Annotated in this window: 199 protein-coding genes, 5 tRNA genes and 1 pseudogene (2 of these 205 running past the window's edge); 75 read left to right on the top strand and 130 right to left on the bottom strand. The window is 71.9% G+C overall.

The window, feature by feature from the left end:
* Positions 1-10 carry the start of an NAD-dependent epimerase/dehydratase family protein gene (locus tag BM342_RS04050; RefSeq protein WP_092966490.1) on the bottom strand. It extends 851 nt beyond the left edge of the window, so 10 of the gene's 861 nt are visible here — the first part of the coding sequence; the start codon lies at positions 8-10; its stop codon lies beyond the left edge, outside the window.
* A gap of 71 nt (positions 11-81) precedes the next feature.
* Here BM342_RS04050 and BM342_RS04045 point away from each other — a divergent pair, with 71 nt between their 5' ends.
* Positions 82-489, top strand: coding sequence for a winged helix-turn-helix transcriptional regulator (locus tag BM342_RS04045; protein WP_092964196.1), 408 nt, complete (start codon positions 82-84; stop codon positions 487-489).
* Positions 490-499: 10 nt separating this feature from the next.
* Here BM342_RS04045 and BM342_RS04040 read toward each other — a convergent pair whose 3' ends face one another.
* Positions 500-1,336, bottom strand: a complete 837-nt coding sequence (locus BM342_RS04040; RefSeq protein WP_092964195.1) for a dienelactone hydrolase family protein — start codon at positions 1,334-1,336, stop codon at positions 500-502.
* A gap of 104 nt (positions 1,337-1,440) precedes the next feature.
* Here BM342_RS04040 and BM342_RS04035 point away from each other — a divergent pair, with 104 nt between their 5' ends.
* Positions 1,441-2,004, top strand: a complete 564-nt coding sequence (locus BM342_RS04035; RefSeq protein WP_092964194.1) for a cysteine hydrolase family protein — start codon at positions 1,441-1,443, stop codon at positions 2,002-2,004.
* On the opposite strand, the gene BM342_RS04030 is transcribed toward BM342_RS04035, so the two are convergent.
* Positions 1,950-3,095: a helix-turn-helix transcriptional regulator gene (locus BM342_RS04030; protein ID WP_092964193.1), complete on the bottom strand. Its 1,146-nt coding sequence runs from the start codon at positions 3,093-3,095 to the stop codon at positions 1,950-1,952. The two genes, BM342_RS04035 and BM342_RS04030, sit on opposite strands and share 55 nt — an antisense overlap.
* 105 nt (positions 3,096-3,200) lie before the next feature.
* On the opposite strand from BM342_RS04030, the gene BM342_RS04025 reads away from it, so the two are divergent.
* Positions 3,201-3,650, top strand: coding sequence for a VOC family protein (locus BM342_RS04025; RefSeq protein ID WP_092964192.1), 450 nt, complete (start codon positions 3,201-3,203; stop codon positions 3,648-3,650).
* 199 nt (positions 3,651-3,849) lie between these two features.
* On the opposite strand, the gene BM342_RS04020 is transcribed toward BM342_RS04025, so the two are convergent.
* The 3 genes from BM342_RS04020 to BM342_RS04010 all read right to left on the bottom strand — a co-directional run bounded on the left by BM342_RS04020 (position 3,850) and on the right by BM342_RS04010 (position 7,879).
* Positions 3,850-4,746 carry a hypothetical protein gene (locus BM342_RS04020; protein WP_092964191.1) on the bottom strand — a complete coding sequence of 299 codons (897 nt, stop codon included), beginning with the start codon at positions 4,744-4,746 and terminating at the stop codon, positions 3,850-3,852.
* 230 nt (positions 4,747-4,976) lie between these two features.
* A complete protein-coding gene (locus BM342_RS04015; protein ID WP_092964190.1) occupies positions 4,977-6,326 on the bottom strand; it encodes a M20/M25/M40 family metallo-hydrolase in 1,350 nt (449 codons plus the stop codon).
* An 86-nt stretch (positions 6,327-6,412) separates the two neighbouring features.
* A complete protein-coding gene (locus BM342_RS04010; protein ID WP_092964189.1) occupies positions 6,413-7,879 on the bottom strand; it encodes an anaerobic C4-dicarboxylate transporter family protein in 1,467 nt (488 codons plus the stop codon).
* A 254-nt stretch (positions 7,880-8,133) separates the two neighbouring features.
* Between BM342_RS04010 and BM342_RS04005 the strand changes: the two genes are divergently transcribed.
* Entirely contained in the window at positions 8,134-9,663 is a 1,530-nt protein-coding gene (locus tag BM342_RS04005; protein ID WP_092964188.1) for a helix-turn-helix transcriptional regulator, read from the top strand.
* A gap of 13 nt (positions 9,664-9,676) precedes the next feature.
* On the opposite strand, the gene BM342_RS19400 is transcribed toward BM342_RS04005, so the two are convergent.
* The gene (locus BM342_RS19400) at positions 9,677-10,252 is read right to left on the bottom strand and encodes a PadR family transcriptional regulator (RefSeq protein WP_177232050.1); all 576 of its coding nucleotides are present in this window, start codon (positions 10,250-10,252) and stop codon (positions 9,677-9,679) included.
* Between the two features lie 76 nt (positions 10,253-10,328).
* Between BM342_RS19400 and BM342_RS03990 the strand changes: the two genes are divergently transcribed.
* The 4 genes from BM342_RS03990 to BM342_RS03975 all read left to right on the top strand — a co-directional run bounded on the left by BM342_RS03990 (position 10,329) and on the right by BM342_RS03975 (position 14,854).
* The gene (locus BM342_RS03990; RefSeq protein WP_143109752.1) at positions 10,329-11,507 is read left to right on the top strand and encodes a serine hydrolase domain-containing protein; all 1,179 of its coding nucleotides are present in this window, start codon (positions 10,329-10,331) and stop codon (positions 11,505-11,507) included.
* 116 nt (positions 11,508-11,623) lie between these two features.
* Positions 11,624-13,075: an NAD(P)/FAD-dependent oxidoreductase gene (locus BM342_RS03985; RefSeq protein WP_092964185.1), complete on the top strand. Its 1,452-nt coding sequence runs from the start codon at positions 11,624-11,626 to the stop codon at positions 13,073-13,075.
* Positions 13,072-13,455, top strand: a complete 384-nt coding sequence (locus tag BM342_RS03980) for a cupin domain-containing protein (RefSeq protein ID WP_255368493.1) — start codon at positions 13,072-13,074, stop codon at positions 13,453-13,455. The genes BM342_RS03985 and BM342_RS03980 overlap by 4 nt, the downstream gene beginning before the upstream one ends.
* 22 nt (positions 13,456-13,477) lie before the next feature.
* Positions 13,478-14,854: an NAD-dependent succinate-semialdehyde dehydrogenase gene (locus BM342_RS03975; RefSeq protein WP_092966486.1), complete on the top strand. Its 1,377-nt coding sequence runs from the start codon at positions 13,478-13,480 to the stop codon at positions 14,852-14,854.
* Between the two features lie 114 nt (positions 14,855-14,968).
* Here BM342_RS03975 and BM342_RS03970 read toward each other — a convergent pair whose 3' ends face one another.
* From BM342_RS03970 to BM342_RS03955, 4 genes are all read right to left on the bottom strand, one after another.
* Positions 14,969-15,622, bottom strand: coding sequence for a hypothetical protein (locus BM342_RS03970; RefSeq protein WP_092964184.1), 654 nt, complete (start codon positions 15,620-15,622; stop codon positions 14,969-14,971).
* 153 nt (positions 15,623-15,775) lie between these two features.
* Positions 15,776-16,498, bottom strand: a complete 723-nt coding sequence (locus tag BM342_RS03965; RefSeq protein WP_092964183.1) for a winged helix-turn-helix transcriptional regulator — start codon at positions 16,496-16,498, stop codon at positions 15,776-15,778.
* 10 nt (positions 16,499-16,508) lie between these two features.
* Positions 16,509-16,970 carry a VOC family protein gene (locus tag BM342_RS03960; RefSeq protein ID WP_092964182.1) on the bottom strand — a complete coding sequence of 154 codons (462 nt, stop codon included), beginning with the start codon at positions 16,968-16,970 and terminating at the stop codon, positions 16,509-16,511.
* Positions 16,971-17,096: 126 nt separating this feature from the next.
* Positions 17,097-18,689 carry a PucR family transcriptional regulator gene (locus BM342_RS03955; RefSeq protein ID WP_369823103.1) on the bottom strand — a complete coding sequence of 531 codons (1,593 nt, stop codon included), beginning with the start codon at positions 18,687-18,689 and terminating at the stop codon, positions 17,097-17,099.
* Positions 18,690-18,863: 174 nt separating this feature from the next.
* Between BM342_RS03955 and BM342_RS03950 the strand changes: the two genes are divergently transcribed.
* From BM342_RS03950 to BM342_RS03940, 3 genes are all read left to right on the top strand, one after another.
* Positions 18,864-20,444 carry a CoA-acylating methylmalonate-semialdehyde dehydrogenase gene (locus tag BM342_RS03950; protein ID WP_092964181.1) on the top strand — a complete coding sequence of 527 codons (1,581 nt, stop codon included), beginning with the start codon at positions 18,864-18,866 and terminating at the stop codon, positions 20,442-20,444.
* 161 nt (positions 20,445-20,605) lie between these two features.
* Complete coding sequence (locus tag BM342_RS03945) at positions 20,606-22,018, top strand: aspartate aminotransferase family protein (protein WP_092964180.1); 1,413 nt, start codon at positions 20,606-20,608, stop codon at positions 22,016-22,018.
* Positions 22,019-22,173: 155 nt separating this feature from the next.
* The gene (locus BM342_RS03940) at positions 22,174-23,724 is read left to right on the top strand and encodes a flavin monoamine oxidase family protein (RefSeq protein WP_177232049.1); all 1,551 of its coding nucleotides are present in this window, start codon (positions 22,174-22,176) and stop codon (positions 23,722-23,724) included.
* Here BM342_RS03940 and BM342_RS03935 read toward each other — a convergent pair.
* The 4 genes from BM342_RS03935 to BM342_RS03920 all read right to left on the bottom strand — a co-directional run bounded on the left by BM342_RS03935 (position 23,621) and on the right by BM342_RS03920 (position 26,850).
* Positions 23,621-24,376, bottom strand: coding sequence for a Pr6Pr family membrane protein (locus BM342_RS03935; protein WP_092964178.1), 756 nt, complete (start codon positions 24,374-24,376; stop codon positions 23,621-23,623). The genes BM342_RS03940 and BM342_RS03935 overlap by 104 nt on opposite strands.
* Before the next feature lie 32 nt (positions 24,377-24,408).
* Entirely contained in the window at positions 24,409-25,272 is an 864-nt protein-coding gene (locus tag BM342_RS03930; protein ID WP_092964177.1) for an amino acid ABC transporter ATP-binding protein, read from the bottom strand.
* Positions 25,259-25,930 (bottom strand): amino acid ABC transporter permease, encoded by a 672-nt coding sequence (locus BM342_RS03925; protein WP_177232048.1) that lies wholly within the window; start codon positions 25,928-25,930, stop codon positions 25,259-25,261. The genes BM342_RS03930 and BM342_RS03925 overlap by 14 nt, the downstream gene beginning before the upstream one ends.
* A 113-nt stretch (positions 25,931-26,043) precedes the next feature.
* Positions 26,044-26,850 carry an amino acid ABC transporter substrate-binding protein gene (locus BM342_RS03920; protein ID WP_092964176.1) on the bottom strand — a complete coding sequence of 269 codons (807 nt, stop codon included), beginning with the start codon at positions 26,848-26,850 and terminating at the stop codon, positions 26,044-26,046.
* Positions 26,851-27,142: 292 nt separating this feature from the next.
* On the opposite strand from BM342_RS03920, the gene BM342_RS03915 reads away from it, so the two are divergent.
* A complete protein-coding gene (locus tag BM342_RS03915) occupies positions 27,143-27,472 on the top strand; it encodes a hypothetical protein (RefSeq protein ID WP_092964175.1) in 330 nt (109 codons plus the stop codon).
* A 76-nt stretch (positions 27,473-27,548) separates the two neighbouring features.
* Here BM342_RS03915 and BM342_RS03910 read toward each other — a convergent pair whose 3' ends face one another.
* The 3 genes from BM342_RS03910 to BM342_RS03900 form a co-directional block, all read right to left on the bottom strand.
* Positions 27,549-27,806, bottom strand: coding sequence for a hypothetical protein (locus BM342_RS03910; RefSeq protein ID WP_143109751.1), 258 nt, complete (start codon positions 27,804-27,806; stop codon positions 27,549-27,551).
* A 199-nt stretch (positions 27,807-28,005) separates the two neighbouring features.
* Complete coding sequence (locus BM342_RS03905; protein WP_092964173.1) at positions 28,006-29,205, bottom strand: acyl-CoA dehydrogenase family protein; 1,200 nt, start codon at positions 29,203-29,205, stop codon at positions 28,006-28,008.
* Positions 29,202-30,452, bottom strand: a complete 1,251-nt coding sequence (locus tag BM342_RS03900; RefSeq protein ID WP_177232047.1) for a CaiB/BaiF CoA transferase family protein — start codon at positions 30,450-30,452, stop codon at positions 29,202-29,204. The genes BM342_RS03905 and BM342_RS03900 overlap by 4 nt, the downstream gene beginning before the upstream one ends.
* Positions 30,453-30,551: 99 nt before the next feature.
* Here BM342_RS03900 and BM342_RS03895 point away from each other — a divergent pair, with 99 nt between their 5' ends.
* From BM342_RS03895 to BM342_RS03875, 5 genes are all read left to right on the top strand, one after another.
* Positions 30,552-31,313, top strand: coding sequence for a FadR/GntR family transcriptional regulator (locus tag BM342_RS03895; protein WP_092964172.1), 762 nt, complete (start codon positions 30,552-30,554; stop codon positions 31,311-31,313).
* Positions 31,303-32,079, top strand: coding sequence for a PDC sensor domain-containing protein (locus tag BM342_RS03890; protein WP_092964171.1), 777 nt, complete (start codon positions 31,303-31,305; stop codon positions 32,077-32,079). The genes BM342_RS03895 and BM342_RS03890 overlap by 11 nt, the downstream gene beginning before the upstream one ends.
* Positions 32,080-32,235: 156 nt before the next feature.
* Positions 32,236-33,600: an NAD-dependent succinate-semialdehyde dehydrogenase gene (locus tag BM342_RS03885; RefSeq protein WP_092964170.1), complete on the top strand. Its 1,365-nt coding sequence runs from the start codon at positions 32,236-32,238 to the stop codon at positions 33,598-33,600.
* An 87-nt stretch (positions 33,601-33,687) separates the two neighbouring features.
* Positions 33,688-34,389, top strand: a complete 702-nt coding sequence (locus BM342_RS03880; protein WP_255368490.1) for an HAD family hydrolase — start codon at positions 33,688-33,690, stop codon at positions 34,387-34,389.
* 116 nt (positions 34,390-34,505) lie between these two features.
* The gene (locus BM342_RS03875; RefSeq protein WP_092964168.1) at positions 34,506-36,029 is read left to right on the top strand and encodes an APC family permease; all 1,524 of its coding nucleotides are present in this window, start codon (positions 34,506-34,508) and stop codon (positions 36,027-36,029) included.
* 118 nt (positions 36,030-36,147) lie between these two features.
* On the opposite strand, the gene BM342_RS03870 is transcribed toward BM342_RS03875, so the two are convergent.
* A complete protein-coding gene (locus tag BM342_RS03870) occupies positions 36,148-36,513 on the bottom strand; it encodes an iron chaperone (protein ID WP_092964167.1) in 366 nt (121 codons plus the stop codon).
* 105 nt (positions 36,514-36,618) lie between these two features.
* Between BM342_RS03870 and BM342_RS03865 the strand changes: the two genes are divergently transcribed.
* Positions 36,619-36,891, top strand: coding sequence for an acylphosphatase (locus tag BM342_RS03865; protein WP_092964166.1), 273 nt, complete (start codon positions 36,619-36,621; stop codon positions 36,889-36,891).
* A 162-nt stretch (positions 36,892-37,053) separates the two neighbouring features.
* Here BM342_RS03865 and rplA read toward each other — a convergent pair whose 3' ends face one another.
* The 6 genes from rplA to BM342_RS03835 all read right to left on the bottom strand — a co-directional run bounded on the left by rplA (position 37,054) and on the right by BM342_RS03835 (position 43,010).
* Entirely contained in the window at positions 37,054-37,743 is a 690-nt protein-coding gene (rplA, locus tag BM342_RS03860; RefSeq protein WP_092964165.1) for a 50S ribosomal protein L1, read from the bottom strand.
* Positions 37,744-37,876: 133 nt separating this feature from the next.
* On the bottom strand, positions 37,877-38,305 hold the full coding sequence (gene rplK / locus BM342_RS03855) for a 50S ribosomal protein L11 (protein WP_067872872.1): 429 nt from the start codon (positions 38,303-38,305) through the stop codon (positions 37,877-37,879).
* A gap of 157 nt (positions 38,306-38,462) precedes the next feature.
* The gene (gene nusG / locus BM342_RS03850; RefSeq protein WP_092964164.1) at positions 38,463-39,392 is read right to left on the bottom strand and encodes a transcription termination/antitermination protein NusG; all 930 of its coding nucleotides are present in this window, start codon (positions 39,390-39,392) and stop codon (positions 38,463-38,465) included.
* Between the two features lie 62 nt (positions 39,393-39,454).
* A complete protein-coding gene (secE, locus tag BM342_RS03845; protein ID WP_092966478.1) occupies positions 39,455-39,730 on the bottom strand; it encodes a preprotein translocase subunit SecE in 276 nt (91 codons plus the stop codon).
* A gap of 40 nt (positions 39,731-39,770) precedes the next feature.
* Positions 39,771-39,843 (bottom strand) — tRNA-Trp (locus tag BM342_RS03840).
* Between the two features lie 110 nt (positions 39,844-39,953).
* The gene (locus BM342_RS03835) at positions 39,954-43,010 is read right to left on the bottom strand and encodes a hypothetical protein (protein WP_092966476.1); all 3,057 of its coding nucleotides are present in this window, start codon (positions 43,008-43,010) and stop codon (positions 39,954-39,956) included.
* Between the two features lie 179 nt (positions 43,011-43,189).
* Between BM342_RS03835 and BM342_RS03830 the strand changes: the two genes are divergently transcribed.
* From BM342_RS03830 to BM342_RS03820, 3 genes are all read left to right on the top strand, one after another.
* Positions 43,190-44,680, top strand: coding sequence for a deoxyguanosinetriphosphate triphosphohydrolase family protein (locus tag BM342_RS03830; RefSeq protein WP_255368487.1), 1,491 nt, complete (start codon positions 43,190-43,192; stop codon positions 44,678-44,680).
* A gap of 159 nt (positions 44,681-44,839) precedes the next feature.
* Positions 44,840-46,243, top strand: coding sequence for an MFS transporter (locus tag BM342_RS03825; protein WP_092966474.1), 1,404 nt, complete (start codon positions 44,840-44,842; stop codon positions 46,241-46,243).
* A 101-nt stretch (positions 46,244-46,344) separates the two neighbouring features.
* Complete coding sequence (locus tag BM342_RS03820; RefSeq protein ID WP_092964162.1) at positions 46,345-47,571, top strand: pyridoxal phosphate-dependent aminotransferase; 1,227 nt, start codon at positions 46,345-46,347, stop codon at positions 47,569-47,571.
* 126 nt (positions 47,572-47,697) lie between these two features.
* Here BM342_RS03820 and BM342_RS03815 read toward each other — a convergent pair whose 3' ends face one another.
* Positions 47,698-47,871, bottom strand: a complete 174-nt coding sequence (locus BM342_RS03815) for a CsbD family protein (protein ID WP_092964161.1) — start codon at positions 47,869-47,871, stop codon at positions 47,698-47,700.
* A gap of 100 nt (positions 47,872-47,971) precedes the next feature.
* Entirely contained in the window at positions 47,972-48,874 is a 903-nt protein-coding gene (locus tag BM342_RS03810) for a LysR family transcriptional regulator ArgP (RefSeq protein ID WP_092964160.1), read from the bottom strand.
* 71 nt (positions 48,875-48,945) lie between these two features.
* Here BM342_RS03810 and BM342_RS03805 point away from each other — a divergent pair, with 71 nt between their 5' ends.
* The gene (locus tag BM342_RS03805) at positions 48,946-49,761 is read left to right on the top strand and encodes a LysE/ArgO family amino acid transporter (RefSeq protein ID WP_092964159.1); all 816 of its coding nucleotides are present in this window, start codon (positions 48,946-48,948) and stop codon (positions 49,759-49,761) included.
* 81 nt (positions 49,762-49,842) lie between these two features.
* Complete coding sequence (locus BM342_RS03800) at positions 49,843-51,159, top strand: FAD-binding oxidoreductase (protein WP_092964158.1); 1,317 nt, start codon at positions 49,843-49,845, stop codon at positions 51,157-51,159.
* Positions 51,160-51,163: 4 nt separating this feature from the next.
* On the opposite strand, the gene BM342_RS03795 is transcribed toward BM342_RS03800, so the two are convergent.
* Positions 51,164-51,511: a YciI family protein gene (locus BM342_RS03795; protein ID WP_092964157.1), complete on the bottom strand. Its 348-nt coding sequence runs from the start codon at positions 51,509-51,511 to the stop codon at positions 51,164-51,166.
* A 3-nt stretch (positions 51,512-51,514) separates the two neighbouring features.
* Positions 51,515-51,856 carry a YciI family protein gene (locus tag BM342_RS03790; protein ID WP_092964156.1) on the bottom strand — a complete coding sequence of 114 codons (342 nt, stop codon included), beginning with the start codon at positions 51,854-51,856 and terminating at the stop codon, positions 51,515-51,517.
* Between the two features lie 185 nt (positions 51,857-52,041).
* On the opposite strand from BM342_RS03790, the gene BM342_RS03785 reads away from it, so the two are divergent.
* Together BM342_RS03785 and BM342_RS03780 are read left to right on the top strand one after the other, a co-directional pair.
* Positions 52,042-52,383 (top strand): YciI family protein, encoded by a 342-nt coding sequence (locus BM342_RS03785; protein WP_092964155.1) that lies wholly within the window; start codon positions 52,042-52,044, stop codon positions 52,381-52,383.
* Positions 52,384-52,390: 7 nt separating this feature from the next.
* Complete coding sequence (locus tag BM342_RS03780; RefSeq protein ID WP_092964154.1) at positions 52,391-53,692, top strand: RNA polymerase sigma factor; 1,302 nt, start codon at positions 52,391-52,393, stop codon at positions 53,690-53,692.
* Between the two features lie 81 nt (positions 53,693-53,773).
* On the opposite strand, the gene BM342_RS03775 is transcribed toward BM342_RS03780, so the two are convergent.
* Complete coding sequence (locus BM342_RS03775; RefSeq protein WP_092964153.1) at positions 53,774-54,262, bottom strand: MarR family winged helix-turn-helix transcriptional regulator; 489 nt, start codon at positions 54,260-54,262, stop codon at positions 53,774-53,776.
* A gap of 87 nt (positions 54,263-54,349) precedes the next feature.
* Between BM342_RS03775 and BM342_RS03770 the strand changes: the two genes are divergently transcribed.
* Positions 54,350-55,141 carry an SDR family NAD(P)-dependent oxidoreductase gene (locus BM342_RS03770; RefSeq protein WP_092964152.1) on the top strand — a complete coding sequence of 264 codons (792 nt, stop codon included), beginning with the start codon at positions 54,350-54,352 and terminating at the stop codon, positions 55,139-55,141.
* Between the two features lie 101 nt (positions 55,142-55,242).
* Here the strand turns inward: BM342_RS03770 and BM342_RS03765 are convergent, their stop codons facing one another.
* The 3 genes from BM342_RS03765 to BM342_RS03755 form a co-directional block, all read right to left on the bottom strand.
* The gene (locus BM342_RS03765) at positions 55,243-56,754 is read right to left on the bottom strand and encodes an MATE family efflux transporter (RefSeq protein WP_092964151.1); all 1,512 of its coding nucleotides are present in this window, start codon (positions 56,752-56,754) and stop codon (positions 55,243-55,245) included.
* Between the two features lie 186 nt (positions 56,755-56,940).
* Entirely contained in the window at positions 56,941-57,396 is a 456-nt protein-coding gene (locus BM342_RS03760) for a MarR family winged helix-turn-helix transcriptional regulator (RefSeq protein ID WP_092964150.1), read from the bottom strand.
* Between the two features lie 55 nt (positions 57,397-57,451).
* Positions 57,452-60,193: a phosphoenolpyruvate carboxylase gene (locus BM342_RS03755; RefSeq protein WP_092964149.1), complete on the bottom strand. Its 2,742-nt coding sequence runs from the start codon at positions 60,191-60,193 to the stop codon at positions 57,452-57,454.
* A 188-nt stretch (positions 60,194-60,381) separates the two neighbouring features.
* Here BM342_RS03755 and BM342_RS03750 point away from each other — a divergent pair, with 188 nt between their 5' ends.
* The 5 genes from BM342_RS03750 to BM342_RS03730 all read left to right on the top strand — a co-directional run bounded on the left by BM342_RS03750 (position 60,382) and on the right by BM342_RS03730 (position 66,528).
* A complete protein-coding gene (locus tag BM342_RS03750; protein ID WP_092964148.1) occupies positions 60,382-61,299 on the top strand; it encodes an ABC transporter ATP-binding protein in 918 nt (305 codons plus the stop codon).
* Entirely contained in the window at positions 61,296-62,105 is an 810-nt protein-coding gene (locus tag BM342_RS03745) for an ABC transporter permease (RefSeq protein ID WP_092964147.1), read from the top strand. The genes BM342_RS03750 and BM342_RS03745 overlap by 4 nt, the downstream gene beginning before the upstream one ends.
* Positions 62,106-62,192: 87 nt before the next feature.
* On the top strand, positions 62,193-62,822 hold the full coding sequence (locus tag BM342_RS03740) for a TetR/AcrR family transcriptional regulator (protein ID WP_143109750.1): 630 nt from the start codon (positions 62,193-62,195) through the stop codon (positions 62,820-62,822).
* 141 nt (positions 62,823-62,963) lie between these two features.
* Complete coding sequence (locus BM342_RS03735) at positions 62,964-64,646, top strand: MDR family MFS transporter (RefSeq protein WP_092964145.1); 1,683 nt, start codon at positions 62,964-62,966, stop codon at positions 64,644-64,646.
* A gap of 190 nt (positions 64,647-64,836) precedes the next feature.
* A complete protein-coding gene (locus BM342_RS03730) occupies positions 64,837-66,528 on the top strand; it encodes a long-chain-fatty-acid--CoA ligase (RefSeq protein ID WP_092964144.1) in 1,692 nt (563 codons plus the stop codon).
* Positions 66,529-66,711: 183 nt separating this feature from the next.
* Here the strand turns inward: BM342_RS03730 and BM342_RS03725 are convergent, their stop codons facing one another.
* Together BM342_RS03725 and BM342_RS03720 are read right to left on the bottom strand one after the other, a co-directional pair.
* Positions 66,712-67,407 carry a LuxR C-terminal-related transcriptional regulator gene (locus BM342_RS03725; protein WP_092964143.1) on the bottom strand — a complete coding sequence of 232 codons (696 nt, stop codon included), beginning with the start codon at positions 67,405-67,407 and terminating at the stop codon, positions 66,712-66,714.
* Complete coding sequence (locus BM342_RS03720) at positions 67,400-68,599, bottom strand: ATP-binding protein (protein ID WP_092964142.1); 1,200 nt, start codon at positions 68,597-68,599, stop codon at positions 67,400-67,402. The genes BM342_RS03725 and BM342_RS03720 overlap by 8 nt, the downstream gene beginning before the upstream one ends.
* A 115-nt stretch (positions 68,600-68,714) precedes the next feature.
* On the opposite strand from BM342_RS03720, the gene BM342_RS03715 reads away from it, so the two are divergent.
* Both BM342_RS03715 and BM342_RS03710 read left to right on the top strand, forming a co-directional pair.
* Positions 68,715-70,526, top strand: coding sequence for a PspC domain-containing protein (locus BM342_RS03715; protein WP_092964141.1), 1,812 nt, complete (start codon positions 68,715-68,717; stop codon positions 70,524-70,526).
* An 8-nt stretch (positions 70,527-70,534) separates the two neighbouring features.
* Positions 70,535-71,002, top strand: coding sequence for a hypothetical protein (locus tag BM342_RS03710; RefSeq protein ID WP_092964140.1), 468 nt, complete (start codon positions 70,535-70,537; stop codon positions 71,000-71,002).
* A 151-nt stretch (positions 71,003-71,153) separates the two neighbouring features.
* On the opposite strand, the gene BM342_RS03705 is transcribed toward BM342_RS03710, so the two are convergent.
* The 5 genes from BM342_RS03705 to BM342_RS03685 form a co-directional block, all read right to left on the bottom strand.
* Positions 71,154-72,461, bottom strand: a complete 1,308-nt coding sequence (locus tag BM342_RS03705; protein WP_092966472.1) for a UDP-N-acetylmuramate dehydrogenase — start codon at positions 72,459-72,461, stop codon at positions 71,154-71,156.
* A gap of 16 nt (positions 72,462-72,477) precedes the next feature.
* Positions 72,478-72,915 carry a MaoC family dehydratase gene (locus BM342_RS03700; protein ID WP_092964139.1) on the bottom strand — a complete coding sequence of 146 codons (438 nt, stop codon included), beginning with the start codon at positions 72,913-72,915 and terminating at the stop codon, positions 72,478-72,480.
* The gene (locus tag BM342_RS03695) at positions 72,915-73,361 is read right to left on the bottom strand and encodes an FAS1-like dehydratase domain-containing protein (protein ID WP_092964138.1); all 447 of its coding nucleotides are present in this window, start codon (positions 73,359-73,361) and stop codon (positions 72,915-72,917) included. Before BM342_RS03695 ends, BM342_RS03700 begins: the two co-directional genes overlap by 1 nt.
* Positions 73,362-73,407: 46 nt before the next feature.
* Complete coding sequence (locus BM342_RS03690) at positions 73,408-74,877, bottom strand: basic amino acid/polyamine antiporter (RefSeq protein WP_092964137.1); 1,470 nt, start codon at positions 74,875-74,877, stop codon at positions 73,408-73,410.
* Positions 74,878-75,077: 200 nt separating this feature from the next.
* Positions 75,078-75,695 carry a TetR/AcrR family transcriptional regulator gene (locus BM342_RS03685; protein WP_177232046.1) on the bottom strand — a complete coding sequence of 206 codons (618 nt, stop codon included), beginning with the start codon at positions 75,693-75,695 and terminating at the stop codon, positions 75,078-75,080.
* A 232-nt stretch (positions 75,696-75,927) separates the two neighbouring features.
* On the opposite strand from BM342_RS03685, the gene BM342_RS03680 reads away from it, so the two are divergent.
* Together BM342_RS03680 and BM342_RS03675 are read left to right on the top strand one after the other, a co-directional pair.
* Positions 75,928-77,250 (top strand): hypothetical protein, encoded by a 1,323-nt coding sequence (locus BM342_RS03680; protein ID WP_092964135.1) that lies wholly within the window; start codon positions 75,928-75,930, stop codon positions 77,248-77,250.
* Positions 77,247-78,956: an amidohydrolase gene (locus tag BM342_RS03675; RefSeq protein WP_092964134.1), complete on the top strand. Its 1,710-nt coding sequence runs from the start codon at positions 77,247-77,249 to the stop codon at positions 78,954-78,956. The genes BM342_RS03680 and BM342_RS03675 overlap by 4 nt, the downstream gene beginning before the upstream one ends.
* A gap of 157 nt (positions 78,957-79,113) precedes the next feature.
* On the opposite strand, the gene BM342_RS03670 is transcribed toward BM342_RS03675, so the two are convergent.
* The 12 genes from BM342_RS03670 to BM342_RS03615 form a co-directional block, all read right to left on the bottom strand.
* A complete protein-coding gene (locus BM342_RS03670) occupies positions 79,114-80,712 on the bottom strand; it encodes an APC family permease (RefSeq protein ID WP_092964133.1) in 1,599 nt (532 codons plus the stop codon).
* Positions 80,709-81,635 carry a universal stress protein gene (locus tag BM342_RS03665; protein ID WP_092964132.1) on the bottom strand — a complete coding sequence of 309 codons (927 nt, stop codon included), beginning with the start codon at positions 81,633-81,635 and terminating at the stop codon, positions 80,709-80,711. Before BM342_RS03665 ends, BM342_RS03670 begins: the two co-directional genes overlap by 4 nt.
* The gene (locus tag BM342_RS03660; protein ID WP_092966469.1) at positions 81,635-83,014 is read right to left on the bottom strand and encodes a flavin monoamine oxidase family protein; all 1,380 of its coding nucleotides are present in this window, start codon (positions 83,012-83,014) and stop codon (positions 81,635-81,637) included. The genes BM342_RS03665 and BM342_RS03660 overlap by 1 nt, the downstream gene beginning before the upstream one ends.
* Positions 83,015-83,118: 104 nt before the next feature.
* A complete protein-coding gene (locus BM342_RS03655) occupies positions 83,119-84,588 on the bottom strand; it encodes an NAD-dependent succinate-semialdehyde dehydrogenase (protein WP_092964131.1) in 1,470 nt (489 codons plus the stop codon).
* A 121-nt stretch (positions 84,589-84,709) separates the two neighbouring features.
* A complete protein-coding gene (locus BM342_RS03650; RefSeq protein ID WP_092964130.1) occupies positions 84,710-86,029 on the bottom strand; it encodes a Glu/Leu/Phe/Val family dehydrogenase in 1,320 nt (439 codons plus the stop codon).
* Positions 86,026-87,384, bottom strand: coding sequence for a 4-aminobutyrate--2-oxoglutarate transaminase (gene gabT, locus BM342_RS03645; protein WP_092964129.1), 1,359 nt, complete (start codon positions 87,382-87,384; stop codon positions 86,026-86,028). The genes BM342_RS03650 and gabT overlap by 4 nt, the downstream gene beginning before the upstream one ends.
* Before the next feature lie 133 nt (positions 87,385-87,517).
* Positions 87,518-89,407, bottom strand: coding sequence for an ABC transporter permease (locus BM342_RS03640; protein ID WP_143109749.1), 1,890 nt, complete (start codon positions 89,405-89,407; stop codon positions 87,518-87,520).
* A gap of 3 nt (positions 89,408-89,410) precedes the next feature.
* Positions 89,411-90,577 carry an ABC transporter substrate-binding protein gene (locus tag BM342_RS03635; RefSeq protein ID WP_143109748.1) on the bottom strand — a complete coding sequence of 389 codons (1,167 nt, stop codon included), beginning with the start codon at positions 90,575-90,577 and terminating at the stop codon, positions 89,411-89,413.
* 95 nt (positions 90,578-90,672) lie between these two features.
* The gene (locus tag BM342_RS03630; protein WP_092966467.1) at positions 90,673-91,797 is read right to left on the bottom strand and encodes an ABC transporter ATP-binding protein; all 1,125 of its coding nucleotides are present in this window, start codon (positions 91,795-91,797) and stop codon (positions 90,673-90,675) included.
* Between the two features lie 86 nt (positions 91,798-91,883).
* Entirely contained in the window at positions 91,884-93,398 is a 1,515-nt protein-coding gene (locus BM342_RS03625; protein WP_092966465.1) for a DHA2 family efflux MFS transporter permease subunit, read from the bottom strand.
* Between the two features lie 37 nt (positions 93,399-93,435).
* A complete protein-coding gene (locus BM342_RS03620) occupies positions 93,436-95,079 on the bottom strand; it encodes an LVIVD repeat-containing protein (protein ID WP_092964126.1) in 1,644 nt (547 codons plus the stop codon).
* Between the two features lie 161 nt (positions 95,080-95,240).
* Positions 95,241-96,206, bottom strand: a complete 966-nt coding sequence (locus BM342_RS03615) for a LysR substrate-binding domain-containing protein (RefSeq protein ID WP_092964125.1) — start codon at positions 96,204-96,206, stop codon at positions 95,241-95,243.
* Positions 96,207-96,289: 83 nt separating this feature from the next.
* Here BM342_RS03615 and BM342_RS03610 point away from each other — a divergent pair, with 83 nt between their 5' ends.
* The 10 genes from BM342_RS03610 to BM342_RS03565 all read left to right on the top strand — a co-directional run bounded on the left by BM342_RS03610 (position 96,290) and on the right by BM342_RS03565 (position 106,652).
* Entirely contained in the window at positions 96,290-97,795 is a 1,506-nt protein-coding gene (locus BM342_RS03610; RefSeq protein WP_092964124.1) for a 2-hydroxymuconic semialdehyde dehydrogenase, read from the top strand.
* Positions 97,792-98,694: a 2-keto-4-pentenoate hydratase gene (locus BM342_RS03605; protein WP_304528484.1), complete on the top strand. Its 903-nt coding sequence runs from the start codon at positions 97,792-97,794 to the stop codon at positions 98,692-98,694. The genes BM342_RS03610 and BM342_RS03605 overlap by 4 nt, the downstream gene beginning before the upstream one ends.
* A complete protein-coding gene (locus tag BM342_RS03600) occupies positions 98,691-99,692 on the top strand; it encodes an acetaldehyde dehydrogenase (acetylating) (protein ID WP_092964123.1) in 1,002 nt (333 codons plus the stop codon). The genes BM342_RS03605 and BM342_RS03600 overlap by 4 nt, the downstream gene beginning before the upstream one ends.
* On the top strand, positions 99,689-100,780 hold the full coding sequence (gene dmpG, locus BM342_RS03595; RefSeq protein WP_092964122.1) for a 4-hydroxy-2-oxovalerate aldolase: 1,092 nt from the start codon (positions 99,689-99,691) through the stop codon (positions 100,778-100,780). Before BM342_RS03600 ends, dmpG begins: the two co-directional genes overlap by 4 nt.
* Positions 100,777-101,640 carry a 2-keto-4-pentenoate hydratase gene (locus tag BM342_RS03590; protein ID WP_143109746.1) on the top strand — a complete coding sequence of 288 codons (864 nt, stop codon included), beginning with the start codon at positions 100,777-100,779 and terminating at the stop codon, positions 101,638-101,640. The genes dmpG and BM342_RS03590 overlap by 4 nt, the downstream gene beginning before the upstream one ends.
* Positions 101,637-102,119 carry a RidA family protein gene (locus tag BM342_RS03585; RefSeq protein ID WP_092964121.1) on the top strand — a complete coding sequence of 161 codons (483 nt, stop codon included), beginning with the start codon at positions 101,637-101,639 and terminating at the stop codon, positions 102,117-102,119. Before BM342_RS03590 ends, BM342_RS03585 begins: the two co-directional genes overlap by 4 nt.
* Positions 102,116-102,640, top strand: coding sequence for a 3-hydroxyanthranilate 3,4-dioxygenase (locus tag BM342_RS03580; protein WP_092964120.1), 525 nt, complete (start codon positions 102,116-102,118; stop codon positions 102,638-102,640). Before BM342_RS03585 ends, BM342_RS03580 begins: the two co-directional genes overlap by 4 nt.
* Positions 102,641-102,645: 5 nt before the next feature.
* Positions 102,646-103,638, top strand: coding sequence for an amidohydrolase family protein (locus BM342_RS03575; RefSeq protein WP_092964119.1), 993 nt, complete (start codon positions 102,646-102,648; stop codon positions 103,636-103,638).
* A gap of 49 nt (positions 103,639-103,687) precedes the next feature.
* Positions 103,688-104,971, top strand: a complete 1,284-nt coding sequence (gene kynU, locus BM342_RS03570) for a kynureninase (protein ID WP_092964118.1) — start codon at positions 103,688-103,690, stop codon at positions 104,969-104,971.
* Positions 104,972-105,089: 118 nt separating this feature from the next.
* Complete coding sequence (locus BM342_RS03565; RefSeq protein WP_092964117.1) at positions 105,090-106,652, top strand: PucR family transcriptional regulator; 1,563 nt, start codon at positions 105,090-105,092, stop codon at positions 106,650-106,652.
* A 214-nt stretch (positions 106,653-106,866) separates the two neighbouring features.
* Here the strand turns inward: BM342_RS03565 and BM342_RS03560 are convergent, their stop codons facing one another.
* Complete coding sequence (locus BM342_RS03560) at positions 106,867-108,243, bottom strand: GH1 family beta-glucosidase (RefSeq protein WP_255368483.1); 1,377 nt, start codon at positions 108,241-108,243, stop codon at positions 106,867-106,869.
* A gap of 145 nt (positions 108,244-108,388) precedes the next feature.
* On the opposite strand from BM342_RS03560, the gene BM342_RS03555 reads away from it, so the two are divergent.
* Positions 108,389-109,159 carry an SGNH/GDSL hydrolase family protein gene (locus tag BM342_RS03555; protein WP_092964116.1) on the top strand — a complete coding sequence of 257 codons (771 nt, stop codon included), beginning with the start codon at positions 108,389-108,391 and terminating at the stop codon, positions 109,157-109,159.
* 47 nt (positions 109,160-109,206) lie between these two features.
* Here BM342_RS03555 and BM342_RS03550 read toward each other — a convergent pair whose 3' ends face one another.
* The 13 genes from BM342_RS03550 to BM342_RS03490 form a co-directional block, all read right to left on the bottom strand.
* Positions 109,207-109,698: an FBP domain-containing protein gene (locus BM342_RS03550; RefSeq protein WP_092964115.1), complete on the bottom strand. Its 492-nt coding sequence runs from the start codon at positions 109,696-109,698 to the stop codon at positions 109,207-109,209.
* A gap of 256 nt (positions 109,699-109,954) precedes the next feature.
* Positions 109,955-110,755 carry a hypothetical protein gene (locus tag BM342_RS03545; RefSeq protein WP_092964114.1) on the bottom strand — a complete coding sequence of 267 codons (801 nt, stop codon included), beginning with the start codon at positions 110,753-110,755 and terminating at the stop codon, positions 109,955-109,957.
* Between the two features lie 25 nt (positions 110,756-110,780).
* Complete coding sequence (locus tag BM342_RS03540) at positions 110,781-111,278, bottom strand: FBP domain-containing protein (protein WP_092964113.1); 498 nt, start codon at positions 111,276-111,278, stop codon at positions 110,781-110,783.
* Between the two features lie 62 nt (positions 111,279-111,340).
* Positions 111,341-112,414 (bottom strand): phosphate ABC transporter substrate-binding protein PstS, encoded by a 1,074-nt coding sequence (locus BM342_RS03535; protein WP_092964112.1) that lies wholly within the window; start codon positions 112,412-112,414, stop codon positions 111,341-111,343.
* An 89-nt stretch (positions 112,415-112,503) separates the two neighbouring features.
* A complete protein-coding gene (locus BM342_RS03530; RefSeq protein ID WP_218154891.1) occupies positions 112,504-113,859 on the bottom strand; it encodes an aminotransferase class V-fold PLP-dependent enzyme in 1,356 nt (451 codons plus the stop codon).
* A gap of 177 nt (positions 113,860-114,036) precedes the next feature.
* Positions 114,037-115,434 carry an NtaA/DmoA family FMN-dependent monooxygenase gene (locus tag BM342_RS03525; RefSeq protein ID WP_092964110.1) on the bottom strand — a complete coding sequence of 466 codons (1,398 nt, stop codon included), beginning with the start codon at positions 115,432-115,434 and terminating at the stop codon, positions 114,037-114,039.
* Between the two features lie 243 nt (positions 115,435-115,677).
* Positions 115,678-117,111 (bottom strand): M20/M25/M40 family metallo-hydrolase, encoded by a 1,434-nt coding sequence (locus tag BM342_RS03520; protein ID WP_255368482.1) that lies wholly within the window; start codon positions 117,109-117,111, stop codon positions 115,678-115,680.
* Between the two features lie 26 nt (positions 117,112-117,137).
* The gene (locus tag BM342_RS03515; RefSeq protein ID WP_092964108.1) at positions 117,138-117,476 is read right to left on the bottom strand and encodes a carboxymuconolactone decarboxylase family protein; all 339 of its coding nucleotides are present in this window, start codon (positions 117,474-117,476) and stop codon (positions 117,138-117,140) included.
* A complete protein-coding gene (locus BM342_RS03510) occupies positions 117,473-119,092 on the bottom strand; it encodes an ABC transporter substrate-binding protein (RefSeq protein WP_092964107.1) in 1,620 nt (539 codons plus the stop codon). The genes BM342_RS03515 and BM342_RS03510 overlap by 4 nt, the downstream gene beginning before the upstream one ends.
* 77 nt (positions 119,093-119,169) lie before the next feature.
* Positions 119,170-120,891, bottom strand: a complete 1,722-nt coding sequence (locus BM342_RS03505) for a dipeptide ABC transporter ATP-binding protein (protein WP_092964106.1) — start codon at positions 120,889-120,891, stop codon at positions 119,170-119,172.
* Positions 120,888-121,835: an ABC transporter permease gene (locus tag BM342_RS03500; RefSeq protein WP_092964105.1), complete on the bottom strand. Its 948-nt coding sequence runs from the start codon at positions 121,833-121,835 to the stop codon at positions 120,888-120,890. Before BM342_RS03500 ends, BM342_RS03505 begins: the two co-directional genes overlap by 4 nt.
* Positions 121,832-122,887 (bottom strand): ABC transporter permease, encoded by a 1,056-nt coding sequence (locus BM342_RS03495; protein WP_092964104.1) that lies wholly within the window; start codon positions 122,885-122,887, stop codon positions 121,832-121,834. The genes BM342_RS03500 and BM342_RS03495 overlap by 4 nt, the downstream gene beginning before the upstream one ends.
* A complete protein-coding gene (locus tag BM342_RS03490) occupies positions 122,887-123,993 on the bottom strand; it encodes an LLM class flavin-dependent oxidoreductase (protein WP_092964103.1) in 1,107 nt (368 codons plus the stop codon). Before BM342_RS03490 ends, BM342_RS03495 begins: the two co-directional genes overlap by 1 nt.
* A gap of 226 nt (positions 123,994-124,219) precedes the next feature.
* Between BM342_RS03490 and BM342_RS03485 the strand changes: the two genes are divergently transcribed.
* The 9 genes from BM342_RS03485 to BM342_RS03445 all read left to right on the top strand — a co-directional run bounded on the left by BM342_RS03485 (position 124,220) and on the right by BM342_RS03445 (position 135,972).
* Entirely contained in the window at positions 124,220-125,440 is a 1,221-nt protein-coding gene (locus tag BM342_RS03485) for an LLM class flavin-dependent oxidoreductase (RefSeq protein ID WP_092964102.1), read from the top strand.
* Positions 125,440-126,879 carry an NtaA/DmoA family FMN-dependent monooxygenase gene (locus BM342_RS03480; RefSeq protein WP_092964101.1) on the top strand — a complete coding sequence of 480 codons (1,440 nt, stop codon included), beginning with the start codon at positions 125,440-125,442 and terminating at the stop codon, positions 126,877-126,879. The genes BM342_RS03485 and BM342_RS03480 overlap by 1 nt, the downstream gene beginning before the upstream one ends.
* The gene (locus BM342_RS03475) at positions 126,869-128,359 is read left to right on the top strand and encodes an LLM class flavin-dependent oxidoreductase (RefSeq protein WP_092964100.1); all 1,491 of its coding nucleotides are present in this window, start codon (positions 126,869-126,871) and stop codon (positions 128,357-128,359) included. Before BM342_RS03480 ends, BM342_RS03475 begins: the two co-directional genes overlap by 11 nt.
* Positions 128,356-129,777, top strand: coding sequence for a M20 family metallopeptidase (locus tag BM342_RS03470; RefSeq protein WP_255368481.1), 1,422 nt, complete (start codon positions 128,356-128,358; stop codon positions 129,775-129,777). Before BM342_RS03475 ends, BM342_RS03470 begins: the two co-directional genes overlap by 4 nt.
* Positions 129,778-129,800: 23 nt before the next feature.
* The gene (locus BM342_RS03465) at positions 129,801-131,246 is read left to right on the top strand and encodes an MFS transporter (protein WP_177232045.1); all 1,446 of its coding nucleotides are present in this window, start codon (positions 129,801-129,803) and stop codon (positions 131,244-131,246) included.
* 297 nt (positions 131,247-131,543) lie between these two features.
* Positions 131,544-132,530: a DUF1684 domain-containing protein gene (locus BM342_RS03460; protein WP_092964098.1), complete on the top strand. Its 987-nt coding sequence runs from the start codon at positions 131,544-131,546 to the stop codon at positions 132,528-132,530.
* Between the two features lie 3 nt (positions 132,531-132,533).
* On the top strand, positions 132,534-133,679 hold the full coding sequence (locus BM342_RS03455; protein ID WP_092964097.1) for an LLM class flavin-dependent oxidoreductase: 1,146 nt from the start codon (positions 132,534-132,536) through the stop codon (positions 133,677-133,679).
* Positions 133,679-134,863 (top strand): GNAT family N-acetyltransferase, encoded by a 1,185-nt coding sequence (locus BM342_RS03450; protein ID WP_092964096.1) that lies wholly within the window; start codon positions 133,679-133,681, stop codon positions 134,861-134,863. The genes BM342_RS03455 and BM342_RS03450 overlap by 1 nt, the downstream gene beginning before the upstream one ends.
* The gene (locus BM342_RS03445; protein WP_092964095.1) at positions 134,860-135,972 is read left to right on the top strand and encodes an FAD-dependent oxidoreductase; all 1,113 of its coding nucleotides are present in this window, start codon (positions 134,860-134,862) and stop codon (positions 135,970-135,972) included. Before BM342_RS03450 ends, BM342_RS03445 begins: the two co-directional genes overlap by 4 nt.
* 52 nt (positions 135,973-136,024) lie before the next feature.
* On the opposite strand, the gene BM342_RS03440 is transcribed toward BM342_RS03445, so the two are convergent.
* From BM342_RS03440 to BM342_RS03415, 6 genes are all read right to left on the bottom strand, one after another.
* Positions 136,025-137,467, bottom strand: coding sequence for a serine hydrolase domain-containing protein (locus tag BM342_RS03440; protein WP_218154890.1), 1,443 nt, complete (start codon positions 137,465-137,467; stop codon positions 136,025-136,027).
* Between the two features lie 238 nt (positions 137,468-137,705).
* A tRNA-Met gene (locus BM342_RS03435) sits at positions 137,706-137,779 on the bottom strand.
* Between the two features lie 112 nt (positions 137,780-137,891).
* Positions 137,892-138,920: an ABC transporter substrate-binding protein gene (locus BM342_RS03430; RefSeq protein ID WP_092964094.1), complete on the bottom strand. Its 1,029-nt coding sequence runs from the start codon at positions 138,918-138,920 to the stop codon at positions 137,892-137,894.
* A gap of 156 nt (positions 138,921-139,076) precedes the next feature.
* Positions 139,077-139,901, bottom strand: a complete 825-nt coding sequence (locus BM342_RS03425; RefSeq protein ID WP_092964093.1) for an amino acid ABC transporter ATP-binding protein — start codon at positions 139,899-139,901, stop codon at positions 139,077-139,079.
* Positions 139,898-141,043, bottom strand: coding sequence for an amino acid ABC transporter permease (locus tag BM342_RS03420; protein WP_092964092.1), 1,146 nt, complete (start codon positions 141,041-141,043; stop codon positions 139,898-139,900). Before BM342_RS03420 ends, BM342_RS03425 begins: the two co-directional genes overlap by 4 nt.
* Entirely contained in the window at positions 141,040-141,597 is a 558-nt protein-coding gene (locus tag BM342_RS03415; protein WP_092964091.1) for a GNAT family N-acetyltransferase, read from the bottom strand. The genes BM342_RS03420 and BM342_RS03415 overlap by 4 nt, the downstream gene beginning before the upstream one ends.
* Before the next feature lie 352 nt (positions 141,598-141,949).
* Here BM342_RS03415 and BM342_RS03410 point away from each other — a divergent pair, with 352 nt between their 5' ends.
* On the top strand, positions 141,950-143,596 hold the full coding sequence (locus tag BM342_RS03410) for a stealth family protein (RefSeq protein ID WP_092966455.1): 1,647 nt from the start codon (positions 141,950-141,952) through the stop codon (positions 143,594-143,596).
* Positions 143,597-143,709: 113 nt separating this feature from the next.
* On the opposite strand, the gene BM342_RS03405 is transcribed toward BM342_RS03410, so the two are convergent.
* Entirely contained in the window at positions 143,710-144,654 is a 945-nt protein-coding gene (locus tag BM342_RS03405) for a phosphodiesterase (protein ID WP_092964090.1), read from the bottom strand.
* 262 nt (positions 144,655-144,916) lie between these two features.
* On the opposite strand from BM342_RS03405, the gene BM342_RS03400 reads away from it, so the two are divergent.
* Positions 144,917-145,201, top strand: coding sequence for a hypothetical protein (locus BM342_RS03400; RefSeq protein WP_092966453.1), 285 nt, complete (start codon positions 144,917-144,919; stop codon positions 145,199-145,201).
* 136 nt (positions 145,202-145,337) lie between these two features.
* Here BM342_RS03400 and BM342_RS03395 read toward each other — a convergent pair whose 3' ends face one another.
* Both BM342_RS03395 and BM342_RS03390 read right to left on the bottom strand, forming a co-directional pair.
* Positions 145,338-145,748, bottom strand: coding sequence for a ribosomal maturation YjgA family protein (locus BM342_RS03395; protein WP_092964089.1), 411 nt, complete (start codon positions 145,746-145,748; stop codon positions 145,338-145,340).
* Positions 145,749-145,769: 21 nt separating this feature from the next.
* A complete protein-coding gene (locus tag BM342_RS03390; RefSeq protein ID WP_177232044.1) occupies positions 145,770-147,737 on the bottom strand; it encodes a DEAD/DEAH box helicase in 1,968 nt (655 codons plus the stop codon).
* A gap of 112 nt (positions 147,738-147,849) precedes the next feature.
* Here BM342_RS03390 and BM342_RS03385 point away from each other — a divergent pair, with 112 nt between their 5' ends.
* Entirely contained in the window at positions 147,850-148,953 is a 1,104-nt protein-coding gene (locus BM342_RS03385; protein WP_092964087.1) for a DUF2804 domain-containing protein, read from the top strand.
* Positions 148,954-149,040: 87 nt separating this feature from the next.
* Here BM342_RS03385 and BM342_RS03380 read toward each other — a convergent pair whose 3' ends face one another.
* The 4 genes from BM342_RS03380 to BM342_RS03365 all read right to left on the bottom strand — a co-directional run bounded on the left by BM342_RS03380 (position 149,041) and on the right by BM342_RS03365 (position 154,583).
* Positions 149,041-149,562: a hypothetical protein gene (locus BM342_RS03380; protein ID WP_092964086.1), complete on the bottom strand. Its 522-nt coding sequence runs from the start codon at positions 149,560-149,562 to the stop codon at positions 149,041-149,043.
* A gap of 155 nt (positions 149,563-149,717) precedes the next feature.
* The gene (locus tag BM342_RS03375; protein WP_092964085.1) at positions 149,718-150,761 is read right to left on the bottom strand and encodes a tocopherol cyclase family protein; all 1,044 of its coding nucleotides are present in this window, start codon (positions 150,759-150,761) and stop codon (positions 149,718-149,720) included.
* A 19-nt stretch (positions 150,762-150,780) separates the two neighbouring features.
* The gene (locus tag BM342_RS03370; RefSeq protein WP_092964084.1) at positions 150,781-151,890 is read right to left on the bottom strand and encodes a HoxN/HupN/NixA family nickel/cobalt transporter; all 1,110 of its coding nucleotides are present in this window, start codon (positions 151,888-151,890) and stop codon (positions 150,781-150,783) included.
* Between the two features lie 74 nt (positions 151,891-151,964).
* Positions 151,965-154,583 carry an MMPL family transporter gene (locus BM342_RS03365; protein WP_092966451.1) on the bottom strand — a complete coding sequence of 873 codons (2,619 nt, stop codon included), beginning with the start codon at positions 154,581-154,583 and terminating at the stop codon, positions 151,965-151,967.
* A 90-nt stretch (positions 154,584-154,673) separates the two neighbouring features.
* Here BM342_RS03365 and BM342_RS03360 point away from each other — a divergent pair, with 90 nt between their 5' ends.
* From BM342_RS03360 to BM342_RS03350, 3 genes and pseudogenes are all read left to right on the top strand, one after another.
* Positions 154,674-155,237, top strand: a complete 564-nt coding sequence (locus tag BM342_RS03360; RefSeq protein WP_177232043.1) for a TetR/AcrR family transcriptional regulator — start codon at positions 154,674-154,676, stop codon at positions 155,235-155,237.
* A 131-nt stretch (positions 155,238-155,368) separates the two neighbouring features.
* Positions 155,369-157,243, top strand: coding sequence for an alkyl/aryl-sulfatase (locus BM342_RS03355; RefSeq protein WP_092964082.1), 1,875 nt, complete (start codon positions 155,369-155,371; stop codon positions 157,241-157,243).
* A gap of 104 nt (positions 157,244-157,347) precedes the next feature.
* Positions 157,348-158,407, top strand: a pseudogene (locus BM342_RS03350) (DNA polymerase IV).
* Positions 158,408-158,432: 25 nt separating this feature from the next.
* Here BM342_RS03350 and BM342_RS03345 read toward each other — a convergent pair.
* Complete coding sequence (locus BM342_RS03345) at positions 158,433-158,963, bottom strand: MarR family winged helix-turn-helix transcriptional regulator (protein WP_092964081.1); 531 nt, start codon at positions 158,961-158,963, stop codon at positions 158,433-158,435.
* A gap of 22 nt (positions 158,964-158,985) precedes the next feature.
* Between BM342_RS03345 and BM342_RS03340 the strand changes: the two genes are divergently transcribed.
* Complete coding sequence (locus BM342_RS03340) at positions 158,986-159,258, top strand: hypothetical protein (RefSeq protein WP_092964080.1); 273 nt, start codon at positions 158,986-158,988, stop codon at positions 159,256-159,258.
* A 104-nt stretch (positions 159,259-159,362) separates the two neighbouring features.
* On the opposite strand, the gene BM342_RS03335 is transcribed toward BM342_RS03340, so the two are convergent.
* The 6 genes from BM342_RS03335 to BM342_RS03310 form a co-directional block, all read right to left on the bottom strand.
* A complete protein-coding gene (locus tag BM342_RS03335) occupies positions 159,363-160,292 on the bottom strand; it encodes an aldose 1-epimerase family protein (RefSeq protein WP_177232042.1) in 930 nt (309 codons plus the stop codon).
* Positions 160,293-161,816, bottom strand: a complete 1,524-nt coding sequence (gene araA, locus BM342_RS03330) for an L-arabinose isomerase (RefSeq protein ID WP_092964079.1) — start codon at positions 161,814-161,816, stop codon at positions 160,293-160,295.
* A gap of 29 nt (positions 161,817-161,845) precedes the next feature.
* On the bottom strand, positions 161,846-163,480 hold the full coding sequence (locus BM342_RS03325) for a xylulokinase (RefSeq protein WP_092964078.1): 1,635 nt from the start codon (positions 163,478-163,480) through the stop codon (positions 161,846-161,848).
* Positions 163,477-164,196 carry an L-ribulose-5-phosphate 4-epimerase gene (locus BM342_RS03320; protein ID WP_092966447.1) on the bottom strand — a complete coding sequence of 240 codons (720 nt, stop codon included), beginning with the start codon at positions 164,194-164,196 and terminating at the stop codon, positions 163,477-163,479. Before BM342_RS03320 ends, BM342_RS03325 begins: the two co-directional genes overlap by 4 nt.
* 209 nt (positions 164,197-164,405) lie before the next feature.
* Positions 164,406-166,034: an aldehyde dehydrogenase family protein gene (locus tag BM342_RS03315; protein ID WP_177232041.1), complete on the bottom strand. Its 1,629-nt coding sequence runs from the start codon at positions 166,032-166,034 to the stop codon at positions 164,406-164,408.
* 123 nt (positions 166,035-166,157) lie between these two features.
* Entirely contained in the window at positions 166,158-167,897 is a 1,740-nt protein-coding gene (locus BM342_RS03310; protein WP_092966445.1) for a CocE/NonD family hydrolase, read from the bottom strand.
* Between the two features lie 245 nt (positions 167,898-168,142).
* Here BM342_RS03310 and BM342_RS03305 point away from each other — a divergent pair, with 245 nt between their 5' ends.
* On the top strand, positions 168,143-168,736 hold the full coding sequence (locus BM342_RS03305) for a TetR/AcrR family transcriptional regulator (RefSeq protein ID WP_143109745.1): 594 nt from the start codon (positions 168,143-168,145) through the stop codon (positions 168,734-168,736).
* A 10-nt stretch (positions 168,737-168,746) separates the two neighbouring features.
* On the opposite strand, the gene BM342_RS03300 is transcribed toward BM342_RS03305, so the two are convergent.
* The gene (locus BM342_RS03300) at positions 168,747-169,829 is read right to left on the bottom strand and encodes a LacI family DNA-binding transcriptional regulator (protein ID WP_092964075.1); all 1,083 of its coding nucleotides are present in this window, start codon (positions 169,827-169,829) and stop codon (positions 168,747-168,749) included.
* A 152-nt stretch (positions 169,830-169,981) separates the two neighbouring features.
* Between BM342_RS03300 and BM342_RS03295 the strand changes: the two genes are divergently transcribed.
* Positions 169,982-170,686 carry a DUF5995 family protein gene (locus tag BM342_RS03295; protein ID WP_092964074.1) on the top strand — a complete coding sequence of 235 codons (705 nt, stop codon included), beginning with the start codon at positions 169,982-169,984 and terminating at the stop codon, positions 170,684-170,686.
* Between the two features lie 55 nt (positions 170,687-170,741).
* On the opposite strand, the gene BM342_RS03290 is transcribed toward BM342_RS03295, so the two are convergent.
* Complete coding sequence (locus BM342_RS03290; RefSeq protein ID WP_255368479.1) at positions 170,742-171,212, bottom strand: YdeI/OmpD-associated family protein; 471 nt, start codon at positions 171,210-171,212, stop codon at positions 170,742-170,744.
* 53 nt (positions 171,213-171,265) lie between these two features.
* Entirely contained in the window at positions 171,266-171,499 is a 234-nt protein-coding gene (locus tag BM342_RS03285; RefSeq protein ID WP_092964073.1) for a hypothetical protein, read from the bottom strand.
* Between the two features lie 139 nt (positions 171,500-171,638).
* On the opposite strand from BM342_RS03285, the gene BM342_RS03280 reads away from it, so the two are divergent.
* From BM342_RS03280 to BM342_RS03270, 3 genes are read left to right on the top strand one after another with little or no spacing between them, the layout of a single operon-like run.
* A complete protein-coding gene (locus BM342_RS03280; protein ID WP_092964072.1) occupies positions 171,639-172,040 on the top strand; it encodes a group I truncated hemoglobin in 402 nt (133 codons plus the stop codon).
* Positions 172,041-172,044: 4 nt separating this feature from the next.
* Complete coding sequence (locus BM342_RS03275; protein WP_092964071.1) at positions 172,045-173,238, top strand: globin domain-containing protein; 1,194 nt, start codon at positions 172,045-172,047, stop codon at positions 173,236-173,238.
* Positions 173,235-174,029: a DivIVA domain-containing protein gene (locus tag BM342_RS03270; RefSeq protein ID WP_092964070.1), complete on the top strand. Its 795-nt coding sequence runs from the start codon at positions 173,235-173,237 to the stop codon at positions 174,027-174,029. The genes BM342_RS03275 and BM342_RS03270 overlap by 4 nt, the downstream gene beginning before the upstream one ends.
* Positions 174,030-174,089: 60 nt before the next feature.
* Here the strand turns inward: BM342_RS03270 and BM342_RS19785 are convergent, their stop codons facing one another.
* From BM342_RS19785 to BM342_RS03245, 5 genes are all read right to left on the bottom strand, one after another.
* Positions 174,090-174,365: a metal-sensitive transcriptional regulator gene (locus tag BM342_RS19785; RefSeq protein ID WP_092964069.1), complete on the bottom strand. Its 276-nt coding sequence runs from the start codon at positions 174,363-174,365 to the stop codon at positions 174,090-174,092.
* Positions 174,362-176,098 carry an FAD-dependent oxidoreductase gene (locus tag BM342_RS03260; protein ID WP_255368747.1) on the bottom strand — a complete coding sequence of 579 codons (1,737 nt, stop codon included), beginning with the start codon at positions 176,096-176,098 and terminating at the stop codon, positions 174,362-174,364. The genes BM342_RS19785 and BM342_RS03260 overlap by 4 nt, the downstream gene beginning before the upstream one ends.
* 25 nt (positions 176,099-176,123) lie before the next feature.
* A complete protein-coding gene (locus BM342_RS19780) occupies positions 176,124-176,291 on the bottom strand; it encodes a hypothetical protein (RefSeq protein ID WP_092964067.1) in 168 nt (55 codons plus the stop codon).
* A 285-nt stretch (positions 176,292-176,576) separates the two neighbouring features.
* A tRNA-Met gene (locus tag BM342_RS03250) sits at positions 176,577-176,650 on the bottom strand.
* Between the two features lie 46 nt (positions 176,651-176,696).
* Positions 176,697-176,768: transfer RNA gene (locus tag BM342_RS03245), tRNA-Thr, on the bottom strand.
* A 334-nt stretch (positions 176,769-177,102) separates the two neighbouring features.
* Here BM342_RS03245 and BM342_RS03240 point away from each other — a divergent pair.
* Positions 177,103-179,652 carry an AfsR/SARP family transcriptional regulator gene (locus BM342_RS03240; RefSeq protein ID WP_177232040.1) on the top strand — a complete coding sequence of 850 codons (2,550 nt, stop codon included), beginning with the start codon at positions 177,103-177,105 and terminating at the stop codon, positions 179,650-179,652.
* 73 nt (positions 179,653-179,725) lie between these two features.
* Here BM342_RS03240 and BM342_RS19775 read toward each other — a convergent pair whose 3' ends face one another.
* The 13 genes from BM342_RS19775 to BM342_RS03170 all read right to left on the bottom strand — a co-directional run bounded on the left by BM342_RS19775 (position 179,726) and on the right by BM342_RS03170 (position 195,670).
* Complete coding sequence (locus BM342_RS19775; RefSeq protein ID WP_177232039.1) at positions 179,726-181,000, bottom strand: zinc ribbon domain-containing protein; 1,275 nt, start codon at positions 180,998-181,000, stop codon at positions 179,726-179,728.
* A gap of 1 nt (position 181,001) precedes the next feature.
* Entirely contained in the window at positions 181,002-181,556 is a 555-nt protein-coding gene (locus tag BM342_RS03225) for a phage tail protein (protein ID WP_092964064.1), read from the bottom strand.
* 1 nt (position 181,557) lies between these two features.
* Entirely contained in the window at positions 181,558-183,507 is a 1,950-nt protein-coding gene (locus BM342_RS03220) for a putative baseplate assembly protein (RefSeq protein WP_092964063.1), read from the bottom strand.
* A complete protein-coding gene (locus BM342_RS03215; protein ID WP_092964062.1) occupies positions 183,504-183,914 on the bottom strand; it encodes a GPW/gp25 family protein in 411 nt (136 codons plus the stop codon). Before BM342_RS03215 ends, BM342_RS03220 begins: the two co-directional genes overlap by 4 nt.
* A 12-nt stretch (positions 183,915-183,926) precedes the next feature.
* Complete coding sequence (locus BM342_RS03210) at positions 183,927-185,765, bottom strand: VgrG-related protein (protein WP_092964061.1); 1,839 nt, start codon at positions 185,763-185,765, stop codon at positions 183,927-183,929.
* Positions 185,752-186,516, bottom strand: a complete 765-nt coding sequence (locus BM342_RS03205) for a CIS tube protein (protein WP_092964060.1) — start codon at positions 186,514-186,516, stop codon at positions 185,752-185,754. Before BM342_RS03205 ends, BM342_RS03210 begins: the two co-directional genes overlap by 14 nt.
* 10 nt (positions 186,517-186,526) lie before the next feature.
* On the bottom strand, positions 186,527-186,964 hold the full coding sequence (locus BM342_RS03200) for a phage tail protein (RefSeq protein ID WP_092964059.1): 438 nt from the start codon (positions 186,962-186,964) through the stop codon (positions 186,527-186,529).
* Between the two features lie 25 nt (positions 186,965-186,989).
* Entirely contained in the window at positions 186,990-189,584 is a 2,595-nt protein-coding gene (locus BM342_RS03195) for a hypothetical protein (RefSeq protein WP_143109741.1), read from the bottom strand.
* Positions 189,584-189,742 (bottom strand): DUF6760 family protein, encoded by a 159-nt coding sequence (locus BM342_RS03190; RefSeq protein WP_092964057.1) that lies wholly within the window; start codon positions 189,740-189,742, stop codon positions 189,584-189,586. The genes BM342_RS03195 and BM342_RS03190 overlap by 1 nt, the downstream gene beginning before the upstream one ends.
* Entirely contained in the window at positions 189,739-190,188 is a 450-nt protein-coding gene (locus BM342_RS03185; RefSeq protein WP_092964056.1) for a hypothetical protein, read from the bottom strand. The genes BM342_RS03190 and BM342_RS03185 overlap by 4 nt, the downstream gene beginning before the upstream one ends.
* Before the next feature lies 1 nt (position 190,189).
* Entirely contained in the window at positions 190,190-190,636 is a 447-nt protein-coding gene (locus tag BM342_RS03180; protein WP_092964055.1) for a phage tail protein, read from the bottom strand.
* A gap of 46 nt (positions 190,637-190,682) precedes the next feature.
* Positions 190,683-192,260, bottom strand: coding sequence for a phage tail sheath family protein (locus BM342_RS03175; protein ID WP_092964054.1), 1,578 nt, complete (start codon positions 192,258-192,260; stop codon positions 190,683-190,685).
* Between the two features lie 134 nt (positions 192,261-192,394).
* Complete coding sequence (locus BM342_RS03170) at positions 192,395-195,670, bottom strand: phage tail protein (RefSeq protein ID WP_143109740.1); 3,276 nt, start codon at positions 195,668-195,670, stop codon at positions 192,395-192,397.
* Between the two features lie 283 nt (positions 195,671-195,953).
* Here BM342_RS03170 and BM342_RS03165 point away from each other — a divergent pair, with 283 nt between their 5' ends.
* Both BM342_RS03165 and BM342_RS03160 read left to right on the top strand, forming a co-directional pair.
* Positions 195,954-198,077 (top strand): hypothetical protein, encoded by a 2,124-nt coding sequence (locus tag BM342_RS03165; RefSeq protein WP_143109739.1) that lies wholly within the window; start codon positions 195,954-195,956, stop codon positions 198,075-198,077.
* Positions 198,074-198,850: a hypothetical protein gene (locus BM342_RS03160; protein WP_092964051.1), complete on the top strand. Its 777-nt coding sequence runs from the start codon at positions 198,074-198,076 to the stop codon at positions 198,848-198,850. Before BM342_RS03165 ends, BM342_RS03160 begins: the two co-directional genes overlap by 4 nt.
* 62 nt (positions 198,851-198,912) lie before the next feature.
* On the opposite strand, the gene BM342_RS03155 is transcribed toward BM342_RS03160, so the two are convergent.
* From BM342_RS03155 to BM342_RS03135, 5 genes are all read right to left on the bottom strand, one after another.
* Positions 198,913-199,587: an eCIS core domain-containing protein gene (locus BM342_RS03155; RefSeq protein WP_092964050.1), complete on the bottom strand. Its 675-nt coding sequence runs from the start codon at positions 199,585-199,587 to the stop codon at positions 198,913-198,915.
* A 159-nt stretch (positions 199,588-199,746) separates the two neighbouring features.
* Complete coding sequence (locus tag BM342_RS03150) at positions 199,747-201,798, bottom strand: ATP-binding protein (RefSeq protein ID WP_092964049.1); 2,052 nt, start codon at positions 201,796-201,798, stop codon at positions 199,747-199,749.
* A 1-nt stretch (position 201,799) separates the two neighbouring features.
* On the bottom strand, positions 201,800-202,420 hold the full coding sequence (locus BM342_RS03145; protein ID WP_092964048.1) for a Pvc16 family protein: 621 nt from the start codon (positions 202,418-202,420) through the stop codon (positions 201,800-201,802).
* The gene (locus BM342_RS03140) at positions 202,417-205,743 is read right to left on the bottom strand and encodes a hypothetical protein (RefSeq protein WP_092964047.1); all 3,327 of its coding nucleotides are present in this window, start codon (positions 205,741-205,743) and stop codon (positions 202,417-202,419) included. Before BM342_RS03140 ends, BM342_RS03145 begins: the two co-directional genes overlap by 4 nt.
* Before the next feature lie 146 nt (positions 205,744-205,889).
* Positions 205,890-206,513, bottom strand: coding sequence for a response regulator transcription factor (locus BM342_RS03135; protein ID WP_092964046.1), 624 nt, complete (start codon positions 206,511-206,513; stop codon positions 205,890-205,892).
* 188 nt (positions 206,514-206,701) lie between these two features.
* Between BM342_RS03135 and BM342_RS03130 the strand changes: the two genes are divergently transcribed.
* Both BM342_RS03130 and BM342_RS03125 read left to right on the top strand, forming a co-directional pair.
* The gene (locus BM342_RS03130) at positions 206,702-207,988 is read left to right on the top strand and encodes a COG1470 family protein (RefSeq protein ID WP_092964045.1); all 1,287 of its coding nucleotides are present in this window, start codon (positions 206,702-206,704) and stop codon (positions 207,986-207,988) included.
* A gap of 2 nt (positions 207,989-207,990) precedes the next feature.
* A complete protein-coding gene (locus BM342_RS03125) occupies positions 207,991-208,308 on the top strand; it encodes a PAAR domain-containing protein (protein WP_092964044.1) in 318 nt (105 codons plus the stop codon).
* Between the two features lie 42 nt (positions 208,309-208,350).
* Here the strand turns inward: BM342_RS03125 and BM342_RS19770 are convergent, their stop codons facing one another.
* The 5 genes from BM342_RS19770 to BM342_RS03100 form a co-directional block, all read right to left on the bottom strand.
* A complete protein-coding gene (locus tag BM342_RS19770) occupies positions 208,351-208,632 on the bottom strand; it encodes a DUF4190 domain-containing protein (RefSeq protein ID WP_177232038.1) in 282 nt (93 codons plus the stop codon).
* Between the two features lie 250 nt (positions 208,633-208,882).
* Positions 208,883-210,781, bottom strand: coding sequence for a glycoside hydrolase family 13 protein (locus tag BM342_RS03115; RefSeq protein WP_092964042.1), 1,899 nt, complete (start codon positions 210,779-210,781; stop codon positions 208,883-208,885).
* Positions 210,782-210,851: 70 nt separating this feature from the next.
* On the bottom strand, positions 210,852-211,721 hold the full coding sequence (locus BM342_RS03110) for a sugar ABC transporter permease (protein ID WP_092966441.1): 870 nt from the start codon (positions 211,719-211,721) through the stop codon (positions 210,852-210,854).
* Positions 211,722-211,837: 116 nt separating this feature from the next.
* Positions 211,838-213,478, bottom strand: coding sequence for an ABC transporter permease subunit (locus BM342_RS03105; protein WP_092964041.1), 1,641 nt, complete (start codon positions 213,476-213,478; stop codon positions 211,838-211,840).
* Between the two features lie 124 nt (positions 213,479-213,602).
* Complete coding sequence (locus BM342_RS03100; RefSeq protein WP_092964040.1) at positions 213,603-214,835, bottom strand: sugar ABC transporter substrate-binding protein; 1,233 nt, start codon at positions 214,833-214,835, stop codon at positions 213,603-213,605.
* A 271-nt stretch (positions 214,836-215,106) separates the two neighbouring features.
* Between BM342_RS03100 and BM342_RS03095 the strand changes: the two genes are divergently transcribed.
* Positions 215,107-216,831 (top strand): glycoside hydrolase family 13 protein, encoded by a 1,725-nt coding sequence (locus BM342_RS03095; RefSeq protein WP_092966439.1) that lies wholly within the window; start codon positions 215,107-215,109, stop codon positions 216,829-216,831.
* A 224-nt stretch (positions 216,832-217,055) separates the two neighbouring features.
* On the opposite strand, the gene BM342_RS03090 is transcribed toward BM342_RS03095, so the two are convergent.
* From BM342_RS03090 to BM342_RS19765, 5 genes are all read right to left on the bottom strand, one after another.
* A complete protein-coding gene (locus BM342_RS03090) occupies positions 217,056-218,549 on the bottom strand; it encodes a M23 family metallopeptidase (RefSeq protein ID WP_177232037.1) in 1,494 nt (497 codons plus the stop codon).
* 324 nt (positions 218,550-218,873) lie between these two features.
* On the bottom strand, positions 218,874-219,713 hold the full coding sequence (locus BM342_RS03080) for an inositol monophosphatase family protein (RefSeq protein WP_092964038.1): 840 nt from the start codon (positions 219,711-219,713) through the stop codon (positions 218,874-218,876).
* 132 nt (positions 219,714-219,845) lie between these two features.
* Positions 219,846-219,927: transfer RNA gene (locus tag BM342_RS03075), tRNA-Tyr, on the bottom strand.
* Positions 219,928-220,073: 146 nt separating this feature from the next.
* Entirely contained in the window at positions 220,074-220,763 is a 690-nt protein-coding gene (locus BM342_RS03070; RefSeq protein WP_092964037.1) for a PH domain-containing protein, read from the bottom strand.
* 4 nt (positions 220,764-220,767) lie between these two features.
* Positions 220,768-220,935, bottom strand: a complete 168-nt coding sequence (locus BM342_RS19765; RefSeq protein WP_170298535.1) for a hypothetical protein — start codon at positions 220,933-220,935, stop codon at positions 220,768-220,770.
* 162 nt (positions 220,936-221,097) lie between these two features.
* On the opposite strand from BM342_RS19765, the gene BM342_RS03065 reads away from it, so the two are divergent.
* Positions 221,098-222,117 carry a LacI family DNA-binding transcriptional regulator gene (locus BM342_RS03065; protein ID WP_092964036.1) on the top strand — a complete coding sequence of 340 codons (1,020 nt, stop codon included), beginning with the start codon at positions 221,098-221,100 and terminating at the stop codon, positions 222,115-222,117.
* Positions 222,118-222,151: 34 nt separating this feature from the next.
* The gene (locus BM342_RS03060; protein ID WP_092964035.1) at positions 222,152-222,640 is read left to right on the top strand and encodes a YajQ family cyclic di-GMP-binding protein; all 489 of its coding nucleotides are present in this window, start codon (positions 222,152-222,154) and stop codon (positions 222,638-222,640) included.
* 27 nt (positions 222,641-222,667) lie between these two features.
* Here BM342_RS03060 and BM342_RS03055 read toward each other — a convergent pair whose 3' ends face one another.
* From BM342_RS03055 to BM342_RS03020, 8 genes are all read right to left on the bottom strand, one after another.
* Positions 222,668-223,684, bottom strand: a complete 1,017-nt coding sequence (locus BM342_RS03055; protein WP_092964034.1) for an alpha/beta hydrolase — start codon at positions 223,682-223,684, stop codon at positions 222,668-222,670.
* Positions 223,685-223,757: 73 nt separating this feature from the next.
* Positions 223,758-224,645 carry a type II secretion system F family protein gene (locus tag BM342_RS03050; protein ID WP_255368478.1) on the bottom strand — a complete coding sequence of 296 codons (888 nt, stop codon included), beginning with the start codon at positions 224,643-224,645 and terminating at the stop codon, positions 223,758-223,760.
* On the bottom strand, positions 224,645-225,601 hold the full coding sequence (locus tag BM342_RS03045) for a type II secretion system F family protein (protein WP_092964033.1): 957 nt from the start codon (positions 225,599-225,601) through the stop codon (positions 224,645-224,647). The genes BM342_RS03050 and BM342_RS03045 overlap by 1 nt, the downstream gene beginning before the upstream one ends.
* The gene (locus BM342_RS03040; RefSeq protein WP_092964032.1) at positions 225,598-227,214 is read right to left on the bottom strand and encodes a CpaF family protein; all 1,617 of its coding nucleotides are present in this window, start codon (positions 227,212-227,214) and stop codon (positions 225,598-225,600) included. Before BM342_RS03040 ends, BM342_RS03045 begins: the two co-directional genes overlap by 4 nt.
* Positions 227,201-228,574, bottom strand: coding sequence for an AAA family ATPase (locus tag BM342_RS03035; protein ID WP_092964031.1), 1,374 nt, complete (start codon positions 228,572-228,574; stop codon positions 227,201-227,203). Before BM342_RS03035 ends, BM342_RS03040 begins: the two co-directional genes overlap by 14 nt.
* Positions 228,571-229,329 carry a Flp pilus assembly protein CpaB gene (locus BM342_RS03030; protein WP_092964030.1) on the bottom strand — a complete coding sequence of 253 codons (759 nt, stop codon included), beginning with the start codon at positions 229,327-229,329 and terminating at the stop codon, positions 228,571-228,573. Before BM342_RS03030 ends, BM342_RS03035 begins: the two co-directional genes overlap by 4 nt.
* A gap of 86 nt (positions 229,330-229,415) precedes the next feature.
* On the bottom strand, positions 229,416-230,444 hold the full coding sequence (locus BM342_RS03025; RefSeq protein WP_092964029.1) for a pilus assembly protein TadG-related protein: 1,029 nt from the start codon (positions 230,442-230,444) through the stop codon (positions 229,416-229,418).
* On the bottom strand, positions 230,432-230,686 hold the 3' portion of the coding sequence (locus BM342_RS03020; protein WP_092964028.1) for a TadE/TadG family type IV pilus assembly protein. Its footprint extends 225 nt past the window's final position; the window shows 255 of its 480 coding nt (coding positions 226-480); the start codon falls outside the window, past its right edge; its stop codon occupies positions 230,432-230,434. The genes BM342_RS03025 and BM342_RS03020 overlap by 13 nt, the downstream gene beginning before the upstream one ends.

The raw sequence follows: 230,686 nt of genomic DNA, 5'->3' as shown, positions 1-230,686 counted from the left end.
GAATGGTCATGTCGATCACGCTACGGATCGACGTCCGGTATCTTCAACGGAACTTCCCTCGACGAAACCTGGGGTCACATCATGCGCGTCGACGTCACATCCGTCGTGGACGAACCGGGCACCACGGAGGTCGCGGGCCACGACGTGCTCGCCCCCGACTGCCCGAGCCGCGTCGTGTTCGGGCGCATCGGCGAGCGCTGGACCATGCTCGTGATCCTGGCGCTCGCGCGCGCCGGCACGCTGCGCTTCACGGAGCTGAAGGCGCAGGTCGGGCGGGTGACGCCGAAGGTGCTCACCGAGACGCTGCGCGCCCTCGAAGACGACGGGCTGATCAGCCGTCGCGCGTTCCAGGACTCGCCGCCCCGGGTCGAGTACTCGCTCACGCCGCTCGGCGTCTCGCTCCTCGAGCCGATCCAGGCGATGCGCGAGTGGGCCGAGCGGCACGTTCCCGAGGTGCTCGCCTCGCGCGATCGGGCGGCCTCGGCCTGATCGCCGCCCGTCAGCCCTCGGGCGGGGCTGGCACATCGACGGGCGCGAGCCGCTCGCGGAGGAACTCGAAGATCTTCTCCCGTTCCGCGAACGCCTGGTTCGGCGGCTCCTCGCGCACGTCGCCGGTCAGTACCGAGTGCGCGCCCGCGGGTGTGCCGTCACGAGCGTCGCGGCCCGACGGGATGGGGACGACCACGGCCGTATCACCGAGGTGACGCTGCAGTGCGACGAGCCGGCCCCTGCTCGACTTCAGGTCTCGCGTGAACCTGAGCCCCACGACGCAGGCCGGGCCGTCTGCGTGCGCGGCGGCGTAGCGTTCGAGATCCGCCCCCGGCACCCCGACGCTCCGTGCCCGCGACGGCGTGACCGGGAACGGCGCAGCGGGCTGGCTCACGACCGTCGCGGCGATGCGATCGGTCGTCACCGCCGTCGCGATCGCGAAGCCGCCCGTGAAGCACATGCCCACGATGCCGACGCCTCGCCCGGGAGTGCGGGCGGCGAGCTCGACCGCGACGAGTCGGAGGAAATCGGTGACCGGTCCTCGAAGGTCGCGCGAGAACGCGCGGAACTCGGCTGTCACGCAAAGCCTCGCGACCGTCGCGACCTGACCTGCCGCACCCGGCCGCCGGCCCGGCACGCCGAACAGCGACGGCATGACGACCGTGAATCCTTCGGCGACGAGGCGATCGCCGAGGGCGATCGTGCTCGGCATGATGCCGGGGATCTCGGGGAGCAGGATCACGCCCGGACCATCGCCGCGCTCGAGGCACTCGAACGCGAGCGTGCCGTCGGAGACGGTCGTGCGCTGCCAGCGGCTGAGGCGCTGCTCGGTGTCGGACTCGGTCACGGCGGCTCCGCTCGGTCGTGGTGTCGCAAGCCTAGGGGCGGCCCGGACGAATCGAACAGGGGTTTGCGGCCCGCGCTCCCGATGGGTGGACTAGCGTGACTCGCGTGACCCGCACACTCGTGATCATCGACATCCAGAACGACTACTTCCCGGGCGGCGCATACCCGCTCGTCGGCCCCGAAGCGGCTGCGACCGCGGCCGCACGTCTCCTCGCGTCGCATCGCGAGGCCGGTCAGCCGGTCGTGCACGTGCAGCACGTGTGGGATGCGCCGGATGCCGCGTTCTTCGCGCCCGGCACGGCAGGCGTCGAAATCCACCCGCTCGTGGCGCCCCTCGACGGCGAGCCCGTCGTCGTCAAGGCCAATCCGAACTCGTTCCTCGACACCGACCTCGACGAGCGGCTCCGCGAGGCCGGCGCCGACGTCGACGGCGTCGTGATCGTCGGCATGATGTCGAGCATGTGCGTCGACGCGACCGTGCGCGCCGCAGCCGACCGCGGCTACTCGGTGACCGTGGCGCACGACGCCTGCGCCGCGCCCGACCTGGAGTTCGGCGGCCAGGTCGTGCCGGCCGCACAGGTGCACGCCGCGTTCATGGCGGCACTCGGCGACAGCTACGCCGAGGTCGTGGGCGTCGACGAACTGCTGGGCGCCTCGACCGCCCCGTAGGCCTCGACCAGTCGGGCGCCGATCGCCGCGAGCCGGTCGCGGACCCCTTCGGGCTCGACGACCTCGGCGCCGTCGCTCCAGGCGACCAGTCGCCGGGCGAGCGCCTCGTCGCTCGGCGCCGTGACACGCACGAGCACCCGGCCGTCGGCGGCCGGCTCGGCCTCGTCGACGCGCTCGGTGCCGCCCACCCAGCCGCGGAACTCGTCGAGCACTGCCGGAGCGACGCGCACCAACGCGTTCGCGCGCGTGCGGGCGCGGCCGACCTCGGCGCTGAGCGTCGCCCATGCCTCGTCGAGGTCGAACCCGGCGGGCGGCTCGAACACCTCCTCGAGCGCTTCGGCGCCCGCCATGCGGTCCACGCGGTAACTGCGCAGTGCGGTTTCGGATGCCTCGGTTCCGGATGCCGCAGTTCGGGATGCCGCCGGCGGCCGCGCTGCGGTGCCACGGCCGCTCGCGACATCCGTCCTGGCCGCGCCCGAACCGCCGCCCGCGGCATCCGTCCCGCCCGCGTCCGAACCGCCGCCCGCGGCATCCGTCACCGGATCGGCGATGAGGTACCAGGTGCCGCCCTTGTCGACGAGCCCGAGCGGACGCACCGTGCGCGAGCGCGCGGGCTTGCCCCACGCTGCGTAGTCGAACCGCACGAGGCGCCGCTCGACCACGGCGGCCTGCAGCACGCCGACCGCTGCAGGCCGCACCGCCGAGGCGCCCCAGCCCCCTGCCTCGACGACGACCGAGTCGGCCGCCGCCTCCGCATCGGCGCGGAACGTCTCCGGCAGGGCGCGCATGACCTTGCGGAGTGCCGAGCGCGCGGCCTCGCTCTCGCCCGCCCGCGGGCCGAGGGTCAGGAACAGCGCCCGTGCCTCGGACGCGGTGAAGCCGCTGAGGTCGGTGCGCCCCTCGCCGAGGAGCTGCCACCCGCCTCCGCGGCCCGCCTGCGGGTAGACCGGGATGCCCGCGGCCGAGAGCGCCTCGAGGTCGCGACGAGCCGTGGCGACCGAGATCTCGAGCTCCTCCGCGAGCTCGGCCGCCGTCACCCGGCCGCGGGCCTGCATGAGGAGGAGGGTGGCCACGAGGCGATCTGCGCGCATGGTTCCATTGTCGTCAGAAAAGTAGTCAGAAGGTGAGCACTTATCTGGAGCAACATGGAATGCATCAGGGCGGCACCGGGTCGCTCGACACCGAGGGAGACTCCCATGCTTCGAGGCATCGCCACCGTCAACCAGTACGTCGAAGACCCCGCCGCCGCGGCCGCCTGGTACACCGAGGTGCTCGGCATCGAGCCGTACTTCCACCGCGAGGGCCCCGACGGCCGCACCGCCTACGTCGAGTTCCGCATCGGCGACCACCAGCAGGAACTCGGCTTCATCGACCGCCGGTTCGCGCCCGACACGCTCGCCCCCACCACGGTCGACGGGCGCAGCGCCGGACCGCTCATGCACTGGCACGTCGACGACCTCGAGGGCTCGCTCGCACGGCTCGTCGAGCTCGGCGCGACGCCGCTGCTCCCGATCACCGAGCACGGCCCCGGCTTCATCACCGCCTCGGTCGTCGATCCGTTCGGCAACGTGCTCGGCATCATGACCAACGTGCACTACCTGGCGCAGCTCGGCGACACCGCCGCGCCCGCCGGCGCCATCGCCTGACCGCGTGCGCGTTCCCTTGTCGGGCCGCACTCGCACGCATGCTCATCCCCGGCCGCAGCCAGCGCGGACGAAGATGGCCGCCATCTCGACAGAATCACGACCACCCGCGTCCGCGCGGCGATCGGGCCAGCGCAGCGCGGACCCGAATGGTCGCCATCCCGACGAGGTGGCGGCCGTTCGCGTCCGTGCACGGCGCGGCTCAGGGACGCCAGCCCCGGTCCTCGAGGGCACGGATGACCCGAGCCACGAGCTCGGCGCGCGACATCCGCTTCGTCATGCGGATGACGATCCAACCGTCCGCGACGAGGTCGTTCAGACGCGAGACGTCCGTAGCCCACTGCCGGTCGTCGGTGCGATGCTGATCGCCGTCGTACTCGACCAGCACCCTGTGCCGTCTGAAGACGAGATCTCCCTTCGTGCTTCGGCCCGACCGCAGGTGCAGGATGGCGACCAGTTCGGGCTCGGGCAGACCCGCTCGGACAAGACTCAACCGCGCTAGGCTCTCGCGTCGGGAGTACGAGTTCGCCCGCAGTTGCGCACGGGCGAGCCGCAGCCTCGCGCGACCTGGGCGGCGTCCGTGCCGAACGATCGCCTCGTCGATCAGCTCGAAGCTCGAGAGCGGGACCGGCAGGCCGACCAGGCGGTCGCCCGCGGCGACGAGATCGTCGAGCGAGAGCATTCCCGCGAGCGAGCACCACGTGTCGGCCGGCCCGAGCACCGCCAGGCCCCGTACCGCGGTGACGACCGGTTCGGCGCGCGTGGAGTGCCCGATCACGCCTCGACCCCGCGGTGCGCGGCCCTGCGCGAGCGCCGTCACGTGGACGCGGACCTCGCGTTCGACCGCGAGCGGAAGCGGCATGCCGTGCAGGAGCGCCGCGGTGGCGTGCGAGAAGACGTGGTCGCCCGCCATCGCCGCAGCGTAGGCGACCGCACGCGACTCAACCGTATCGACGGCGGTCGCCGACCGCACCCCGTGGAACGGGCGGGCGAGGGCATCGTGTCGGAGCCGTCGACGCGAAACGCCTGCATCGAGGGCGAGGGCGACGACGAAGGGCGCCGAGCGGAGCTGCTCGGGGAGCGGTCGGGGAGGGCGCATCGCCCAACCATCCGGCACCGATCCCTGCGCACGCGGTCGAATCCGACGATCTGTGGGGACGCGTGCGGTTGTCCCCAGCACTCGTGGCCGCGCACCGTCCGAGCGCGGACGCGAGTGGTCGCCATTCGAAGCGCGCAGCGACCATTCGCGTCCGCGTGAGCCTAAGCGTCGACCACGCGGGAGAGCGGATGCCGCGGGCAGGCGCCCGCCCGCGGCATCCGCTCGCGCGGCTACTCGGCCGCGACGAACTTGCGGATGAAGCCGACCTGCGCCGCGATCATCCGCTCGATCTCACCGGGGTCGACCGACTCGTCGGAGGCGTGGATGCGGGACTTCGCCGTGTCCTCCGCACCCCAGAGCAGGATCGCGGCATCGGGCGAGACCTTCTTCAGCGAGGCCACGAGCGGGATCGAGGCCCCACTGCCGATCCGCTCGACCTCGACGCCGTACGCCTCGGTGAGGGCGTCCTCGCCGGCGACGATCGCGGGGTGCGACTCGTCGACGTGGAACGGGTAGCCGGTCTTGACCTTCTCGACGGTCACCTCGCAGTTCCACGGACGCTTCGACCGCAGGTAGTCCATGAGCGCGTTCAACTGCTCCTCGGCGTCGACGCCGGGGATGATGCGCATCGACAGCTTGGCCTTCACCTCGGGCAGCAGCACGTTCGAGGCCTCGGCGGTGCTCGGCAGGTCCATGCCGAGCACGGTCACCGACGGCTTCGCCCAGATGCGGTCCGAGAGCGACCCGGTGCCGAGGAACTCGACGCCGGGCAGGATCGCCGACCCGCCGCGATACACGTCCTCATCCATGTCGGCCCCCTCCCAGGCGCCGCTCGGCACGCCGGGGATCACGGTGTCGCCGTGCTCGTCGTGCAGCGAGTCGAGGATGCGGATCATCGCCGTCATCGCGTCGGGCGCCGCACCGCCGAACTCGCCCGAGTGCACCGGGAACTCGAGCGTGCGCACGGTCACCGTGCACGCGACATCCCCTCGGAGCGCGGTCGTGAGACCCGGACGCCCGGAGGCCTGACCGCCGATGTCGCCGATGACGAACGCGTCGGCCGCGAACAGGTCGGGGTTGGCCTCGACGAAGGGCTCGAGGTGCGAGATCGTCTCCTCCTCGCCCTCGACGAGGATCTTCACGCGACACGGCCGGTCGGGCCCGAGCAGCTTCAGCGTGCCGTAGTGGATCGCGAGCCCCGACTTGTCGTCGGCCGATCCACGACCGTAGATGCGACCGTCCTCCTTGGTCACGGGCTCCCACGGATCGCTCGACCAGTTCTGCGACTCGGGCGCCGGCTGCACGTCGTAGTGGGCGTAGAGCAGCACGGTGGGCGACCCCTCGGGGCCGGGCAGGTCCGCGTAGACGCACGGGTAGCCGTCGGGCACGTCGAGCAGGCGCACGCCCTCGGCGCCGGCATCCGCGAACAGGTCGACGACGGCCTGGCCCATGGCGTGCACCGGCGCGGGGTCGAAGCCCGGGAACGCCACCGACGGGATCCGCACGAGCGCCGCATGCCGCTCGAGCACGTCGGGCATCAGCGCGGCAGCGGCTGCGTTCAGGTCGTCGGACTCGGACATGGTTCCTCCTTGACTGGGTGAGCGGATGTCTCGTGCGGCCGCAGGAACGGCCGGCAGGGCCCCCGTCGGGGCCGACTCGGCCGTCCTCAGACCGGGATGACGAGCTGCATCAGCAGGCCCGCGGCGACCACCGCGACCCACGACACGAGCATCGGGATCGTGAACGAGTGCCAGATCGGCACCTGCGTCAGCTTCGTCGACCCGGTGAGGTCGGTCTCGACCGCGGCGATCTGCGAACCGTTCGCGGGGAACAGCCAGACGCCGACGAGCGACGGCCACATCGCGGTGATGACGCCGGGTGCGAGGCCCGCGGCGAGCGCGATGGGGATGAGCGTGTTGGTCGTGGCCGACTGGCTCGTGGTGAGGCCGGCGACGAGGAAGAGGGCGACGGCGAGCATGATCGGCTGCTGCTCGATGAACGCGCCGAGCGGGGCGATGATCGTCTCCTCGTTCGCGCTGATGAACGTGTCCGCCATCCAGGCGATGCCGAACAGGGCGACGGCGGCGACGAATCCGGCCTTCAGCAGCGGCTGCTCCACCACCACCGACGGCTTCACCTTGCGCACGAGGATGATCACGAGGGCGGCACTGAACATGACCATCTCGATGACGGTCGACATGCCGATCGGCACGAGGTCGCCGTTCTCGTCGGGGAACGACGGCCGCAGGCCCGAGAACAGGCCGAACAGCACGATGAGGAACGTGCCGGAGAGGAAGATCCAGGCGGCCGTCGCGCCGCCCTTCGGCACGGGGTGCTCGATGCGGTCGGCCTTCGACGGCTTCGGGGCCGTCGCGGTCACCGTGGGGGTCTGCGCGTCGCCCGCACCGGTGACGGCCTCGCCGCCGCCGGCCGCCGCGGTCGCCGTCGACCCGGTGGCTCCGGCGAACTCGGCCTGGAGCACCGGGGGCAACTGGACGGCGCCCTCCTTGACCTTGGCCAGGAACTTCGGGTCGTGGACGAGCTCCTTGCCGATGCGCTGCTGCACCACCGAGGTGGCGACGCACGCGACCAGCGAAGCCGGGATCGTGATCGCCAGGATCTGCGGGAGCCCGTAGCCGGTGCCGTCCATCAGCACGAGGTAGGCGGCCATCGCCGCCGAGACGGGGCTCGCGGTGATGCCGAGCGCCGAGGTCACGGTCGAGGAGGCGAGCGCCCGCTCGGGGCGCTGCCCGTTGCGGTAGGCGGTCTCGTAGATGATCGGGATGAGCGCGAAGTAGATGTTCGAGGTGCCCGCGAGCACCGTGAACACGAACGCCACGATGGGCGCAACGTAGGTGAGCCGCTTCGGGTTCGCCTGGATGATCTTCGACGCGATCGAGACGAGGTAGTCGATGCCGCCCGCCGCCTGCATCGCCGACGAGGCCGTGATGACCGCGATGATGATGAAGAACGCGTCGATCGGGATCGAGCCGGGCGGCAGGTGGAAGCCGAACACGAGGATCGCGGTGCCGACCACTCCCCAGAGACCGAGGCCGAGGCCGCCGGTGCGGACGCCCATGACGATCGCACCGATGACGACGATGGCCTGCAGTATGACGACCACGTATTCCATGAGCCCCCCAGCCGCACGATGGAGCCATCGATGGCACCTGTTCGTGAGCATATCGGCGCGGACCCCGCCGTCGCCAGTACCGGAGGGACCGTGTCCTGAGCGGATGCCGCGGGCTCGTGCACTGCGAACTTCGTGAGAATTTCACGCACGACTCGAGCCATTCCACGCGCAATGTCGCCGTTCTGCCGCGCGGACGCGGAACTTCGCATGGAGTTCCGTTTGCGACATCCGCCCGCCCGTGTGACCATCGGAAGATGATCACCGCCGATCGAAGCCCCCGACTCGCCGCTCGCGACCCGCGCACGGCCGCCATCGCCGGTCGCGCCGTCGTCGAGGGCGACGCCGAGCCGGGCACCGAGGTCGACGCGCTCACGCTCGGGCGACGCATCCGCGAGCACCGCACGGCACGCGGAATGACCCTCGGCGAGCTGGCGGCGGCCATCGATCGGGCCCCGTCGCAGGTCAGCGCCATCGAGAACGGCAAGCGCGAACCGCGCCTGTCGATGCTGCGCACGATCGCGCTCGCCCTCGGCACGACGGCCGACGAACTCCTGAAGACCGACGCGCCCTCGGAGCGCGCAGCCCTCGAGATCGCGGTCGAGCGGGCCCAGCGCGGTCCGGTCTTCGCGGCGCTCGGGCTGCCGACGTTCCGCGTCGCGAAGGGCATGAGCGACCAGACGCTCACGACGATCCTCGCGCTGCATCAGGAGATCGACCGCCTGCACCGCGAGCGCGCCGCGACCCCTGAAGAGGCGCGACGCGCGAACGGCCTGCTGCGTGCCGAGATGCGCGCCCGAGACAACTTCTACCCCGAGCTCGAGGCCAAGGCGGGCGAACTGCTCGAGGCGGTCGGCCACACGGGCGGCCCGGTGTCGCACCAGCTCGTCGCCGACATGGCCAGCCACCTGGGGTACTCGCTGCACTACGTCGGCGACCTGCCGCACTCGACCCGCTCGGTGACCGACAAGCGCAACGGGCGCATCTACCTGCCGACCGCGCAGTCGCCCTCGCGCGACTCGCGCTCGCCGATCCTCCAGGCGCTCGCCTCGCACCTGCTCGGCCACCACGAGCCGCGCGACTACGCCGAGTTCCTGCGCCAGCGCATCGAGACGAACTACCTCACGGCCGCGATCCTGCTGCCCGAGCAGGCCGCGGTGCGGTTCCTCACCGAGGCGAAGAACCTGCGCCGCATCTCGATGGAAGACCTGCGCGACGCGTTCGCCGTGTCGTACGAGACCGCCGCGCACCGGTTCACGAACGTCGCGACGGCGCGCCTCGACATCCCGGTGCACTTCACGAAGGTGCACGAGTCGGGCACCATCATCAAGGCCTACGAGAACGACCGGGTGCGGTTCCCGAGCGACGCGCTCGGGGCGATCGAGGGCACCACGATGTGCCGCAACTGGACCGCCCGCACGGTGTTCGACGTCGAGGACCGCTTCAGCCCCTGGTACCAGTACACCGACACGCCGTCGGGCACGTTCTGGTGCACCTCGCGCATCGAGAAGGCGAAGGAGGGCGAGTACTCGGTGTCGGTCGGCGTGCCGTTCGAGCACGTGAAGTGGTTCCGCGGTCGCGAGACACCGCACCGTGCGGTTTCACGCTGCCCCGACCCGGCGTGCTGCCAGGCTCCCGCGGGCCTCGCCGAACGGTGGGCGGATGCCTCGTGGCCGGCCGCGCGCACCCCGACCTCGCTGCTCGCGGCACTGCCGACGGGCACGTTCCCCGGGGTCGACCAGACCGAGGTGTTCCAGTTCCTCGAGGCGCACGCGCCCGGGGCCTGACCGCCTGTCGCCGTCAGCGCGCGCGTTCCTCCGCGGCGAGCGCCCGGAACCAGTCGAGGCTCGCACGGTGCGACATGAGCCCGTAGTCGAGCGTCGCCCGCCGATACCGGAACAGCTGCGCGTACTGCGGCGGCACGTCGAGCGCGTCGATCTGCACGGCGAACCCCTCGAGCGCGGCGACCTCGCCCTCGACCGCGGCCACGAGGTCGTCGAGCACGGCCAGCCGGGCGTCGGCGTCGTCGACGAGTCCGAGCAGGTAGAGCTTCGAGAGGGCGGCGACCTCGAGGTCGCCGCCGACCACGGGCGCGTGCATCCAGGCGTCGAATGCCGCGCTGCCGGCATCCGTGATCGAGTAGGTCTTCTTGTTGCGCCCGCCGTCGATGCCCTCGACGAAGGTCACGTGGCCCTTCGCGAGCAGTGACTTGAGCGCGCTCTGCAGGCTGCCGTAGCTCGCGCGGTAGAAGAGCGAGATGCCCTGCTCGAACTGCTTGTTCAGCGAGTACAGCGTCTGCGGGCCGATCAGCAGCAGCCCGAGGATCACGTTGCCCATGCGGTTGCCTCGATTCGTCGACGACGGATGCCGCGGCATCCGATTAATGCTACGTTCCGGTATATACCGATTCGTGACATCACGAACCGCGACCTGTCGGAGGGGATTCTCGCAGATGGCCGCCGCACGCCGACCCACCCCACGCCCGCTCGACGCCGATGCGCGCATCGACGCCGGGCCACGAACCGACGCCGGCTCTCTGCCCGACGCCGGCCGTCGTCTCGACACCGACGCGTTCGCCGCGCGGCTCGACGCCCACCTCGCCCGGGTCACCCGCCGCCGCGGCGCGCTGGGCGCTCCGCAGGTCGCCGTGACATCCGAGCGCCTCGGCCTCGACTACCGCTTCGGCGACCAGGAGCGACGGTTCCACGTCGCGAGCATCGGCAAGACGTTCACGGCCACGCTCGTCATGCAGCTCGTCGAGGCGGGCGCCTTCGCCGTCGACACCTCACTCAGTGCGCTGCTCCCCCACGACGAACTCGCCAGGCTGTTCGAACGAGACGGCACCGCGGATGCCGCGGGCGGCGCGACCGTGCACCACCTGCTCACGCACACGTCGGGCGTCGCCGATTACTTCGACGGTCCGGTCACGCGCGGATCTCGGATGCGCCGACTCGTGCTCGACGACCCCGACCGCCTCTGGACGCCCGCCGAGCTGCTCGCCTTCAGCCGCGAGCGCCAGCGACCGGTCGGCCGCCCGGGCGCGCGGTTCGCCTACTCCGACACCGGGTACGTGCTGCTCGGGCGCGTGCTCGAGCAGGCGACCGGGAGGGCGTTCCACGACCTGCTGCACGAGCGCGTGTTCGCGCCGCTCGGCCTGCGCGACAGCGCCCTGCTGTTCCGCCCCCCGTCGGCACCCGATGCCGCTGCGATGGATCTCGCGCCGTTCCGCCTCGGCCGGATCGAGGCCAGTCGCTTCACCAGCATGAGCTGCGACTGGGCGGGCGGCGGCATCGTCGCGACGCCCGGCGACCTGCGCGCCTTCTCGCGCGCGCTGCACCGGGGCGAGCTGATCGGCGACGCGAGCCTCGCCTACCTGAGCACGATGCCCAACCGGTTCCGCCCCGGCATCCGATACGGCGCAGGCATGATGCAGGTGCGGTTCGAGGGCTTCTCACCCCTGCTGCGCGGGCTGCCCCGCCCCGTCGGCCACATCGGGGTGCTCGCCACGCACCTGTTCCACGACCCCGTGCACGATGCCGAGATCGTGCTGAACTTCGCATCGACGCGCGAGATGGTGCGGAGCTTCCGCACACTGATCGTGATCGAGCAGGCGCTGCAGCGGCTCACGTAGCGGCGGGCGGCACAGCCTGTCCGATCGCGGGCGGATGTCGAGACATCCGCCACTGGCGCGCTCCGTGCGCTGCGCGGAAGGATGGAACGACCACAACCGCATCGGAGTGATACCCCGTGGGAACCACCGTCTTCGAACGACGTCAACCACCCGCAAGCGTCGTCGAGCACTCGCTCGCCGCAACCCGTCAGGCCGTGTTCTGGCTCGAAGACCTGCCCGAAGGGGCCACCGGCGGGCGGGCGAAGCTCGCGGGCACCCGCGTCGCCGACCTCGTGATCGTGGGCGGCGGCTACACGGGCCTCTGGTCCGCGGTGCTCGCCAAGCGTCGCAACCCGAACGCGCGCGTCGTGCTCGTCGAGGCGAAGACCATCGGATGGGCGGCATCGGGCCGCAACGGCGGCTTCTGCGAGGCGAGCCTCACGCACGGCGACGAGAACGGCGAGTCCCGCTGGCCCGACGAGATGCCGACGCTGCACCGCCTCGGCATGGAGAACCTCGACGCCATCGAGGCGTCCGAGGCCGAGTACGGCATGGACTTCCATTTCGAGCGCACCGGGCAGCTCGCACCCGCCATCGAGGAGCACCAGGTCGAATGGCTGCGCGAGTGGCACGCCGGCGCCGTCGAGAAGGGCGAGGGCGACGACGTCGTCTTCCTCGACGAGGCAGCCGTGCAGGCATCCGTCGCCTCCCCCACGTTCCTCGCCGGAGTCTGGGAGAAGCGCACGAACGCGATGGTGCACCCCGCCCGCCTCGTCTCGGAGCTCGCGCGCGTCGCCGAGGAGCTCGGCGTCGAGATCTTCGAGCACTCGCCCGTGAAGGGCATCGAGACGCCGGGGTCGACGGGTGCCGTGAGCATCGTCACCGACGGCGGCCGGGTCGACGCCACGCACGCGGTGCTCGCGACCAACGTGTTCCCGTCGCTGCTCAAGCGCAACCGGCTCATGACCGTGCCGGTCTACGACTACGTGCTCATGACCGAGCCGCTCTCGCCGCAGCAGTTGGCCGACATCGGCTGGAACGACCGCCAGGGCATCGGCGACATGGCGAACCAGTTCCACTACTACCGCCTCTCGAAGGACAACCGCATCCTGTTCGGCGGGTACGACGCGATCTACCACTACGGCCGCAAGGTGCGCAGCGAGTACGAGAAGCGACCCGAGACGTGGCAGAAGCTCGCGAGCCACTTCTTCACGACGTTCCCGCAGCTCGAGGGCCTGCAGTTCAGCCACCAGTGGGCCGGCGCGATCGACACGAGCACGCAGTTCACGGCGTTCTTCGGCACCGCGCGCGACCACCGCGTCGCCTACGCCGCGGGCTTCACGGGGCTCGGCGTCGGCTCGACCCGGTTCGCCGCCGAGACCATGCTCGACCTGCTCGAGCGCCGCGACAACGAGCGCACGCGGCTCGAGATGGTGCGCAAGCGCCCGCTGCCCTTCCCGCCCGAGCCCGCCGCCGCGATCGGCATCAACGCGACCCGCTGGTCGCTCGATCGGGCCGACCACAACCGCGGCAAGCGCAACGTGCTGCTGAAGACGCTCGACGCGCTCGGCCTGGGGTTCGACTCGTGAGCGGCGAGCAGGCGGGCGGGCAGGCCGACGCGCTGCGGCTCGTCGCCGGAGCGTTGACCGATGCCCCGGGCCTCGCGCTCGAGCACGAGCCGGTCGCGGCCGACCAGGTCGTCGCCGGCGCCCCGACCACGGGGTACCTCGCCCTCGACGAGTCGGATGCCGGTGAGATCGGCGTCTGGGAGATGTCGGTCGGCGCGATGCGCGACGTCGAGGTCGACGAGGTGTTCGTCGTGCTCGCGGGCGACGCGACCGTGGAGTTCGAGTCCCCGGCGCTCGCCCCGATCGAGCTCAGGCCGGGCTCGGTCGTGCGGCTCGAGGCCGGCATGCAGACGGTGTGGACGGTGCGCGAGGCGCTCCGGAAGGTGTTCATCTCGCGCTGAGGCGCGACGAAGGAGGATGACGATGGCGAAGTATCGAGTGCAGAACCCGGCGACCGGCGAGATCGTCGAGACGTTCGAGGCCGCGACCGACGAGCAGATCGAGCAGACGGTCGCCGCGGCCGACGCGGCCTACCGCGAATGGCGCGAGCGCAGCGTGCAGGAGCGCGCCGCGATCGTCAAGCGGGTGGCCGAGCTGTTCGACGAGCGCCGCGACGAGCTGGCGAGGCTCATCGCGGTCGAGATGGGCAAGTCGATCGCCGAGTCGCTCGACGAGGTCGAGTTCGCCCGGTCGATCATCGAGTACTACGCGGTGCACGGGCCGAGCCTGATCACCGATCACGAGATCCCGTCGACGATCCCGGGCAAGGCGATCATCGAGCAGCTGCCCGTCGGCACGCTGCTCGGCGTGATGCCGTGGAACTTCCCGTACTACCAGGTGGCGCGCTTCGCGGCACCGAACCTCGTGCTCGGCAACACGATCATCCTGAAGCACGCCGACATCTGCGCCCGTTCCGCCCTCACGATCCAGGAGATCATGGAGGAGGCGGGCGTGCCCATCGGCGGCTACCAGAACGTGTTCGCCTCGCACGACCAGATCGCGAACATGATCGCCGACCCCCGTGTGCAGGGCGTCTCGCTCACCGGGTCCGAGCGGGCCGGCGCCATCATCGGCGAGCAGGCCGGCCGTCACCTCAAGAAGGCCGTGCTCGAGCTCGGCGGCATCGACCCGATGGTCGTGCTCGACTCCGACGACGTCGCGGCCGTCGCGAAGGCGGCGTGGGACTTCCGCGTCTACAACGTCGGCCAGGTGTGCAACTCGAACAAGCGTCTCATCGTCATGGACGAGATCTACGACGAGTTCGTCGCCGAACTGCGTCGCCTCGCCGACGGCCTCGTGCCGGGCGACCAGCTCGCCCTCGGCGACGGGCAGTTCGCGCCGATGTCGAGCCGGGCCGCCGCCGAGACGGTGCACGCACAGGTGCAGCAGGCGATCGCCGCGGGCGCGACGCTCGAGGCCGGCGGCGTGCTCTCGGACGGCCCCGGCGCGTACTACTCGCCCGCCGTGCTGACCGGCGTGCCGCGCGATTCCGCCTCGTACCGCGAGGAGATCTTCGGCCCGGTCGCCACGGTCTACCGCGTGTACAGCGACGAGGAGGCGCTCGAGCTCGCGAACGACTGCGACCTCGGGCTCGGCGGCTCGGTGTTCTCGACCGACGAGGCACGCGCCTCGCGCCTCGCCTCACGGCTCGAGGTCGGCATGACGCACGTCAACACGATCGCGGCCGAAGCCGCCGAGTTGCCGTTCGGCGGCGTCAAGCGCTCGGGCTTCGGGCGCGAGATGGGCCCGATCGGCATCGGCGAGTTCGCCAACCGCCGGCTCTCGTTCGTCGCGAAGTAGTCGCCGACGTTCGAACGGCCCGGTCACCTTGGTGACCGGGCCGTTCAGCTTTCCGCCCTGCGCGGGCTGCGCCGGGGCGGACCGGGCGGGTCGCCGCGGGACTCACCCGTGAGCTCAGCCGCAGAACTCCTTGGGCACGCCCGCGACACCCTGTACGCCGATGAGCACGACCTGGTCGTCCTCGACCAGGAAGTCGAGGTAGCCCGACGCCTCGTCGCCGACCGCGTATCCGAACGACTCGGGTCCGGTCTGGTTCACGGCCTCGAGATCGGGATACGCAGCGGTGAGCTCGTCCATCGTCGATCCGAGGCGGATGCCGGCCTCGGTCGCCGGTGATGCGGGTGCCGTGCCGCCGTCGGCGACGCGCCCATTCACCCATACCGACGTGATCTCCACGGCGCCCTCGGGGTGCGTCAGGAGCATCGGCGCCACGCCGTCGGAGCTCAGGCCGACGACCCAAGGACACCAGTCCTCGGCGGCCTCGAACGCAGGCAGGCCCGCGACGACCTCAGGGTACGCCGCACCCTGCTGGATCGGGCCCATGCCCTCGGTAGTGATGACCCACGTCGTGACGTCGGCCGGGTCGAGCGCGACCACCGTCGGAGTCGGGGTCGGCGTGGGCGTGGGCGTCGCCTCGAGCGGGGACGAGGTCGCAGGAGCCGTCGGTTCGTCGGCGACGGCCCCGGGCGCGCACCCCGCCATGCCGAAGACGACGATCGCCGCGAACCCGAGCGCGGCGATCTTGGTGAAGGGGGTGGTCAGCGGCATGGATGCTCCATCGACTTCGGGGCGGGGAAACCGCATCTGCCAGCGTAGAGGTCAGTTCGCACCGGTACGGTCGGCGCCGGTCTCGCTTCGATAGCGCGCGCGGCGACCGCGGCCTGGCGCCGCTCCGCCGGACGCGGGCGCCGGCTGGAGGATCTACGCGGCCGCCGCCGCCCGGGCATCGGTCGTCGGCGTCACCGGCTCGATGCGGAACGTGGCGCCGAAGCGCTCGAGCAGGGCTGCGGCCCCCGAGACGACCTCGAGCCCGTGCACGCCGGCCGGCGCACCCGAGAGGAGCCCGGGAAGCGCGGCCGGTTCGACCTCGAGTTCGAGCACGCCGGACGGCACGGGTTCGAGCGCCGAGCGGCGGCGCGGCTGCTGCAGCGCTCCGGCCCCGACCGGGACGACGTCGAGCGTGCGCCCGACCACGATCGCCGAGACCGAGACCTCGGCGACGTGCAGCACGTACTCGGTCGGCGGGAGTCCGGCTGCGGCATCCGCTCGGAATGCGGCGCGAAGCGCCATGATCAGCGAGTCGGCGCTGACGCTCTCGCCCTCGGCGGGGGTGCCGAGCACGGCCCAACCCCAGCGTTCGAGCGCCACGACGACGGGTTCGAGCCCGCGGCCGAGCGCGGTCAGCTCGTAGCCGCCGCGCACGGTCGGCACCCGTCGCACGATGCCCGCCTCCTGGAGCTCGCGGAGCCGGTCGCTGAGGATGTTCGTCGGGATGCGCGGCAGGCCGGCCTTGAGGTCGCCGTACCTGCGGGCGCCGACGAGCAGGTCGCGCACGATGAGCAGGGCCCATCGGTCGCCGACCTGTTCGAGCGCGCGCGCGGCTCCGCCGTACTGGCCGTAGCCGCGCGCGCCTCGTGTCGCCATGCGGTCGAGACTAGGCGGTCGCAGCCGACGGCGCTGCGCCCTGCTCGGCCAGGTAGACCTCGGGACCCTGCTCGGCAGCCACCGGGTCCATGTAGAGGAACGAGAGGTTGTTGCCGTCGGGGTCGTCGAGGTCGCGCGAGTACATGAAGCCGTAGTCCTGCGCCTCGCGCGGCTCGCTGCCGCCGGCCGCCAGCCCCTTGGCGAGCACCTCGTCGACCTCATCGCGCGAGTCGCGGCTGAGCGCGATCGACATCTGCGCGTGCGTCTTGGGGTCGATGATCTGCTTGTCGGTGAAGGTGGCGAGGTACTCGCGCTTCAGCACCATGAAGTAGATGGTGTCGCTGAGCACGACGCACGCGGCGTTGTCGTCGGTGAAGGCCGGGTTGATGCTGAACCCGAGCGCCTCGTAGAACGCCTTCGCTCGGTCGAGGTCGGTGGTGGGAAAGTTCACGAAGATGCTGGTCGCGGTCATGATCGCCTCCGGGAGATCGTCGATTCAGGTCGTGTTGACAGAGCCTAGCTTGCTCTTTGCAAGTGCACTTGTCAATAGCAAGTGATTAGACGATCGGATGCCGCCGGCGGGCGCTCCGACGCCGACTCAGCGCGCGGCGCCGCGACGCACGAGCAGGGCCAGGTGCAGGGCCGTCTGGGCCTCGCCGTCGTCGAGGTCGAGGTCGAGCAGGTCGCCGATGAGCGAGAGCCGCTGGTAGAACACCGACCGCGACAGGTGGGACGCCCCGGCCGCCGCCGTGCGGTTGCCCGGGTGCGCGAGCATCGCCCCGAGCACGCTCAACAGGTCGCCGTCGCGCGCGAGGTCGTACTCGATGAGCGGGGCGAGCATGCGCTCGCTGTGCTGCAGCAACCGGGGATCGTCGCGGAGCGAGGTCACGAGCCTGATGAGCGGTCGATCGTCGGCGCGGCGGACGATGAGCCCGCGAGCCCCGCGAGGGCGAGCGCCGCGAGCGAGGTCGGTCGCCTCCTGCACCGAGCCGAGCGCACCCTCGAGCCCCGAGGCCGGCGAGCCGACCGAGAGCACGAGCCGCTCGGCGGCAGCCGAGTCGCCGCCCACGAGCGCCAGCCCGAGGGCCTGCGTCTGGGCATCCGTCATCGGCTTCGGCAGCGACAGCAGCACGATTCTGGCGCCGGTGGGCGCACCGGCGGCGTTCGCGGCACCGTCGATCGCCCGACCCGCGAGCGCCCGCGCCGCGGCATCCGCCACCCCCGGAGCGATCGTCGCGCCCGACGCGACGAGGCCGTAGAGCACCGCCCCCTCGACCGGCAGGCCCGCGGCCTCGACCCGCGCCGCCGCGCCGGCGACACCCGCGAAGCGCCCGGCGAGCAGGCCGTCGACGAGGCGCTGCCGCCCGATGCGGGTCCACTCGTCGGCCGCGCCGTCGGCGAGACGCCCGAGCGCGAGCGCGATGGCGCCCTGCTCGAGCACGCTCGTGCGCCCAGCGGGATGCGCCGGCCCCGGCAGCGCGACCAGGTGCCCCCATCGCGTGCCGCGCGCCTCGACGGGCACGATGAGCCAGTCGCCCGAGCCCGAGGCCGAACCGCGGTGTTCGCGCCGCGAACGCGCCTCCCAGTTGGTGAAGAGCGCCTCTTCCGCCGACGGCGGAACCTCGGCGGCGACGACCTCGTGGGCGAGGTTCTCGAGCACGACCGCCGAGCCGAGCGTCTGGGCGAGCTGGTGCACGATGAAGTCGGCTGGCGAGCCGCGCAGGCTCAGCGCGGTGAACCGCTCGCGCACCTCGTCGCGTGCCCTGAGGGCGGCCGTCTGCTCCGAGATGATGCGGTTGTGCACCGCCTCGGTGAGCGCCACGAACTTCACCTCGCGGTGCAGCACGACGAGCGCGAGACCGTGGTCGCGGGCCGACTGCTCGACCACGGCGGGCACGTAGCGGTAGTGCACGCCGAGCTCGAGCACGAGGCCCGAGAGCCCCGCCGCGACGAGGCCCGCGATGAACGCGTCGAGGTCGGCCGGCTCGGTCGGCCAGCCGGAGCCGGTCGACAGCAGCAGCTCGCCGCCGTCGAGCAGGCGGGCGACCCCGCCGCTGTCGGACACGTGCACCCAGCGAACGCGCGCGTCGAGCAGCTCGTCGGCCGCGAGCACCTCGGGCAGGCCGTTCGCCACGGCGTCGAGCGCGAGGATCTCGCGCACGGTCGGCAGGCCGTCACCGAGCTGCAACACAGCCGGACGATCCGTCTGGATCACTCGGTCTTCGCGACGGTCTGACATCGGCGCACCCTCACACCCTCTGAAAAGCTTGGAGGTGCCAGCCTAACCGACGACCGGGCGGAATGTCCGGGCCGGCCGCACCCGTGCGGCCGCGGCATCCGTCGCTCCACCACGAAGGAACTGCTCATGAGCCTCACCGAGACCGCCTCGTCGCCCGCCGCGACCTCCGACGTGCCCGCCATCGGGCACTGGATCGACGGCGCGCTGCGCGCCTCGAACTCGGGCCGCACCGCCCCCGTCTACAACCCCGCGACCGGTGCCGTGCAGGCCGTGGTCGCGCTGGCCGACCAGGCCGAGATCGATGCGGCGCTCGCGTCGGCGCAGGCCGGGTTCGTCGAGTGGAGCGGATACTCGATCGCGAAGCGCCAGACGGTGATGTTCGCGTTCCGCGAGCTGCTGAACTCCCGCAAGGGCGAGCTCGCCGCGATCATCACGCGCGAGCACGGCAAGGTCGTCTCCGACGCCATGGGCGAGATCCTGCGCGGCCAGGAGGTCGTCGAGCTCGCGACCGGATTCCCGCACCTCATCAAGGGCGCATTCTCCGAGAACGCCTCGTCGGGCATCGACGTCTACTCGATCAAGCAGCCGCTCGGCGTCGTCGGCGTCATCAGCCCGTTCAACTTCCCGGCCATGGTGCCGATGTGGTTCTTCCCGATCGCGATCGCGGCGGGCAACGCGGTCGTGCTGAAGCCGTCCGAGAAGGACCCCTCTGCGGCGATCTGGCTCGCCGAGCTCTGGAAGGAGGCCGGCCTGCCCGACGGCGTCTTCACCGTGCTGCAGGGCGACAAGCTCGCAGTCGACGGCCTGCTCACGAGCCCGATCGTGCAGTCGATCTCGTTCGTCGGCTCGACCCCCATCGCCCAGTACATCTACGAGACCGCCTCGAAGCACGGCAAGCGCGTGCAGGCACTCGGCGGCGCGAAGAACCACATGCTGGTGCTGCCCGACGCCGACCTCGACCTCGTCGCCGACCAGGCCGTGAACGCCGGCTACGGCGCGGCGGGCGAACGCTGCATGGCGATCTCGGTCGTGCTGGCCGTCGAGCCCGTGGCTGACGAGCTCATCGCCAAGATCACCGAGCGCATTGCGAGGCTCAGGATCGGCAACGGCGCGGGCATCGCCACCCCCGACGGCGCGCGCGTCGAGCCCGACATGGGCCCCCTGATCACCGACGTGCACCGCGACAAGGTCTCCTCCTACGTCGACATCGCCGAGGCCGACGGCGCGACCGTCGTCATCGACGGTCGCGGCCTCACGGTCGACGGCCACGAGGACGGCTTCTTCTTCGGCCCGACCCTGCTCGACCACGTGCCGACCACGAGCCGCGCCTACACCGAGGAGATCTTCGGCCCGGTGCTCTCGGTCGTGCGCGTCGAGAGCTACGACGAGGGCCTCGACCTCATCAACTCCGGCCAGTTCGGCAACGGCACCGCGATCTTCACGAACGACGGCGGCGCGGCCCGGCGCTTCCAGAACGAGGTGCAGGTCGGCATGATCGGCATCAACGTGCCGATCCCCGTGCCCGTCGCCTACCACTCGTTCGGCGGTTGGAAGCAGTCGCTCTTCGGCGACAGCAAGGCGTACGGCGTGCACGGCTTCGACTTCTTCACCCGCGAGAAGGCCATCACGAGCCGCTGGCTCGACCCCGCCACGCGCGGCGACTCCGCCAACACCGGCATCAACCTGGGCTTCCCCCAGAACCACTGACGCCCACCCCACCGTCCCACCCTCTCGACATTCGGCGAATGTCGGGCACGGCTGCCGACACGCCGGAGCCGGGCGGCTGGGTACGGCGCGCCGCCCCGCACCTCCGACATTCACCGAATGTAGCAGGGCGAGGCGGCGGACCACCAAGAAAGGACTTCCCCATGACCGACACCCTCTCCCCCGAGACCACCGCGGTGTTCACCGACCGCCACGGCGCGGTGCACGCACTTCCGGCCCCCGCGGCCGAGGCGCAGGTGCGCGCCGACGACCGCGGCCACGTGTTCCACTCGTGGAGCGCGCAGGCCCTCATCGACCCGCTGCCCATCGCGGCGGGCGAGGGCTCGACGTTCTGGGACTACCAGGGCAATGCGTACCTCGACTTCAGCTCGCAGCTCGTGAACCTGAACCTGGGCCACCAGCACCCCGACCTCGTCGCGGCGATCCAACAGCAGGCCGGCCGTCTCGCGACGATCCAGCCGTCGATGGCGAACGACGTGCGCGGCGAGCTGGCGCGCCGCATCGCCGAGGTCGCCCCCGGCGACCTCGACAAGGTGTTCTTCACGAACGGCGGCGCCGACGCCAACGAGTACGCGGTGCGCATGGCCCGCGCCGTGACCGGGCGCCGCAAGGTGCTGTCGATGTACCGCAGCTACCACGGCGGCACCGCCACGGCGATCTCGCTCACGGGCGACCCGCGCCGCTGGGCGAACGAGCCGAGCGACGGCAGCGTCGCCCACTTCATGGGCCCCTACGCATACCGCTCGTCGTTCCACGCCGACAGCCCCGAGCAGGAGGCTGAGCGTGCGCTCGCACACCTCGAGCAGGTCATCGCGCTCGAGGGCCCGAACACGATCGCGGCGGTCATCCTCGAGACGATCGTCGGCACGAACGGCGTGCTCGTGCCGCCGCCCGGCTACCTCGAGGGCGTGCGCGCACTGGCCGACAAGTACGGCATCGTCTACATCGCCGACGAGGTCATGGTCGGCTTCGGCCGCGTCGGCGAGTGGTTCGCGGTGAACCACTTCGGCGTCGTGCCCGACCTCATCACCTTCGCGAAGGGCGTCAACTCGGGCTACGCACCCCTCGGCGGCGTCGTGATCTCGCAGAAGATCGCCTCGCACTTCGACACGGTCGCGTTCGCCGGCGGCCTGACCTACTCGGGCCACCCGCTGGCCTGCGCGCCCGGCGTCGCCACGTTCGAGGTGTTCGAGCGCGACGGCATCCTCGAGCGCGTCCGCGACCTCGGGGAGCGCGTCGTCGGACCCCGCCTCCGCGAGATCGCGGCGAAGCACCCGTCGGTCGGCGAGGTGCGCGGACTCGGCCTGTTCTGGGCGATCGAGCTCGTGAAGGACCCCGAGACGCGCGAGCCCCTCGTGCCCTTCAACGCCGGCGGGGCCGACGCAGCGCCCATGGGCGCCGTCGCCGCGGCCTGCAAGCAGGCCGGCCTCTGGCCGTTCGTGCACTTCAACCGCCTGCACGTGGCGCCGCCGCTCGTGATCACCGAGGAGGAGCTCGTGCGCGGCCTCGACATCCTCGACGAGGCCCTCACGGTGGCGGACTCGTACGTCGCCTGACCTCGGGCACCTGACGGAGGCCGGACTCGCGGATGCCGCGGGGCCGGCCTTCGTCGTTCGGTCTTCGTCGTTCGGCCTTCTTCGTTCGGTTTTCGTGGTTCGGCGTTCGCCGGGCGGACGCCTCCGGCGAACCCGCGTCGGCTAGCCTGAGTCGCATGGACGATCGGGGCGCGTCGGGCGGGATCCCCCGTCGCACCTTCCTCACGGCGGGACTCGCCACGGGCCTCGCCGGTGCCGCCGCGATCGTGCTCGCGAGCTGCACGTGGAACGAGCCCTCCCCCACGCCGAAGCCGACGCCGACCGCGACGCCGACGCCCACTCCGACCCCGTCGGCCGTGCCGCGCCCGACGAACATGCGGCGCTCCGCCTGGGGCACCGATCCCTACGCGCGCGGCTCGTTCAGCTTCGCCGAGTTCGGGTCGACCGAGCAGATGCGCACGCGTCTCGCCAAGCCGATCGAGGGGCGGATCGTGTTCGCGGGCGAGGCGACCTCCACCGTCGGCGCGGGCACGCTGCAGGGTGCCCAGAGCTCGGGGTTCCGCGCAGCGGGCGACATCCTGGAACTCGCGGCGCCCGGAGAGCGCATCGCCGTCATCGGCGCCGGCCTGGCCGGGCTCACGGCCGCGCGCGAGCTCGCCGATCAGGGCTTCGACGTCATCGTGATCGAGGCGCGCGATCGCATCGGCGGCCGCGTGCTCTCCGTCGTCGACGATGCGTTCGGCACCCCGGTCGAGCTCGGCAGCTGGCTCGTCGGCGACGACGAGGGCCTGGTCGAGGCGCTGGCCGCGGCATCCGTCGACACGATCCCGTTCCTCGGAGGACCCGCGGTGGTGCGCGCCGACGGCACGCCGCTCGTGCCCTCGCCCTCGGGCGCCGAGGCGCTCGAGCGCGCCCATGAGTGGTCGCAGGCGCTGCCCCACGACGTGTCGGTCACGGCTGCGCTGCAGCAGTCGGGCGAGGCGCCCGCATCCGAGACCCCCGGCGACGACGGCGTCAGCCCGGCGGCGTGGCTACGGCATGCGCTCGCGAGCGGGCTCGAGCCGCTCACCGGGGCCGAGGCGACCGTGGTGTCGGCGCAGCGCTGGGACCCCGCGCCGCTGCTCGCCCCGTTCGCCGCGAACGCCGACGGCGACCCGACGGCACCGCGCCTGCCGACCGCGCCGATCTCCGACCTGCTCGACCGGCTCGCCGACGGCCTCGAGGTCGTGACCATGAGCGGCGTGACGCAGGTCACCCGCACCGACGACCGCGTGAGCCTGCGCCTCGACACGGGCGAGTCCCTGACGGTCGACCGCGCCGTCGTCACGCTGCCGCTCGGCGTGCTGAAGACCGACCAGGTGCGCTTCGAGCCGCCCCTGCCCCGGCCCTACCAGCTCGCGATCTCCCAGCTCGGCATGGGGGTCGTCGACGTCGTCTGGCTCGCCTTCGACGAGCCGTTCTGGAGGGCGGATATCCCGGCCGACGACCAGACCGACGCCGCGGCCGAAGCCCAGGCGGGCGCCGCCGCGTCGACCCTGAGCGTGGTGGGCGGGTCGCCGACGGTCGCGAGGTGGATCGACGTGGGCGCCGCGACGGGAAGCGGCGAGGCCGCGCTCGTCGGCATCATCGCCGCATCGCAGGCGACGCGACTCGAGGAGCTGTCGGATCAGGACTTCGTGACGGCCGTGCTCGCCGATCTCGAGCCCTTCGCCACAGCCCGCGGTTGACGGCGACGAGCGTCGTCGTCAGCCCGAGGAAGATCAGCAGCACGAGGGCGCACGACACGACGACCCCGAGCACGCTGCCGACCTGCGCCTCGTCGAGGAAGAAGTACGGGTACCACCCGACATCCGCTCCTCGGATCAGCGTGTAGACGAGCCATCCGCTCGGGAACACGAGCACCCAGCCGACCGTCGACCACGGCACCGGCGGGTTCACGCCGAGCACGCTGTCGACGCTCCAGGCGATCACGGCGAGCGCGGGCACGATGAAGTGCAGCAACGTGTCGGACCACGGAACGTCGACGCGGTACCCGTGCGACGAGGACTCCGCGACGATGATGGCGAACACGATGCCCGACAGCACCACGTACACGGTGACCACCGTGCGCAGGATGCCGAGCCACGCCGGGTCGCGGGGGGCGCGAAGCGCGAACCCGGCCGCGATCGAGAGCGTGATGACGGCGAGGAACGCCGACTGGATCGTGAAGTAGCTGAAGAAGTTGGCGGTCGCGAAGCTGCGGAACCCCAGCACGTAGCGGAAGTTGCCGATCAGGGCGACGACCTCGAGCACCACGATGCACAGCCTGAAGATGCCGAGCCACCACCGGGCTCGCCGCACCCGGGGCTCCGGCGGGAGTCCGGTGGTGACGGCGGGCATGCCTCCACGCTACGCGCCGCCCCGCCGTTTGCTCAGTCGAGCGGGCGCAGGATCCGGTCGAGGAAGCGGCGTGTGCGCTCCTCGCGCGGGTTCGTGAACATCTGTGCGGGTGCACCGCGCTCGACCACGACGCCGCCGTCCATGAACAGCACCTCGTCGGCCACCTGCCGGGCGAAGCCGAGCTCGTGCGTGACGACGACCATGGTCCAGCCCTCGTCGGCGAGCTCCTTGATGACCTTCAGCACCTCGCCCACCAGCTCGGGATCGAGCGCGCTCGTGGGCTCGTCGAACAGCAGCAGGTCGGGCTTCAGCGCCAGGGCGCGCACGATGCCGACGCGCTGCTGCTGCCCGCCCGAGAGCGCGAACGGGTAGGCGTCGCGCTTCTCGGCGAGGCCCACGCGGTCGAGCAGCGCCTCGGCCTCGGCGATCGCGCGCGTCTTCGGCACCCGCTGCACCCGCACCGGCCCCTCGATGACGTTCTCGAGCACGGTCATGTGCGGAAAGAGGTTGTGCTGCTGGAACACCATCGCCGAGCGGTCCCGCATCGCGAGCCTGCCCTGCTTGGTCACCGTGGCCGCGAAGTCGAGTTCGGGTCCGCCGTCGAAGCTCAGGATGCCGGCGTCGGGCGTCTCGAGTCCGTTCAACGAGCGCAGCACGGTCGTCTTGCCCGATCCGCTCGGGCCGATGAGCACCACGACCTCGCCGCGGCGCACCTCGAGGTCGATCGAGCGCAGCACCTCGTTGTCGCCGAACGACTTGCGGATGCCGCGTGCGGTCAGCAGCACGGCGTCGTCGGGCGTCTCTCGGGGCGCGAGGGGGTCGGCTGCACGCGGCCCGCCACCGGCATCCGCCCCGCCGTCGCCCTGTTCGGGGTTCTCGTGCTCAGACGGCGACATAGCGGTCGAGCCTCCTCTCGATGACGGTCTGCCCGCTCGAGAGCACGAGGCAGAACAGCCAGTAGACGAGCGCGGCCTCGAGGTAGAGCAGCATGAACTCCTGGCTGAAAGCGGCGATCTGCTGCGAGACGCGGAACAGCTCGGTCACGAGGATGAGCGACGCGAGCGACGTGTCCTTCACGAGCGAGATGAAGGTGTTCGACAGCGGCGGCACCGACACCCGCGCGGCCTGCGGCAGGATGATGCGACGCAGCGTCGTGCCCGACGACATGCCGATCGTGTAGCCGGCCTCCCACTGGCCCTTCGGCACCGAGAGGATCGCGGCCCGGATGATCTCGGCGCCGTACCCGCCGACGTTCAGCGAGAATGCGATGATCGCGCTCGGCCAGGGGTCGATGACGAGGCCCACGGCGGGCAGGCCGTAGAAGATCACGAACAGCTGCACGAGCAGCGGCGTGCCGCGGATCACCGAGATGAAGAAGCGTGCGGCCCCCGAGAGCACGCGATTCTTCGAGATGCGCGCGAGCGCCACGCCCAGCGCGAGCACGAGGCCGATCGCGAACGACGCGAGCGCCAGCGGGATCGTGCCGCTGATCCCGCCCCACACGATGGGCCAGAAGGAGTCGAGGAACAGTTGCCAACCCGAGTTCGAGTCCACGTCGGCAGCCCCTTCCGATCAGGCGAGGCTCCGACGCGAGGAAGCGAGCGCGTCCGACCGGCGGACGCGCTCGCACTCACGTCGAAGCACTCGCGCGCTTGTTCTGGAAGGTACTACTCCGAGACGTCGGCGCCGAAGTACTTCTCGCCGATCTCGGCGAGCGTGCCGTCTTCCTTGAGCTTCGCGAGGGCCTCGTCGACGGCCTTCACGAGCGCCGTCTTGTCCTTCGTGAACGCGAGGGCGCTCTCGCTGGGGTCGGTCTCGGCCGCGACCTCGAGCTTCGCGTCGGGGTTCTGCTTCACGTAGTCGAGGAAGGTCAGCTTGTCGTTGACGGTCGCGTCGACCCGGCCCTGCTCGAGGAGGGCGACGGCCTGCGCCCAGCCCTCGACCGACTCGACGTTCGCGCCCGCGTCGACGGCGAGCTGGTAGAAGTTGCTCGTGAGCGACTGCGCGGTCGTCTTGCCCTTCAGGTCGTCGAAGGTCTTGATCGACGTGTCGCCCTCGTTCACGACGACCACGCTCGGCGAGACCGTGTACGGCGTCGAGAAGAGGTAGCTCTCCTCGCGCTCGGGGTTGATCGAGACCTGGTTCGCGATGACGTCGAACCGACCCGCGTCGAGGCCCGCGAAGATCGCGTCCCACTGGGTCTCCTGGAACTCGACCTTCAGGCCGAGCTCGTCGGCGACGGCTTCGGCGATCTCGACGTCGTAGCCGACCAGGTCGCCCGAGCCCTCGTCGTGGAAGGTGAAGGGACGGTAGGTGCCCTCGGTCGCGACGGTGAGCGTGCCCGCCTTCACGAGTCCGTACTCATCACCGGCCGCGTCGTCGCTCGCGGCGGGCGCGCTGCTCGAGCAGGCGGCGAGGGCGAGGACGGCGGCGGATGCGGCGGCGAGGCCGAGGATGCTGCGGACACGTGACATGCGGGTGGTGCTCCGTTCGTGGGGATGGCGTCGTGCGCCGGTGCCGTGTTCGGCCGCCCGGGCGCGATTCGAGTCCATCACGCGGGCGTCGCAGAGTGAAACCGCGTGACCCCGCGTTGCATTCCCCGGCGCCCCCCGCTTCGCGCCCGGCGTCCCGCTTCGCGCGGGATACACGGCTCCGGATGCGCGGCGCAACCCCCAACCTCGCCCTCCACGCGATCGCTAGCGTGGCGGGGTCGTCGGAAACTGCCGACGGCCCGGTGCCCCCACACCGCTACCCGAAGGGAACCTCATGATCACCCTGACCTGGCTCCTGCTCCTCGCACTCATCGGCGGCGTGCTCGCCCTCATCGACGGCATCTGGCGCCTGCGCGCCCGCGGCGGCTCGACCGTCGTCGGCGTCATCGAGGTCATCGTCGCCGCGCTGTTCCTGCTCTCGTTCTTCGTGCCGGGCATCCCGTGGGGCGCGCTCGTGCTCGGCGTGGCCACGCTCATCGTGCTCGTCGTCGCGCTCTTCGCCGGAGGCCGCACCGGCCGTGGCGTCACCATCGCCGCCCTCGTGGTGACGGCGATCTGGGTCGTGCTCGTCAACCACTGGCTCATCATTCCCGGCATCAACTGATCGCCGCGCACGCACCGCGAAGGGCGCCCGGGTCTCGACCCGGGCGCCCTTCGTCGTCGACGGCGGCTGCGCCGCGTCAGCCCGCGTCGTGCGTGCTGGCCCAGGCGAGTGCTTCGACGGCGTCGATGCCGAGTTCGGGATGCCGCGTGCGGAACTCCGTCGAACAGCCGCTGTAGTCCGCCTCGAGGCGTCGGGCCGCCTTGACGAGTGCGGGTCCGGCGGTGGCGCCGAACTTCGCGATGACGCGTGCGTCGTCGCGGACCGGAGTGGGGGCTGTGCCCCATCCGGTCCACTCGACGACGGCGCGGGTGAGTCGAGGCTCCATTGCCTTCATGACTGCTCCTTCATGGTGGTGCGTGTTGGTGGTGCGTGTTGCGGGTTCGTAGGGATGGTGCGTGCTGCGACGCCTCCGAATCGTCTTCGATCCGTCGATGCCCGCCCTATCTTCGCTCAGGACGGGCGAACATCGACGGTTCGGTGGAAACGTCGGGCGTCGACGTCGGGCGTCGACATCGTGCGTCGACGTCGTGCGGTCAGAAGGCCGCGATGCCCGTGAGTGCCCGGCCGATGACGAGCTGGTGGATCTCGTCGGTGCCCTCGTACGTGCGCACCGACTCGAGGTTCGCCGCGTGCCGCATGACCGGGAACGCGTTCGTGATGCCGTCGCCCGCGAGGATCGAGCGCGCCTGGTGCGCGATCTCGAGCGCCTCGCGCACGCTGTTGAGCTTGCCGACCGAGATCTGCGCGGGCGTGAGCGTGCCGGCCTCCTTGAGGCGGCCGAGGTGCAGTGCGAGCAGCACGCCCTTCTCGACCTCGACGAACATGTCTGCGAGCTTGGCCTGCGTGAGCTGGTTCGCGCCGATCGGCTTGCCGAACACCTCGCGCGTGGTCGAGCGCTCGAGCGCCGACTCGAGGCACGAGCGCGCGGCGCCCATCGCGCCCCAGACGATGCCGTACCGCGCCTCGTTGAGGCAGCCGAAGGGGCCGGAGAGTCCGCGGGCGCCGGGCAGGATCGCGTCGGCGGGCACGCGGACGCCCTCGAGGTCGATGTCGCACTGCACCGACGCGCGCATCGAGAGCTTGCCGTCGATCGGGGTGGCCGTGAAGCCGGCGGTCGAGGTGGGCACGAGGAATCCGCGCACGGCGGCACCGCCCTCGCCGAATGCGCCCGAGGGGTCGTCGACGCGCGCCCACACGACGGCGACGTCGGCGAGCGAGGCGAGGCCGATCCAGCGCTTGGCGCCGTCGATGACCCACTCGTCGCCATCACGGCGAGCGGTCGTGGTCATCGCGGCGGGGTCGCTGCCGCCCTGCGGCTCGGTGAGCGCGAAGCATCCGATGAGGTCGCCCGCGGCCATGCCGGGCAGCCACCGCTGCTTCTGCTCCTCGGATCCGTACTTGTGGATCGCGCTCATCGCGAGCGAGCCCTGCACCGAGACGAACGTGCGCCAGCCGCTGTCGGCGGCCTCGAGCTCGAGGCACACGAGCCCGTAGGCCACCGCGCCGGCGCCGGCGCATCCGTAGCCCTGCAGGTGCATGCCGAGCAGGCCCGCGTCGCCGAGCACCTTGACGAGCTCGCGGCGGAAGTGCTTGTGCTCGAAGTCGTCCTCGATGATCGGCGCGATCTGCTCCTGCGCGATCGCGCGGGCGCGCTGCTGCCACTCGCGCTCCTCCTCGGTGAGCAGGGCGTCGAGGTCGAAGACGGAGTCGATGCGCGGGGCGGTTGCGGTCATGCGTGCGGTCCTTTCGAGGGGGTCGGATGCCAGTCGGCCCCGCGGTGCTCGTCGAGCGCGGGCGGCGGGGTCAGGTAGGTCGCGGGGGTGGCCGAGAGCCGGATCGGGTTCGCGACCGTGCGGCTCACGGCCGTGGTCGCCGACGCCTCCGGGTCGGCCTCTTCGGCAGCGGCATCGGCGGCATCGCCGGCGGCCTCGGCGGCTTCCCGCCGCGTCTCCGCGACGGGCTCGAGCCCGAGCGCCTCGGCGAACGCGATGGCCTCGCCGATGTCGTTCACGAGCCCGGCGGGCACGCCTGCGGGCTCGAGCAGCCCGATCCAGTGAGCTGCGGAGGCCTCGGCGAGCACGCTCTCGATGATCTCGGTCAGCTCGTGGCGATGTGCAACGCGCGCGGCGTTGGCGGCGAAGCGCGTGTCGTCGGCGAGCGCGGGCTCGCCGAGCGCCGCGGCGAGGGCGCGGAACTGCTTGTCGTTGCCGACGGCGATCACGAGCTCGCGGTCGGCCGCGTGGAACACGGCGTAGGGCGCGATGCTCGGGTGCGCGTTGCCGAGCCGTCGCGGCGGCGCACCGGTGGCGAGGGTCGAGGCGGCCTGGTTGGTGAGCGCAGAGAGCAGGCTGCCGAGCAGGTCGACCTCGACGAGTTGGCCGAACCCGGTGCGGTCGCGCTCGCGCAGCGCGAGCAGGATGCCGGCGAGCGCGTTCTGCCCGGTGAGCACGTCGACGAGCGCGACGCCGGCCTTGGCCGGGTCGCCGTCGGGTTCGCCGGTGATCGACATGAGTCCGCCGACCGCCTGCACGAGCAGGTCGTACCCGGCCAGGGCAGCCCCCCGGCCTGCGCCGAAGCCCGTGATCGAGCAGTACACGGCGGCGGGGTTCAGCGCCCGCACGTCGTCGTAGGCGAGTCCGAACCGGGCCATGACGCCCGGACGGAAGTTCTCGATCACGACGTCGGCCGAGGCGGCGAGCCTGCGCGCCTCGGCGAGCCCCGCGGCATCCGTCAGGTCGAGCGCGACCGATCGCTTGTTGCGGTTGACGCTGCCGAAGTAGGTGGCCTGCCCGCTCGCGTCGACGGGCGGGGTCCAGTGCCGGGTGTCGTCGCCGGTCGGCGGTTCGATCTTCACGACGTCGGCCCCGAAGTCGGCGAGCATCATCGTGGCGTAGGGCCCGGCCAGCACACGCGAGAAGTCGGCGATGCGGATGCCGGCGAGCACGCCGGTCGTCGCCGTGCCCCGCTGCTCGTTCACCATCGCCCGCCTCCATCACCGTCGATCCATATTCATCCTATAGTGAATCTTTTTCTGGCGCGTCGCCCTCCCGCGCCTTCCCCCTCCACTAGCCTGAAACGCATGGAATCGAGGGTGGGCCCCGGCGCACGCGAAGCCGTGTTCGCCCAGCTCGCCGATGCGGGCCGCGCCGAACAGGTCGCGCAGCGCCTCACCGACGGCATCGTGCTGGGCGTGCTCGACCCCGGCGAGCGCCTGCCCAGCGAACCCGAGCTCGCCCGTCGCTTCGGCGTCGCGCTCATCACCGTGCGCGAGGGTCTCGGCATCCTCCGCGAGGCGGGGCTCGTCCAGACGCGCCGCGGGCGCGAGGGCGGAAGCTTCGTCTCGCCCGACGACGCCGATCACCGCACGATCCTCACGGCTCGCCTGCGCGCGCTCGCACAGGTCGAGCTCAGCGACATGGCCGTCTACTTCGGCGCAATCCTCGCGGGCATCGCCGAGCGGGCCGCCGAGCGCGCCTCCGACGCCGATGCCGAGCGCCTCGGCGCCTGGCTCGACGCCGCCGACTTCACGACCGCGGCCGGCGCGCGCACGAACCAGGGCGGCTTCTTCCTCGAGCTCGCCGTGCTCAGCCAGTCGGCCAGGCTCGTGCGCGAGCAGATCCGCCTCCAGGCGGAGTTCGGCCCGCTCCTGCTGCTCGGCCTCGACGAAGCCGACGAGCGAGCGGATGCCGCGGCCTCCGACCGCCGCATCGTCGCCGCCGTCGCGGCCCACCGTCCGATCGACGCGCGAGCGGCCGCCGGCGAGCTCGTGACCGCGCTGTCCGCGCGGCTGCTCGCCGCGAAGGCCAGGGTCGAACGCGGAGGAGGCATCGATGACCACTGAGCAGCCCACGCCCGCGGCCGCGCTCGACGCCGCCGCGGCCGTCTCGCGCCTGTTCGCCGAGGTGTTCGAGCAGCTCGCCGATTGGCGTGCGCCGATCGAGCAGGCGATCGCCCCCGGCATCCGCGAGATCGCCAGCGACGCGACGGTCGGCGAGGTGCGCCCCGCCGAGCTCGACCAGGTCGTCGCGGGCCTCGTGCTTCCCCTGCTCGTCGAACCCGAGCCGCGATACGTCGGAGCCGGGTTCATCGCCGACGGCGAGATCGTGCGCGGACGCGACGTGCACTTCGCCTGGTGGCTGGGCCCGCTCGACGACAACCCCGTGCTCGGCTCGACCGAGGCGCCGACGCGGCTCGATCTCTCGACCCGCGGCTACACCGAGTACCTGCGGGACTTCCGGTCGCTCGAGTGGTACCGCATCCCGTCCACCACGCGGCAGGCGCACGTCACCGGCCCGTACGTCGACCACCTCTGCACGTGCGACTACCTGCTCACGCTCACGATGCCCGTGCACGCGCCCGACGGCGAGCGCATGGTCGGCGTCGTCGGCGCCGACGTGACCGTGCGCCGCCTCGAGACGGAGCTGCTCGCCCGGTTCCTCGCCGCCGACGAGCCGCTCGCGCTCGTGAACGCCGACTCGCGCGTCGTGCTGTCGACCGAGCCGTCGCTGCAGGTCGGCCAGCTCGCGGGCGGCGCGGCCGCGGCGATCCCCTGCGACGGCACGCCGTTCCGGGTGCTGGTCTCCCCCGCGGCACCCGGCCGCCCGTAGCCCTCAGACCTCGCCGCCGCCGCCGCCCGCGGCAAGCGGAATCGGCTGCCTGCGGCATCCGGGTCGAATCTAATCATCCGTTAACGTATCTTTGAACCGAGCGTATGCACCGAGGCAGACGAAGCTCTGCGAGTGCACCCGAGAAGGAGAAACCCCATGAGCTATGCCGTGATCAACCCCGCCACCGGCGAGACGGTCGAGTCCTACGACACGATCTCCGACGAGGCACTGCAGGCCGCCATCGCGAAGGCCGCCGAGACGCACCGCACCTGGTCGAAGAACACGACCGTCGCCGAGCGCGCCGCCCTCATCCGCCGCGTCGCCGAACTGCACAACGAGCGTGCTCAGGAGCTCGGCGAGATCATCGTCCGCGAGATGGGCAAGCCCATCGAGCAGGCCGTCGGCGAGGTCGAGTTCGCCGCCGCGATCTACGAGTACTACGCCGACAACGCCGAGTCGCTGCTCGCCGACGAGCAGATCGACCTGCTCGCGGGCGAGGGTTCGGCACTCATCCGCCGTTCGTCGCTCGGCCCGCTGCTCGGCATCATGCCGTGGAACTTCCCCTACTACCAGGTCGCGCGCTTCGCCGGCCCGAACCTCATCATCGGCAACACGATCCTGCTGAAGCACGCCGAGCAGTGCCCCGCGTCGGCCGCCGCGATGGAGCAGATCTTCCTCGACGCCGGGTTCCCCGAGGGTGCGTACGTCAACGTCTACGCCTCGCACGCCCAGATCGAGACCGTCATCGCCGACCCGCGCGTGCAGGGCGTCTCGCTCACGGGCTCCGAGCGCGCCGGTGCCGCGATCGCCGAGATCGCCGGTCGCCACCTGAAGAAGGTCGTGCTGGAGCTCGGCGGCTCCGACCCCTTCATCCTGCTCTCGACCGACGACCTCGACGCGACCGTCGAGTCGGCGGTCTTCGCCCGCGTCGACAACAACGGCCAGGCCTGCAACGCGGCCAAGCGCTTCATCGTCGTCGAGGACCTCTACCAGCCGTTCCTCGACAAGTTCACGGCCGCGATGAACGCCGTCGCCGAGGGCGACCCCGCCAAGGAGGGCACCGCCCTCGGCCCGCTCTCCTCTGCGAAGGCGGCCGACGGCCTGGCCGACCAGGTCGAGCGCGCCGTCGCGCAGGGTGCCACGCTGCACTCGGGCGGCACCCGCAACGGCAACTACTACTCGGCCACGATCCTCACCGACGTCAAGCCCGGCTCCGACGCGTTCCACGAGGAGTTCTTCGGCCCGGTCGCCCAGGTCTTCAAGGTCGCCGACGAAGACGCCGCGATCGAGCTCGCGAACGACACCCCGTTCGGCCTCGGCTCGTACGTCTTCACGACCGACTCCGAGCAGGCGCTGCGCGTCGCCGACAAGATCGACGCCGGCATGGTCTTCGTGAACGTCGTCGGCGCCGACGGCGCCGAGCTGCCCTTCGGCGGCATCAAGCGCTCCGGCTCGGGCCGCGAGCTCGGCCGCTTCGGAGCCGACGAGTTCGTCAACAAGAAGATGATCCGCATCGGCTGATCGCCGCTTCGCATCTCGCACGACCGGATGCCCCGGGGCCGACGCCCCGGGGCATCCGCGCGTCGAGCGCGCGGTAGCGTCGATGGGGTGACTCCCGTGCAGCGATTCCAGGCCGTGCTCTTCGACTGCGACGGGGTGCTCGTCGATTCCGAGGTGATCACCAACGGCGTGCTGCGCGGAATGCTGCACGAGCTCGGCTGGCAGATCAGCCGCGAGGAGTGCGTCGAGCGCTTCATCGGCCGCGCCCTGACCGACGAGTTCGACGTCATCGCGGAGCACACCGGGGTGCGGCCCGACCAGGCCTGGCTGCTCGAGTTCCGCGAGCGACGCAACCGCGCCCTCGCGGTCGACCTCGAGCCGATTCCCGGCGCCGTCGCCGCGGTCACGACCATCGCCTCGGCCTTCCGCGGGCGTATCGCCTGCGCCTTGGGCGCCGACCGACCGAAGATCGAGCTGCAGCTCGGCAAGATCGGCCTGGCCGATACGTTCGGCGAGCACGTGTACAGCGGCATGGAGACCGCGCGCAGCAAGCCGGCGCCCGACGTCTACCTCGCCGCGGCCATAGGCCTCGGCGTCGATCCGCACGAGTGCGCCGTGGTCGAGGACACGGTTGCGGGCGTGACTGCCGGCGTCGCCGCCGGAGCCACCGTGTTCGGGTTCGCGCCCGGGGGCCCCGCGTCCACTCCCCCCGACGCCCTGCTCGCCGCCGGCGCCTCGCACCTCTTCTCGAGCATGTCCGAGCTGCCCGACCTGCTCGGCTCGGGTGTCGTCGCGGCATCCGCGAACTAAATCATCCCAACCTATAGTTTTACGACCGGAAGTATGGCTATGCTGGCGCAACCACGATGAGGTGGTCGCGGCGAGGGGGCGTCGACGGCACCTCCTGACGACCCCGAAAGGCGCACATGTCCGTCGAACCAGCCAAGCCGACCGACCTCGGCGACAGCGATCACCTCGAAGTCCTCGGCTACCAGGACTCGTTCAACCGCTCGATGAGCCTCTGGGCCAACTTCGCCCTCGGCTTCACGTACCTCTCGCCCCTCGTGGGCGTCTACTCGCTCTTCGCGACGGCGCTCTCCATCGGCGGACCTCCGTCCATCTGGTGGATCGTCATCGTCGGTGCCGGCCAACTGCTCGTCTCGTTGGTCTTCGGCGAAGTCGTCTCGCAGTACCCGATCCACGGCGGCATCTACCCCTGGGCACGTCGCCTCTGGGGCCGCCGCTACGCGTGGATGGCCGCCTGGGTCTACATCTGGGCCATGATCGTCACGATCACCGCCGTCGCCGGATACGGCGCCGGATTCGCCGCGAGCCTCGTCGGCATCGCCTCGACGCCCGAGACGACGCTCGCATTCACGCTCGGGCTGCTCGTGCTCGCGCTCGTCTTCAACTTCACCGGCACCAAGACCCTCGCCCGCGTCGCGCAGATCGGCCTCGCGGCCGAACTCCTCGGCGTCATCGGCGTCGGCCTCTACCTGCTCGTCTTCCAGCGCAAGCAGGAGTTCAGCGTCTTCTTCGACACCATGAACGTGCAGGGCGACGGCTCGTACGCCACGGCGTTCATCGGCTCGGCGATCGCCGGCCTCTTCCTCTTCTACGGCTTCGAAGCCTGCGGGGATGTCGCAGAAGAGGTCTCGAACCCCGGCCGTCGCATCCCCCGTGCGATGGTGCTCACGATCCTCGTCGGCGGCGTCTCGGCGCTGTTCTCGTTCGGCGGCTACGTGCTCGCCGCTCCCGACCTCGCATCGATCGTCTCGGGTGAGGACAAGGACCCGATCCCCGGCATCCTCGAGGCCACGCTCGGCCCCGTCGGCGCCAAGATCTTCCTCGTCGTCGCCGTGCTCGCGTTCATCTCCTGCGTGCTGAGCCTGCAGGCCGCCGCGAGCCGCCTGCTCTACAGCTTCGCGCGCGACGGCATGATCCCGGGCCACCGCTGGCTCGCCAAGGTGAGCACCAACACGAAGGTGCCGCGCAATGCGCTCATCGTGGCCTGCACGGTTCCCGCGATCATCACCGTCTTCATCTACTTCGACCCGGCGATCACGCTGCCCGTGACGTCGTTCGCCGTGCTCGGCATCTACATCGCGTTCCAGATGGTCGTGCTCGGCGCCCTGCGCCAGCGCCTGCGCGGGTGGAAGCCCGCCGGCACCTTCTCGCTCGGCGGCGCCGGCATCGTGATCAACGTGCTCGCACTCGCCTACGGCGTGTTCGCGATCTGGCTGCTCGCCACCCCCGGTTCGTCGGGCGACTTCGTGGTCGACTACGCCGTCTGGATCGGGCTCGGCGTCGTGCTCGTCTCGGGCTTCGCATACCTGTTCATCGCGCGCCCCGACCGCAAGTCCGACGCTCCCGCGGGCGACGCGATCGAGGTCGCCGAGCGGCTGGCCGTGCGCCGCGCCGAGACCGCGTCGTTGGCGAAGGTCGACTGACCGGACGCCCGTCCATCACAGCAGAGCGGATGCCGCCCCGAGTCGTCTCGGGGCGGCATCCGCCGTCTGCGCGTGCACGACGCGCGATGCGGATGCGCCGCGCCCGACCGGCGAGCGCTCAGCGCTTGCGCCCGTCGAGCTGACGGTCGATCTCTTCCCGTCGGGTCTCGAAGATGAGCCGCAGCAGGTCGTCGGGGATCTCGTGGTTCGCCGAGAACTTCAAGGCGCCCTGGGACCAGTCGAAGCCGTCGAGCCGGTCGCTGATCGCCGGCAGCACCTTGCCGCTGAACGGGTAGAGGCCCAGGTGCACCTTCGACTCGAGCGCGGCGACGAAGCCCTTGCCGCGATAGAGCAGCGCGGGCATGCCGTAGCTCTCGCCCTCGGTGAGGTCCGGTGTGCTCTCGCGCGCGATCGCGTAGACGCGCTCGAGGGCAGCGCGATTGCCGACGGAGGCGCGGTCGAGATGCGCGTCGATGATGCCCATGGCCGAATCCTGCCACCGGCGCCCGTCCACGGCCAGCGCCAGCGGGCCGCCGCCCCGCGAACTGGGGACACGGCGTGCCTGGCGGCCTCCGGATAGGGTGATCGGATGATCCGTCGACGCGTCTCGGTCAGCGGCCTCGTGCAGGGCGTCGGCTACCGGTACCTCGCGCGCAAGCACGCCGAGCGCCTCGCCGTCACGGGGTGGGTGCGCAACGTCTCCGACGGCACCGTCGAGGTCGAGGTGCAGGGCCCGCCGACCGCCGTGGGCGAGATGCTGCGCCGCCTCGAGCAGGGTTCGCCCGAGTCGCGCGTGACGGGTGTCACCGTGTCCGACCTCGACCTGCGCGACGACGACGAGGGCTTCCGCATCGTCCGGTGAGCGGATGCCGCATGCGCCAGTCACCGGTTCTGTGAAGGTCGCACGCCCGGGGCCGAGTGGCGCCGCACGTCAGCGCCGACGACGAAGGGCCCATCGGCGAACCGATGGGCCCTTCGTTCCGTCATGCGGCGCGAGCGCCGAGGCGGGAGGAGTCTGTGCGACTCAGATCGCGTTGACGTCGAGCGGGATGCCCGGGCCGAACGTGGTCGAGACGGCACCCTTCTGGATGTAGCGGCCCTTGGCGCTGGACGGCTTGAGACGCACGATCTCTTCGAGCGCGGTCTTGACGTTCTCGTCGAGCTGCTCGGCGGTGAAGGAGGCCTTGCCGACGACGAAGTGCACGTTGGCGTGCTTGTCGACGCGGAACTCGATCTTGCCGCCCTTGATGTCGGAGACGGCCTGGCCGACGTTCGGGGTCACGGTGCCGGTCTTGGGGTTCGGCATGAGGCCGCGCGGGCCGAGGACCTTGCCCAGACGACCGACCTGGCCCATGAGCTCGGGGGTCGAGACCGCCGAGTCGAAGGAGGTGTAGCCGTCGGCGACCTTCTGGATGAGCTCTGCGCCGCCGACCTCGTCGGCGCCGGCTGCGATGGCAGCCTCAGCGGCGGGGCCGGTCGCGAAGACGATGACGCGAGCGGTCTTGCCGGTGCCGTGGGGCAGGATGACGGTGCCGCGCACCATCTGGTCTGCCTTGCGGGGGTCGACGCCGAGCTTCAGCGCGACCTCGACGGTCGAGTCGAACTTCGCCGAGCCGGTCTCCTTCGCGAGCGCGACGGCGTCGGTCGGGGTGTAGAAGGTGTCGGCCTTGATCTTCTCGGCCGCGGCCCGGTAGGCCTTGGACTTCTGTGCCATGTTGATTCTCCTTGGAGAGAGTGTGGTCATCGCGCCTGGCGGGCGCTGCCACGAGTGAAATTCTGAAGGATCGGATGCCGCGGCATCCGGTGCCGACCTGCGTCGCCGTGCGACTCGTCGATCGGCGAGGCGATTACTCGACCGTGATGCCCATCGAGCGGGCGGTGCCGGCGATGATCTTCGACGCTGCGTCGAGGTCGTTGGCGTTGAGGTCGACCATCTTCGACTCGGCGATCTCGCGCACCTGCGCCTGGGTCAGCTTGCCGACCTTGGTGGTGTGGGGGACGCCCGAACCCTTTGCGACGCCGGCAGCCTTCTTGATGAGCTCTGCGGCGGGCGGGGTCTTCAGGATGAAGGTGAAGGAGCGGTCCTCGTAGACGGTGATCTCAACGGGGATGACGTTGCCGCGCTGCGACTCGGTCTGCGCGTTGTACGCCTTGCAGAACTCCATGATGTTGACGCCGTGCTGACCCAGCGCCGGGCCGATGGGCGGGGCGGGGTTGGCGGCGCCGGCCTTGATCTGAAGCTTGATCAGACCAGTGACCTTCTTCTTCGGTGCCATGATTTCTCTCTTTCTGTTCGAACGCCCATGTCCTGGGCACTCTCCCGCTCGACCGGCGGTTCCGGAGGGCGGTGGTTCGTGGTGGTGGGCTCTGCCGCACGCAGCACAACCCTCCGAGTATACCCGGAGGGCCGCTGCGTCGTACCTGTGAAGGTGGTTAGAGCTTGGTGACCTGGTCGAAGCTGAGCTCGACCGGGGTCTCGCGCTCGAAGAGCGAGACGAGCACGGTGAGCTTGCCGCTCTCGGGCTTGATCTCGCTGATCGTGCCGGGAAGGCCGGCGAACGAGCCGTCCTTGATGGTGATGGTCTCGCCGATCTCGAAGTCGACCTCGGCCTGCACGACTCGTGCGGCACCGGCCGAGGAACCGGCCTTCGCACCCTTGGCGGGGGCGACGTCCTTGATCTCGACGAGGCTCTTGAGCATGCCGAAGGCCTCTTCGAAGCGCAGCGGCGCCGGGTTGTGGGCGTTGCCCACGAAGCCGGTGACGCCGGGAGTGTGGCGGATGACCGACCAGCTCTCTTCATTCAGGTCCATGCGCACGAGCACGTAGCCGGGGATGCGCACGCGGGTGACCATCTTGCGCTGGCCGTTCTTGATCTCGACCACGTCTTCCATCGGGACTTCGACCTGGTAGATGTAGTCGGCCATGGCCATCGACTCGCGGCGCTGCTCGATGTTCGCCTTCACGCGGCGCTCGAAGCCCGCGTAGGAGTGGATGACGAACCACTTGCCCGGGAGGAAGCGCAGCTCGTTGCGGAACTCCTCGTAGGGGTCATGCTCGGGCTCTTCGCTCTCTTCGGTGACGGCCTCGAGTGCGGCGTCGGCCTCTTCGACCGAGTCGATGTCGAGTGCGTCGTCGACGACGGCGTCGGCCTCGGGGTCGTTCGCCTCGGCGATGGCGTCGAGAACGGCATCGAGGTCGACGTCGTTGCCCTCGTCGTCGACGACGTGCACCGCGCGGTGCTCGGCGGGCTCGACCGACTGCTCGTCGTGTTCGAGCGAGTTGCCCTCCTGGGCCTCGTCGTCTTCGGCCGACTGCTCTGCGGCCGTGGCCCAGTCGACGTCGTCGCGCTCAGTCTTTGCCAATTTCTCGATTCCTTCTCTTGCGTGCGCCTTGCGGCGCGCGGTTCTTCAGGACGAGTGGCTGATCAGGCCCCTGTCGACCCGAAGACGTACAGCACAACCCATCCGAACACCGAGTCGAGTGCCCAGACGAGCGCCATCATGATGACGACGAACACGAGCACGACCACGGTGAAGCTGAAGAGTTCCTTGCGGGTCGGGGTGACGACCTTCTTCAGCTCGGCGATGACCTGCCGGATGAACAACGCGATCCGCGCGAAGGGGTTTCGCCGCGCCGCGCGCTCGCGCTTCGCGTTGGCGACGACATCCTCGCTGGGTTCGTCGATGATCTTTCGGGCCACCTCGTACACCTTTCGTGGGCCGGCAATCACTGCCGGCTCGCAGGGCGGACAGGACTCGAACCTGCAACCTGCGGTTTTGGAGACCGCTGCTCTACCAATTGAGCCACCGCCCTTCGGAGACGTCGCCTCCGAGGATCGCACACTGCGACCGGCCAACCATACTCGAAATCCGAAGACATCCGGGCACGGGAAAGCTTGGTCGTCGTGCGCAACCTCAGCAAGTTTAGGCGACGGATGCCCCACCGCCAAACCGAGGCGACTTCCGCCCCCGAGAGGCGAACGCGAGCACCGCTCCGAGGGCCGCCACGACGACGCCGGCGAGGGCCGCCCACCAGGCGGAATCCGCCGGGATGTCGAGGTAGACCGTGATGCCGAGGATGCGCGAGAGGCCCCACGGCAGCAGCGCCATCTGGTCGTTCCAGGCCGTGAGCGCGGCCTCGAGGCCGACGATCGCGACGAGCCCGGCGATCGCTGCCAGCGCGGCGCCGCACGCCGCCGTCACGACCCCGATCGCCCGTCTGGCGCCGATCGACTGGGCGAGCGCCCACGCCGCAGCCACGAGCACCCAGGCGAACAGCGCGAACGCGACGGTCGAGTACGCCGAGCGCGCGACCGGGTCTGTCCAGAACCCGAACCAGTACCCGCCCGGCCCGGTCGGGGCGAGCGCGAACGAGAGCAGGGCGACCCGCAGCAGCACGGTTCCGGCGAGGGCCGCGGCGACCGGGGCGACGCCTGCTCGGCCGCCGAGCAGGCGTGCCAGGAGCAGCACCACGGCTCCGAACACGAGCCACGCGCCGAGCGTCACCACGAGGTGCGCGGGTGCGGCGAACCAGGTGAGGATGCACCGGCTCAGCACGAGCGCGACGGCGGGGATCGCCACGAGCAGCACGCGCTCGACCCGGCCGAGCTCCGCGACGACCTCGGGCGCCCGCCAGGGCCGGGTGCCGGCGACCCACATCGCACGCGCGAGCCGGGCGCCGCGCCATCGGCCGATCCGGGGCGACCCGGCCGCGGCGCCGTAGGCGAGCCATGCGAGCACGAGCACGAGGCTCGCTCCCGCGGCCCAGCCCATGGCCTGGTCGCGATCGCCGCGCTCGAGCCCGAGCCGCGCGGCCGTGAGGTTGTACGCCGGGCGGTACGGGTCACCGGCGTAGTCGCGTTCGTGGGCGGCCGAGGACTCGAGCCACGCCGCCCTCGCCTCCTGCCACGCGCCGAAGGCGGCGGCATCCCGCGTGTCGTGCCACTGCGCCTTGCGCAGCACCATGGCGCGGTAGTCGGCGAGCATGGCGAGCGTGCTGTGCTCGTAGGCGAGCGAGTCGACGAACGCGTCGCGGAGCGCGGCATCCTTCCACGTGCCCGCATCCGTGCCCTCGATGCGCTCCTGCATGCGCTCGACGGCCTCCAGCGCCCGCGGCCCGCCCGCGATCGCCTCGTCGAGGTCGTCGCGCGCGATCGCGTAGATCACGTCGAGCGCCGCGCTGTCGCCGGTCGGGATGTCCCACTCGAAGATCCACATCATGGGCGGCGGCTCGAGGCCGATCGCCTGCACGCGGTGCTCGGCGTACGGGCCGATGTAGAGCCCGTCGGCGATGGCCTCGCGCGAATCGGCCATGGCGTCGGCGATCGACTGCACGGTCGACGGGTCATCCGAGAACCACCGCCTCGCCCAGTCGGCCGTGACCTCGGCGGGGTCCAGCGACGGATCGCGCGCGAGTCGCACCGCGAGCTCGGTGTTCAGCTCCGCCAGCTGCCAGAAGCCCGCCTTCAGCTCGAGCGAGAGCGGACCCGCACGCCACGGGCCGCCGTCCTGCGTCCACGTCCAGATGCCCTCGATGTGCGGGTTCGCGGCGAGGAGGCGGTCGAGCGTCTGCGCGTACAGGTCGCCGAGGTCGTTCGGCCATGCGCCGAAGTTCTCGAACTCGCGGCGGCTCTGGAACTCGATGATGCGGCGCTGGTCGCCGACCTCGAGCGTGTCGTTGATCGGCAGGTGGCTGTAGAAGTCGCCGAGCGAGTACTTGGTCGACACGATGAGCCGGTCGGAGTCGATGCCCTCGAACACCGTGCGGTACGAGTCGGCGTTCGTGTGCAGGTCGCCGACGGCGCCGACGCCCACCGTCCAGGTGCGGAAGATCACCTCGCGGTCGGCGCGCTCGGCCTGGTCGAGCAGGGTCGTGAGCATCGCCTGCACGGCGTCGACGGTCGTCACGGCGAGCGCCGAGCGGTAATCCCAGTCGGGCAGGTCGTAGACCTGGCCGGCCTCGCCGATGCGGATGAGCACGCCGTCGATCGCGGGCATCTCGCGGTAGAGCTCGTCGAGGCCCGCCGCGTAGACCTGCCAGAACTCGGGGTTCTCGGTGTCGAGCGAGCCGAACCGCTCGGTGAGGTACTCCTCGAGCGGGGTCGTCACGACGAGCATGTCGGTGCGCAGGAACACCTGCAGGCCGGCATCCCGAGCGGACTGCCACATCGGCCCGAAGGCGTCGCGCATGGCGAGGGCGCGGGCCACGTGCTCGTCACCGGACTCGTAGACCTCGGTGCCGTCGCCGACGTCGGAGAAGGTCAGGTACTCGAGCAGGCCGGGCACCGCGATCGCGGTGTACCCCTCGGCGAGCAGGTGCCCGACGTACGCGTCGAAGTCCTCGCGTGCGACGTCGAGCGCCGCCTCGTCGATGTACGGCGCATCGGGCAGGATCACGTCCTCGAACGCCTTCGAGTTGTGCGAGTAGTCGTCGCCCGCCGCCCACGCGGCCTCGTCGACCGTGACGCCGACCGCGCCCAGGTCCGCCATGCGGAACCCGAGCCGCGACTCGACGAGCCCGCCCAGGTGCTCGGTCGTCGAGCGGCCGTCGCGCACCGCCTGGGCGAGGTCGTAGACGCCGCGCACGGCGCCGGTCTCGCTCGCGGCCACGACGCGCAGTGCGGTCGCCGTGCCCTCGAGCGCGTACGCCTCGTCGGCCGGATCGCCGTCGCCCGCGACGACCTCGAGGGTCGCCGTGCCGTCGGTGGCCGCGGCATCCGACACCGCGTCCCGGAGCTCGTCGACGGCCGCGACGACGCGCGGCGCGTTCGGTGCCGCGACGTTGGTGAACTCCGGCGGCGGCACGGCTGCCGCGGCATCGACCGAGTGCGACGACTCGACCGGGATCTCGGCGGACTCGGTGCTGATGCCGAGCGCGTCGGTCAGCACGAACGCGACCCCCGCTCCGAGCGCGAGCAGGATCAGGGCGGCGACCACGGCGAGCGCGGGTCGAGCGGGGCGCCTCTTCGCGCCGGGGTGCATCGTCACGCGCGGAGCATACCCCGAAGTGGGTCGCGTGACCCAGTCGTGATGTGCGCGCAGCGCGACTGCGGGCGCACGCTCCACCCGTAGATTGGGAGGAACGCCGGGGCGCGGCATCCGCGCTCCGACCGCACCGAACGGACGGGGACTCGACGATGCTCGAACGCGGAACGAGGCTCGTGACCGAGCCCAGCACGAGCGTGCAGGTCACGGGCGAGCACTCGCAGTTCCGGCTCGACCTCGAGCGCATCCGCTTCTCGCCGTACTTCTCTCGGCTCTCGGCCGTGACCCAGGTCATCGCGCAGCCCGGCGCGGGCCCGCTGATCCACAACCGGCTCACGCATTCGATCAAGGTCACCGCGGTCGCACGCGCCATCGCGGTCGGGCTGGCGGATGCCGCGTCGCCCGCCCGTGCGCTCGCCCTCGAGCACGGCTGCGACGCCGTCGCCGTGCAGGCCGCCGCGAGCGCCCACGACCTCGGGCACCCGCCGTTCGGGCATCTCGGCGAGCGCGTGCTCGACCGGCTCGCGCGCGAGACGCTGGGGCTGTCCGACGGGTTCGAGGGCAACGCGCAGACCTACCGCATCATCGCGACGCTGGATGTCTCGGCGAACGCCCCGCACGGCCTCAACCTGACCGCGGCGGTGCGGGCCGCGGTCGCGAAGTACCCGTGGACGCGCTTCGTCGACGCCGCGTCGCTGCCGTCGGGTCCGCTGCCGCGCGGCATGCGCCGTGTCTCGGGCGGGGTCGAGGTCGCGAAGTTCTCGGCGTACGACCTCGACGCGGCCGACCTGTTCTCGGCCCGCACCGGACTGCCGCCGCTGCAGCAGTCGCTCGAGTGCTCGATCATGGACATCGCCGACGACATCGCGTACTCGATCCACGACGTCGACGACTTCTACCGTGCGGGCCTGCTCAGCCAGGGCTCGGTCGCCCGCGAGTTCCGCGGCTTCATCGAGGACGGGGCGATGCTGCGCGACCTCGACGACGACGCGATCGCCGCACGCTCGGCTCCCCCGGGCGCCGCGCTCGAGGGCCTGCGCCGCAAGCTGCACCGGAGCGACGCCTGGATCGCCTCCGACGAGGCGTTCGCCGAGGCGGTCGACGTCGTGGCCGACGACCTCGTCGACGGGCTGCTCGCGATCCCGTTCGACGGCTCGATCGCCTCCGAGCGCTCGCTCTCGTCGTTCACGAACCGGTGGATCAGCCACCTGCAGACCTCGGTCGTGCCGGCTCCCGCCGACGAGATCCGCACGGGCCTCGTGACCCTCGACCGACTCGCCTGGCACGAGGTCGAGGTGCTGAAGTTCGTGCACCGCCACTTCATCCTCGACCGCGCCGACATCGCGATGTACCAGCGCGGCCTCAGCCGGGTGCTCACGCGCGCCGTCAAGGGCCTCACGGCGTGGATCACCGACGACATCGACCGCCACCGCGTGCCCCAGCGCCTGCGCGAACTCGTCGACCTCGCGACCGAGGGCTACGCGCTGCTGCGGGTCGTCAAGCCCGAGGGCGTGCCGATCCCGGATGCCGGCGACGTGCACCGCCTCGGCGTCGGCCGCGGCGTCGTCGACTACGTCGCCTCCCTCAGCGACGACCAGGCGCTCGCGGTGTCGGAGGCGATCGACGGTCGCCCCGACCGGCTGTGGGACATCGGGCAGAACCTGTAGTCCCGGCATCCGCCCATCGACCGGGCGGCGCACGATTCGCGCGCCTGTCAACCCCCGGACATGCCTGCCCCGCGCGTCTAACGTCGCCCGTGACGGAGGGGGCCGACGATGACGACGACGACCACGCTGAAGACGATCTCGACGAAGATCCCGGCGCGCATGGACCGGCTGCCGTGGGCCAGATGGCACTGGCTCGTGGTGCTCGGGCTCGGCACGGTGTGGATCCTCGACGGACTCGAGGTCACGATCGTGGGCGCGCTCGGAAGCCGGCTGACCGAGCCCGACAGCGGACTCGGGCTCACCACGGCCCAGGTCGGACTCGCGGCCGGCATCTACGTCGCGGGCGCCTGCGTGGGATCGCTCGTGTTCGGGTACCTCACCGACCGGTTCGGCCGCAAGAAGCTGTTCATCATCACGCTCGGGCTGTACCTGCTCGCCACGGTCGCGACCGCGTTCTCGTTCACCCCCATGTGGTTCTTCGTGTGCCGGTTCCTCACGGGCGCCGGAATCGGCGGCGAGTACGCGGCGATCAACTCGGCCATCGACGAGCTGATCCCGGCCAGGCGTCGCGGCGCGGTCGACCTCGCCATCAACGGCTCGTACTGGCTCGGCACGGCGTTCGGCGCGGTACTCACGGTCTTCCTGCTGAACCCCGCCCTGTTCGCCCCCGACGTCGGCTGGCGCCTCGCGTTCGGCCTGGGCGCGGTGCTCGGCCTCGTGATCCTGCTCGTGCGTCGCAACGTGCCGGAGTCGCCGCGCTGGATGTTCATCCACGGCCGCGACGAGGAGGCCGAGCAGCTCGTCGGGGAGATCGAGCGGACGATCGAGGCGGAGACGGGCACCACGCTCGAACCGGTCGCCGACGACCGGGCGATCAGCATCAGGCAGCGCAGGAGTACCGGATTCGTCGAGATCGCGAAGACGGCCGTGACCGAGTACCCCAAGCGCTTCGTCCTCGGACTCTCGCTGTTCGTCGGACAGGCCTTCCTCTACAACGCCGTCTTCTTCACGTACGCGCTCGTGCTCACGAAACTGCTCGGCGTGCCCGACGACATCGCACCGTGGTCGCTCGTGCCCATCGCGATCGGCAACTTCCTGGGGCCGCTCCTGCTCGGCCGGTTCTTCGACAGCATCGGCCGCAGGGTCATGATCTCGACGTCGTACATCGGCTCGGGCGTGCTGCTCGCGATCACGGCCGCGCTGTTCGCGGGCGGCGTGCTCGACGCGTTCTGGCTGACCGCGTGCTGGGTCGTCGTGTTCTTCTTCGCATCGGCCGGCGCGTCGAGCGCCTACCTGACGGTGAGCGAGATCTTTCCGCTCGAGACCCGGGCGATGTCGATCGCGTTCTTCTACGCGCTCGGCACCGGGCTCGGCGGCATCATCGGCCCGATCCTCTTCGGGCGGCTCATCGAGGACGGGATCCCGGCCATCGCGATCGGCTACTGCATCGGCGCTGGCCTCATGATCGCCGCAGGGCTCGTCGAGGTGTTCCTCGGGGTGGATGCCGAGCGCAAGCCCCTCGAGGAGATCGCGCAACCGCTCTCGGCGCGCGACGCCGACTGAACCGCTGCGGAGACCCGGCACCCGACACGCGGTCCGGATCGAGGGCTGATGCCGGTCGGCTCGACGGCCCGCCCGCGGCATCCGCTCGGTAGACTTCACGGGTGACCGAGAAGCCGCGCCTGTCCGCACGTATCGCCGCCATCGCCGAGTCCGCGACCCTCAAGGTCGATGCGAAGGCGAAGGCCCTGCAGGCCGAGGGCCGCCCGGTCATCTCGTACGCCGCAGGCGAGCCCGACTTCGCGACGCCCGACCACATCGTCGAGGCGGCGCTCGCGGCTACGCACGACCCGAAGAACTACCGCTACACGCCCGCCGTCGGCCTGCCCGAACTGCGCGAGGCGGTCGCCGCCAAAACACTGCGCGACTCGGGCCTCGAGGTCTCGCCCGGCCAGGTCGTCGTCACGAACGGCGGCAAGCAGGCCGTCTACCAGGCGTTCCAGGTGCTGCTCGACGCGGGCGACGAGGTGCTCGTGCCGACCCCCTACTGGACCACCTACCCCGAGGCGATCAAGCTCGCGGGCGGCGTGCAGGTCGACGTCTTCGCGGGCTCCGACCAGGGCTACCTCGTCACGGTCGAACAGCTCGAGGCGGCGCGCACCGAGCGCACCAAGGTGCTGCTCTTCGTGTCGCCGTCGAACCCGACCGGCGCGGTGTACTCGCCCGAGCAGACCCGCGCCATCGGCGAGTGGGCGCTCGAGCACGGCATCTGGGTGATCTCCGACGAGATCTACCAGAACCTCACGTACGCCGGGCTCGACACCGAGGTCGGTGCTCCCGCGCCCCGCGCCGTCTCGATCGTCGAGGCCGTGCCCGGCCTCGCGAACCAGACGATCCTCGTGAACGGCGTCGCCAAGACCTACGCCATGACCGGCTGGCGCCTCGGCTGGATGGTCGGCCCCGCCGACGTGATCAAGGGCGCCGCGAACCTGCAGTCCCACCTCACGTCGAACGTGTCGAACATCTCGCAGCGTGCCGCGATCGCGGCCCTCAACGGCCCGCAGGACGCGGTCGAAGAGATGCGCCGCGCGTTCGACCGCCGCCGACGCCTCATCGTCTCGGAGCTGTCGAAGATCGAGGGCCTCACGGTTCCGGTGCCCGAGGGCGCGTTCTACGTGTACCCCGATGTCACCGGCCTGCTCGGTCGCGAGTGGGGCGGCGTCACGCCGACGAACTCGCTCGAGCTCGCCGACCTGATCCTCGAGCAGGCCGAGGTCGCCGCCGTGCCCGGCGAGGCGTTCGGCCCCAGCGGGTTCCTGCGCTTCAGCTACGCGCTGGGCGACGCCCCGCTGCTCGAGGGCGTGCAGCGCCTGCAGCGCCTCTTCGCCTGAGACTCCCGCGGCGGTTCGCCGGGTCCGCGCCGGGCCTCCCCGACGCACGAGAACGCCCGCACTCCCCGGGTGCGGGCGTTCTCGCTCTGGGCCCCGGTCGCGTTTCCACGCCGGGGGATCTGGAGGTCAGTGCTTGAAGGCGTCCTTGACGTCTTCTCCGGCGTTCTTCAGATCGGCCTTCGCCTGGTCGGCCTTGCCCTCCGCGACCTTCTCGTCGTCGCCGGTCGCCTTACCGTAGGCCTCCTTGGCCTTGCCCCCGAGGTCTTCGGCGGTGTTCTTGATGCGGTCGTCGATGCCCATGGTGAACTCCTTCCGGAACGGCGGCGATCTGCCTGCTCCGAGACCAGTCAACGCGCAGCCGCATCGGTCGGCTAGGGGTTGAGTTCTCAGGAAGGAATGGCTACCGCACGACGCGCAGCGCTGTGGCGGCCTCGATCGCGAGCGCATCGGCGACGGCATCGAGCAGCGGCGACCGCAGGTTCCACTGCTGCCAGTGCAGCGGCACGTCGACCGGCCGCCCGCCGAGGGCCACGAGGGTTCCGGCCGCGAGCTCGTCGGCCGACTGGAATCCCGGGAGCAGGCCCCAGCCGAGCCCGAGCTTGATCGCCGTCGCGAAGTCCGCCGAGGCGGGCACGAAGTGGCGGGGCGGCGCATCGGCGTCGAGGCCGCGACCGGCGAGGTACTCCCGCTGCAGGTCGTCGCGGCGGTCGAACTCGACGACGGGTGCCACCGCGAACGCCTCGGACCGCTCGGGCAGCCCCCAGCGCGCGGCGAAGGCCGGCGTGGCCACCGCCTCGTAGCGCATGGTCCCGAGCGGTCGCACGAGGCATCCGGCGACCGGGTCGGCCTGCGACGTGACGGCCCCCATGACCGTTCCGGACTCGAGCAGGCCGGCGGTGAAATCCTGGTCGTCGCGGTGCAGGTCGAAGACCACCGGATGCCGATCGGCGACGCGTGCGAGCGCCGGGAGGAACCACGTGGCCAGCGAGTCGGCGTTCACTGCGAGCGGCAGGCTGACCGGTCGGGGCGACTCACCGGGCTCGGCGTCGAGTCCGAAGCCGGCCAGCGTGTCGTGCTCGAGCAGGGCGAGCTGGCGCGCGAGGCGCACGACGGCGGCACCGGCCTCGGTGGGCCGTGCCGGCCTGCTGCGCACGACGAGCACCCGGCCGAGCTGCTGCTCGAGCGCCTTGATGCGCTGCGACACGGCCGAAGGGGTGAGCCTGAGCTTTCGCGCGGCCGCGTCGAACGTGCCCTCGTCGATGACGACGGCGAGCGTGCGAGCGAGGTCGATCGGGATCTCCATCTGAAGCAACGCTAATGCTTCTGAAGTAACATGAGCTGGATTGATGCCCCCCGCCCGCCTAACGTCGAGATGTGCCCCTCTCCTCTGCGCTCGCCGGCCTCGGCCTCGGCCTCTCGCTGATCGTCGCGATCGGCGCGCAGAACCTGTTCGTGCTGCGCCAGGGCATCCGCCGCGAGCACGTCTTCGTCGTCGCCGCGATCTGCGCGCTCAGCGACCTGACGCTCATCGTGCTCGGCGTCTCGGGCGTCGGAGCGGTGCTCCAGGCCGTGCCGTGGCTCGTCGAGGCCGTGCGCTGGGCAGGAGCGGCGTTCCTCGTCGTCTACGGCCTGCTCGCGGCCAAGCGCGCGATCCGACCGAGCGGCGAGGCGCTGGTCGCGGGCGAGGGTTCCGCCGACGGCGACGGCGACGGTCTCGGTCACGGTGAGACGGATGCCGCGGGCGGCCCGGGTGCGGAAGGCTCGGGTCGGGACACCTCGGCCGCCGTTCCCGGCCCGGCCGCGGCATCCGCTTCCCCGACGATGACCCGACCCGCACGAACGCCCACGGCGCCCCGTGCGACTCGCCACGCCGGATCGGCAGGCGCCGCCGTCGGCCGCACCACGCTCACGGCCGCCGTGCTCACGTGCCTCGCGCTCACCTGGCTGAACCCGCACGTGTACCTCGACACGCTGTTCCTGCTCGGGTCGATCGCGAGCACCCACGGCGACGGGCGCTGGGCGTTCGCCGCCGGCGCGGGCCTCGCGAGCATCGTCTGGTTCTTCGGCCTCGCCTACGGGTCGAGGCTGCTCGGCGGCGTGCTCGCGAGCCCCCGGGCGTGGCGTGTGCTCGACGGCGTCATCGCGGTCGTCATGATCACCCTCGGGGTCATGCTCGTGCTGCCGCACTGACGCCTCACCTCCCTCGCTCGACACCGGTTTCGGTTCCGATCGGGGATTCCGGATGTCGGCAGTGCCTGTCAGACTCCCGCCATGTCCATCCTCTCGACGCTGAGCGAAGCCCTGCCCGGCCGTGCCTTCGGGCCGGGCAGCCCCGAATACGACGCCGGCCGCACGGTGTTCCTCGGCCCCGGAACGCCCGATGCGGTCGTGCGGCCGACGAACTCCGCCGAGGTCGCCGACGCCGTCCGCACCGCCGTGGCGCACGGCCTGGCGATCCACGTGCGCAGCGGCGGCCACGGCGGCGAACCCGCGACCGACGGCCTCGTGATCGATCTCGCGGCGCTCGACGCCGTCACGCTCCGCGACGGCGACCTCGTCGACGTCGGCGGCGGGGCGCACTGGTCCGACGTCGCCGACGCGCTGGCGCCGCACGGGCTCGCCGTCACCTCGGGCGACACGCGCGATGTCGGCGTCGGAGGCATCGGCGTCGGGGGCGGCATCGGCTGGCTCGTGCGCACGCACGGGCTCGCCGTCGACCTGCTCGTCGAGGCGGAGGTCGTGACGGCTTCGGGCGACGTCGTCGCGGCGAACGCCGATTCGCATGCCGACCTGTTCTGGGCGCTCCGCGGCGGTGGCGGCAACTTCGGCATCGTGACGCGCTTCACGTTCCGCGCGAGCCCCGTCGACGGCCTGGTCGGCGGGCAGGTGCGGTTCGACGACTCAGACGTGCCCGCGGTGCTGCGCGCCTGGCGCGAGGTCACGCTCGCCTCACCCGACGAGCTGAACTCGACGCTGCTCGTCATGCCGCCGTTCGGCCCCGAGATGCCGGGCGGCCCGCAGTTGGGCGTCGCACTTCGCGGCAGCGAGGCCGAGCTTCGCCGGCTGCTCGCGCCCCTGCTCGAACTGCCCTCGGTGACCGAGGTGGCGCTCGCGCCGCTCGACTACGGCGAGCTGCTCGAGGCGGCGCCGCCCGGCAAGCCGCCGTTCCGGTTCGTGGGCGGCAACGGCTTCGTGCCCGAGTTGAGCGATGCGTTCCTCGACGCCTGCGTGCAGGCACTCGACGCCTCGGCACCGACCATGCTCATGCTGCGCGCGCTGGGCGGCGGCTTCGGGCGCGTCGCTCCCGAAGCGACCCCGATCGCCTTCCGCGATGCGCAGGCGTTCCTGGTGGTCAACGGCGTGCTCGGCCCCGACGCGAGCGACGAGGCGGCCGCCGACCTGCTGCTCGAGGTCGACGCGCCGCTCGCCCACACGTCGGGGCGCTACGCGAACTTCACGCAGGAGTACGGCGACGACGTGCTCGCCACGATCTACCCGCCCGCGACGCTCGAACGGCTGCGCCGGGTGAAGGCGCAGGTCGACCCCCGAGACGCGTTCCGGCCTGCGCACCACATCCGGCCGGCCTGAGGTTCTACGGCTCGAATCCCTCCGAGAGCGGCCACGCACGCCGCAGCTCGATGCGCCCGAACCTCGCCATCGGGTGCTTCGCCGCGATCTCGATCGCCTCGTCGAGGTCGCGCACCTCGATCACGTCGAAGCCGGCGATCCACTCCTTCGATTCGGTGAACGGGCCGTCGGTCACGAACGCCTTGTCGCCGCGCACGCGCACGGTCTTCGCGTCCTCGGGCGGACGGAGCCGATCGCCGGCGATCCAGACACCGCGGCGCTCCACCTCGTCACCCCACGCCTGCAGGTCGTCGTCCTCCGGCGCATACGGCTCGGCAGCGGGGTCGTGCAGCACGAACATCATGTACTCCACGATTCACTCCCCCTGGTGCAGCGGCCAGAACGGCCGCACCTCGAGGGCGCCGTGGCGCGCCAGCGGGTCGCCCTTGGCGAGTTCGACCGCGGCGTCGAGATCGGGCAGCTCGAGCACGTCGTACCCGGCGATCCACTCCTTCGACTCGGTGAACGGTCCGTCGGTGACGATCGTCTCGCCGCCGCGCACCCGCACCGTCACGGTCTCGTCGATCGGGCGCAGCCGCATCGCGCGCGTCAGCACGCCCTGCTCGGCTCGCAGGCGATCCCACTCGGCCACTGCCTCCTCGTCGACCGGCCCGGCATCCACGTCGGGGTCGGCGACCACGAACATCATGATCTCCATCACGTCATACTCCTCTCGTCTTCGTGCTCATGCACCTGCGACGAACGGCGGCCGCTCGAATCGACAGTCGGCGCGACATCCGCTCGATTCCCCGTGTCGGGCGACGATTTCGGTGCAGGTGTCGATTCGCCCTGTCGCCGTTCGTCGCCTGGGCATACCGTGAATCACGAGACCGAGGAGTTCGCATGAAGTACTTCATGTTCGTCGCCACCGACACGCAGCCCGACCGCTCAGGCGACGAGGGCATCCCGATCGAGCAGTGGGTCGCCGAGAACGACGAGCGGGGCACGCGCATCGACGGCGAGCGGCTGCAGCCCGTGCGCGACGCGACGCTCGTGCGCGTCCGCGACGGCGAACTGCTCGTCACCGACGGCCCGTTCACCGAGTCGAAGGAGTGGATCGCCGGGTACGACATCCTCGAGTGCCGCGACCTCGACGAGGCGATCGAGATCGCGTCGCGGCATCCGATGGCGAGGGGCGGGCGCATCGAGCTGCGGCCGTTCTGGAACGGCGCCGACGACGAGTGACCGACGGATGACGCGGGCCGACCCGGGTGCGGCGGTCGACCGGGCCTATCGCGAGGAGTGGAGCCGCGTCGTCGCGACGCTCATCAGGGCGACCCGCGACTGGGACCTCGCGGAGGATGCCGCGGCCGACGCGTTCGTGCGCGCAGCGGAGCGCTGGCCCGACGAGGGCGTGCCCGACAACCCGGGCGCGTGGCTCACGACCGTCGCACGCAACCGGGCGCTCGACGTGCTGAGGCGACGCGGCGTCGAGATCGACAAGGTCAGGGAGTGGATGGTGATGGACGAGCTGCGCGGGCCCGGCGCCCCCACCGATCCGGGCGACCTCGCCGCATCGGCCGACGAGATCGACGATCGACTGCGGCTGATCTTCACGTGCGCGCACCCCGCGCTGCCGCTCGAGGCGCGGGTCGCCCTGACCCTGCGCACGGTCGGCGGGCTCGAGACGCCCGAGATCGCGCGCGCGTTCCTCGTGCCAGAGGCCACCATGGCGCAACGGCTCGTGCGCGCCAAGCGCAAGATCCGCAACGCGGGCATCCCGTACCGCGTTCCCGAGGGCGACGAGCTCCGACGGCGACTGGACGGCGTGCTCGCCGTGCTCATGCTCGTGCACAACGAGGGGTACCTCGCCAGCTCGGGCGACCGGTTGCTGCGGCTCGACCTCCAGGAGGAGGCGATCCGCCTCGCCCGACTCGTCACCGAGTTGATGCCCGACGAGCCAGAGACCGCGTCGTTGCTCGCGCTCCTGCTGCTGCAGCACGCGCGTTCGGCCGCCCGCGTCGACGCCGACGGCGAGCTCGTGCCGCTCGACGAGCAGGACCGGTCGCGCTGGAACGGCGACGAGATCGCCGACGGGCTCGCAGTGCTCGACCGGCTCGACCGGTTACCCGTAACCGGCGATGCCGGTCGGCGGGGCCCCGCGCCGGGCTCCTACCGCCTGCAGGCCGAGATCCAGCGCGAGCACGCACGGGCCGCGCACGCCGACGACACGGACTGGGGCGCCATCGTGCAGCGGTACGACGCACTGCTGACCATCAACCCGTCACCCGTGATCGCCCTCAACCGTGCCGTCGCACTCGGCCTCGCCGGCCACCCTCTGGCGGGCCTCGACGAACTCGACCGGCTCGCGGCATCCGGAGTGCTCGACCGCTACCACCTGCTGTCGGCGGCCCAGGCCGACCTGCTGCGCAGGCTCGGGCGAGCGGATGCCGCGGCCGACCGCTACCGCGAGGCGATCGCGCTTGCGCCGACGGGCCCGGAGCGCCGGTTCCTCGAGCGTCGGCTCGCCGGGCTCGACGGGCGACCGGCCTGAGACCTCGGGCCCCTGGGCCCCGAACCGGCCCGTGCCGGCTGCCACGCCTGCGCGATGACGGAGACGGCGACCGGCTTTCGACTACGACGCGGGACGCCATCCGTCGTCTTCGCGAATCGCGCCCATGATCCGTCGACTGATCTCGCGCAGCTGGCGAGATTGAGCCTGGGTCAGTGCGCCGAGCACCAGCCGGTGCACCGTCTGCACGTGCCCGGGCGTGGCCTCGACGAGCTTCGCCCGCCCCGCCGCAGTCAAGACGGCGAGCGTCGACCGGCCGTCGACCGGGTCGGGCTCGCGGCGAGCCCAGCCGCGCGCCTCGAGACGCGACATCGCGCGCGAGAGCCTCGAGAGCGAACTGTTCGCGTATGCAGCGAGCACGCGCATGCGCAGCGTTCCGCCGGGCTCGTTGCCCAGGGCGAAGAGGATCCCGTACTCGAAGTGGGTCAGCTCGGCATCGCGGAGCAGCTGCGCGTCGAGCGCGGGCGGCAACCACTCGAGCACGGTCGCGAACGCCGACCAGGTCTCGAGGGCTTCACCCGTGAGCCCGTCATCTGGACCATCCGAAGCCATGCGTACGAACTTACGCCAATTTGACTTGCTCAGGCAAGTGAATAGTCTGGACTTTCACTTGCTTGAGCAACTAAAAAGGAGCACTCGATGGATCTCGGAATCGCCGGCAGGCGCGCATTCGTGAGCGGTTCGACGCAAGGGATCGGGTACGCGATCGCACGGGCCCTGCTCGAAGAGGGGGCCGTGGTGACGATCAACGGTCGAAGCGAGGCGCGAGTGGCGCAAGCGGTGGCCGGCCTGCGCACCGCCATTGCCGGAGCGCGCGTCGACGGCGTCGCCGCGGATCTCTCAGACGGCGCCGAGACGACGGAGCTGATCGGTCGCATCGGCGACGTCGACATCCTCGTCAACAATGTCGGCCTCTTCGAGGTGAAGCCCTTCGGCGAGACGACCGATGAGGACTGGCAGCGGTTCTTCGACGCGAACGTGATGAGCGGCGTGCGGCTCTCCCGCCACCTGCTCCCGGGAATGCTCTCCAGGGGCGACGGACGCGTCATCTTCATCAGCAGCGAATCGGGCGTGAACGTGCCCGCCGACATGGTGCACTACGGCATGACCAAGGCAGCCATGCTCGCCGTCGCCAACGGGTTGGCGAAGCTCACCGCAGGGACCGCGGTCACGGTGAACACCGTGCTCGGCGGCCCGACCTACTCCGACGGCGTGAGGCAGACGGTCGCGCAGCTCGCCTCCGCCCAGGCGGTCGGCGAGGCGGACTTCAAGGCGGCCATCATCGGACAGAACCGGACGTCTCTGCTGCAGCGATTCATCGAGCCCGACGAGATCGCCGACCTCGTGCGCTACCTCGCGAGTCCGCGCTCCGCAGCGACCAACGGCGCAGCCCTCCGCGCCGACGGCGGCGTGCTCACGACCGTGCTCTGACCGGGCTGGCTGCGGCGCGATCGCGGCGGGCTGCCGCGCATCCGCGGAGACGAGCGGGCGACGGGCTCGCGCGCCGGCCTGGCGGCGAGCCCGTCGCCGGTTCAGGCAGTCTCGGCGAGCACCTGCTCGGCCCGCTCGGGCGAGCCATCCGACAGGCCCCTCGCGATCGAACGGCGGTAGCCGAGCCACATGCCGAGACCCGCGACAAGCACGGCGACCTCGCTGACCGTGAGGGCCCAGATGATGCCGGGCAGCCCGAACCACAAGTTGGCGACGATCACGACGGGGATGAACAGCACGCCCTGCGCCATCGACATCACGATGCTCGGCACGGCCTTTCCGCAGGCCTGGAACAGCGAGGTGAGCAGTCCGGTGAACCCGTTCGCGATCATCGCCACCAACTGGGCCGTGATGATCACCGCGCCGATCGCCAGCAGCGACGAATCGTCGGAGAACAGGCCGAAGACCTGGTCGCGGAACGCGAACACGATCGTCGAGAACAGCACCGCGAGGATGCCGACCGCGATGAACGACGTGCGCACCGCCGAGCCCAGCCTGGCCCGGTCGCCCTTGCCGTAGGCGTACGCGAGCAACGGCAGCACACCCATGGTCACGCCCATGATGAGGAACTCCGGAACCTGGGCGATGCGCACGGCGACGCCCATCGCGGCCAGCGGCCCCTCGCCGTACCCGGCCGCGAGGGTGTTCAGCACGAGACTCGTGACGATCATGAACGCGGCCTGGCCGAGCGCCCCGACGCCGATCGACAGCACCGGTCCGACCGTGGTGCGGGCGAGGGTGAACCACTTCGGCGACACGCTCACCGCGGCGCCGGTGCGGCGCAGCCAGCGCACCCAGTACGCGATCGCGAGCAGGTTGGCGAGGCCCATCGAGAGTGCGACGCCCCCGACGCCCCAGTGCAGCAGCAGGATGAACACGACGTCGAACGCCAGGCTCGCCGCGGTCGTGAGCATCAGGCCGACCATCGCCTGCCGTGCGGCGCCCTCCGCACGGACGAGTTGCTCCAGGCAGAACGCCGCAGCGAGCACCGGCATGAAGGCGAGCATCACGGCGACGTACTCGCCCGTCGCGGCCGCCGCGCCGGTGCCGCCGGCGCCCAGCAGGCCGACGAGCGGCTGCAGGAAGACGAGCCCGAGCGCGCCGAGCAGCACGCCGGCGCCGACGGCCCCCCAGAGCGAGAACGACGAGGCGCGCTTCACGTCGTCGGCGCGAGCGGCGTCGTGCTCGGCCGCACCGAGCAGGCGCGACACCAGGGCGCCGCCGCCGACGCCGAACATGCTGCCGACGGCCATGATCAGTCCGAGGATCGGGGTTCCGAAGGTGACCGCCGCCAGCAGCGACGTGTCGTGCTGGGAGCCGATGAAGCCGGCGTTGATGACGTTGTAGAGCGCGCTGACGACGAAGGCTGCGGCCATCGGCACGCTGAGGTGCACGAGGGCGCGGAGCACGGGAGCCGCCGAGAGGTACCAGCGGTTGCTGCCGACGTCGACCTGCGATGCGGTGGCGGTCGGGGGCTCGACCGAGGTCGGGGAATCGGGTTCCGCCGGGGAATCGGGTGCCGTCGAGTGGTCAGGCGAGGTCGAGGTGGTCATGACGAAGTCCTTTCCGGGCGCGCGGGCGCGCCGGGTGACGTGGCGGCGGCGCGCGAGCGCGCCGAAGGCCGAGGTGGCGCGCGCGCGGCGCGCCGGACGAAGCCGCCGGTCAGGCGGATGAGGTGAGGAGGTACGGCGCCGAACGTCGGCGGCGGACTCGGCCGCGACCCGGTCGCGGCGTGCGGTTCAGTCGCGACTCGGTCGCGGCAGGGGGTCGGTGATCTTCGTGAGCAGGGCGTGCAGACGGTCGCGTTCGGCGGGTGTGAGCGGGGCGAGCACGCGACGGTTCACGTCTTCGGCCGCGTCTCCGAATCCCGACACGAGCTCGGCACCGGCCGGAGTGGCGTACACGCGCTTGACGCGCGCGTTCGCCTCGTCGGCCCGGCGTTCGATGAGCGCCCGGCGCTCGAGTCCCTGCAGCAGGCTCGAGACGCTCGCGGGCGTGGTGCGACTGACATCGGCGAGGTCGCGCTGGATCGACCCCGGATGCTGGGCGAGGTAGCCCAGCACGAACGCCTGCTCGTGGGAGAGGTCGCGCGAACGCATCCAGTCCTCGAACGCCCGACGCTGCTCCCACCCGATCCACCTCATGAGGTCGAGGCTCGTCGTGAGCGGAGGGCCGGAGGCATCCGTTTCAGTCATAGTCAGGAGTCTAACTGTTAGGACTCAAACTATCAAGTGCGGGAGAGACGTTGAATCACCCGGTGTTCTGCACGCCGGCGGCGACGCCGTTCACGGTGAGCAGGAGCAGCGCGTGGTGGTCGTCGCTCGGCAGGTCGGCCTCGCCCGACCGGATGGCCGTGAGCGCGCGCAGCTGCAGCAGCGAAAGCGCGTCGACGTAGGGGCTGCGCAGGCGCACGGCCTTGGCCAGCACCGGGCGAGCGACGAGCAGCTCGTCGCTCTGCGTGACCCGTCCGAGCCAGTGCTTGGTGAGCCGCATCTCGTCGAGCACGAGTTCGGCGAGATCGTCGCGATCGCCGAGGCCGAGGTAGCGGGCGGCGATGCGCTCGTCGGTCTTCGCGAGCGACATCGAGAAGTTGTCGATCATGGCCGTGAACAGCGGCCACTCGGCGTAGGCCTCGCGGAGCAGGGCCTCGTCGCCGACGGCCTCGAGCGCGGTGCCGAGGCCGAACCAGGCGGCGAGGTTGATGCGGGCCTGGCTCCACGAGAACACCCACGGGATCGCACGCAGGTCGTCGAGCGACTCCACCGACAGCCCGCGACGCGCGGGACGCGAGCCGAGCGCGAGGTGCCCGACCTCCTCCATGGGCGTGACGTCGGCGAACCAGGGCGCGAAGCCGTCGGCCTTGACGAGCGAGTGGAACCGGGTGCGGCTCGTCTCGTCGAGCGTCGCCGCGAGCGATGCGAACCGCTCGTCGGCGGCCCGGTTGCGCGCCTCGTTCGACGGGCTCCCGGCGAGCAGGGCGGCCGAGGCCATCTGCTCGAGGTGCCGCTTGGCGATGGCGGGGTCGCCGTACTGGGCGAAGATGACCTCGCCCTGCTCGGTGATCTTCAGCCGGCCGTCGACCGAGCCGGCGGGCTGGGCGAGCACGGCCTCGTTCGCGGGACCGCCGCCACGACCGAGCGCGCCGCCGCGACCGTGGAAGAGCGTCAGCTCGATGTCGTTGCGATCGGCCCAGTCGGCGATGCGGGCCTGGGCGCTGTGGAGTGCGAGCGTCGCCGAGACGGGACCGACGTCCTTCGACGAGTCCGAGTAACCGAGCATGACCTCGACCTTGCGGCCCGTCTCCGCGAGGCGGGCCTGCACCTGGTCGAGCTCGAGCATGGCGTCGAGGATCTCGACGCTCGCCTCGAGATCGGCGAAGGTCTCGAAGAGCGGCACGACGTCGATCGCGACCTCGGCTGCCTCGTCGCCGAGCGCCGCAGCGGCCAGTTCGTAGACGTTCGCGAGGTCTTCGGGGCTCTGCGTGAACGAGACGATGTAGCGGCGCACCGTGCGCACGCCGAAGCGGCGCTGCAGGTCGGCGATGACCCGGTACACCGAGAGCACCTCCTGCGTGGTCTCGCCGAGCTCGCCGCCCGCGCGGATCTCGGCGAGCGCCTGCCGATGCACCTTGGAGTGCTGGCGCACCTCGAGCTCGGCGAGGTGGAAGCCGAAGGTCTCGACCTGCCAGAGGAGGTGCTGGAGCTCGCCGTGCGCGCTGCGGAGCGCGCCGCCCTCGCTGAGCGAACGCTGCAGCACGAGCAGGTCGGCGAGCAGCGCTTCGGGCGCGGAATAGGCCAGGCCGGCGTCACCGCGGCGCGTGGCGGCCACGCGCTCGGCGACCACGAGCAGCACGCGGCGGTGCGGCTCGTGCGGCGCGCGGGTGCCGATGGTCGCCGTCACGGCGGGCGCGAGCGACTCCTGCGCGGCGAGCAGCTTGAGCAGCTCGGCCGACGGCGGCGTCTCCTTCGCGTCGAGCGTGAGCGTGCGGCCGATGCGCTTCGCGGCACGCTCGAGGCCGAGCAGCACGTGCTCCGCGGCGATGTGGGCGGCCTCGCGCGTGGTCTCGGCCGTCACGAAGGGGTTGCCGTCGCGGTCTCCGCCGATCCAGCTGCCGAGGCGCAGGAACGCCGGGGCGACGGGCGCGGCGCGGCCGGCGGCGCCCGGCTGCAGGCGGTCGTCGATGCTGCGGTACACCTGCGGCACGACCTCGAACAGCGTCTGGTCGAAGACGCCCATCGCGGTGCGCACCTCGTCGAGCGGCGTCGGGCGCGTGGTGCGCAGCGGCGCGGTGCGCCAGAGGATGTCGATCTCCTCGAGCAGGCGGCGATCGATCTCGGCGGTCGTGCGGTCGCCGCCCGACAGGTCGTCGCGCTCGTCGATCAGCTCGCCGATGCGCCGGATCGCCGAGGCGATCGCGCGACGGCGAGCCTCGGTGGGGTGCGCCGTGAGCACGGGGTGGAAGCGGAGCCGTGCGACCCTGGCGCGGGCCTCGTCGGCCCCGACCTCGTCGACCAACTGGCGGATCGTCGCCGAGAGGGAGCCGTCGATGCCCGCGACGGGTGCCTCGCCCTGGGTCGTACCGTCGGCGATGCCGGCGCCGACGCCGGCCCCGACGCCGTCGCCGAGCGAGAGGCGCTCGCGAGTCTCTGCGCGCGCACGGAGGATCCGCACGCGCTGGTGCTCCTCGGCGAGGTTCACGAGGTGGAAGTACACCGTGAACGCGCGGGCGACCTGCTCGGCCCTGGCCGGGTCGAACGATGCGGCGATGCCCTCGGCCTCGGCGAGCGCGGCGGCGTCGCGCGTCTCGTGCGCGTCGATCGTCGCGTGGCGCAGGCGCTCGACGTCGTCGAACAGCTCCTGCCCGCCCGCCTCGACGAGGATCGTGCCGAGCAGGCCGCCGAGCAGGCTCACGTCGGCGCGGAAGCTCGCGTCGATGTCGCCCACGACGAGTTCGCGGTCGCGGTCGTATGCGGATTCCGAGGTGCTGGGCATTCCTCGAAGTTACTGCGGGGCCCGGCGAGGTCGAAATCCTGTGACGCGATGTTCACACGCACACCCCCCTCGCCACGAGCCGGGTGCGCTTGCGCACGCGGCCCGCCACCGGCATCCGCGGGTCGACGGATGCCTCGATCGGCCGCAAGGGGGTGTTGCGCAGGCTCCGCGAAGGGCAGTCTCGATGCATGCACTCTTCACCGACCGACGTCGCCGTCCGCATTCGGGGACTCCGCAAGGTCTACGGCGGATTCGCCGCCGTCGACGGGCTCGACCTCGACATCCACCACGGCGAGACCTTCGCGCTGCTCGGTCCGAACGGAGCGGGCAAGTCGACGACCGTCGAGATCCTCGAGGGGTACCGCTCCCGCACCGCGGGTGAGGTCGACGTGCTCGGCGTCGATCCGGCCCACGGCGGCCGTGAGTGGAAGTCGCGCCTCGGCATCGTGCTGCAGACCGGAGGCGAGACGGGCCTGCTCACCGTGCGCGAGGTGCTGCGGCACTTCGCGGGGCTGTATCCGAAGCCGCGCGACGTCGACGACGTGATCGCCGCCGTCGGGCTCGAGGCCAAGGCGACCACGCGGGTCTCGAAGCTCTCGGGGGGCCAGCAGCGTCGGGTCGACGTCGCGCTCGGCATCGTCGGGCGACCCGAACTGCTGTTCCTCGACGAGCCGACGACGGGCTTCGACCCTGAGGCCCGTCGGCGGTTCTGGGGGCTGATCCGGTCGCTCAAGTCCGAGGGCACGACGATCCTCCTCACGACCCACTACCTCGACGAGGCGGCGCAGCTCGCCGACCGCGCTGGCGTCATCGCCGGCGGCCGGTTGCTCGACGTCGGCGGCATCGACGAGATCGGCGGCGCCGACGCCCGCGTGCCGGTCGTGCGGTGGACGGATGCCGCGGGCGAGCCGCACGAGGAGCGCACCCACGAACCCGGGCGACTCGTGGCATCCGTCGTCGAATCGCTCGGGCGCGAACCCGAGGGCCTCGAGATCATCAGGCCCACCCTCGAGGACGTCTACCTCGGGCTCGTGCGCACCGTGACCGAGGTCGACTCCGGCAGCGCGGCCTCGACCGCGGCAGACGCCGAGGAGGCCGTCGCATGAGCACCAACGTGATGACCCAGGGCGCCTCACGCATCGGCGTCGAGTCGAAGATGTACTTCCGGGCGCCCGACACGCTCTTCTTCACGTTCCTGTTCCCGTTCGTGATGCTCGCGATCTTCTCGGCGGCGTTCAGCGCCACGGGCGAGGTCGGCCCGCCCGGCGCCGAGATCTCGATGGCGGCCATGTACCTGCCGGCCATGCTCGCGGCGGGCATCTTGCTGTCCGGCGTGCAGAACCTCGCGATCGACATCGCCCTCGAGAAGTCGAACGGCACGTTGAAGCGGCTCGGCGGCACGCCCCTCTCGCCCGTGGCCTACTTCTTCGGCAAGATCGGCCAGGTCTTCGTGACGGGAACGCTGCAGGCCGGCCTGCTGATCCTCGCGGGGTGGCTCGTGCTGGGCATCGCGCTGCCGACCGAGCCCGAGAAGTGGCTGACGTTCGCGTGGGTGTTCGTGCTCGGCCTCACGACGTGCGCCCTGCTCGGCATCGCCCTCTCGGCGCTGCCCCGGTCGGGCAAGAGCGCCGCGGCCGTCGTGATCCCGATCGCGCTGATCCTCCAGTTCATCTCGGGCGTCTACCTGCAGTGGAGCATGCTGCCCGACTGGCTGCAGAACATCGCCAGCATCTTCCCGCTCAAGTGGATCGCGCAGGGCATGCGCTCGGTGTTCCTGCCCGACGGGTGGGAGGCGCTCGAGCAGAACGAGTCGTGGAACCTGCCCGGCGTCGCCATCGCGCTGCTCGTCTGGCTCGTGATCGGGCTGGTCATCAGCCGGCTGACGTTCCGCTGGATCCGCCGGGACGCGTGAGCGATCGACCCGCGCTCGACGAGCGGGAGGAAAACCACTAGTCGCACGGATTTGCACTCTCGGGAGAAAAGTGCAGAATTGCACTTCATGAGCGAGAGTGCAAAGTCAACGCCCGGCCTGCGCGAGCAGCGCATGCGCCGCACGCGTCGCGAACTGTGCCACCGCGCACGCCAGCTCACCGTCGAACGCGGCCTCGCGGGGTTCACCATCGACGAGCTCTGCACCGACGTCGGCGTCTCTCGACGGACGTTCTTCAACTACTTCGAGGGCAAGGAGGCCGCCGTCGTCGGCCACGACGCCGACGGGCTCGACGAGGAGGCGCTCGCGGCCTTCGTCCGCGGCGACGACGAGGCTCCCACCCTGCTCGACGCCCTCGCGGAACTGGCCATCACGACCGTCTCGGCGTGGGAGGAGGGCCACGAGGCCATCGACCCCCACGCCCTCGTCGAGCGGGAACCGCGCCTGCTCCCCCACCTCATCGGCGCGGGGCGCCAGCTCGAGGCCCGCCTCGTCGCGGCGATCGAGGAGCGCGAGGGCCTGCGGGCCGGCGACCCTCGCGCCCGCACCGCGGCCGTCGTCATCGGCGCCCTGGTCGGCAGCGCCGGGCACCGGTTCTTCGACGATCCCGAGAGCCGCCGCGAGGACTTCGCCGCGCTGCTCCGCGAATCGGTGACCGCGACCCGCGCGGCCTGCGCACCGGCATCCGCACCGGCCTGACCGCCCCGCCCCGCCCCGCCCCGCCCCGCGCCTGAGCCTCACCGCTCACCCTCACCACTCTCCCGCTCCCGCTCCCGAACCACACCTCCCTCGAATCCCCGACCCCTCACCGACGCACCCACCCCTACCCCGGAAGCACCCATGACCTCTGCACGCACCGCCCCGCCCGGCGGCCCACTCGTCCTCACCCAACGACGCATCTGGATCATCTTCTCGGCGCTCATCGCCGGCATGCTGCTCTCGAGCCTCGACCAGACGATCGTCTCGACCGCGATGCCGACCATCGTCGGCGAGCTCGGCGGCGTCGAGCACCAGGCCTGGATCACGACCGCCTACTTGCTCGCGACGACCATCGTCATGCCGATCTACGGCAAGTTCGGCGACGTGCTCGGGCGGCGCAACCTGTTCCTCATCGCGATCGCGCTGTTCACCGTGGCATCCGTCGGCGCCGCCTTCGCCCCGACCTTCTGGGCCTTCGTCGCGTTCCGTGCGATGCAGGGCCTCGGCGGCGGCGGGCTCATGATCCTGTCGCAGGCGATCATCGCCGACATCGTGCCCGCCTCCGAGCGCGGCAAGTACATGGGTCCGCTCGGCGCGATCTTCGGCCTCTCGGCCGTGGCCGGCCCGCTCCTCGGCGGCTACTTCGTCGACCACTTGACGTGGCAGTGGGCGTTCTACATCAACATCCCGATCGGCATCGCGGCGTTCGCGATCGCCTGGTTCACGCTGACCCTGCCGAGCAAGAAGGCCGAGAAGAAGGTCGACGTGCTCGGGGTCATGCTCCTCTCGGCGGCGACCGTGTGCCTCATCTTCTTCACCGACTTCGGCGGCAGCGCCGACCACGGCTGGGACGCGATCGAGACGTGGGCGTGGGGCCTCGGCCTCCTCGCCGCGGCATCCGCCTTCGTGTTCACCGAGGCTCGCGCCGAGGACCCGATCATCCCGCTCTCGCTCTTCAAGAACCCGGTCTTCATCAACGCGACCGCGATCGGCTTCACGCTCGGCATCGGCATGTTCTCGGCCATCGCGTTCGTGCCGACGTTCCTGCAGATGTCGTCGGGCGCCTCGGCGACGGCATCCGGCCTGCTCATGCTGCCGATGATGGCCGGCATGATGGGCACCTCGATCTGGTCGGGCATCGCGATCTCGAGGTCGGGCCGCTACCGCGCCTACCCGATCGCGGGCACCGTCGTCACAGGGCTTGCCATGCTCGCCATGACGACGCTCTCTGCCGACACCCCGATCTGGCTGATCTGCGTGTACCTGTTCGTGTTCGGCGCGGGCCTCGGCCTCATCATGCAGGTCGTCGTGCTCGTGGTGCAGAACGCCGTGCCGGCCACCCAGGTGGGCACGGCGACCAGCACGAACAACTACTTCCGCGAGGTCGGCGCCTCGCTCGGCGTCGCGATCTTCGGCGCGATGTTCACGACCCGCCTGTCGGAGAACCTCACGAAGATCTTCACGGATGCCGGCGCGAGCGCCGCGCAGGCCGGCGACGCGATGTCGACGCTCGACCCGCAGCGCCTGTCCGAGCTGCCCGACCCCGTGCGCGACGCGATCGTGACGGCGTACGCCGACTCGCTCGCCCCCGTGTTCTGGTACCTGATCCCGTTCATCGCCGCGGCCTTCGTGCTCGCGCTCTTCCTCAAGCAGATCCCGCTCTCCGACGAGGCCGGCATGGTCGCGCGCGGCGAGGCGATCACGGGCGAGCAGGCGGATGCCGCCGAGCAGGCCATGCGCGACGGCGGAACCGTGGTGACGGGCCCGGCCGACGACGGCGATCCGGTCTCGACGGCGACCGGTTCGACGCCCGCGCAGCGCTGACGGCTGCGGCCGGCGGATCCGGCTGCCGCCGGCCGACGACTCCGGGGGCGCGCCTCGACACGGGCGCGCCCCCGGTCCATCGGCCCGGACCCGGCCGATCCGGCCTACGCTGGACGAGGCATCCGCTCACGCCGGAATCACGACGGGCATCACCGGCGAGACGTGCGCGTGGTGGCCTCGAGAGGCGCGAATGAACCCGTACGAACACCGGCCCTGGCTCGACCACTACGCCGACGCCGTGCCGCCCGAGATCGACGAGCCCACCCAGACCCTCGTCGACATGATCGACGACGCGGTGCGCCGGTTCCGCCGTCGGACGGCGCTCGAGTTCTTCGGCGCCGAGACGAGCTACCGCGACCTGGGATCGCAGATCGCCGCCGCGGCCGAGGGCCTGCGGCGACTCGGCGTGCAGGCGGGCGATCGCGTCGCGCTCGTGCTGCCGAACTGCCCTCAGCACGTCGCCGCGTTCTACGCCGTGCTGCGGCTCGGGGCGATCGTCGTCGAGCACAATCCGCTCTACACCCCGCCAGAGCTGCGCCACCAGTTCGAGGACCACGGCGCGCGCGTCGCGATCGTGTGGGACTCCATGGCCGACACGGTCGCGGAGTTCCCGAGCGACATCCGGCCCGAGCACATCGTGGCGGTCGACCTCACGCGCGCCCTGCCGTTCGGCAAGCGTCTCGCCCTCCGCCTTCCGGTGCCCGCGGCGCGGCGCTCGCGCCGCGCCCTCACGACGAAGCCGAAGGCCAGGGGGCTCGTCGACTGGCGACGGCTCGCCGACGGTCGGGCGCTCGCCAAGCGGCATCCGCGCCCGTCGCTCGACGACACCGCCGTGCTGCAGTACACGAGCGGCACCACGGGCACGCCCAAGGCCGCCGTGCTCAGTCACCGCAACCTGCGCGCGAACGCCATGCAGGGCCGGGCCTGGGTTCCGGGACTCGTCGAGGGCGACGAGGTCTTCTACGGCGTGCTGCCGCTCTTCCACGCCTACGGACTCACGCTCTGCCTCACGACGCCGATGAGCATCGGCGCGCGGCTCGTGCTGTTCCCGAAGTTCGACTCGGGCATGGTGCTCGACGCGGCCCGCCACTCGCCGCCCACGTTCCTGCCGGCCGTGCCGCCCATCTACGACCAGCTCGTGCGCGCCGCCGAACGACGGCCCGAGGCACTCGCGAGCATCCGCTACGCCATCTCGGGCGCCATGAGCCTGCCGATCGCGACCGTCGACCGCTGGGAGAGCGCGACCGGCGGCCTGCTCGTCGAGGGCTACGGCATGACCGAGAGCTCGCCCATCACCCTCGGCAACCCCATGGGGCCGACCCGGCGCCCCGGCACGGTCGGCGTGCCGTTCCCGAGCACCGAGATCCGCGTCGTCGACCCCGACGACCCCGAGGTCGACCGCCCCGCGGGCGAGACCGGCGAACTGCTCGTGCGCGGCCCGCAGGTGTTCCAGGGCTACTGGCGCAGGCCCGCCGAGACCGCCGAGACGCTGCTGCCCGGCGGCTGGCTGCGAACCGGCGACATCGTGCACGTCTCCGACGACGGCTTCGTCACGATCGTCGACCGCCGCAAGGAGCTCATCATCACGGGCGGGTTCAACGTGTCGCCCTCCGAGGTCGAGGCCGCGCTGCTCGCGCACCCCGATGTGCGCGGCGCCGCGGTCGTCGGCCTCCCCCGGGCCGACGGCGGCGAGACGGTCGCCGCGGGCGTCGAGCTCCGCGAGGGCGCGGTCTTCGACGAGACCGGCCTGCGCGACTTCTGCCGCACCAACCTCACGCCCTACAAGGTGCCCAAGCGCATCGAGCCGTTCGACGAGCTGCCCCGATCGCTCATCGGAAAGGTGCTGCGCCGCGAGGTGCGCGACGCGCTGCTCGAGCGGTAGCGGGGCCGCACACGGGCAGGCGGCAGGCCGGCGGGCGACCCTTCTCCAACCAGTCGGGAGGAGATTCGCGCGAGGGGAGGGCGGTTTCGCGCGCAGCATCCTCCCGTCGCACGGATCTCCTCCCGAACGCAGGCGAGCCGGCGAGCGGGCGAGCGGGCGCGCGGATGCCGCGGGCGGCCCGGGCTAGAGCAGGCGCCGGGCGTTGGCCCAGGCCGTGAGCTCGTGACGGCTCGAGAGCTGCAGCTTGCGCAGCACGGCCGAGACGTGCGACTCCACGGTCTTCGTCGAGATGAACAGCTCGGCCGCCACCTCCTTGTAGGCGTAGCCGCGGGCGATGAGGCGCATGACCTCCTGCTCGCGCGCCGAGAGCCGGTCGAGCTCGTCGCTCGCGGCGGCGGTCTCGCCGACGGCGGCCCCGAAGGCGTCGAGCACGAACCCGGCGAGCTTCGGGGAGAACACGGCGTCGCCGCTCGCGACGGCGTGCACCGCACGGCTGACGTCGGCCCCCGAGGAGCCCTTCGTGATGTAGCCGCGCGCGCCGGCGCGGATCACGCCGACGACGTCTTCGGCCTTGTCCGAGACGCTCAGCGCCAGGAACCTCGTGTCTGGCACGGATGCCGCCGCCCGGCGGATCACCTCGGCCCCGCCGCTCGTGCCGGCCGGCACGCCGACCCCGGGCAGGTGCACGTCGAGGAGCACGACGTCGGGCGCGGCATCCGTCACCGCCTGCACGGCGGACTCGACGTCGTGCGCCTCGCCCACGACCTCGATCGAGGCGTCGAGGTCGGCCTTCAGCCCCGAGCGGAAGATCGAATGGTCGTCGACGACGACCACCCGGACGCTGCCGTCCTGAGCCGGTCGATCGGATGCCTCAGCCACGCGTTCCCTCCGCTCCGATGCTGCCGATGCTGCCGACCCGCTCGGCGGGGAACCGCAGCCTGACCTCCGTGCCGACGCCGCCGGCCCCCGACCGCACCTGGCCGGATCCGCCGGCGCGGCGCATCCGCCCGATGATCGACTGGCGCACGCCGAGCCGGTCGGTCGGCACATCGGCGAGGTCGAACCCCGACCCGCGGTCGCGCACGAACACCTCGACCGCGTCGGGCGAGGCCTCGACGTAGACCGAGACCTCCCCGCCGGCGTGGCGCGCGGCGTTCAGCATGGCCTCACGCGCCGCCGCCGCGAGTTCGCCGCTCGCGCGCTCGCTCGACGAGCCGACGGCGACCACGTCGACGGTCACCGGGTACTCGATCTCGAGCGATGCCGCGAAGTCGCGCAGGTCGCTGCCGAGGTCGCTGTCGGCGGGCGCCTCGCCGTCGAAGAGCCAGTCGCGCAGTTCCCGCTCCTGCGCACGGGCGATGCGCGCGACCTCGCTCGTCGCTCCGGCCCGGTTCTGGATGAGCGCGAGGGTCTGCAGCACGGAGTCGTGGAGGTGCGCGGCGATCTCGCTGCGCTGCTCCTCGCGGATGCGCTTCGTGCGCTCCTCGGTGAGCTCGCGCCACGAGGTCACGAGCGTCGGCGCGTAGACGAGGCCGATGCCGAGCACCGCGGCGAGCGCGGCGAGGAAGGTCGGGGCCGGGTACCACGCGGCGGTCGGCCCCACGACGAGCGCCGCAGCGGTGACGAGCAGCAGGCCGGTCGCGACGAGGCGGATCGTGAGTTCATGCCTCGGCCCGCGCTCGGGCTCGGGCCGGTCGATGAAGCTCGCCCACGCGGCGGATGCCACGGCGAGCCCGACGCCCGCGAACACGATGCCGAACCACCATCCCGGCCCGGCCGCGGGCCCGCCGACGACGCGCCCGCTCGTCAACCAGCCCACGAGCAGCGACGCCGCCGACGCGGACACGAGCAGCCACGCGACCGGCGCCCGGCGGGTCGGACGCGACTCCCCCGGCTCCCACGGGGTCAGCGCCCAGAGCCACAGGTAGAGCAGCACACCCGCTCCTGCGGCGAGGCTCGTCACGACGAACGCCGCGCGCACCGCGAACACCGGCCAGCCGAGATGCGCGGCCAGGCCCGCCGCGACGCCGGTGGCGACGCAGGCGCGCGGGCGCGACATCCGGTGTTCCATGCCTGCAATCCAAGCAGACGAGGGTGTGCGCGGCCCCGCCCCCGAGCCCGGTTCAGGGTCGAATCAGGGACTCACCCCATGGCGGGCCCGCCGCCGCCGCTGCCAGCATCGAAGCATGGAGACGAACCAGACCGCCCCGCCGACCGACCCAGCGCCGGAAGGCGCGCAGGGGGACTCCGCGCAGACCGGACCGTCGGTCGACGGCGCGGTCGGTTCGGCTCCGGCAGGTGCACCCGGCGGTGCCGGCACGGGGTCCGCCACGGGATCCGGCGCGGGTCGCGGCACCGACGGGCGAGCGGATGCCGCGGGCGGGCCGTACGCCGCGACGCCGCCCGACACGACGGGCCCGGGCTTCTACGCCTGGCTCCGTCGCCTCGGGCTCCCCCGCCGCGCCGGATGGCTCGGCGGCGTGTGCGCCGGCATCGGCGCCCGCCTCGGCATCGACCCGATCATCGTCCGCGGCATCGTCGTGGTGGTCGCCGTGCTCGGCGCACCCTTCGTGCTGCTCTACGCGATCGCGTGGCTGCTGCTGCCCGACACCGACGGGCGCATCCACCTCGAGCAGCTCACGCGCGGCGTCGTCGACCCCGCGATCGTCGGCATCGCCGTCATGGCTGTGCTGGGGTTCATCCCGCTCGTGCAGGGCGGATGGCTCGGCTGGCAGTGGTGGGACGCGGATGCATGGCCCTCCCTCGCCGACCCGATCTTCGGCTTCAACCTCGTGGTGCCGCTGCGCATCATCTGGACCCTCCTCGTCGTGGGCGGCATCGTCGCCCTCGTCATCTGGCTCGTGCGGCGGTCGTCCACGTCCGCGGCGAGCTCCCCGAACCCCCCGGCCGGCGGCGCCGGCGCGCGAACGGCTTCCGCTGCCGACGCCGCCCGGTCGGGGACCCCGTACGGAGCGGCCGCCGCGCCGGCTCCGGTTCCCCCGGCGGACGGCGACACCCGCGCGTCGGGTGCGGATGCGGCATCCGCCGACGTGACGGATGCCGCGGCATCCGCCGACGTGACGGATGCCGCGTCCGCGACTCCCGCCGACGGTTCCGCCCCGACGGCCGAGCCGCCCGTGCCCGCGATGGGCGCAGACGCGGCCGCGATCGCCGAGTGGCGCGAGCAGCACGAGGCGTGGCGCATCGCCCACACCGAGTGGAAGGCCGGACAGGACGAGGCCATGCGTGCCGCGAAGGCGCAGGCCGCAGCCGAGAACCGCGAGAAGGCCCGTGCGCTGGCGGCCCAGGCCGACGCCGCCAGGGTCGCCCGACGGGCGAGCCGGCCCCGCGCGAGCGCCGCCTTCGTGTTCACGATGCTCGGCGTGAGCCTCATCGGCGGAGCCGTCGCGGCGCTCTGGGCGCTCGGATCCGCGGATGTCGCCGCCTTCGCGGTGCCGATCGCGCTCGCCGTCGCGACCCTGGCGCTCGCGCTCGGCATGGTCGTCGCGGCCCTGCGCCGCCGCCGCAGCGGAGCCCTCGCGTTCTTCACCTCGGTGTCGGCGCTGGCGATGCTCACGGGAGTCCTCGGAGCCTCCTTCGGCCAACAAGGCCTGCTCATCGGGCCGAGCACGAGCATCGAGCTCTCCGAGTCGCAGCAACTCGTGCAGCCGATCGGCGACGCCTACCTCACCGCCTTCCCGCTCGGCGACGCGCAGACGCCGGTGGTCGAACTGGTGCAGGGCGTCGGCGACGCGTGGATCAACGTGCAGGGCGGCGCCACGGTGCTGCTCGACGCGAGCGAGGCCGGTGACCTCGACGTCTTCGTCTTCGACGCCGACGGCGGCACCGGCAACCCGCAGCTCGGTGGCCTGGACCGCAGCGCCATCGTGCTCGGCGGCGAGACGGGCGTGCGGGCACTCCGGCCCGGAGAGCAGGTCGACGCCCGCCTCGACCTCACCCAGCGGACCGGCGACGTCCACATCCAGATCATGGAATGAGCGAACACATGACCGAGAACACCTCACGCCCCACCGACGCGGACGACGCCGCCGCCGACGCGACCGACGTCATCGACACGGATGCCGCGACCGAGGCCTTCGCCACGACCCCGCTGCCCCCGGCATCCGGGTCCCCGATGTTCGCGCCGCCCGCCGACCCCGCGGCATCCCTCGACGATGCCGTGTACGCGGCATCCGTCGCGCCCCTGCCTGCGCCCGTCGCCGCGGCGCGGCCGACCGTGCGCTGGGGCGCCCTCGTCTGGGCGCTCATCTTCGGCGCGACGGCGGCCCTGACGCTCTGGGTGCTCGTGGATCCGGCCAGGCGCCTCGCCGCCGACGAGTGGATCGCAGCCCTGAACCCGCTCGCCGCCTCGCTCTACGCCCTCATCGCGATCGGCGTCGTCGTCGCCCTCTTCGGCGTGGTCGGCCTCATCCGCCGCGGCGAGCGGGCGCGCCGGGCCGCAGTGCGCAGCTGACGCACCGCGCCCACCCCACCCACGCTCCCCGAGTTCGCGAGCGGAGGAGATTCGCGTGAGCGGAGGATGGTCCTGCGGAAGCAGGCCTCCGCTCGCGCGAATCTCCTCCGCTCGTGTGTGCGCTGGCGCTCGGCCTGCGCGCGGCGTCGAGCTACAGCGAGAGGCCCACGACCACCGGCTCGGGGTGCAGCAGGATGCCGAACTCGGACTGCACGCGGCTCCGCACGAAGCGCGCGAGCTCGGCGACCTCCTCGGCCGACGCTCCCCCGCGGTTCGTCAGCGCGAGCGTGTGCTTCGACGAGATCCCGGCGCGCGAGCCCGGCAGCGCGAACCCCCGCCCGATGCCGGCGCGCTCGATGAGCCAAGCCGCCGAGAGCTTGACGGCCGGTCGCGCCGACGCGGCATCCGTCACCTGAGCGGATGCCTCGAGCTCGGTCTGCAGTGCGAGGAACTGGTCGAGCGGCGACTCCTCGAGCGCGTTCGCGATGGGCACGACCTCGTCGACGGGCTCGGGATCGACGTACCAACGCGGCGCATCTGCGGGCAGCGAACGCGCGACGTGCTCGCCCACGATCGGGTTGGTGAAGAAGGATCCGGCGCTCGCCGTGTCGCGGTCGGCGGGGTCGAGCACCATGCCCTTCGAGGCGCGCAGGGCGAGCACGCTCTCGCGCACGCGCGCGATCGGCACGCGGTCGCCGAGATCGACGTGCAGGGCGCCGGCGAGCTGCGCGTACGCGACCGGCCGACCGAGGGCCTCGCCGAGCACGGCCCGCTCGGCGGCGGTGTCGTGCAGCGCGAGCTCGACCGAGACGACGATGCCCGCGAGGCCCTGCTTCAGCACCGACGTGCGGTAGCCGAGCTCGAGCTCGGCAGCGCTCATGCGGCGGGGCTCGGTGGCCCCCTCGTCGAGGAACTCGATCGCGACGAGCGTCGACTCGAGCTCCTGCCCGTAGGCGCCGATGTTCTGCACCGGGGCGGCGCCGACGCATCCGGGGATGCCCGAGAGCGCCTCGATGCCCGAGTACCCGCGCGCGACGGTCCAGGCGACGAGGTCGTCCCAGACCTCGCCGGCCTGCACGCGCACGTGCACGGTCGCGGCGTCGGGCCGGGCGTCGGCGCCGACTTGGCCGACCTGGTCGCCCGGGCCGCCAGGGCCGCCCGCGGCATCCGCACCGCCGTCGACGCCCGGAGCCGGGAGCACCTCGATGCCCTTGGTCGCGATGCGGATCACGGTGCCGTCGAAGCCCTCGTCGCCGACGAGCAGGTTCGAGCCGCCGCCGAGCGCCATCCAGGGTTCGACGTCGTTCCAGGCCGCCTCGGCGGCGTCGACGAGGTCGCGCTGCGTCGTGACCGTGACGAGTCGCCGGATCGGTCCGCCCACGCCGAGCGTCGTGAGATCGGCGAACGTCGGCGTGGTCGCGTCGGAGGCGGCGCCGGTCTCGGCGTCGATCGGGGTCATGTCGTCGAGGTCCACGTCAGCCGAGGACGACGCGGACCTGCGCCTTGCCGAGCACGGTCGCGCCGCCGAACGACACGGTGAGGTCGATGCGGGCCGCGCGAGCCTCGGCGTCGAGCTGGCCCACCTTGGCCGTCACGCTCACGGTCGCACCGAACGACGGGTCGACGACCACGGGGCGGGTGAAGCGCACCTGGTAGTCGAGCACCCTGCCGGGGTCGCCGGCCCAGTCGACGACGGGCTGCACCGCGAAGCCCATGGTGAGCATGCCGTGCGCGAGCACGCCGGGCAGGCCGACGGTGGCGGCGACGTCGTCGCGGTAGTGGATCGGGTTGAAGTCGCCTGAAGCTCCGGCGTAGCGCACGAGGGAGTCGCGGGTCAGCGCGAACTCCTGCTCGTCCACGACGTCGCCGACGGCGAGGGCATCGAACTCGGGGGTCTCGGTCACGGTGGCCATCACTCCTCGCCTCGCACGACGAGCGTCGAGATCGCGGTCACCACGTGCTCGCCCGCGGCATCGGTCACGTTCGTCTCGGCCGTCACCATCGAGTGCGGGCCGAGCGTCTTCACGCTCGACACCGTGAGCGTGGCGGTGAGCAGGTCGCCCGCGACGATCGGGCGCGTCGACGTGAACCGCTGGTCGCCGTGCACGACGCGGGTGAAGTCGATGCCGGCGTCGGGCTCGGCGAGCAGCTGCGCGAGCGTGTGCTCCTGCACGACGACCGCGAACGTCGGCGGCGCGACGACGTCGGCGTAGCCCGCGGCCTGCGCCGCAGCGGGGTCGAGGTTGATCGGATGCGTCGCGAACACGGCGCGCGCGAACTCGCGCACCTTCTCGCGACCGACGAGGTATGGCTCGGCCGGCGGGAAGACCCGCCCCTGCAGCTCGGGGTTCACTGGCACCCGGACAGTCTATTCGGCGAGCGGATGCCGCGGCCGGGCCTCCGCCTCAGATGGCGAGCCAGCCCGCCGTCAGGCCGACGATCGCGACGACGGCGCCCGCGAAGGCGACCGCGAGCACGACGACGTCGGCGGCGCCCGAGATGAGCGGGCGGCCGTTCTCCCGGCGCGCGATGAAGTAGAGCAGGGTCGCGGGCGCCTGCACGATGAGGGAGATGAGCAGCAGCTCGAGGCCGGCGCCGAGCAGCAGGAAGATCACGTAGGCCGTGGCGAGCGCCCCGATCACGAGTTCGGCGGTGCGCGAGCGGCGCGCCGCGGCATCCGTTCCGTAGCCGTCGCGCCGCACCGCGATCTTCAGCAGGAAGCCGGCCGCGAACAGGAGCGGCACGAGGGCGAGCGCGCTCGTGAGGTCGAGGGCGAAGCCGAACGCGTCGGCCGAGAAGAACGAGACGGCCAGCACGAGCTGGGCGAAGATCGTCGACCAGAGCAGCGCGGTCGTCGGCACGTCGCGCGAGCTCATGGTCGCGAACACGCGAGGGAAGTCGCCGTCGCGCGCGGCGGTGAAGACGACCTCGGCGGCCATGAGCGTCCAGGCGAGGTAGGCGCCGAGCACCGCGACGATGAGGGCGATGCTCACGAGCACGGCCCCCCACTCGCCCACGGCGGCCTCGAGCACGCCCGCCATCGACGGCTCCCGGAGCGCCGCGATCTCGTCGGCCGGCAGCACGCCGTACGACACGATCGTGACCGACGCGAAGACCGCGAGCACCGAGAGGAAGCCGAGCACGGTGGCCCTGCCGACATCCGCCCGCCGCCGTGCGTGCCGAGAGTAGACACTCGCCCCCTCGACGCCGAGGAACGCGAAGACCGTGACGAGCATGGTGCCGCGCACCTGGTCGAACAGCGGTCCCGCGTCGACGCCGCCGAGCAGGTTCGCCGCGAACACCTCGGGGTCGAGCACCGTGAGCGAGATGACGATGAACACGACGATCGGCACGAGCTTGGCGACCGTCACGATGCGGTTCACGGCCGCGGCCTCGCGCACGCCGCGGCGAACGAGCAGGAACGTCACCCAGAGCCCCGCGGTCGCGCCCAGCATCGCGACGACCGTGTCGCCGTCGCCGAGCGCGGGCAGCCACGCGCCGAGCGTCGACATGATGAGCACCCAGTAGGTGACGTTGCCGACGCACGCGCTCGCCCAGTAGCCGAACGCCGAGAAGAAGCCGAGCAGGTCGCCGAACCCCGTCTTCGCGTACGAGTACACGCCCGCGTCGAGGTGCGGCTTGCGGTTCGCGAGCGCCTGGAACGCGAACGCGAGCATGAGCATGCCCGTGCCGGCGATGGTCCACGCGATGAGCGCGCCGACGACGCCGGTGTTCGCGGCGAACTGGCCCGGCAGCGAGAACACGCCGGCGCCGACCATCGAGCCGACGACGACCGCGGTGAGGCTGCCGACGCCGAGGTGCACGGTGGGCGGTCGCCCCGGCGACTGCGCAGCGGTCGGTCGCGTCGTCGACATGGCTCCCCCGTTCGCCGTCCCCTGGCGCCGACGCTACACCGACGGGAAACGGCGGGGCGAGCGGATGCCGCGCGCGGGCGCGGACGCGAGTGGTCGCCATTCGCGCGTCGAGGCGACCACCCGGGTCCGCGGGGCGTCGTGCGCCCACCACCATCATGCTCAGGGCGAGCGGATGCCGCGGGCGGGCGTCGCGGGGTCGGTCAGCCCAGGATGCGGGCGAGGCGCCCGCGCAACGAGTCGATCAGGAACTCGAGGCCGAGCTCGAACGCCCGGTCGGAGCGCTCCTCGCCGTGCGGGGCGTCGTCGAGGAGGCGACCGAGGTTCTCGGTCTCGCCCTCGGGCTGCCAGACGTCGTGGGGCGAGGCGAGGTCGAGTCCCATGCCGATCGCGAAGGCGTCGAGGATCGCGATGACGCCGAGCACCTCGTCGTCGGGGAACCCGGCGGCGAGCAGCGTCGTCGCGAGGCGGTCGTAGCTGCCGATGACGTAGGGGTCGGTGATCGTCTTGCCCACGATGAGGGGCACGAGGTTCGGGTGCGCCGCGTACATGCGGCGCTGCGCGCGGAGCGTCTCGGCGACGACCTCGAACCACTCGCCCTCGGCGGCCTGGGCGCCGGCGTTCGCCTCGCGCGAGAAGCGTCCGCGCATGAGCTCGACTATGCCGTCGCGCCCGTCGACGTGGTTGTAGAGCGACGACGGCGTGACGCCGAGCTTGCGGGCGAGGGCGTTGACCCCGAACGGCTGGCCCGAGTCGACGAGTTCGAGCGCGGCATCCGCGATGCGATCGACCGAGAGCAGGGGCACCTTGGGCCTGGCCATGTACGCCTCCTCCATCGGATGTCGCGGGCACGACGGCCCGGGATGTCGCGGCTCGTGCTCCAGTCGCCACAGCTCGGCGGTGCCGAATGTCCCGGATCAGGGTAACCCTCTTCCCGGATGCGAGCTCGATATGCATAATAAACGAACACCATTCACTTACCGTGTTGCGACACCCCCTGCAGACACGGCCCCCACCGGCACGACGGAGTGCCCACCCCCTCGGAGAACGAACATGACCGACCTCGACCACGGCATCGACCAGGGCGCGCGAGTGCCCCTGCGCCTGCCCACCGCGACCGCGACCTTCACCATCGGCATCGCCGGCTACCTCGGCGTCAACCTGTCGCCGTACATGATCACCGCGCTGCAGGGCGCCCTCGGCAGCGACGTGCTCACCGCGAGCTGGATCGTCACCGGTGCGCTGCTCGCCACCGCGATCACGGGCCTCGCGATCGCCCCGCTGTGTGCGGGCCCCCGCCGCCTGCTCGTGGCCCGCGCGGGCCTCGTGCTCGCGATCCTCGGCTTCGGCGCCGCCGCCCTCATCGGCGCACCGGGTGTCGTGGTCGCCGGCCTCCTGCTCGGCGGCGTCGGCGCCGGTGGCGCCGTGGCCGCCTCGGGCGCCGCGATCGCCGCGTTCACGAACCCCGACCGCGTCGCGGGCTTCAACGGCCTCGCGAACCGCGCGATCGTGACCGTGATCCTCGCCGTCGTGCCGCTCATCGGCCTCGCCCCGATCGACGTGTTCGGCGCACTCGCGCTGTTCTCGCTCGTCTCGCTGCTCGTGAGCGGCTGGCTTCCCGCGGCACCCGTCGCGGCCCCGAACGCCGCAGCCGCGGTCGCCGAGGCCGTGCCCGTCGAGGTGCCCGAGACGTCGGCGATCCCCGCGCTGAAGGCCCGCGCCGCGGCATCCGCCCGCCCCGGTCGCCTCGCGACCGTCGCCGGCTTCGTGCTGCTCGCGACCTTCGCGCTCTGGGCCGTGAGCGAGGACTCGCTCTGGGCCATGGCCGGCGTCATGGGCGCCGAGCAGGCCGCGCTCACCCCCGAGGGCCTCGGCCTCGCGCTGAGCGGTGCCACGGCCGGCGGACTCGTCGGCTCGATCCTGCTCATGGTCGTCGGCAACCGGCTCGGCCGCGCGGTGCCGCTCGTGGTGCTGCTCGTGCTCGGCGGCGTGCTGAAGATCGTCGAGGGCTTCGTCGCCGACCCGACCATGTTCATCGTCGTCTTCATCGCGTGGAACACCATCTACGCCATCGCCTTCATGTACTTCGTCTCGACCTCGGCCGCGCTCGACGTCGACGGCCGCTGGTCCGGCCCGCTGCTGGCCGTCTACCTCGTGGGTTCCGCCCTCACGCCCGTGATCGGCGCAGCACTCGTCGAGGTCTTCGGCTTCCAGGGCTTCACGGTCGTGCTCGGCATCGCGAGCTTCGTGCTCGCCGTGCCGGCCGCGTTCGCCGCGCACGTCTCGACGCTGCACGAGAAGGCCGAACGGGCGGCAGCACCAACCCGCGGCGCCTCGGATGTCTCGGGCGCCGACGCCGCGGAGGTGCTCGCATGAGCCGCACGATCTACCGCAACGCGCGCGTCTTCACGGCCGAGCCGTCGGTGCCGTGGGCCGAGGCGTTCGTCGTCGACGGCGACGCGCTCGCCTTCGTGGGCGACCTCGCCGGCGCGGTCGCGACGGTCGAGGGCGCCGAAGCGGCCCGCGCCGCAGGCACGGCGGGCGCGGCCGGCTCCGACGTCGAGACCGTCGACCTCGACGGTCGACTCGTGCTGCCCGGCTTCACCGACGCGCACACCCACCTCGTCATGATGGGCGACGCGCTCGGCCGGGTCGGGCTCACCGACGCGCGCACGCTCGAGGAGATCCAGGCCCGGCTCAGGGCGGCACGCGCCGCAGACCCGTCCGCCCCGCGCGTGCTCGGGCGCGGGTGGCTGTTCGACTCGGTGCCCGGTGGGGCACCGACGGCGGCCATGCTCGACGCCGCCGTCGCCGACGTGCCCGTCTACCTCGACGCCAACGACTACCACTCGTGCTGGGTGAACGGGGCGGCGCTCGCCGAGCTCGGCATCACGCGCGACACCCCCGACCCGATCGGCGGGCGCATCAGCCGCGACGCCGACGGCGAACCCGACGGCATGCTCTACGAGACCGCCGCACAGCAGTTCGTCTGGGAGCACCTGGCGGCCGCGACCACCGACGCCGACCGCGACGCCGCCGTCGAGCGCACGATCGAGGCCTACCTCGCCACCGGCGTGACCGGGGTCGTCGACATGGCGTTCGACGAGCTCGGGCTCGCCGCGTTCCGGCGGGCGGCCGAGCGACGCGGCGGTTCGCTGCCGATCCGCGTGGCCGCGCACTGGTTCGTCGCGAACACGGGCGACGACGAGCAGAACCTCGCCCAGGTCGCGCACGCCGCGGCGCTCGCCGCCGAGACGTCCGCCGCACCGACGGCGGCGTGGCTGCGCATCGTGGGCATCAAGCTCGTGCTCGACGGCGTGATCGACGCGTGCACGGCCGCCATGCGGCATCCGTACGCCGACGGGTCGAACGCCGAGCCGATCTGGCCGCTCGACGCGCTGAAGCCGGTGGTCGCCGCCGCAGACGCCGCGGGCCTGCAGGTCGCGCAGCACGCGATCGGCGACTACGCGAGCGAGATCGCCCTCGATGCGATCGAGCACGCGATCACCGTCAACGGCGACCTTCCCCGACGCCACCGCATCGAGCACCTCGAGTACGCGGCACCCGGAACGGCCGAGCGGATGTCGCGCCTCGGCGTCACCGCGTCGATGCAGCCCGTGCACGCCGACCCGGCGATCTTCGACAACTGGGTCGCGATGCTCGGCGACGAGCGCGTCGAACGGGCGTTCGCGTGGCCCGAGTACGTCGAGGCGGGCGCCCTGCTGGCGTTCTCGACGGATGCCCCGACCGCACCGCACGAGGCACTCCACAACATGTACGTGGCCGCCACCCGGCGTTCGGCGCTCGACCCGTCGTTCGCCCCGGCGAACCCCGGATTCGCGCTGCCGCTCGCCGAGGCCATCGGCCACGCCACGCGCGACGCGGCCGCGTCGTGCGGCGACGGCGACACCCGCGGGCGCCTGGCCGCAGGCCTCGCCGCCGACTTCGCGGTGCTCGACGTGGACCCGTTCGCCGAGGGCGACGCGGCGCTGCTCACGGCGCGCGTCGTGCAGACCGTCGTCGCGGGCGCCACGGTGTTCGAAGCCGACGCCGCCGATGCCGAGGGCGTCGCCGCGGCCTGAGTCTCACCGCGGACGCAGATGGTCGCCATTCCAACGCTGATGCGACCATCTGCGTCCGCGCTCGCCCATCGGAGACGGAAACGAGCCCGAGACGACAGAAAGGATGAGGCCCCACCCGGTGTCGCGGGTGGGGCCTCATCTGTCTGTGGGACGGTGGCTACTCGACCGGCGCGGCCTCGGCGCGGTCGGCGACGTCCTTCGACAGCGTCTCGCCGCGGAAGAACCCGGGCCGCAGCTTCGCCTGCACGAGCATCACGACGACGCCGATGAGGATGATCGCCATGCCGAGGATGAACACGAGGCCGACGCCGCCGATGTTCGAACCGGAGCCGTAGGCCGGGTCCATCGAGTCGATGAGCGTCGTGAAGAACAGCACCGCCAGGATGAGCCCGCCGACGAGCGGCGCGAAGAACGTGAAGAACGCGTTGCGCGCGCTCGTGAACCAGCGCTTGCGGAAGTACCAGACGCACGCGAACGCCGTGAGGCCGTAGTAGAAGCAGATCATCATGCCGAGCGTGGTGATGGTGTCCCACAGCACGTCTTCGCTCACGAAGCGCATGACCGTGTAGAAGACGGCGGCGACGATGGCCGAGACGACCGTGGCGTAGCCGGGCGTGAAGAACCGCGGGCTCACACGCGCGAACTTCTCGGGCAGGGCGCCGTAGTGGCCCATCGCGAGCAGCGTGCGCGCTGGCGACACGAACGTCGACTGGAGCGAGGCCGCCGAGCTCGAGAGCACCGCGAGCGACATGAGGATCGCGAGCGGGCCGAGGATCGGGCCGGCCAGGTAGAAGAACGCGTTCTCCTGGATCTCGGGGTTGCCGAGGCCGACGCCGTCGGCGCCGGTGCCTGCGAACGAGAGCGCACCCATCGCGACGAACAGGTAGATCGCCACGACGATGGTGACGGTGAGCGTCGCCGCACGACCGGGGGTCGTGCGCGAGCCCTTCGTCTCCTCGTTCATGGTGAGCGTCACGTCCCAGCCCCAGAACACGAACAGCGACACCGACAGGCCGGCGACGATCGCGCTGAACGAGCCGACCTCGAGCGGGTTGAACCAGCTGAGCTCGATCGGCGTCGCATCGAACGCGGTGCCGTTTGCGACATGCCAGAACGCGGCGACGCCGAAGCCGATCATGACGAGCAGCTGGAATCCGACGAGCCAGTACTGCACCTTCTGCGTCGTCTGCATGTCGCGGTACGAGATGAGCGTCGCTCCGAGGATGAACACGAGACAGGTGACCACGTTCACGAACGGGTTGCCGACGAGGCCCGCGACGGCCGCGCCGTCGCCCCCGAAGAAGTCGACGATCTGCGACACCGCGAGGTAGAAGAACTCCACCGCGATGCCCGCGAGGTTCGAGAGCACCACCACGGTCGCGGCGATGAGGCCCCAGCCCGCCATCCAGCCGATCCACGGGCCGAAGGCGCGCGTCGCCCACGTGAACGACGTGCCGGAGTCGGGCATCGCATTGTTGAGTTCGCGGTAACCGAACGCGACGAGCAGCATCGGGATGAACCCGAGCAGGAAGATCGCGGGCAGCTGCGTGCCGACCTCGGCCACGGTCGGCCCGAGGGCGCCCGTGAGGGTGTACGCGGGCGCGATGCAGCTGATGCCGATGACGATCGCGCCGATGAGGCCGACCGAACCGGCCGAGAGCCCCTTCTTCGACAGGCCGGCCTCGCCGCCGTCGATCGAGGCGCTCGCCGAGGTGAGCGGCGCATGCGGCTCGGAGTGGTGCGGGTGGTTCGTCATGAGGTCGTCTTTCCGGTGGTGTGCGGCGCCGTGGAGCGCGGCACGACGATCATCGGCACCGGGAGCTCGCGGAGCATCTTCGAGGCCGTCGACCCGAGGAACAGGTGGCTCGGCTTCGCGAGACGGCTCGACGCGACGAGCACGATCTCGCCCTCGTGCCAGTCGAGGCTGCGCACGGCCTCCTCGATGGTGTCGCCGGTGGCGACCTGGGCCGTCGTCTGGATGCCGGCCGGAAGCGCGCGCTTCGCGGCGACCAGCACCTCGTCGGCGTGCGCCTCGCTCGTGAGCTCGGCGAGCCCCTCGTCCATGCCCGCGGGCAGGTCGATCGGCACGAGCGAGAGCAGCCGGAGCGGCGCGCGCAGCGACTTCGTGAGGCGCACGGCCGCGTCGAGCAGCACGCCGGCGCCCGGTCGCGTGCCGAGCGCCGCGGTGATGCGGGTCACGCCGACGGATGCCGCGAGCTCGCGCGATCCCGACGGGGCGAGTGCGACGGGCACGTCGGAGGAGTGCAGGAGCTCGTTGGCCACCGACCCGATGCGCGAACGCCCGAGGATGCCGCCGCGGGCCGCGCCCACGACGATGAGCGACGCGCCGAACTCGTGCGCGGCGGCGATCAGGCCCTCGGCGAACGACTCCGCGTAGCGGACGTGCAGCGACTGCGCCACCTCGGCATCGAGTGCGGCCGAGGCCTGCGTGAGCCACTCGCGCGAGCGCGCCTTGAGGTGGCGCTCGTAGCCGACGTCGGAGGGCACCGTGCTCGAGCGCGCCTCGCTCGGCAGCACCATCACGACGTCGAGCAGGGCCTCGCTCGCGGTGGCGAGCCTCGTCGCGAGCGCGAGCGCGTCGGCGCCGCTGTCGTTGGCCGTGTAGCCGACGACGATGCGGCGAGGCGCGGCATCCGTCACCGAGAGCCCGGCGTCCATCAGCCGGCCGCCAGGATCTCCGCCGCGACCTCGCGACCGACGCGGATCGCGCCGTCGACGTGCTGGTAGCCCTTGCCCGCCATGTCGCTGCACGAGAAGTGGATCGGGCCGACGGGTGCGCGCAGGTCCGAGCCGTAGCGCGCGAGGCCGCCCATGTCGAAGCTCGCCGCGTACGCGCCGCGGGTCCACTCCTCGGAGCCCCAGTCGGACTCGTAGTAGACGACCGGGTTCTTCGTCTGCTCGCCGTAGTAGTGCGACAGCGACTCGAGGATGCGCTCCTTGCGCTCCTCGGCGCTGAGCGTGAAGACGCCGTCGGCCTCCTCGTCGGACACGAAGCCGACGAGCGTGCCCCGGGGGTCCTCGTGGTTCGTGTTGTCGTACGCCTCGTGCACGAGCTCGTACGGGCTGAAGGCCGTGCCGCTCAGTCCGTCGGCTCGCCAGAACGGCGTCTCGTACACGGCGTGCACCTTGATGACGAGGCCCATCGAGAGGTGCTGGTGCAGCTGGTGCTGGCGACGGGGCAGCGGCGGCTCGTACGAGATGCGGCTGATGAGCACGGGCGGCACGGCGACGATCACGCGCTGCGCGTGCACCTCGAGCGAGTCGGTCACGGCCACGACGCCGGCCGGGTGCGAGCCGTCGCCGTTGGAGAGCCCGGCCCAGCGGATCGTGCGCACGGGCTGGCCGAGGCGCACGGCGTCGCCGAGCTTCGCGGCGAGGCCGAGCGGCACCTGCTGCAGGCCGCCGACGACGCGCTTGTCGAGGATGAAGTCGGCGTCGACGAGGTTCGAGAACGAGCCGGCCGAGGCGGCCATGAGCAGCGCCTGGAGGGCCGAGAACGCGTGCGCGGGCTTGGTGAGCATCGCACCGGCGATGAACATGCCGATGTTGAGCTTCGCCTCCTCGTCGTCGGTCTGCGTGCCCAGCCACTCGGCGAAGCTGACCTCGTCGAGCTCCTTCGCGCGCGGGTGGGCCCACGGCGCGTCGGGGTCGATCTCGGCGACGAGCGCGTCGAGCTTCTCGATGAGGCCGACGATCTCGCCCTCGGTCTTCGCGGGCACCGGGAAGATCTCGCCCTCGAACAGGCGGCGCTCGCCCGTCTCGCTGATGTAGACGTTCTGGCCCTCGCGGTAGCGCGAGTAGGTCTCGAGGCCGAGGTCGGCGATCGTCTCGATCAGGGCGTCCTGGTCGGGCGAGACCCACTGGCCGCCGATCTCGAGCATGGCGCCGTCGATGTCGTCGGTCCAGAGGCGGCCGCCGATGCGGTCGCGCGCCTCGAGCACGACGACGGACTTGCCGGCGTCCTTGAGCTTGTTCGCGGCGGTGAGGCCCGAGGCCCCGGCCCCGACGATGACGACGTCGCAGTCGATGCGTTCCATGGTGTTCATTCGCTTTCGGTTCGCGTGGTCGCGCGTGATGCGCGTGATTCGAGAAAAGGGAGAGCGGATGCCGCGGCGCAGCGCCGAGACATCCGCTCGACGGCTCAGTCCACCGGGACGAGCGTGTACTTCGTGTCGAGGTACTCGTGGATGCCCTCGAGCCCGCCTTCGCGGCCGATGCCCGACTGCTTCACGCCGCCGAACGGTGCGGCGGCGTTCGAGACGAGGCCGGTGTTGAGCCCCATCATGCCGGTGGCGAGGCGCTCGATCATGCGGTGGCCGCGCGCCAGGTCCTGAGTGAAGACGTACGAGATGAGGCCGTACTCGGTGTCGTTCGCGAGGCGCACGGCCTCGTCTTCGTCGGAGAACGTGGTGATGCCGAGCACCGGTCCGAAGATCTCCTCCTTGAGCAGGCGCGCGTCGGCCGAGACGTCGCCGAGCACGGTCGGGGCGTAGAAGGTGCCCGCGCCGTCGATGACGGTGCCGCCGGTGAGGATCTTCGCGCCCTTCGACACGGCGTCCTGCACGAGCGCGTCGGTCGAGGCGACCGCCTTGTCGTCGATCAGGGGGCCGATGGTGACGCCGTCTTCGGTGCCGCGGCCGACCGAGAAGCCGGCGACGCGTGCGGCGACGCGCTTGGAGAACTCGGCGGCGACCGACTCGTGCACGATGAACCGGTTCGCGGCCGTGCAGGCCTGGCCGATGTTGCGGAACTTCGCCAGCATGGCGCCGTCGACGGCCTTGTCGAGGTCGGCGTCCTCGAAGACGACGAACGGGGCGTTGCCGCCGAGCTCCATGCTCGTGCGGAGGATGCCGGTGGCCGCCTGCTTCATGAGGGCGCGGCCGACGCCGGTCGAGCCGGTGAAGCTCAGCTTGCGCAGGCGCGGGTCCTCGATGATCGGGCCCGAGACGGCCGACGAGGTCGACGTCGCGATGACGTTGACGACGCCCTTGGGCAGGCCGACCTCCTCGAGGAGCTGCACGAACGCGATGGTCGTGAGCGGCGTGAGTGCCGGGGGCTTGATGACGACGGTGCAGCCGGCGGCGAGCGCGGGCGCGATCTTGCGGGTCGCCATGGCGAGCGGGAAGTTCCACGGGGTGATGAAGAACGAGGGGCCGACCGGGCGCTGCGAGACGATCATGCGACCGGTGCCCTCGGGGTTCAGGCCGTAGCGGCCAGAGATGCGCACGGCCTCCTCGCTGAACCAGCGCAGGAACTCGCCGCCGTAGACGACCTCGCCCCGGGCCTCGGCGAGCGGCTTGCCCATCTCGAGGGTCATGAGGAGCGCGAACTCCTCCTTGCGTTCCTGGAGCAGGTCGAACGCCTTGCGCAGCAGCTCGCCGCGCACGCGGGGCGCGGTCTTGGCCCACGACTCCTGCACGGCCACGGCGGCGTCGAGGGCGCGGATGCCGTCGGCGGGCGACGCGTCGGCGATCTCCTTGATCGTCTCGCCGGTCGCGGGGTCCTGCACCGCGAGGGTGCGGCCGCCCTCGGCCTCGACCCATTCGCCGCCGATGAAGAGGCGGGTCTCGACGGCGTCGAGGACGGTCGATTCGAGCGTTGCGTTCGTCATGTGTGGCTTCCGTTCGATGTCGTTCGTGCGGTGCGGGCTGGTGGTGCAGGACTGGTGGGGCAGACCTCGAGCCGCCCGGATGCGGTGCCATCCGGGCGACTCGAGGAGTCATCCGGATGGATCAGGGATAGAGGCCGCGGAGGCGGTGCGCATCCGCCACGCGCTCGACGGCGAGCGCCGTCGCGGCGGTGCGAAGCGAGAGCCCCCTGGTCTCGGCGTATCCCAGCACGTGCTGCCACGCGTTGAGCATCCGCTCCTCCAGTCTGGACTCCACCTCGTCGGCGCGCCACCAGTAGGCCTGGTTCGCCTGCACCCATTCGAAGTAGGAGACGATCACGCCGCCCGCGTTCGCGAGGATGTCGGGCACCACGAGGATGCCGCGCTCGCGCAGGATCGCGTCGGCCGCGGGCGTCGTGGGGCCGTTGGCGCCCTCGACGATGACGCGGGCCCGCACCTGGCCGGCGTTGGACTCGTGCAGCACGCCCTCGACGGCGGCCGGCACGAGCAGGTCGACGTCGAGCTCGAGCAGGTCGGCGCCCTCGAGGGGCTCCGATCCGGCGAATCCGACGACCGAGCCGCTGGCGCGCACGTGGTCGGAGAGGGCCTCGATGTCGAGGCCGGCCGCGTTGTAGACGGCGCCGTACTGGTCGCTGACGCCGGCGACGCGCACGCCCGCCTCGGAGAGGAAGCGCGCCGCGTCGGCACCGACCTTGCCGAAGCCCTGCACGGCGGCGGTCGCCCCTGCGGGCTCGATGCCGACGTGGCGGAGCGCGGCGAGCGCGATGTGGGTCACGCCCCGGCTCGTCGCCGAGGCGCGACCCAGCGAACCGCCGAGCGCGATGGGCTTGCCGGTCACGATGCCGGGCACCGTGTAGCCGCTGGCGACGGAGTAGGTGTCCATCATCCAGGCCATGGTCTGCTCGTCGGTTCCGATGTCGGGCGCGGGGATGTCGCGCTCCGGGCCGATGATCGGGAGGATCTCGCTCGTGTAGCGGCGGGTCACGCGCTCGAGCTCGGCCTTGGAGTGCTCGCGGGGGTCGATCGCGATGCCGCCCTTGGCGCCGCCGTACGGCACGTCGAGCAGGGCGCACTTCCAGGTCATCCACATGGCCAGCGCCCGCACCTCGTCGATGTTGACGTTCGGCGCGTAGCGCAGGCCGCCCTTGGCGGGGCCTCGCGAGAAGTTGTGCTGCACGCGGTGGCCCACGTACAGGCGGCTCTCACCGGAGTCCATGCGCAGCGGCACGGCGACCGTCAGCTCGCGACGCGGGGTCGCGAGCATGCGGTGCAGCCCGTCGTTGTAGCCGAGCAGGGCGACGGCCTCGGCGAGCTGGGCGCGCGCGTCGGTCAGCGGGGTGGCGATGTGGTCGGCGACGGCTCCGGATGCGGGCGCGCCGGCGGTTGCGGTCGACGTCGTCGTCGCCGCGAGCAGGTCGGTCATGCGTTCTTCAGTCCTTCGGCGACGACCTGCAGGCCCTCGATGAGGAGGTCGTCCGAGATGGTGAGCGGGGGGAGGAAGCGGATCACGTTGCCGTAGGTTCCGCAGGTGAGCACGAGCACGCCCTGCGAGTGGGCGTACGCGGCGACCTTGCCGGTGAGCGCGGCGTCGGGTGCGCCGGTCGCGGGGTCGACGAGCTCGATCGCGACCATGGCGCCGCGACCGCGGACGTCGCCGATGCGGGCGTCGGTGGTGCGCAGAGCGTTCAGGCGGCCGATGAGCACGGTGCCGATCTCCTTGGCGCGCTCGATCAGGCCGTCCTCTTCGTAGGACTCGATCGAGGCGAGCGCGGCGGCGCAGGCCATCGGGTTGCCGGTGTAGGTGCCGCCGAGGCCGCCGGGGCCCGCCGCGTCCATGATCTCGGCGCGGCCGGTGACCGCGGAGAGCGGCAGGCCGCCCGCGATGCCCTTGGCCGTGGTGATGAGGTCGGGCACGATGCCCTCGTGGTCGCTGGCGAACCAGGCGCCGGTGCGGCCGAAGCCGGTCTGCACCTCGTCGGCGATGAAGACCACGTCGTTCGCGCGGCACCACTCGACGAGCGCCGGCAGGTAGCCGGCGGCGGGCACGATGAAGCCGCCCTCGCCCTGGATGGGCTCGATGATCATGGCGGCGAGGTTCTCGGCGCCGATCTGCTTCTCGATCTGCGAGATGGCCTTGGCCGCGGCATCCGCGCCCGAGAGCCCGCCGTCGCGGAAGGGGTAGCTGAGCGGCACGCGGTACACCTCGGGCGCGAACGGGCCGAAGCCGTTCTTGTACGGGATGTTCTTGGCGGTCAGGCCCATGGTGAGGTTCGTGCGGCCGTGGTAGGCGTGGTCGAACGCGACGACGGCCTGCTTCTTCGTGTAGGCGCGGGCGATCTTGACCGCGTTCTCGACGGCTTCGGCGCCGGAGTTGAAGAGGGCGGAGCGCTTGGCGTGGTCGCCGGGGGTGAGCTCGTTGAGCTTCTCGGCGACGTCGACGTAGGAGTCGTAGGGCGCGACGGTGAAGCAGGTGTGCGTGAAGGCGTTGAGCTGGGCGGTGACGGCCTCGACGACGCGCGGGTTGGCGTTGCCGACGCCCGTGACGGCGATGCCCGAGCCCAGGTCGATGATCGAGTTGCCGTCTGCGTCGACGAGCACTCCGCCGCCGCCGGCGACGACGGCGATCGGGATGGTGGTGCCGACGCCCGAGGCGACGGCTGCCGCCTTGCGCGCCATGAGCTCCTGCGAGCGCGGGCCCGGGATGGCGGTGACGAGGCGGCGCTCCTGCGGGAGCGTCGGTCCTCCGGTGACGGTGGCCGTGGTGTCGACGATGGTCATGACGGGCTCCTGTTCAGGGTGACGACGGTGGCGGTGCGCCCAATGCTAGGTCGCGACATCCGGATGTCGCACCGCCCCGTCGTACACTTGGAACCCGTTTTCTCGACGCGACGTACAACGCGTCGAGTGGACCTCAGCGCTTGGCCAGCGCCCTGCGCTCCTCGAGCTCCACCGCGGCCACGGCACGCGTGTCGGGGGCGTCGGGGACCTTCTGCAGCACGGCCGGCGGCGCCTCGGTGCCGGGGATGCGCGCGCGACGCCTGGCCCGCCCGATGGCGCGCAGCGACACCGCCCACTGCAGGCCGTAGCCGATCGCGAAGACGAGCAGCGTGAAGATGAGCGCCATCGCGGCGCCCTGGTCGGGCGCGTAGAGCTGCGCCGAGCGCGGGCTGATCATGGCGTACATGTACACCGAGAGCGGACGGGACTCGGGCGTCGCGAGGAACGCCGGAAGCGTGAACTCGTTCGTGCCGAGGATGAACATCTGGATCCACACCGCGAACACGGTCGGCATGAGCAGCGGCGCCACGATGCGCCGGAACCCCTCGAGCGGGCTCGCGCCGCTCACGACCGCGGCCTCCTCGAGCTCCATGCGGATCTGCAGGGTCGCGCTGTACCCCGAGCGGTAGGCGATCGAGACGCGGTACGCGTAGGCGATGACGAGCGCCGCGATCGTGCCGGCGAGCGGGATGACGGGATTGATCACCATGAACGTGAGGAACATCGCGAAGCCCGCGATGACCGCGGGGATCGCGACCGACGACGAGGCGAACAGGTCGACCGCCTTCGTGAAGCCCGTGCGCCTCGCCCTCGCGATGCCGTAGGCGAGCACGGTCGCCGCGATGCACGCGATCGTCGCGCTGCCGCCGGCGATGACCAGCGTGCGCCCGAGCGAGGCCCAGAACTCGGGATCGGCGAGCACCGCGCCGAACGAGCCGAACTGCGTCTGCGTGGCCAGGGCCTCGAAGGAGAACGCGATCGGGTACGGCGTGATCGCCGACCAGAGCAGCGCGAACAGCGGCAGGACGGCCGTCAGCAGCACGAACACGGCGATCGCGATCATGACCGGGATCCTCCACGCGCCGAGCTTCATGACCGTCGGGCGGAAGCCCTTGCCCGAGATCGACGCCCGCCGCTCGGCGTTGCGGGTCGCCCGCAGGTAGATCACGAACGCGATCGTGGTGATCACGAGGAACACGCAGCCCCACGCCGCCGCGAGGCCGTACTGGGGCAGCTCCCCCGCACCCGCGCTGATGAGGTTCCAGAGCTTCAGGGCGAAGATCGACTTGCCAGACTCCTGGCCGAACAGCAGCGGCACCTCGAGGCTGCCGAGGCCGAGGATGAACGTGAGCACGGTCACCCCGAGCAGGCCCGGCCACAGCATCGGCAGGGTCACGCGCCGGAGCGTCTGCGCCCACGAGGCTCCCGAGACGCGCGCGGACTCCTCGAGCGAGCCGTCCATGCTCGTGAGGATCGGCACGATCATCAGGTAGGGGAAGGTCACGTTCGTGAGCGACTGGATCACGGTCATCGTCGCGAACGAGTACGGGTCGATCACGAGGTCGCCCGGCAGCATCCGGAGCAGCTGGTTCAGCACTCCCGACTCGGGCGAGAGCATGAGCAGGTACGCCTGTGCCTTGACGATGGGCGGGATGATGAACGGCACCACGACGAGCACCGAGATCACCCGCCGCAGCGGGGCGTCGGTGCGCACCGTCACCCAGGCGAGCCCGAAGGCCATCGCGAGCGAGAGCACGGTCGAGACACCGACGAACACCGCGGTCGACCCGAGCACCGCCCAGAAGTCGTCGCGCAGGCTCCACAGGGTGACGAAGTTCTCGACCGACCACTTCGCGGTCGAGACGCCGAACGGCAGGAACGGACCACGGAAGGCCGTGATCACCTGTACGACCAATGGGATCGCGAGGAGGAGGAAGATCACCGCTCCCGCGATGACCGTCGCGATCTTCATCGAGGTCGGCCGAGTGCGCTCGACCTTCGTGGTCCGTCCTGCCTGAGACACGTGCTATCCGTTCAGTGCCGCGTCGGCGGCGTTGATCATCGCGATCCAGTCATCGCGGGTTTCGACGGTCTCGGTGATGGCCCCGCCCTGCAGGCCCGCGAGCAGCGCGTCGGCGTTCGTCTTCATGAGACCGGTGGCCGAGTCGAACAGCGAGGTCGGCAGGCCGGGATAGGGCACCTGCGTCGTCGAGAAGCGCTCGTCGGTCATGCGCAGTTCGAGCCAGTCGGGGTTGTACGCGTTCCAGAGCGACCACAGCATGCCGCCGGCCGGGTTCTTCGCGTCGACGTTGACGCCCGAGAACTGGGCGAACACGCCGGCGTCCTCGTACGGCGACACCGACAGGCTCGGGTTCGGGTTGAACAGGGTCTGGCCGAGCGCGATGGGCACGTCGCCGCTCGAGAGCGGCGAGTCCTGGTCCTCGAGCACCTGGAGGTTGCCCGACGACTTCAGGTCGCCGATGAGGCCGGTCATCGCGTCTTCGCCCTGGTCCATGCCGTACCCGGCGAACACGTTCGCGTTGTAGCTCGCGACCGAGACCTTGCCCTCGTACTGCGGGTCGAGCAGGCCGTCGAGCGTGGCCGGAGCCTCGGCCTTGTCGGTGTTGACCTGCATGAGCGAGCCGTTGACGCTGTCCGGCAGCATCTCGGGTGCGCCGATCGTGAAGTACTCCTCGGGCACGCCGAACTTCGTCCAGTCGACGTCGGCCCAGTAGCCCTCGTCGGTCATGGTCGCCGCCGAGACGAGCGAGCCCGAGATGACGTCGGTGTTGCGCGAACCCGTCGCCTTGGCCGAGATGATCGCCGACGACAGGTTGTAGGTGAGGCCGCGCGTCTCGATCTTCAGGTCGGGGTAGACCGAGTTGAACTCGGCGATGACGTCGGGCGACAGCTCGTACCAGTCCCAGATGACCACGCGGCCGCCGTCGGTCTGCTTGGCCGTCTCGTAGAGGGCGTCCATCTGCTCGGAGATGACCGGCCAGTAGTCGTCGTAGAAGTTCTCGCAGCGGGTGACGGCGCCGACCTCGACCGCGTCGCAGGCGGCGAGCTCGACGTCGCCCGTCGGCTCGATGGCGCCCGACGCAGCCGAACCCTCCGAACTGCAGGAGCTGAGCAGCAGCATGCCCGCGGCCGCGAGGGCCACCATTCCGTTCCGTGCTGTGGGTGATTTCATGATCCGGGTTTCCTTTCTCGGTGGCGCTCTTGCTTGGGGGTCGTGCGGGTGTTGCGGGTGGAGCGGGGTCGTGCGGATCGTGCGAGGTGGTGCGTCTAGGCCGCGAGCACGCGGCAGGCGTGCGGCGCGAGTTCGATGAAGACGGTGCTGCCGTTGGCGGGCGAGCTCAGCGGCGCGCCGCGGGCGACGAGGGTGCCGACGACGGTCTCGCCGTGCAGCACCTCGACCTCGACCTCGACGATCTCGCCGAGGAACTCGACCCGCACGACGCGGGCGGGCAGCACGTTGGGTCGGTCGGGCGAGGTCTCGTGCCAGCGAACGCTCTCGGGGCGGAAGGTCACGGTGACGTCCGAGCCCTTCGAGATCTCGGCCGGGCACGGGGTGACCAACCGGGTGCCGAACGCCTCGACGACGGCCTCGCCCGCTGCGGTGCGATCGCGCACGACGGCGGGGATCATGTTGACCCGCCCGACGAAGTCGGCGACGAATCGATCGGCCGGCTTGAAGTAGAGGTCGCGCGGCGTGGCCTCCTGCACGATCCGGCCCTGGTTCATGACGGCGACACGGTCGGACATCGACAGCGCCTCCGACTGGTCGTGCGTCACGTAGAGGGCCGTGATGCCGAGGCGCTGCTGCAGCGAGCGCAGCTCGTTGCGCATGGTGTCGCGCAGCTTCGCGTCGAGGTTCGAGAGCGGCTCGTCGAGCAGCAGCAGGCGCGGCCGGTGCGCGAGCGCCCTGGCGAGGGCGAGCCGCTGCTGCTGCCCGCCCGAGAGCGCGGTGGCCGGCCGGTCGGCGAATCCGTCGAGCTGCACGAGCTCGAGCGCCTCCATGGCCCGCTGCCTCGCCTCCTTCTTGGGCAGCTTGCCGGCCGAGACCTGCAGCGGGAACACCGCGTTGGCGAACACGGTCATGTGCGGCCAGATGGCGTAGTTCTGGAAGACCATGCCGACGTCGCGCTGGTCGGGCGGAACGTGCCGGCTGCCGGTCGAGAGCACCTTGCCGTCGAGCGAGATCTCGCCGCCGTTGCTGTTCTCGAGTCCGGCGACGCAGCGCAGGGTGGTCGTCTTGCCGCAGCCCGACGGGCCGAGGAGCGAGGTGAACGTGCCCGGCTCGATGGTGAAGGTCACGCCCTTCACGACCGGAACCTCGGTGCCGTCGAGCTCGTAGTGCTTCTCGAGGCCGTCGACGACGAGCCGGCCGCCGCCGCTTGCTGAAGTCATGTCGGTGTCCAACTCTCTGTGACGGTTTTTGTATTCAGGATCCAGTCGGTGGTTCCGGATGCCCCGGACGGGCGCCACGGCGCTCATCAGGCCTCGGCCGCCGAGGTCGAGCGGGCATCCGCGGCAGGCGCGTCCGGCCCTGGCGCCCCCCAGGCGACGGTGACCCGCGCCTTGGCGAAGCACGCCACCACGACGGCGCAGACCGCGAAGCCGGCGACGGCGAGCCACAGCGACTGCCCCATGGCCGTCGAGAAGCCCTCGGCGACCTCGGCGGGCAGGGCCGCGCCGGCGCCCGGGCGAGCGGCCTCGGCGTCGACGCCCGGCAGCTGCACCGCGAGCGTGAAGCTCATGAGCGCCGCGATCGCCGCCGAGCCGAGGACCGACCCGACCTGCCTCGTCATCGTGTAGACGCCCGATCCGGCGCCGGCACGGGCCGGGGGCAGGTTGCGGGTCGCCGTCGATGCGAGCGGGGCGAAGACGCCCGAGATGCCGAGGCCGAGCACCGCCGATGGCAGCAGCAGCGCCCAGTACGCGACATCCGGATGCAGCAGCGCGGCGTAGCCGGCGAGTGCGAGCGCCGAGAGCGACAGGCCCGCGAGCGCGACCCACTTCGCGTCGATGCGGTCGCTGAACCGACCGACGAGCGGCGAGAGCAGGCCCGAGACGACGGCCATCGGCACGAACATGAGCGCCGCCTGCGTCGGGGTCAGCCCGCGCGCCACCTGGAAGTAATAGGCGAGCGGCAACGGCATGGCGGTCATCGCGAGGCCGACGAGCGAGATCGCGACGTTCGACAGCGCGAAGTTGCGGTCGCGGAACAGCCCGAGCGGCAGCAGCGGCTCGGCCCGGTTGAACGCCTGCCAGACCACGAATCCGGCGAGCACCACGAGGCCCGTGACGATGAGGCCCCAGACCGTGATCGGCCCGACGATCGTGCCCCAGTCGTAGGTCTCGCCCTCCTGGATGCCGAACACGACGAGGAACATGCCGATTGCGCTCAGCACGACGCCGAGCCAGTCGAAGCGGTGCGCGTGCGTCTCGAGGTCCGGCACCAGCCGCCACGCCGCGACGAACGCGACCACGCCGACGGGCACGTTCACGAAGAACACCCACTGCCAGCCGAGCGAGTCGACGAGCAGGCCTCCGAGGATCGGGCCGACGAGGGTCGCGACGCCCGCGACCGAGCCCCACAGTCCCATCGCCGCGCCCCGCTGGTTGGGCGGGAAGATGCGGGCGATCACGGCCATCGTCTGCGGTGTCATCAGCGCCGCACCGACGCCCTGCACGGCACGCGCGGCGATGAGCATCGAGATCTCGCCGGAGAGCCCGCACCAGAGCGACGCGAGCGTGAACACCACGAGCCCCGCCAGGTAGACGCGCTTCGGACCGAAGCGGTCGCCCAGCCTGCCCGTGATGAGCAGCGGCACGGCGTAGCCGAGCAGGTACGCGCTCGTCACCCAGATCACCGACGTGAGGTCGGTGTGGAGGTCGGCCATGATCGACGGGTTCGCGATCGACACGATGGTCGTGTCGACGAGGATCATGAAGAAGCCGATGACCAGCGCCCAGAGGGCGGGCCAGGGTCTGGCGATCCGGTTCACGGTGGGGTTCATGGGCGGCGGACGTCTCGTGGCCGGCTCAGCCCGCGGCGGGTGCCGAGGCATCCGCCGCGCTGTCGCCGCCGGGGAGGCCGACGACGGGTTCGCCGAGCAGCGGGGTCGAGACCGCGTAGATGCCGTGGTTGGCGAACACCCAGATCAGGTTGCGGTCCCACTCGACGAACACGCCGTGCACGGGGGCGGCGAGGTCGTCGTCGTCCTTCAGGCCCATGGGCGGCACGAAGTAGGCGCCGACCTTCGGGTCCTCAGGGTCGCGCACGTCGAAGATCTGCACGCCCGCCGCGTAGAACGCGTACGGGATGACCCCGCCGTGCGGCGTGCCGGTGTTCGTGAAGTAGCCCGAGCGCTTCGGCCCGAACGAGCCGCGGCGCTGCGCCCAGTCGGTGAACTTCGCCTCGGCCGGCGGCAGGGGCCGCGGCAGGGTGCGCACGAGCACGGGCTGCGTCGGGTCGCTCACGTCGATCTGGTAGATCTCCTTGGCCGGCTCGTAGCAGTCGGTGTTCATCGGGTAGCCCGAGACGTAGACGTAGCCGGTCTCTTCGACCTGGGTGGTGTCGACGTTGTCGCCCTCGGTGCCCGCGACGCTCGACGGCAGCGCGCACCATCCGACGTGGTGGATGTTCGCGGGGTCCGAGACGTCGAGCACGAAGAAGCCCTGACCGCCCTGGGCGGCGTACGCGTAGCGGTAGCCCGACTCGACCGAGCGCGGCATGAACACGCCCATGCGCGAACCGAACCAGGAGGTCTTGTTGTTCCAGCGGTCGTTGCCGGCGAGGTACTCGGAGTCGGCCTCCTCGCCCTCGCGGGTGCCGGGCACCCACCACGTCGAGAGCAACTCGGGCTTCGACGGGTCGGAGACGTCGTAGGCGGCGTGGCCGGCGGCCCAGAGGGTCGTCTTGTAGGGCTGGTTGGTGAAGGTGTTGTCCGGCGCGGTCGCGACGAAGAGGTACTTGTCGCCGTAGTACACGGGCAGGTCGAGGACGCCGTTGCCCTCCTGGATCTCGTCGGGGCCGTGGTTCGGGTCGGTGGAGGTCTCGTTGATCAGGGTCCAGTCGCGCGGGCTCGGGCCGTTCATCTCGAAGGTGCGGAAGCCGCGGAGGCCCTCCCACTCCTTCAGCTGCCCCTCGACGGTGTCGTCGATCCACTTGTTGGCGACCCGGCCCTTGAGGAAGTAGCGGGGCGTCTCGCTCGCCTGGATCGCGAGGTGCTTGCCGAGCTTCTCGTTCCACTGCACGGTGGTCGCGCCGAACTGGGGGCGCGGGTCGCCCCAGCCCCACTGCTCCTCGTCGACGATCGTGAGGTTGCGCGGGTCGGTGATGTCGTAGAGCTTCCAGTGGTTGCCGCCGCCGTAGTGCAGCATGTAGCGCGTGCCGTCCCAGTCGTAGATGCACTGCCAGGAGTGGCTCGTGTTCACGACGATCGGGTAGAACGCCTCGGCCTTCGCGTTCAGCGCGTAGGTCTCGGGGTCGCGGTAGTCGAGCTGGCCGGGCCAGTCGACGAACACGTCGCGCGGTACCGACGGAGTGTGCGCTGGCGGCAGGAACGTGCCGTCGGGCTGCATGCCCCAGCTCGCGGGGTCGGGATCGGCCGGCTCGCCGGCCACGCGCACGAAGTCCTCGGGGCGGTACTTCTTCGCGTCGGGTACGTAGGGAGAGCCGGCCATGTCGCCTCCAGGTTGGGCAGTCGAGCGGATGTCGCGACGCAGGGGGCGTCGGTCATCCCAGCGTCGCCAGAGCGACCGATGCTGTCCAATGACTTTCCGGCTCCGAGCTATGACCGGGAGGGCATACCGGCATACCCTGCTCGGCCCGAGGCCCTTCGCGCTCAGCCGAGCGGGAACGGCTCCGACTGGGCGTAGTCGCGCTCGAGGGCGGCGAGCAGCGCCCCCTCCTCGCGCAGGTGCGTGAGCAGCGCAGCGGCAGCGGCCGAAGGCGCCCGGTCCTTGAGCATCGTGACGCCCACCGATCGGCGGATCGAGCTGAGCGGGGTCGGCAGGATCCGCAGCTCCCGGTCGTCGACCGCGATGAACATCGGCAGCGCCGCGATGACGTCGGTCGACACGAGCAGGTTGCGGAGCGTCAGCATCGACGTGCACTCCACGCGGTCGGCGGGCAGCGGCAGGCCCTCGTGGAAGAAGACGGCCTCGAGCTCGGCGCGGAGCGCGGTCTGGGCGACCGGGAAGATCCAGGGATACGAGATCAGGTCGGCGAGCGCGGTGCGCGATCCGTCGTGGACCGGGTGGCCGGCTCGCGCCACGAGTCGGATCGGCTCCTGGTGCAGTCGCTCCTGTTCGAGCCTGACCGGCACGGTCGACGAGAGGCGGCCGACCGTGAGGTCGAGGTCGCCCGCGAGCAGGAGCTGCTGGAGCATGTCGGGCGTGCCCTCGCGCACGACCACGGTGAGCCGCGGGTGCTCGGCCTTGAGGCCCGCGATGGCGCGGGGCAGCAGCAGGTTCGAGCCGGCGAGGTGCGTGCCGACCGTGACCGTGCCGAGGCGGCCGGTCTGCAGCAGCCGCACCTCCTCGCTCGCGGTGCGCAGCTCGGCGAGCACCGAGCGCGCGCGCTCGATGAACGGGCGGCCGTACTGCGTCGGCACGACGCCGCGGGGCAGGCGCTCGAACAACTGCACGCCGAGCAGGTCCTCGACCTCGCGGAGTCCGCGCGTGACGACGGGCTGCGTGATGTGCAGCGATTCGGCGGCGCGGACCAGGGTGCCCTCGTCGGCGATGGCCGTGACGAGCACGAGGTGCCGGATCTTCAGTCGTCCATCGAGGAGTCGGTCGGTGCTCACGATTCGGAACTATAGCCGTACAGGTATGGCAGCGCGACAAGTGGGTATTTGTCGGCATCGCCGCTGGTTCCTAGCCTGATCGCATGACCACCCGGACGACGTCGCTGCCCGACACGGCCCCCTTGCCCTCGTCGACGCGGCAGCTGCGCAACTTCATCGGCGGCGAACCCGTCGACGGCGTGCGCACCTTCGCGAAGATCGCCCCGACCGACGGCTCGCTCGTCGCCGAGGTGCACGAGGCGGGCCGGGAGCAGGTCGACCGAGCCGTCGCCTCGGCCCGCGCCGCACTCGAAGGCCCGTGGGGGCGCATGACGGTCGGCGAGCGCGCGAACATCATGCGGCGCATCGCCGACGGCATAGAGCGTCGGTTCGACGACCTCGTCGCAGCCGAGGTCGGCGACACGGGCAAGCCAGAGGCGCTGGCGCGCGACCTCGACGTCGCGAGGGCCGCCGCGAACTTCCGCGCGTTCGCCGACATCGTCTCGGCCGCCGGACTCGACTCCTACCTGACCGAGTTCCCCGACGGGCGCCGCGCGCTGAACTACGCCGTGCGCAAGCCGCTCGGCGTGGTCGCCGTGATCGTCCCGTGGAACCTGCCGCTGCTGCTGCTCACGTGGAAGCTCGCACCGGCTCTCGCCTCGGGCAACGCCGTCGTCGTGAAGCCCTCGGAGGAGACGCCCTCGTCGGCTACCCTGCTCGCCGAGATCCTGGTCGAGGCCGGCCTGCCCGCGGGCGTGGTCAACGTCGTGCACGGATTCGGACCCGACTCCGCGGGCGAGTTCCTCACGACGCATCCGGGCATCGACGGGGTCACGTTCACTGGCGAGTCCTCGACCGGCTCCGCGATCATGCGCGCGGTGGCCCCGCGCGTGCGGCCCGTGTCGTTCGAGCTCGGCGGCAAGAACGCCGCCGTCGTCTTCGCCGACGCCGACCTCGACGCGGCGATCGCCGGCCTCGCACGCTCGACCTACCTGAACACCGGGCAGGTGTGCCTCTGCACCGAGCGCATCTACGTCGAGCGCTCGGTCTTCGCCGACGTCGCGGCCGGACTCACCGAGCAGGCCGCGCGACTGCGCCTCGGGCGGCCCGAGAACCCCGCGACCACGACCGGCCCGCTCATCTCGAAGCAGCACCGCGAGAAGGTGCTCTCGTACTTCGAGCTCGCCCGCAAGGAGGGCGCGACCGTGCTCGCGGGCGGCGGCGTGCCGACCCTCGGCGACGGGCTCGACGCGGGCTCGTGGATCGAGCCGACGCTCCTGACCGGCCTCGACAACTCCCACCGCACGGTACGCGAGGAGATCTTCGGCCCGGTCGCGACGCTGATCCCGTTCGACTCCGAAGACGAGGCGATCGCCCTCGCGAACGACACCGACTTCGGCCTCGCCGCCGTGACCTGGACCCGCGACCTCTCGCGCGGCCACCGGGTCGCGCAGCGCATGCGGGTCGGCATGTCGTGGGTCAACACCTGGTACCTGCGCGACCTGCGCAGCCCGTTCGGCGGCGTCGGCCTCTCGGGCATCGGCCGCGAGGGCGGCCACCACTCGCTCGAGTTCTACACCGAGCCCACGAACGTGTGCGTGGCGCTGTGAGCGGCCAGAGCTCCCCGGCGTGGCCGGGCGAAGGCCCCGAAGCGGATGCCGCGGCAACCGACACGACGACGGTGCAGGCCGCGGTGCGGGCGGCCGACGAACGGCTCCGGCTCGCCGCGGCATCCGGAACCGCGTGCGCCCCGGTGCGCGACCTCATCGGCGACGCCGACCAGGATGCCGCGTACGCGGTGCAGACGCTGGGCATCGAGCGACGCCTCGCCGAGGGGCGACGCATCGTCGGCCGCAAGATCGGCCTCACCTCGCCGGCCGTGCAGGCGCAGTTCGGCGTGTTCACGCCCGACTACGGCGTACTGCTCGACGACATGGTGTTCGCCGACCGCGAGCCGATCGACCTGTCGCGGTTCCTCCAGCCGCGCGTCGAGGCCGAGGTGGCCTTCGTGCTCGGGCGCGACCTCGACTCCCCCACGACCCATGTCGCCGACGTGATCCGCGCGACCGAGTTCGTGCTGCCCGCGATCGAGGTCGTCGACTCGCGCATCGCCGGCTGGGACATCCGCATCGCCGACACCGTCGCCGACAACGCCTCGAGCGGCGCCGTCGTGCTCGGCACCACGCCGCGCTCGCTCGACGGCCTCGACCTCGCCGCGGTCGGCATGAGCCTCGAACAGGGCGGCGACGCGGTCTCGACCGGGTCGGGCGTCGCCTGCCTCGGCAGCCCGGTGATCGCCGTCGCGTGGCTGGCCCGCGCGGTCGCCCGCCACGGGCGCCCGCTGCGCGCGGGCGAGGTGATCCTCTCGGGCGCACTCGGGCCGATGGTCGCCGCGAGCGCCGGCGTGTACCGCGCCCGCCTCGACGGTCTCGGCGACGTGCACGCCGACTTCATCGGCGCCGTCGCGGGCGCACGCACGGGCACCGTCACGGAAGGAGCCGCCGCATGACCGCGGGCGTCGCCATCATCGGCTCGGGCAACATCGGCACCGACCTGCTCATCAAGGTCAAGCGGCTCTCGAGCACGCTCCGCGTGGTCGCCGTGGCCGGCATCGACGAGCACTCCGACGGGCTCGCGCGTGCACGCCGCCTCGGCGTCGCGACCACGCACGAGGGCGTCGACGGGCTGCTGCGCATGCCCGAGTTCGCCGACGTCGAGCTCGTGTTCGACGCGACCTCTGCGGGCGCGCACGCCCGCAACGACGCGCTCGTGCGCGACGCCGGCCGCATCATGGTCGACCTGACGCCCGCCGCGATCGGCCCCTACGTCGTGCCGGTCGTGAACCTCGAGGCGCACCTCGACGCCACGAACGTGAACATGGTCACCTGCGGCGGCCAGGCCACCGTGCCCATGGTGGCCGCAGTGTCGCGCGTCGCGCCCGTCGCCTACGCCGAGATCGTGGCCTCGATCGCCTCGAAGTCGGCGGGGCCGGGCACCCGCGCGAACATCGATGAGTTCACCGAGACGACCTCGCGCGCGATCGAGGCGATCGGCGGCGCCGAGCGCGGCAAGGCGATCATCGTGCTGAACCCGGCCGACCCACCGCTGATCATGCGCGACACCGTCTTCTGCCTCGTCGAGCGCGGGGCCGCCGATCTCGATCGGGACGCCGTGCGCGCCTCGGTCGACGCGATGCTGGCCGACGTGCAGGGCTACGTGGGCGGCTACCGGCTGAAGCAGCAGGTGCAGTTCGAGGCCGTCGACGAGGCCTACGTGCCCGCCCTCGACCGCGCGTTCCACGGCACGAAGGTGACCGTGCTCCTCGAGGTGGCCGGCGCGGGCCACTACCTGCCCGAGTACGCCGGCAACCTCGACATCATGACGAGTGCCGCCCTGCGCACGGCCGAGCGGCTCGTCGCGGCACGTCTCGACTCCGCCGCGCAGCCTGCCGCAACCCGGCCTGCCTCCGCGCAGCCTGCCGCCACCCCCACGGGAGCCACCGCATGACCGCCCGCACCTCGACGGGCGTCGCGCCCGCGACATCCGCCCCCCGCGTCTACGTGCAGGACGTCACGCTGCGCGACGGCATGCACGCCGTCGCCCACCGCTACTCGGTCGACGAGGTGCGCACGATCGCCGCCGCGCTCGAGGCCGCGGGCGTCGACGCGATCGAGGTCGCGCACGGCGACGGCCTCGGCGGGTCGAGCGTCGCCTACGGGCACGGCGCGCACACCGACTGGCAGTGGATCGAGGCCGCCGCCTCGGTGCTCGAACGCGCGAAGCTCACGACCCTGATCCTCCCGGGCATCGGCACGCTCGACGACCTCGAGCGGGCCCGCGACCTCGGCGTCACGAGCGTGCGGGTCGCGACGCACTGCACCGAGGCCGACGTCGCCGCCCAGCACATCGGCTGGGCGCGCGAGCACGGCATGGATGTCTCGGGGTTCCTCATGATGAGCCACCTGAACGACCCGCGCGGGCTCGCCGAGCAGGCGAAGCTCATGGAGTCGTACGGCGCGCACTGCGTCTACGTCACCGACTCCGGCGGGCGCCTGACCATGCACGACGTCGCCGACCGCGTCGACGCCTACCGCGACGTGCTCGACCCCGCGACGCAGATCGGCATCCACGCCCACGAGAACCTCTCGCTCAGCGTCGCGAACAGCCTCACCGCGGTCGAGCACGGCGCGTTCCGCGTCGACGCCTCGCTCGCCGGGCAGGGCGCCGGAGCCGGCAACTGCCCCATCGAGGCCTTCGTCGCCGTCGCGAACCTGCAGGGCTGGCGGCACGACTGCGACCTGTTCGCGCTGCAGGATGCCGCGGAGGAGCTCATCCGCCCGCTGCAACGCCGCCCGGTGCGCGTCGACCGCGAGACGCTCACGCTCGGCTACGCGGGCGTGTACTCGAGCTTCCTGCTGCACGCCGAGCGCGCCGCCGAGCGCTACGGGCTCGACGCCCGTGCGATCCTCATCGAGCTCGGCCGGCGCCGCATGCTCGGCGGCCAGGAGGACATGATCGTGGATGTCGCACTCGACCTCGCCGCCGCGCGGGCCGCGCTCGTCGAACCCGCCGACGCGGACGGGAGCGCCGCATGACCGCCGCGGCCGCATTCGCCGCGGCGCTCGACCGCGCCCAGCGCACCACCACGCCGATCACGAACCTCGCGCCCGACGCGGCCATCGGCCTCGGCACCGCGTACGCGGCCCAGCACGCGCTCATCGCCAGGCGGCTCGCCCGCGGCGAGCGCGTCACGGGCGTGAAGCTCGGGTTCACGAGCCGCGCGAAGGCCGCCCAGATGGGCGTCGACGACGTCATCATCGGCACGCTCACCGATGCGATGCGCATCGAGGACGGCGGCACGTTCGACGTGCGCTCCGCGATCCACCCGCGCATCGAGCCCGAGGTCGCGTACCTGCTGGGCGTCGACCTCGACCCGCTCGACGACGGCCCGGCCGACCCGGCGACGGCCGACCTGCTCGCCGCGATCGCCGCCGTCGCCCCCGCGCTCGAGGTCATCGACTCGCGCTACCGCGACTTCCGGTTCAGCCTCGACGACGTCGTCGCCGACAACGCCTCGGCCGCCGCGTACGCGATCGGGCCGTGGCGCCGCCCGGCCGAAGCCGGCCCGCTCGGCAACCGCGCCGTGCGCCTCGAGCTCGACGGCCGCCTCGCGCAGACGGGCTCGACCTCGGCGATCCTCGGCGACCCGGCACGCGCCGTCGCCGCCGCCCGGCGCCTGGCGCGGCTCCACGGCTTCGTCCTCCCGGCCGGCAGCGTGCTGCTCGCCGGCGCTGCGACGGCCGCCGTCCCGCTGGCCGGCCACAGCCTCGCCGAGGCGACGGTGGCGGGCCTGGGCCACGCGTCGCTTCGAGTGGCCGCCGGCCCGACCGGCTCGGCCGACCCGGCCGGCTCGGCCGACCCGACCGACCCCGACCGGACGGAGACGCGCTCATGACCGATGCACGCGGCATCCTCGTCGCCGGAAAGGCCACCCCGCGCGGTCGCTTCCCACACGCGAGGATCTCGGGAGACCTGGTCTTCGTCTCGGGCACGTCGAGCCGACGGCCCGACAACACGATCGAGGGCGCCGAGGTCGACGAGTTCGGCACGACGAGACTCGACATCGCGGTGCAGACGCGCGCGGTGCTGGCGAACATCCGCGAGGTGCTCGCCGCGTGCGGTGCCACGCTCGACGATGTCGTGCAGGCGAACGCCTTCCTGGTCGACATGAACGACTTCGCGGGCTACAACGCCGTGTGGGCCGAGACCTTCGACGAGACCGGCCCCGCCCGCACGACGGTCGCGGTGCACGCCCTGCCGCACCCGCACCTGCGCATCGAGATCCAGGCGGTCGCGCGTATCCCCGCCGCCGCGACGACGCCCACGCCCGCAGACCACCCCATCACCACCGCAACCCCCGAGGAGGAGCAATGAGCACCATCCCGCCCGTCATCGATTTCCCGAAGTGGATCGAGGAGCACGAGCACCTGCTGAAGCCGCCCGTGAACAACAAGGCCGCGTGGACGCCCATGGGCGACTTCATCGTGCAGGTCGTCGGCGGCCCGAACCAGCGCACCGACTTCCACTTCGACCCCTACGAGGAGTGGTTCTACCAGTACCGCGGCAACATGCACGTGAACATCCAGACCGACGAGGGCCTGCGGCGCATCGACATCCGCGAGGGCGAGATGTGGCTGCTGCCCGGCAACGTGTTCCACTCCCCGCAGCGCCCCGAGGCCGGCTCGATCGGCATCGTGATCGAGCGCATCCGCGAGGAGGGCACGCTCGAGAAGTTCGCGTGGTTCTGCCCGAACTGCAACACCAAGGTGCACGAGGTCGAGCTCCAGGTCCGCGACATCGTCGAGGACCTCCCGCCCGTCTTCCGCGAGTTCTACGAGAGCGAGACGGGGCGCACCTGCCCCGAGTGCGGCACCGTGCACCCCGGCAAGGGCTGACCCGGGTGGGCACGATCGACATCCACACGCATTACGTGCCGAACACCTGGCCCGACCTGTCGACGCAGGCCGGGCCGGGCGTCTGGCCGTCGCTGCGCGTCGACTCGGAGCGCGAGGCGATGATCATGCTCGGCGAGACCGAGTTCCGTCGCGTCGGCGTCGACTGCTGGGATGCCGAGGCACGCCTCGCCGACATGGACGCCGACGGCGTCGACCTCCAGGTCGTCTCGCCCACGCCCGTCTTCTTCTCGTACGACAAGGCGGGCGACGAGGCCGTGAAGGTCGCGCGCATCTTCAACGACCTCGCGCTCGAGATCTGCGAACCGGCACGCGATCGCCTGCTGCCGTTCGCCCAGGTTCCGCTGCAGGACACGGATGCCGCGTGCGCGGAGCTCGATCGCGCGATCGCCGCCGGGCACGCCGGCGTCGAGATCGGCAACCACGTGGGCGACCGCGACCTCGACGCCGAGGGCATCGTGACGTTCCTGCAGCACTGCGCGGATCGCGGGGTGCCCGTGCTCGTGCACCCGTGGGACATGCCGAACTCGCCGCGCCTCGATCGCTGGATGGCGCGCTGGCTCACCGGCATGCCCGCCGAGACGCACCTGTCGATCATCGCGATGATCCTGGGCGGCGTGTTCGACCGGGTGCCGCCGACGCTCCGCATCGCCTTCGCGCACGGCGGCGGCTCGTTCGCGTTCTGGCTCGGCCGGTTCGAGAACGCCTGGCACCAGCGGCGCGACCTGGTCGGCGTGAGCGAGCTGGCCCCGTCGGCGTACGTCGACCGGTTCAGCGTGGACTCGGTCGTGTTCGATCCGGCCGCGCTGCGCCTGCTGGTCGAGACGCTCGGTGCCGAGCAGGTCATGCTCGGCAGCGACTACCCGTACCCGCTCGGCGAACGGCCAGTGGGTGCCGTGATCGACCGGGCGGACTTCCTGACCGAAGCGCAGAAGGCGGCCATCCGCCACGGCAACGCGCGCCGCTTCCTGGCGCTCTGAGCCGCTGCCGCCAGCCCATCACCGAGCCCCCGACGCGAAGGACCCCGCCATGAGCATCGCCACCTCCATCCCCCACGTGATCGACCGAGCGACGTGCACCGCGCTCGACGCCGCCGATCCGCTGGCCGGGCATCGTGACCTGTTCGACCTCCCCGAGGGGGTCGTCTACCTCGACGGCAACTCGCTCGGCGCGCTGCCCAGGGCCACGGCGGCGCACGTGCAGCGCGTGATCGCCGAGGAGTGGGGCACGGGGCTCATCCGCAGCTGGAACGACGCCGGATGGTTCGAGAAGCCGACCGCGCTCGGCGACCGCATCGCCCCGCTCATCGGCGCCGCGGCCGGCGAGGTGGTGCTCGGCGACTCGACCTCGGCGAGCCTGTTCCAGGTGGCGGTCGCGGCGGCGCGGCTCCGCCCCGAGCGCCGCGTGGTCGTGTCGGAGCGGGGCAACTTCCCGACCGACCTCTACGTGCTCGAGTCGGTGCAGGAGCTGCTCGGCGACCCCGGCCGTCCGCTCGAGCGGCGCCTGATCGCCGACGACGGCCCGACTCTCGCCGACGTGCTCGGCGACGACGTGGCGGTCGTCGTGCTCACGCACGTGAACTACCGCACCGGGCGCATGTACGACCTGGCCGAGGTGACGCGGCAGGTGCACGAGGCCGGCGCGATCATGGTGTGGGACCTCTGCCACAGCGTGGGCGCGGTGCCGGTCGACCTGAACGGCGCGGGCGCGGACTTCGCGATCGGCTGCACGTACAAGTACCTCAACGGCGGGCCCGGCTCGCCGTCGTTCATCTGGGCCGCCGCACGGCACCAGGCCGCGGCCCGCCCCGGCGTCACGGCCTGGCACGGCCACGCGAGGCCGTTCGACTTCGACGTCGCGTACGCGCCGGCCGACGGCGTCACCCGGTTCCGGGTCGGCACGCCGCAGCTGCTGTCGGTCGCGGCGCTCGAGGCGAGCCTCGACATCTGGAGCGGCGTCGATCTCGAGCAGCTCCGCGAGAAGAGCCTGCGGCTCACCGAGCTCTTCATCTCGCTCGTCGACTCGCGCCTCGCCGCATGGGGCGTCGAGGTCGTCACGCCGCGCCAGTCGGCCAGGCGCGGCAGCCAGGTCTCGCTCCGCACGGGCGAGGCCGATGGCTACGCGGTCATGCAGGCGCTCATCGAGCGCGGCGTCATCGGCGATTTCCGGGCACCCGACCTGATGCGCTTCGGCTTCACCCCGCTCTACGTCTCGCACGCCGACGTGTGGGACGCGGTCGACGTGCTCGTCGAGATCCTCGAGACGGAGGTCTGGCGCGATCCCCGGTTCGGGCGTCGCGGCGCCGTGACCTGAGAGACCCCGGCGGGTCGGCCGGCGCATCGGTCGACCCGCCGGTCGAACGCAGCACCCGCATGTACACTCGGGGCTGCATGTTCGACACCACGTACATGCCCGAGCGGAGGGTGGCGACGTGCAGCCGACGGTGCAGACCCTGCTCGACCGCCCCGAGCTCGCCCTCGGACTGCTGACCCCCGCAGACGCCCTGCCCGCCGAAGCGCTCGTCGCGCCCGTCGTCTGGGCGCACAGCTCCGACCTCGCCGACCCGGCGCCGTTCCTCGACGAGGGCCAGGTGCTGCTCACGACCGGCACCCAGTTCGAGCACGACGATGCGAGGGCGGATGCCGAGGGCTTCGCACGCGCGTACGTGCAGCGCCTGCGCGACCGAGGCGTCGCCGCCCTCGGCTTCGGCACCGAGGTGATCCGCGCCGGCACGCCCGCAGCACTCGTCGACGCCTGCGTGGAGCTCGGACTCCCGCTCTTCGAGGTGCCCTACCGGGTGCCGTTCATCGCGATCGCGAAGCTCGTCGCCGACCTGCTCGCCGAAGACGCCTACGCGCGGCAGGCCTGGGCGCTCTCGGCGCAGCGCGCGATCTCGCGTGCCGCCCTGCGCCCCGACGGCCTCACCGCGACGCTCGCCGAGCTCTCGCAGCGACTCGGCACGTGGGTCGGGCTGGTCGACGCCACTGGCGCCCTCGACCGTGAGGCGCCCCAGGGCGCGCTCGGCCAGCCCTCGCTCGGCGAGGTCGTGGGCGAGGCCCGCTCGATGCTGCGACGCGGACAGCGCGCGAGCCGAACGGTGCTCGTCGGCGAGTCGACCGGGCACCCGCAGCACGTCACCATGCAGACGCTCGGCTCGGGCGGCGCACTCCGTGGCGTGCTCGCCGTGGGCGACTCCCCCGAGCTCGACCAGGCGGGACGCGAGGTCGTGACCTCGGTGATCGCGCTCGCCGGGCTCTCGCTCGAGCAGAACCGCGACCTCGACCGTGCACGCGGCCACCTGCGCACGGGCCTGCTGCGCAGCCTGCTCGCGGGCGACACGTCGCTGGCCGAGCGGGTCGCCTCCGAGATGTGGGGCCCGCTTCCCGAGGCCCCGGTGCGCGTCGCGGTGACGGATGCCGCGGCCCACGCGATCGACCGCCTGACCGAGCTGCTCGAGCTCCGCGTCGACGAGCGCGGCGGCCGCCTGTTCTTCGCGCGCGACGGCGAACTCATCGTGCTGGTGCTCGAGGCGGCCGACCAGGCGATCGCCGACGAGCTCTGCGCCGAGTTCGACCTGCCGGTCGGGGTCTCCGACGCGGTGCCGATCGAGGGCCTCGCCGCCGCGCACGAGCAGGCGCTCCGTGCGCTCGAACGCGCCCGGGAGGCCGGCTCCGGGGCCCGGGTCGTCGCCTTCGACGAGATCAGCCGGCAGGGCGTGCTCGCGTTCCTCGCGCGCACCGATGCCAGGGCGGTCGCCGTTGCGACGCTCGCGCCGCTCGTCGAGCACGACGCGGCATCCGGAACCACGCTCGTCGACACCGTGCGCACGTGGCTCGAGCACGGCGGCCAGTTCGACGCGACCGCGCAGCAGCTCGGCGTGCACCGGCACACCGTGCGCAGCCGCATCGCGCTCGCCGAGCGCCTGCTCGAGCGCGACCTCTCGGGCTTCCACGCGCGCGCCGACCTCTGGGCGGCCCTGCTCGCGGTGCAGTAGCCGCGAGCGCGCGCCCTCGGCATCCGCTCGCCCGCGACATCCGCTCGACCGCGGCATCCGTGCGCCCGAAGACACGCGCGCCCCCCTCAGGCGAACGTGCCCGATTCAGGTCGGAACGGCGTCCGATCGTCCTGAGCCCCGCGCGTTCGCCTGAGCCGCGCGTTCGCCCGAGCACCCCGTGTTCGCCCGAGCCGCGCGGGTTCGACCGGGCCGCTCAGCGCCGCTGCCGGGCGATGACCCTCCGATACCAGTCGAACGAGTCCTTGCGCGTGCGTTCGCCGGTCTCGAAGTCGACGTGCACGAGCCCGAACCGCTGCGTGTAGCCCTGCGCCCACTCGAAGTTGTCGACGAGCGACCACACGAAGTAGCCGCGCACGTCGACGCCCTGGTCGATCGCCTCGGCGACCGCCCGAAGGTGCCCGTCGAGGTAGGCGATGCGCTCGTCGTCGTGCACCGCGGGCTCGCCGTCGTCGCCCGGCACGACCTCGTCGACGTACGAGGCGCCGTTCTCGGTGACGACCACGGGCGGCAGCGCGTCGCCGTAGTCGCGGCGGAGGCCCACGAGCAGTTCGGTGAATGCCTCGGGAACGACGGGCCAGTCGAAGCCCGTGACCGGCGTGCCCTCGGGCGGCGCGACGGGCTCGAACGGCAGCCCCGCGAGCGCGAACTCCGAGCCCTCGGCGGGTGCCGCGACGTACGTCGGGTTGTACGAGTTCACGCCGTAGAAGTCGAGCGGCGCCGAGATCACCTCGAGGTCGCCCGGCTCGAGTCCGGGAAACCGCTCGAGCCCGAACGCCGACAGGTCGGGGTAGGCGCCCGTGAGCACCGGGTCGATGAAGATGCGGTTGTAGACGATGTCGAACGCGCCGGCGGCCAGGAGGTCGGCCGGCCGGTCCGACGCGGGCACGACGAGGGTGTGGTTGTTCGTGATGCCGACCTCCGCCGTGCCGGCGGCGCGGATCGCGGCGACCGCGAGCCCGTGCCCGAGCAACTGGTGGTGCACCGTCGGCAGCGCACCGAGCATGAGCGTGCGCCCGGGCGCCTGCGTGCCGAGCGCATACCCTTCGAGCGTCGTCATCGCGGGCTCGTTGAGCGTGATCCAGCGGTCGACGCGGTCGCCGAGGCGGTCGAGCACGAGGCCGACGTACTCGGCGTAGCGCTCGGCGGTGTCGCGCACGAGCCAGCCTCCGGCGTCTTCGAGCGGCTGCGGCAGGTCCCAGTGGTAGAGCGTCGCGAGGGGCGCGATGCCGGCCTCGGCGAGCGCGTCGACGAACCGCTCGTAGTGGTCGAGTCCGGCGGCGTTGGCCGCCCCGGAGCCCACGGGCTGCACGCGCGGCCACGAGATCGAGAACCGGTAGTCGGTCGCGCCGAGTTCGGCGAGCAGGGCGATGTCGTCGCGGTACCTGCGGTAACTGTCGGACGCGACCAGCGCGTTCGAGCCGTCGACCACCCGGCCGGGCTCGGCGGTGAAGGTGTCCCAGATGCTCGGACCTCGCCCGTCGGCCGTGGTCGACCCCTCGATCTGGAACGCGGCCGTGGCCGCACCCCACCGGAAGCCGCGGGGGAACTCGGGCATGCGTGCGTCGACCACTGGAACCTCGCCATCGAAGGAAGCGTCAGAGTGGGACATCTGACCCACTTGCGCCGAGCCTAGTGCCGAGCCGGTCGCCGCGCCATGGGAGCCGGTGCGATCGCCACGGCGAGCGCCGTCACCTCGGAAAGGTAGCGTTGAGCGCATGTTCCACTCCTATGCGGCCATCGGCGACAGCTTCACCGAGGGCGTCGGCGACGAACTGCCCGACGGCAGCGTGCGCGGCTGGGCCGACTTCGTCGCCATGGGCCTCGCGATCGCGGCGCGCGAACCGATCGGCTACGCGAACCTCGCGATCCGGGGCCGCAAGCTCGGGCCGATCATCGACGAGCAGCTCGAGGCGGCGATCGCGTTGAAGCCCGAGCTCCTGAGCTTCAACGGCGGCGGCAACGACATGCTCCGCCCCCGCATGGACGAGCAGGTCACCGCCGCGCGCTTCCGCGAGGCGATCCACCGCATCCGCGACGAGGGCATCCACGTGCTCATGCTGAGCGGTGCGAACCCCACCGAGCACCTCCCGCTCGGCAAGGTCTTCGATGCCCGGGGTGCTCGGCTGACCACGGCGCTCGTCGACCTCGCCGACGTGCCCGGCGTCACGTTCGTCGACAACTTCAACGACCGGGGCCTGCGCGACATCCGGTACTGGTCGGCCGACAAGCTGCACCTGAACTCGCTCGGGCACGCGCGCGTCGCGAGCAACGTGCTCACGGCGATCGGCGTGCCCGTGCCCGAGGAGTGGGGCGTCGCCGAGGTCGCCGCGGCGCCGGCCGGCCCGCGCAGCCGCAACACGGCCGCCTACTACCGCGAGTTCGTGCTGCCGTGGATCGGCCGCCGCCTCACGGGCCGGTCGTCGGGCGACGGCCGCGCGGCCAAGCGCGCGACGCTGGAGCCCCTGTCCCCGGATGCCGCGCACTGACGCCTGGGCGCCGGCCCGCGGCATCCGCCTCGCCTGAGCAGGCGCGGTCAGGATCCCTCGCGCACCGTGTGCACGAAGCCGGCCACGTGCTCGCGGAGCGCCTCGATGCGCCGCTGCCGCGCGGCCTCGACGTCGAACCCGACGTAGGCCACCGACGGCAGGCGGCGCGCATTGCGCGAGCACTCGAAGCCGGCGCAGGCCAACGTGCCGACCGTGTTGCCGTTGCGCCCGGAGGCCCCGGAGCGCTTGGCGGTGTAGAACACCACGTCGTTCGGCAGGGTGACGTCGGCGCACCACGAGCACTGCGGCCTGGTGCGGATGCGGCCGTCGGCCTCGCGCAGCATGACGCCGACGAGGCCGCCCTCGGCCTCGACCACGACGTAGCCGACCTTCGGCAGCTTGGGGTCGCGCCAGCCGAGGAAGTCGAGCGCGTCCCAGTCGAGGGTCGCGAAGCCCGCAGGCAGGGTCACCGCAGCGCGCTCGCGCTGGGTGGCGTTGATGAACGAGGCGCGGATGCGCGCGTCGTCGATGGGGAGCATGGTGATGAGTCCTTCGTCGTTGCGGGTCGCGCGTGCGACCCGTCGGGATGTTCCTGGAGGAGGTGCCCGAGCCGCGTGCGCGGCTCGCGGCTCGTTCGCGCCGAGGCGCGAGAGGTCACGGGCGCGACGGCCCTCTGAGGCCGGCTTGGAGAACGCCGACGACCTCCTGACGCCCCACGGGCATCGCGAACGGAACATGCTGACTCACAAGCGCCGAGTGTACACAGCGCGGCTGAGTCGATCCGGAGCGCCGGTGCTACCTGCGCATCGACCACTCGAGCCCGGTCGACTCCGCCGTCCACGCGAACTCGACGCCGTCGCCGGGCCCGACGCCGACGGGCCGCGCCAGGTCGTACAGCTGCTCGTACCGCACGACCTCGCGGATGCCGGTGCGCGCGAACTCCGCCTCCGCGACGCAGGTCGTGCCCGCCCCGGCCCAGTTCTCGCGCTGCAGCGTCATGCACACATCGCCGCGATCGCGGAAGACCCACGCACGGTACCCCACCTCGGTGCCGATGTACCTGACCGAGGCCAGCGACTCGGCCGTCAGGATGTCGTTCGCACCGGGGATGAGCGCCTGCGACGGGTCGGGCGCGCGGTCGAAGATCGCGAGACCCCTCGGCGGGTCGGTGAGCTCCCGCAGGGGTCCGATCGAAGCGACCGCCGCGACGGCGGCGGCGACCGCGCACACGATCAGCGCCCGCCGGCGCGCACCGTGCCGAGGCTCGTGCAGGTCGGGCCGCTCCGACGTCGCCCCGACGGCGTCGACCTGCTCCATCAGCGCGAGGCCTCCGGCGAGCCGGGCATCGGCCGGGGCCTGGTCGAGACCCCGAGGGTCGTCGCGCCCCAGCCCGGTACTCCTCGACGCCGACGCCGAAGCCGACGCCGACGGCAACGGCAACGGCTCCCGGGGCGACGAGTCTCGACGACCGAGCTCGAACTCGACCGCCTCGAGCTCCGCGGCGGCGGGACCCGCGTACCCGTCGGGCGTGCCGTAGACGATCCGCCGAAGCGCGGCCGCGCGTGCCTCGAGCTCTGAACCATCGGAAGACGTCATCGTCGCCCTGCTCCCCTACGCCAGTTCAGCCGGTCTCGACCACGTCGGCGACGAACGCGCGGGTGCGGCGCGCGAGGCCCTCGATGCGCTCGAGCTCGCGCAGGCTCGGCAGCACCTCCGACGGGGCGGCGGGCCTCCCGAGGCGAACGGTCTCCTGGCACGCGAGGTCGCTGCACATGTAGACGCCGATGCTGTCGCCGCGTTCCCCGGCTGCGCCCGCGCGCCTGGCCGACACCATCGCGACCTGGTCGGCGGGCTGCTGCGTGTGGCAGAGGTTGCAGATCGCCGCACGGTGGTGCGACCCGCTCGAGGAGGGCGCACGCAGCACGACGCCGACCGCTGCGCCGTCGAGCTCGGTCACGAGGTAGCCGCGTCCGGCGATGCGCGGGTCGCGCCAGGCGAACGCGTCGAGGTGCGCCCACTCGGTCACGAAGAACGAGACGGGCAACGAGAGCTGCGTGAGTTCGGCGGCCGACGCGTTGCGGAACGCGTCGCGCACCTCGGCCTCGGTCAGCGCCTGCATTCGTCTCCCCGCGTTCGTCGAACCCTTCCAGTCTACGAACGCCGGGCCGCTGCGCGACCGATTCAGCCGATCGAGGCGACGACCTCCTGCACGCGGGCGCGGAGGGTCTCGGAGATCGGCGACGACCCGGCATCCTGCGCCGCGGCGTGCTGCCCGGCCTCGCTCGCGACCCAGTCGAGGTAGGCGCCCACCAGCTCGCCCTCCTGGGCGTCGACGTACGAGCGGCACGCGATCACGTAGCTCACGAGCACGAGCGGGTACGCGCCCGCGGCATCCGTGGCCCGATCGATGTCGATCACGAGGTCGTCGTCGGCGCGGCCCGGCTGCATGGGCGACGCGTCGAGGATCGCCGCCGCTGCGTCGGGCGTCGGCGACACGAAGGCGTCGCCCACGGCCAGCTGCGCGACGGTCATGCCGGTCGCGCGCGAGGCGTCGAGGTAGCCGATGACGTTCACGCCGTCGCGGATCACCGAGGCGACGCCCGAGCTGCCCTGGGCCGCCTCGCCCGGGTACGGGAACGTGCCGGAGGGCTCCGTCGGCCATTCCGCGGGCGCGGCCTCGTGCAGGTAGTCGGCGAAGTTCTCGGTCGTGCCCGAGTCGTCGGAGCGATGCACGGCCGTGACGCGCGCGTCGGGCAGCGTCGTGCCCGGGTTGAGCGCGACGAGCGCGGGGTCGTTCCAGCGGTCGATGTCGCCGCTGAAGATCCGGGCGACGGATGCCGCGTCGAGGCGGAGTTCGTCGACCCCCTCGATGTTGAACGCGAGCGCGATGGGCGACACGTAGAGCGGCAGGTCGACCGCGCCCGCGCCGTCGGTGCAGCGCCCGACGTCGCCGGTCGTCTGGCCGGGATCGAGGGCCGCGTCGCTGCCCGCGAACGCGACCGCGCCGACGACGAACTGGTCGCGGCCCGCACCCGAACCGGCGGGGTCGTAGTTGACCGTCGTGCTGCCGTTGGCGGTCTGGAAGCCGGCGATCCACACGTCTTGGGCCGACGCCTGCGCCGAGGATCCCGAGCCGTCGATGGTGCCCGAGAGGTCGCTCGGCTGCTGGTCGCGCTCGTTGACGGCGCAGCCGCTCAGCAGTGCGAGCATCGCGATCGCGCCGAACCCGGTGGTGATGTGTCGCGCAGCAGCCATGGGGCCGATCGTATCGAGGCCTGCCCGAGAGCTCGCCGCACGCCCGCGGGCCGGTGCGCAGGTGCGCGCGTGCGCCGGTGCGGGTGCGCTCAGTCGAACGAGGCCCGCGGCCGGTCGTCGCCAACCGGACACCAGCCCTCGGGCGTGCGCGAGTACTCGAACGCCGGGCCGTCGGCCACGAGCTGCCCGAGCGCCGCGATGAAGCGGTCGACGTCGTCGGTCGTCGAGCCCGCGCCGAGGCTCGCCCGGAGGCCGTTCGAGCGCGCCGAGACGCGGTCGAAGAACGGATGCGCGCAGAAGCGTCCGGCGCGCACCGAGATGCCGTGCTCGGCTCCGAGGGCGGCGGCGATGAGCCCGACGGAGCCGTGCTCGAGCTCGATCGTCGCGATGCCGAGCCGATCGTCGGCATCGTCGAAGCCTCGGATCACGCGCACCCCGGGCAGGGCGTCGAGACCCTCGTGCAGGCGCGCCGTGATGCGGGCCTCGTGCGCCTCGCGCGCGGTGTCGCCGAGGCGCTCGAGCTCGGCGAGCGCGCGGGCAAGCGCAGCGATGCCGACCACGTTCGGCGTGCCGGCCTCATGGCGGTCGGGTCCGGTCTTCCACGCGACCCGGTCGAGTGCGACGTCGTCGACGGCACCGCCGCCCGCGAGGAACGGCGGCGCCGCGTCGAGCCAGTCGGCTCGGCCGATGAGCGCGCCTGCGCCGAAGGGCGCGTACGCCTTGTGACCCGAGAACGCGACGAAGTCGAGGTCGGATGCCGCGAGGTCGACGCGTCGGTGCGGCAGGAGCTGTGCGGCGTCGACCGCGATGCGCGCGCCGTGCGCGTGCGCGATGCGCGCGAGCTCGGCGATCGGCAGCACCTCGCCGGTCACGTTGGAGGCCCCGGTCACCGAGAGCAGCGCGGCCGGGCGGGCGGCGAGCTCGGCCTCGAGGGCGGTGAGCGTCTCGGCGATGCTCGGCCTGGCGACGACGACCCGCCGGTCGCGCCACGGCAGCAGGTTGGCGTGGTGCTCGATGTCGAGCACCACGGTCTCGCCCGGAACTGCGGTCGCGAGCAGGTTCAGCGCCTCGGTCGTGTTGCGCGTGAAGATCACGAGGTCGCCGTCGCGCGCGCCGACGTGCCGGCCGATGCTCACGCGCGCGTCTTCGACGAGCGCCGTCGCGGCCTGCGACGGGTACCCGCTGCCGCGGTGCACGCTCGAGTAGTAGGGCAGCACGCGCACTACGTGGGCGGCGACGGCCTGCAACGCGGGGGCGGATGCCGCGATGTCGAGGTTCACGTGGCGGACCGTGGCGCCTCCGAGCACGGGCACCTCGAGGCCGGCATCGGTGAGCAGCGCGAGCGGCGCGGTGCCGTCGGGCGCCGGGCCGTCGGAGATCGGGTGGGACGCGGCATCCGTGCGCACCGATTCGCGCACGTCGGTGCGGGCTGCGATGTCGATCACGGATGCTCCAATTCGCCGGTCAGGCGTCGAACCTACGACCGACGCCGACGGCCGACAAGCGACACCCGTCGTACACGGTCACAGGCTGCAACATTCGGTCACGAACAACGCGGCGCTGGGCTCGCGCCCGGGCCGCTCGACGAGCGCGGCGCGGGGCTCGCGCCGGCGAGCGCCGGCTCAGATGTGGGCGCCCGCGTAGCTCGGGTAGGCGAAGCGGCTCTCGGGGCGGGCGAGCCCCAGGTGGTCGCGCAGGGTCTCGCCCTCGTAGGCCGGGGGAAGCACGCCGCGGCGCACGAGCTCGGGCGCGACGAGCGAGGTGAACGCCTCGAACTGCGCGGGTTGCACGGCCGAGAGCACGTTGAAGCCGTCGACGGCCCCGGCATCGCCCCAGGTCTCGAACTCGCTCGCGATCTCGTCGGCCGAGCCCACGATGATCGGGGCGTTCACGGCCGCGGCGACCACGAGGTGTCGCAGCGTCGGCGGACGCGTTCCGCCGGGCGTGCGCCCGGTGCGCTCGGCGACGATTTCGACGAGCTGCTGCCCGGCCGCGCCGAACTGCTCCGCGATCGCGGGCGTCACGGCCAGGTCGGGCGAGCGACCGGTGAGGTCGACGCCGACGAGCGGCGACAGGCTCGCGAGCGACCGCGAGGCCGGGAATCCGGGCGGCGGGCCGTCTGGCCAGTCCTCGACGATCTGCATGAGCTCCGAGAGCTCGTCGGCCAGCTGCTGCGCGTCGGCGCGGGTCTCCCCCACGATCGGCAGTACCGGAGCGATGACCTTGAGCGTGCGGTCGTCGCGCCCCGACTCGAAGGCGAGGGCGCGCAGCTCTTCGCGCACCGACACGGCGTGCGCCAGGTCGTTCGCGGCGACCAGCGCGAGGTCGGCGCTCTGCGCCGCGATGAGCTGCGACCGCGGCGAGGCCCCGGAGCGCACGATCGGCAGGTGGCCCTGCACTGGGCGAAGCACGTTGAGCGGCCCCGTGGAGCGCACGTGCTCGCCGCGGAACGCGGTCTCGTGCAGGCTGCCGGGGGCGAGGAACCGGCCCGTCGCGGCATCCGCCACGATCGCGTCGTCGTCGAAGGAGTCCCAGAGCCGGCGCAGCAGCGTCTCGAACTCGACCGCCCGCTCGTACCGGCTGCCGTTCACGCGCTCGAAGTCGACGCCGTGATTCGCGGCGGCACGCGGATCCGCCGTCGTCACGAGGTTCAGCCCGGCCCGTCCGCCCGAGAGCAGGTCGATCGACGCCGTCGCCCGCGCGACCGTGTACGGGTCGGCGTACGTCGAGTCGACGGTCGCGATGAGCCCGATGCGGTCGGTCACGGCCGCGAGGTGCGCGATCGTCGAGAGCGGGTCGATGCGCGCGACCAGGTAGGGGTCGCGGTGCTCGAGGTCGTTGCCCGTCGCGAGCCAGTCGCCGAAGAACAGGTAGTCGAGGCGGGCCTCCTCGGCCAGGCGCGCGGTGAGCCGGAGCACGCCGGCGTCCTGCCGGGGGTCGCGGTGCGCTCCGGGGTAGCGCCAGCCCGACGGGTAGGCGCCGATCGCGCGCACCATCGCGCCGATGATGAGTCTCGTCATCGTCGTTCCCCTCGTCGTGGCGTCGTGTTCGGCATTCCTCGAAGCTAGGTCGAGGGGGGCGGATGTCGCGACCGTCGTCGACGCGATCGGTAAGGCGGCGCAACAGGCCGTCGCATTGCGCCGCATGACGACATGTCCGGCGTCGGGCGCGCAGGAATCCCGTTCGGTCGCCGGAGTCCCCGTGCGGCGGGATTCCCGCGCGCGAACGGATTCCGCGCGCGGGCCCGGCGCTCGGACCTCGGGTCAGGCGAGCCGGAGCAGCCGCTCCGTGACGCGTGCCGAGAACGCGAGCGCATCGACCGGGATGTGCTCGTCGGCCGTGTGGAACTGGCCGAACACGTCGAAGCCGTCGGGCACGCGCAGGGGCACGAAGCCGTAGCCGGCGATGCCGAGCCGCGACAGGTGCTTGTTGTCGGTGCTCGCGGGCAGCAGGTACGGCACGACGAGGCCCTCGGGGTCGTCGGCCTCGATCGCCTGCTGCATGGCCGCGACGATCGGCGCATCGACGGGCGACGCGATCGGGGCGATCCACGTGCTCACCTCGAGCTCGACGTCCGCCCCGACGACGTCGCGCAGCTCCTCGATGAAGGAATCCTCGTGGCCGGGCAGCACGCGCAGGTCGAGGCTCGCCGTCGCGACGCCCGGGATGACGTTCGTCTTGGATCCGGCGTCGAGCACGGTCGGCGACGCCGTGTCGCGGGCGCCGGCCCCGAGCAGCGAACCCGTGAAGCCGAGCCCGGCGAGCTCGGCCTCGACGTCGGCCGCGGCATCCGGGAACCCCTGACCGCGAGCCTCGCCGAAGCGCTGCAGGAACACCTCGAGCGCGGGCGTGCGCGTGAACGGGAACCGGTGGTCGCCGATCGCCGCGACCGCGCGCCCGATGCGCACGACCGGGTTGTCGGGGGTCGGGCGCGATCCGTGGCCGGGGCGGCCGCGAGCCGTGATGCGCGCCCACGCGACGCCCTTCTCGGCCGTGGCCACGAGGTACGCGCGGCGCGGCCGATCGGGCGCCCCCGCGGCATCCGGAACCTCCGAACCGAGTTCGCCAGGCGAGGCCGGCGGGATCGGCACCGAGAAGCCGCCGACCTCGCTGAGCGCCTCGGTCGCGCCGGCGAAGAGGTCGGGCCGGTGCTCGACGAGCCACTTCGCACCCCACGTGCCGCCTGCCTCCTCGTCGGCGAAGAACGCGAAGACGAGGTCGCGGGGCGGCACGAAGCCCTCGCGGGCGTACGAGCGCGCGACCGCGACGAGCACACCGGCGAAGTTCTTCATGTCGACCGCGCCGCGCCCGTAGAGCAGGCCGTCGTGGATCTCGGCCCCGAACGGCGGATGCCGCCAATCCTGTCCGTCGACGGGCACCACGTCGAGATGCGCGTGCACGACGAGGGCGCCGCGCTCGGGCGGGCCTCCGTCGGGCCCGGCCCCGCGAAGCCGGGCCACGACGTTGCCGCGGCCCGGCGTGGACTCGACGAGCTCGCCCTCGAGGCCGACCTCGGCGAGCGCCGACAGCACGAGCCGGGCGGCCCGCGTCTCACCGTCGCCGATGGTGCGCGGGTCGCCCGTGTTGACGCTGTCGATGCGGATCAGCTCGCGGATGTAGTGCAGCGCCTCGCGCTCGAGCAGGGTCTCGCCGACCGGCGCCTGATCCTCACGCGCCTCGCCCGATGTCTCACTCACCGTCCCAGTCAACAGCGTCTCGCTCATCAGTGTTCGTGCAATCCCGAGAGCTTGAACGCGAGCCGACCGTGCGCGTAGCCGCCGCCGGCGCGGATCGCGGTCGCGACCCACGCCGATTCGGCGAGCTCCGCCTCGGTGGCGCCGGCCTTCACCGCGTTCTTCGAGTGCGCGTCGATGCAGTACGAGCACTGCGTGGTGATCGACACGGCGAGCGCGATGAGCTCGCGGTACTTCAGCGGGATCTCGCGCCCCTCGGCGGCGAACACCGTGGCATCGAACTCGGCGAACGCCTTCAGGATGTCGGGCGTGTGCTCCTTGTAGACCTTGGTGTAGCTGCGATCGGTCGGCTCGTAGTAGCCGGTCACTCGGCCTCCTCCCATGCGCCGACGAGCGAGTCGAGGCGCGAGTCGGCGCCGAGGCTCACGCCGTGCACCGTCGGCAGCGTGCCGAGGATCGAGGTGAGCTCGTGCACGGGAACCTGGTGCACCTGCTCGGCGATGCGGGCCTGCGCCTCGGCGAGCACGTCGTCGCGCGCGTCGGGGTCGGCGAGCGCGGCCTGCTCCTGCAGGAGCGACTCGAGCTCGGGGTCGTCGAGGTGCAGTCGGTTGCTCGCCGCGATCGAGTACGTGGTGCGCAGCACGTCGCCGTCGGCACGGGAGAGGTTCTGCCACGACAGGTCGAAGTCACCCGACTCCTGGACCTTCAGGAACTCGGGGACGCTGCCGCCGACGAGCTCGACCTCGACGCCGACCTCCTTCAACTGCTGCTGGATGAGTTCGAGCGAGGTCTGGTTCGGGCCGAAGTTCGTGATCCACGCGAGCTTCAGGCTGAGCGGTTCGCCGTCCTTCGTGCGGATGCCGTCGGCGCCCTCGGTCCAGCCGGCCTCGTCGAGCAGGTCCGCTGCGGCCTCGGGGTCGTACTCGAACGCGTCGCCCTCGTCCGCGAAGCCGGGCGTGGTCTGCGCGAGCGAGCTCGTCGCGACGGCGAACAGGTCGTTCAGTGCGGTGTCGCGCACGACCTCGGGGTCGATCGCCGCGGCGATCGCCTTACGCACGTCGAGGTCGGCGACGGCCGGCCGCGACTCGTTGAAGTAGACGCCGAACGTCGCGCCGGGGTTGCCGCGGTACACGAGCGGGAACCCGGCGTCCTCGATGGTCTGCACGTCGTTCGGCTGCACGCCGCCGACGACGTCGACCTGCTCGGAGGTGAGGCTGCCGGTGCGCACGCTCGCCTCGGGCACGACCTGGAACACGACCTCGTCGAGGTGCGCGGCTCCGTCGTTGCCGAGCGCCTCGGGCGCCCACGCGTAGTCGTCGCGGCGCTCGAGCACGGTCTCGACGTCCTTCGTGTACTCGCCGAGCGTGAACGCGCCGGTGCCGACGACCGCCTTGCCGTCGGCACGCTCGTCGTAGGGCGTCTCGAGCGTCGAGGCGCCGACGATGCCGAGGGCGACGGTCGCGGTCGAGTTCGGGAACGCGGCGTTCGGGGTGCTGAAGTGCACCTCGACGGTGTGCTCGTCGACGGCGACTGTCTCGTCGTAGCCGATCAGCAGCGCCGAGGCCTGGCTCGCGGCGCCCGCGGCGATGATGTCGTCGAACGTGCCCTTGACGTCGGCCGCGGTGAGGGGGGTGCCGTCCGAGAAGGTGACGTCGTCGCGCAGCGTGAACGTGAAGACGGTCGCGTCGTCGTTCGAGCTCCACTCGGTCGCGAGCCACGGCTCGAGACGGCCGGTCTCGGGGTTCTGGTAGAGCAGCGAGTCGACGAGCTGACGGGTGACGTAGAGCGTGTCGTTGCCCGACCCCGTGCCCGAGGGGTTCAGCGAGATCGGGTCGTTCCCGATCGCGAAGGCGAGGCTCCCGCCGTCGACGACGGTCGCGGTGGTCTCGCCGCTGCCGGCCGACTGCGCGTCGGCGCAGCCCGCGAGGGCGAAGATGGTCGACGTCGCGATGGCCGCGACGACGAAGCGTGTGGTGGTGCGCATGTGCTTCTCCAGGTGTGTTCGGTGTGCTGGTCTGGGTGGTTCGGGTGGTCTGTGGTTCCGGATGCCGCGGGCGGCCGTCAGCCGCGAGTGGCGCGCCCCGGGATCGCGTCGAGGAGTTCCTGCGTGTACGCCTCGCGTGGATCGCGGAAGAGCCGCGAGGTCTCGCCCGCCTCGACCACGCGTCCGTCGCGCAGCACGATCACGTCGTGCGCGATGCGGCGAACGACGGCGAGGTCGTGCGAGATGAACAGGTAGCTCACCCCGAACTCGCCCTGGATCTCGGTGAGGAGCGTCAGGATCTGGTCCTGGATCGACACGTCGAGTGCCGAGACCGGCTCGTCGAGCACGACGAGGTCGGGCGCGAGCGCCAGGGCCCTGGCGATCGCGACGCGCTGCCGCTGCCCGCCCGAGAGCTCGGCCGGCTTGCGGTCGATCGTGCCCGCGGGCAGGGCGACGACGTCGAGCAGCTCCTCGACCCGACGGCGGCGCTCGGCGCGCGAACCGACGCCGAAGGCCTCGAGCGGGTCGGAGACGATGCGGCCGATCGGCAGGCGCGGGTTGAGCGACGCGTACGGGTTCTGGTGCACGAGCTGGGCCCGCCGGCGGAACCGCCGCACCGCGCCCGATCCGAGCGCGGAGAGGTCAACGCCGTCGAACTCCACGCTGCCCGAGGTCGCCTCGGCCAGGCGCAGCACGAGCCGCGCGGTCGTCGACTTGCCCGATCCGGATTCGCCGACGAGGGCGAGCGTGCGCCCGCGCGGGATCGCGAAGCTCACGCCGTCGACCGCGCGATGCACGCCTCCGCCGGCGGCCCGGGGCACCGGGAACTCCTTGACGAGGTCGTGGGCGACCACGAGCGGGGCGGATGCCGCGGCGAGCGCCTGCCCTGCCGCATCCGTCGCGCCTGCGGCATCGGCCGGCCCCGCGGCATCCGTGACCCGAACCTGCTCGGCGAACGGAGCGTCGAGGTCGAGGCTCGGAGCAGCCGCGATGAGCGCCCGCGTGTAGGGATGCGTGGGCGCGCCGAGCACCTCGGCCGGCGTGCCCTGTTCGACGACCTCGCCCTGCGACATGACGACGATGCGGTCGGCGCGGTCGGCTGCGACTCCGAGGTCGTGCGTGATGAGCAGCACGGCCGTGCCGAGGTCGTGCTTGAGCCGGTCGATGCGGTCGAGGATCTGCCGCTGCACGGTCACGTCGAGCGCACTCGTCGGCTCGTCGGCGATCACGAGGGCCGGGCGGGCGATCAGCGCGATCGCGATGAGCACGCGCTGCCGCATGCCGCCCGAGAGTTCGTGCGGGTACTGCTGCGCCTGGCGCTCGGGGTCGGGCAGTCCGGCTTCGGCGAGCGCGTCGATCGCTTGCGCCGCGGCCGTGCGCCGATCGGCGAGCCCGTGGATTTCGAGCACCTCGGCGACCTGGCGTCCGATGCGCTGCACGGGGTTGAGGCTCACGGTCGGGTCCTGCGGAACGAAGCCGATGGCCCGGCCCCGCAGCCCGCGCAGCTCGACGCGCGAGATCTTCGTGACGTCGCGCCCCTCGAAGCGGACGCTGCCGCGGGCGATCGACGCGGACGAGGGCAGCAGCTGCACGACGGCGTGGGCGGTCGTCGACTTGCCCGAACCCGACTCGCCGACGATCGCGACCGTCTCGCCGGCGTGGACCGTGAGGCTCGCGTCGCGCACGGCCTCGATCGTGCCGCTCGCCGTGCGGTAGCTCACGGCGAGGTTCGAGATCTCGAGCAGGGGCGTGCGCGGGGTGGCGGGCGGGTGCTCGGGTACGGCTGATGCGGCGCTCATCGCGTGCGCCTCCCTTCGGAGTCGAGGGCCCGCGAGACCCGGTTGGCGGCGAGCACGGTGGCGGCGATCACGAGGCCCGGGAAGGTCGTGAGCCACCACGCGTTGCGGAGGAAGTCGCGGCCTCCCGAGACGAGCGATCCCCACTCGGGCGCGGGCGGCGGAGCCCCGTAGCCGAGGAAGCTCAGGGCCGAGACCGCGAGGATCGCGCCGGCGAACTCGAGCACGGCGAGCACCAGCACGGGCCCGGCCGAGTTCGGCAGCACGTGGCGGAAGAGCACGCGGCCCCAACGGTCGCCCGAGGCCCTGGCGGCGTCGACGTAGACCGAGCTGCGCACGCGCAGCACCTCCGAGCGCGAGATGCGCGAGACGGTCGCGATGCTCGCGAAGCCGACCGCGACGGCGACGTTGATCGTGCCGAAGCCGAGCGCGGTGATGATCGCGAGGCTGAGCAGCAGCGCGGGGATCGCGAGCAGCACGTCGGCCAGTCGCATGACGGCCTCGTCGACGAACCGGCCGACGAATCCGGCGAGCAGGCCGAGCAGGGTTCCGACGACGAGTCCGACCGCGACGGCGATGCCCGCGGCCGAGAGCGTCAGGGCCGTGCCGTGCACGACGCGCGTGTAGAGGTCGCGGCCGAGCTGGTCGGTGCCGAACCAGTGCTCCGCAGAGGGGCCCTGCAGCCGGTCTGCGGGCACGCCGTCGAGCGGGTCGCCGGGAGCGAGCAGGTTCGGGGCGATCGCGGCGATGACGACGAGCACCAGCCACACGAGCGCGAGCAGCAGCACGGGCCGGCCGAGCACCTGCCTGATGCCGCGACCGGCGCGGAGGGCGGCGTCGGCCGAACGGCTGCGCACCGCGTCGGCGAAGCGCGCGTCGGCCGTGGCGGCGAAGACGTCCTCGGACTGCTCGTGCCGTTCGGGCACGAGGGCGGTCGTGTCGCTCATGCGGGCTCCCCCTGGGGTGAGACGGTCGACGTCGCGGTCGAGGCGGTGGCTCCGGATGCCGCGGGCGCGGGTCGTGCGCTCGGCACCGCCGCTGCGGCACGGCCTCGTCGACCGGCGGGCCCGCGCGCCGTGACGATGCGCGGGTCGAGCAGCGGCGCGACGAGGTCGACGGCGAGGTTGGCGAGCACGAAGGCGATCGCGGCGACGAGCACGACGCCCTGCACGACGGGCACGTCCTGCTGCTGCACGGCGCTCGCGGTCACGCGTCCGATGCCCGGGCGCGAGAAGACGGTCTCGGTCACGACCGTGCCCGAGAGCAGCTGTCCGACGATGAGGCCCGTGACGGTGAGCGCGGGCAGCGCGGCGTTCTTCAGCGCGTGGCCGAGGTGCACGCGAGCGCGGCTCGCGCCCTTCGCCCATGCCGTGTCGACGTAGGGCTCGCGCAGCGTGTTCGAGAGGCTCTTCGAGAGCAGCTGGGCGATCGTCGCGCCGGTCGGCAGCGCGAGCGTGATCGCGGGCAGCACGAGCGAGATGAAGCCGCGATCGCCCACGGCCGGGAAGATCGGCACCGTGAACGAGAACCACTGGATGAGCATGAGGCCGAACCAGAACGCGGGAACGGCGACGCCGAGCGGCGGCAGCCCGAGCACCACGTCGGCCAGCCAGCGGTGGCGCGTGTAGTTCGCCGCGATGGCGATGCCCGCCCCCGCGACGACGGCGATCACGAGCGCGAACGCGGCGATCGCGACGGTCGGCGGCAGCGCCTCGCCGATGATCTCGGTCACCGGCCGGCCCGTGACGATCGAGGTGCCGAGGTCGCCGCGCAGCACGGCGGCGAGCTGGTCGAGGTACTGCACGATGAGGGGGCGGTCGAGGCCGAGCTCGGCGCGCAGGGCGTCGAGCTGCGCCGGCGTGATGTCGTTCGCGTCCGCACCGGCGAGCAGGGTCACGGGGTCGCCGGGCAACGCGTAGAGCACGAGGAACGACACCGTGTACGCGGCCCACAGCACGCCGACGGCCTGCAGCAGGCGCAGCAGCACGTACCTGGCCATCAGGCGGCCTCCGTGCTCGCGCCGGCGATGAGGGCGCCATCGGTTCCGGATGCCGCGGCGGCGGCCGTGACATCCGGAACCGTCTTCGGCGCCCAGCCGAGCTCGGGCGCGATGAGCGAGGCGACGTCGTCGAGGATCTGCCGGTAGTCGTCGACCGAGAACTCGTACGGCAGCTCGAGCCGCAGGTCGGTCGCCGCGGCGACCACGGGGTCGGCGGCGAGCCGCTCGAGGATCTCCTCGGCCGTGCCGACCAGATCGGGTGCGAACTGCGTGAGGCGCTCGCCGTGGGCGATGCGCGTGCGCTCCTCGCGGCTCGCGCGGTACTCGGCGTATCTCGCCCTGGTCGCCCGGTCTGCGCCGTCGGTCGGCACAATCACCCGACCGAGCGCGACGCGCGGTGCGCCGGCGCCCCGGTACGCGTCGCGGTAGCGGGCGAGCACGTCGGCCTGCGTCGCGGCGAACGCGGCGGGTCCGCCCTCGGCGACGGGTCCGCCCGAGACGATGTTGCCGGTCAGGAGCCCGAGCCCGCGCTCGGCGGCCCACTCGGCCGAGCGTGCGGAGCCGGCGCCGATCCAGACGCGGTCGCGCAGGCCCGCGGCGAACGGCTGCAGGCGCGGCCGCTGCACGTTGCCCGGCGAGTGGATCACGGTGTCGGCGTCGCCGAGGAACCCGCCCGACAGGTTCTCGAGCAGCCGGTCGACGCGGGCGTGCGAGAAGTCCTGGCCGCTCCAGTCGCCGTCGAACACGCGCTCGCCGATGAGCTCGACGTGCGGCGGCCGCCCCGCGCTCACCCCGACCTCGAGGCGGCCGCCCGAGAGCACGTCGGCCGTCGAGAGGTCCTCGGCGAGGCGGAACGGGCTCTCGTAGCCGATCGGGATCACCCCGATGCCGAGCCGGATGCGGCTCGTGCGCTGCGAGGCCGCCGCGAGGAACACGGGCGCCGACGACACCCCGTGCTCGAGGTGCCGCTGGCGCACCCACGCTCCGTCGAACCCGAGGCGCTCGCCGTGCTCGAACAGGGCGAGGGTGTCCTCGAGGCCCTGCTCGGGGCGGGCGTCGTCGTAGTTGCCCGGGGTCAGGAACGCGATGGTCGAAAGGGTGCTCATGCCGCCACTGAACCGTCGGCCGCCGCCTTCGCCAAGCCGTGTCGCGAACCGTGACCGAAGGTGGCGCCGGGTGTCCTCGCGCGACGGCTCGTGACGGCGGCCGGCCGCACGGTGTGACCGCGTGTGACCTCGGCCGGCGGCATCCGATGAAGCCGTATGACCTTCGACTTCACCTCGTGACGGGCCGCCTTGCGAGGCCCACGGGCACGCGCGGAAGGTGAACGGCATGACTCGACGACCCACCATCGCCGTCGCGCTCGACGGGGCCGGATGGCACCCCGCCGCCTGGCGCGACCCGTCGGCCCGACCGGCCGAACTCTTCACCGCCCGGTACTGGCGCGACCTGGCGCAGTTCGCCGAACGCGCCGACGTCGACCTGGTCACCATCGAAGACGCGCTCGGCCTGCAGAGCTCGACGCTCTGGACGCCCGACGAGCGGACCGACCAGGTGCGGGGCCGCCTCGACGCCCTGCTCATCGCCTCGTTCGTCGCCCCCGTCACGAGCCGCATCGGCCTCGTGCCCACCGTGACGACCACGCACACCGAGCCGTTCCACGTCGCGACCGGACTGCAGACGCTCGACATCGCGAGCCGCGGACGCGCCGGCTGGCGCGCACAGCTCTCCGGCTCGCCGACCGAGGCGGCGCACTTCGGCCGTCGCACGCTGCCGCCCGTCGACATCGCCGCGCTGCAGGCCGGCGACTCCGAGCAGATCCGCCCCGGGTTCGACGAGGCCCGCGACGTCGTCGAGGTCGTGCGCCGCCTTTGGGACAGCTGGGAGGCGGACGCGATCATCCGCGATGCCGCCAGCGGCCGCTTCATCGACCGCGAGAAGATCCACGGCGCCGAGTTCTCGGGCGAGTGGTTCGACGTGCACGGCGCCTCGATCGTGCCGCGCTCGCCGCAGGGCCAGCCCCTCGTCGCGGTGCTCGCGCACCAGACCATCCCCTACGAGCTCGCCGCGACGAGCGCCGACCTGGTGTTCATCACGCCGCTCGACGACGCGCAGTCCGTCTCGATCCTCGCCGAGGTGCGCGACGCCGAGACCCGCACGGGGCGCACCGGCCGACCGCTGTCGGTGCTCGCCGAGGTGATCGTGGTGCTCGAGTCGACGCCGGCTGCGGCACGCGCCGCGCTCGAACGGCTCGACGAGCAGAACGGCTCGCCCCTGACATCCGACGCCCTGATCTTCGCGGGCACGCCCGAGCAGCTGCTCGAGCGCATCGACGCGTGGACCGCGCTCGGCTACGACGGCGTGCGCATCCGCCCCGCACGCCTGCCGCGCGACCTCGAGCAGCTCGCCGACTGGGTGCTGCCCGCACTCCCGCGAGCGGATGCCGCGGGCACGACCCTGCGCGAACGGCTCGGCTTCGAGCTGCCCGAGAACCGGTACACCGCGGCCCGTCGGGCCACCGGCGCCGCACGAACGAACGAGGAGGCCGCCTGATGGCTGCGAGCAAGCCGGCACCGTCCAAGCGCCAGGTGCACCTGGCCGCCCACTTCCCGGGCGTGAACAACACGACGCTCTGGGCCGACCCGCTGCACCGCAGCCAGATCGACTTCTCGGCGTTCGAGCACTTCGGCCGCACCGCCGAGCGCGGCCGCTTCGACTACGTGTTCCTCGCCGAGGGCCTGCGCCTGCGCGAGCACAAGGGGCAGCTGCACGAGCTCGACGTCGTGGGCCGCCCGAATACGCTCGCCGTGCTGACCGCGCTCGCCGCGGTCACCGAGCACATCGGCCTCGTCGGCACGCTGAACGCGACGTTCAACGAGCCCTACGAGCTGGCCCGTCAGCTCTCGACGCTCGACCACCTCTCCGGCGGCCGCGCCGGCTGGAATGTGGTGACGAGCTCGGACGCGTTCCACGGGGCGAACTTCCGCCGCGGCGGGTTCCTCGACCACGGCGACCGCTACCACCGCGCCAACGAGTTCGTGAGCCTCGCAAAGGAACTCTGGGACAGCTGGTCGGCCGACGCGATCGTCGCCGACCGGGCCTCGGGCCGCTTCCTCGCGTCGGATGCCTCGGACGAGGGAGTCGGCTCGGGCGCCTTCGCCCACCGCGGCCCGCAGTTCGACGTGCGCGGCCGGTTCACGACGCCCGCCAGCCCGCAGCGCTACCCCGTGATCGTGCAGGCCGGCGACTCGGCCGACGGCCGCGACTTCGCCTCCGAGCACGCCGAGGTGATCTTCTCCCGGCACAGCGCGTTCGACGAGGCGCGCGCGTTCTACGCCGACGTCAAGGGCCGCCTCGCGGGCTGGGGCCGCACCGAGGACTCGCTGAAGATCCTGCCCGCCGTGACCTTCGCGATCGGCGACACGCAGGCCGAGGCCGAGGAGGTCGCCCGCGAGACCTCGCTCGCACAGGTCACGCCCCGCAACGCGATCACGGTGCTCGAGCAGCTCTGGGGCACCGACCTCACCTCGTACGACGCCGACGGCCCGCTGCCCGCGTTCGATCCCGGCGAGGGCCCCGCCGACACCGTCGCGGGCACGATCACGAAGGGCTGGGCACCCCGCTTCCCGAACGCCGTGCAGATCGCCCAGGCCTGGCGCGCCCAGGCCGAGGCCGAGGGGCTCTCGATCCGCGAGCTCGTGATCAAGGTCGCCGGGCGCCAGTCGTTCATCGGCACGCCGTCGCACGTCGCCTCCGAGCTCGACCGCTACGTGCAGGAGCGCGCGACCGACGGGTTCGTCATCGTCGGCACGACCTCGCCGCACGGCCTCGACGCGTTCGTCGACCGCGTCGTGCCCGAGCTCCAGGAGCGCGGCGTCTACCGCACCGACTACAAGCCAGGCGCGACGCTGCGGCAGAACCTCGAGCTGCCCGAGCCGGGCGCGCGGGTCGCCTCCGTGCGCGAGGCCGAGGAGGTGCGTCGTGTCGGCTGAGCAGCGTGACGCCGCCGCGGGTGCCGCCGGTCGAGTAGCGGAGCGTATCGAGACCAGCGCCGCCACTCCCGCCACCACCTCCGCCCGCCGGGTCCCGCTCGCCGTCCTCGACCTCGTGCCGATCGCCGAGGGCTCGAACGCCGGCGAGGCGCTGCACCGCTCGATCGACCTGGCCCGCCGGGCCGAGGCCTTCGGCTACGCGCGCTACTGGCTCGCCGAGCACCACCTGAACCCGGGCGTCGCGGGTGCCGCGCCGCACACGTTCCTCGGCATCCTGGCCGCCTCGACCGAGCGCATCCGCGTCGGCACCGCGGCGACGATCCTCGGCAACTACGAGCCGCTCCAGGTCGCCGAGGCGTTCGGCACGGTCGCTGCGCTCTGGCCGGGCCGGGTCGACCTCGGGCTGGGCCGCAGCGGCCTCCCGCCCGCGAAGGCGGGTGCGCCGGATGCCGCGGCTCCCGCCGTCCCCGCCGCGGTTCCCGCCGCCCCACCGCTTCCCGCGGTGCCCGACGCGCCCGAGGCCGTGACGGAGCCCGCCCTGCCCGCACCCAACGAGGTGGTCGACGGACTCGTCGTGCCCCCGCAGCGCCCGTTCCGCTTCGACTCGGCGCGCTTCGCGCTCCAGGCGAGACTCCTCGGCCGCACGGTCGGCGACGCGGCCCGGTTCGCCGACGACGTCGACGCCCTGCGCGACTTCTTCGCCGGCCCGGTGCGCTACGCCGACGACACCCGCCCAGACGGCGTGATCGTGCAGGCGCAGCCCGCGACCGGCAACCCGGTCGAGCTCTGGGTGCACGGCTCGAGCGCGGGCGAGAGCGCGCGCCTCGCCGGTCGCCTCGGCCTGCGCTTCGGCGCGAACTACCACGTCGCGCCGAGCGGCGTGCTCGCGGCCGTGGCCGAGTACCGGGCGCACTTCCGCCCCTCGGCCGAACTCGAGCGTCCGCACACGATCGTGTCGGTCGACGTCGTCGTGGCCGAGACGGATGCCGAGGCGCAGCGCCTCGCCGCCGGCTATGCCGAGTGGGTGCTCTCGATCCGCGAGGGTCAAGGCGCCGTACCCTACCCGAGCCCCGAGCGCGCGACGCCCGACGCCGAGCTGTCGAGTATCGAGCTCGAAGCCGTGCAGGACCGCCTCGACACGCGCTTCGTCGGCTCGCCCGCGAGCGTCGTCGCGCAGCTCGAGACGCTTCAGCGCGCGACGGGCGCCGACGAGCTGCTCGTGACGACGATCACGCACGACCACGAGGCGCGCGTCGCCTCGTACCGCCTGCTCGCCGAGGCGTGGGGCGTCGAGGTCGCGAACTCCGCGAACTCCACGAACTCCGCGAACTCCGCGGACTCCGCCGCGTCGACGCACCCGGCACCCCGTGATCCGTCGAACCTCGCCCCTGGATCCGAAGGGAAGGGCGAGGATCGACGGATCGAGGCGGATGCCGCCGGCGAGCCGTCCGAGCTCGCAGTCGCCGCGGTCGGGGCGTGACGTCCGCCGCGCACGGCCTGCGGATCGGTGCCCGGCCCACGACGCCGAGCACCCTGCACCTGGACGCCGTCGCCCGCGAGGCCGAACGCCTCGCGGCGGCGGCTCCGCCCATCTCGTCGCCGCACGTCGGCGCATCGTCGGAGCTGCGCGCCGCCCTGGCGGTCTCCGTCGACGAGCTGGCGCCCGCCCTCGGCGGCCTGTCGGCGCACCTGTTCGCACTCGCCGAGCCCGGGTTCGCCGAGGTGAAGAGCGCGGCGGCCATCGTCGAGACGCTCGAGGCCCGCGGCATCCGTTCGGAGCTCGGGGTCTTCGGGCTTCCGACCGCGTTCGTCGCCGAGCTGTCCGCGGCATCGGACAGCGTCAGCGGCCCCGGCCCCGGCCCCGGCCCCGGCCCCGGCCCCGGCCCGACCGTCGCGCTGCTCGCCGAGTACGACGCCCTGCCCGGGGTCGGCCACGCTTGCGGGCACAACCTCATCGCCGCGGCATCCGTCGGCGCCTTCCTGGCCCTCGCCGAGGCGAGGCGGCAGAACCCGGCGAGCGTGCCCGGCCGCGTGCTGCTCATCGGCACGCCCGCCGAGGAGGGCGGCAACGGCAAGGAACTGCTCGCCCGCACCGGCGCGTTCGACGAGGTCGACCTCGCGGTCATGGCGCATCCGTTCGGCGCCGACCTCGCCGACCCCGTCTTCATCGGCCGGCGCATCGTGCGCATCGTCTACCACGGGGTCGCCGCGCACGCCGCGGCCGCGCCCTTCCAGGGCCGCAACGCGCTCGACGCCGCCGCCCTCAACTACCAGGCGGTCGGCCTGCTGCGGCAGCACCTGCCGCCGGGCGACCGCATCCACGGCGTGTTCATCGACGGCGGCGCCCGACCCAACGTCGTGCCCGAGCGCGCCGAGCTCGAGTACTACGTGCGCTCGCACGAGATCTCGACCCTGCGCGAGCTCTCGGCGCGCGTCGACGACATCGCCAACGGCATCGCGCTCGCGACCGGCACGGGCGTCGAGGTCACGTGGGATCCGCAGCCGTTCAGCCTGCCGATCCGCCACAACGGGCCGCTCGCCGCTCGCTGGGCGCTCGCGCAGGCCGAGCGCGGCCGACGCGTGCTGCGCGCCGCCGACGCGCCGGGTGCGCAGGCCGCGTCGACCGACTTCGGCAACATCAGCCAGCGCCTGCCCGGCATCCATCCCGTCATCGCGATCGCACCGCCCGAAATCGCGCTGCACACGCGCGAGTTCGCCGAGTACGCGGGCTCCCCCGCGTCGATCGAGGCGGTGACGGATGCCGCGTACGGCCTCGCGGCGACGGCCGCCGACGTGCTGGCCGACGCCGACCTGCTGGCCGACGTCCGCGCGGACTTCGCGGCGGCCGGCGGCCCGGTAGACGTCGAGCGGACGTTCGGGGCGGGTGCCTCGGAGTGAGGCCCGCGACATCCGCGACCCCCGTGAAACCTCGGGATCGCACCTCCGGGCGCGTGCTCGCGCTCGGCGTCTCGACGGGCTTCGTCACGATCATCGACCAGGCCGCCTTCTCGTTCGCCGTGCCCGGCCTGCGCGACGACCTCGGCGCCGACGCCGGGCAGGTGCAGTGGCTGGTCGCCGGGTACTCGCTCGCATTCGGCGCCGCGCTGCTGCCCGGCGGGCGGCTCGGCGACGTGTTCGGGCGCCGGGTGCCGTACCTCGTCGGACTGCTGCTCTTCGCGGTCGGCGGGGTCATCGCCGCGGGGGCCGGTGACGCGAACACGGCCGTCGTGGCCCGGCTCGTGCAGGGCCTCGGCGCCGGGCTCGTGAACCCGCAGGTGCTCGGGTACTTCCAGGACCTGTTCACGGGCCCCGCGCGGGCGAAGGCGCTCGGCGCCTACACGGTCGCGGGCTCGATCGCGGGCCTCGTGTCGCCGCCCGCCGCCGGGTGGATCCTCGCGACGGCCGCACCCGGGCTCGGCTGGCGGTTCGTCGTGCTGCTCTCGGTGCCCGTCGCGCTGGCGCTGTTCGTCGTCGGCCTCGCGGTGCTGCCGTCGGGGCGGTCGCGGGCGGCTGCGGCGGCTGCCGCGGCGGCGGCATCCGCGTCGAGGGGAACGGCGGCGACGCGCGGTGGGCGCGATAGTCGCGGCGGGCTCGACCTCGTCGGCCTCGCCCTGCTCATGGCCGCGATCCTCGCGCTGATGATGCCCGTCACCGCCGGGGTGCCCGGCGGCCCGCTCTGGCTCGTCGTCGCTGCGATCGCCGGCCTCGCGTTCACGGGTTGGGAGCGGCGCGTCACGCGCCGCGGCGGGTCACCGGTGCTCGACCCGGCGCTCGTGCGCTCCCGAGGCTTCATGCTCGGCACCGGGGTCGCGACGCTCATCTTCGGGGCGGGCCTCGGCCTCGGCATCGTCTCGACGCTCTACCTCATCGACGGCCTCGGGCTGCCGGCCCTCACGGCGGCGCTCCTGCTCGCGCCGCGCGCGCTCGGCATGGCCCTCGGCAGCATGCAGAGCTGGCGCGTCGCCACCAGGTTCGGGCGCCGCGGCATCACGTTCGTGCTCGCGGCCGGAGCCATGGCCGTCGCCGTCGAGGCGGCGCTGGTGTCAACGGGCTCGGAGGTGCTCGTACTCATCGCCCTCGTCGGCGTCGGCACGGTGCACGGCGTGCTGTACGGGCTCGCGATCCCGTCGAACCAGACCCTGACGCTCGACCACGCGCCGGCGCACGCGGCCGGCGTCGGTGCAGGGGTGCTCGCGCTCACCCAACGACTCGCGGGCGCCGTGTGCCTCGCGGTCGGCATCGGGCTGTTCCTCGCAGCTCCGACGCCGGCAGCGGGCTTCGCGACCGCCGCCGCGGTCTTCGCCGCGCTCTCGGCCGCGGCGGTCGCGATCTCGGCGTTCGACCGCGCCCCCGTGCGCGTGCATTGACGCGTGGGGCTCGCCCGTTACTGCTTCCGCACGCTTCCGCGCAGCACCGGATCGTTGATCCGTCGATCTTCGCCCGTCGAGGCATCCGGTCGGGCGAAGATCGACGGATCAACGGTTCCACGGATCAACGGATCGACGGATCAACGGATCAACGGCTCGACGGACCAACGGTTCGACGGGGCGCCCAGCCGGCCGCAACGCCGCCGCGGAGGCCATGCGGTTACGCCCCGTGACGCCCGCGCGAAACCTGCCGTCACGACCTCCGGAACACCCTTGCGACCTGCCTAGCATCTCCACATGACCGACACGCTGACCACCACGAACCCCGCCGCCGAGGCACCTGCCGCAGACGCGGCATCCGTCGCCCCCGAGGCATCCGTCACCCCCGTTGTCGCACCCGCCGCAGCGCAGACCGCCTCGATCGACCGCGCCGCCTTCGCCCGCGAGTGGGAGGAGTGGCACCGCGCCCACGAGGCGTTGCGTGCGAGCGGACACGGGTTCCTCGCGGTGACCGGCCTGCACTGGCTCGGAGCCGAGCCGCAGCGCCTCGACGGCACGCCGGGCCTCTGGTCGACGAGCGACGCTGGCCCGGTCGTCGTGCTCGACGAGGGCGAGGTGCTCGAGCTCGACGGCGTCGCGCTCGAGGGCCGCCACGAGTTCGGCCCGATCCCCGAGCGCGGCGGGCTCACGCTCCGCTCGGGCGACCTCGCGATCGAGCTCGCGCGCCGCGGCGGCAACGACATCGTGCGCCCTCGCGACCCGGCGTTCCCGTTCCTCGCCGCCTACGCAGGCACGCCCACGTACCTGCCGAACCCGCGCTGGCTCGCCTACGGCCGCTTCGTGCCGTTCGACGCGCCACGCGAGGTCACGGTCGACGCCGCCGTCGAAGGTCTGCAGCACGTCTACGAGGCGCCGGGCGAGGTCGAGTTCGAGCTCCGCGGCGAGACGTTCCGCCTCATCGCGTTCAACGGCCACGCGCCTGGCAGCCTCTTCGTGCTGTTCACGGATGCCACGAGCGGGCTCACCACGTACACCGCCAACCGCAGCCTCGCCATCGACGCGCCCGCCGAAGACGGCTCGGTGCTCCTCGACTTCAACCGCGCGGTCAACCTGCCGTGCGCCTACACCGACTACGCGACGTGCCCCCTGCCGCCCGCCGGCAACCAGCTGCCGGTCGGCATCGAGGCCGGCGAGAAGACGCCGCTCGCGCGGGTCGAGGCAGCAAGCGCAACGGCGACAAGCGCAACGGCGACGAGCCCGGCGGCGACGAGCTCGGAGGCCTGAGCCGTGCGGTTCCAGCTGCTCGACATCGTCCCGCACGTCGAGAACCCGGTCACGGGCCGGCTCGTCAGCGCGGCCGAGCGCCTCGACCAGACCGTCGAGTCCGCCCGCCGCGCCGAGCGCCTCGGGTTCGACGCGTTCTCGGTCGGCGAGCGCCACGCCGGTCATTTCCTGTCGTCGTCGCCGACCGTGCTGCTCGGCGCGATCGCCGCGACGACCTCGCGCATCCGCCTGCACTCGGGCGTCACGGTGCTCTCGGTGCTCGACCCGGTGCGCGTCGCCGAGGACTACGCGACGATCGACCAGCTCTCGCGCGGCCGCCTCGAGATCACGATCGGCAAGGGCAACGAGGTCGCCCAGTTCCCGCTGTTCGGGCTCGAGATCGACGACCAGTGGGAGCTCCTCGCCGACAAGTACGCGCTGCTGCGCCGCCTCTGGCGCGAGACCGACGTCGACTGGCAGGCCACGCCGTACACGCGCGCCCAGCACGCGACGACGACCCTCCCCCGCCCGTTCGCCGGCGCCCCGCGCGTCTGGCACGGGTCGGCCACGACCCTGGCGAGCGCCGCCCTCGCGGCCAAGTGGGGCGACCCGCTGTTCAGCGCGAACGCGATCCAGCCGCTGCAGAACTACGCGGTGCTCGTGCGGCACTACCGCGACGAGTACGCGAGGCACGGGCACGACCCGCGCTTCGCGTACGTGGGCGCCGGATCGGGCTCGCTCTTCATCGCCGATACGACCCAGCAGGCCAAGGAGCTCTACGGCCCCGTCTACGATGCTCTGGTGGCAGCCACCAACGTTCCGGGCAACAACACCCCCTTCCGCGACATCGATCACGCCATCGCCGAGGGGCCGGCGCTCGTCGGCAGCCCGCAGCAGGTCATCGACAAGATCGGCCGGTTCCACGAGGCGCTCGGCCACGACCTGCAGTCGGTGAGCCTGCCCACGACGCTGCCCGTCGAGCAGCAGCACGAGCAGCTCGACCGCCTCGCCTCCGAGGTTTTCCCGGCGCTCCGGCGCGAGCTGCCCACGACCCTGTGGGGCGAGGGCGACCCGTACGCGGCGCGACCGGCCTTCGCCGGCGGTTCCGAGGCGGATGCCGCGGCGGCCGTCGAGGCGTCCTGCACCGTTCGCGAGCCGGTGGCCGCCTGATGGCCGGGGCGACCGCGTTCACGATCCGCGCCGCGCGACTCGAGGAGGTCCCGGCCGTCGCCGAGCTGACCCACCGGGCGTTCGCGGCCGGCCCGTACGGGCACCTGCCCGTCTCGGCCGAGCGGCGCGCCCTCGTGGACGCGGTCGCCGAACGCGCGGCCGACGGCGCCGTCCTCGTCGCCGTCGAAGACGGCCCCGGTAGCAGCGTCGGGCGAGCGGATGCCTCGGGCGGCCGCCTCCTCGGAACCGTCAGCCTCGTGCGCGCAGGCTCCCCGCAGTCCCGGCTCGCCGTGGGCGACGAGGCCGAGCTGCGCCTGCTGGCCGTCGCCCCCGAGGCGCGCGGAAGCGGCCTCGGCGAGGCGCTCGCCCTCGCCGCGCAGGAGGAGGCGCTCACCTGGGGCGCCTCCGCGGTCGTGCTCGACACGGGCACGCTCAACCACACCTCGCAGCGGCTCTACGAACGGCTCGGCTACGAGCGGTTCACGCCGACCGCGTCTGGAACGACGACGGATGCCGCGGCATCCGCCCCTGCCGATTCGGCCGCCCCGACCGACGGCGCGCCGTCGAACGCCCGGCCGCCCGCGGCATCCGAAGACCAGATCGACCACATCGACTACCGACTGCCGCTGCGCGACCGCGACGACCTCGTGATCAGGCTCGTGCGCGACGACGAGGTCGACGCCGTCGCGGCGCTGTCGGTGCGGGCGTACGAGTACGCGTACGAGCTCTCCGACGAGTACCGCGCCTCGATCGCCGACGTCGCGCCGCGCGCGCTCGAGCACCAGGTCTGGGTCGCCGCCGACGCGGCCAGCGGCGAGCTGCTCGGCAGCGTCGCCACGCCTCGCCGCGGCAGCACCATCTCGCCGCTGGCCCAGCCCGGCGAGCTCGACTTCCGCCTGCTCGCCGTCGACCCGCCCGCCCGCGGACGCGGCGTCGGCGAGGAGCTCACGCGACTCGCCATCGAGCTCGCACGCCTGCGCGGCCTCGACCGCGTCGTCATGAACAGCGGACCGCAGATGACCGGCGCCCACCGCCTCTACGCGAAGCTCGGCTTCGACCGCCTGCACGAGCGCGAGCGCGAGATCGTCGACGGCGACCGGCGTTTCCGCCTGCTCGCGTTCACGATCGACGTGCCGCACGCGCTTCGCGTGCCGCGTTCGGCCGACGAGACGACCGCCGCATGACCGACCACGACGTCATCGTCGTCGGCGGAGGCGCCATGGGCTCGGCCGCCGCCTGGCAGCTCGCCTCACGCGGACGCGACGTGCTGCTGCTCGAGCGCTTCGCCGCCGGGCACGCGAACGGCGCCTCGCACGGCGCCAGCCGCAACTTCAACGTCTCGTATGCGGATGCCGCGCACGTCGCCCTGCTCGTCGAAGCCGGCCGGCAGTGGCGAGAGCTCGAGGCTGAGACCGGCACGAGCCTGCTCGCCCAGGTCGGCATCGTGAACCACGGCGACCACCCCGACCTCGATCTCGTGCACGAGGCGCTCGGAGCCGTCGGCATCCCGAGCGAGTTCCTGCCCGCGTCGGAGGCCGGTGCGCGCTGGCCCGGGCTCCGCTTCGCGACGCGCGTGCTGCACACGCCCACCGCCGGACGGCTGAACGCCGACGCCTCGGTGCACGCGCTGCAGCAGGCGGCCGCAGCCCGAGGCGCCGAGGTGCGCCACGAGGCGCCCGTGCGCGGCATCCGCGTGCTCGACGACGACCTCGTCGAGGTGACGCTCGACGATGCCGCAAGGACCGTGCTCACGGCACGTCGTGTGGTCGTGGCCGCCGGCGCCTGGACCTCGAAGCTCGTCGGCGGCCTGCTTCGGTTGCCCGCGCTCGTCGTCACGCAGGAGCAGCCCGGGCACTTCGCCGCGATCGACACGTCGTTCGAATGGCCCGGATTCAACCACCGCCCGGGCCCCGGCGACGAGTGGTGGTACTCGGGCGTCTACGGCATGCTCACGCCCGGCGAGGGCGTCAAGGCCGGCTGGCACGGCACCGGCCCCGTCGTCGACCCCGACCACCGCGACTTCACGGCCGAGCCCGTGCAGTTCGAGGCGCTGCGCCGCTACGTGCGCGAGTGGATCCCCGGAGCAGACGCCGACGCCGCCCGCGCCATCAGCTGCACGTACACGACGAGCCCCGACTCGGTGTTCGTGCTCGACGCGGTCGGCCCGCTCGTCGTGGCCGCCGGCTTCTCGGGCCACGGCTTCAAGTTCACGCCCGCCATCGGCCGTGTGCTCGCCGACCTCGCCGAGGGTCGCCCCTCCCCCGAGCCGTTCCGCCTCGCCCGCTTCGCCTGACACTGACAGCGGCGCTTCACCCCCGCGGTCGGAGTACGTCGAGTCTCGAGCGCTAGCCGACCTTGGGCAGCAACCGGCCGCTCGTGCGGTACCAGGCGACCTCCCCGCTCGGGCCGCGCACGAAGTCGGAGCGGGGCGAGAGCGGGCTCGCGCCCACCACGTGGTCGTCGCGGGAGAAGTCCACGTACTCGGGCGGCGCTGCGTCGGACACCGTGCCATCCGGGTTCAGTGGGCGGATGCGCAGCCGGCCGTTCTCGCCGGCGAACTCGAGCGTGACCCTCGCCGTGCTGCCGTCGGGCCCGATCTCGGCGAGGGCGTACCGACCTTCGTAGGGGGCCAACTGCGCAGCGGTCCTGCTCTCGGGATCGGCCGGCAGGTTGTGGACGCCGGCGAACCGCGACAGCGCCCAGTCGTCTTGGAAGAAGGTGCTCAGGAGCTTCGGGCCGTCCTCGGAGTTCGTGAGCATGGCGATGCCGAAATTCCGCTCGGGAACGAAGAGGAACCCGCTGTGCTGCCCGGGCCAATCGCCGCCGTGCTGCACGACGGGGACCCCTTCGGCCGTCGGTCGCACCCGGAGGCTGACGGCGTACCCGTCGATCTCGATGAAGATCGTTCCGCCCGGGCCCGGATCCGAGTGCATCGCCTCGAGCGAAGCGGGGCTGAGGATGCGACGGCCGTCGAGCGCGGCGCCGTCGCCCAAGTGGAAGCGCAGGTAGCTCAGTTGGTCGCGAGCGCTCGAGATGAGGGCGCCGGTCGGGTTGAGCGACCTCGGGACGTACCAGAAGGACGGGTCCAGCACCGCCTTGCCGTCGACCACGTCGTGCGCGCCGGTGAAGGTGTGTCCGACGAGGTCGTCGGTGAAGAACCGGGTCTGGTCGAGCCCCAGCGGGTCGAGCACGAGCTCCTGCATGGCCTGCTCGAAGGTCGTTCCGTGCACCTTCTCCACCACGCGGCCCGCGAGCACGACGGCGGCGTTGTTGTAGAAGAACGTGGACCCGAGCGGCGTCAACTGCGGAAGGCCGGCCATGCTCGCCACGTAGCGCTCGATCGCGTCGTCACTCCGCCCGAAGTCCTGCAGGTCGTCGCCGAACCAGCCGGCGGTGTGGTTCAGCAGGTGCCGTACGGTCACGTTGGCCGCCACGTCCTGGTCGACGACGGTGAACTCCGGCACGTAGGTGCGCACGGGCGAGTCGAGGTCCACCTTGCCCGCATCGACCAAGCGCATCATCGCGGTGCCGGTGAACGTCTTGGTCGTCGATCCGATGCGGAACAGTGAGCGCTCGTCCACCGGCACGGGCGCGTCGACGCTCGTGATCCCATAGCCGCGCACATGCTCGTTCCCGTTGTGCAGGACCGCCACCGCGACGCCGGGCACCGCGTACTCCTCCATCGCCGACCGGATCTTGGCGTCGAGCTCGGCGAAGAGGGCGTCGGACGCGCTGGGCGACGAGGCATCCGTCGGGCCGATGCTCCCGGTCGGGCTCGAAGCATCCACCTCCTCCGCGGTGCATCCCGCCACCACCGTGCCGGCCGCGACGATGGCAACCAGATCAGCGGATCTCCGCAGCATCGACCGCCTCGACATCATCCACGAGGCAGTCGGAACTTCGTCGTCCAGCAGGCCCATCGTCGCCTCCTCGCGCCGAGTCTGGCAGAGGCTCCTCTGCCGGCGCGACCACCGTTCAGGGGCCGCTGCACGGCGACCAGGCCCTCGTGCTCGATCAGGAGCAACGACGCGACGGCAGGATTCGAACCTGCGAATGGCGGGCTATGAGTCCGCTCCCTTTGACCGCTTGGGTACGCCGCGATGTGGAGTTCGTTCCGCACGCCCCGACCTGCCGCATCGGCGGCGACCAGGAGAAGCAGGATGCCGCGCAGCCACCCGCTGCGCGGCATCCCCCGTCATCCGAGCTTCTGCCTCACTCGGACTTCGGCAACCCCGGAGGGTTGATCTCGGAGGCGTCGACCGCCTCGCTGGTCAGCGCCCAACGGTCGAGCACCTCGTCGTAGGTGCCGTCGTCGATGATCGACTGGAGCACGAGCTGCACGGGCTCGATGAGGCCGTTGCCCTTGGCGGTGCCTGCGGCGATCGGCGCGGTCTCGGGCCATCCGCCGTTCAGGGTGCCGACGAGCTTCGTCTCACCGGTCGTGGCCGCCTGGTAGGCGGAGGTGGCGTTCGGGCCGAAGGTCGCGTCGACACGTCCGGAGGTGAGGGCGAGCGTCGCCGCGGCCTGGTCGTCGTAGTAGACGAGTTCTGCGGGCTCTTCGCCGTCGGCCTCGAGCTCCTCGTTCCAGGCAAGCAGGATCTTCTCCTGGTTGGTGCCCGAGCCGACGACGATCGACAGGCCGGAGATGTCGGCGGCCTCGGAGATCGAGTCGATCTCGCTGTCGGCCTTCACGTAGAAGCCGAGCAGGTCCTGACGGTAGCTCGCGAAGTCGTAGAGCTCCTTGCGTTCCTCGGTCACGGTCACGTTCGACGCGATGAGGTCGTACTTGCCCGACTGGATGCCGAGGGGCCAGTCGGCCCAGTTCACGGCGACCGGGTTGTACTCGAGGTCGAGGCCGTCGGCGACGAGCGCGCCGAAGTCCGCCTCGCTGCCGATGATGGTGGTGTCGTCGTCGGAGGCGAGCACGCCGAGCGGGGCCGCGAACGGCGAGATCGCGACGGTCAGCTTGCCGGCCTCGATCGGCTCGAAGCCGCTCTCCTTCAGCGCCTCGACCGCGGCGGCGACCGGCTCGATGGAGGGCCGGTCGGCCGCGTTCTGCGACGTGAGGTCGAACTGCGTCGAGGCCTCGACCTGCTCCTCGGTGCCGGCCTTCGCGCCGCTGTCGGCCGCCTCGGCCGAGTTGTTGCCGGCCAGGACGGCCCACGTGATGCCGCCGCCGATGAGGGCCACCGCCGCGACGCCCGCGACGATCACCCCCGCCTGCTTCTTGTTGATCGCCATGATGGATGCTCCTAGTGTCGAACTGTTCCGATTGCCGGACGGTTTCTCGGTTCGCCCGGTGCGGCACTGCCATGCCGCACCGGGGCTTGTCTTGCTCGCGGCGCCCGACACGAGGTCGGGACGTGCCCGACACGAGGTCGGGCTCGGTGCCCGGTGCTAGAGCACCTTCGCGAGGAAGTCTCTGGTGCGCTGCTGCTTCGGCGAGCGCAGCACCTGCACGGGTGGGCCCTGCTCGACGATCTCGCCGCCGTCGAGGAAGACGACGCGGTCGGCCACCTCGCGGGCGAAGCCGATCTCGTGCGTCACGACGATGAGCGTCGTGCCGTCGCGGGCGAGTCCGCGGATCACGTCGAGCACCTCGCCGACGAGCTCTGGGTCGAGTGCGCTGGTCGGCTCGTCGAAGAGCAGCACCTTCGGCGACAGGGCGAGGGCCCGCGCGATCGCGACGCGCTGCTGCTGCCCGCCCGAGAGCTGCCGCGGGTAGTGGTCGACCTTGTCGGCCAGGCCGACCCGTGCGAGCAGCGCCTTGGCGAGCTCGCGGGCCTCGGGCTTCGAGAGCCGCCCGAGGGCGACGGGCGCCTCGACGATGTTCTCGATCGCCGTGAGGTGCGGGAACAGGTTGAAGTTCTGGAAGACGAGCCCGAACTGGGTGCGCCGCCGCAGGATCTCGGCCTCGCGCAGCTCGTACAGCTTGCCGCCGCGCTCCTCGTAGCCGATGTACTGGCCGTCGAGCGTGATCGATCCGCGGTCGACGGTCTCGAGGTGGTTGATCGTGCGCAGCAGGGTCGACTTGCCCGAGCCAGAGGGGCCGATGAGCGCGACGACCTCGCCGGGCCTGATGTCGAGCGACACGTCGCGCAGCACGGTGTTCGCACCGTACGACTTCGAGACGTCGCGGATCTCGACGCGTCCGACGGTCGTCGTCGGCCGCGGCGCGATGGGCACGTTGCCGTCGAACGACGGGGCGAGGGCCTGGCTCATCGGGTGCCTCCGTTGCGGTGGTGGTCGGCGGTCGAGACGAGGGCGGATGCCGCGTCCGCGCGTTCCGCGTCGGCACCGCCACGGGTGGCGGCCACGAGGGGTGCGGATGCCGCATCCGCATGCCGTTCGCCTGGCGCCCGCTCCTCGGGCGGCCGGGTCGAGCCGGGCGCGCCGCCCGCGGCATCCGCCCCGCCGCCCTGTTCGGGACCGCCGTCGCCGAGGCGCGCCCACTGCTCGGACGCCCAGCGCCGCGCCTTCTGGATCGGCGTGGGGGGCAGCTCGCGCACCGCGCCGCGGGCGTAGCGCCGCTCGACGTAGAACTGCGCGATCGAGAGCACGGTCGTGATGATGGCGTACCAGACGACCGCGACGAGCAGCATCGGGATCACGCGCTGGTTGCGGTTGTAGATGACCTGCACGGTGTAGAACAGCTCGGGCAGCGCGACGATGAAGACGACCGAGGTGCCCTTCACGAGCCCGATGACCTCGTTGAACGCGTTCGGCACGATCGCCCGCGCCGCCTGCGGCAGCGTGATGCGGAAGAAGCGGATGCGGCGGGGCAGGCCGAGCGCGGCGGCCGCCTCGAGCTGGCCCTGGTCGACCGACAGGATGCCGGCGCGGATGATCTCGGCCGAGTACGCCGCCTGGTGCAGCGAGAGGCCGATGGTGGCCGCGGCGAACGCGCTGATGAGCGTGGTCGTCGGGAACTCGACGAGCCAGAAGTCGGTCGTGAACGGGGTGCCGAGCCCGAGCGTCGGGTAGAGGTACCCGAGGTTGTACCAGACCAGGATCTGCACGACGAGCGGCACCGACCGGAAGAACCAGATGTACCACCAGGCGGCCGCGTTCAGCAGCGGCGACTTCGACAGGCGGAACACCGCGAGCACCGCGCCGAGCACGAACCCGATCACGCCCGAGATGACCGTCAGCTGCAGCGTGAGCACGAGCGCGTTCAGCACCGACGGCGCGAAGAAGTACTCGGCGAAGACGTCCCACTGCCACTGCGGGTTCACCGCGAGCGACCAGACGAACTGCAGCACGAGGAACACCACGACGGCCGAGAGCGCCCAGCGGCCCCAGTGCTTGACCGGGACGACCTTCAGGCCGTGCTCGAACTCCGGACGAGCGGATGTCGCGCTCACGCGATCACGCCCTCGGGAGTGCGGGCGATGCCCGACTCGACGCCGACGCCGACGCCGACGCCCGCGAGCCGCTTGCGGAACGCGTGGATGCCGACCTCCGCCGGCGGCAGCTTCGGGTCGAACTGGGGCTCGTAGCCCGTGCGCAGGTAGAGCGCAACGGCCTCCGGCTGTCGCGGGCCAGTGGTGAGGAAGATGTCGGTGTAGCCCTGGCGGCGAGCCTCGGCCTCGAGGGCGGCGACGACCTCGCCGGCGAGGCCGCGGCCACGGCGGTCGGCGCGCGTCCAGATGCGCTTGAGCTCGGCCGTGTGGTCGTCGTAGCGACGGAACGCGCCGCCCGCGATGGGCGTCTCGACGCCGTCGACGAACTCGACGAGCACGAGGAAGGCGCCGTGCGGGAGTGCGAACTCCTGCACCGGGTAGCGGTTGAGCTCGACGCTCGCGACTTCGCCGAAGAGGTCGCCGTAGCGTTCGTCGTACTCGCGCTCGAGGTCGTCGAGCAACGGCTTGGCCAGCGGATCGTCCGCGGCGATGAATCGCACGATCGTGTCGCTCATCGGTGCCTCCTTCGCGTGTCGGCCGGGGCGGTTCCCCGGGGTGTGCACGAAGGTACGAAGGCGTGCCGCCTGCTCGCAATCGCCGTGGACACGCGGTGTCCGATACCGTCACCGACCGTCACGCTCGGGCGATTCCGGGCGGTTCGCGGCGGTTCCGGCCGGTTCGCGGCGCTGAGGCGGCGTCATCCGGCGCAATCCGCGTGACGCTATCGGTCGTTTCCGCGCGGACGTAGACTCGAGGTTCCGATGAGCTCCGCGGCTCCCAGACCTCCAGGAGTCCATCTTCGTGACGACGAACGACCACGACCGCCATCTCGCCTTCACGCGTGCCGAGCCCGGCGCCCAGCCGCCGATGCGCATCTCCGATGCCTCCGAGCTCGTGCTCGTGACCTCGCCGGCCCGCGATCCGCGGTTCGACCGCGACGACGTCGTGATGCGCAAGGGCCAGTACGCGCTGCGCAACGGCCACCTCACGCCGCGCGAGTCGATGATCGAGGACCTCTGCGCGATCGGCGGCGCCCTCGACGCGGCCGGCATCGGCTACCTGCTCGTCCGCGGCAACGACGAGCGCCTCGTGCTCGCCCTCGACCGCGCCGACCGCAAGGCCGCGACGCGCGCGTTCGCCGCGGCGTTCGCGACCGAGCCGTTCTACGCCGAGACCGTCGAACCGGACCGCGGCGGAGACGCGTACCCCGTGCTGCTCGCCGACGGCCGCCTGTCGGGCCATCGCAAGGCCTCGGTCGTGAAGGTCTACCGGCCGCGGGTCGAGCCGGTCGGGCGCCTCCGCTACGGCGCCGAGACGGGCGTGCAGCTGGAGTTCTGGCGCTTCGGCGACGACACGATCGAGGCGCCGAACGAGAACGCGCTCATGCGCCGCACGCTCCCCCGTTCCGAGGCGATCGACGACGTCGTGCACCTCCACGGACGCGACTGGCCCACGCTCGAGCACATGTTCGCGCCGCTCGCGAGCGACGTCGACTTCGACATCGACCTCGTCTTCTCGTGGGTCGACGGCTCGAGCGACGACTTCGTGCGCGAGCGCGCCAAGCGCATGGCCAGCTACGTCGTGGGCGAGGGCGACGACTCCGAGGCCCGCTACCGGCAGATCGACGAGCTGAAGTACGCCCTGCGCTCGGTGCACCTGTTCGCCCCGTGGATCAGGCGCATCTTCATCGCGACCGACTCGCCGGCGCCCGAGTGGCTGGCGCGGCATCCGAAGGTCACGATCGTGCGCAGCGAGGAGATGTTCGCCGACCCGTCGGTGCTGCCCACGCACAACTCGCACGCCGTCGAGAGCCAGCTGCACAACATCGAGGGGCTCGCCGAGCACTTCCTCTACTCGAACGACGACATGTTCTTCGGCAGGCCGGTCTCACCCGACCTGTTCTTCTCGCCCGGCGGCATCACGAAGTTCGTCGAGGCGGCCACCCGCATCGGGCTCGGCGACTCGCACCCCGGGCGTTCCGGGTTCGAGAACGCGGCCCGCGTCAACCGCGCCCTGCTGCGCGAGCGCTTCGGCAAGGTCACGACGCGCCACCTCGAGCACTGCGCCGCCCCGCTGCGCAAGTCGGTCATGGCCGACCTCGAGGCCGCGTTCCCCGAGGAGTTCCGGCGCACGGCCGCGAGCCGCTTCCGCTCGGCCACCGACATCTCGGTCACGAACTCGCTCTACCACTACTTCGCGCTGCTCACCGGACGCGCGGTCGTGCAGACCGATGCCCGCGTCAAGTACGTCGAGACCACGCTGAACCGCGCGCTGCCCGCGATGCGCCGCCTGCTGAAGCGGCGGGATCAGGACATGTTCTGTCTGAACGACGGCAGCAGGCCCGAGATCTCGGTCGAGGAGCGCACGACGGCGGTCACCGAGTTCCTCGAGCACTACTTCCCGTTCCCCGCTCCGTGGGAGAAGGCGGATGCCGCGGGCCGCCCGCTCCCCGCGAGCACCGCCCCTGCCGGCGCGCCGTCCGAGCCCGCGCCCGCCCCCGACCTCACCGCCTGAACCGAGGCCGCCGCGTGCGGAACTCCGGATGGCAGCGCCGGCTCGCCGCGGATCCGCACCGGATCGCGGCGTGTCCGCGCCGGCGTCCGGAGTTGTGCAGCAGCCGCAGGCCGTCAGCCCGCGAGCACCGGGATCGGCATCGTGAACGGCGGGTCCTTCGGCACCGGGGGCGCCGCGGCATCCGCGATCGTGATGCCGTCGGCCGCGAGGCGGCGGGCGCTCTCGTCGGCGTCGATCCAGTCGAGGGCGGGCGTCGCGCCGAGCGGCACCACCGAGTGCAGCACGGTCGAGGGGTACACGTGCACGAGGTTGAAGGCCTGCGCCCCGTCGCGGCCGCGGGTGCCGCCGACGGGCACGTTGAGGTCCTGGGTGTAGCAGCTGGCCGATGCGACCGACACGGGCACGCCCGCGAACGTCGCGGTCGACGAGTAGTGCAGGTGGCCGGCGATGATCGAGCGGATGTCGCTGCCCTCGACGACCTCGGCGAGGCCGGACTGGTCGCGCAGCTCGACCGATACCGCCAGATCGAGCACGCTCGGCACGGGAGGGTGGTGCATCGCGAGGATCGTGCCGTGCGGGGCCGGGATCGAGAGCTCCTCGGCGAGCCAGTCGAGCTGGTCGGGCGAGATCTCGCCATGGTGGTGGCCGGGCACGGTCGAGTCGAGCGTGATGATGCGCAGGCCGTTCACGTCGTCGACGCGGTCGACCGAACGGGTGCCGCCGACCTCGTCGTCGAGCAGCCCACGGCGGAACGCGGCGCGGTCGTCGTGGTTGCCCATGACCCAGATGACCTGCGAGCCGAGCCGCTCGGCCACCGGGTCGACGATGCGGCGGATGCGGTCGTACGCGTCGGGCTCGCCCTTGTCGGCGAGGTCGCCCGTGAACACGATCGCCTCGGGGCGCCCGCCCGAGGCCTCGAACTCGTCGAAGAGCGTGCGCAGGTGCTGTTCGCTGGAGACGCGGTCGTAGAGGCTCCCGCCGCCGGCGAGCAGGTGCGTGTCGCTGATGTGCAGCAGGAAGTGGAGCGGCCGCGGGTATTCGGCGATCCGGGTGTTCACGAGGGAGTCCCATCGTTCGGCTTCGACGCACGACGTCGGGCGTCGCGCTCAACCTAGCCGACCACGCGAATCTGAACGACGCATGAAGACGGAATGTGGCCGAGTCGAAACCTGCTCGACGGGTTCCGATCGAGCGGATGCCACGGCGCGCACCGAAGCGAAGGGCGCCCAGTGTGCGGCATCCGTTCGTCGAACGCAAGGGGATGCGAGGCATCCGGAACTTCGGAATGGTGGGTGGTTCGTGATCGCAGAGGAGGAGCACATGCTCACACTGACCGAGAACGCCAGCACCGTCGTGAAGGAGATCGTCTCCGGCAACGGCGCACCAGACGGATCGGGGCTGCGCATCAACACGCGGGACCCTGGGGCGACCGAGTTCGCGGTCGCGATCGTGACGACGCCGAACGAGACCGACGAGGTCATCGAGCAGTCCGGCGCGCGGGTCTACCTGGGCGAGGCCGCGGCCGCGGCGCTCACCGACAAGACGCTCGACGCGAAGGTCGACGAAGAGGGCCGGGTCGCCTTCGAGATCAGCCCGCAGCGCTGACGGCGCGCGCGTGACGGATGCCGCGGGGCGCGAGCCTCGCGGCATCGTCGCGTGTGCGGGACCGGCCGGGGCCGGTGGCGCGCCGCGCCGAGGCAGGCCGGGCGAGGCAGACCGACGGCGCCGATCCGCTCCGGCCTCAGGCGGCGGGCGCCTCGTCGACCGGTTCCGCGCGCGGCGAGGCGCCCTGCCCGAGACGACGGGCCGCCGCGTGCACGGCGAGCAGCAGCACCGCCCCGATCGCGTAGCCGACCAGGTCGAGCGGGTCGAACGAGCTGCCGAACACCAGGCGCAGGGGCGCCACGGCGTCGACGATGTGCGCCGGGATGCCGGTGAGCTGCAGCAGCTCGACCGCGGCCGAGACGCCGAAGCCGGCGACGGCCACGATCCACGAAGGCAGGCGGGGCCACGCGATCGCGATGACGAGTCCGACGAGGCAGGCGTAGAGCGCGCTGCCGGCGAGGTCGACGGCGACCGTGCGGTCGAGCAGCTGCAGGGCCAGGCCCGCGAGCAGCACGACCGCGGCGGCCGCGGCGAGGATCAGCCGCACGTGCGGTTCCGGATCGCTCGACTACTCGTCGCGCGGGCCCTTGTGGCGGGGCTTGCGCGCCGGGCGATCGTCTGAGGCTCCGCTGTCGCTCCCGCCGTCGTACGAGCGCGCCGGGCGGTCGTCGCGATCGCCGGAGGAACGGCGCGGCTTGTCGTCGCGGTCGCCGTACGACCGACGCGGCCGGTCGTCGCGGTCGCCGGAGGAACGGCGCTGGCCGCCGTCGCGCCCGCCGTCGCGACGCTGGGGCGCTCCGCGGTCGGGGCGCAGCTCGATGAGCCGGCCGCTGATGCGCGTGCCGTCGAGGCGCTCGAGGGTCTCACGCGGCAGGTCGGCGGGCAGCTCGACGAGCGAGAAGTCGGGACGGATCTGGATCGCGCCGAAGTCTTCACGACGAAGGCCGCCCTCGTTGGCGAGCGCGCCGACGATCTGGCGCGGCTCGACCTTGTGGCGGCGCCCGACAGCGATGCGGTAGGTCGCGAGCTGGGGGCCGCCGCGCGAGCGACGGTCGCCGCCGCGGTCGTCGTCGTAGCGTCCGCCGCGCGAGCCGCCGTCTCGTGCGCCGCGGTCGTCGCGGTCGCGGCTGCCGCGGTCGTCGCGGTCCTTCCACTCGCGCGCGGGCCGCACGGGCTCGGGCTCGAGCAGCAGCGGCGACTCGCCCTGCGCGACCACGGCGAGGGCCGCGGCCACGTCGACCTCGGGCACGTCGTGGTGCTTCATGTAGTGGCCGATGATGTCGCGGAAGCCGTCGATGCGTTCGCTCTGCTCGAGTGCCGCGGTGATGCGGTCGTCGAAGCGCGAGAGGCGGGTGACGTTGACGTCTTCGACGCTCGGGAGCTGCATCTGCGTGAGCTCCTGGCGGGTGGCCTTCTCGATCGCCGAGATGAGGCGGCGCTCGCGGGGCGTCGCGAAGCTGATCGCGTCGCCGGTGCGCCCGGCACGGCCGGTGCGGCCGATGCGGTGCACGTACGACTCGGTGTCGGTCGGGATGTCGTAGTTGACCACGTGCGAGATGCGCTCGACGTCGAGGCCTCGGGCCGCGACATCCGTCGCCACGAGGATGTCGAGCTTGCCCGACTTGAGCTGGTTGACCGTGCGCTCGCGCTGGGCCTGGGCGATGTCGCCGTTGATGGCCGCGGCGGAGTACCCGCGTGCCCGGAGCTTCTCGGCGAGCTCTTCGGTGACGCTCTTCGTTCGCACGAAGATGATCATGCCCTCGAAGTTCTCGACCTCGAGGATGCGAGTGAGGGCGTCGATCTTCTGCTGGTGCGCGACGACGAGGTAGCGCTGCGTGATGGTCGAGGAGGTCGTGGTCTTGGTCTTGACCGTGATCTCTTCGGGGTCGTTCAGGTACTGCTTCGAGATGCGACGGATCGCCGACGGCATGGTCGCCGAGAACAGCGCGACCTGCTTGTCGTCGGGCGTGTCGGCGAGAATCGTCTCGACGTCTTCGGCGAAGCCCATCTTGAGCATCTCGTCGGCCTCGTCGAGCACGAGGTACTTGAGCTCCGAGAGGTCGAGCGTGCCCTTGTCGAGGTGGTCCATGATGCGACCGGGGGTGCCGACGACGATGTGCACGCCGCGGCGCAGGGCCGAGAGCTGCACGCCGTAGCCCTGACCGCCGTAGACGGGCAGGATGTGCACGCCGCGCATGCGCGACGCGTACTTCTCGAAGGCCTCGCAGACCTGCAGGGCGAGCTCGCGCGTGGGGGCGAGCACGAGCGCCTGCGGGGTCTTCTGGGACTCGTCGAGGCGCGCGAGGATGGGCAGCGCGAAGGCGGCCGTCTTGCCAGTGCCGGTCTGCGCCAGGCCCACGACGTCGCGCCCTGCGAGGAGGGTCGGAATGGTGGCGGCCTGGATGGCCGAGGGGGTCTCGTAGCCGACATCGGAGAGGGCCTTGAGCACGGCGCCGTCGAGTCCGAGGTCGGAGAAGCTGATCGCGGCGGGCTCTTCAGGAGCCTCGGCCACGACGGGGTTTTCGCCGGAAGTCACATTTCAGCCTAGACCTACCGCCTGTGAGACCTCCGGGTGCGCGCTGGGCGAGGCGGGCGGTGATACCGTGGCGCGGATTTCATCGCCGAAACACGCCCGAGAACGAGGACCGATGCCCCGCCCCGACGAACCCGCCACCGCCTCGACCGACGGCGTCCGCGCACCCCGCGTCGTCGCCGAGCGCGAGCTCACCGCGCCCGTCGCCCTCTGCGGCTCCGACGGGCGCCTGAACCCCGCGGCCGTCGGCTGGACCCGCACGCCGCTGCACGACACCTCGGGCATCGACGGCCGCCGGGTCTGGGGCCGCAACAAGCGGTGGGAGTACTGGGGCGTCATGACGCCGACGCACGTGCTCGCCGTCACCGTGTCGTCGCTCGACTACGCAGCCGTGAACGCCGTGCTCGTGCACGACCGCCGCACGGGCGAGACGATCGACCGCACCGCGATCGTGCCGTTCGGGCGGGGCGTCGTGCTGCCCGCGTCGCTCGGCGACGGCCCTGCATCGGCGCGCGGCGGCCGGCTCGCGATCGACATCGAGGACGTGCGGCGCGACGGCGTCGACGGCACGCTGCTCACGGCCGCAGTCACGGCCGCGGCCACCGGCGCCGAGGGCGTGCGGTTCGAGGTGTTCGCCGAGCGCCCGACGGGGCACGAGGCCCTCGGCGTGGTCGTGCCGTGGTCGACGAAGCGGTTCCAGTACACGGTGAAGGATGTCGCGCGCCCGGCGACCGGGTGGCTCGAGGTCGCCTCGGCCGCCGGGGTCGAGCGCACCGAGCTCGCGGAGGGCGAGAGCTGGGCCGTGCTCGACCACGGACGCGGCCGCTGGCCCTACCGCATGGCCTGGAACTGGGGCGCCGCCTCTGGCACGGTCGACGGTCGCGCGATCGGGCTCCAGCTCGGCGGCAGGTGGACCGACGGCACCGGTTCGACCGAGAACGCCGTCGTCGTCGACGGTCGCCTGCACAAGATCGGCGAGGAGCTCGACTGGGCGTACGACGAGGGCGACTGGCTGGCGCCGTGGCGCGTCCACGGCGCGACGGCCGACCTGCGTTTCGAGCCGTTCTGGGATCGGGTGAGTGCGACCGAGCTCGTCGTCTTCGGCTCCCACGGGCACCAGTGCTTCGGCTCCTGGTCGGGTTGGGTCGAGGTCGACGGCGCGCGCCTCGAGGTCGACGGGCTGGTCGGCTGGGCCGAGGAGGTCCGCAACCGCTGGTGAGCAGGTGCCGCGAGCCGCCGCCGTCGCGTCGGCCGGCGCGCGGCATCCGTCACCGCACCGCCCGCATGCCCGAGCGGATGCCGCCCGCTACGGCTTCTTGCGACCCTTGCCCCGCCCGGGGTGGTCGTCCCCGGCCTCGTCGGACGGGGATGCCGTCGGTTCGGGCGACGGTTCGGGAGATGCGTCGGGCGCGGGCTCCGGCGCGGCGGCGGGTTCGTCGGGTGCGTCGTCGGCCGTCGCGTCGACGACGGGGTCCGCCGGCGCGGGCGTCGCGATGGGGATCCGCGTGGGCGTGGGCGGCGTCGACGCTCCGGGCGCGGGCGTCGGGCGCGGCGCTTCGACCGTCGACGCCGCAGGACGGTCCTGGGCTCCGGCCGGACCATGCAACAGGGCGACCGCGCCGACGACGAGCGCGACGACGGCGACCGCCGAGGCCGCACCGAACGCCGCGGCGCGATGCGACCCCAGCCAGGCGGCGACGGCTTCGCGCACCGCCGCGGCACGTGCGGAGAGCGCCCGGAACGCGATGGCGGTCGGCGACGTGGGCTCGGCGGCGCGACGCCCGCGCCGCCGCGTGCGGACAGGCGGCGTGCCGGGGGCGTCGCTCATGCAGCCTCGATTCGTCGAGGACCCCGCGTTCGGGGGCCGCGTTCGAGGATACGTGGAGGCAGGGCGCGCACGCATCCCACGGCCGGCCACGACGTCGGTCGTCGAAGCGCGAACGGTTGCCGCGGGCGGCCGCCCTCGGCATCCGTCACCGCCGGCTACAGCGCGAGCAGCCGCTCGGTGTCGCCGAACACCTCGAGCCCCGCGCACGCCGCCGTGCCCGCGAGCAGCACCCGGCCGTCGTGGTCGACGTGGCGGAAGGCGATGCTCGCGTCGAGCGTCTCCTCCACCCGCTGGTGCATCGCGGTGCGCAGCGGGGCGTGCAGCAGTCCGCCCCGCACGCGCTCGGCGTCGAGCTCGAGCACGCCGTCGGGCCCGGTGACGCTCCACCGCACGTGCGTGTCGTCGATCGAGAGTCGCGTCTCCTTCGAGCGGTTGTACGTGGTCCACCGGTGCAGCCGCCCGCCGTGCCTGAGGCCGATGATCGAGCCGCGGAACGCCCGCCCGAGCCACGGGATGATCGCGATCGAGGCGATGAGCGAGGCATCCGTCCCGTCGCCGACGTCGGTGTCGAGGTGGTTGCTCGCCATCCAGACGTACCCGGCCGGGAACGCCTTGCCCCAGTCCTTCTCGAGGTAGCCGCGGCCGCCGTCGAAGCTCGTCGGTCGCCCCTCGACCTCGATCTCGCCGGTGAGGCCGTGGCCGAACGAGACGATGCCGTGGAAGCACTCCATGGCGGGCACGAGGCCGTACCAGCCCATGATCCCGGGCTCGCGCGCGGTGACCGGCCACGGTTCGAGCGGCGTCGCGTACGCGATCTCCCCGCGCAGCTGCGGCAGGTCGAGGGTCATGCCGCGGGGCGAGAAGCGGTTCGGGCCGACGCGCACGTCGAAGTCCCGATCGGATGCCGCGAACTCGCCGACTTCGTAGCGGTGGTACCAGCTGCGCCCCGTGAGCCCGTCGAGCACCTGCACGAACGCCTCGTCGGTGCTCGCCCCGCCTTCGCCGGCCCGGGCCTCGGTGGCGGCTTCGGAGCCACCGCCGATGCCCCTGAACACTCCGGGGATCACCGCCCAGCGCTGCGTGCGGTCGGCCGAGACGACCTTGTTGTACCAGCCCTCGAAGTACCCCTTGGTCACCCCGTCGCCGTGGAAGGCCTCGGGGTGCCGAACTCCTCGCACATACGCCGCCGGGCTCCGCATGCGCCGAGCATAGGGCCGATCAGGTCGGCAGGGAACGGGTCCGGGTCGACGCGAAGACGATCGCCCACGTCGCGAGCAGCAGCACCGTGAGCAGCAGGCCGAGGTCGTCGATGCCGATCGAGGCCATCCACTCGAACGGCTGTCCGAACCCGAGGTGCACGACGAGCACCTCCGAGAGCTGCACCATGGCGATGACGACGGCGACGACCACCGACAGCAGGGTCATCGCGATGCCGTACCGGGCGCCGATCCGCTGCGGCGGGTCGGGCTCAACGGTCTCGACCGCCGGGACCGCAGCCGGCACGGGCGGCTGCGGCGGCTGCGGCGGCTGCGGCGGCTGCGGCGGCTGCCAGGTGTACGCCCGCCGCATGACGGCGCCCTGGGTCGTGTCGAACGCGCTCATCCCAGCCGCGAACAGGATCGGCAGGGTGAGCGCGGCCCACCACGGCACGGCCGCCAGGGTCGAGGCGCCCGCGAGCGCGAGCAGCCCGATCTCGGTCGCGGTGTCGAACCCGAGGCCGAACAGCAGTCCGACGCCGTACATGCGCGACGGGCGGTCGACGAGCCGCTCGAAGGGGCCGAGCAGGCGCAGCATCGCACCGCCCCGCGTGCGATCCCCTCGGGCCATGGCGCGGACCGACGCGACGTTGATCGCCGCGATCACGAGCAGGAAGACGCCGGAGACCGTGGGCCCGATGACCCCCGTCCACGCGTGCAGGGCCGAGGCATCGTCGGCCAGTGAGGCGCTGACGGCCGTGATGCCGAGGGTCAGCAGCACGCAGAGCGCGACCACGATCGTCGAATGCCCCAGCGAGAACCAGAACCCGACCGTGCTCGCCGGCCGACCGCGTTCGGCGAGGCGACGCGTGGTGTTGTCGATCGCCGCGATGTGGTCGGCGTCGAAGGCATGCCTCACCCCGAGCGCGTAGGCCGCGAGGCCGACGCCCAGGGTCACGATCGCCGTGCCGTCGCCGCCGCCGAGCGGGATGCCGGCCGGCGCCACGGCCAGCAGCAGCACTCCCCAGCCGACGACGTTCAGGGCGACGATGAACGTGACGACGGCGATCGTGCCGCGCCGGGACCCGCGCACGATGCCGCGACCGGTGCCGACCCGTCGGGGTGAGCTCATCGATCCCGCGTCCCTTCGCTCGGCGTCATGCTACGCCGGGCGAAGGGAGCCGCACTGGCCCGATCGGGCAGCCGTCAGTGCGTCGAGGAGGCCGTGGTCTCGGACGTCTCGTCGTCGGCCGGGCCGGTGACGAAGGTCGGGCCGCCCGCGTCATCCGCTCGCTCGTCCTCGGTGACGAGGTGGTGCCGACGCTCGAGCGCGGCCCCCTCGACGTCGACGTCGGGCATGATGCGGTCGAGCCACTTCGGGATCCACCAGGCCGAGCGGCCGAGCAGGTGCATGATCGCGGGCATGAGGAGCATGCGCACGACGAACGCGTCGACGAGCACGCCGAAGGCGAGGCCGAAACCGACCGAGCGGATCATGGTCGAGTCCGAGAACACGAACCCGCCGAAGACCGAGACCATGATGAGCGCAGCGGCCGTCACGACCGAGCGGCCGGCGCGGAAGCCCTGCGCCACCGCGAGCTTGGCCGACGACCCGTGCACGTACGCCTCCCGCATGCCGGTCGCGAGGAACAGCTGGTAGTCCATCGCGAGCCCGAACAGGATGCCGACGAGGATCACGGGCAGGAAGCTCAGGATCGGGCCGGTGCTGATGCCGAGCGGGTCGGCGAACCAGCCCCACTGGAACACCGCGACGATCGCGCCGTACGTCGCGAACAGCGACAGGATGAACCCGCCGGTGGCGATGAGCGGCACGAGCAGCGAGCGGAACACCAGGATCATGATGAGAAGCGACAGCCCGACGACCACCGTGAGGTAGAGCGGCAGCACGTCGGACAGGCCCTCGGAGATGTCGATGTTGATCGCGGTCTGGCCTGCGACGCCCAGCGGGATGTCGCCGTTCACGGGCGGCAGGTCGCGCAGGTCCCGCACGAGCTGCTCGGTCGACTCGGCGCTCGGGCCCTCGGCCGGCACCACCTGGAACGCGGCCAGGGTGTTGTCGTCGGACACCGCGATGGGCGCGACGGCCACCACGTTGTCCTGCGCGGCGAGCGTCGAGGCGACGTCGACCTGCAGCGCGAGCACCTCGTCGTCGGTCGTGCCCTCGGGCAGCTGCGCCGTGACGAGCAGCGGGCTGTTCGCCCCTGCTCCGAACTGCTGCTCGGCGACCGTGAACGCCTCGTACGACGACGAGTCGTGCGGTTCGGTCGAGCCGTCGGGCAGGCCGACGCGCATCGAGAGGGCCGGGATCGCGACGACGAGCAGGGCGACGATCGCGACGACCCCGGTGAGCACGGCACGCAGCGTCGACATGGGCTTCACGACGGGCGGCTCGTGCCGGTTGCCGTCGCCCAGGTGCGCGCGCACCTTGCGGCGGAGGATCCGCATGCCGAGCAGCCCGAGCAGGGCGGGCGTGAGGGTCGTCGAGATGATCACGGCGACGAACACGGCGACCGCGCCGACCGTGCCCATGAGCCCGAGGAACGGCACGCCCGTGATGTTCAGGGCGAGCAGGGCCACGATCACCGTGGTGCCGGCGAAGACGACCGCGTTGCCCGAGGTGCCGTTGGCGAGCCCGATCGACTCGACGACCTCGGCGCCCTGGAGGAGCTGCTTGCGGTGCCGGTTCACGACGAAGAGCGAGTAGTCGATGCCGACCGCGAGGCCGAGCATGACGGCGAGCATCGGCGTGACCGAGGCCATGTCGACGACGCCCGAGAAGGCGAGCGATCCGAGGATGCCGACGGCGACGCCGAAGATCGCGGTGACGAGCGGCAGCGACGCGGCGATGACCGAGCCGAGCATCACGAGCAGCACGATGGCGGCGATGATGAGGCCGACCGCCTCGCCGACGCCGAAGATCTCGGGGATGCCCTGCGAGATGTCGGTCGAGAACGAGACCGAGACGCCTTCGATGGGCTCGGACTCGAAGTGGTCGATGACCGACTGCTTCGACTCCTCGGAGAGGTCGAGGCGCGGCTCGGTGAACGACACGCTCACGAGGGCGGTCGAGCCGTCTTCGGAGACGAGGCGGATGCCGTCGGCGTACCCGGCGAGCTCGGTGCCGAGTTCGAGCTGCTCGGCCTGGGTCGCGAGCTCGTCGCGCCCGTCGTCGAGCTGCTGCTGCTGGTCGTCGAGGGTCGCGCGCTGCGCGTCGAGCTGCGCCTGCTGGGCGTCGAGCTGCGCCTGCTGCGCGTCGAGCTCGTCGGTCGGGGCGCCGGCGGCCTCGGCCTGCTGGCGCCCGGCGTCGAGCTGGGCCTGCGCGGCGTCGAGCTGGGCCTGGCCGGCCTCGAGCTGCGCAGATCCGGCGTCGAGCTGCTGCTGGCCCGCGTCGAGCTGGGCGGTGGCGTCGTCGATCTTCGCCTGGCCGTCGGCGAGCTGCTGCTGCTGGTCTTCGAGCTGCTGCTGCGCCTCGAACGGGTCGATCACGTCGGCGACGTCGACGAGGTCGCTCTGGTCGGCCACGAGCGCGCTGATCTGCGCCTGCTGGTCGGCGGTGAGCGCCGACCCGTCGTCGGTCGTGAACACGACGGTTCCGGATGCCCCGCTGAACTCGGGCAGCTCCTGCTCGAGTTCGGCGATCACGTCGCCCGAAGCCGTGCCGGGCACGTCGAAGCTCGTCGCGAGCCCCTTGAAGCCGACGAGGAACGCGCCGACGGCGATGGCGAGCACCACGAGCCAGGCGCCGATGACGACCCAGGCCCGTCTCGCCGAGAACTTGCCCAGTCGGTACAACAGCTCTGCCACGTCGTGTCCTCTCATCGCGATCGCCGGCACGATCGACCGTGACATCATACGAGACGGACCGTCTCGTCTTTCTGTGAGTAGCATGTGCAGGTGTCCGAGCATCGACGTGGTCCGGTCCGCAGCGAAGCCGCGCGGGTCGCCATTCTCGAGGCCACCGCACGCCTGTTCGAGACCCGCGGCTACGACCAGCTCACCATGGAGGGCATCGCCGCCGAGGCCCACGTCGGCAAGCAGACCATCTACCGCTGGTGGCCTTCGAAGAGCGCGGTCGTCGCCGACTGCATGGTCGAGGGCCTGCTGCTCCGCGAGTACATGTCGCCGCCCGACACCGGCGACCTCCGCGCGGATCTCACGGTCTGGGTGGGCGGCATCCTGCACTTCCTCGAGAGCGGCGGATCCTCCCTCGTGCGATCGCTCGTCGCGGCGGCCATCGACCAGCCGAGCATCGGCGATCGCCTCGGCGAGGCGCTCGGCATCAACCACCTGCTGAACGCGCGACTCGAGTCCGCGGTCGGGGCCGGGCAGTTCTCGCCGACGCGGCCGACGCAGCCCTTCGGCCGGGCCCTCGTCGGCGCGATCGTGCTCCTCGCCCTGGCCGACGAACCGGCCGAGCCCGGCGCGGCCGAACAGCTCGTCGACGCCGTGCTGGGCTGACGAGCGCGCTGACGCGGGCGCCGACGTCCGGGCGCGACGACTCACAGCACCTTGCCATTGGCTCGGGCGACGCCGACTGCCAGAGTGAAGACGAACGCACGTCGTCTTCATGAGAAGGAGCACTCGTCGCCATGCAGCACAAGCCCGTCACCCCGGCCATCGAGCAGGCGCATCGCGCGCTGCTCGAGAGCCTTCCGTTCGATGACACCGCCGACTTCGAGAACGCGGACCGCGGGTTCCTCGGCACGATCGACCCGGGCGTCATCACGGCCGCCGACGGGTCCGTCGTCTGGAACGCCGACACGTACGCGTTCCTCGAAGGCGATGCCCCCACCTCGGTGAACCCGAGCCTCTGGCGGCAGTCGACGCTCGTCGCCAAGCACGGCCTCTTCGAGGTCGTCGAGGGCATCTACCAGGTGCGCGGCTTCGACCTCTCGAACATCACCTTCGTCGAGAGCGACAACGGCGTCATCGTCATCGATCCGCTCATCTCGACCGAGACGGCCGCAGCGGCCTACGCGCTCTACCAGGAGCACCGCGGCGAGCGCCCCGTCGTCGCGGTGATCTTCACGCACAGTCACGTCGACCACTTCGGGGGCGTCTTCGCCGTCGCATCCACCGAAGACGCGGCATCGGGCAAGGTCACCGTCATCGCGCCTGAGGGCTTCCTCGAGCACGCGGTCGAGGAGAACGTCTACGCGGGCGTGGCCATGGCCCGCCGAGCGGCCTACATGTACGGAGCGGCGCTCGAGCGCGGACCGCAGGGGCAGGTCGGCGCCGGTCTCGGCCAGACGACCTCGACGGGCGAGGTCGGCATCGTCGTGCCGAACCTCGACATCACCACCACCGGCGAGACCCACGTCATCGACGGCATCGAGATCGAGTTCCAGATGGCGCCGGGCACCGAGGCGCCCGCCGAGATGCACTTCTACTTCCCGAAGTACCGCGCCCTCTGCATGGCCGAGAACGCGACCCACACGCTGCACAACCTGCTCACCCTCCGCGGTGCGCTCGTGCGAGACCCGCACGTCTGGAGCCAGTACCTCACCGAGGCCATCGCCGACTTCGGCGACCGCAGCGACGTCGCATTCACCTCGCACCACTGGCCCACCTGGGGGTCCGAGGAGATCGTCGAGTTCCTCTCGACGCAGCGCGATCTCTACGCCTACCTGCACGACCAGACGCTGCGCCTGCTCAACAAGGGCTACACGGGCGCCGAGATCGCCGAGATGATCGAGCTGCCCCCGGCCCTCGAGAACTCGTGGAACACCCACGGCTACTACGGCTCGATCAGCCACAACGTCAAGGCGATCTACCAGCGCTACATGGGCTGGTTCGACGGCAACCCCGCTCGGCTCTGGCAGCACACCCCGTCCGAGGGCGCGAAGCGGCACGTCGAGGCCATGGGCGGCCTCGACCGCGTGGTCGAGCTCGCGAAGGCCGCGTTCGACGAGGGCGACTTCCGCTGGGCCGCGACGCTGCTCGACTACGCGATCTTCACCGACGACGGCCACGCCGGTGCGCGCGACCTCCAGGCCGACACGCTCGAGCAGCTGGCCTACGGCAGCGAGAACGGCACCTGGCGCGACTTCTTCCTGTCGGGCGCGACCGAGCTGCGCGAGGGCAACTTCGGCACCCCGACCGTGACGTCCGCTCCGGCAGTGCTCGCGCAGCTCTCGCCCCAGCAGCTGTTCGACTCCCTGGCGCTCTCGATCGACGGCCCCAAGGCCTGGGATCTCACCCTCGCGATCGATGTCACCGTCACCGACCTCGACGCGAACTACCGCCTCTCGCTCCACAACGGCGTGCTGATCCACGAGCAGCGGGCCGCGGCCGACGACGCCGACACGACGCTCACGCTCACCAAGGCGCGGCTCATCCAACTCGCGGCAGGCGGCGACACGACCAGTCCCGGGGTGGAGATCACGGGCGACCCCGGCACGCTCCAGGCCCTGCTCGGCGTGCTCGACCCCGGCGACACGACGTTCAACATCATCACACCGTAGCCCGCTCGGGGCTGCGGATGTCGCGGGGCGTCGACCGATCCGGTCGGCGCCCCGCCTCGCGCCATCGCCGGGCGGCACGGCAGACTGGGTGCGTGGCCGCCTGGGTGCTGCACGTCGACCTCGACCAGTTCATCGCTGCGGTCGAGGTGCTGCGGCGCCCCGAACTGGCCGGACTCCCGGTGATCGTCGGCGGCCGCGGAGACCCGACCGAGCGAGCCGTCGTCTCGACGGCATCGTACGAGGCACGCGCCTTCGGCGTCGGCTCGGGCATGCCGCTGCGCATCGCGGCGCGAAAGGCGCCCGACGCGGTGATCCTCCCGGTCGACCACGACGCGTACACCGCGGCATCCGCCGCGGTCATGGCCACGCTGCGCGACCAGCCGGGGGCGACCGTGCAGGTGCTCGGCTGGGACGAGGCATTCCTCGGCGTCGACACCGACGACCCCGAGGCGTACGCCGACGCGGTGCGGCGGGCGGTGCTGGAGCGCACGCGACTGCACTGCAGCGTGGGCATCGGCGACACGCTCGTTCGCGCAAAGGTGGCCACCGGGTTCGGCAAGCCGCAGGGCGTGTTCCGACTGACGGCCGAGAACTGGCTCGAGGTCATGGGCCATCGGCCGACGATCGAGCTGTGGGGCGTCGGCTCGAAGATCTCGAAGCGCCTCACGGCGCTCGGCATCTCGACGGTCGCCGAACTCGCCGCGGCCGAGCTCGACCCGCTCGTCGCCGAGTTCGGGCCGCGCATGGGGCCCTGGTATCGCGAACTCGGCCAGGGTGAGGGCTCTCGGGTGGTCGACGACACCGAATGGGTCGCCCGCGGCCACAGCCGTGAGACGACCTACCAGCAGGACCTCGTCGAGCCCGTCGAGGTGGAGGCGGCGCTGCGGGTGCTGGCCGAAGCGGTGCTCGACGACGTCGCCGCCGAGGGAACGCCCGGTGATGCGGCTCACGCTGAAGGTGCGGTACGCGCCCTTCCTGACGAAGACGTTCAGCCGCAAGGTGCCCGAGACCTCCGATCGCGGCGAGGTGCTGGCGCGCGTGCAGCGGTTCGCGGCCGACCGGATCGAGCAGGGAAGGCCGATCCGACTGCTCGGGCTCCGGGCGGAGATGCCCATGCCCGACGACGCCCGCGACGGGCACACGCCGACCCGCGGCGGGTGGTGACGCGCCCCGCTTCGGCCGGGACCCGCTACGAGCGGGTCGCCACGCGCATCCGCGCGTCGTCGGGGCTGATGCGCTGGATCAGGCCCGAGAGCTCGGCGTGCAGGTGCACGAGCTCGTCGACCTCGACGCCGAGCGCCGCGACGACCTGCTCGGGCACGCGTTCGGCCTGCTCGCGCAGGCGGCGGCCGTCGTCGGTGAGGCGGAGCGCGAGCTGGCGCTCGTCGTGCGGCGACCGCTCGCGCGTGACGAGGCCCGCCGCCTCGAGGCGCTTCACGAGGGGCGACAGGGTCGCAGGCTCGAGGCGCACGAGGCCGGCGATGTCGGCGAGGGCGAGCGGCTCGTGCTCCCACAGCGCGAGCATCACGAGGTACTGCGGATGCGTCAGCCCCATGGGCTCGAGGATCGGCTTGTACGTGCCGATCACGAGGCGCGAGGCGACGGCGAGCGCGAAGCAGAGCTGGCGGTCGAGCGCGAGCGGGTCGACGACCTCGGCCGCGTCGGCCGGGCGCGCCGGGCCGTCTGGTTCGGTTCTGGCTTCGGTGGCGGCGGCATCCATATTCGTTAGTATACTAATTGTTATGGCACGAAAGAATGAGGACGCGGCGGAATGGACGCCCGAACGCGGGCTCAACCCGCTGAACCCGTTCCTCGGCAAGCGAGGCTTCTACAACGCCTTCAATCGCATGATCTTCCGGTTCACCGGCCCCGCCCAGGTCGGCATCGGCCGACCCGAGGCGCCCTACGTGCCGCCCGCCGACCCGCGGTGCCCGCTCTGCGGCGGACTCATGGCCGACCACCGCATCGACCGCTCGGGCGAGCGCACGCAGGTGCACTGCCCCACTGCCGGCTAGCGCCGCAGCACCGCTGACACGCGAACGGCCCGGCTGGAGCCGGGTCGACCACCACCCTCGTCGAAGGGCGGTGACCGGCCGAGCCCCAGCCGGGCCGATTCGCGTCAGATGCCGAAGATCGTCCAGTGCGCCGAGCTCGAAGCACCCGGTTCGAGCACGATCAGGTCGGTGCCGGAATTGAACGCGTCGGGCGGGCAGGTCATCGGCTCGACCGCGAGGCCGGTGCGCCCGCTGCCGTCGGCCGTGTGCACCTGCACCCACGGGCACTCGCGCCCCCAGGCCATGCCGACGCCGCGGCCGTCGTCGGCGGTGACCGTGACCTGGACGGCGCCGTGGGCACCGGCCGTGTCGTAGGCGAGGCCCGTGAACGCGTGGTCGATCTCGGTCGAGCCGATGCGCCGCGGCATCCTGAAGTCGAACGATCCGCCGTCGCGGGGCGCGTCGACCGCGGCCAGTCCCGTCGGGATGAGCCGGTCGGGCGTGACCTCGAGCACCTCGGCCGCAGGCAGCGTCAGCGTCCAGTCGTCGACGAGGCCGTCGCCCGCCACGAGGTACGGGTGCGGGCCCGTGCCGTAGGGCGCGGCATCCGGCCCCACGTTCGTGGCGGTGACCGTGGTGTGCAGGCCGCCGGCGTCCACGCGGAAGTCGACCGAGATCTCGACGCGGTGCGGGTAGCCCGCCTGCGCCTCGATCGTGGCCGTCAGCACGACGCGCGCGCTCTCGCGGAGCACGGGCGTGAAGTCGAGCCACGCCGCGAGCCCGTGCAGCGCGTGGCCGCGGTCGGGCTCGGTGAGCGGCAGCTGCTCGTCGACGCCGCCGAAGCGGTAGCGCCCGTCGGTGACGCGGTTCGGCCACGGCACGAGGGTCACGCCGCGGTACGCCGGGCGCACCTCGTCGGCCTCGAACGGCACGACGAGGTCGCGGCCCTCGAAGGTGAGCGAACGCAGCGAGGCTCCGATGCTGGCGATGGTCGCCTCGTATCCGTGCGCGGCGATGGTGTGCTGGTGCCCCGAGAGCGCGAGTTCGGCTCCCACTTACAGGCCCTGCGCGAGACGGTAGTACGCCTGGTTCCAGCGCACCTCGTGCTTGAAGCCGGGCAGCGTGGTCTCCTCGTCGATCACGAGCAGCTCGACCTCGGCCATCTCGGCGAAGTCGCGGAACACCTCGATGCCGACCGCGGTCGACATGACCGTGTGGTGCGCGGCGCCGGCGGTGAGCCACGCGGCGGCGCTCGTGCGGAAGTCGGGGGCCGGCTTCCAGACGGCACGGCCGACGGGCAGGTTCGGCAGCGACTCGCGCGGCGGCACGTTCTCGACGACGTTGGCCGTGAGGCGGAACCGGTCGCGCATGTCGCTCATCGCGACGACGACGGCGGGGCCGGGGTCGGCCGTGAAGACGAGGCGCACGGGGTCGTCCTTGCCGCCGATGCCGAGCGGGTGCACCTCGAGCGTGGGCTTGGCGGAGGTGAGCGAGGGCGAGACCTCGAGCATGTGCGCGCCGAGGATGAGCTCGTCGCCGGGGGTCATGTCGTAGGTGTAGTCCTCCATGAGGCTCGCGCCGCCGGGCAGGCCCGCGCCCATGACGTTCGCGATGCGCACGAGGATCGCGGTCTTCCAGTCGCCCTCGGCGCCGAAGCCGTAGCCCTCGGCCATGAGGCGCTGCACCGCGAGGCCCGGCAGCTGCTTGAGCTCGCCCAGGTCCTCGAACGACGTGGTGAACGCGCCGAAGCCGCCCTCCTCGAGGAACGAGCGCAGGCCGATCTCGATCGCGGCGCCGTCGCGCAGCGACTGGTGGCGCTCGCCGCCCTTACGCAGCTCGGGCACGACGTCGTACTCGGTCTCGTAGACCGCGACGAGCTCGTCGATCTCGGCCTCGGATGCCGCGGCGACCGCCTCGGCGAGCTCGTTGACGCCCCAGGTGTTGACCTGCACGCCGAACCGCAGCTCGGCCTCGGTCTTGTCGCCCTCGGTGACGGCGACGTAGCGCATGTTGTCGCCGAAGCGCGCGAGCTTCAGGTCGCGGCTCGCAGCGAGGCCGGCCGCAGCACGCTGCCAGGTGCCGAGCTGCTGCTGCACGACCGGGTCGCTCGCGTGGCCGACGATCGTCTTGCGGGGCACGCCGAGCCGGGTCTGGATGTAGCCGAACTCCCGGTCGCCGTGCGCGGCCTGGTTCAGGTTCATGAAGTCGAAGTCGATGTCGGCCCATGGCAGCTCGACGTTCGCCTGCGTGTGCAGGTGCGCGAGCGGCTTCTGCAGCGCGTCGAGACCGGCGATCCACATCTTGGCCGGGCTGAACGTGTGCATCCAGGCGACGAGGCCGATCACGTTCGGGGCGGCGTTCGCCTCGAGGGCGACCTGCTTGATCGCGGCCGAGTCGGTCAGCACGGGCAGCCAGACGATCTTCACGGGCACGTCGGATGCCGCATCGAGCGTCGCGGCGATGGCCTCCGACTGCTCGGCGACCTGTGCGAGGGTCTCGGGGCCGTAGAGGTGCTGGCTGCCGGTGAGGAACCAGACCTCGTACTGGTCGAGCGAGGTGTTCAGGGGCGTGCGGGTCATGTTCGTTTCCTTCTGGTGGGAGCTGGAGGTCAGAGCGCTTCGACGGCCGCGGCCTCGGCGGCGAGGCCGGCCCGGTAGCGATCGAGGTAGGCGGCGAAGCCGGCGACATCCGTCGGCTCGGGATCGGCGGTCGTGACGCCCGCGTCGGCGAAGACGCGGTCGTTCAGGTAGGTGCCGAGGTCGATCGCGTGCCCGTCGTGCGCGCTCGCGGCCGAGAGGTACGACGCGAGCACCGCAATGCCCCACGCACCGCCCTCCGAGGCGGTCTCGCCGACGGCGACCGGCGCGTCGAGCGCTCCGGCGAGGAACCGCTGCGCGACGCCCGCCGTGCGGAACATGCCGCCGTGCGCGAACATGCGGTCGAGCTCGACGCCCTCGCCGTCGAGCACGCGCATGCCGAGCGCGAGCGTGCCGAACACGCCGTACAGCTGCGCACGCATGAAGTTCGGCAGGGTGAGCCGGCTGTCGGGCGTGCGCACGACGAGCGGACGCCCCTCGTCGAGTCCGGCGATGGGCTCGCCCGCGAGGTGGTTGTAGGCGAGCAGTCCGCCCGCGTCGGCCTCGCCCTCGAGGGCGGCGGCGAACAGCGCCTCGAACACGGCGTCGGAGTCGATCGGGGTTCCGGATGCCGCGGCGAACTGCCCGAACACGCCGGCCCAGGCCGCCAGCTCGCTCGCACCGTTGTTGCAGTGCACCATCGCGACCGGGTCGCCCGCGGGCGTGGTCACGAGGTCGAGCTCGTGGTGCGCGTGTTCGAGCGGGCGCTCGAGCACGACCATCGCGAAGATGCTCGTGCCCGCGCTGACGTTGCCGGTGCGCGGAGCGACCGAGTTGGTCGCGACCATGCCCGTGCCGGCGTCGCCCTCGGGCGGGCAGAGCAGCGCGCCGGGCTTGAGCCGGCCGGTCGGGTCGAGCAGGGCCGCGCCGCCTGCGGTGAGCACGCCCGCCGGAACGCCCGCCTCGAGCGACTGGGGCAGCAGCTCGACGAGCGGCTTCGGCAGCCGATCGCCCACCAGCGCGTCGTACGCGGCGACGAGCGCGGCGTCGTAGTCGTGCGTCGCCGCGTCGATCGGGAACATGCCGGAGGCATCGCCGACGCCCAGTACCTTGCGGTCGGTGAGCTTCCAGTGCACGTACCCGGCCAGGGTCGTCACGAAGCGGATGTCGGGCACGTGCGTTTCGGCGTCGAGCACCGCCTGATGCAGGTGGGCGATCGACCAGCGCAGCGGGATGTTGACGCCGAAGCGCTCGCTGAGCTCGGCGGACGCCGCCCCGGTCGACGTGTTGCGCCACGTGCGGAACGGCACCAGCAGCTCGCCCTGCGCGTCGAACGCCAGGTAGCCGTGCATCATCGCCGAGACGCCGATGGCGCCGAAGGTCTCGGGCGTCGCGTCGTAGCGGCGGCGCACGTCGGCGACGAGATCGGCGTACGAGGCCTGCAGGCCCGACCAGACGGCGTCGAGCGAGTAGCTCCACCGGCGATCTGCGGTGAACTCGTTCTCCCACTCGTGGCTGCCGACCGCGAGCACGTGCGTCGGGTCGTCGGCGTCGACGAGGCAGGCCTTGATGCGGGTCGAGCCGAGCTCGATGCCGAGCGACGTGCGGCCCTCGAGGATGGCCGCGCGCGCGGCATCCGCTTCGGGGCCCTGGGGTTCGGTGCTCATCGTCGGGCATCTCCGCTCTGTCCGTAGACGTTCTGGTACCGGTCGTACAACCGGTCGATCGCTTCCTGCGGGATCGGGACCAACGGGCCCGCCTCACGTGCCAGGTGCACCGTGCGGGCGACATCCTCGACCATGACCGCAGCCTTGACCGCGTCCTTCGCCGACGCACCGATCGTGAACGGCCCATGATTGGCCATCAACACCGCCCGGCTGCGGTGACCAGTCAGGGTCTCCACGATGCCCCGACCGATCGAGTCGTCACCGATGATCGCGAACGGACCCACCGGGATCGGACCACCGAACTCATCGGCCATCGCCGTGATCACGCACGGGATCGGCTCATGCCTCGCCGCCCACGCCACCGCATAGGTCGAATGCGTGTGCACCACACCCCCGACCTCGGGCATGTTCCGATACACGTACGCATGCGCCGCCGTATCCGACGACGGAGCCCGCTCAGCACCCGGAGTTCCCTCGATCACGTTGCCGTCCAGATCGCACAGGATCATGTTCTCCGGAGCCAGATCGTCATACGACACCCCCGACGGCTTGATCACGAACAACTCCGCACCCGGCACCCGACCCGACACGTTGCCACCCGTCCACACCACCAAGCCGTACCGCGTCAACTCCGCATGCAACTTCGCGACGTCTGCGCGGACGCGGGCGATGGCGAGTTCGGTCTCGGGATCGAAGGCCGGGGTCGTGTCGCTCATGCCGTCACCACGCCTGAAACGGTACTGCGATCCGATGCGGTCCGACACCGGGCGGGCTCTGCGGTTCGGTCGGGCATCGATGCCCGGGGTGCTGCACTCACGGCGTTCGTCCTCCATTGCGACCGGTCGCGGCATCCGCCACTGTGACCGGTCACATTCTGCCTCGGCCGAGGCTCGGAGTCAATCCGCGAGCCCCGGGCCGAACCGGGTCAGAAGGGATACACGCCCGGTCCGCTGCTCGTCGTCGTCAGACGGATCTCGGTGAAGTCCTCGATCGAGTAGTGACCCGACCTGCCCCATCCGCTGTCCTTGACCCCGCCGACCGGAAGGGCGGCCTCGCTCGCCATGGTCGGCGCGTTCACGTGCACGATCCCGGTGTCGAAGCGCTGCGCCAGATCCAGGCCCCGCGCCCGATCCCGCGTCATGATCGACGCGCTGAGACCGTAGCGCGTGGCCTGCGCATCGCGGAAGGCCGCCTCGGGGTCGTCGAAGGCCTCGACCACGAGCAACGGGCCGAACGTCTCGTCGGCGCCCGTCGTGCAGATCGCGTCCGACGGCACGTGCGTGAGGATGGTGGGCTCGTACACGCGCCCCTCGGCGCGCCCGCCGGTGACGAGGGTCGCTCCGCGATCGAGCGCATCGCGCACCCTGGCCTCCGTCTGCTCGACCGCGCGGTCGTCGATCAGCGGGCCGATGACGACCGCAGGATCCGTCGGATCGCCGGTCTTCAGCGACCGCACCCGATCGACGAGCCCCGCGACGAACTCGTCGTGGAGCGACCGGGCGACGTACACCTTGCGGGAGTTCATGCAGACCTGACCCTGGTGCAGGAACGCCCCGAACGTCACCGCCTTGATCGACTCGTCGATATCGGCGTCGTCGAGGACGATGACCGGGTTGAAGCCGCCGAGCTCGAGCACCATGCGCTTGAGCGAACGCCCGGCCCGCTCGCCGAGGATGCGGGCCGTGCGGTCCGACCCGGTGAAGTTGATGCAGCGCACCGCCGGGCTCTCGAAGAATTCGAGGTAGGCCTGCAGCTCGTCGGGGATGTCGTACTTGCCGAAGCCCTTGCGCAGCGCATCGAGCACCTCCGTCATCGAGGCGGTGACGTGCTGCATGTCGATCACCTCCTGGCTCAGCCGGTAGATGCGCTCGGCGACGGCGGCGTCGCCGCTGAAGACCTGCCGCTCGATCTGCTCCTTGTCGACCGCGAGCCCTTGGAGCACCGGCGCGTAGCCGTCGACGATCGCGTCGAGCAGTCGGTAGACGACGGCCTCGGGTCCGAGTCGCAGCAGCGGCGCATCGGCGAGGAGGGTGCGCTCCCGGCGATCGGAGCTCATCACCTCGCTCTCGTCGAAGTCGGTGCCGTCGGTACCATCGATCCACCGCTTGTCCTGGCAGAGCACCGCGACCGCGCCGGGGCGCACCAGCATGTGGAACTCCGCGAAGTCGACCTCCTCGGACTCGTCGAGGTACCGCGCCGACCGCACGACGAGGAAGAGCACGTCGCCGTAGCGGTCGAGCTTGGGTCGCTGGTGCGCGTGCAGCAGGTCTTCGACGAGCAGCGGATGCAGGTGCCAGGCGTCGGCCAGCTCGGCCACGGCGCCCGGGGTCGGCGCCGGGTAGAAGAACATCGCCATGCGGTCGGATGCCGCTTCGGCGAACCGGAGTCCGTCGGCCACGCTCGACCCGTCGGGTGCGGCTTCCGGGCGGCCGTCGGTGACGTACCGGGTGAGGTGCGGCATCTCCGCGGGAGGCAGGGGGTCCGCGAGCCCCGCTCGCCGCCGCCGGAGTTCCATGCGACGCACCGGCGCCGCCTCACCGCGTTCCTGGACCATGCGGCACCCCTCCCCGGCGATGCTCGCCAGACTACGCCTGTCGTCGTTCCGGGCACGTCGGCCCGTGAAGCCCGGGCGAGGCGGGGCAGGCGGCCGCTGCCTCGCCCGGGAGTTCGCGCGGCCCTAGCGCGCCTGCACGGGCAGCTGCAGGTACGAGGCGCGCTCGCCGCCCGTGTGGATCACGTGCTCGCCGCGGTTCTCGCCGACGTACTCGCGGATGCCGGGCATCATCGTGCCGAGCAGGTTCGCCGAGCTGACGACGAACCGCAGCTGCTGGCCGGCGTGGAACGCGAGGCCGACCGGCAGCAGGTCGATCTCGATCTCGACGACCTCGCCGGGCGAGAGCTTCTCGACCCGGTCGAAGGCGTGCGCCGGCACGTCGTCGGTCGACAGCGTCTCGTCGAGGTGCCGCGCCGAGACGCGCAGGCGGCCGTCGGAGCCCTTGTACTTCAGGATCGTGGCACCGTGGTCGGTGAGGTCGTGCGCCATCGCGCCCTGGTTCGGCACCGTGAACGCCTCGAGCGGCGTGCCGTGCGCGTCGAGCTTCTGCACGAGCACGAAGAGGTCCAGGTCGTCAGCGTCGCGCGCCTCGACGAAGAGGTGGGCCTTCGGATAGCCGACGAGCGTGGTCTCCTCGTCGAAGCGGGCGAGGAACGACACCGCCTCGGGGTTCGAGCCGACGACGTACGACGCGGTCGCGGCATCCGTCGGCACCGTCGTGGTCAGCGTGCGCGAACGCCCGTCGAGGTAGAACCGGGTCGACGCGACATCCGCCGGGGGAAAGCTCTCGGCCTCGAGGTTCACCTGGTCGCCGCCCTGCAGGTCGAGCACCGAGTAGCGCACTCGGGCGGTCTGCTCCCACCCGTTGTCGACGCCCTTGAGGTAGCGGTCGAAGAAGCGGCGCAGGTCGTCGACGTTGCCCTCGTCGTAGTAGTCGGGCCACTCCTGGGTGTTGTGGATGCGCAGCCACTTCTCTTCGGAGGCCATGCGGCGCCAGGCGCGGAAGGTGCCGGCCGTGTGCAGGGTGTTCGAATAGCTGGCCACGACGTAGGCGGGCACCGTGATGCGGTCGAACTCGGGGATCTTGTGCTCCCAGAGCTCGTTCACGAGCGGGTACGCCTCGACCTCGGCGAGGATGTCCTCCTTGCCGGCCTTGCCGAAGAAGCTGCCCGTCTGCAGCTGGCGCGCGAACCCGGTGTCGGGCATGCCGCCGCGCTTCACGAGGTCGCGGTAGACGTCGCTCACGCCCTCCCACGGGTTGATGGCCGCGAGGTGCGACGGCTGCTCGGCGGCCGCGAACCACTGCGACACGGCGAGGTAGGAGGTGCCGCTCATGCCGACCTTGCCGCTGCACCAGTCCTGCTCGGCGAGCCACTCGATCACGTCGTACGCGTCGCGGCCGTCCTGACGGTCCCAGAGCACGCTGTCGCCCTCGGAGTCGACGACGCCGCGGATGTCGGGATGGCAGAGCGCGTAGCCCTGCTCGACCCAGTAGGCCGGGTCGGCGCCCTCGAACTTCTCGAGGCCCGAGACGACCGAGTTCGGGATGCCGACCAGGCCGAACACGCCCATGACGCTGAGCGAGGTGCCCTGCGCCTTGCCGTAGGGGCTCCACGCCACGATGACCGGCACGGGCTCGTCGGTGACGGGCCGGAACACGTCGGTGTAGATCGTGACGCCGTCGCGGAGGGTGATCGCGACGTCCTTCTCGAAGATGACGTCGACGGGCAGCGGCTTGAACTGCGGGGCGATCTGGAAGCCGGCCTCGAGCGTGCGGGTGCCGGGCTCGAACGGGGTGAGCACCCCGGTGCGCGCGGGGGGCAGCGGGCTCGACGGGATGGTGATCTTCTGGACTTCGCTCATGAGGGTGAGCTCCTCTTCTCGGTTCATCCGATGGCGGGCTGCGATTCGGTCCGTTCTATCGGGGGCCGGATGGTCGTGCCGCCCGGTCGAGATCATCATACGGAACATTCATTCTGTTTGACTGGGAGTTCGCTGCGGGTCGTCGGGCACCTCGACCTCGACGCCGACGGCCCGTGACACGATGGACGCGAGTCGGCGAACCGCGCCGCACCACCGAGGAGGCCGAGCGTGACGGGTCGCCGAGCATGCCGAGACTGAACGAGTCCACGAAGCTGCAGCGGCGCGAGGCCATCGCCGCTGCGGCGATGCGCTGCTTCGCCCGCAACGGCTTCGCCGGCACCTCGATGGCCGACATCATCGCCGAGGCCGGGTCTTCGGCCGGCTCGGTCTACTCCCACTTCGCGGGCAAGGCCGAGCTCGTGCGCTACACCGCCTCGAGCGCGATGCGCGAACTGCTGGCGGCCGTGAGCGAGGGGCTGCCCGCCGAGCGCACGCCCGCGGTCGTGCTCGCGCACCTGCTCGAGGCCAGCCACCGCTCCGACCGGGCGCAGTCGTTGCTGCAGATCTGGGCCGACGTGCCGCGCGACCCCGAGCTCGAGGAGATCGCCTCTCGCAGTCTCGTCGAACTGCGCTCCCATGTGCGCGAAGCACTGCTCCCGTGGTGCGGCGACCCCGCACGCGACGAGCGCACGAGGGCCCGGCCCGAGGCGGCCGCCGAGGCGATCGCCGACGCCCTGCTGACCTCGGTGCAGGGGTACCTCGTGCGGCTCACGATCGACCGCGACGTCGATGCCGAGCTCGTCGCGAAGCGCATGACCGCGGTGTTCGAGCGGCTCTGACCGCCGCTGCTCAGCGGCGCGCGGCCGACTCGCGCACGATCAGCTCGGGCACGAGCATCGGACGGTCCGCCGCGGCATCCGCCCCATCCGGCCGTTCGGGTCGTTCGACGAGCGCCGCGACCGCGCGGCGGGCGAGTTCGTCGAAGTCCTGCCGCACGGTCGTGAGCGGCGGCCAGAAGTACTCGGCATCGGGGATGTCGTCGAAGCCCACGAGGCTCAGCGAGCCGGGCACGTCGCCGCCGTGCTCGCGCACGTACCGCATGAGGCCGAGCGCCATCTGGTCGTTCGCGGCGAAGACGGCCGTCGGCGGTTCGGCAGCCGAATCCCCGAGCAGCGCCTCGCCGGCGTCGTGGCCCGATCGGGCCGACCAGTCGCCGCGCACGATCGCGGCCGGCTCGAGGCCGTGCGCGGCGAGCTCCAGCTCGAATCCCCGTTCGCGCGAGCTCGACTCCAGCCAGTCGGACGGGCCTGCGAGGTGCGCGATGCGCGTGTGCCCGAGCTCGACGAGGTGACGCGTCGCGATGCGGGCACCCTCGACCTGGTCGACCGCGGGGCTGCGGTCGCCGCCGTCGCCCCTGACGCCCCGCCCACCCGCGAGCAGCGTCACGACCGGCACGTCCACACGCAGCTCGTCGAGCGCCTCGAGCACGCGCACGTGCGGCGCGACCACGACGATGCCGTCGACGGCCTGCCCTCGCAGGTGCGCGATGCCGGCCGAGACCGACCCGAGGTCTGCCGAGTCGACGTAGGCCGTGCTCACCCAGTGCCCGGCCGCGCGCGCGGCGGCCTCGAGCGCGGCGATGCTCGTCGACGGACCGTAGTGGCGCGAGTCCGACGCGAGCACGCCGATCGTGCGCGACCGCCTGGTGCCGAGCGCCCGGGCGGCGAAGTTCGGGGTGTACTGCAACTCGGCGATCGCGTCCATGACCCGACGCCTGGTCGACTCCTTGATCTGCGGATGCTCGTTCAGCACGCGCGAGACGGTCTGGCGCGACACTCCGGCGAGCGCGGCGACGTCGCGGACACCGGCCGCACGTGCGGAGGCGGGGCCCTGCGGCTCGCCGGACGAGCGCTCGATGCCGGATGCCTGCATGTCCGCCCCGTCCTTCCGCGTCTCGTCTCGTCCCGTCTCGAACCCGAGCGTAACCGACCGGCGGACGGCCGACGGCTGTCGCTGAACGGCCGACCGCAGAGGTCAGGGCCAGCACCCTGTGCGCTCCTCCCGCTCGCCCATAGGATGCGGACATGAGCAAGCCTCAACCTGATCCGGCGTCCCCGATCGGCCGGGTCGTCGCCGACCTCGACCGCGTGCGGCGGCCGCTGCGCGCCTCGGATGGCCTCGCGGTCTTCGTCGACATGTACCGCAAGGTCACGGCCCTCGTCGGGCAGCGCGTCGCGGAGGGCCGGTTCGACGATCCGCCGTTCATCGAGGAGCTCGACGTGGTCTTCGCGGGTTACTTCCTCGCCGTGCCGCGGGCGATCGCCGCGGGCAGGCCCGTGCCGAAGGCGTGGGATCCGTTGATCGATCGCCGCGCCGCGCGCCTCTTCCCGCTGCAGTACGCCCTCGCCGGCATGAATGCGCACATCAACCACGACCTGGCGCTGGCCGTCGTCGACACCTGCGAACGGCGCGGCCTCGACCCGAACCGCGGCACCGTGCACGCCGACTTCGACCGCATCAACGGCGTGCTCGCCGAACTCGTGCGCCCGATCCGGCAGGGGTTCCTCGAGCAGGAGGTCGTGCGCGCGGGAGCACCGCTCTCACCGCTGGCCGACCTCGTCACGAACTTCTCGATGGAGAAGGCCCGCGACGCGGCATGGGCGACCACGCTCACGCTCTGGGCCGTGCGAGACCTGCCGTTCGTGCCCGAGTCCTCGGCGCGCGCCCTGGCCGGCACGGTCGGCCTCGTGAGCCGCCAACTGCTGGTGCGCTTCGATCCGGCCGACTGAGTCGGCTCGGCTCCGCATCGAGCAGGCGAGCGGATGTCGCGGCAGCCGCCCGCGACTACTCCGCGGCGAGCTCCGGCGCGCCGTCGAGCCCGCCCCCGAGCTCCTCGACCAGCTTCGCGATGCGTCGCTCGCGCGTGGCCTCGGTCTTCGCCTGGTCGATGACCCGGACGGACTGGCGGCGCTGGCTCACGGTGCGGGCGTCGAACCGCTCCCGCACGCCGGGTTCGGCGTCGAGCGCCGCGCCGACATCATCGGGAACCTCGACCTCGGTCGGCTCGGCAGCGAGGTCGAGGCGAACGTCGACCTCTTCGCCGACGACGAGCCGACCGGCCTCCCGGTTGGCGTTGCTCAGCCCGATGAGGTTGCGTCCGAGCATGATCGCGACGCGCGTCTCCCACGAGTGCCCGTTGACGGTGACGGTCACGCGCGGGCGCCTGCCGCCGGCCAACGCCTCGACCGCGGCCTCCGGCACCTCGAGCCCGTGCATCTTCTGCTGCGGCTCGACCACCGCTCGGAACTCCACCATCGACTGCCTCCTCGGGGCTCGATCTCGGGGCTCGATCTCAGGACTCGGCCGGGTCAGAGGGCGGCGGACGCCCACCAGACGATGATGAACAGGCCCATCGCGGCGAAGACGAGCCCGACGATCAGGAAGACCCTCGGGCTCGGACCGCGGGCCCCGGCTCGCGCCACGGTCGACTGGCGCTCCGCGGTGATGGTGTCGGCGAGCCAGCGGCGTCGCACGACGAGCAGGACACCCCCGACGAGCGCGAGCACCGCCCACGCGAGGGCGAAGACAATGCCGGGTTCCATCCGGCCAGCCTAGTCGCGACCGCGACCGCGCGAAGGCCCGCTGCCCGTGGCGACATCCTGGAAAAGCATTGGTCTGATCGATTCCCTTCTGCTAGGAAAGGGGAGTCCCGAAACCCCCCTACTTGAATGGACACCCGACATGACTTCCCTCGATCTTCAGACCGAACCTGCCCAGAGCGACTATGCGGCCGTGGGCGGCGCACCGGCGGTCACCGCCGTCGTCAACCGGTTCTACGAGCTCGTGCTCGGCGACGACCTGCTGGCCAAGCACTTCGAGGGCACCGAGATGGCGCGCCTGAAGCGGCACCAGGTCGCGCTCGTGTCGCAGGTCATGGGCGGCCCGGTCGCCTACGAGGGGCGCGAGCTGCGCGCGGCGCACTCCGGAATGGGCATCACGGCCGAGGAGTTCGGCGCCGTCGCCGGCCACCTGATCACCGCACTGACCGAGGCCGGCGTTCCGTCCGAGATCATCGACCGCACCGTGGGTGCGGTCGCGGCGACCCAGCCCGACATCGTCGAGGTCGCTTCGACGCAAGCCTGACGGCGTGGACACCGCCGCGCTGAAGCACACCTGGTCGCTGGCCGAGACGCTCGGCGACGAGGTGCCGCTCTTCTTCTACTCGCACCTCTTCTACACGCACCCCGAGCTGCGGGCGATGTTCCCGGTCGCGATGGCCACCCAGCGCGACCGGCTCGTCGGCGCGCTCGGACGCATCGTGTCCAACGTCGACCAGCTCGATGAGGTGACCGCGTTCATCCAGCAGCTCGGCCGCGATCACCGGCGATTCGAGGTCATCGCCGAGCACTACGACGCGGTCGGGCTCTCGCTGCTCACCACGCTGAAGCACTTCCTCGGCGAACTCTGGACTCCCGAACTCGCCGCCGACTGGGCGGCGGCGTACGGCGTCATCGCGACCGCGATGGTGCAGGCCGCCGAGGAATCGGAGCTGAGCAGCCCGCCCGCATGGGAGGGCCACGTCATCGGCGTCGAGCGCCGCAGCATGGACATCGCGGTCGTACACGTGCGCCCCGAGCCCGAGCTCGTGTTCGAACCGGGCCAGTCGTTCGCAGTCGAGACGCCCTACACCCCGCGGATGTGGCGCTACTTCAGCCCGGCGAACGCGCCGCGGGCCGACGGCACGATCGAGTTCCACGTGCAGCTCGTTCCGGGCGGACAGGTCTCGAGCGCCGTCGTGCGGCGCCTGAAGGTGGGAGACGTGCTGCGCCTCGGCTCCGCGGTCGGCCAGGAGCTGACCCTCGACGAGGCCGACCGCGGTCGCGATCTCGTCATGATCGCCGGCGGAACCGGCCTGGCTCCGCTCCGGGCCCATCTCGAGCGGATCGACCTCCAGTGGCAGGCGACCGGATCCGCACCGCGGGTGCACCTGTTCCACGGCGCACGGGTTCCGTGGAACCTGTACGAGCACCGTCTCATGCAGAGCCTGAGCGGTCGCCCGTGGTTCGACTACACGCCCGTCGTCTCCGACGACCCCAGCTACCCGGGTCGCAAGGGCCTGGTGGGCGACGCGGTCACCGAGCTCGGGGTCTCGCCCGGCGCGCTGGCCATCGTGTGCGGGTCGGCGTCGATGGTGCGCCATGCGGCCGCCGCGCTCCGGGATCTGGGCGTGCCCGCGCCCGACATCCGGTTCGAGCGGTTCGCCAACCTCGAGGAGGGCCAGTCGGCCGCGGCCGTGCAGCCGTCGTCGCTGGCCGAACAACCGATGGGAAGTACCCGATGACCATGTGGGAAGACGAAGAGGAAGACCTGCAGATCCCCCGCCCGCCGGCTCCCGAAGGCGGCCTCGTGGCCGCCGTCTCGCGCCTGCCCGAGCGTGGCGACGTGACCTTCGCGACGAGGCCGATCGGCGGATACGACCGGGCCGAGGTGGACGCGTTCGTGGCCGATCTCGCTCAGACGATCGCCGAGGTCCACGCGGCGCTCGACGAGGACCGTCGGGCGCTCGCCGAGCTCCGAGCCGAGAACACGAGGCTCAGGAGCACCGACACCGCCGACCTCGAGAACGAGGTCGCGCTCGGCGCCGTCGGCCTGCTCTCGCAGGCCCAGATGATCGCCGACAAGGCGGTCGCCGACGCCGAGGCGTACGCGCGCGACCTCGTGCTCACGGCACGCACGCAGTACCGCGAGACGCAGGAGCGCAACGCGAACGCTGCCGCGGCGGCCTCGGCCGCCTCGGCCGCCTCGGCAGCCGCAGAGCCGACCACGGCGACGGGGAGCATCGCGCTGCCGTCGATGCCCGAGATCGAGTTCGTGCGCACCTACGCGCAGGTCGCGCAGATCCAGTTGCGCTCGGTGCTCGATGCACTGACGGAGCAGGTCGATCGCCTCGGCACGCTGCCGCATCCCGAGGTCGCGGATGCGTCCGCACCGGGCGCCGCGGCGTCGGAGGATTCGGCGTTCCCCCCGTCGCAGGACCTCCCCGACGACGAGTTCCCCGACGAGGAGCCGAACTGGCTGCCGGCGGTGCCCCCGCAGCCGACGATCCAGCGGCAGACCTACGTCAGTCCGTGACGTCGCAGGAACGGCGACCGCGCGATGCGCGGTCGCCGTTCCCCGAGGCGCTCCCCGGCCTCAGCTGAGCCGGAGGAAGAGCGTCTCGAGTTCTTCGATCCGCGCCCGCCGCACGCGCTCGTCGGTCTCGGGGCGCAGGCACTCCTGCATGGCCTGCGAGATGATCGCGAACCCGGCCTTGTCGAGCGCGCCCGACACGGTCGCGAGCCGCGTGACGACGGTCTGGCAGTCCTCGCCCGACTCGGCCGCCGAGATGACGGCGTCGAGCTGGCCCCTGGCCCGCTTGAGCCGGTTCACGATGCGACGCGCGGCCTCGGGATCCTGGACGACGCTCACGCCGCGCTCCGCTCGTCCAGATCGGAGGCGGTGCCCTCGATGCCCGCCCGTCGGCCGTCCGCGCCGTCGTCGGCGAGGGCGATGGCGCGCATGCCGTCGCGCCAGGTGAGGTATCCGCCGTCGAGATTGCGCACGTCGTGGCCGAGCTCGGCGAGCAGCCGCGCCGCGGTGTGGGCACCCTGGCCGACCCGGCAGTGCACGACGATCGGGCGTCCGGCGAACTCGGCATGGCGCGACCGCAGCTCTTCGACGGGGATCCACGCCGCACCCGGGATGAGGCCCTCGTCGAGCTGGGCCTTCGCGCGCACGTCGAGGAGCACGGCACCGTCGGAGACCGCGGCGTCGAGTTCGTGCCACTGGATCGTGCGGTCGCCGCCCGACGCCCGATTGCGGGCGAGGTAGCCGAGCTGGTTGACCGGGTCCTTGGCGCTGCCGTACTGCGGCGCGTAGGCGAGCTCGAGGTCGGCGAGCGCCGAGGCGCGCATCCCTGCGCTCATGGCGACCGCGATGACGTCGATGCGGCGGGCGACGCCGTCGGTGCCGACGGCCTGCGCGCCGAGGATCCGGTCGTCGGCCGCGTCGACGACGAGCTTCAGCGACATCGGTCGGGCACCCGGGTAGTAGCCGGCGTGCGAGAGGGGGTGGGAGTGCAGCACGCGCACGTCGCGGCCGCGCGAGCGCGCGACCTGCTCGTTCCACCCGACCGATGCGGCCGTGATGCCCGCGACGTCGACGATCGAGGTGCCGAGGGCTGGACGGGCCGGAGTCGCGTCGCGACCCGCGATGATGTCGGCGACGTGCCGCCCGTGGCGGTTGGCGAGGCCCGCGAGCGCGACGGGTCGCGAGACGAGATCGATCGCGTCGACCTTCTCGGCGGCGTCGCCGATCGCGAAGACGTTCGGGATGCCGGTTCGGTGCAGCCCGTCGACGGCGATGCCGCCAGACGCGCCGATGCCGATGCCGGCGCCGCGGGCGAGCGCGGTCTCGGGCTCGGCGCCCATCGCGGCGATCACGAGCTCGGCGGGCAGCCGGAGACCGGTGGCGAGGCGGACCTCGTCCGCTCCCACCTCGGCGACGCCCACGCCGAGGCGCACGTCGATGCCGAGTCCGAGCAGGTGGTCGGCGAGCGGCGCGGTCATCTCGGCGTCGAGCACGGGCAGGAGGTGCGTGCCGCGCTGCACGACGGTGACCGCCAGCCCGCGCTGATGCAGGTTGTCGGCGATCTCGATGCCGAGGTGGCCCGCGCCGATCACGACGACGGGCGCGCCGGGCGCGAGTGCGTCGACCGCGCCCGCGATGCGATCGAGGTCGTCGAGCGTGCGCAGGGATTCGACCCGGGCGCCGGACGCGATCGACGCGGGTCGGCGGGGCGAAGCCCCCGGCGCGAGTACGAGCTCGTCGTAGGCGAGGTGCTCGATGGCGCCGGTACGGAGATCGCGGGCCTCGACGGTCTGCGCGTCGGGATCGATCGCCACGGCCTCGGTGAGCACGCGCACGTCGAGTCCGAAGCGGGCCCGCAGCCCGTCGGGCGTCTGCAGCTCGAGCGCGCCGCGATCGGGGATCGCCCCGCCGAGGTGGTAGGGCAGGCCGCAGTTCGCGTACGACACGGCGCCGCTGCGCTCGAGCACGACGATCTCGCGCTCGGCGTCGAGGCGGCGCAGGCGCGTGGCCGCCGACATCCCCCCGGCGACCCCGCCGACGATGACGGTACGTCGTGGCCGTGCCGGGTCCACGGAGCGCACGGGTTCCACGCTCACGTCAGCGCCCGAGGATCCGGGCGAACAGGCCGGGCTTCGCTTCGGCATCGTCCTCGTGGCCGTTGCAGCGATCAGCCTGCGGAACCCCGTGCAGGGCCTCTTCGACATGTTGGCCGCATCCGGCCCAGGTCGTCTTGCCGCAGGTTCGACAGATGATGGCGCTGCACATAGGGTTCGCTCCTTCTCGAAAGCGGGTCCGATCGCCTCGGACCCGCTCGAGAAGAATACCCCGGGGGTATCTGATCGAGTGCTGGGAGCCGTGCTTCACCCGTGCGCGGCGGGGCCGCGGAGCGCGACGGTTCGGGCGCGTGCGCGAGCTCGAACGGAGTCGGGCGAGCGGATGCCGCGACGACGGACGCGATCCGCGATGCCGGACCCGATCCGCGACGTCAGACCCGATCCGCGATGTCAGACAAGAACGGCCCGGAACTTCTGCTGAAGTCCGGGCCTGTTGTAGCGAGGGCGGGACTCGAACCCGCGACACCACGATTATGAGCCGTGTGCTCTAACCACCTGAGCTACCCCGCCGGGAAGGCTTCACCGGCCCTGCCGCGAAGCCGAACCGAGAAAACCGAGCCCCGAGTCAGGATTGAACTGACGACCCCTTCCTTACCATGGAAGTGCTCTACCACTGAGCTATCGGGGCGTGTGCCGTACTCGGCAACCTGAAGAGAATATCACCTCCCGGGCCATGTTCCGAACCGAGGCCGCCCGAGCCCGTCATGGGCGTGCCATCCGGCCGGCCGGACCCCCGAACTGGGGCCATTCCGGTCGTCCTGATCAGGGCTGCCACCGATTCCGGATGATCCGGGCGAGCGGTAGCCTCGTCGCATTCCCGAGCGGTCCGTCAATTGGGGGTGACGGTGTTCTCGATGGCAACGTCCGTGCGCGATTCAGGCCCGGCGCGTGGACCCGCGGAATCGGCTCGTCCGTCTTCAGGACGGTCCGCCTCGACGCTGAGTCCACGCGATGTGACCTTCGTGACGGGTGCGCCCGGCAGCGGGAAGTCGACGCTCGCCCGCCGGCTCGTCCTCGAAGCCGATGGGGCGCTGGTCGCCGCGGCTCGGGAGTGGGCCGATCCGGAGGTCGCCCGTCGGGCACTGCTCGACGCCGCGGCGATCTCGAGGGGCACCCTCGCGGTCGACGACGCGCAGCACCTCATCGGCACGGCGGCGGAGTCCGTGCTGGAGGAGTTCGTCGCGGCATCCGACCTGGATCGGCTGATCGTCGTGTCGCGTCGGCCGCCGACGTTCGCGATCGACCGGGACTCCGTGGTGCCCGCGTCGGCGCTGGCGCTGCGGCTGCCCGACGTCGCGGCTGTATTCCGTTCGGTCTGCGGGCGCCGCATCGACCCCGAGATCGGCTCGCGGGTGCGCCACGAGACGGCCGGGTGGGCGCGCCTGGTCCGCGAGCTCGCGGTCTCCGCCGAGGCGGAGACCGACGAGGAGCTCGACGCGTGGCTCGGCGACGCGGTCGAGGGCGACATCGCCGCCGGTTGGCTCGAGGAGGTGCTCGCCGACCTGCCGCAGTCGCTCGTGGACGCGCTGACGGCGACGAGCCCGCTGCCGCAGCTCGACCTGGCGCGGACCTCGAGCGTGCTCGGCCACGAGGGCGCCGCCGAGTTGCTCGCCGCACTGGATGCCGGCGTCGTGATGCACACTCGCCGGGACGGCGGCCGAAGGGCCCTGCCGCCGATGCTGCGGCGCCACCTGCTGCACGGCATGGACCCGCCGGCGCGCACGCGCGCGGTGCGAGCCGCGGTCGACGTGCTGCTCGACGAGGGCGCCGGGCCGGAGGCCGCCGATGCGCTCGCCGCCGGTCGGGCCTGGAACGAGCTCGAGGATCTGCTGCAGGCCGACCCCGACGCACGCCACGCCGCGATGCTCTGGGTCGAACGGCCGCCAGCACGCCTCGCCCGCCGGTCGGCGGGCATCGCCGCCGCACTGGCTCAGGCCGCGAGCGACGACCGGCTCGTCCCGACGGGTGCGACCGAGGCGACCGGGGTCGAAGCGAACGACACGGGCGGCGTCGGGGCGCCGGGTCGCGGCGCCCCGACCTCCGCCCAACGCAGGCTCCCCGGGTCCACCCCCCGGCGCCCCCTGCTCGCAGATGCGGCCGAGCGCATCGGCCGCGGCGACCTGGCCGGTTCGGTGCCGCTGCTTCGTCGCGCGGCACGCACTGCCGAGGCCGGGGCCGACCGGTGCCGGGCCAGGCTCGTGCTGCTCGTGGTGCGGGCGCCCACCGCCGGCTCCGCCGAGACGCTCGACGGGCTGCTCGCACTCGAGCGCCAGTGCGTCGAATACGGGCTCGGCGGCCTGGCACGCCTGGCGCGCGGCGCGATCGCGGCGCTCACGACGGTTCCCGAGCGGGGCACGGTGAGCCAGGTCGTCGACCAGTTCGAGGCGCGCGGCGACAGCGTCGGCGCCTGCGCCGTGAGCGCGATCGACGTGCTCGACCGCTTCCGCCGAGGGATCTTCGAGATCGATCGCACGATCGAGTTCGCCGACCGCTGCGAACGGTTCGGGTTCACGGATGCCGCGACCTGGTGCCGTGGGATGGCCGCCGTCGGGGCGGCGATCACCGGCAGCCCGCGCGCGCCCGACCTCATCGCGGCGCTCGATGCCGCCACGATCACCCTCCGGATGCCCGGACCGCGGGCCCTGCTCGAAGCAGCCGTCGCGCTGCGCACGGCCGATCCCGCCGCGGCGGCCGGCCGCGCGGCGACCGCGCGCCGTGCCGCGATCGAGACCGGCCTGCCCAGGTTGCCGTTCGCCCTGCCCCGGCGACCCAGGCCTCGCGTCGAGACGGCCGAACGGGCCGGCGTGCGCGTCGCCGTGGCGTGCTTCGGAGGGTTCCGGCTGCAGCTCGACGGCGTCGACGCCGACCTCCGGCTCGTGCGCCCCCAGGCGCGCATGCTGCTGCGCATGCTCGCCCTCAACGCGGGTGCGCCCCTGCACCGCGAGCACATCGCCGACCTGCTCTGGACCGACCTCGGCAGCGAGTCCGCACTGCACGCGCTGCACGTGAGCGTGTCGAGCCTGCGCCGCATGCTGCCGGCGTCCGGACGGCAGGGCGGCATCGTCGAACGCGTCGGCGAGGCGTACCGGCTCGGCATCGCCGCGAACCGGGACTGCGACCTCGCGGATTTCGACGAGCACCTGAGCGAGGCGGCGATCGCCAAGGCCCGACGCGAACCCGGCATCGCCCGAGACCGCCTCGTGTCCGCGATCGACCTGTACCGCGGCGACGTGCTGCCCGAGGACGGTCCCGCCGAGTGGGCCGTGGGCGCACGCGAGCGGTACCGGCACCGCGCGGGCGAGGCGGCCTCCTCGCTCGCGCACCTGCACTCCCACTTCGGCGATCAGCACGCCGCCGTCGCGATGGCCAGGCGAGCGGTCGAGATCGACCCATGGCTCGACGACTCCTGGCGCACGCTCGTCGCGATGCACGATCGCGCCGGCGACGTCATCGCGGCACGCCGCGCCGAGGAGGGCTACCGCTCGATGCGCGAGGCCCTCGGAGCGGAGTGAGCCCTGACCGCCGAGGGGCGGCGGCGTCAGTCGCGGGGACGCGAGGGCGGTCGAGCGGTCGCCGCGGCATCCGTCACCTGCCGCTGAACTCGACCTCCGCGACCGCGACATGCGTGTCGGGCGACGCCCCGTAGGCGCCCTCGATCGTGAACCGCACGGCGACCACGTCGTCGATGCCCACGTCGAACCGCTGCGGGCCTGGCTCGTCGGCGAGCTTGATCCGCAGGTCGTGCGTGGCGCCTTCGGCATCCGTGGTCGTCACGAGCATCGACGACGGACGCGCCTGCGCGAGGAAGTCCGCCTGCTCGGCCGACGCGCCGGGCGAGATCGCCACGGCCACGAGGCGGAACGGCGCATCGAAGGTCGCGTCGAGCCATTCGCCGACCGCCGGTCCGGTGGGCGCCGGAGCCCAGGACAGGTCCGAGAAGCCGTCGTGCGCGAGTTCGGGAGTCCGGCCGTCGGCCGAGCTCGACGCCGTGACCCCGGTCGGGTTGCGCGCGCTCGAGTCGACGATGCGATCGGCGGCCGACGCGACGAACCCGGTGATCGCGTCGCGGAAGAACCACCCGGCCCAGACCATCGCGGCGATGACGATCAACGTCACGAGCCAGCCGACGCGGAACCGTCGGCGGCGCTTCGGCCGGGTCCCGGCCGCCGCCTGATGCGAGGCCGGCAGCGACCGATCGGGCTCGGCCTCGAGCGGCGCGGCGCAGCGGCGGCAGAAGTGCCGGCCGGGCGCGTTGCCCGCTCCGCAACTCGGGCACACGAGGTCGCCCGGCTTCGGTGCGTCGAGCGGCCCTGCCGCGCGCTTGACCTGGCGCGGCGGCACGGCCGACGGCTTGCGTGCCGCCGGGGCCTTCGTCGGCGCCTGCGCCCTCGGCACGACGGCGGCGACGGTCGCCGGCGGGACGGATGCCGCAGCAGCCGCGATCGGCACGGAAGCCGCGGCGGCGGGTTCCGGCTTCGGCTCGGGCTCCGGCTCTGGCTCCGGCTTCGGCTCGGGCTCGGGCTTCGGCTGAGGCTCCGGCTCCGGCTCCCGCTCGGGCTCGGGTTCCGGCTCGGGCTCGGGCTTCGGCTCGGGCTCCGGCTCCGGCTCGGGCTCGGGCTCGGGCTCGGGCTCGGGCTGAGGCTCCGGCTCCGGCACCGGCGCGGGTTCCGGCTCCGGCTCCGGCTCCGGCACCGGCTCGGGTGCTGGCTCCGGCTCGGGCTCCTCCTCGAACGGCGCCGGCGCCGCGGCATCCGTCGACGCCTTGCGCTCCCAGGCGAGGTAGGCCCCGCACTGTCCGCAGAAGTCGTCGCCCACCTCGTTCTGCGCGCCGCACTCGTCGCACACGATGCCCTCGGCCATGTCACGCCTCCGTGATCTCGATCTCGGTGCGGATGTGCGCGGGCACGACCCGCCGTGCGGCCCGGGCGAGCCGCCGGCGCAGCACCTCGGCGCGGTCGCCGAGACCCGGCATCGCGACCGTGATGCGCACGACGCCGTCCGGCGATCCGGGGAGCGCCCCGTGCGCGGTCCCCGACCACGACGTGCCGCCGCTCTCGACGACCTCGACCGAGGCATCCGGACCCGCGATCAACCGAACCGTCTCGAGCACGCCGTCGAACCTGCCGGCCCGCCGATGCAGGCCGGCCGCATCGGCGACGACCCGGCGCCGTTGGCCGACCGACCACTCCTCGTCGAGCTCGACGTCGACCCAGGTCGCGAGCCAGTCGAGGAAGTCGACCGGCGTCGTACCCGGCCGCACGTAGGCGTCGAGGTTGTCGAGCACCGAGACGACGGGCGCGATCGACGCGTCGAACGCAGTCAGCCAGCGCTGCAGGAACTCGTCCTCCTGCAGCACCGCCGGCAGCCGCGTGACGTACGGCGACGGGTTCTCGAGCTGGGGCACCAGGCCGCGCACGTCACACCCCCGCCGTCACGCGGACGCGGTGCTCGAACCCGAAGACGAGCGCGTCGGGCTCGAGGTCGATGCGCTGCACGGGGTCACCGCGCTTGCCCGTCACGGGGTCCGCGCCGAACAGCAGCACCTCGTCGACGAGTTCGGTGCCGGGCAGCGACTGCAGCACGGCGTACACCTCGCCCGCGAGCACCGGTCTGCCGAACGGCCACCCGCCGCCGTCGGCGCCGCCCGCCGCCGCGTCGAAGTAGCCGTAGAGGGCGGCGACGGCGTCGTCGCGCAGGCGCTCGGTCGCGACGCGCGGCTTGGCGATGAGCTTCGCGACGATCGTGATGCCCTGGTAGAGCGGCGGCTCGATCGCGAGCCGCGCGCCGACCGTGCGGCGGCGGTCGAGGTCGTCGGCGAGCAGCGTGAGCACCTCGTCCGACGGGATGAGGTCGGCGAACTCGACGCGCCCGTCGGCCGCGCGCACAGCCGTCGGCACCACGAGGAGGCGCACGCCCTGCTCGGAGCCCTTGCCGGTCGCGGAGACCGCCTTGACCCGCGCGATCGACGGTGCAACGCGCTTCGCCAACTGCTCGTAGTCCTCGAGGGTGACCGCCCGGTCGAGCGTGCGCAGCGTGAGCGGCCCCCTGGCCTTGGCCTCGTCGACCGTCTCGCCGTCGACGCCGTCGTGCGCGGCGCGCCGGTTCTCGACGCGGTTCACGAACGGCACCGTCGACCGCAGCACCGACACCGCCCCAGGAGCGACGTTGCCACGAGCACCGCCGCCGACCCGGTACCGGGGAACGCGGATCGGCGCGCCCTTCGGCGGCACGGCACCGTACTGGCGCAGCCGTCCGTCGTCCTCGCGCACGGCGGGCGCGAACGACACGACCCCGCGCGTGCGGTCGAGCTTCACGACCCGCGCGTCGGGCTCCTGGTCGGCGAACCCGTCGACCTCGGTCCACTCCGCCCACGCGGCTCCCGTTCCGACCTCGACGACGAACGGGGTGCCGTCGTCGACCACCGGGCTGACGCCGAGCGTGAACTCCTGCCCCGGCACGCCCTCGCTGAGCCCGAGGATCTCATCGTCGACCGTGCTCGCGTGCACCGCGTGGGCGACCGCGCCGACCGTGTCGGCCGCGGCCGACCGCACGAGCGGCGAGGCGCTGTACGTGGGCACGTCGGCGTCGCGCTCCTCGAGGCGCGTGCGGATCCAGCCGGCCCGCTCCCCCGCGACGACGGATGCCGCGTGCCCGGCGGGAACCACGAGCACCACGTCGCCGCGACGGTTGAGGCCGCCCGTGGCATCCCTCACGACATCGCAGGCGCGCCACTCGCTGCCGCACCACGCCTCCCACACGATGGGCGGATCGAGCGGGTCGACGCCGACGCCTCGCACCGCGCAGTCGAGGTGCAGCGAGATCGCGAGGCCCGGCGACGGCTCGTCGAGGCCGAAGAGCAGCGCGTCGCCGATCACCGGGGTCTTCTGGAACGCGTCGAGCTCCTCGCCCTGCAGGTTCGTGTCGCGCACCCACGGGTCGCCCTCGGCGGGCTGGCTGCCGATGCGCACGAGCCTGCGGGGCGGGATCTCGCGCTCGTCGACCGTCGTGAACACGATCGCCTCGCTCGTCTCGGTGCGCGGCGTGCCCGCCTCCGAGCGGGCCGGCACCACGACGGTCTCCTCGCGCGGCGCCGAGAGCCAGAACAGGAGGTCGGCGCTCGCGTTCGCGGGCGGGAAGAGCGTGACGCCGAGCAGGTCCAGGTACGCGAGGTAGAGCCGGTCGGGCACCCGGTTCAACCGGTAGAGCAGCTCGTCGGTCATGAACGCGAACGCCTCGATGAGCGTGACGCCCGGATCCGACACGTTGTGGTCGGTCCACTCCGGGCAGCGCAGCGCGACGAGGCGCTTCGCATCGTCGACGAGGTCCTGGAAGCGTCGGTCGTCGAGGTTCGGTGCGGGCAGGTTCATGACGTCGCTCCTTGCTCCTGCGGGATCACGTAGAACGGGAAGACGAGGTTCCTCGGATCGTTGGTGCCGAGGATCGTGTAGCCGACGTCGATGTACATGACGCCCTCGTGCGCGTGCTCGAGCGAGACCGTCACCTCGCCGAGCTCGATGCGGGGCTCCCAGAACCGCAGCGCCGCACGCACCGCGACGCCCATCGCGCCGGCGGTCGAGGCGTCGGCGGGCGCGAACACGTAGTCGTGCACCGCACACCCGAACTCGGGTCGCATGGGCCGCTCGCCAGGAGCGGTCGCGAGGATCAGCCGGATGCTCTCCTCGATCTCGCGCTCGTCCGACGTGAGCGCGATGCGACCCGTCGCATCGGCGTGCACGGGGAACGCCCAGCCGTGCCCGACGAACTCTCGAGACATCCGCCCCACCTCTCAGTTGATCTTGACCATCGATCCCTTGACCGTCGTGATGCCGGATGCCGACAGCTCGGCGGTCGCGTCGGCCTTCAGCGTGAGCATCGCGGCCTTGACCTCGGCCGACTGCGTGCCCTTGAGCGCGAGCGTCGCCCCCTCGATCGAGAGCTCGCCGGTCGCCTTGATCTGCACGCTCTGGCCGGACAGCGCGAGCTTGCCCTGATCGGCCTTGACGGTCGCATCGGCCTTCGCGGTGACCGTGACCGGTCCCTCCGAGATGATCTCGATGCCCTTCTGCCCGGTCTGGGTGAGGGTGATGCGCTGCTTGCCGTCGGTGGTCGAGACCTCGAGGGTCTCGGTGCCCGACTGCTCGACGAACACGACCTCCATGCCCGTGCGCGACGTGAACGAGCGCCGCTCGACCTTGCCGCCCTTGACCGACTCGGCCCAGCTCGTCTTCGGTTCGTCGCGTCCGTTGTAGAGGCCGCCGATCACGTACGGACGGTCGAACCTGCCGCCCTCGAAGGCCACGAGCACCTCGTCCCCGACCTCGGGCATGAACACCGCGCCGCGCTTGGCGCCCGCGCCGAACTGCACCGTGCGCGCCCACCCGCTCACGTAGTCGTCGGAGAGGTACGGGAAGGCGAGCTTCACGCGCCCCGCGTTCTCGGGGTCGTCGATGTCGCTCACGAGCGCCGACACGACACCGGGCATGCGCGACGCCGGGTCGCCGATCGAGGCGCCACCGAACGCGCCCCCGCTCGCGAGCCCCAGCAGGGACCGGTCCGACGCGTTGCTCACGACGACCGTGGTCGTGTACCCGGCCTCCGCGGAGAACTCGTGCACGGCCTCGGATACCGTGTAGCGGCCGTCGAACGGCACGCCGTACCCCTTGAGCGTGACGGCCGTTCCGGAGTGCAGGTGCGAGTTGCCGAGCACGCGCGCCTCGACCTCGGCGAACCCGCCCGCGATGCGGTCGGCGACGGCCTTCGCGCGCACGTCCTGCGTGTTCGGCACCCCGTCGCCCGTCGGGCTCACGTACTCGGGCGAGGTGAACGTCTTCGCGACCTTCTCGGGCTTCAGCGTCGCGAGGTCGACCGACCGCGTCTCGGGCTTCGCCTTCGAGATCACGGCCTTCTTCTGCTTCGGGTCCCACCCGCGCACCTCGACGCCCGAGACCTGGCTCGCGGCCGTCACGGTCGAGGTGAGCCAGATGGTGTTCAGGCCGTGCTCGATCACGACGGGGTCGTCGCGCGCGGACTCCGCCCCGGCGGGCGCCTCGTTCGCCGGGGTGCGCGGGGTGAACACCAGGCCGGACTCGAGCACCGAGAACGTGCAGCCCGAGGCATCCGCGAGCCGTTTCAGGAAGACCCAGTCGCTCACGTTGTCCTGCGTGACGTGCTTCATGACCGAGCTCACGGGAACCTCGATGCGATCGACCCGCACGCCCGCGCCGCTCGCGACCTTGCGCACGATGTCGGCCACGGTCTGGTCGACGAACGCCGCGACGCGCCTGCCGCGCGAGAGCCGGTGCGACCGGTCGAACCCGCGCACGCGCGTGCGCAGCGACCCTGCGACATCCTCGCGGTCGATCGCGGTGACCTCGCCGTCGATCAGGCGCTGCGGACCCTGCGCGCCGTTCTCGGACACCGTGAGCACGACGGGCTTGCCGATCTCGAAGCCGCCGTCGGCGAGCACGGTGCCGCCGGAGTCGGTGAACTCGAGCTCGAACGAGTCGGGCAGGTTCGCGGCATCCGTGATCCGTCCGGCGAGGAGCAGGCTCGACACCGTGGCGGGCAGCGGGCGGCCCGCCACCGACACGAGCAGCAGGCTCGTGAACGTGTCAACGGCCGGCATGCGCGACCTCCCGCCTCGCGACGTCGACCGAGGCGGGCTGCGAGAGCTCGTCGGCGGCCGGGAGGAAGACGGCGCGACCCGGCGCGAGCCTCATGGGGTCGTCGATGCCGTTCACGTCGGCGAGCACGCGCCACATCGCGGCGCTGCCGTACTCGCGGTACGCGATCGCGGCGAGCGTGTCCCCCTCGCGGATCGTGTGCACGCGCCTCGGACGGAGTCCGCCAGAGGTGGGGTTCTGCTTGCCCGGCTCCTCGGCGATCTCCTCGAGCGCCACCGTGCACACCGCTCGCAGCGGAGTGCCCGTCGGCGAGAACAGCGTGTACTTCGCCGACACCGACTTGATGTAGCCGACGAACCCCGACAGCACGCCCCACTTGAAGCGCACCCATGGCGCGGACGGCTTGTCGCCGCGCTTGGAGTCCTTCGTCGGGGCGCATGCCTGGAAGAGCTTCTCGACCCGTTGCACGACGCTGTCGCCGCTCCCCCCTGCGGTGTCGTCGAAGAACATCTCGACCGAGAGCTTCTGCGCCTCTGGACCCTGGTAGGTCGCCGGCGGCGCCGACGAGGCCTTCTTCTGCTTCTCGGTCTTCCAGCTCGCCGACTTCGCCATCGTCAGCTCCTTGGGGTTCATCTGGAACTGGATCGACCCGATCGGCCCGCCTGGCACGCCCGGCGTCTTGCCCGGCTCGAGCAGTTCGAGCACGGCGTGTGTGAGGCTCGCGCTCGTGGTGTCGGTCTTCGTGACGGGCATGGCGGCTCCTTCATTCGGCGTCGAGGCCGTGGTGGGCGAGCTCGAGGGTCTCGGTGAGCACCTTCGGCTGCTCCGCAGTGAGCGACGGGCCGGTCCAGCGCACGGGCACCACGCGCTGCAGGTGCCAGGTCGCGATCTTCTCGCCGTGCGCGTTCTGCGCCTGGATCTCGGCGTTGCTCGGCGTGAGCGACGGCGCCTTCGCGATCCACGCGAGGATCGGCTGCGACGTGCCCTTGCCGACGGGTCGCGAGAGCTTCACGTTCGAGAACTTGAGCCTCGTCGGCAACTGCCAGACGAAGCTGTTGTTGCCGCCCTCCTCACGCGACTCGAGCACGACCTCGACGCCGAGGCCCTCGCAGCTCGCGAACGCGCCGAGCGATTCGCCGTCGATCGTCACGATGTAGCTGACGCCCACGGCGAGGTTCACGTCTTCGATGACCTCGATCATGCCGATCCCTCCTCCCGTGCTGTTCTCAGATTCCATCGATGCGGATGCCGCGGCGTTCCCGATCGAGCAGCAACTCGGCCTTGAGCCGACGCGCGAGCGGGCCGTACAACCTGGCGGCGAGCGTCTCGATCCCCGCGGGCGACGTGTCGACGGCGCCTGCGGACGCTCCTGCCGCCCCGGCCGCGGGTGCCACGGCCGGGGTCGCCGGTGCGGTCGGCGGCGTCGGAGGCGTCTCGCCGGATTCCGCCTCCGTCTGCACGACCGGACCCTCGGGCGACCCGTCGGAGCCGGCGGCGATGCCCGGCATCGTCCAGACGATCGCGCCGTCGTCGCCGGCGGGGTCGGCCTCCCGGCGGGTGGCGGCGGGCGTCGCGACCGGGAGCGCCATGCGCGAGACGGATGCCGCGGGCGGCCCCGGAATCGTCGGCACGGCACGCTGCACCCCGATGGGGAGCGTGCCGGAGTTCGAGACCCGGCCCGAGCTCGGGGCCGTCGGCAGGACGGAGGCCGACTGCGCAACCGCCGGAGCTCGGCCGATCGAGCCGAGACCTCCGAAGTCCGGCTGCCCGGCGGATGCCGAATCGAGGCCGCCCTGGCCGTTCCAGCTGCCCGCGTCGCTCGCGCTCGTGCTTGCGCCAAGTGCGGCGGCATCGTCGAGGTCGTCTCGCAGCTGGCGCGCATCGGACGACGGAGCGGCCGACGGCAGGCGCGACGGCGACGGCGACGGCGACGGCGCGAACGTCCGCTGCACCCATCCGAGGATCGCGTTGCGGGGCGCGGGCCCGCGATCGGAGGCGACCTCGGCCGATCCGGAGCTCCCGCGCCGGTCGGGCAGGCCGGCCGACGCGAGCGACGCGCTGTCGGCCGTCGGGCCTGACGCAAGGGTCCGCTGAACGCTCGCCGGCCGGTCGGCCGTCGGGGCGGCAGGGGCCGGCTTCGAGGGCGGCGCCGGCTCGACGACGACCGCGGTCGCGGGCACGGCCCTCGGCGGCAACGGCATGGCGGTCGATGCGAGGGCTTCGAACGAACTGTCGAGCGCGCGCTGCGCGATGAGCGGCACCTCCTCGGGTGCGGGCGGCGGGCCGGGCTCGGATGCGGCCGCGTCCGCTGCCGGAAGGGCGGACGCCGACGATTCCGGATCAATGGACGCCGCGCCCGCGGCCTCCGCCGAAGCTGCGCCGCCCACGACCGGCGGGTTCGCCGGATCCGCCGGCATGCGCTGGAGCGGCAGTTCGACGGGTGCAGCCCACTCCACGGGGGATCCGCCGAACGCCGACCGCTCGTCGCCAGGATCGCCCGCCTCCGCCGAATCGAGCCCTGCCGGGCGTTCGAGGGCGGGGGCAGTGGGGTCGGCGGTGCTCGGGCCCGACCGGTCGGCGGCTCCTGCCGCTCGTGGCACCTCATCGCCACTCGGCCCTTCGACGATGCCGGGCGAGGCGGCCGGATGGGGGGTCGCGACCGCCTCGCGTTGCAGCGGCAGCGCCGTCGGCGTCGGCGTCGGCGTCGGCGGCTGAACCTCGCTCCCGACCTCGGCGCGCCCGGTCTCGACCACGGGCTCCTGCCCGGCCTCGCCGCTCGAGCGCTGCACCGGCCGGACCGCCGGCACGCCTCCATGCGGCAGCGGCGCTCCGAGACCCATGCGTCGCGGCGGGGACACGGGGGCAACAGGGTCCCCACGCACATCGCCCGGCGCCGTCGATCGTTGGACGGACGGCTCCGACGGCGAGGCCGGCGTCCGGACGCCCGGCAGCGGCGCGGCGAGCCCGAATCGGCCGACGTCGCGTTCCGTCCTCGACGCCGCGATGGTCGGCGTCTCCGCCGGGATCGGCTCGACGACCGACGGCTCGGCCGGCTGCCCGGCCGACGACGACGCGTCGTGCGCGGGTCCGGAGTCGACCGGGGCCTCAGGTTCCGGCCCGTCGAGCGGGCGGCCCGCCTCGACGGTGCGCTGCACGGCCGACGGCGGAAGGTCGAGCGAGACCCGCTCCGCGGGGCGTGCGCCCACGTCGTTCGCGGCAGCGACCGAGCCACTCGGGTGCGAGCCATCCGTGGCGGGCGTCTCGATCACGGGCGTCTCCACGACCGACGCCTCGACGACCGACGACTCGGCGATCGACGCGTCGGCCCCCGCGGCGTCGGCGTTCGGGGAGTCGCCCGCCACCGGCATCCGCTCGCCCGAGTCCGAGCCCGAGCCCGACGCCACCGTCGTGGCGGCCTGACGCTGCACGGCCGTCGGCTTCTCGCGAGCCAGCTCGGCGGCCGTTCGCGGCGGACGCAGGGTGAGGTCCGCGGCGACGGCGCGCTGCACCGGCGCTCCGAACTCTGCCTGCGCGGCGGCGACCGTGCCCGCGGGCGCCGCCGAATCGACGACGTGCGTGAGCTCGGCGACGCGCGTCGGCACGGCCCGGGTCGGCAGCGCCTCGATCCACCCCGAGCGCAACGTCGCGGGCGGCGCGAGGCCGATCTCGCGCTGCAGCGGCGGCAGGAACGCCCAGCCGGCGGGCGACTGCGCGGGCGGCGTCACCGACGCAGGCCCGGCCCCGGTCTCCCCAGGGGCAACACCCGCCCCTCGCGCCCGGTCGTCGTCATCGGCCGCGACGCGCTGCCACGGCCACCGCATCACCGCTCCTCGGAGAGCCTGGTGTTGATCGCCGCGATCTCGCGCACGTAGCGCAGACGCGCCGCGTGCTCCATGTCGAGGATCTCGTCGAGCGACCAGTGGAAGTGATAGGCGACGTACGCGACCTCCTCATGGATGCGGTCGGCCGAGTACGTCATGATTCCCCCAGGCGGCCGCCTGCGAGGTCGGCCGTGAACCGGTGCGAGCATTCTGGACAGGTCACGGCGATGCGCGTGTGCCCCTCGGCGTTCACCCGACGGTAGAAGTCCTGCAGGAACGCGACATCCGAGGCGAACATGTTCTCGACCACCGACGCGTCGATCGAGCCGAGCGAGCCGAGCGACGTGATCACGCGGCCGAGCAGCACGACGGTCGTGTACGCGGGGTTCTCCTGCACGCGCGCGTCGTAGAGCGGCAGCAGCTCGTCACGGGCGGTCGCGAGGCGCATGACCCCGCGCCGGTGCACGGTGCCGTCCTGTCCGACGTATCCCCGAGGCAGCTCGAAGGCGAACTCGGTGCGCATCACCCCGTCGTCGTCCGAGGAGGGCGCGCCCGCGGCATCCGCCCCCTCACTGGTCGGACGGGTCGCGATGACGCGCTGCATGTCACACCACCTTCGACTCGTCGTAGCAGACCGTGAACTTCTCGGTGGCCTGCTCGGTGGCGCCCGCCTTCAGCGAGTTGACCTCGACGCTGCGCACCCAGCAGTTCGTGAACTCGTACTTCTTGAGCGACGCGCCCGCGTAGTCGAGCAGCTCGACCGCCGCGGTCTTGCGCGAGCCCGCGACGTCGCCCGTCATGACCTTGCTCAGCCAGTCGGTGATCGTCTTCGAGTCGGTCAGGCCGCGGGTGACCGTGAATTCGCCCGCCTTCGGGCGCCCCATCAGCTGCCGCACGACGTACTTGCCGTCGGCGAGCTGCTGCTTCAGCTCGATCTTGTCGACCTCGTTCTTCAGGCCCGACACCTCGGTGACCTTCGGTACCTCGATGCCGTCGATGGTGACCTTGAAGGCGTAGGCCGGTGACGAGTCCATCGCATCTGCGAGTCCCATGATGTGCTCCTATTCGGTGAGGTGGTCGCTGCGTGTTCCGTGAGGGCTACTCGTTGACGAGGCTCGTGCCGCCCGAGAACTGCGAGAGCTCGAAGATCACGAACTCCGCGGGCTTCACGGGCGCGACGCCGATCTGGCAGACGACCTGGCCGGCGTCGATGACCTCGGCCGGGTTGGTCTCCTCGTCGCACTTGACGAAGAACGCCTGATCGGCGGTCGCCCCGAACAGGGCGCCCTTGCGCCACTCGTTCACGAGGAACGCCGAGATCGAGCGCCGCAGCTTGCCCCACAGCGCCTCGTCGTTCGGCTCGAACACCGCGAACTGGGTCGCGCCGAGGATCGACTTCTCGAGGTAGTTGAACAGGCGACGGATGTTGACGTACCGCCAGGCCGGATCGCTCGACAGCGTGCGAGCACCCCAGATGCGGAGTCCGCGGCCCGGGAAAGCCCGGATGGCGTTCACGCCGATCGGGTTCAGCAGCTCCTGCTCGGTGCGGGTCAGCTGCGTCGCGAGCTCGACGGCGCCGCGCACGACCTCGTTCGCGGGCGCCTTGTGCACGCCTCGCTCGGCGTCGTTGCGCGCCCACACGCCGGCCATGTGACCGGAGGGCGGCATGAACCGGTTCGTCGAGGTGACCGGGTCGAGCACCTTGATCCACGGGTAGTAGAGCGTCGCGAACTTGGAGTCGTAGCCCGCGCCCGTGCGACGCCACTCGCGCACCTCCTGCGCCGACAGCGCCGGCGGCGGATCGAGGATCGCCATGCGGTCGCCCATGAGCTCGCAGTGCGCGATGACCGCGAGCTGCACGGCCTTCACGATCTCGAGCGTGACCGCCCCCTGCTCGTACGCGGCCATGAGGTCGGGAACGGCCACCATGGTGACCTCCTCGATCTCCTCGAGGCCGCCGAATCCGGTGCGGTCGGCGGGGCTGCCGATGTAGTTCGCCGCCGAGATGCCGTCGAGCACGATCGGCTGCTCCTCGGGCTCCGGCACGACGAGCTCGAACGTGCCCGTGCGCGGCGTGACTCCGGCCGACGCCGGGTCGCGCTCCTCGACGGTCACGAGCTTGGAGTCGGCCGTGATCTTCGTGACCACGTATGCGGCACTGTCGGGCTTCGGCGAGACCTGCTCGTACGTCTCCGGCGAGCGCCCGTCGACCGTGATGACGACCTTGAAGGCGCCCTCCTCGGGCTCCTCGCCGCCCGGGTCGGCGATCTCGACCGAGATCGGCTTCGCGTTCGGCGACGCATTCTTCGCGGTGAAGACGTAGTTGCCGATCGCCGCGGTCTGCGGTCCGGTCGCGAGCGACTTCGGCTCGCCTCGCTTGCCACCGCCCTTGCCGCCGCCGCCACCGGCCGGCGACGTGCCGATGCGCACGACGTAGCAGTTGCCGCCGCCGTTGAGGAAGTACCCGTAGACCGAGTACGCGAGGTACGCCCCCGGATACAGTCCGCCGAAGGTGTCGACGAACTGGGTCCAGTTCGACACGAGCGTCGGGGCGTTCTCAGGGCCTTTCGGTGCCATGCCGACGAAGGCCGCGACCGCGGTTCCGACGCCCTCGATGGGCCTCGTCGCAGCCTCGATCTCCTGCACGTACACGCCTGGAGAGAGATAGGTGGGCATCGGATGCTCCTTCGCGGTTCGCAGCGGTTCGCATGCTCGCGATCAGGATCGAACGGATGCCGCGGGGCGGCGCTGTCCGCCGGGACGTGCGTGGGGGTAGCGAGGCGTGCGCGATCGGGCAGGCGTGTCGTCGATCACACCCCCCGTGCTGCGAAGATCGCCTCGATCTCCTGACGTTCGGTCGCACCGGCGCTCTGCACCGTGCCCGCATCCGGCTTCAGCGGATACGGCTTGCCGTCGGGATCCACCCTCGAGGATTGGTGCGCGTTCCAGTCCGCGGTGACGGCGCCGACCGTTCGATTCACGGCACCGGTCGAGAGCATCGAGAAGGCCTTCTTCGCATTCGCCACGTTCGCGGTCGACTTCGCCGCGCGCTCGGTCGAACCGCCGCCTGCGACGGTCTTGGCACCGCCGTAGAACCCCGCGATCAGACTGAGGTCGCGGTTCGGTCCGAAGTCCTTGTCAGCGCGGGCCGTGCGGTAGGTCAGCACGGTGGTCAGGCTGTCGTACTCGCCCTTCGTGAGGATCGGCACACCGGCGACCGAGAGCACCGCGTTCGCATACCCGCGCGGGATGACGTGCTCCGACCACAGCCCGGGTCGCGGCGACGGCTGCGAGCCGTGCGGCGCGACGTTGCCGACGTGCTTGTCCTGTTCGCCCGGTTTGACGCTCGACTGACCGACGGCGGTGGGGTTCACGGCACCCGAGACCGCCCAGAAGCCGTTCTGCACGATGAGTTCGAGCGAGGTCATGCGGTACCGGAGCTTGATCGCGCCGAGCAGCGGGCCGACGAGGGCTCGCAGCATCGGCCGGTCGGCGAGCCGGTTCACCACCTTCAATCCGGCAGCCACGCCCTTGTCGAGCCGCGCCTTCTTCTCGGCCTCGATCTGTTCGGGCGTCTTCTCCTTGATGCCGAGCTTCTTCTTGACCTTGCCCCAGGCCTCCTTGCCCTTGGCCTTGATCTTGGCGAGCGCCCTCTTGCCGAGCGCGATGGCCTTCTTGCCGAAGGCGATGGCCTTGCCGACGACCCAGTCGATGACCTTGTTGACCGGCTTCTGCACGGCCTCGATGATCTTCCTGATCTTGCCGCTGATGCCGCCGAGGCCGAGGAGCGAGGCCATGAAGCCGATGATGACCGGCACCATGCGGCCGAGCGTGTTCTCGATGTAGCCCGCGACCGCCCCCACGCCGCCCGAGGCGATGGACTCGACCGAGTCGAGGATCGAGTCGACGAACGCCTTGATCTGCTCGGCCTTCTCGACGAAGAACATGACGACGTCGTAGATCATCTTGCAGGCCTTCACGAACGCCGAAGCGGGGTTCAGCATCGAGACGAGCCAGACGATGCCGGCCTTGATGATCTCGACGGCGACCATCTCCTTGACCTGGTCCATGATCATCTCCTTGATGTCACCGACCTTCTCGAGGATCATGCGCCAGATACCGCCGAGCCCTTCCTTGATGATGAGCTTCACGACGTCGAAGCCCTGCTCGACGAGCTCGATCGCGCCGGGCGGCAGCTTCGCCGCGATGCGGGCGCGCACGTTCGCCCACGTGAGCCCGAGGATCGAGAGCACGAGCTTGAGGATCCCCTGCAGGTCGAACTTCGCCGGCAACTCGATGCCGGCCGCCGACAGCGCCCCGAAGAGCCACGTCTGCAGGCCGTTCTTCAGGTGGGTCGCGATGTTCGAACCGAACGCCATGATGCCGCTCTTCACGGCGTTCACGAGGTTGCCGAGGAACGCGATGGGGTCCTTGATGATCTTCTCGACGGCTCCGGCCGCACGGGCGAGCACGCCGAGCAGCATGGCCTTGAGCTTCAGGATGGTCTCGACCGCGCCGACGACCGCGTCCTTCGCCTTGTCGACGAGGCCCTTGTTGGCCTCCTGCATGGCCTTGATCTCGTCGTCGACGGCGGTGCGCGCCTCGACGTACTTGGTGGCGAGATCCTCGGCGAGCGCCTGCCCCTTCTCGTCGACGGAGGCCTCGAGCTCGTCGAACCGGCCGCCGACCTCCTTCGCGGCATCCGCCCCGACCTTCTGCAGCGAGGGCTTCAGGCTCTTCGTGTAGGCGTCGATCTTCGCCCTGCCCTCGGCGACCTTCGTCTTCGCGGCCGTGAGCTCGCCGCCGACGACGTCCGCGACGCGGTCGATGGTCTTCGACATCTCGCGCTCGTAGGTGGCGCGGGCGCGCTTGAAGATCTCGTCGACCTCCGGCTCGGGCCCGAGCAGCAGGTCGGCCGCCCAGCGCATGGCGCCGATGGTGTCGTACGAGTAGCGCTTGTCGCGGAACGCCTTCATCTCGCGCGTGTGCTGCTCGGTGAAGGCCTTCTTCGCCGCCCCTTCGCCCTCCTTGAACGCCTGGTCGACCTTCGCGTCGATGCCGTTCAGGATGCCGTCGACGGCCGTCTTGGTCTCGTCGAAGAGCCGCGTGACGTTGGCGGTCACGGCGGCTCGTTCCTGCTCGTCCTTGGTGCGGGCTCCCTGCTGCCCTCTGGCGGCCCCGCTTCGGCCCGCCGCTGCCGCCCCCGCCAGGCCCGCGGAGGTCACGGCACCGGCGCCCGCGGCATCCTGCTTCGCCTGCCCGAGCTTCTGCGCCTCGACGGCGCGCACCTGCGCGGGCGCTGCCGCCGAATGCGCCTCGGCCTCAGCCTTGGCGGTGAGCGCGCCGGTGAACTCCGGCTCGTTCGAGCGCCGGAGCTGGTCTTCGGTGACGCCTGCGTCGGCCATCTTGCGGTCGGTCTCGGCCGGGCCGTTGCGCAGGTCGGTCTGCTCCGGTGGCGCGCGCGACGGCGCAGCCTGGGCGGCGTCGATCCTCGTCGGCCCCGGAGGAGCCTCGTTCGGGAGCGGCGTGACCTGCTTCTCGACCGCGCGCGACGGGTCGGGCGGGCGATCGGATGCCTCGTTCATGGGCCGGGCGGCGGCCTGCGCGTTGCGCCCGGCGAGTCCGCGCACCTCTGCGCCGACCTGGTCGGCCTTGCCGGACTTGCCGAACTCGTCGGCGTCCTCGAGGGTCTTCGGCGACTGCTTGTCGATCGCGGCCTTCACGGCCGCGACGAAGGCGGCCTTGTCGAACCCTGCTGCGGGCACCGCACCCAGCGTCTCGGCCTTCGCGGCCTTGGCCTGCGCGTCGCGGTCGCCCGCGGGCGGCTGTGCGGCCTGCTGCGCCTCGGCCGCCTTCTTGACCGGCGACGGATGCTGCGCCGCGCGCCGGGTCGCCGACCGGATCGCGCCGTTCGCGAGTCGCAGTCCCGGATGCGCGGCCGGGTTCGGCGGCGGCGGCGCGACCGGCGGCGGCGGGATCGCCCCGCCGCGCACGAGGCGCTGCACGGGGTGCGCCTGCTCCGGCGGCGCGGCCAGCATCGCGGAGACTGCGGCGTTGCCCGCCGACGCCTGCAGACGCTGGAGCATCTGCGCCCGTGCGCCGCCCGATACCGTCCCGTCGTGGGCGGCGCGCGGAGCCGGCGCGCGCGCGTGATCCGCGCGCGCACGATCGGCACCGACGAGCGTCATGACTCCATTCCCCCTCGGCCGGCGCTCGCACGCGTCTCCTTCCGGGACCCCATCCGGGCAGCTCCGGATGCCCGATCGTGCACGGCGCCTTCCGGTCCGGCGCGCAGTGGGCCAGTCTGGAGGGGTGACCCCGGTCGCAGCGAAGCAGCCTGCCCCGGTTCGCGCGTCGAGCATGCGAGCCGTGCACGCCGCGCCTGTGCCCCGCCTCGCCTCGGCATCGGCGAGCACGGCGGGCCTGTCCCTCGACCTCGTCGCCCTGCAGCGCACCGCGGGCAACCGCGCCGTCAGCGCACTCGTCGAGCGGCAGCGGCACGCGCCGGCCACGGGACCGGCCGGGCGCGCACACGACGCGCGGCACGCGGCATCCGCGGTGGTGCAGCGCGTGCCCGTCACCGTGCCGACGAGGCAGGAGACGCTCTTCAACAACCGCCAGGCGTCGGCACCCGGGGTCGCGAGCGCACGCGTCTACGGCAGCGCGAGGGGCGCGAAGCTCGACATCGCTCGGAGCGGCGCCCCCGAGGTCGCGACGGTGACCGTGAAGATCCGGTTCGTCGATCAGGCTCGAACCCAGGTGCCCGGTCCCGGCGGCACCATGGTCAACGACACCGAACGGGTCGTGCCGGCGGGCGACGCACGACGGCAGTTCGCGATCAACACGTGCACGACCGCGCCGGGGCACTGGAACAACCGGGCCGTGCTCGTCGGCGACCGGGCGGCACCGAACTGGCTCGTGCGGCAGTTCAGCAGCGATCGAGGAGGGCCGGTCCGGCTGCCCCTGCGGTTCCGCGCCGAACCAGTGTGGGACCTCAGCGGCAAGGGCGTGCACCCGACCGTTCGGCTCTTCCCCCAGACGCAGGCGGCGGGCGGCAACGTGCACCCGATCGACGCGGGCAACTACTACATGAACGTCGCGAACTACGGGTCCGCGAACGCCGAGGCGATCTACGCGCACGAGTACGGCCACCTCATCGGCCTCTCCGACGAGTACTCGCAGTCGAATCCGCAGATGCACGCGCTCATGCACGAGATGGACCCGGCGACCTCGGCCGCCCGAGGTGCGGCCATGGACCGTGAGGCCGTGCGGCGCATGGTGCTCGCCGCGCTGATCCCGCAGCTGCACGGGCGCGTCGCCGGGGCCGCCGCCGAGATCTCGCAGCAGTTCCTGCGGGCGCAGGGGCCGGTGCGCACGGCGCTCGGCGCGAGCGTGCGCACGGCGATGGTCGAGCCCGCGACGGTCGCCGCACTGCAGGTCAGCGTGCCGCCCACGTCTGCGCGGCTCGCGGCCTACGTTCCGCGCGCGCTCGCGGCGGCGGCCAGGAACCCCGCGAACACCACGGCCCCGGCCGCGGCCGCGGTGTCGGCCCAGTTCGCGCCCGCGCCGATCGAATCGATGCTCCGCAGGCTCTACTGGTCGTCGCTGAACACCGCGGCGACCGGGGTGACGGATGTCGGCGGCAACCTCGGCATGCACATCAAGGTCGAGGGCAGCGCGGGCCTCACGGCCGACGGTCGCGCCACGGTCGGCGGCGCGACCGGACTCTGGGCGGGCGGTCCGGCCAACGCGGCCGATCTCACGGCCGTGGTCGACCAGGTGGCCGGGGCGTCGCGCACGGGCCGGGTGCCTCCGCTCCGCGCATCGGGTTCGATCCTGCGCGACCTGACCTCGCTGCCTGCCGGATGGGCGGCGCTCGCGGGCGGCGCGCCCGCCTCGATGTCGGTCGCGACGGTCGGCAACGACGTGCGGCAGTCGCTCGCGAGCGCGTTCCTGGCCCGCGTCGGGCCGATCCTCGCTGGCACTGCGGCACCGACCACGACCGGCAGGCTCGGCACGTTCGTCGCCGGCGTGAACGGGGCGGCGAGCACCGCCGCGACCGCGGCGAGCACGAACGCGGTGCGCACGTTCCTCACGTCGGAGATCGAGCCGGTCGTCACGAGGTCGACGAACTCGTTGATGGCCGCCATCGGCACCGAGGTCACGCGCATCATGGGCACGCCGGCCGAGCAACTCGCGATCGCGGCACCTCGCGACCCGGCGATCGCCTCGATCGCGTCGGCGATGTCGACCAGGCTGAAGGCGTCGGCCGCGGTCGCGACGGTCGCCCAGGTCGTCACCGGAGGCACCGGGGTGAATCCGGGCACGGCGGCCCCCGCGCAGGAGGTCACCTACAACACGGTGAACATGATGAGCGATAACACCGACATCTTCCGGGCCGACCAGTTCGCCGACATCGCGACCGCGTTCAACGGGTCGGGCCTGAAGCGCAGCCGGGAGAGCGACTTCCGCATCGAGATGGGAGCGGCGTGAGCGCCGTCAGAGGGTCGCGACTGCTCCTCGCGCGCGTGCGCGGCCCCGAGAACGACCTCGCCTTCGCGGTGACGGATGCCGCGTGCTGGGTCGCGGTGCTCACGCGGCCGGGGGCGGCGGGCGACCCCGTCGGCGTGTTCCGGGCGGAATGCTCTGCGGCCGAGGCGGATGCCGCGTGGTCGGCGGCGACCGCCGCCCTCGACGCGTCGACGGCCGGCGTGGGCGGCGACACCGGCTGGTTGCTCGACCTCGACGGACACGCGGACGACGTGCCGCACACGATCGCCGTCGAGGCCGGTCTCGACGCCGCGGTCGACCCGCTCATCACGCGTGCGTTGGACTCCCCGGTGGGCGCGGTGCGGCTCGAGGTGCACGTGGTCGACGTTCCCGGCATGGGCGCGATGCTCGGATGCACGCTCGCGACGATCGGCGCCGAGCCGGTCGTCCTGCTGCTCGACGCCGAGCGGTTCGCGGTAACCCTCGACACCGGCGATGCCGTGACGCTCGCGCCGCCCTCGCTCGGTCTCGTCGACGGCGACGGCTCGTTCCGCGACGGCATCCGGGCGACCGCCGAGCTGCCCGCGGGCAGCCGGGCGAGCTGCTCGTTCCCGCTCGCCGCGCTGACCGCGGCGGGCGTACCCGACGCGAACGCGATCGCCGCGGCATCCCTCTCGGGGTGGCTGGCGTTGGTGGGTCCATGGGCCGGCGGCCCGATGGAACGATTCGTGCTGCGGGCCCCGGCGCAGATCGTGCCGTCGTCGGCGCTCGGCTGACGCGCGCCGCGCGGCCGCCGACGCGGAGCATCCCGAGACGCCGGAGCGTTCAGAGCGAGCGCTCAGCCCGGCGCTTCCTCCTCCTCTTCCGGCGCCTCCTCGCGCTGCACGAAGCTGCCCTGCACGGGCGCCTCCTCCTCTTCGCCCTCGGCGTGCCGCTGCACGGGCGCAGGCTCGCTCATGACGCGGGTCGCGTTGTCGGAGGCCGCGCGCTCGAACCGGTCGGCCGGGTCGCTGATGCGGACCCCGCCGGCGCTCGGCGTGCCGTCGACGGGCCCGGAGCGCTGCTGCACGACGTGCGTGAGCTCGTGCGCGAGGGTCGTCTGCCCGGCGAGCGATCCGGGATCGTACGCGTCGCGCTGGAACACCACGTTGCTGCCGACCGTGTACGCGTTCGCGCCGACCGACTTCGCCGACTCGTGGGCCGCGCCGTCCGTGTGCACGCGCACGTCGCCGAAGTCGGCGCCGATCCTGGACTCCATGTCGGTGCGGACTGCGGGTTCGAGCGGCGCACCGCCGCCCGACACGACGTCGAGCACGGGCGAGCGCTGCTCCTCGACCATCTCGGCGACGGCGCCGTTGCCGGCCTCCCGCTGCAGCCGAAGCATGCCCGCCGGTCCGATCACGTCGGCACGCCGCTCGGCGAGGCCCGCCGTCCGCACGGCGGCGTCGCGCGCCGCATCCGTCGTCCGGCGCGCGAGGTCGAACTCCGCGCCGTCGTAGTCATGTGCATGCATGGTGCACCTCCATGATCGCCCGATCCCATTCCACCGCCGTGAGGCGCTCGCGGCACGAACTCTGCCCGATCGGGCATCCGGCCCGTCGCGATCGAGCGCACGGCCGCCCCGAGCGGATGCCGCGCATCGTCGCCCCGCCACCGGCATCCCCACCCCTGGTCATCGCCCGGCCACCAGCGCCCAGTAAGGCCCGAACTCGCGCTCGACGAGCAGGCGCCCGAGCTTGCGGTACTCGCGGTGCACCGCGAGCACGAGGTGGTGCATGCGCACGATGCCGTCGTCGGCCGCCGCGAGGTAGGCCGCGGTGACCGCCGCCGAGCGGATCGCCCCGCCCGCGAGCTCGAACGCGTCGCCGAGGAACACGAGGTCGAGGTCGTCGCCGCGCCGCAGCCGCGAGCCGAGGCTGCGATCCCACAGGCGCGTGCGGTGCGCGGCATCCGGCATCGGGAAGTCGACGATCACGTCGAGCCGACGCGTGAACGCCTCGTCGATGTTCGCCCGCAGGTTCGTCGCGAGGATCGCGAGCCCGTCGAAGGTCTCCATGCGCTGCAGCAGGTAGGCGCTCTCGACGTTCGCGTACCGGTCGTGCGCGTCCTTCACGTCGCTGCGCTTGCCGAAGACCGCGTCGGCCTCGTCGAAGAGCAGCACCGCGTTCGTTCCGGCCGCGGCGACGAAGATGCGCTCGAGGTTCTTCTCGGTCTCGCCGATGTACTTGTCGACCACCGACGACAGGTCGATGACGTAGAGGTCGAGGCCGAGCTCACCCGCGACGACCTCGGCCGACATGGTCTTGCCGGTTCCCGAGTCGCCCGCGAACAGGCCGACGACGCCGTGCCCGCGCCCGCCGCCCGGCCGCATGCCCCAGTCGCCGAGCACCTGCTCGCGGTGACGGGCGCGCACCTCGATCTCCTGCAGGGCATCCATGGTCGCGGCCGGCAGCACGAGGTCGGCCCAGCCGACGCGCGGGGTCACCCGGCGTGCGAGCCGGTCCAGCGCCGACGCGTTCTCGGCTCTCGCGCCCGCAGCGAGGTCGGCGACCGTGAGCTCGCCGGTCGCCGACAACGAGGCCTGCGTGCGGGCCGTCGCCGACGCGCGCAGCACCTGCTCGGGGCGCAGGCGGAACTGCGCGGTCGCCGACGCGACGTCGAGGCCCTCGGCCGCCCGCCCGAGTGCGTGGGCCCAGAGCGCCGTGCGCTCCTCGGTCGTCGACGCCTCGACGTCGTCCATGGCGGGCAGCTCGCGGAACCACCCCGGATCCCAGGTCGGCTCGCCCACGAGCACGGTCGGCCGCGGCGAATCCGCGAGCACCTCGATGAGCGCGGTCGGGGTCTCGAGCGTCACGGGCGACGCGACGACGCCCCTGCCGGTGAGCCGGGCCTCGCGCACCGCGAGCCGCGCGAGGCCCGCGGCATCCGGCTCCCGACCGAGTCTCGCCAGGTCGACCTGCACGGTGCCGAGACCGTTCGCGCGCAGGGCGCGCCTGGCGATCGCCTCACCCGAGCCGGTCGCGGTCTCGCGCAGGTACATGAGCCGGATGCCGCCGGCCAGCGCATTGCGCAGGCGACGGTCGTCTCCCCACTCGATGTCCTCAGCCTCGACGAGCACCCCGTCGAGCGACCGGTCCGGCGTGTCGTCCCCGAGCAGGTGCCCGACGACCCGGTCGGGAACCCGGACCGCGCGCCCCGGCAGCGGCCGATCCTCGTCCTCGACCAGCACGAGCCCCCCGGCCACGAGCGGACCCGTGAGCAGGCGGGCCCGGTCGGCCGCGTTCGTGAGCGGAACGCCGCACAGTTCGAGCGCGACGGTGACCGACGGCCGGCGCCGGCCGACGTCGTCGTTGAGGTAGCCGAAGAACCGCTCGAACCGGGGGTCCAGGTCTGCGGCGAGCGCGATCACGAGCAGGTCGACGTCGATCGGTGCGAGGCCGAACTCGTCGGCCAGGCGGCGCAGGCGCACGGGGTGGCCCGCGGCCTCGGCCATGTCCGCGGCCTGCTCGCACGCGGCCAGCCGGGACGAGGCATCCGACCAGTCCGGAATCCCCGGTGCGCCCTCGAGCATCCGATCGATGAGTTCGTCGCTGAGGTAGAGCCCGCGGAACGGGTCGTCCGGCTGCGGGTCGACCGACCTCCTCGCCGCGACCAACCGCCGGATGCGGTCCTCGATCGCCCCGAGGCGCCCGAGCAGGTGCGCGAGGCCCGGGTCCTGCGTCATGTCAGCCCTCGTCTTTGGCCGGCTGGAACCTGGCATCTTCGCTCCCGAATCCCATCGCCTCGAAGCCGGCACTCACGCCCGAGGTGACGGGCGGACCGACGTGGTACGAGATCGCACGGCTCAGCGGCGCCGTGACGACGACGTCGAGCGACGGCTTCAGCTCGCCGCCGAGCGAGGACCAGACGTCGGCGAACGCGCGATCCTCGGGGGGCGGCTGCGCGATCGTGATCGAGCACGGCAGGCCGGTCTCGGCGAGCGTGTCGACCACGAACGCGTCGGGGATCGCGTCGAACCGCAGGAAGCACCGCAGCAGCGCGTCGAGCAGTCGGTGCTCGTCGTCGGGTCGCTGCGTCCACGCCGTCACGAGGTACGACAGCTTGAAGTACCGCGGCGCGGGCTCGCGCGACACGACGATGCCGTGCTCGTCGCGCTTCTCGACGAACCCGAACTCGCGACGGCGCACATCCTCGCGGATGTCGTAGAGGAACAGGTCGACCGTCGGCGCGTTGCGCCTCGCCGCCCAGTCCTTCGTCGGCGCGTCGAGCGCGATGTCGATGTCGGCGGCGATGCCCTCCGACGCCTTCACGAGCGCGCGCAGCGCCTCGTCGATCTCGCCGATCATCCGCCCCTCCCGACCAGGTCCGGGCCCATCGCCGAACGCGGCACCACGAGCAGCGCATTGCTCGTCGGCACGTCTGCGAACAGGCCGTCCTCGCTGTGCATCACCAACTGCTGCTCACCGACGCCCTGCCATCGCAGGACGACGAGCGACCAGCGCCCCTCGGTCGGGTTCGCCGGGTTCGGCCACTGCGTACCGACCGTCGGCGACGCGCCCTCCCAGCGCAGCGTGATGCGCGCGTTCGGCGGCAGGAAGGCGCCGAACGCCTCGATGCCGTCGCCGGGGGTCGCGACCGACTGCGAGAACAGCAGGTTCGGCTGAAGCACCGTGAACGGCTCGCGGTCCTGGCCGATCCACGACGGCGGCAGGGTGCCGTCGACCGGCTCGGGTTGGGGCTCGGGGCCGGGCGTCGGCGTCGGCGTGGACGTCGGTTCGGGCGGGCAGACCTGCGACTGGTTCTCGCAGACGCAGACGCCGTCCGCATTGATGTAGCAGCCGTCCGGAGGCCACGTCGGCGGGTCGGGATCCGGGTCGGGCACCGTCGGCGGCGGAAGCGGCTTCGCCGGCGGCGGGTCGAACGACAGGCTCACCCCGTCGACCGCGAGGTCGTCGGTGCGCGGTGCCTGGATGGGGTTGGGAGGCAGCGTCGGCGGCGGCATCGCGAAGGTCAGCCTCACCACGGCGGATGCCCCGGGCTCGTCGAGTCCCTTCACGGTGCATGTCGTGCCCGCGAACGTCGCGCAACCCGTCTGCGTGGTGCGCGTGAGGTATCCGGCCCACTCGAAGTCGAGTCCGATCACGAGCCCGTCGAGCTTCGCGCCCGGATTCTCGCGCGTGACGGTGGTCGTGACGACGAGCTGCTCGCCTCCCGTGTACCCGGGGTCGTGGTCGAGCGTCAGGTCGAGGCCGATCGTCGGCCTGATCGCCTCGACGGGCTCCTCGTCGGCGCCGATCCACTCGGGCGGCAGCGGATACTCCGTGCCCGCCTTGTCGCTCGCGACCGCGATGAGCTCCACCCCGGTGACGGAGATCTGCCCGCTGCCCTTCCCGTCCGGGGCGACGCGGAACCGCATGGTGACCACCGCCGCACCGGAGCCGCCGAGCACCGGTTCGACGACGCAGTCCGGAGCGGCACCGAGGCATCCGTCCACCGACACGGGCACGAGGAAGCCCGGCACGTCCACGCTGATCCGCACCCGATAGTGATCGATGCGCTCGCCCAGCAGGTCGTCGGCGGTGAGCTGGATCTGCGCGACGACGATCGGCCCGCCGTCCCAGCTCAGCTGGGGGCTCACATCCAGGGCGACATCGATCCGGGGCGCGCGCACCTCGTAGTCCTCGCTGTCAGACCCCACCCATGCGGTCGGCAGTTCCGAGTAGTCGTTCGGCACGCCATTGCGCAGGAACTCGGCCGTCGCGCTCACCGTTGCGGGACCGACATCCGCGTCGGGCATCGTGAATCGGAGGCGGATGACCCGCTGATCGCCCTCGGCTTCCAGCCCCGTGATCGTGCACACCGAGTCGACATAGCTGTCGCACCCCTCGACGCCGGGCGGGTCGGCGAGCCCGAGGAGTTCCGTCCAGTCGAGTCGCAGCCCGACGAACGGGCTGTCGGCGCTCACCTTCATGCCGCGCGCATAGGTCACCGTGACCTCCACCATCAGGTCCGGTCCGGCGGGCCAGCCGAACTCCCGGTCGAGCGCGACATCGACGGTGAAGTTCTCGAAGTCGACGACGTACCGGATCGCCTGCGGCACGATCCACTCGACCGGCAGCGGACGGTTCTCGGTGGCGCCGAAGGACTGCCGGACCTCGACGCCCTCTGCGCCGATCATCCCCTCGCCGATCTCCTCGCCGGGCGACGCGAAGCGCAGGGTCACCGTCTGCGATGATCCCGGTTCGTCCAGCCCCGTGAGCAGGCAGGTCTGCTCGACCGGATCCCAGCCGTTGCATCCCTCTGGACTGCCGGACGGATGGATGAATGCCGGCCACGTGGGCCGGAACTCGACCTCCGCATCGAACGCGAGGGACACGTCGGGGTCGTGGGAGATCCGATACGTGGCCACGACCCCTGGGCTGCCCGGCCAGCCGACATCCGTATCGAGGTCGACGGTGATCGGGAACACGTCGCGGGCAACGCTGAAGGACGCCGTGTCGGACATCACCCACGCGACGGGAATCGGCACGGCACCGCTGGGAAGCGGCGCCGCGAGCGGCACGGCCGCCGTCCCCACGTCGGAGCCCCGTGCAGCTGCGAACGACGCGCCCCGTGCGCCGGAACCTGAGCCGATCCCGCGCGTCCTGAACAACGCGGTGTCGACCGCCGGCGCCGGCGCGATCGCGATCGCCGGCCCCTCGAAGGGTGGGTAGTACCAGCCGTTCGGGCCTGCCGCGATCGCGAACTCGCCATCGGACTGCTTGCTCGGGATGCTCCCCGGTGCAGCGAACTCGATCATGAAGCTCGCGAAGATCGCCGTCCCGTCGGACACGGTGATCGTGCAGAGTCCGGCAGCGCTGAAGCCGCCGTTGCAGTTCTCACGGGCGCCCGCATCGTCGACGACGGTGAACCCCGGAGGCCAGGTGAGCTGCAGGTCGAGCTCGTAATCGGGTGTGTCCGCCCCCTCCTGCAGCTCGGCGTCCAGCGCGCCCTCGACCTCCCGCACGAGGTAGTAGACGGCCACATGTCCGCCGACGCCCTCGAACGGCACCTGCGGCAGCACCGAGACGCGGAAGGCAGCGAGGCTGACCGGAGCGAACGCGCTGTGCTGGCTGGACTCGGAGATCACGTCCCAGCCAGGCGGGTCGCCGCCCGGTTCGATGACGAGCGCTTCGGTGCGGATCGTGAACTGCCCGGTGCGCGCGACGACGCCCGTCCGGCCGACGAACGAGAGCTCGAAGGTCGCGGTCCCACCGGGGCTCCCCGCTCCCGCGGTGTAGCAGACGTCGCCACTGGCCTCGGGAACGGCGGCCGGATCCTCGGTGTACCAGGACTCCTCGTCGCCCCAAGCGACGCATCCGGTCGGCGCGTTCGAGCTCGACGTCGACGGCTCGAGGATGGATCCGGGCCAGCTCACCGAGACCCCGACGAGGGCCCGAGCACCGTAGTCCACGGCCCCGGCATTCGTCACCTCGACCGTGATCCGCATCGCATCGCCCGGGGCCACGGTCGCCTCCGTCGCGGATACCGAGACCGTGAACTCCGCATCCACCGGGGCAGCGGACGCGCGGGCCGCCGGAAGCACCGGCATCACCGCGGCAGACACGCCGAGCACCGCGGCGAGCGTCATGGCGACGCTCACCCAGGCGATCCGGTTCCGGCTCGTCACGGTCCTCCTCCGACGTCCTCCACGATCGGTCCCACGCCGCCGCGCGACGGACAGATGCCGGGCACCCTTCCGCGCACCGGCGGATGCCCCGACGGGCACCCGGCGGACGGCGGCCGCGCGGCGGGGCGCCCGCCCGCGCCATCCGATCAGATGAGTCCCTCGCGCACCGCGTAGGCGACCGCGTGCGACCGGTTGCGCAGCTGCAGCCGGGTCGTGACGTCGTGCAGCACGTTCTTGACGGTGCGTTCCGAGTAGCAGAGCTCCTTGGCGATCTGCGCGGTGTCCCAGCCCTCGGCGACGAGCCTCAGCACCTCGACCTCGCGCGAGGCGAGCCCGCTGAAGGTGATGCCGCGCGGGTCGAGTACGGTGCGCTGCAGTCGCCCGACCTGGTCGAGGAGGCGCCCGAGCAGGTCGGGCGGAACCGTTCCCTCGCCGGCGGCGGCCGCCGTGATCGCCGACAACAGCCGGTCGGTCGTGGCCTCGGACCTGCGCAGCAGCCCCACGACGCCGCACTCGACCGCGTCGACGAGCACCCGGTCGTCGAGTTGCGACGCGACCAGGATGACGCGCGCCTCGCCGTTGCGGCGCAGGAACCGCAGGCTGTTCATCGTCTCGTCGTCGAACACGTCGACGACCACGATGACGACCTCGGGCGCCTCCGGGTCGTCCGGTCCGACGACGCGCACCTCGGGCCGAGGCCTGAGCGCGCTCGTGACGCCCGCCTCGGAGATCGGGTCTCGTGCGTACACCCGCACGGTGGTTCTGGTCATGATTCCCCCTGTGTCCATCGGTGCAGCGGCGTCAGTGCGGTGATGCAGTGGCGCTGGGGGAATACGAACAGGATGCCGCGGCCTCCTCTTCGCGCACTCAACAACCGCTCAACGGGCAACTCCGGCTGCGCGACCGGCTGACCGCGGAGCCCTGTCCCGCACCGCCGCCACGCCCGTACGGTGACGCCATGGCTACCAGTGCGACCATCGCCCCGGCCGCCCTGTCCCTCGATCCGGGCACGGCGGCGACGCTCAGCGTCAGCGTGCTGAACGACACGCTGCTCGTCGAGTCGTTCGAGCTCGCCGCCGTCGGCGAGGCCGCCGCGTGGACGCGCATCGAGCCGGCCACGCTCACCATCTACCCCGGCCAGACCGAGCAGGCGACGGTCACGGTGCTCGCACCGCGCCTTCCGGACTCGGCGGTCGGCCAGGTGGCGCTGGGCATCCGGGCGCGCGCGGTCGAGCAGCCCGACGTGCAGGTGGTCGCCGAGGCGATGCTCACGGTGAACCCGTTCGCCGAGACCGAGGCCGAGCTGATCCCCCGGATCGCGCACGGTCGCGGACGCAAGCGCGTGCGCGTGGCGATCGACAACCGGGGCAACGTTCCCCTGGTCGCGGCGATCGCCGGGCAGAGCGACGATCGCCTGGGGCTCTCCACGCCGACGCCGGACGTCTCGGTCGATCCCGGACACACCGAGTTCGTCGACGTCGACCTGCGCCCGACCAAGCGCGTCTGGCGCGGCGACCCGGTGACGCACCAGTACAGCGTCGCGGTCGCCCCCGAGGGCGCCGACCAGCCGTTCGTGCTGCCCGGCAGCTACGTGCAGGAGCGCGTGTTCCCGAAGTGGTTGTGGAAGCTGCTGCTCGCGCTGCTCCTCCTCCTGCTCCTGCTCCTCGCACTGTGGTTCTTCGTGCTGAAGCCCACGATCGAGTCGGCCGCGCGCGACGCGGTCGAGGAGCCGCTCGCGCAGGCGAACGAGAAGGCCGACTCCGCATCGGAGCAGGCCGGCTCGGCGGCCGAGCAGGCGGATTCGGCTGCACAGACCGCGAACGAGGCGCTCGAGGCGGTCGGCAAGACGCCGGCACCGGTCACGCCCGTGTCGAAGACGACAAGCGTCGACATCCGATTCGAGCTCACCGCCACGACCGCGCAGGGCGAGGTCGAGAGCGACCGGTGGGTGGTGCCGGCGAAGTCGGTGCTGCGCATCACCGACATCGTGATCAGCAATCCGAGCGGCGACTTCGGCGTCATGACCCTCGAGAACGCGGACATCGCGGCCCCGATCTTCACGACGGGGCTCGAGAACTTCCGCGACATCGACTTCCACTGGGTGACCGCCGTCGAACTCGCGGCCGACGACGAGCTGTTCGCAACCCTCACCTGCTCGAAGGTCGCCCCGCCCGTGACCGGTCCGGCGCGCGGTGCGTGCGAGGCGTCGGTGCTCATCACGGGCCGTGTCGTCACGACGGGCTGACGATGCCGACCGGACCAGCACTGCGCGCCGGCGACATGGCGACGTGCGCCCTGTCCGACGGCCCGAAGCCGCACGTCGGCGGTCCGATCACGCCAGCCGCCGCCGTCATGACCGTGCTCATCGCGAACATGCCCGCGGCCGTCGCCAATGGCATGCCCGGCGGCATCGTGTGCGTCTCACCCGCACCGAACGGCATCGCCCAGGGCAGCCTCACGGTACTGATCGGCGGGTTCCCGGCCGCACGCGTCGCCGACCTCAGCCTGCACGGCCAACCGATCGTGCCGGGCCCCGGGGCGCCGACCGTCATCATCGGCGGGTGACCGGCGACAGATCGGTGCCCGAGACCGCCCGGCGCCAGGGGATCAGAGGTTCGAGATCTCCCCGCTCGTTGCGGCTGCACCGAGCATCAGCGCGATGAAGCCGAAGTAGAGCGCCAGGCCGGCGACGATGAGTCCGGTCATCACGTATCCGAAGATGAGGCCGATCAATGCGGCGGCTCCACCCTGATCACCCCGCTCGCGGATCTGCCGGCGGGCGATGTGTCCGCAGATGATCGCGGCGACCGAGGCGAGCAGGCCGAACATCATGCTGCCGAGCCCGAGGCCGAGCGCCACCCAGGCGAGCACGTTCTGCGGTGCCGTCACGGGCGGCACCCACGAGACGGGCGATCCGTGACCCGCGGCAACGTCCGTCGTGCCATACGACGGCGGGCCGTACGACGGAGCGCCATAAGACGGAGCGCCGTACGCGGGCGCATTGGGAACGGGCTGGGGCGTGGGGGCGTCCATCGGGCTCGATTCGGGGTCGTCGGTCCGGTCGGCCGCCATGCTACTGGCACGAACAGCACCGACGACACTCGGGTCGGCCCTGCCGGTTGTGCTGATCAGGTTCGAGTCAGCCGAGATCGGCGGCTGCGAGCCCCCACACCCCGAACGCGGGTCCGTCGGCTGTGAGGGAGACGGCGCCGTCGGAGGCCGCGAGCCCGGCGTCGCCGAAGAGCACGGTCGCCGCGACGACCGCGGAGGCTCCCCCGACCAGTGCGGCTGCATCGAAGGAGAGCTCGGCCGCGGCCCGTGCCGCGAAGACCAGCACGGTGGCATCGGCGGATTCGCGCACGAACGCCAGCGCGTCGTCGCCGACCGCGAGCCAGCGGATGCCGCCGGTCGCGAGCACCGGGTGCTCGCGCCGCAGCCGCAGCAGCGTTCGATAGGTCTCGAGCACGGGTGCGACCCCGGGCGAGGTCTCGGTGCCCCACGGCATGGGCGTGCGCGAGGCCTCGCCGTCTTCGCCCGTGAGGCCGAACTCGTCGCCGGCCCACACCACGGGGATGCCCGGCAGCGTCACGGCGAGCCCCAGCCCGACCGGCACCGTTCCGGGTCGGGCGTTCGTCGCGAAGCGCGGGGTGTCGTGCGTGTCGAGCGCGTTCATCGTCGCGGTGCGCGTGCGCCACGGGAACTCGGCAGCGAACCGCCGGTGCGTCGCCACGAACTCGCCGCCGGTGAAGGTCGGCACGCGCCCGAGCGCGAACCCGATGCCGCCGCCGCCCGGGCTACCGGGTTCGAGCAGCCAGCTCCACAGGGGCCGGGTGAAGGGCGTGTACGTCATCGCGCCGTGCCACGCATCGCCTTGGAAGTCGGATGCCGCGTCGTTCGTCGACTCCCCGAGGAGGATCGTGTCGGGGTTCACGTCGAGCATCGTGCGGCGGATCGTCTGCCGCACCTCGGCGTTCAGGTCGACGTCGCCGAGCCGGCCGGTCATGTTCGCGACGTCGATGCGCCACCCGTCGAGCCCGAACGGCGCCTGCAGGTACTTGGCCACGACCGAGTCGGGCCCGTCGATGAACCTCCGGCGGAGCTCGGTCGAGCTCCAGTCGAACTTGGGCAGGCTCGGCACGCCGAGCCACGACTCGTAGCCCGCATCGGCGCCATCGCCGTCGAAGAAGTAGAAGGAGCGCTCGTGCGCCGTGTCGTCGGCCTGCGCGCGACGGAACCACTCGTGCGCGTCGCCCGAGTGGTTCGACGTGAGGTCGCCGATCACCCGGATGCCGCGCGCGTGCGCCGCAGCGACGAGTCGCACGAGCGCCTCGTCGCCGCCGAGCAGTTCGTCGACGTGGTCGAAGGTCGACGCGTCGTAGCGGTGGTTGGAGCGCGCGGGGAACACGGGCGTGAGGTAGAGCAGGTTCACGCCGAGCGACTCGAGGTGGTCGAGGTGCTCGCGCACGCCGTCGAGGTCGCCGCCGTAGAACTGTCCCGACCGGTAGGGCGGGTCGAGCCGCTGCGGGTCGCCCCACTCGGCTGGGAACGCCCAGTCGGGCGCGGGCCGGTCGGCGGCGCCCGCCGAACGGGCGAACCGGTCGGGGAACACCTGGTAGAGCACGCTCGACGCGGCCCACTCGGGTGCGGCCGCGTGGGCGACGAGCTTGAAGTCGTCGCGATCGCGGGTCTCGGTGCCGAAGAACCCGAGCTGGTTCAGCCAGTGCTGCCGTCCGTCGTCGCCGACGAGCAGCCACCGGTAGCCGTGCACCGGGTTCTCGACCTCGACCTCGGCCTCCCACCACCGCCACCCGTCGAGCGTCTCGATGACGGATGCCTCGCTGAACCTCGGCTCGCGGTTCGGGTTCGACCGGGTGCCGACCCACGCGAGTCCGCCGAGCGGCGAGCCGTCGGCGGCCGCGGCGGCCGCGGGCACCCGCAGTCGCACGCGCACGACGTCGCCGAGCGCCGGCGTCTGCGTCGAGACGTGCATGGGCGACCCGTCGTGGTGCGGGTGCAGCGGACTCGGCTCGGCGCTCATGCGCTCACCTTTCCATCTCCGTGTGACATCGGCATGAACGCCGCCTCGCGGCATCCGCTCGCCCGAGGTCCTACTTGACCGCGCCCGCCGTCAGCCCGCCCACGATGTACTTCTGCAGGAAGAGGAAGAGGGCGACCACCGGCAGCGCCGCGATGACCGCGCCGGCCGAGAACGCGCTCCAGTCCGCGTAGCGCGGGTTGGAGACGAGCTTCGTGAGGCCGACCGCGAGGGTCTGCTTCTCGGTGTCGATGAGCAGCACGGATGCCACGACGAACTCGTTCACCGAGGCGATGAACGACAGCAGCGCGACGACCGCCAGGATCGGGGCCACGAGCCGCAGCACGATCGTGAAGAAGATGCGGGCGTGCCCGGCGCCGTCGATCTTGGCCGCCTCGTCGATCGACTGCGGGATCGTGTTGAAGAACCCGTACATGAGGTAGGTGTTCACGCCGAGCGCACCGCCGAGGTACACCATGATCAGGCCGATGTGCGTGTTCAGGCCGATCGCCGGGAAGAGGTCGCCGATCGCGCTCATGAGCAGGAAGATCGCGACGACCGCGAGCAGCTGCGGGAACATCTGCACCACGACGATGCCGATGAGGCCGAACCGTCGCCCCGTGAACCGCATGCGCGAGAACGAGTAGGCCGCGAGCGCGCCGAGGAACACCGTGAGCAGTGCGGTGACGCCCGAGATCATCAGCGTGTTGCCGAGCCAGGTCGTGAACGGCACCTGCGGATCGGTGAGGATCCGCACGTAGCTGTCGAGGCCGATCTTCGAGAACAGCGCGTTCGAGCCGGTCAGCGTGCCGTTCGGGTTGAGCGACGACGAGATCACGAACACGATCGGGAACAGCGAGAAGACCAGCATCACGACGCCGACGATGTGGCGCCAGCCGGTGGCGCGGAACCAGCGGCCGAAGTTGAACGGGCGCTTGGGCATCTCGCGCACGGGCGCGGCGTCGCCGAGGCTGGCGTGCGCACGCGTCGAGTCGTCGAACTCCTCGAGCTCGCCGACGACGAGGCCGGCCTGCGTGCCGGGAACGGGCTTGCGGGCCATCAGTTCAGCTCCTCGAGGGACTTGGTTCGGCGGAACGCGATGATCGAGATCACGGCCACGATGAGGAAGATCAGGATCGAGTAGGCGCTCGCGAGCCCGTAGTCACGGGTCTGCCCGGTGAACGCGACCTTGTAGACCATCGAGATCAGGATGTCGGTGAAGCCGACCGGGATCGGCGCGTTGGAGTCGCGCGGTCCTCCGTCGGTGAGCATGTAGATCACGTTGAAGTTGTTGAAGTTGAACGCGAACGACGCGATGAGCAGCGGTGCGACGCTCACGAGCAGCAGCGGCAGCTTGATCAGTCGGAAGATCGCCCACGGCTTCGCGCCGTCGACCGTCGCGGCCTCCTGCAGCTCTTCGGGGATCGACTGCAGCGCGCCCATGCACACGAGGAACATGTACGGGAACCCGAGCCAGAGGTTCACGATGAGCACCGAGACCTTGGCGAGCCATGGATCGGTGAGCCATGGCACGGATGCCCCGCCGAGCAGCACCTGGTTGATGAACCCGAAGCTCTCGTTCATCATGCCGGCCCACACGAGCGCAGACAGGAACGACGGGATGGCGTACGGGAGGATGATCAGCACCCGGTAGAACTTGCGGCCGCGCATGCGCATGTCGTTGAAGACGATGGCGAGGAACAGGCCGAGGAAGAACGTCGACGCGACCGAGATGAGCGCGAACGCGAAGGTCCAGAGCGTGACATAGACGAGCGGGCCCGCGAGGCGTTCGTCGGTGACGGCGCGCACGAAGTTGTCGAAGCCGATGACGATCTGCCATCCGGGCAGCAGTTCCTCGCCGTCGGGCGAGGTGAACGCTCCCGTTCCGATGTCGGTGTAGACCGTGCCGGTCTCGAGGTCGGTCATGGTGCCGGCGGCCTCGTCGTACTCGAGGGTCGAGACGTAGAGGTAGGCGCTCGAGCCGTCGGGCGTGCGCACGGCGCCGTCGTTCGGGTCCTCGGAGAACGGCACCGCGAGTTCGGTGATCTCGTCGGTGCGGGCGAGCACCTCGGCGAAGCTGAGGGTGGTCCAGCCGTCGGCGGAGACCGCCTTCGAGCCGTCGAAGTCGGCCGAGACGGGTTCGAGCGGGGTCTCGGCGGTGCCGACGAGCGCGTCGCCGTCGGGGTCGGTCAACAGCAGTCCGAGCTCGCCGGCGCGGTCGACGACCGTGACCGGATAGCTCGGCGAGTCCTCGACGCGCTCGAGCGACGAGGCCATGAGCGAGGAGACGGCCTGCTCCTTCGAGCCGTTGTGGCCCGTGCCGTAGTTCGTGAAGGCGATGTAGCCCGTGTAGACGAGCACGAACACCTGGAAGACCACGAGGAAGATCACGCCGGGCGTGAGGTACTTCGCGGGCAGCTTGCGCCGCGAGAAGTAGATCCAGTTGACGACGATCGCGACGATCGCGACGATCGCCGCGACGAGCCACTGGTCGGCGCCGACGAGGATGATGACGCCGAAGATCGCGAGCGCGTCGACGATGCCGAGACCCAGCAGCTTCACGAGCAGCACCTTGACCCCGACGGATGCCGCGTCGGCGATGCCTGCGGCCTGTCGCTGTCGTCGCGTGGGCGGCTTGCCGCCCGTTGCGCCCGTGTTGGGCTCGCCGGCCTTGGCCGGGTCGTCGATCGTGGTGCTCATGCTGCTCTTCCCTGTTCGTCGTCTGGGGATCCGAACGTCGGTCGAGTAGCGAAGCGTATCGAGACCCGCGCAAGGCCGGTCTCGATACGCTCCATGGTCGCTACTCGACCGACGATGGATGCGACTAGCCGGCGATCGCCGCCTGCACGTCCGCGGCGAGCTTCTGCCACGTGGTCACCGGGTCGGCACCGTTGATGATGTCGGCCTCGGCGATGCCCCAGTACTGCCAGACCTGGCCCATGGCCGGGATCGCGGGCATCGGCACGGCGTCGGCACCGGCGGCGGCGAAGCCCTCGATGATCGGGTCGCTCGAGGCGGTCTCAGCGGCCGCGGCGTTGGCGGGGAGCACGTTGCCGGCCTTGAAGAGCTCGAGCTGGGTGTCCTCGCTGCCGAGGTAGTTGACCAGGAAGTCGTTCGCGGCGACCTTGTTCTTCGACTCGGCCGAGATGAAGAAGCCCTTGACGCCGGCGAAGGGCTGCGCGGGGTCGGAGGTCGGGCTCGGGGTCGGGTCGACCGCGACGTTGATGCCGGCGTCGACGGCTGCGCCGACGTTCCACGGGCCGGTCAGCCAGAAGGCGGCCGTGCCGTCGATGAAGGCCTGCTTGGCGATGTCGCCGTCGATGTCGGTGTTGAAGACACCGGTGCCGTTCTTGCCCTGCGCACCGAGCCAGGTGGCGAACTGCTCGCCGCCCGCGTTGCCGAGCTGCAGGTCGTCGGCGTTGTAGCCGTTCTCGTCGCTGCCGAACACCGGTGCGCCGAACGCCGTCTGGAACGGGTAGAGGTGGTACGGGTTGCCCTCCGCGCCCTGCTCGACCACGAACGGCTGGGTGAGGCCGGCGGCCTTGCCCTTGGCGATCATGTCGTCGAAGCTCGTGGCGGCCTCGGGAACGAGGTCGGCGTTGCGCAGCACGGCGATGTTCTCGACGGCGTACGGAAGCATGTAGACGGTGCCGTCGTAGGTCGACGCGTCGATCGCGACGGGGAGGTAGTCGGCTGCGGAGTCGCCGAGCTCGAGCGGGGCGACGACGCCGTTCGTCGAGAGCTCGCCGAGCCAGTCGTGCGCGCCCATGGTGATGTCGGGGCCCTTGCCGGTCGGCACCTGCTGGATGAAGTCGTCCTTGATGTCGGCGTTGTCCTTGCCGACGAGGTCGACCTTCACGCCGGTCTTCTCGGTGTAGGCGTCTGCCGCGCCCTGCAGTGCGTCGACGCGCTCGGCGTCGACCCAGACCGTCAGCGTGCCGCTGGCCGAGGCTTCGCCTTCGGAACCGCTGTCGCCCGATGCGCAGCTCGCGAGTCCGAGCGTCGCGACGACCGCGAGCGCGCCTGCGGCGACGAGGCTCTTCGTGTTCACCCTCATTGGTGTGCCCTTCTCAGTGTGCGTTGTGTCCGGCGCCTTCGCCGGGCGACGACGCTGTACCCCGTTCTGGGGCGGGCGCGTGCACCGAGACCGAAAGGCCGTTCTTCCGTATGGAATGCCCGCAAGAAATGCAAGCGATTACAGGTATACCTTCCATCAAGTCAATCGCCAAACCGGGAGGCGTCTATCGATACGGGTTTGTGATCATTCGCGTTTCGAGCTGGTTATGCAAGCGTTTCCATAAGGTTGACGCATGACGTACAGTGGCGCCATGACTTCCGAGTGGTGGCGGACCGCCACGATCTACCAGATCTATCCACGCTCCTTCGCCGACGCGAACGGCGACGGAATGGGCGACCTCGCGGGCGTCACCGCGCACCTCGCCGACCTCGAAGAACTCGGCATCGACGCCATCTGGCTGTCGCCGTTCTACACGTCGCCCCAGAAGGACGCCGGGTACGACGTCGCCGACTACTGCGACGTCGACCCGCTGTTCGGCACGCTCGCCGACTTCGACGCGATGCTCGCCGAGGCGCACGCCCGCGGCATCCGCGTGATCGTCGACCTCGTGCCGAACCACTCCTCGAGCGCGCACGAGTGGTTCCAGGCCGCCCTCGCGGCAGGGCCGGGCAGCGCCGAGCGCGCCCGCTACCTCTTCCGCGACGGTCGCGGCGAGAACGGCGACGAGGCTCCCAACAACTGGGAGTCGGTGTTCGGCGGCCCCGCGTGGACCCGCACCACCGACGCCGACGGCACGCCCGGCCAGTGGTACCTGCACATCTTCGACAGCTCGCAGCCCGACTTCGACTGGACCAACCCCGAGGTGCGCGAGGAGTTCCGCCGCATCCTGCGGTTCTGGCTCGACCGGGGCGTCGACGGCTTCCGCGTCGACGTCGCACACGGCATGGCCAAGGCCGAGGGCCTCCCCGACTACACGCCGCCCGTCGAGGGCGGCAGCATGGGCGGGGCCGCCGGACTCGAGGGCACCGCTGCTGCGGCCGCCGCCGCAGAGGCCGCCGGCGTGGCGCTCGAGCCCGCGATCAGCGACGAGGAACCCGCCGGAGCGCCCTACTGGGGCCAGGAGGGCGTGCACGACATCTTCCGCGACTGGCGCCTGCTGCTCGACGAGTACCCCGGCGACCGCATCCTGGCCGCCGAGGCCTGGGTCGACCCGCTGCCGCGACTGGCGAACTGGGTGCGCCCCGACGAGATGCACCAGTCGTTCAACTTCGCCTACCTCGAGACGCCGTGGGATGCCGCAGCGCTTCGCTCGGTCGTCGACGCCTCGCTCTCGGCGTTCGGCGCCGTGGGCGCGCCCTCGACCTGGGTGCTCTCGAACCACGACGTCGTCCGGCACGCCACGCGCCTGTCGGTGACCGAGCCGAACCCGCAGGGCCACGGCCTCGGCCCCCGCTCGAAGGGTCTTCCCGAGTACGCGACCGGCGTGCGCCGTGCTCGCGCGGCCACGGCGTTCATGCTCGCGCTGCCCGGATCGTCGTACCTCTACCAGGGCGAGGAGCTCGGACTGCCCGAGGTCATCGACCTGCCCGACGAGGCCCGCGAGGACCCGACCTGGTTCCGCACGAACGGCGAGCGCTACGGCCGCGACGGATGCCGCGTGCCCCTGCCCTGGAACGCGGATGCCGCGAACTACGGCTTCGGCGCCACCGGCACGCCCTGGCTCCCCCAGCCCGAGCTCTGGCGCTCGCTCGCGCGCGACGCGCAGCGCGGCGACGCGGACTCGACGCTCGAGCTCTACCGTGCAGCCCTGCGCCTGCGGCGCGAGCACGCGCTCGGCGCCGGCACGCTCGAGTGGGTGCAGCTCGACGGCGTCACCGACCCCGCCGTGCTCGCGTTCCGCAACGGCGACGTGCTCGTCGTGGCGAACACGGGCTCGTCGCCCGCGACGCTGCCCGCCGGCGAGGTGCTGCTCGCGAGCGGCTCGCTCGACGGCGACACGCTGCCCGGCGACACGACCGTCTGGATCGCCGCCTAGGGCCCGCACGCACGAACGCAGAACGGGCGCCCGCACACCGCGGGCGCCCGTTCTGCGTCGCTCGCCGTGCCGCGGCATCCGATCGCCTCACGGCACGGCGCCCCGGGAGCGGCGAACGAGCGTGCCGCGGATGAGCGGGCCGCGGATGAGCGTGCCGCGCACGAGCGTGGCGCGCACGAGCACGTGTCCGCCGCAACAGCGGATGCGCGACGCAGGCGCCCGGGCTAGTTCGTGTTGGCGTAGAGCCAATCGAGCGGGTCGACCCACTCGCCGTCGATGCCGCCGATGCGGATCTCGAAGTGCAGGTGGGGTCCGGTCGACATGCCGGTGTTGCCGGTGTTGCCGAGCACGTCGCCGACGTGCACCGTGTCGCCGACCTCGAACCGCCGCGAGTCGTACTGCATGTGCGCGTACACGCTCGTGACGGTCTGGCCGTCGATCTGGTGGTCGATCATCGTGACCACGCCGAGCGATCCGCCCTCGTCGGTCGAGTTCGAGACGACGCCGTCGGCGATCGCCTGGATCTCGGCACCGTAGCCGGGGTTGAAGTCCTGGCCGTGGTGATCCGACGAGCAGCCCGCGCAGTCGCGGTAGCCGAACCGGTCGCCGATGTGCACGCCGACCGCGAACGGCCACTGGATCGTGCCGTTCGGGTCGTTCGTGAACGTCGCCTCGGGGCGGATGCCCGCCGCCTCGGCGTACTCCTCGATCGTCTGCGACTCGTAGCCCTCGCGGTCGACCGACTGCGCGACGACGTCGCCGTTGATGAGCACGCGCTGGCCCGCGAGCGAGTCGGTGCCGTACTGGGTCAGCGCGAGCGCCTGCACGTCGTCTTCGGTCAGCAGCGAGAGCGACGGGATCGTCGTCGTCACGGCGAGCATCGCGACGAAGCTCATGGCCACGATGCTCGCAAGTCCGCGCGCACGACGACGCTGCGGGCGCGGAGCGGAGGTGCGGGCGTCGGCCGACGGCCTGGAGGCCGGCTCGGCGGCGGAGGTGTCGCGACGGCGACCCTGGTGCGGTGCGGCGGCGGTGCTGCCGGCTCCGCGGCGCGATGGGCGAGCGGATGCCTCGGGCTGGCGGCTCGCGGGATGCCGCTGGCGTCGGGCCGTGGTCGACGCCGCCTCGCCTGCGGGCATGCCGGTGTCGGTCTGCAGGCCGAAGATGTCGAGTCCGGTGATCTCGGTCGTGGCGTGGATGTCGAGCGGAGCGGCCTGCGACGGGATCGGAGGAACCGACGCGCGCGGCGCTGCCGGTGCGGGCTGCGCAGGGGCGGCGAGCGGCGAGCCGGGCACGACGGGCGCTGCGGCGGTCGCACCGGCGGAGTCTGCCGAGCGCCTGGCGCGGCGCGACTGGTCGCCCGACGAGGCCGGCGCCTGCTGAGGAGCCGGCGCCTGCTGCGCGGCTCGGGTCTGCTGCGCGGCTCGGTTCTGCTGCGGAGCCGGCGCCTGCTGCGGTGCCGGAGCGGGCGCCTGGGCACGATTCTGCGGCCGGCCGGGTGCCGTGCCGCCGAACAGGTCGTCGAAGGACGCCCGTGCCGGCGCCGGTGCAGCTGCCGCGGGGCGCGTCGGCTGCTGCGGTGCCGCCTGCTGAACCTGCTGCTGGGGCGCCTGCGGCATGCGCGGCTGCTGCGCCGGGGTCTCCTGCGCCTGCCGCGCCGTCTCGAGTTCGCGGAGTTCCCGACGCGTGAGGGGTCGCCCGGACCGCAGTGGATCCATGGAGCCGGGCGTTGGGGCGTCCGGCGCGAGGGGGGACTCGGGCACGGTGGGAAGACCTTCGACGATGAGTAGGGGGAACGGAGGTGGCATCCCGACTCGTGCCGAGATTACAGATTCATAAAGGCTACCCCGGACGCGTCATCGCGCGCCACGTCGAACGACGCGGATTCGTTGCGGAACGGCGTTCAGACGACGTATTCCGCACGTTCCCGCTCGTTGCGTGCGTGCCCTGACGGCACTCGTGGTCAGGCTGCGAAACTCCTGCGAATCATCCGCCGTCGCACAGCCCCGCGAGTCGCCGCCGCGAACCGCCGCGAACCGCGCTCAGGCCTCCAGGCCCGCCCGTCGGAGCAGCTCGGCGAGCTCCTCGTACAGCCCGGGCGCTGCTGCGACCAGCAGCTCGGAGTTCTCGGGCCCACCGTGCGGCCCGGCGACGTGAGCCCCGGCCTCGCGGGCGATGAGCCCGCCTGCCGCGTGATCCCAGGCGTTGAGCCCACGCTCGTAGTAGGCGTCCACCCGGCCGGCGGCGAGCGCGCAGAGATCGAGCGCGGCCGAGCCGTTGCGCCGGATGTCCCGCACCGAAGGCAGCACGCCGAGCAGCACCTCCGCCTGCAACCGGCGCAGCTCGGCCGCGTACCCGAATCCGGTGGCCACGAGCGCCTGGTGCAGCGGCACGTCCCGGTTCACCGCGAGCGTCCGCCCCGTCGAGCGCGCTCCCCCGCCGAGGCTCGCCTCGAACAGTTCGCCGCTGCCCGGGTTGCAGACCACGCCCGCCAGGGTCACGCCGTCGATGGCTCCGGGGCCGGCCGCGGCATCCGCCCCACCGCCCTCGGCGACGGCGATGCTGACCGCCCACGACGGCAGGTCGTAGAGGAAGTTCACGGTGCCGTCGATCGGGTCGACGATCCAGTCGAGGCCGCTCGTGCCGATGTGCGCGGCGCCCTCCTCGCCCACGATGCCGTCGTCGGGGCGCGCCTCGAGGATCAGCGAGCGGATGAGCTCCTCGGTGTCGCGGTCGACCGCGGTGACCACGTCGGTCGGCGTCGACTTGGTCGCGGCGACGCTCACGCCGTGGCGCCTGGCCTCGAGCGCGAACGCCCCGGCGCGTACCGCGATGTCGCGGGCGAGTTCGAGCAGGTCTGCGGATGCCGCGGCAGAGGTCATGCCCCCAAGCTACGCGCAAGCCTGCTCCGCCGTCACCGCCCGCGGGCGCCGCACGCTGTCACGGCCCGCCGTCACGGCCGTCGGAACGACGAAGCCCCGGCTCGGGACACGAGGTCCGACCGGGGCTTTCGGTGGCGAGTGAGGGATTCGAACCCCCGAATGCTGAGCAGTCTGATTTACAGTCAGATCCCTTTGGCCGCTTGGGTAACTCGCCAGACGCACCCGACCGAGTTCTGCACACAACCGGGGGCCTGACAAGGATACCCGGAAGGCGGCAAGTCGTGAAATCGGTGCACGAAGCGGATGCCGCGGCATCCGCTCGCCCGTCGCGAAGCCCGGGTTCCGGGGGCCGTCAGCCGACTACTGCGCGCGCCACCACGGCATCTCGGCGGTCGTGTTGAGGTCTTCCGAGGGGAACTCGGCGGTCTCGCTCGTCGAGTACTGCGGCGCCGTCAGGGGTGCGGCGACGGCGGACTGGGCGGCGGCCGCAGCGGCCGCGGCCTGCGCGGCCTCTCGCTCGCGACGCTCGTCGTCCTGACGCCACGACTGGCTCGACCCGCGCAGGCCCGCGCGCTGGATCACGCGCTGGATCGTGAGGCCGCGCTCGTTCGGCTTCGGCACGAAGCGGATGTCGCGCAGCCCCTGCTCCTGCGCGGCCGACTCGAACACGAAGTGGCCGTAGCCGAGGATGCGGCCGATGAGCGGCCGGTGCACCGAGATGTCGAGGATTCGCGCGAGCGGCATCGTCGCGATGTTCTGCGTGAGGATGCCGTGCACGCGGAACACGCGCATGTTCGTGATCACGAACCGGTCCATGCGGGCGCCCATGATGCGCCACGACGCGTGCACCACGAGCCCGACGGCGAGCAGGAGCGGAACCCAGTACGCCTGCGACGGCACCCACAGGATCAGCAGCAGCACCGGGATCGCGGCGAGCGCCTCGAGGATCGCACCCGCCACGGCGGCCCAGTGCTTGCGCACCTCGTCGACGACGAACTCGCCCTCGTCGGCGATCAGGTGCCGTTCGACGCGCGGATCTCCGAAGGCCATGTCGCTACGAAGACGCGAGCGTGCTGAAGAACTGGCCGATCGCCTCGGTCGCGCTGAACACGGCGCCGAACGCGCCCTGCACGATGTTCGCGGCTTCTTCGGGGCGCGTGATCACGTAGAACGCGGCGAACACGACGACGAGCGTGAGGACGATTCGTTTGACCCACTTCACGTGCGCGATTCCCTTCGGTTCGGTGGTTGGCGGACACCGCCCCTCCCCCGAACGTGGGCCCGACCGTGCCTGTCTACCTTACGAGGGCTGGCCGGGCAACGCGCCACGCAGGGCACCGGACGATAGGATGTCGAGGTTCAGCCCGACCCGTACGGAGGCGCGATGGCCGGCATCGAAGAGGTCGCCCGGCTCGCCGGCGTCTCCACGGCGACCGTTTCACGGGCCCTCAGCGGCCGCGGACACGTCTCGGCGGCGTCGAAGACGAAGGTGCTCGACGCGGCCGCGCAGCTCGGGTACGTCGTCTCGTCGAACGCGTCGAGCCTCGCATCGGGGCGCACCCGCAACATCGGCGTGGTGATCCCGTTCCTCAACCGCTGGTTCTTCTCCTCGGTGCTCGAGGGGGCGCAGGGCGAGCTCCTCCGCCGCGGCTACGACCTCACGCTCTACAACCTCTCCGGCGACAGCGGCGAGCGCGCGAGCGTGTTCGAGCACTTCCTGCTCCGCCAGCGCGTCGACGCCGTGATCGCCGTCTCGCTCGAGCTCACCGAGCCCGAGGTCGCCCGGCTGCACGACCTCGGCAAGCCGCTCGTCGGCGTCGGCGGCCCCATCGCCGGCGTGCGCACGCTCACCATCGACGACGTCGCGGTCGCGCAGCTCGCCACCGAGCACCTGCTGGCCCTCGGCCACCGTCGCATCGCCCACATCGGCGGCGACCTCGAGAACGACCTCGACTTCCACCTGCCCACGAATCGGCGTCACGGCTACGAGAACGCGCTGCGCGCCGCAGGCGTCGAGGTCGACGGCCGCCTGTTCGCGCCGGCCGACTTCACGATCCGCGGCGGGTTCCACGCGGCCAAGCAGCTGCTCGGCGTGCCGCACGGCCGCCCCACCGCCATCTTCGCCGCCTCCGACGAGATGGCCATCGGCTCGATCCTCGCGGCGCGCGAACTCGGCCTCGTCGTGCCCCGCGACGTCTCGATCATCGGCATCGACGACCACGACCTCGCCGACTTCTTCGGCCTCTCGACCGTCGCGCAGTTCCCCAGATTCCAGGGCGAGAAGGCCGTCGAGATCCTCATGGAACAGCTCGAACCCGGGTCGGATGCCGCGGCGCCCGCATCGACTCCGCTGCCGTTCGAGCTGCGCGTGCGCTCGTCGACCGCCACCCCGCCGCCCGCCTGAGCGCTCGCGGGCGCGCCTCGGTAGACTGGCCGGCATGGCTGATTCCACGTTTGACATCGTCTCCAAGGTCGACCACATGGAGGCCGAGAACGCCGTCAACCAGGCGCGCAAAGAGGTCGAGCAGCGCTACGACTTCAAGAACGTCGGCGCCTCGGTCGAGTGGTCGGGCGAGAAGATCCTGCTGAAGGCGCAGACCGACGAGCGCGTCAAGGCCGTGCTCGAGGTCGTCGAGTCGAAGTTCATCAAGCGCGGCATCACGCTGCGCTCGCTCGACACGGGTGAGCCCTACCCCTCCGGCAAGGAGTTCCGCATCGAGATCTCGCTGAAGAACGGCATCGACAGCGAGAACGCGAAGAAGATCTCGAAGATCATCCGCGACGAGGCGCCGAAGTCGGTCAAGAGCCAGATCCAGGGCGACGAGCTGCGCGTCTCGTCCAAGAGCCGCGACGACCTCCAGGCGACCATGGCCCTCCTCAAGGGCAAGGACCTCGAGGTCGCCCTGCAGTTCACGAACTTCCGCTAGGCGCGCGGATCCGCCCTGCGCACGCGCTCAGCGGCGCGGGGCGTAGCCGCGCAGCCAGCGCGTGATCGACGCGTAGGCGGCAGCGCGCACGGGCTCGCGCGAGAGGAACACGTCGTGCAGCGCGCCGTCGATGCGGGCGACGGCCACCTGGGGTCCGAGGCGCAGCGTGCGCTCGGCGATCTCGTCGACGACGAGCACGATGTCCGACGAGCGCATGGCCTCGTCCCAGCGGGGCAGCAGCGTCGACCTCGCCGAGAGCAGCGTGAGCACGGGCGCACCGACGTCGATGCGCGCGGCGACCTTCGCGTGCCCGGCGAGGATCCCGGTCAGCCACGCCGGGTGCGTCGTGAAGCCGCGATCGGGCCGCCAGTCGTGGTTGTACTCCCACTCGCCGCCCTGCTCCTTCGCGACGGTGCGCGTGTAGAACCCGAGGTCGACGTTCGGCATCGGCCCGAGCGGATTGACGCGGGCGCCCCAGCCGATGACGGGCGCGAGCGCCGCGCGTCCGGTGCTGCTGAGCTGGAACTCCAGCCACGGGCTGTTCAGCACGAGCGCGGCCGCACGGCCCTGGTTGCGGGCCGACCAGAGGCTCAGGGTCAGTCCGCCGGTCGAGTGGCCGAGCAGCAGCAGCGATCGCCCGGATGCCGCGTCGCCGCGCCCGTGCCCCATCACCGTCAGCGCCGCCTCGATGTCGTCGTCATAGGTGGCGAGGTCGGTGACGAACCCGGGCGTCTGCCCCGGCCGGAGGCTCCGCCCGTACTTGCGCAGGTCGAGGGCGAAGAAGCGCGCCCCCGCGTCGGCCCAGTACCGGGCCAGCTCGGGGTTGAAGAAGTAGTCGCTCCAGCCGTGCACGTAGAGCACGTCGACTCCGGATGCCGCGCCGCGCCGAAGCGGCCATCGGAACCCGGGCGAGTACCGCACGATCGTCGCGACGACCTCGCCCTCGTCGTCGGTGCCCAGCGGAAGGGTGCGCTGCTCGAATCCCGCCCCGAGCACGTCGGGCCGCCACCCTTCGGGCGGGTTCGCGGGCTGGTGCTCGGACACGACACCTCCCCCGTGGTCTCGGTCCGATCAGCCTATCGCCGGCGACGGCGCGCGCATCCGATTGCCGGGTCGGTCAGTTCGCGGCCGAGAACGCCTCGACGATGCCGATCACGGCGGGCGTCATAACCACGATGAACAGCACCGGCAGCAGGCAGAACACGAGCGGGAAGAGGATCTTCACGGTGACCTTCTGCGCCTGCTCCTCTGCTCGTTGACGGCGCTTGAGCCGCATCTCCGCGGCCTGCACGCGCAGCACCTCGCCGATCGCGACGCCGTAGGCGTCCGCCTGCACGATCGCGCGAACGAAGCGCCGGAGGTCGTCGACGCTGGTGCGCCGTTCGAGCTCGTGGAACGCGTCGCGCCTGGTGCGTCCGATGCTCATGTCCTGGAGCACCCGGATCAGCTCCTCTGCGAGGGGCCCCTTGCCCTGACGTGCGGCCTTCGCCATGGCCGCGTCGAAGCCGAGGCCGGCCTCGACGGCGATGGTCATCTGGTCGAGCACGTCGGGCAGCGCGCGCCGCATGGCCTCCTGGCGGTCGTGCGCGCGACTGTTGACGAGCACGTCGGGCAGGAAGAACAGCAGGGTCGTGAGCGCGACGGCGAGCAGCACCTCGAGCGGCTGCGGCCCGCCGGCGAAGACGTACAGCGCGCCGGCGACGACGCCGAACAGGAGGAGCGCGATCTTCCAGGTGACGATCGAACCCACCGTCCACCCTGCGGGGCGCCCGGCGTAGAGCACCTGACGTTCGACCCACTCCGAGTACCCGGCCGGAGCCGCGGTCGTGAGGCTCCGCACCAGCGAGGGACGCTGCTGCACGATGCCGAGCGCGGGGTGCACCTCTGCGCCGTCCGGCACCTCGGCGGTTCGACGTCGGCCGGGAACGAGTACGAGGACCAGCAGGGCGAGCGCGATGGCGACCAGCCCGATGCCGGTGTAGACGATGACGAGCGACATCTCCATCAGAACTCCACCTTCACCGTGAACGCCATCCAGATGCTGCCGACGATCAGGAGGACCCCGGCGATCGCGAGCGCGGCCATGCCGATGATGCTCTGGAAGAACGCACTGAAGTAGTTCGGCTGCGTGATCGCGAGGAACGCCGCCACGCCGATGGGCAACGCCACGAGGATGATCCCCGACAGGCGCCCCTCCGCGCTGAGCGACTTGACCTGACGGCGGATCTGGTTGCGTTCGCGGATCGTCTTGCCGACCTGGTCGAGCACCTCGGCGAGGTTGCCGCCGGTCTCCTGGTTGATCGCGACGGCTTGGGCGAGCCAGTCGAAGTCGTCGCTGTGCATGCGTCCGGCCGTGACCGCGAGAGACGAGGCGAGGTCTCGCCCGAGCCTGGTCTCGTTGACCACCCGGGTGAGCTCCTCGCGCATGGGCGATTCGGCGTCCTGGGCGACGCCCGCCACCGCGCGGTTCAGGCCGTGGCCGGCGCGGAGCCCCCCGGACAGCAGTTGCACGGTGTCGTCGATCTGGTCGGCGAACGCCGCCTGACGACGCGAGGTCCGCACGACGAGCACGACCTTCGCGCCGATCACGGCGAGCACGGCGAAGACGATCGCGAGCAGGAAGGCGGTCCCGTTCAGCAGCCCGAGGAGGGCCCCCACTGCGGCGGCGGTCACCGACGTCGAGATGACGAGCATGAGGAAGCTGCTCGGCTCGAGCTTCACGCCGGCCATCTCGAGTTCGGTCGCGCCGAAGAGACGTGCGGTCTGCTTGGACACGACACGGTCGACCACTTCCGTCGCCTGTGCCGTGACTCGGGTCAGGGTCGAGACCTCGACCACGCCGGGCGCGCTCCGACGGGACTTCGCCACTCGAGGGGCCGGCGGCGCGATGACGAAGAACAGCAGCACGAACAGGGCGATGAGGGCGATGCCGATCCCGCCGACGAAGGGCACCGGATTCATCGCGGGCCTCCGATCGGGCTGACGTCGGTCGCGAGGAAGAGGTCGACGGGGAGCGCGATGCCGTGGGAGGCGACGTGCTCGGCGAACCGCGGACGCACCCCGGTCGGCTCGAGGCGGCCGCGCAGTCGGCCCTCGTCGTCGTAGCCGCCGCCGTAGGCGAAGTCGAAGGCGTCCTGCAGGGTGACCACCTCGCCCTCCATGCCGTGCACCTCGGTGATCTTGGTCACCCGGCGCACGCCGTCCTGGTGTCGGGTGATCTGCACGATGATGTCGATGGCCGACGCGATCTGCTCGCGGATGGCGCGGAGCGGGAGGTCCATGCCTGCCATGAGCACGAGCGTCTCCATGCGCGAGACGGCGTCGCGCGGCGAGTTCGCGTGGATGGTCGAGATCGACCCCTCGTGACCGGTGTTCATCGCCTGGAGCATGTCGAGGGCTTCGGCGCCGCGGACCTCGCCGACGACGATCCGGTCGGGGCGCATGCGGAGCGAGTTCCGCACGAGGTCGCGGATGGTGATCTCGCCTCGCCCCTCGATGTTCGCGGGCCTGGACTCGAGGCGCACGACGTGGTCCTGCTGCAGTTGCAGTTCGACGGCGTCCTCGATGGTGATGATCCGCTCGTCGCTCGGGATGAAGGCCGACAGCACGTTGAGCAGCGTGGTCTTGCCGGTGCCCGTTCCGCCCGAGACGAGGATGTTCAGCTTGGATCGCACGGCGGCGTCGAGCACCGCCACCGCTTCGGGCGTCGCAGAGCCGAATCGCACCAGGTCGGACGCCGTGTACGGCGTGCCTGCGAACTTGCGGATGGTCAGCGACGAGCCGTTGACCGCGAGCGGCGGGATGATCGCGTTGACGCGGGAGCCGTCCTCGAGCCGGGCGTCGACCAGCGGCGACGACTCGTCGACGCGGCGTCCGACCCTGGCGACGATGCGTTCGATGACCCGCCGCAGCTGCGGCTCGCCGGTGAAGCGCAACGAGGTCTCCACCAGCCGGCCGGCACGTTCGACGTAGATCCGATCATGGCGGTTGACCATGATCTCGCTCACGGCCGGGTCGTCGAGCAGCGCTTCGAGCGGCCCGTACCCGAGCACGTCGGCGCCGATCTCGTCGATGAGCCGGTTCCGCTCGCCGGTCGTGAGGGCGACCTGCTCGGCCGCCACGATGTCGGCGAGTTCGGCGCGCGCGAGCAGGTGGAGCTGCTCCTCGGTGAGCGACGGGTCGTTCATGCGCATGCCGATGCGCGAGAAGAGCTCCTGCGCGGCCTTGTCCTTGACGGTCGCCAGCGGATCGACGGCCGGAGGCTCCCGTCGGGCCGCGTCGATCGGGTCGACGGCGTGGGCCGCGTGGCGGTACTCCGGGTCGTGCGCGTTCGATTCGGGGGGCGCCTGACCGGATCCGTCGTCGGACGGCGCAGGATCGGCGTGTCCGGCGGGGCCCGCCGATGCCCAGGCATCGGATCCTCCGGCGTCGGATGCCCGCTCCGCCGAGGGCTGCCTGAGTGCAGCGGCGTCGTACGGTGCCGCGGGGAACGGAACCGATGCGCTCGGCTCGTTCGCGCCCACGGGGTCGTCGGATCCCTGCCGTGCTGCCTTCAGACGGTCATTGAGGTTCATGGTTGCGCCGCCTCCGGTGGATTCTGCTGCGGGTGGGGTGCGCATCGGGTGCGATGCGCAGGACGAGTGCTCTCAGCGCCTTCGCGGCCGGGTCGCGCACGTCGTCGTGGACGAGCGGAACGCCACGGTTCGCCGCGAGCACGACGGCCGAGGATCGCGGAACCTCGACATCGATCGGGGTGCCGATGATGCGTTCGACGTCGCGCGCGTTCAGCCCGCTCTGACGGTCCGAGAAGTTCAGCACCGTGTGCCGGTTCGCCGGCGTCAGTCCGACCTGTTCGAGCAGTTCGAACTCCTTGCGCACCGCCCTCAGGCTCGGCACGCCCATGTTCATGACGAACACGGCGTCGGTGACCTGCTCGATCGCGACGAGCGTGTGCTCGCCGAGCCCCGGTGTGGTGTCGACGACGACGTAGCGGAACATGCCTCGGAGCTGCGCGATCAGCCGGGCGAGCGCGCGCGGCGTGACCTGCTCGACGAACTCGGGCGACGGCGCGCTCGCGACGACGAAGAAGCCGTCGGGGTGATGGGTCAGCGTGGTCTTGAGCACGAGCTCGTCGTCGGCCGCCGCGACGGCGTCGACGATCGTGCGCTGCGGCTCGAGCCCGAGCGCTGCGGTGATGTCGCCGAACTGCAGGTCGGCGTCGACGAGCACGACCGAGTTCAGCGCGACGTCTGCGAGCCCGGTCGCGAGGTTGATCGAGACCGTCGTCTTGCCCTGTCCGCCCTTGGGGGCGACGACCGCGATCGCCTCGCTCGGCACGTTCGAGTCGAGGGGCGGGAAGTCCCAGTCCGAGGTGGCGGATGCCGCGGCATCCGTCTCCGCCTCGGTCGCCGCTGTGAGCTGCACGAGGCCGTCGGGCCCGTCGGCCTCGGCGATCTCCGGCGCCTCGATCTCGGGTGCGACGACGAGGGCGGCCTCGGCGAGCAGTCGCTCGAGTTCGTCGTCGATCAGCGGGGGCGCCTCGAAGTCCTCGACGGCCGCGTGTCCGTTGTCGACGAGCCAACCCGACAGGCGCTCGATGAGCTCCAGGGTCGTCGCGTCGCTCGCCTCAGGGCTCAGCACGGCGTGGAACGACAGCTCGTCGACCCAGTCCTCGAGCTCGGAGCGCTGTTCGCGCACGAGCACGACGCCGACGTCGGGGTGCCGCTCGGTGAGCTCGCGCACGAGGCTCCGGGTCTCGTCGAAGTTGAGCACCGGACCCAGCAGGGCGATCCGCGGATCTCCGGCGCGGAGCACGACGCTCTCCGAGCCCAGCAGCATGAACTCGCCCGGGACGACGCGCAGCCTGGCGCCGAGCAGCTCGCGCATGCGCAGCTCGTACTCCGGAGAGCGACTGACCAGGAGGAAGGGAGTCATCCGAACGCGACGCTTCCATCGACCGGCGACGTGCCGGAGTTGTCGGTCTGCTCGTTCTCGAGCGTGAGCCACATCTGGGCGTAGTCGGCGGCCTCGCCCTCGGCGAACCAGACCCAGCGCTCGACGTCGTGGGCGGTCAGCGCGATGGTCAGCATGATCGAGTCGCCGGCGCCCTGCTGGGCGACCTGCTCGGCGTCGGGGTCGGGAACGACGACGCCCTGCACCTTGGTGACGAGCACGCCGTGGAAGGCGAAGCTGGTGATCGGGTTGATGACGTCCTCGTCGTCGCCGACCTCGTCGGGGTCGACGGTGCCCACGAGTCCGATGCGGTCACCGGCCCGCACGTCGCCGCCGACGACACGGTCGGCCGGGAGCGTGAACGAGACGAGCTGCATCCCGTCGGGCACGGAGACGTCGCCCGCGGCCGCCAGCTCGGCGGGGTCGGCGAATCGCGCGGACAGCAGCTGCTCGCCGGGCAGCACGTCGGCGGCGGCGACGAGACCGTCGAGGTCGGAGAGATCGGTGACGATGCCGTCTGCGACGTTTCGCTCGGCCATCGTGTCGACCGTGACGAAGTCAGCGATCGTCGCGCCCTCGGTGCCCTTGGGGATCTCGGTGTCGACGATGTAGACCTGCTGCTGCTCGGCGCCGGTGGCCGCCCGCGCATCCGCACCGGACACGTAGGTGAAGATCACGTAGGCGCCGATCGCGGCGATGACGATGGCGACGAACGCGCCGATGATTCGGGTCTTCATGGTGACTTCCTCGGGCGGGTCTGAGGCGGGTGGGGCCTGGAGCGGTTCGGGTGGGATCGGGTCGGGTCGGGTCGGGGTGATCCGGGTCAGCTGATGAGGCGGGTCGAGGCGTCGGCCGGTCCGAGCAGCCAGGCGTCGTCGACGGTGACGTAGGTGAGGAACTTGCCCTCGAAGGCGAGCGAGCCCCAGTCCTTGGGGAGCGAGCACTTGTAGCCCGACTTGCACTCGTCGATCTTCTCGTCGCCGTTGATCTTGGTGTGCACGCCGAGCACCTCGAAGGCGGCGAACTTCTCGACGCAGAACGCCTTGCCCGCCGGCGGCGTGCCGCACTTGCTCGCGATCGTGTAGACGGGCACGAGCACCGTGCGACCGACGAAGCAGCCGAAGAGCTTCTCGACGTTCGACTTGCCCTTGCCGGCCGGCGGCGTGCACTTCAGCTGGGCGGCCGCGGCCGCCAGCTCGGCGTCGGTGAGCGAGCACTTGCCCGTGTTGCCGGTGGTGATCGAGGTGAAGTCGAGCAGCGTCACGTCCTTGATGCACGACGTGGTGCCGTCGTCCAGCCAGCCGAAGCCGCCGGGCACGGCGCCGGCGGGGGGCGTGCACGGGTCGTTGTCGATCGGGATGACCTTGATGGTCCCGGTGGCCGACGGAACGGTGCATGCGCCGATCGCGAACGGCACGACGGAGGCGCTGGTGCCGATCTCCCACTTGGCGGTCGCCGCGGCGCCGACATCCGAGGAGCCGAACCCGATCGCAGCCGCGAGGGGGTGCTCCATGCCCGGCGTCGACGTGGCGACGCGCACGGTGTCGGCCGTGAACGTGAGGGGGGAGGTCGTGTTCTCGCCGTCGAGCATGTTGCCGCCCGTGACGGCGAGTGCCGCGGACGTCGCACCGGTCTTCTGCGCGGTGGTCGCGCAGCCGCCGTTCGCGCCGCAGTACTCGGCCGCCGCGATCGCGCCCGCGTCGGCGGCGTTCTGCAGTTGCGCGCGTTCGGAGTACATGGCGCCCACGTCGACGGCGATCGCGCCGAAGCCGACGAGCACCAGGAGCAGGATGCCGACGAGCACCGCACTCGCGCCGTGCTCCTCGCGCAGACGACCGGTCAGCCACCGCATGCGGTCTTCCCCTTTCCGGAGAGCGTGGGGCCGAGCGCGGCGGTGAAGAGGCCGGTGAGCGACGGCATCGGGATGGTCGCCGTGACCGTGACCGCCTTGCCGACGCCGGCGCTGTAGTTGGGCTTTGCGCTGTTGCAGCCCTGGACGAGGGTGAGGCCCGCGCCGGCGGCGGTCCAGCTCGCCGCCGCGACGGTCGGTGCGGCGTCCTTGCCCCAGGCGACGGCCTGAGCGACCGTGCCGCC

This window comes from Agromyces sp. CF514 (genome assembly GCF_900113185.1).
GTDB lineage: Bacteria > Actinomycetota > Actinomycetes > Actinomycetales > Microbacteriaceae > Agromyces.
Note: the sequence above shows the minus strand (reverse complement) of the source record. Positions and strands in the feature narration are given on the sequence as shown.

Coding starts and splice junctions, on each gene's coding strand:
- BM342_RS03110 (WP_092966441.1), bottom strand. CDS start 211,721: ATGCCCAAGCGCCCGTTCAACTTCGGCCGCTGGTTCCGCGCCACCGGC.
- BM342_RS03535 (WP_092964112.1), bottom strand. CDS start 112,414: ATGGCTGCTGCGCGACACATCACCACCGGGTTCGGCGCGATCGCGATG.
- BM342_RS03765 (WP_092964151.1), bottom strand. CDS start 56,754: ATGACCACCTCGACCTCGCCTGACCACTCGACGGCACCCGATTCCCCG.
- BM342_RS03315 (WP_177232041.1), bottom strand. CDS start 166,034: ATGGTCCAGGAACGCGGTGAGGCGGCGCCGGTGCGTCGCATGGAACTC.
- BM342_RS03290 (WP_255368479.1), bottom strand. CDS start 171,212: ATGGTGGAGTTCCGAGCGGTGGTCGAGCCGCAGCAGAAGATGCACGGG.
- BM342_RS03480 (WP_092964101.1), top strand. CDS start 125,440: ATGGCTGCGAGCAAGCCGGCACCGTCCAAGCGCCAGGTGCACCTGGCC.
- BM342_RS03025 (WP_092964029.1), bottom strand. CDS start 230,444: ATGCGGTGGCTGACCGGTCGTCTGCGCGAGGAGCACGGCGCGAGTGCG.
- BM342_RS03070 (WP_092964037.1), bottom strand. CDS start 220,763: ATGGCCTTCGGAGATCCGCGCGTCGAACGGCACCTGATCGCCGACGAG.
- rplA (WP_092964165.1), bottom strand. CDS start 37,743: ATGGCACAGAAGTCCAAGGCCTACCGGGCCGCGGCCGAGAAGATCAAG.
- dmpG (WP_092964122.1), top strand. CDS start 99,689: ATGACCGCCCGCACCTCGACGGGCGTCGCGCCCGCGACATCCGCCCCC.
- BM342_RS03960 (WP_092964182.1), bottom strand. CDS start 16,970: ATGACCGCGACCAGCATCTTCGTGAACTTTCCCACCACCGACCTCGAC.
- BM342_RS03425 (WP_092964093.1), bottom strand. CDS start 139,901: ATGAGCCAGGCCCTCGCCCCGTCGTTCGACGGCAACGTGCCCATCGCG.
- BM342_RS03825 (WP_092966474.1), top strand. CDS start 44,840: ATGGACCGGCTGCCGTGGGCCAGATGGCACTGGCTCGTGGTGCTCGGG.
- BM342_RS03170 (WP_143109740.1), bottom strand. CDS start 195,670: ATGCTCCAGCGTCTGCAGGCGTCGGCGGGCAACGCCGCAGTCTCCGCG.
- BM342_RS03790 (WP_092964156.1), bottom strand. CDS start 51,856: ATGGAGATCATGATGTTCGTGGTCGCCGACCCCGACGTGGATGCCGGG.
- BM342_RS03630 (WP_092966467.1), bottom strand. CDS start 91,797: ATGACTTCAGCAAGCGGCGGCGGCCGGCTCGTCGTCGACGGCCTCGAG.
- BM342_RS03340 (WP_092964080.1), top strand. CDS start 158,986: ATGGCACGAAAGAATGAGGACGCGGCGGAATGGACGCCCGAACGCGGG.
- BM342_RS03145 (WP_092964048.1), bottom strand. CDS start 202,420: ATGATCGGCGAGATCGACGAGGCGCTGCGCGCGCTCGTGAAGGCGTCG.
- BM342_RS03035 (WP_092964031.1), bottom strand. CDS start 228,574: ATGACTCCCTTCCTCCTGGTCAGTCGCTCTCCGGAGTACGAGCTGCGC.
- BM342_RS03810 (WP_092964160.1), bottom strand. CDS start 48,874: ATGGAGATCCCGATCGACCTCGCTCGCACGCTCGCCGTCGTCATCGAC.
- BM342_RS03385 (WP_092964087.1), top strand. CDS start 147,850: ATGCCCCGCCCCGACGAACCCGCCACCGCCTCGACCGACGGCGTCCGC.
- BM342_RS03655 (WP_092964131.1), bottom strand. CDS start 84,588: ATGACGAACGCAACGCTCGAATCGACCGTCCTCGACGCCGTCGAGACC.
- BM342_RS04025 (WP_092964192.1), top strand. CDS start 3,201: ATGCTTCGAGGCATCGCCACCGTCAACCAGTACGTCGAAGACCCCGCC.
- BM342_RS03155 (WP_092964050.1), bottom strand. CDS start 199,587: ATGCATGCACATGACTACGACGGCGCGGAGTTCGACCTCGCGCGCCGG.
- BM342_RS03705 (WP_092966472.1), bottom strand. CDS start 72,461: ATGACCCCGATCGACGCCGAGACCGGCGCCGCCTCCGACGCGACCACG.
- BM342_RS03590 (WP_143109746.1), top strand. CDS start 100,777: ATGACCGCCGCGGCCGCATTCGCCGCGGCGCTCGACCGCGCCCAGCGC.
- BM342_RS03115 (WP_092964042.1), bottom strand. CDS start 210,781: ATGAGCGCCGAGCCGAGTCCGCTGCACCCGCACCACGACGGGTCGCCC.
- BM342_RS03410 (WP_092966455.1), top strand. CDS start 141,950: ATGCGCATCTCCGATGCCTCCGAGCTCGTGCTCGTGACCTCGCCGGCC.
- BM342_RS03345 (WP_092964081.1), bottom strand. CDS start 158,963: ATGGATGCCGCCGCCACCGAAGCCAGAACCGAACCAGACGGCCCGGCG.
- BM342_RS03610 (WP_092964124.1), top strand. CDS start 96,290: ATGACCACCCGGACGACGTCGCTGCCCGACACGGCCCCCTTGCCCTCG.
- gabT (WP_092964129.1), bottom strand. CDS start 87,384: ATGACCATCGTCGACACCACGGCCACCGTCACCGGAGGACCGACGCTC.
- BM342_RS03665 (WP_092964132.1), bottom strand. CDS start 81,635: ATGGACGCCGGGCTCTCGGTGACGGATGCCGCGCCTCGCCGCATCGTC.
- BM342_RS03325 (WP_092964078.1), bottom strand. CDS start 163,480: ATGAGCACCGAACCCCAGGGCCCCGAAGCGGATGCCGCGCGCGCGGCC.
- BM342_RS03415 (WP_092964091.1), bottom strand. CDS start 141,597: ATGAGCGACACGATCGTGCGATTCATCGCCGCGGACGATCCGCTGGCC.
- BM342_RS03635 (WP_143109748.1), bottom strand. CDS start 90,577: ATGAAATCACCCACAGCACGGAACGGAATGGTGGCCCTCGCGGCCGCG.
- BM342_RS03310 (WP_092966445.1), bottom strand. CDS start 167,897: ATGAGCGAAGTCCAGAAGATCACCATCCCGTCGAGCCCGCTGCCCCCC.
- BM342_RS03270 (WP_092964070.1), top strand. CDS start 173,235: ATGACCATGTGGGAAGACGAAGAGGAAGACCTGCAGATCCCCCGCCCG.
- BM342_RS03540 (WP_092964113.1), bottom strand. CDS start 111,278: ATGCAGGCGCTGACCGAGGCCGAGGTGCGCGACGCGTTCCGCAACGCG.
- BM342_RS19400 (WP_177232050.1), bottom strand. CDS start 10,252: ATGCCGCGGCATCCGTCGTCGACGAATCGAGGCAACCGCATGGGCAAC.
- BM342_RS03450 (WP_092964096.1), top strand. CDS start 133,679: ATGGCCGGGGCGACCGCGTTCACGATCCGCGCCGCGCGACTCGAGGAG.
- BM342_RS03730 (WP_092964144.1), top strand. CDS start 64,837: ATGAACCCGTACGAACACCGGCCCTGGCTCGACCACTACGCCGACGCC.
- BM342_RS03355 (WP_092964082.1), top strand. CDS start 155,369: ATGCAGCACAAGCCCGTCACCCCGGCCATCGAGCAGGCGCATCGCGCG.
- BM342_RS03065 (WP_092964036.1), top strand. CDS start 221,098: ATGGCCGGCATCGAAGAGGTCGCCCGGCTCGCCGGCGTCTCCACGGCG.
- BM342_RS03030 (WP_092964030.1), bottom strand. CDS start 229,329: ATGAAGACCCGAATCATCGGCGCGTTCGTCGCCATCGTCATCGCCGCG.
- BM342_RS03100 (WP_092964040.1), bottom strand. CDS start 214,835: ATGAGGGTGAACACGAAGAGCCTCGTCGCCGCAGGCGCGCTCGCGGTC.
- BM342_RS03215 (WP_092964062.1), bottom strand. CDS start 183,914: ATGTCTCGAGAGTTCGTCGGGCACGGCTGGGCGTTCCCCGTGCACGCC.
- BM342_RS03505 (WP_092964106.1), bottom strand. CDS start 120,891: ATGAGCGCCGCATCAGCCGTACCCGAGCACCCGCCCGCCACCCCGCGC.
- BM342_RS03890 (WP_092964171.1), top strand. CDS start 31,303: ATGACCACTGAGCAGCCCACGCCCGCGGCCGCGCTCGACGCCGCCGCG.
- BM342_RS04005 (WP_092964188.1), top strand. CDS start 8,134: ATGATCACCGCCGATCGAAGCCCCCGACTCGCCGCTCGCGACCCGCGC.
- BM342_RS03375 (WP_092964085.1), bottom strand. CDS start 150,761: ATGCGGAGCCCGGCGGCGTATGTGCGAGGAGTTCGGCACCCCGAGGCC.
- BM342_RS03885 (WP_092964170.1), top strand. CDS start 32,236: ATGAGCTATGCCGTGATCAACCCCGCCACCGGCGAGACGGTCGAGTCC.
- BM342_RS03770 (WP_092964152.1), top strand. CDS start 54,350: ATGGATCTCGGAATCGCCGGCAGGCGCGCATTCGTGAGCGGTTCGACG.
- BM342_RS03910 (WP_143109751.1), bottom strand. CDS start 27,806: ATGAAGGCAATGGAGCCTCGACTCACCCGCGCCGTCGTCGAGTGGACC.
- BM342_RS03875 (WP_092964168.1), top strand. CDS start 34,506: ATGTCCGTCGAACCAGCCAAGCCGACCGACCTCGGCGACAGCGATCAC.
- BM342_RS03430 (WP_092964094.1), bottom strand. CDS start 138,920: ATGGCGATCAACAAGAAGCAGGCGGGGGTGATCGTCGCGGGCGTCGCG.
- BM342_RS03895 (WP_092964172.1), top strand. CDS start 30,552: ATGGAATCGAGGGTGGGCCCCGGCGCACGCGAAGCCGTGTTCGCCCAG.
- BM342_RS03580 (WP_092964120.1), top strand. CDS start 102,116: ATGAGCACCATCCCGCCCGTCATCGATTTCCCGAAGTGGATCGAGGAG.
- BM342_RS03735 (WP_092964145.1), top strand. CDS start 62,964: ATGACCTCTGCACGCACCGCCCCGCCCGGCGGCCCACTCGTCCTCACC.
- BM342_RS04030 (WP_092964193.1), bottom strand. CDS start 3,095: ATGCGCGCAGATCGCCTCGTGGCCACCCTCCTCCTCATGCAGGCCCGC.
- BM342_RS03685 (WP_177232046.1), bottom strand. CDS start 75,695: ATGGCCAGGCCCAAGGTGCCCCTGCTCTCGGTCGATCGCATCGCGGAT.
- BM342_RS03965 (WP_092964183.1), bottom strand. CDS start 16,498: ATGGCGACACGAGGCGCGCGCGGCTACGGCCAGTACGGCGGAGCCGCG.
- BM342_RS03195 (WP_143109741.1), bottom strand. CDS start 189,584: ATGCGGTGGCCGTGGCAGCGCGTCGCGGCCGATGACGACGACCGGGCG.
- BM342_RS03775 (WP_092964153.1), bottom strand. CDS start 54,262: ATGGCTTCGGATGGTCCAGATGACGGGCTCACGGGTGAAGCCCTCGAG.
- BM342_RS04015 (WP_092964190.1), bottom strand. CDS start 6,326: ATGTCCGAGTCCGACGACCTGAACGCAGCCGCTGCCGCGCTGATGCCC.
- BM342_RS03905 (WP_092964173.1), bottom strand. CDS start 29,205: ATGACCGCAACCGCCCCGCGCATCGACTCCGTCTTCGACCTCGACGCC.
- BM342_RS03870 (WP_092964167.1), bottom strand. CDS start 36,513: ATGGGCATCATCGACGCGCATCTCGACCGCGCCTCCGTCGGCAATCGC.
- BM342_RS03940 (WP_177232049.1), top strand. CDS start 22,174: ATGGACGATCGGGGCGCGTCGGGCGGGATCCCCCGTCGCACCTTCCTC.
- BM342_RS03675 (WP_092964134.1), top strand. CDS start 77,247: ATGAGCCGCACGATCTACCGCAACGCGCGCGTCTTCACGGCCGAGCCG.
- BM342_RS03295 (WP_092964074.1), top strand. CDS start 169,982: ATGAGCAAGCCTCAACCTGATCCGGCGTCCCCGATCGGCCGGGTCGTC.
- BM342_RS03720 (WP_092964142.1), bottom strand. CDS start 68,599: ATGGAACACCGGATGTCGCGCCCGCGCGCCTGCGTCGCCACCGGCGTC.
- BM342_RS03920 (WP_092964176.1), bottom strand. CDS start 26,850: ATGTCACGTGTCCGCAGCATCCTCGGCCTCGCCGCCGCATCCGCCGCC.
- BM342_RS03740 (WP_143109750.1), top strand. CDS start 62,193: ATGAGCGAGAGTGCAAAGTCAACGCCCGGCCTGCGCGAGCAGCGCATG.
- BM342_RS03490 (WP_092964103.1), bottom strand. CDS start 123,993: ATGAGCACCCTTTCGACCATCGCGTTCCTGACCCCGGGCAACTACGAC.
- BM342_RS03680 (WP_092964135.1), top strand. CDS start 75,928: ATGACCGACCTCGACCACGGCATCGACCAGGGCGCGCGAGTGCCCCTG.
- BM342_RS03445 (WP_092964095.1), top strand. CDS start 134,860: ATGACCGACCACGACGTCATCGTCGTCGGCGGAGGCGCCATGGGCTCG.
- BM342_RS03700 (WP_092964139.1), bottom strand. CDS start 72,915: ATGGCCACCGTGACCGAGACCCCCGAGTTCGATGCCCTCGCCGTCGGC.
- BM342_RS03550 (WP_092964115.1), bottom strand. CDS start 109,698: ATGCTCCCCATCGACGACGCGCGCATCCGCGCCTCGTTCATCAACGCC.
- BM342_RS03800 (WP_092964158.1), top strand. CDS start 49,843: ATGTCCATCCTCTCGACGCTGAGCGAAGCCCTGCCCGGCCGTGCCTTC.
- BM342_RS03495 (WP_092964104.1), bottom strand. CDS start 122,887: ATGGCCAGGTACGTGCTGCTGCGCCTGCTGCAGGCCGTCGGCGTGCTG.
- BM342_RS03285 (WP_092964073.1), bottom strand. CDS start 171,499: ATGGAACCCGGCATTGTCTTCGCCCTCGCGTGGGCGGTGCTCGCGCTC.
- BM342_RS03485 (WP_092964102.1), top strand. CDS start 124,220: ATGACTCGACGACCCACCATCGCCGTCGCGCTCGACGGGGCCGGATGG.
- BM342_RS03305 (WP_143109745.1), top strand. CDS start 168,143: ATGCCGAGACTGAACGAGTCCACGAAGCTGCAGCGGCGCGAGGCCATC.
- BM342_RS04045 (WP_092964196.1), top strand. CDS start 82: ATGCGCGTCGACGTCACATCCGTCGTGGACGAACCGGGCACCACGGAG.
- BM342_RS03690 (WP_092964137.1), bottom strand. CDS start 74,877: ATGTCGACGACGCGACCGACCGCTGCGCAGTCGCCGGGGCGACCGCCC.
- BM342_RS03460 (WP_092964098.1), top strand. CDS start 131,544: ATGACCGACACGCTGACCACCACGAACCCCGCCGCCGAGGCACCTGCC.
- BM342_RS03585 (WP_092964121.1), top strand. CDS start 101,637: ATGACCGATGCACGCGGCATCCTCGTCGCCGGAAAGGCCACCCCGCGC.
- BM342_RS03745 (WP_092964147.1), top strand. CDS start 61,296: ATGAGCACCAACGTGATGACCCAGGGCGCCTCACGCATCGGCGTCGAG.
- araA (WP_092964079.1), bottom strand. CDS start 161,816: ATGACCCGCACGCCCCTGAACACCTCGCTCGACCAGTACGAGGTCTGG.
- BM342_RS03040 (WP_092964032.1), bottom strand. CDS start 227,214: ATGAACCTCAATGACCGTCTGAAGGCAGCACGGCAGGGATCCGACGAC.
- BM342_RS03650 (WP_092964130.1), bottom strand. CDS start 86,029: ATGACCGACCTGCTCGCGGCGACGACGACGTCGACCGCAACCGCCGGC.
- BM342_RS03900 (WP_177232047.1), bottom strand. CDS start 30,452: ATGGTGAACGAGCAGCGGGGCACGGCGACGACCGGCGTGCTCGCCGGC.
- BM342_RS03815 (WP_092964161.1), bottom strand. CDS start 47,871: ATGGGCATCGACGACCGCATCAAGAACACCGCCGAAGACCTCGGGGGC.
- BM342_RS03500 (WP_092964105.1), bottom strand. CDS start 121,835: ATGAGCGACACGACCGCCCTCGTGCCCGAACGGCACGAGCAGTCCGAG.
- rplK (WP_067872872.1), bottom strand. CDS start 38,305: ATGGCACCGAAGAAGAAGGTCACTGGTCTGATCAAGCTTCAGATCAAG.
- BM342_RS03180 (WP_092964055.1), bottom strand. CDS start 190,636: ATGGGACTCGCAGATGCGATGGACTCGTCACCGGCCTACGCCTTCAAG.
- BM342_RS03210 (WP_092964061.1), bottom strand. CDS start 185,765: ATGCCGGCCGTTGACACGTTCACGAGCCTGCTGCTCGTGTCGGTGGCG.
- BM342_RS03950 (WP_092964181.1), top strand. CDS start 18,864: ATGAGCCTCACCGAGACCGCCTCGTCGCCCGCCGCGACCTCCGACGTG.
- BM342_RS03990 (WP_143109752.1), top strand. CDS start 10,329: ATGGCCGCCGCACGCCGACCCACCCCACGCCCGCTCGACGCCGATGCG.
- BM342_RS03205 (WP_092964060.1), bottom strand. CDS start 186,516: ATGCCCGTCACGAAGACCGACACCACGAGCGCGAGCCTCACACACGCC.
- BM342_RS03555 (WP_092964116.1), top strand. CDS start 108,389: ATGTTCCACTCCTATGCGGCCATCGGCGACAGCTTCACCGAGGGCGTC.
- BM342_RS04010 (WP_092964189.1), bottom strand. CDS start 7,879: ATGGAATACGTGGTCGTCATACTGCAGGCCATCGTCGTCATCGGTGCG.
- BM342_RS04020 (WP_092964191.1), bottom strand. CDS start 4,746: ATGCGCCCTCCCCGACCGCTCCCCGAGCAGCTCCGCTCGGCGCCCTTC.
- BM342_RS19775 (WP_177232039.1), bottom strand. CDS start 181,000: ATGGCCGAGGGCATCGTGTGCGACGAGTGCGGCGCGCAGAACGAGGTG.
- BM342_RS03050 (WP_255368478.1), bottom strand. CDS start 224,645: ATGGAGATGTCGCTCGTCATCGTCTACACCGGCATCGGGCTGGTCGCC.
- BM342_RS03600 (WP_092964123.1), top strand. CDS start 98,691: ATGACCGCGGGCGTCGCCATCATCGGCTCGGGCAACATCGGCACCGAC.
- BM342_RS03710 (WP_092964140.1), top strand. CDS start 70,535: ATGACCGAGAACACCTCACGCCCCACCGACGCGGACGACGCCGCCGCC.
- BM342_RS03670 (WP_092964133.1), bottom strand. CDS start 80,712: ATGACGAACCACCCGCACCACTCCGAGCCGCATGCGCCGCTCACCTCG.
- BM342_RS03300 (WP_092964075.1), bottom strand. CDS start 169,829: ATGCAGGCATCCGGCATCGAGCGCTCGTCCGGCGAGCCGCAGGGCCCC.
- BM342_RS03060 (WP_092964035.1), top strand. CDS start 222,152: ATGGCTGATTCCACGTTTGACATCGTCTCCAAGGTCGACCACATGGAG.
- BM342_RS03865 (WP_092964166.1), top strand. CDS start 36,619: ATGATCCGTCGACGCGTCTCGGTCAGCGGCCTCGTGCAGGGCGTCGGC.
- BM342_RS03175 (WP_092964054.1), bottom strand. CDS start 192,260: ATGCCCACCTATCTCTCTCCAGGCGTGTACGTGCAGGAGATCGAGGCT.
- BM342_RS03045 (WP_092964033.1), bottom strand. CDS start 225,601: ATGAATCCGGTGCCCTTCGTCGGCGGGATCGGCATCGCCCTCATCGCC.
- BM342_RS03080 (WP_092964038.1), bottom strand. CDS start 219,713: ATGACCTCTGCCGCGGCATCCGCAGACCTGCTCGAACTCGCCCGCGAC.
- BM342_RS03935 (WP_092964178.1), bottom strand. CDS start 24,376: ATGCCCGCCGTCACCACCGGACTCCCGCCGGAGCCCCGGGTGCGGCGA.
- BM342_RS03525 (WP_092964110.1), bottom strand. CDS start 115,434: ATGACGAGACTCATCATCGGCGCGATGGTGCGCGCGATCGGCGCCTAC.
- BM342_RS03280 (WP_092964072.1), top strand. CDS start 171,639: ATGACTTCCCTCGATCTTCAGACCGAACCTGCCCAGAGCGACTATGCG.
- BM342_RS03660 (WP_092966469.1), bottom strand. CDS start 83,014: ATGGAACGCATCGACTGCGACGTCGTCATCGTCGGGGCCGGGGCCTCG.
- BM342_RS03545 (WP_092964114.1), bottom strand. CDS start 110,755: ATGACGTCTTCCGATGGTTCAGAGCTCGAGGCACGCGCGGCCGCGCTT.
- BM342_RS03715 (WP_092964141.1), top strand. CDS start 68,715: ATGGAGACGAACCAGACCGCCCCGCCGACCGACCCAGCGCCGGAAGGC.
- BM342_RS03400 (WP_092966453.1), top strand. CDS start 144,917: ATGCTCACACTGACCGAGAACGCCAGCACCGTCGTGAAGGAGATCGTC.
- BM342_RS03190 (WP_092964057.1), bottom strand. CDS start 189,742: ATGACGTACTCGGCCGACCGCATCCATGAGGAGGTCGCGTACGTCGCC.
- BM342_RS03185 (WP_092964056.1), bottom strand. CDS start 190,188: ATGCAGCGCGTCATCGCGACCCGTCCGACCAGTGAGGGGGCGGATGCC.
- BM342_RS03220 (WP_092964063.1), bottom strand. CDS start 183,507: ATGAACCTGCCCGCACCGAACCTCGACGACCGACGCTTCCAGGACCTC.
- BM342_RS03915 (WP_092964175.1), top strand. CDS start 27,143: ATGATCACCCTGACCTGGCTCCTGCTCCTCGCACTCATCGGCGGCGTG.
- BM342_RS03750 (WP_092964148.1), top strand. CDS start 60,382: ATGCACTCTTCACCGACCGACGTCGCCGTCCGCATTCGGGGACTCCGC.
- BM342_RS03970 (WP_092964184.1), bottom strand. CDS start 15,622: ATGCCGCTGACCACCCCCTTCACCAAGATCGCCGCGCTCGGGTTCGCG.
- BM342_RS03135 (WP_092964046.1), bottom strand. CDS start 206,513: ATGACCAGAACCACCGTGCGGGTGTACGCACGAGACCCGATCTCCGAG.
- BM342_RS19780 (WP_092964067.1), bottom strand. CDS start 176,291: ATGTGCAGCGCCATCATCTGTCGAACCTGCGGCAAGACGACCTGGGCC.
- BM342_RS03785 (WP_092964155.1), top strand. CDS start 52,042: ATGAAGTACTTCATGTTCGTCGCCACCGACACGCAGCCCGACCGCTCA.
- BM342_RS03760 (WP_092964150.1), bottom strand. CDS start 57,396: ATGACTGAAACGGATGCCTCCGGCCCTCCGCTCACGACGAGCCTCGAC.
- BM342_RS03200 (WP_092964059.1), bottom strand. CDS start 186,964: ATGATCGAGGTCATCGAAGACGTGAACCTCGCCGTGGGCGTCAGCTAC.
- BM342_RS03835 (WP_092966476.1), bottom strand. CDS start 43,010: ATGCACCCCGGCGCGAAGAGGCGCCCCGCTCGACCCGCGCTCGCCGTG.
- BM342_RS03975 (WP_092966486.1), top strand. CDS start 13,478: ATGGCGAAGTATCGAGTGCAGAACCCGGCGACCGGCGAGATCGTCGAG.
- BM342_RS03780 (WP_092964154.1), top strand. CDS start 52,391: ATGACGCGGGCCGACCCGGGTGCGGCGGTCGACCGGGCCTATCGCGAG.
- BM342_RS03095 (WP_092966439.1), top strand. CDS start 215,107: ATGACTTCCGAGTGGTGGCGGACCGCCACGATCTACCAGATCTATCCA.
- BM342_RS03620 (WP_092964126.1), bottom strand. CDS start 95,079: ATGGCCGGCTCTCCCTACGTACCCGACGCGAAGAAGTACCGCCCCGAG.
- BM342_RS03930 (WP_092964177.1), bottom strand. CDS start 25,272: ATGTCGCCGTCTGAGCACGAGAACCCCGAACAGGGCGACGGCGGGGCG.
- BM342_RS03945 (WP_092964180.1), top strand. CDS start 20,606: ATGACCGACACCCTCTCCCCCGAGACCACCGCGGTGTTCACCGACCGC.
- BM342_RS03150 (WP_092964049.1), bottom strand. CDS start 201,798: ATGACGCAGGACCCGGGCCTCGCGCACCTGCTCGGGCGCCTCGGGGCG.
- BM342_RS03130 (WP_092964045.1), top strand. CDS start 206,702: ATGGCTACCAGTGCGACCATCGCCCCGGCCGCCCTGTCCCTCGATCCG.
- BM342_RS03090 (WP_177232037.1), bottom strand. CDS start 218,549: ATGGATCCACTGCGGTCCGGGCGACCCCTCACGCGTCGGGAACTCCGC.
- BM342_RS03105 (WP_092964041.1), bottom strand. CDS start 213,478: ATGAGCACCACGATCGACGACCCGGCCAAGGCCGGCGAGCCCAACACG.
- kynU (WP_092964118.1), top strand. CDS start 103,688: ATGAGCATCGCCACCTCCATCCCCCACGTGATCGACCGAGCGACGTGC.
- BM342_RS03755 (WP_092964149.1), bottom strand. CDS start 60,193: ATGCCCAGCACCTCGGAATCCGCATACGACCGCGACCGCGAACTCGTC.
- BM342_RS03125 (WP_092964044.1), top strand. CDS start 207,991: ATGCCGACCGGACCAGCACTGCGCGCCGGCGACATGGCGACGTGCGCC.
- BM342_RS03380 (WP_092964086.1), bottom strand. CDS start 149,562: ATGAGCGACGCCCCCGGCACGCCGCCTGTCCGCACGCGGCGGCGCGGG.
- BM342_RS03370 (WP_092964084.1), bottom strand. CDS start 151,890: ATGAGCTCACCCCGACGGGTCGGCACCGGTCGCGGCATCGTGCGCGGG.
- BM342_RS03510 (WP_092964107.1), bottom strand. CDS start 119,092: ATGCGCACCACCACACGCTTCGTCGTCGCGGCCATCGCGACGTCGACC.
- BM342_RS03320 (WP_092966447.1), bottom strand. CDS start 164,196: ATGAGCGACACGACCCCGGCCTTCGATCCCGAGACCGAACTCGCCATC.